This window comes from Micromonospora sp. DT48, assembly GCF_049844495.1.
GTDB lineage: Bacteria > Actinomycetota > Actinomycetes > Mycobacteriales > Micromonosporaceae > Micromonospora.
Genome location: NZ_JBNCLE010000013.1, coordinates 56,990 through 232,957 on the forward strand (window position 1 = coordinate 56,990; position 175,968 = coordinate 232,957).

Sequence of the window (175,968 nt, forward strand, 5' to 3'; positions counted from 1 at the left end):
GGTACGGCGGTCCCAGCCCCGTACCTCCACGTCGGTGACCTGGCCGACCGAGGTGACCGTGGCGCGCATGGAGAGGACGTTCCCGTCCACCTCGGCCACGAAGTCGTCCCGTTCGGCGCTCGCCTGCGGGCCGGGCGCGGCGGCGGCGTGGACGGGGCGGCGGAACTCGAACTTGCCGTCGACCATCGCCAGTTCGACGTCGTTGTCGGCGGCGAGCATCCGGAGGAACTCCCAGTCGCTGACGTTGGGTTGCGACACCATCTCGTAGACCACGGTGGTGGGGTCCAACCGGCCCAGCGGCAGGCCCGCCTCGGTGGCGAGTCGGCGGGCGATGTCGGCGGCGGTCTGGTTGCGGTAGCTGACGACCCGCCGTCCGCGCCGCATCCGGTGCGACAGGTCCATCGCCCGGATGATGGTGTAGGTGCCGGTGCCGTCGAACTCCGACTCGACGGTGACCACCTCTCCGGTGAACAGCCTCGTCTCGCCGTTGCGGTCACCGGCGCGTACCGCCACGGTCAGCGTCCGGCCGATCGTGATCCCGGTCTTCTCCAGCATCAGCGCGCCAGGGTCGCGGTAGCGCAGGGTGGCCACCGCCGGGTGTTCGGTGCCGTCCTCCACGCAGCCGTACACCAGCTCGTCCGGCCACGGGTCGGGGAGTGTCGCCGGTACGCCGACCTTGAGCAGGTTGGTGAGGTTTCCCGTGGACATCCGGCTACCTCCGGTCGCCTGGGGAGCCGACCCGGTCGGACGTCGCGGGGCCCGGGTACGCCTCGGTCGGGAACTCGTCGGGGGCGGGCAGCAGCAGTTCGGTGCCGGGTGGCAGCCGGGTCGGGTCGTCGATGTCGTTGACCTCGGCGATGGCCCGCCACACGGTCGGGTCGCCGTACTCCCGGTGGGCCAGCAGCGGCAGCGAGTCGCCGTCGACCACCCGGTGGACCCGTCGGGTGCGGTGCCCGCCGGAGGTGGGGTTCTGCCGGGGTTTGGTGCCGCCGACCTCGGTCAGGTTCAGCTCGCAGGTCGCCCGCAGCGGGGTGCCGGAGCTGTCGAACAGCGTGTACGTGGCGGTGACCTGGCTGACGTAGGAGTAGAACGAGACGGTCTGGAACTGGCCCCAGGTGAACTTCACCCACGGTGGTGACGGCGCGTCGGCCGCGATGCTGGTCGTCGTGGGAGTGCAGCAGGTCAACAACGTCTCGACCCGCTGCTGCACGGTGCGGCTGTGCGTGTCGGTCACGTCGAGGAACACGGTCAGCGCGAGGGTGCGCGGCTCCGACCCGCTGAACTCCGCGATCCCGACCTGTTCCGCGCCGCGTACCACGTGGGGGATCCAGGAGGCCGACTTGGTCAGCGTGAGCTGGCTCGGGTTGAACATGAACTCGATCGGGCCGCCGAGTGGACCGCCGGGGCGGTTTCCGCCGTTCGGCGGCGGGTGGTAGCGCTGGAGGAACGCGGAGACCTTGCCGGTCGGCCTGGACACTCAACCCACCTCCAGGAAACCGTGGTACGCCAGTTCGATGCTCTCCGTCGCCACCTGCGACTGGGTGGGGTCGAAGGACGGGCCGGTCCAGCGGACGAGTACGACGTCGGCGAGGCCCCACTGCACGAGGACGGCCCGGTCGGGCCGCAGCGCCGCGATCTGGGCGGTGCCCCGCTTGATGCCCTGCGGAAGCGCGGTGAGCAGCCGGGCCACCTTCGCCGTGTCCGGGATCAGCGGCCGGGTCAGCGTGACGTTGGTGTAGCGCACTCGCGACGGCAGCTGCCAGACGAAGCCGTTGCTGCCGCCCTCCTGGTGTTGCTCCACCTCGACCTCGCAGCCGAGTCCGTCACACGAGTTCCAGTCACCGAGGTTGATTCCGTCGACCTGAAGTCGGAAGTGGACGCTGGTGCCGGGGTCGGGGCCGGTCATCGCCGACCGTCCAGCCATCGGCCGCTGCGTTCGCGCCCGGTCCGCAGCTCGGCGCGCAGCAGCCGGGAGATCGGTTCGACCAGGCGGTGCGCGAGTTCGTCCAGGGCGCGGCGGTCGAGGTGGTGGAACTGTTCCGCACTGGCCCGGTCCTCGCGTCCGGACCGGTGCTCCGGGCCGGTGGGGCGGTCCGCACCGCCGGAGGTCGAGGCGGCGCCGGCGCTGCGGGTGGTGGTCGTCGCGCCGACCGACGACCGCTGCACCTGGCGGGCGGGCCCTGGGTTCGTCGGTGGCACCGTCGTGGTGGTGCCGGGTTTGCCGGTCGAGGCGCGCTGGACCGGCAGTCCGGCCCGCTCGGGGGTGGCCGGCCGGACGTGGTGCGTGGCGGCGGTCTGGGTGGCGCTGGCCATTGGCGGGTGCACCCGTACCGCCGGTTGCGGTAGTCCCGCCGCCGGGGGCGCCGACACCATCCCGGCGACGGCGGATACGGGCCCGGTGACGGCGGATACCGGCCTGGCGACGGTGGACGCCGGCCTGGCGGCGGGCAACGGCCCAGCGGCGGACACCGACTTGACGGCGGACACCGGTCCGGTGGTGGCCGGTGCCGGCTGGATCGCTCCGGAGACCTGCCGGGGGTGTGGCTGGGCCCGGCGGTGAGGGGTCGGCCGGTTCGACGGGCCGGGGGCAGCTGCTGGGGGTCTGGTCATACTGGACACCTCGTTGGCGTTGGCCAGGGTCGGGTTCGTCGTGGTGGTCGGCGGCGAGGATTCGCCGCCGGGCGGCCGGATCCAGCGGATCGGCACCGTCGCCGCGCGGCCGTCGGCCGCCGTCGCTCCAGGGACGGCGTGCTGTGGTCCCGTCGCCCGGGGGGTCGGTGCCGTCGTCGCGGTGCTGACCCGTTGCAGGATCGGGGTCACGGGTCGCTCGCCGAGCAGCGGCACCCGGCCCGGTCGTTTGGCTGGTTCGGTCGCGGTGGCGTCCGGCGTTCGGGCGGCCCGGTCCGTTCGTGTCGGGTCCGGCTCGGCCGCCGTCGGCCGTGGTGGCACCGTCGCCGACGGCGGCGGTACGGGAGGTTGTGGTCGAGCGACCGGCATCTCCGGTGGCGCGGTGCCGGTGTGCGGTGCGACGGCGCGTTGCACCGGACGGGTTGCCGGGTCCGTAGCGCTGGACCGGGTGGAGTCGGTGACCGTGCCCCCGGTGTGGGTGGTGGTGCCGCCCGGGTGAGTCGCGGCCGTGCCGCCGGTGCGGTTGGCGGTGCCGTCCCGGCGGGTCGCGGCCGTGCCGCTGGGTGCATCCGCCGGTGGGCCGGGTCGGTCGGCGATGCCGCCGGAGCGGGGCGACGGATCGGTGGCCGGGTGCCGTTGGATCGTCGGGGCAGCGGCCGGGGTCGGGGCAGGGGCCGGGGCCGGGGTCGGGGCGGGGCCAGGGGTGGCAGTCGGCCGGGGCCGGGCCACCGTACGCGGCGGGACGTCCGGATCGAGTGGTGCCCCGAGACCGGGCCGCACGGCGGGGCGGTGCGGCGACGGGCCGTCCGGCTTCGCCGGTGCGCCGGAAGGGGGCCTGTCCACCGGTGCGACGCCCGGCGTCCGTGGGTGGGCCGGCGTACGCGTGGGTGCGGTGTCACCGGGTGCCGATGCGTGCGATGCCGGGGTGCCGGTGGGCGACGAGACCCGGTGCTGGGCCGACGTGGAGCGTTGCACCACCGCCCGGGTCTCGCCGCCGGTGCCGGGCAGCCCGGCGGCGGGCCCCGCCGGTGCGGTCCGGGGCGGCGGAGGTTTGGTGGTCGGCCGATGTCCGGACGGGACCGCCGCCGGGGCTTCCGGTTCGGGGGCGGGCATCACGATGGGCTCGCCGAGACCGAGCCGTGGCGGGGCAGCGGCGCGTCGCCGCGCCGGTGCCGCTGGTCTGACCGGGGGTGCTGGGTCGGCGCCGGGCGTCGGACCGTGCTGGGTCGGCCCGGCCGGGGGTGGGGTGACCAGGGAGGGGACGGCCGTGGCGGGTTCGGCCGTCGGCGCGGCGGCGGGGGAGGCGGGAGCCTTCTCGGCACCGCGGGCACCGGCGACCGGGCTGGTCTGGATGGTAGGGACCGGCATCCGGGTGGCGGTGGGCGCGGGCGGCCGGGCGGGCAGTCGGCGCGGCGGTACGGCGACCCGGGCGAGAGTCAGCGGGGTACCGGCGCGACGGGCGGGGGAGGGGCGTACCGCTCGGGGCGCGCCACCGGCCGCCGTCGGCGTGGCGCGGCTGGCGACGGACGGCCCACCCCGGGGCGCCGACCTGCCGCTACTCGCCGGTCCACCTCCGCTCGCCGGTCCGGTTGCGCTCGCTGATTCGCTCCCGGTTGCCCGTTCGCCTCCGGTCGGCGGTCCGCCTGCGGTTGCGGCTCCGGTCGGTGTCACGGTGTCGGTGCCGGACGGTCCAGGCGGGAAGGCCGCCGAGTCCGGGTCGGTCGACGGGACGGCGCGGCGTTGCACCGGCAGGTCGCGCCGGGTCGGTGCCGCCTGCGGCGGGGAGACCGGCCGGAGCAGGTCGTACGCCGTGCCGCCGGGCGCGTCGGGGCTGACCAGATGCCCCAACGGTCGCCGGAGGGCGGGGTCCTGCCGGGTGGCCAGTCGGCTCGGGAACCCGAGCGGGTCGCTGATCGACACGTCGGCTCCGGCGAGCAGCGGCGTCATCGGCGGCACCCGTCGCCAGCCCGGCTCGGCGCTCGGTCGACGCGGCTCGTCTGCCGGACCAGGAGCCGCACCGGCCGACCTGTCCGCACCACGCCACCGTCGGAGCAGGTCGCGTACGCCCATCGCCGATCACCGGCCCTCGTTGACGCGGGTGTTGATGGCGGCGATCTCCGCTACGTAGCGCCGCCGTTCGTCGTGGCGCAGGTCGAGGATCTCGTCCTGGGACCAGTGGAAGTGGTAGGCGACGTACGCGACCTCCTCGTAGAGTCGGTCGGCCGCGTACGTCACGATTCCCCCAGGCGACCACCGGCGAGATCCACCTCGAAGGCCGTATCGCAGTGCGGGCAGGTGACCGACGCGCGGCTGTGTCCCTCCGCGTTGATCCGTCGGTAGAAGTCCTGGAGGAACGCCAGGTCCGAGGCGAAGAGCCGCTCCACCTGCTCGACCCGTACGTCGGTGATCGTGCCGAGCCGGGTGATGACCATGCTGAGCAGCACCACCGACAGGTAGGCGGGGTTGTCCTTGACCCGCAGGTCGATCAGCGGCGCGAGTTCGTCGCGGGCGGTGGCCAGCCGCATGCTGCCGTCCCGGTGCAGGGTGCCCGTCTCGTCGACGTACCCCCGGGGAAGTTCGAAGGAGAACTCGGTCTGCAGCCTCGGCGGCCCGGACGGGACGCCCCGACCGGCCGGTGCGGCCCCGACGGCCGGCTCCGGGCTCTCCGGCAGCTCGTCCAGGGCGGTGTGCGAAACCGTACGTCGCCTCATCGGTCTCGCGGTGCCGCGCCGACCGGCGCGACACCGCTTCCCCCTTCCACGGGTCAGGTGTGCTGGAGCAACGGCGTCACCAGCCGCTGCGGACGTCAGGAACTCTTGATCTCCTCGAAGACGATCGTGATCTTCTCGGTGGCCGGGGAGGTGTCACCGGCCTTCAGGCTCGGGCCCTCCCACCTGCTCACCCAGGCGTTGCTGAGATCCCACCGACGCTGTTCGGTGTTCTCCGAGTTCACGACGATGACGCTGATGTTCTGCCGGGCCGCGTTGATCGCACCCTTCTCGTAGGTGTCCTTGATCCACTCGGTGAACGCGCTGCTCTTGTCCAGGCCGCGGGTGATGGTCACCTCGCCGCCTTTGCGCGCCCCGGGGATCTTGCGCAGGATGTACTCCCCGGTCGGGGTGACCTGGGTGACCTCGATCGCGTCGAGTTCCACGGTGAGGCCGCTGACCTCCTGCACCGACTCGACGCGGGTCTTGCCCAGTTCCACCTGGAACCGGTGGGTCACGAAGGTGTCGCCGGTGTCCGCCATCGCTGGCTACCGTCCTTTCGTTGTCGTCGCCACCTCGACGTCCACTGCGGATCGTCGGCGGGTCATTCCGAGACGAGGCTGGTGCTGTCGGAGTACTGGGACAGCCGGAAGACGACGAACTCGGCCGGCTTCACCGGGCTGACCCCGACCTCGCAGACCACCCGGCCCTGGTCGATCGACTCCGGCGGATTGGTCTCCCGGTCGCACTTGACGTAGAAGGCCTCGGCGGCGGTGCTGCCGAACAGTGCCCCGCCGCGCCACTGCTCGGTGAGGAACGCGGCGATGTTGCGCCGGATGGTGCCCCACAACCGTTCGTCGTTCGGTTCGAAGACCGCCCACTGGGTGCCGAGCAGGATCGACTCCTCCAGGTAGTTGAACAGCCGACGGACGTTGACGTAGCGCCAGGCGGGGTCCGAGGAGAGCGTCCGGGCGCCCCAGACCCGGATGCCCCGGCCGGGGAAGGCGCGGATGCAGTTCACCCCCGCCGGGTTGAGCAGGTCCTGTTCGCCCTTCGTCACGGTGTTCTGCACCTCGATGACGCCGCGCAGCACGTCGTTCGCCGGTGCCTTGTGGACCCCGCGTTCGGCGTCGGTGCGCGACCACAGCCCCGCGACGTGCCCGCTCGGCGGCATGAACCGGTGCAGCCCGGTCGCCGGGTCGAACACCTTGATCCAGGGGTAGTAGAGGGCGGCGAACCGGGAGTCGTAACCCGCCTCGTCCTGCCGCCAGGAGAGCACCTGCCGGGCGGTCAGCTCCGGCGGCGGGTCGAGCAGCGCCATTCGGTCGCCCATCTGTTCGCAGTGCGAGATGACCGCCAGTTGGACCGCCTTGACGTCGTCGAGACCGATCCGCCCCTGCTGGTACGCGCTCATCAGGTCGGGCACCGCGACCATGGTGATCTCGTCGATCGCCTCCAGGCCGCCGAAACCGGTACGGGCGTCGGCGTCGCCGACGTAGTCGTCGGCGGAGACCCGGGCGGGCAGGCCGGCGTCGTCGGCCGGTGCCAGCGGTACGTTCACCGACTGCTTCGCCGGTCGGGCCAGCGCGTTCGCCGGTGCCGCCTCCTCGATCGCGATCAGCTTGGACCGCTCCCGCACCTGGTTGACGACGTACGCCTTGGTGTTCCGCTTCGCGGAGACCTCGAACGTCTCCCGCTGGACACCGTTGTGCCGGACCACCAGCCGGAACCGGTCCTCCGGCACGCTGTCGCCCTCGACATCGGCCACCTCCACGGTGATCTCACCGACGTCACCGGCGGCGGGCAGCGCGGCGACGGTGAAGGTGCCGAGTGGCACCGGCGGCCCGGCAACCGCCCGACCGGCCGCGTCCCCGCCGGCCGGGCTCTGCGCGGCGCCGACCCGGACGACGTAGCAGGCTCCACCGCCGTTGGCGAAGTAGCCGTACACCGCCTGCGCCAGGTAGGCGTCCTCGACCATCTCGCCGAACGTCTGGACGAACTGGCTCCAGTTGGTCACCAGGGTCGGGGTGTGTGACGGCCCCCGGGCGGCGAAGCCCACGAAGGCGGCCACCGCGGTACCCACCCCCTCGATCGGGCGTGAGCCGCTCGGCACCTCCTCTACGTACACCCCGGGTGACAGGTACGACGGCATGACAGACTCCCTCGAACAGGACGGTGATCCGTAGAGAGAAGTCTGGGTCGGCGGCAGAACGGCGACCATGACCCGACGGGCGGGCACCCGGGAAGCCGCGGCTACCCGAAGAGGCAGTCGTGCGCGGGTGCGTCAAATGGCGGATGTCTGTCCCGCCACCGGGCGGCAGGCTCCGCGTACCCGAGGGACACCTCAACCGTCACCGCCGCGTTCGCGGCCCGGATCCCGGAGTGGTCGGATAACCATGCCCAGGCAGCGAAATGGCGCCGAGATCGTGTTGGAACCGGCCGCCCGACGGTTCGCCGAGGCGACCGTGGACCCTCCGTACCTGCACCAGCTGGGACCGCAGCGGGGGCGGCTCCTCCTCGACACGCTCCAGTCCGGCAACGTCGCCCGGCCGGAGGCCGATGTGCAGGACCGGACCGTGCTCGTCGCCTCGGGCCGCGAGGTACGGCTGCGGATCGTCCGGCCGGGGGGTGCCATCGGCCGCCTGCCGGTGGTCCTCTACCTGCACGGCGCCGGCTGGGTCTTCGGCGGCGGCCACACCCACGACCGACTGGTCCGGGAACTGGCCGTGGGCACCGGCGCCGCCGTGGTCTTCCCGCACTACAGCCGCTCACCCGAGGCGCGTTATCCGGTGGCGATCGAGGAGTGCTACGCGGTGCTGTGCTGGCTCGCCGGGCACGGCGCGGCCGACCTGGACGGTGGGCGGATCGCGATGGCCGGTGACTCGACGGGGGCCAACCTGGTCGCGGCGGTGACGCTGCTGGCGAAACGGCACGCCGCCACGCGCCCGGCCGCGCAGGTGCTCTTCTACCCGGTCACCGACGCCCGGTTCGACACCGCCTCCCACCAGCTGTTCGCCGAGGGCTTCTACCTGCGCGGGGACACGATGCGCTGGTACTGGGACCAGTACGCGCCCCAGCAGGCCGCCCGGTCCGAGATCACCGCCTCGCCGCTGCGGGCGGATCTCGGGCAGCTCTCCGGGCTGCCACCGGCCCTGGTCATCACCGCCGAGGCCGACGTGGTGCGGGACGAGGGCGAGGCGTACGCCCACCGGCTGCGGGCGGCCGGAGTGCCGGTCTCGGCCGCCCGGTACCAGGGGGTCGTCCACGACTTCGTGATGCTCGACGCGTTGCGCGGCACCGAAGCGGCCGAGGCGGCCATCAATCAGGCGATCACCTTCCTGAAACGGGCGCTGCGGGTGGCCTGACCGGCCTGCGGCCCGCCGCGGTCCTCGCCGGTGCCCCCTCCCGTCAACCGATTGTCGAGGTATCCGACGTCTCCGATGCGGCAGTCTCCTGCCGCCGTACCTCGTCCTTCCGCTGCTCGGTCCTCTTCTCGAAGAACTCCAGGTCCTTGCCCCTGCTGCCCATGTCCATCAAATACCCGGCGATGTTCTTCGGCAGTAGCTCCCTGTGGCGAAGCAGGTAGTCGAGATGGTCCTGGCCCATTCCGGCGTAGCGGACACCTCTCTTCGCCGCGTCCGCTACGCCGTGCAGGAAGCGAAGGTTGCGCCACTTTCTGAAGAATTCCCCTTGATCGTCGGCGTCTTGCGTAGGCATACCTGCTAGTTTTTTCTGCTCCTCGTCGGTCAGGGTTTTGTCGGTATGGACGAGCATCGCGGCGACAAATGCCTGGCTGAATTCCTCCAGTGGACGCAGGACGATCGCATTGGCTGGGGCGACGAGCGCGTCGCCCAGGAAGCCGCCGGGTGTGAGGGAGGTGATGAACGTGTCGAGCGTCGTCCGTGTCTGCCTGACGACCTTCGCCAGATTGCTGTTTGCCTCCTCCTTTTTGGAGAATATCCGCTTTGCTCTTTGGAGTTGGCTGCGGTTCGACATCTTCTTCTCGATGTCCTTGCCGTGCGCCCAGGCGATTCTGAGATAACGCTGAGCCGGCTTCCCGTCGTATGCGCGAGGACCGGACGTGAGGCCCGCTATGGTGCCTGATCCGGAACCGGAAAGGCGGCCCAGCAGGTCCGCTATCGCCTCACCCAGCTTCGGGAACAGTGACTCGGCGCCGAACTGCTGCTTGTCGGTGACATCGGAGATCCCGAACCGATCGAATTCAACCTGACTTTCGGTTTCGTACGCTGCATTCGCTTCTTGGCCGGACAGGTCGTCCAGTATGAATGGTTCGTAGGTGAAGCTGTCCGAACCGACAGCCGTCAACACCTCTCTCAGGGTGACATGGGAGTGTGCCTCGCCTATGACATTCGTAGTGCCGGGCGGCTGGAATCGAACCCAGGTGCCTGCACTGGGTGTGCCGTCCGGCAGGTTGCCGATGTAGTCGGTCTGGTTGGCTACGTGTTGTCGGAACTCTTCCTCGCTCAGGTAGATGCGTACCTTGTCGTCGTTTGCCCAGTCCCTCATCGTTTCGTTGTCACCGATGAGGGAATCATCCGGTTGAATCCTGTTTCCGCCGATCCATGCCCAGCGTTGGATGGGCAGAGACTCCTCCGTGTCGGACTGGGCTGTGCTTTGCGTTCCCGGCGCGCGTTGCACGGGCTTTTCGCTGCCATCCGTGGTCTGGGGTGGGGTTTCCGGGCGTGATGCGGCGAGTGCTCGGGTGGCGTTCGCCTCCGCCGCGCGTTCGAACGCGTCGCCCGGGTCGGAGACCCGTAGGCCGTGGCCCCCGTCGGTGCCGGAGACCGGGCCGGAGCGTTGCTGGATGACGTGGGTGAGTTCGTGGGCCAGGGTGTGTCGGTCGCCGCCCCCCTGGCCGATCACCACGTGGCTGCCCGAGGTGTACGCCCGCGCGCCGATCTCGGCCGCCGAGCGTTGGGCGAGGGCGCCGGTGTGCAGGCGTACGTCGGAGAAGTCGGCACCCAGTCGGGTCTCCATGTCCCGGCGTACCGGCTCGGCGAGCGGGGTGCCGGCCGAGCGCAGCACCTCGTGCACGGTCGACCGTTGCACCGGCTGTGCTTCGGGTGGGAGCCCTTCGTCGTGTTCGTGGTGGGAGTGCCGGTGATCGGAGCGCTGCCGCTGCACCGCCCGGGTCACCGCGGCGTTGCCGGCCCGGCGTTGCAGGGTCAGTATCGCGGCCATCGAACTGGTCAGCGGTGCGGTGCCGGTCCCCGGTCGGGTCGGCTGGGTTTGCCGGTTCGGAACGTCACGCTCTGGCGGATCATGTGCACGCACGGGTGGTCCTCCTGAGGCCGAGGGTCAGACGGGGCGGAGCCGCTTGCTGCCGTCGAGGTTGTCCTCGAGGCGTACGGCGGGGACGTCGAGCAACTCGTTGATGCCGGGGAACTGGTCGGGCAGGGCCACCCCGCCCACCACGCTCGGGGTCGGCTGGGTGTTGTCGTGCGTACGGGCATGCGCCTCACCTGCCTGCAGCAGGTACTTGCCGGGGTCCTCGCCCTGGGCGACCGACTGTGCGCGATCCCGCCGGACCACCTGCTCGCCGTAGGTGTTCTGCATGACCGCGCGGCGGTGCATGTTCGTACCGAAGCGGCGCGCCGGTCGGCCACCGGTGCCCTTGACCCGCATGCCCGTCTCGTGGGCCGTCTCCAGGAACTCGGCGAGGTTGACGGCGTGCCCGCGCTGGTAGGTGTTGCAGAAGTTGGCCAGTTCCGGGCTCATCACCCCGGTGCTCAGGTACGAGTCGACCATGTCCTGGTGTACGTCGTCCCGGATCGCCTCCAGGTAGAGGGTCCGAACCCCGTTCTGGCGCAGCCGCGCCATGTGGTCGGTGGCCCAGGCGAAGAACGGTTCCGCGTGGTGAGGCCCGCCGATGACGAGACCGTCATTGGCCAGCAGGAGCATGTCCGTCGCGTCGGCCGCGGGCATCGGGATGCCCCGCAGCATCCCGGCCGTCGCGTCCCGGCGGGCCTGCGCGTTCTCGGCGCCGGACTCCTGCTGGTACCGCGCGGCCCGGGTCACCGCGTCGTTGGCCAGCCGCTGGTCCCGCGCGTCCTGGGCCTCCCAGTACGGGCGGGACACCGGATCCCGGCGACCCAGTTCCTCCATCATCTCGGCGTTGCTGCGGGCACCGGTGGCACCGCCCACCAGCGAGATACCCACCTGTTGGGCCACGTTGGTCAACGCGGTACCGAGTTGGTGGCCGGCCACGGGCGGGCTCATCTCGCTCAGGGAGGTCAGATCGGTGTCGAGGCTGATCCGCTCCTTGACCGGCGTCCGCCCGGTGGCCGCCTGGTAGGCGGCGCTGAGCTGCTCCCAGGTCTGCCGGTCCACCTGAGCGCTGGCGCGCCTGCTGGAGAACGATCGGCGGGGACCACGGACCTGCACCGACGGGCCGGGCGGCTCCCGGTGCAACTCGTCGTCGGTCATCCGCTGGACCGTCGGGAGGCCCGAGGCCGACCCGGGTCGATGCCCACCGCCGTGTTCGTGGCGGGCGTGCCCCTCGCAGATGTCGTGGCCGGAGCGCTGCCGCTGGATCTCCCGGCTCACCGCGGCGTTGCCGGCTCGGCCGTGCAGAGCCAGCAATGCGGACACCGTCGCGTGCGGCGCGGCGGGTTCGGTTCCGGACCGGCTCGACCGGGCCGGATGGGCCGGGACGTCACGATCGGACGGATCGTGCGCTCGCATGGGCGGTCCTCCTGCCGTCAGTGGACCCGGGCGGGCTCCCCGCGCGGTTGGTGCGTGCCGAACTCGCTTTCCAGCAGCAGTCGGCCGAGCTTGCGGTACTCCCGTTGCACCGCGCCGATCAGGTCGGCCATGCCCACCGGCCGGTCGGCCTGCGCGGCCAGGTACGCGGCGGTCACCACGCAGGCCCGGATGCTGCCGCCGGCCAGCTCGAAGTTACGGGCGCAGAAGTCCAGGTCGAGGTCGTCGGCGCGGGGCAACTCGGTGCCGAGGCAGCGGTCCCACAACGCCCGCCGCTGCGCGACGTCCGGCATCGCGAAGTCGACGATCAGGTCGAGTCGCCGGGTGAACGCCTCGTCCAGGTTGGCTCGCAGGTTCGTGGTCAGCACCGCGACGCCGTCGAAGGACTCCATCCGCTGCAGCAGGTAGGCGCTCTCCAGGTTGGCGTACCGGTCGTGGGCGTCCTTCACCTCCGACCGCTTACCGAAGATCGCGTCGGCCTCGTCGAAGAGCAGCAGGCCGTTGACCCCGGCCGCCTCGGTGAAGATCCGCTCCAGGTTCTTCTCGGTCTGGCCGACGTACTTGTCCACCACCGTGGAGAGGTCCACCACGTACAGGTCCAGGCCGAGGTCGGCGGCGACCACCTCCGCCGACATCGTCTTGCCGGTGCCCGAGTCACCGGCGAACAACGCCAACACCCCCCGACCCCGGCCACCGCCGGGGCGCATCCGCCACCGGCCCAGCACCCGGTCCCGGTACCGGACCCGCAGGGCCAGTTCCCGGAGCTGGTCGCGGACCGGATCGGGAAGCACCAGGTCGGACCAGCCCACCCCGGGCTCGATCCGCCGGGCCAGCCGAGCCAGGCCACCGGCGTTCTGTCCGCGTACCCCGGCCCGCAGGTGACCGGCGTCGACGCGCTCCGCGCCGACGAAGACCGCCAGCTGCTCGGCGGCCTGCGCGGCCCGCCGCACCTGGTCCGGGCCGAGCAGGTACGGCGCCAACTCGCGCGCCGGGTCCAGCCCGTCGAGCCAACCGGGCGGCCGGGCCCCGGGCCGCATCCCGCTGGCCGTGCGCCACAGCCGGGCCCGGTCCTGCTCGTCCAGCGGGTCGGCGGTGACCAGCAGTGGTGCCTGTCGGCTCCAGTGCGGATCCCACTCGACGGTGCCGGTGAGCAGGACCGGCACCGGCTGGTCGGCGACCCGGCGCAGCAGCCGGGCGTGCTCCGGCCGGGTGACCGGGTCGAGCGCCTGGACCGGACCGGCGAGCAGACCCGCACCACGCAGCCGGGCCTCGCGTACCGCCACGGCGAGCAGGTCGGTGGGGGCCGGGTCGCCGGCCAACGCCTCCAGGTCGAGCCGGAGCACCGACCGGCCGGCCCGGACCAGCGCCGCGGTGGCCAGGTCGTCGGCGTCGGCGCCGGGATGCTCCCGCAGGTAGCTCAGACGTACCCCGGCACGGAGCGCCGTACCGAGCCGGTCCGTCAGATCGTCCTGCCGGGACGCGAGGTCACCGCCGTCGGCGTCGACCGGCCAGGCCACCCCGGCCAGTCGGGCGTCGGCGACATCGTCGCCGAGCAGGTACGCGGCCACCCGGTCCGGCACCCGCAACGACCGGGACAGGTACGGCAGGTCCGGCTGCTCCACCAGCAGCAGACCACCGCCGACCAGGGGCGCGGTGCCGGTGAACCGGGCCCGTCCGGCGATCGCCGACGCGGGGATCCCGCACAACTCCAGAGCCAGTCCGATGGTCGCCCGACGCCGACTGACATCGTCGTTGAGGTAGCCGTAGAGCCGCTCGTACCGGGCCTCGACGTCGGGCAGCAGCGCGACGAGCAGGAACTCCACGTCCATCGGGGTGAGCCGGAACTCGTGCGCCAGCCGGCGCAGCCGCAGCTCGGCCCCGTCCGAGACGGCCTGGTCCGCCAACGCCTCCAGCGCCTGGGTCTGGGCTGCCACGTCCGGTTCACCCGGCGTGGTAGTGCGAGCCGGTACGGTCGCCAGCCGTTCGGCGTCGGCGGGCGACACGTACAGCCCTCGAAAGGGGTCGTCGGGGTCGGGGTCGTCGCGGCGACGTTCGGCGACCAGCCGGTGTATCCGTGCCGCGACCAGCCCCAGCCGGCCCAGCAGGTGGGCGATCCCCGGCGGGCTGGTCATCGGTCCCCCTCCGGCCGGGCCGACCGTCGCCGACGCTCCGCCCCGGGGCGTGACGTCGACCCGGCCCGGTCGGCGTCGTCGTGGCGGCGGGTCACGGTGGTGCCGGCACGACGGCCCGCTGACGCCACGGAGGCGTCGGTGACCCGGACCGCCCGTTCCAGCACCGGCGGCGCGGCTGGCGTCCGTCGGGTCGACACGGGCGCGACCACCACCAGGTCCAGCGAGGGTTTCAGTTCGCCACCGAGCGCGGTCCACACGTCGGCCAGGGCACGTCCCTCGCCGGGTGGCGCGGCCACGACCATCGGCACCGCCAGGCGCAGCGCGGCGAGCGAACCGGTCAGCCGGTCGGCTGGCAGCTCGTCGTGCCGGACCAGCCCGGCGAGCAGCGCGGCGAGCAGCCGGTGCTCGTCAGTGGGGCGTTTGGTCCACGCGGTGACCAGATAGGACAGCGCGAAGAAGTGCGGCGCGTCGTGCCAGGCGACCGTGCGTCCGGTCGCGTCGCGTTCGGCGACCCGGCCCTGGAAGTGCCGGGACCGATCCTCGCGGATGTCGTAGAGGAACAGGTTCACCGTCGGCGCGTTACGTCGTGCCGCCCAGTCCCGGGTGGGTGCCTCGAAGGACACGTCCACTCCGGTGCCGGCCAGCGCCTCCTCGGTGACCAACCCCCGCAGGCCCTCGTCAACCTCGTGTATCACGTGTGAGCCCCCATCGTCGTCACCACCGGCGGTGCAGCAGTCCGGGTGGTTGCTGGGCCGGCAGCACCACCAGGAACGGGGTGCTCACCGGGCTGAACCCGGTGCCGGTGGCCACCGCCGCCCGGTTGCCCAACCGGTCCTTCGGCAGCACCAGCAGCTGGGCGGTGAAGGTGCCGTCAGCCGCCGGGCGTACCGGCGCGGCGTCGGCGGTGATGCCGACGTCCCAGGTGAGCCGCACCGGCCGGTCGGGTGGGAAGTCCACCCCCCGGATCGCGGTGACGAAGCCGGGCGGCCCGATCTCCGGCGTCGCCACGATCCGGGGGGCGAGTACCCGCAGTGGCGTGCTCGCGGTGTCGTTGTCCGCATCGGCGTTGCCGCCGGTGGTCTCGATGGTGCCCACCACGGTCGTGTTCAGCGCTGCGGTAGGCGTGAGGGAACCGGTGACGGTGGCAGCGGCACCCGGTGCCAGGTCCGGCACCGGACAGCCGTCGGCCGGGCAGGTGGCGAGCACCCCGCCGACCGGTACGCCTCCGGGAAGGCCGGGCCGCAGCCGCAGGCCGGTCGCGGTCGTCGCGCCCGCGTTGCGGACCGTGTAGGTCACCGTGACGGTGCCGCCGACGTACGCCGGGCGGGGGCCGACCGTGACGCTCAGCGCCGGGTCGGCCGGGCTGTCCGGCGGTGCGGCGACGACGCGTACCGTGGTGGTCGCGCGGTTGTCCGACGGATCGGTGTCCAGCGGGCTGGCCTCCACCGACCAGTCCAGCTCGAAGCTGCCGGGCGCGGTGCCCACCAGCTCGACCGCGATCTCGACGGTACGCCCCACCTCAAGCCGCCCCAACGCACAGCGCAGGGTGTCGAGGGAGCAGTCGCCGACCGGTGTGTCGATGCCGGTCACCGACAGTCCTTCCGGGACGCGGAGGATGCCCTGCACGTCGTCGGCGGGGGCCGGCCCCTGGTCGGTGACGGCGAGCCGCAGCGAGGTCCGGCCGCCCACCGTGGTTTCCGGCGCGGGCACGGACACGGCGGCGGCGACGTCGAAGCGGCGTTGCCAGGTCGGCTCCTTCTGCCGTCCCGGCAGGTGGGCGGTGAGCGGCCGAACCGTGTCGTCGGCGAGGTGGTAGATCCACAGCGCCTCGGGGGAGTTGTTGTCCTCCGCCCGGCGGGCCGAGAAGACCAGCCGCCCGCCCTCCGGCGACCAGGCCACGTCCCTCGGCTGGTGTGGGCCGTCGTCACGGTCCGGCACCGGTCCGGCGCAGGACCCTCCACCGGCCGGTAGCAGCAGCCGACAGTTACCGCCGTCCAGGTCGACCAGGAGCAGACCGTCGGCCTCCCGGTTGACCACGAGCCGGGTGCCGTCCGGTGAGAACGCGGCGCTGTCGTCGACGACGGCGCATCCGCCGCCGCAGATCGTCTCGGTCAGGTCGATCTGGTCCAGCCCGTCGCCGGCGTCGGCGGTCCAGATGTGTGTCATCGCGTCGCCCTGGTAGGTGCCCCGGGTGAAGGCGAGCCGGGTGCCGTCGGGCGACCAAGCCGGTTGGGTGTCGTCGAGCGCGGCCAAGGCGTCCGGCACCGGCAGTTCCAGCTGGAGCCGTCCGGTGTCGGCGTCGACCACCTCGATCCGGGACGGCGAGCGCGGTGCATCCGGCCCGTCGCCCGGCGAGCTGCGGACCAGGGCGAGCCGGGTGCCGTCGGGTGACCAGGCCGGATCGGTCTCCCGGTCGCCGCGACCCCGCCCGGCGATCGGCAGCAGGCGCGGCCGACCACCGTCGGCGTCGGCGATCCAAATCCGTTCGGTCCGGACACCGTCGACCGTCTCGAACCGGCTGACCGCGATCCGTTGCCCGTCGGGGGAGTACGCCTGCCGTTCGAACCACGGATCACCGTCGACCGGCTCCCAGAGCAGCCGTGAGTCGATAATCGCCCCCGGGTCCTCCCGCAACACCGGTAGGCGCAGGTCACGGGGGTCCACCCCGTCCGGCCGGATGTCCTGCACCGTGGCGGTGGTCCGGTCGGGTGCGCTGGTCCGGGCGACGAGCAGGGTTTCGGCGTCGGCGTCCGCAGCGGCCAACCAGGTGGGGTGGCTGACGTCGCGGTCCTCGGCGAGCCGTTGCACCATCACGCACTCGCACACGTTGTCGCGGACCACCACGGAGTAGACCCGGTCGACGTCTCCGGTCGTGTCGCCGCCGGGCAGGGTACGACTGACGAACGCCACGGTCGTCCCGTCGGCGGTCCAGGCCGCCTGCCGGGCCTGCCAGCCGGGCGGCAGCATCCGGGCCCGGCCGGTGCCGTCCGGGGCGATCAGCCACACCTCGGGTTCCGGACCGTCCGGGGCGATCGTGTAGGCGATCCGCTGGTGTTCCGGGTTCGGATCCCAGGCGGGCTCACCGGCCCCGCCAGGCTCGTCGGTGATCCGGGTGACCGTACCGCCGGTGACGGGCAGTCGATAGACCTGCGGGACGGTGTCGTCGCCACGCCGACCGGCGAAGGCCAGCATGGTGCCGTCCGGCGACCAGGTCGGCCAGGTGTGGTGACCGGTGCCGTCGGTGACCCGCCGGGTGTTCCCGTCGCCGTCGACGACGAAGATGTCGTGCCCGCCGTCGTCACGACCGGCGGCCGAGCTGTAGGCGATCCGGACGCCGTCGGGGGAGAGCACCGGCCGGGACTCGTCCGTCGAGTTGCGGGTGACCCGCAGCACCGGCCCGGTGCCGCGCCGCAGGTACACCTCGGTGGTGCGCTCGTCGCGTCGGCTCACCCAGGTCACGGCCGACCCACGGGCCGACACCTCATCGTCGAAATGATCGGGTCCGCCGTCGAACCACGGCGCCGCGGTCGCGGCCGACCCCTCGCCCCGGATGACGCCGATGCTGCGGTGCCCGGTGCCGGCGTACGCGATCCGCTGGCTCACGTCCGGGTTGACTGCCGCTGCGGGCGCCGCCGCCCGGTCCGGCGCGGGCGCGGCCCGGATCGGGCCGACCCACCCGGCGGTCGGCGTGGGTACGGCGAGGAGCAGCACGGCCAGTACGGCGGGCAATCCGATCATGCGTCGCAAGTGGACCTCGACAGGCGTGCGATGGGCGAGCTTCGGAAGTCATCCTGCGGCGGATGTCGGCCGGTCTCGACGGACCGGAGGGCACCAGCGGGGGCAGCGCTGCTGGCCCGTCAGGGCAACCCCGCGTGGGGGGTGGTCCGCTCTCAGATCAGCCCGTTGCGGAGGGCGTACGCCACGGCGTGTGCCCGGTTGCGCAGCTGAAGGCGGCTGGTGATGCCGTGCAGGATGTTCTTCACCGTGCGCTCTGAATAGGACAGCTTGCTGGCGATCTCCCGGGTGTCGAAGCCGTCGGCGACCAGGCGAAGCACGTCGGCCTCCCGGGCGGACAACCCGAGCAGGGACAGGCCGCGCGGTTCGAGTACCTGCCGTTGCAGCCGACCCATCTGGGCCATCAGTCGACCCAGCAGGTCGGCGGGGAGCGCGCCCTCGCCCCGGGCGACGGCCAGCACGATGTGGCTGAGCCGTTCCGCGCTCGCCTGGTCACGGCGGACCACACCCACCACGCCGTGTTCCACCGCCAGCGACAGCCCGGCGTCGTCGATCCTGGTCGGCACCAGCACCAGTTTGACCGTTCCGGCGCGGTGCAGCCGACGCAGGAGCTCGGTCGTCGCCTCGTCGAGCGTGTCGACGACCACCAACGCGACGGTGCTCGGCGGCTCCCGGTCCGGGTCGACCACCCACAGGTCCGGTCGGGCGCGAAGTTGGCTCTCCACCCCCACCCGGGAGATCGGGTCGTCCGCGTGAACGCTCACCGTGACACGATGCATTTCAGCCTCCCCACAGGTCGGCGCCCGGTGTCCGGCCTCCGGTACGGAGCTGCCGCACCGGCGGCACTCGGGGCGCTACGGCAGAGGGTGCCCCAGGGCACTTCGCGCGCACCTAACGTGGACCTAACGGGCAAGAACTCTGCCCGTGCCGGTTCCCCGACGGACCGTTTACCGGGGAGCCGCCGCGCCTATCGTCGGCGGACATGAGCATCTCGTTGGGTCTGGTGGACACGGCGCCGGTGGTCGTGCCCGGAGAGAGCGTCGACATTCCCGTGACGGTCCGCAACGCGGGCGACGTCGTCGAGGCGTACGCCTTCGAGATCATCGGCATACCCGCCACGTGGGCGACGTTCGACCCGCCGCAGGTCTCCCTCTATCCGGGTGCCAGCCAGACCGTCACGCTGACCGTCCGGCCACCCCGATCCAGCGAGGTCCGGGCCGGGGAACTGCCGTACGGCGTGCGGGTGGTCCCGTCCGAGACGCCGGAGGCCGCCACGGTCGAGGAGGGCGTGCTGACCATCGCGCCCTTCCACGAGGTCACCGCCGAACTGCGTCCGCTGGTGCGTCGGGCGTGGCTCGGTGCGCGCTACCGCCTCACCGGGGTCAACGGCGGCAACGTCCCAGAGACCCTGACCATCAGCGCCGCCGACGAGAACGAACAGTTGCGCTGCTCGCCCCGGCCGGGCACGGTGACCCTGGCCGCCGGAGAGTCGTACCCGGCCGTACTCGGTGTCCGGGCGCGGCGGCTGCTCTGGCAGGGCACCCCTCGTCACCTGCCGTTCCGGGCTCTGCTGACCGATTCTGCGGGCGGGGCCGTCACCCTGGACGGGACGCTGGTGCAGCAGCCGGTGTTCTCCGCCCGGCTGCTCAGGTTGTTGGCGTTGCTGTTGGCGTTGCTGCTGCTCCTGCTCGCCGCCTGGTTCGGGCTGCTGCGGCCGGCGGTGCAGTCGGCGGCCCGGGAGGCGGCCGACGAGCGGGCCGAGCAGGTGGCGACGGAGGCGAGGGAGGTCGCGAGTGTGGCCGCCGGTGAGGCGGCCCGGGACGCCGTCGAACAGGAACGCGCCGCAGCCCCACCACCCCCGTCGCCGTCACCGACGGCCACCGGCGGCAGCACGGGCAGCGGCCGGGGCGGGCAGTTCGCCACCGCGCTGTCGGTGCGGGCGAACCCCGGGAGTACGGCGTCGAGCAGCTACACCGTGCCCCGTAACCGGGTGCTCCTGATCACCGACTTCCTGGTCGACAACCCGCAGGGCGACACCGGAGTCCTGACCGTCACCGCCGACGACGTGCGGGTGGTCACCTACGCGCTGGAGAACTTCCGCAACCAGGACTACCACTCGGTCACCCCGATCCGGGTGCCGGCGGGCGCCCGGGTGACTCTGACTGTCTCCTGCCGGCAACCGGGTAACCCGGTCGGCGCGTCCGCGCCGCGCACCTGTCAGGAAGGGCTCTACGTCAACGGCACCCTGACCCGTACCACCAGCTGACCACCTCGGCGCGGGGCCGCCCACCGCGTGGCCTGGCGTGGTGGGCCCACGTCCGTCCGAGGTCACCGTCCGTGGTCGGCTTGCCGTCACCGGAGACCGATGGTCATGATGCCGCGGTGGGTTCGGACTGGTCGTGGGAGCTGCGGGTACCGGTGACGGAGTCGGTTGTGCCCGAGCTGTACGCCCTGGCGACCGAGCGTGGTCTGAGTCTGCGCCGCCCCGACGGGCTGATCAACCTGCTCACCAAGCCGGACTGCGACGCACGCACGGTCGAGGATCTGCACACCGCACTCGACGCCATAGCGACAGGTTGCGCGGCCGGCCAGCTCTGGTCGAACGACGACGTCGACATGTTCGTGGACTGGCAGGCGGGGAAGCTCGTCTGGGCGTTGGACGCGGCGTACGGTCACCGCCGCCCGTCACCGGAAGCCGACGAGTTCCGGCGGTTGCACGCCCGCCTGACCGACATGTGGCTCGACGCCGCCGTACGACTGCACGCCGACTTCGGTCGGATCCTGGACGAGTGGTCGACCGAGCAGATCTGGCATCTCGACGTCCACGACGCCAGTCATCCCGTCGGAGGTTGGCCGGCCGAACTCGGCTGGTGGACCTACCTCGGCCCCGATCGCCGGCTACCACCGGCTCCGCTGCCCGACATCGCCGAGCGGACACGCCACCTTCCCAACGGCGCTCTCCTCGTCGAACTCCTGGACGACCCGGCCGCCGTCGACCCGCTTCACTACCAGGACATCCACACCCGCTGGTTGCGGGCGCCCTGAGCACCGCGTGGCCCGGGAGTTGCCGACTACGTCGCGTTGGACCAGGCACGGCTGGACAGCACCAGCCGGTATCCGTCGGGGTCCTCGACGGTCACACCCCATCGATCCCAGTACGTGCCCTGGGCGACCCGACGGCCACCGGCTGCTTCGAGCCGGGCGATCGTGGACTCCTCGACCGGCGCGGACAGGTACAGCACGAGCAGGTCCTCGGATGTCGGCGTCGGGGCAACCTTCAGGTTGGGTCCGCCGAGAAGTTCGAGATGCCAGGTGGCCTGGGGCCAACCGAGCATGACCAGGTCGTGCTCGTCGGGAGACTCGGCAGCCGCGCGGTACAGCACGTGCAGCCCGAGCCCTTCGACGTAGAACCGTTCCGCAGCCGCCAGGTCGCCGCTGGGGCGAGCGATGCGGATTGCCGCCGTGGGGTCGATCATCCGGGTGACTCCGTTCTCTCGATCGACCCCCACTATCGAAGCTCAACGTGACTTCAGGTCAACGACACGAGCGCCTGAGCCGCCGGTACGAGCGCACCCGGGTGACCGGGATCACCTGATCGTCGTGCGGGCCAGGGCACGCTTGTCCGGTTTACCGCTCGGAGCCACCGGCACCCGGTCGATCAACTCGATCGTCTTAGGGGCGGACGGTGCCCCCAGGGTCTGCGCCACCAGGGCGCGCAGCCGGTCGACATCCGGTACGCGACCGGTGGCCGGTACCAGAAAGGCGTGCACCGCCTCGCCGGTGACGTCGTCGGGCAGGCCGATGACGTACGCCTCGGCGACCGTGGGGTCGGTGGCGAGGACCCGCTCGATCGGGCCCGCGTACACCAGGTTGGCGTGCACGATGATGACGTCCCGGGTCCGGCCGAGCAGGTGCAGGTAGCCGTCGCCGTCCAGCCGGGCCAGGTCGCGGGTGCGGACCCAGCCGTCGACGAACACCTCGGCGGTCTCGGCCGGATCCGTCCAGTAGGCGTGGGCCTGCGCGGGTGTCCGGACGAAGAGTTCCCCCTCGGCGGCGGGACGGCCGTCGGCGTCGCGGATGGACAGTTCGGTGACCGGCGGCGGTCGGCCGACCGAGGCGAGCACCGCCGGTGACGCCAGCATCTCGGCCGGTGTCGCCATTGTGATCATGCCGGTCTCGGTCTGCCCGTAGCCGTGGAAGACCACCGGGCCGAGCACGTCGAGCGCCTCGGCGAGCCGACCCGGCGCGAGCGGGGAGCCGGAGACCAGCAGCGCCCGCAGGCTGCTCAGATCGGTCGGAGAGGTGCGCTGGGACTGGACGAGTTGGTGCAGCTTGCCGACGGTGATCACACTCGCGGTCGCCCGGTGCCGGCTGATCATCTCCGGGAATCCCGGGGACCGTTCCGCGACCAGGGTGCCGCCGGCGGTCAGGGCGAGCACCGCGTACTCCAGCATGACCTGGCTGCTCAACGAGCCGAAGACGAGATAGCGCTGCAACCGGGTGGCGAGGTCGGCGACCGCCGGGGGCCAGCGGTCCGGGTAGGGCGCCCAGGCCGCGCTCATCGCCGCGTACGTCTGTGCGCAGCCCTTCGGGTTGCCGGTGCTGCCGCTGGTCCAGGTGATCCGGGCGACATCGCTCGGGCGGCCGGCGGCGACCAGGGTGCTCTCCTCGTCGGACGTCGCCACCAACTCGGCGACGCGGACGTCGTCGACGAGCAGTGCGGTGCCGTCGAGTTGGTGGGCGAGTTGCGCCGGGGGCAGGTCGGGTCGGATTCCGGAGACCCGGGCGCCGACCGCGAAGGCCGCGATGATCGCGGCGAACGCCTCGGCATTGACACCGAGCCGCAGGGCGACCCCGACGCCCGGCCCGGCTCCGGCGGTGCGCAGCCCGGCGGCGATCCGGCGGACCAGCCGGGACATCTGCGCCGCGGTGACCGTCCGGTCGCCGTCGCAGAAGACCGGCCGGTCACCTCCGGTGGCGAGCAGGTCCAACACGGGCTGTGGCCAGATCTCAGCCCGCATCGGAGAGGACACCCTTGATGAAGAGCACGAGTGGCTGGTGGTGTACGCCGGGAAGGTTCCAGTGGTTCTCGAGGTTCTCCGCGAGGTGGTGCTCCGCGATGACCCGGCCTCCACGGTGGACCCGTACGACCGGGTGCAGGTAGCTGGCGTCGTGTGCGTGCTCGGCGTCGTTCTCGGCGATCCGGGGGACCGTGATGTCGAAGGGGTCGACCTGGTCGTGGTCCGGCCCGTACTCCAGGGTGGCCACGAACGCGAACGGCTCGGGGCCCAGGCCGCCGTCGTGCAGGTAAGCGACCGGCACCTCCTCCTGGTAGAGCGCGGTGTCGCCGGAGATGGTGACGACGTCACCGAGGACCGCGAACTGCTGCCACAACGCCGACGTCCGGTTGAGCCGGGCGAGGAACGCGTCGGCGATCGCCTCCGGAGTGTTGTCCAGTGGTGTGGACGGCCACGGCGAGTCGTGGTGGCGGGCGTTGAGAATCCGGTGCAGGGCACGTACGCCGTACCGGAAACCGTGGATGAATCCGCTGGTCGAGCGCTTGAAGTCGCGCTGCTGGGTGAGGGTGCCGGCGAAGTACAGGCCGGGGACGTCGACCGACTCGTACGCCGACGTCTGCTCCGGGAAACGGTCGTTGATCACCAGGCGCGGCGCGGCCGACGGGTCGAAGATGCTCGCGTCGAACCGGAACCCGGTGCAGAGGATGACCCGGTCGTAGTCGATCTGCCGGATCGACTCGACGGTGCGGGCGTACCGGAAGTCGATCCGGTAGCCGCCGTCGTCGCGCCGGACGATCCGTTCGACGGTGCCGTCGAGCACCGCGTTCTGCGACTTGAGCTGGTAGGTGTCCAGGAAGTTGTTGTTCACCGCGCGGAGGTGCCCGACATAGTGGGACTGCCAGGCCATCTTGATCGAGTGTGGACCGGCGACATGGATGACGGCGGCCGTCTCGATCAGTGCGTCGGCGGTCTCGAAGGCCGAGTTGCCCTTGCCGATGATGAGCACCCGCTGGTTGGTGAAGTCGTCCGGGTCGACGCTGACCGTGTCGTACCGCTCGGCGAGTTCGGCGCCCTCGATCGGTGGGACGTACAGCTGGGAGACCCCGGTGGCGACCACGACCCGGCGGGCGGTCAGGGTGTCGTCGCCGGTGGCGACGGTGAACAGGTCCCCGTCACGTGCGACGCGGGTGACCCGGGTGTCGTACCGCACCCGCAGGCCACGGGCGAAGTCGGCGAGGTATCGCACCAGGTCGGCGGCGTCGGGGAAGTAGCGCCGACTGTAGTTCTTGAACAGCAGCGCCGGGTCGTCGGTGAGCAGTGAGTTCCAGTCCGCCCGCAGGTTGAACTCCGGGTCCTCGGAACCGGTCCAGATCTTGTTGATCGAGATGAGTTGCCGGTGCCGGGGATAGGTGGTGAAGAAGGTGCCCGGTGTGGGGCCCGCCTCCAGCACCAGATACTCACGATCGTCGCGCTCCAGCAGGGCGGCGAGCTGGAGTCCGGCCGGCCCAGCTCCGATGATCAGGTAATCGAGCGTCATGTGGCGCAACGTAACGCCCCGATTTCAGAGCGTTCTGAGATTCCGTCTCTAGGGTGCGTTCGCATGACGAGAGAGGTAGATCTCGCGGTACCGCTGCGGATCGCCGACCTGACCGCTGCTCGTGACCCGGTCAAGGTCGTGGTCGGGGCGGAGGTCCGGGAACGGGTCGCGACCACCCGCGCGTTCCTGTCCGACGTGCTCGGCGACGACCGCACGGTGTACGGCGCCACCACCGGCTTCGGCGCCCTGGTGGGGTACCAGGGCCGGGCCGATCTGCGCGACCAGGCCGACAACACGCTCGCTCACCTCGGTGCGGGGCAGGGCCCGGAGCTCGCACCGGAGGTCGTCCGCGCGACCATGCTGATCCGGGCCTGGTCGCTGGCCCGGGGGGTCTCGGGGGTGTCCCCGCACGTCATCGACGCGCTCACGGCGATGCTGGCGACCACGTTCGTCCCCGTGATACCCCGGTTGGGCTCGGTGGGGGCCAGCGGCGACCTGATCCCGCTCGGCGCGGCGGCCCAGGCACTACGTGGTCGCGGGTGCGCCTACCTCGACGGGGTACGGCTGCCTGCGGCCGAGGCGTTGGAGAAGGCGGGTCTCGAACCGCTGCCACTGGACGGTCGGGATGCCCTGGCACTGGTCAACGGCACCTCGCTGACCACCGCGGCGACGGCGCTCGCGGTGGACTCGGTGCGCGCCTCGCACCGGGCGGTCCAGGTGCTCACCTGCCTGCTCGCCGATCTGCTCGGCAGCGATCCGCAGTTCCTCGACGCCCGGCTGCTGCGGGCGTTCGGCCATCCGGGCGCCATCGACGTGGGCGCGTACATGCGCCGGGTCAGCGCCGGGCTCGTGCCGTCCGGCAAGCGTCCACTTCAGGAGCCGTACAGCATCCGCTGTGCGCCGCAACTGCTCGGCGCGGCCGAGGACGCCCTACGCTACGTCGACTCCGTCGTCCGGGCCGACCTGGACGCCGTCAGCGACAATCCGCTGTTCTTTCCCGACGAGGACCTCGTCGTGCACGGCGGCAACTTCTTCGGCCAGCCGGCCGCGTTCGCCGCCGACGTGCTGTCGATGGTCGTGGCGCAGGTCGGCAACCTCGCCGAACGTCAACTCGACCTGTTGGTGGACCCGAACCGCAACGGCGGCCTGCCACCGATGCTGGCCGCCGGGCCGGGGCAGCAGCACGGCCTACAGGGCGTGCAGTTGGCGTCGACCGCGCTGGTCACCGAGATCCGCCGCGACGCGGTTCCGGCGAGCATGCAGAGCCTGCCGACCAACCTGCACAACCAGGATGTCATCCCGCTGGGCACCCAGGCCGCGCTGCGGGCGTTGGACCAGGCCCGGCTGCTGCACCTGGTCGTCGGGTCGCTCGCGCTGGGGTTGCGTCAGGCGGCGTACGTCGGTGCGCGTCCGCCGACCGCACCAGGCTGCGCCGAGGCACTGGCCGCGCTGGCCGAGGCCGTACCACCGGTCGACCCGGACCGGCCGTTGGACGGTGACGTTCGGCGTGCCGCCGATGTCATCGCGAATGTCGACCTTCCTCCGATCTCATCCGTGGAGTGGCAGCTGTGACGCTTGACTATCTGATCATCGGTGCCGGGCCGGCCGGACTCCAACTCGGCGCCCTGTTGGAAGCCGACGGCAAACGCGACTACCTGGTGCTGGAGGGTGCGGACATCCCGGGCGCGTTCTTCGCCCGCTTTCCCCGCCACCGGCAACTGATCTCCATCAACAAGCCGCACACCGGCTCGGACGATCCGGAGCTGAACCTACGACTGGACTGGAACTCGCTGCTCAGCGACGATCCGACACTGCGGTTCACCGGGTACACGGAGCGGTACTTCCCGGACGCCGACGTGATGGTCCGCTACCTGGCGGACTTCGCCGCGAAGACGGGGGTCAAGGTCCGGTACAACTCCCGGGTGACGTCGGTCAGCAAGGTCGACGGGATCTTCGAGGTCCAGGCCGGGCAGACCTTCCGGGCGCGGCGGCTGGTCGTCGCCACCGGCGTGTCCCGGCCGTACGTCCCGCAGATCCCGGGCATGGAGCTGGCGGAGCAGTACGCGGACATGTCCGTCGATCCGCGCGACTATCTCGACCAGAAGGTGCTGATCATCGGCAAGGGGAACTCCGCGTTCGAGACCGCGGAGAACCTGATGGAGACCACCACGCTGATCCACCTCGCCGGTCCGAGTTCGATCCGGATGGCCTGGCGGACCCATTACGTCGGGCATCTGCGCGCGGTCAACAACAACTTCCTGGACACCTACCAGCTGAAGTCGGCCAACGCGATCCTGGACGGCCACATCAGACGGATCGAGCGCGACGGCACCGGTTTCAAGGTCACGTTCGCGTTCTCCCGGGCCGACGAGGTGGTCAAGGAACTCTGGTACGACCGGGTGCTCGCCTGCACCGGATTCGCCTTCGACGCGTCGATCTTCGACGACAGTTGCCGTCCGGCGCTCGCCATCAAGGACCGCTTCCCGGCCCAGACCCCGCAGTGGGAGTCGGTGAACGTGGCCGGTCTGTACTTCGCCGGCACGCTCTCCCAGGAACGCGACTTCAAGCGCTCGACCAGTGGCTTCATCCACGGCTTCCGGTACGGCGTACGGGCCCTGCACAAGATCCTGGAGCGCCGGTACGACGACACGCCGTGGCCGTCGGAGAAGCTGGACGCCACGGCGGAGTCGATCGCCGACGCGATCATCGCCCGGGTCAACCGCACCTCCGCCCTGTGGCAGCAGTTCGGCGTCCTCGGCGACGTGGTCACCGTGGCCGGGTCGGACGCCCGCTACCACGACGAGGTGCCGATCGACTACTTCACCCACATCGGCCTGCGCAGCGACGACCACGACTACCGGCACGCCTTCGCGGTGACCCTGGAGTACGGCCCCGAGCACGACCAGGTGGATCCGTTCGACGTCACGGTCAGCCGGGTGGCGCAGAACGTCGTCGGTCAGGCCCACGACGCGGCCTACCTGCACCCGGTGGTCCGCTACCACCGGGCGGGGCGGGTCGTCGCCACCCACCACCTGGCGGAGAACCTGGAGAACCAGTGGGACCGGCCCGACGTCCACGTCGCGCCGCTGATCGCGTTCGTCGGCGACTGCCTGAGCGGTGTCGAGGGCTGAGATGCTCGCTCTGGACGGCACGGAGCTGAACCTCGCCGAGGTGGCCGACGGTGCGCGGCGTCGCCTGGACCCGGTGTACTGGGACTTCTTCGCGGGCGGGGCCGGGGACGAGCGGACGCTGCGCGCCAACGAGGAGGCGTTCACCAGACGGTGGCTCGTGCCCCGGGTCCTGCGTGGGGCGCGCGAGCGCGACCTGCGGATCTCGCTACTCGGCAGTCGCCTCGCGATGCCGGTGCTGATCGCGCCGACCGCCTTCCACCGGCTGGCGCATCCCGGGGGAGAGGCGGCCACCGCCCGCGCCGCCGCCGAGGCGGGCACGGTGATGGTGGTCAGCATGGCGGCGACCCAGCCGATCGAGGAGATCGCCGCCGCCGGCGGGCCGCTCTGGTTCCAACTGTATCCGCAGTCGGATCTCGCGTTCACCACGGCGCTGGTCCGGCGGGTCGAGGCCGCGGGCTGCCGCGCCCTGGTCGTCACGGTCGACTCGCCCGTGTTCGGCCGACGGGAACGCGACCTGCGACACGGCTTCGTCGATCTGCCGTCCGGACTGGTCTGCGAGAACATGCGTGACCCGAGTGGCCGGGTCCGCGACATCGAGATGGACGCCGGGCTGGACTGGGCACGCATCGACTGGCTGCGTGCGCTGACCACGCTGCCGATCCTGCTCAAGGGCGTACTGCACCCCGCCGATGCCCGACTGGCGGTGGCGCACGGCGTCGACGGGGTGGTGGTCTCCAACCACGGGGGACGCCAGCTCGACGGTGCGGTCGCCACCCTGGACGCGTTGCCCGGGATCGTGGCGGCCGTCGAGGGCCGACTGCCGGTGCTGCTCGACGGTGGCGTCCGGCGGGGCACGGACGTGTTGGTGGCGTTGGCGCTCGGCGCGAGCGCGGTGCTGGTCGGGCGTCCGGTGCTGTGGGGGCTGGCGGTGGGTGGTGTCGCCGGGGTGCGGCACGTGCTCGACCTGCTGCGTGCCGACCTGGACCGGGCGTTGGCGCTGGCCGGTGCCGCCGGGCCGGGTGACCTGAGCCGTGACCTCGTGGGGGGATGCGGATGAGCGCCGTGGGCGTGCTGATCGTCCTGGCGGTGTGCGGCGTGGTCTGGACCGTCCCGTCCTGGCTGCCGTCGGCCGTCGTCCGGCTGCGGGAGCGGGTCTTCGCCCGGGTCAACGGCGAGGAGGGCATCCCGGTGCCGGGCCCCACCGTCGGCATGGAGCACTTCGAGCGGGTGTACGCGGATCCGGCGGCCGACGGGCGTAGCCGGGGGGCCGGGTTGTCGGACCTGTTCTGGTACTGGCTGGCCCCTGGGCCGCACATGCACCAGGAGCATCTGGAGCCGGGTGAGCGCTACCGGACGGTGGCCGCCACGACCAGGCGGGTGCTGGCGGTCCGACGCGAGCGCGCCGACGCGCTCGCGACCGCTGCCACCCGGCGGGTGTTGGACGAGTTGCCCGCCGATCGGATCAGCCATGTCCGGCTGCGTGACCTGATGATGCCGGTGTGGGCTGAGGTCTACCACGAGTTGGTCTTCGGTGAGGTGGCGTCACCCACCGCCCGTACGTTGATCGTGGCCAACGCGGACGACGTGGTCACCGCGCTGAAGTGCGTCGGGTTGCGGCACATGGATCGACGTGACCGGTTGACCGAATACCTGCTCGGGCGGATCGAGGCGGGAACCTGCCCGGTGACGCTGCCGCCACCGTTCACCGCGCAGGAAACGGCCTGGTACCTGCAAGGTGCCTTCTTCAACACGGCGGTCGTGCAGATGTCCGAGGCGATGGCGCACGTGCTGCTGGCCCTCGCCACACATCCCGACGCACAGCGGGAGCTCGACGACGACGCCGCGCTGGACCGGGCCATCGACGAGACGCTCCGGTTGTATCCACTCTTCGGCGTCGCGCACCGGATCACCTCGGCGCCGATCACGCTGCCCACGGGGGTGTCCCTGCCGACCGGGTCGGTGCTGCTGTTCAACTATCCGGCGTTCCACCGAGGGGGAGTCGCTGGTGACCGCCGGTTCGACCCGGACCGGTGGCGCACGCTCTCCCGTGGTGACGTGCACTTCATCCCGTACGGGGTGCCCGCGAACCGGGCCTGTCCGGCCCGTGGCGTCGCGCCGGTGATGATGCGCGCGGCGACCCGTGAGGTGCTGCGCCGATTCGTCCTGGCCTCCTCCGTCTCACACACCCGGTCACTGCCCAGCCGGGGCCCGGCCTATCTGACCCCCGCCGGGTGTGCCGGCCCGGGACGGCTACGACTGGCCGCGATGCGGCTGCGGGACCGGTGGGCCGACGTGGGTCGCAGTGTCCGGCAACTGGTGCTCGGCACCTGGATGGTGCTCGATGCCCGGCGGCAGCGGTTGTGTTCCAGCTACTTCGAGAAGGCGGTCCGATGACTCCCACGGAGTTGGCACCACGGTTCTTCATCGCGGTCACGGTGATCCTGATCTTCTGCAAGGGGGTCGCCTGGCTGCTCGGCAAGGTCGGCCAGCCGGCAGTGGTCAGCGAGATGCTCGCCGGTGTCCTGCTCGGGCCGTCGCTGCTCGGGCTGCTCCTGCCGGACGTGCAGAACGCCCTGTTCCCCGCCCCGCTGCTGCCGGTGCTCTACATCGTGGGTCAGGTCGGACTGGTGCTGTTCATGTTCCATGCCGGGTACGCGTTCAGCTCCCATCGGGTCACCGGGCTCGCCGGCACCGCCGGAGTGATCTCACTGGCCGGGGTGACCGCGCCGCTGCTGCTGGGGGTGCTGCTGGTCCTGGTGACCGCCGGTGCGGTGCCGATCAGGGCCGACGGGACGTCGCTCGGGGTCTCCGCCGCGTTCGTCGGTGTCGCGCTGGCCATCACCGCGTTTCCGATGTTGGCCCGGATCATCACCGAGCACGGGCACGCCGGCACCCGGCACGGCACCCTCTCCCTGGCCAGCGGCGCGATCGACGACATGGCCGCCTGGATCCTGCTGGCCGCCGTCCTGGCCTTCGCCTCCGGCCAGGCCGGTCCGGCGATCGTCACCGTCGGCGGGACGGTTCTCTTCGGACTGGTGCTCTGGTTCGGCGGGCGTGGGATCACCACCGCGTTGATGACCCGTCGTGGCCTCACCGACCGCACCCGGCTGCTCGGCACGGTCGCCCTGCTCTTCCTGGTCGCCTGGTACACCGACGAGATCGGGTTGTACGCGGTCTTCGGCGCGTTCGCGATGGGCGTGGTGATGCCTCGTACCGACAACACCGACAAGGTGGTGGACACCCTGACTCCGGTCGCCGCGACCCTTTTCCTGCCGTTGTTCTTCACCTACTCGGGGTTGCGGACGGAGTTCGGACTGCTCGGTTCCATGCCGGTGCTGCTCTTCGCGCTGGCCTGCGTGACGGCGGCGATCGTCGGCAAGTTCGGTGCCTGCTGGGTGGCGGCCCGGCTGCGTGGGGAGCCGTCGGGTGTCGCGCTGCGGGTGGGCGCGTTGATGAACGCTCGCGGGTTGATGCAGCTGATCGCCCTGAACGTCGGGCTGGAGGCGGGCATCGTGAACTCGTCCCTGTTCACCGTGTTGGTGCTGGTCGCGCTGGTCACCACGCTGATGACGACGCCGACGTTGAGTTGGATCGAGCGCCGGGAGGCTCGACGGCCCGACGCCGCACGCCCGCCCGCGCTGGTGGTTTCAAATAGTTGAAGAGGCAAATATCACTGATTACATCGACCTCTATCTATGAGATTGTTGGCGCATGCGGGGCGGAGGATCGAACCGGCTGCTGCTGGTCGAGGATGACGCAGATCTGTCCGAGTTACTCACCGAGACGCTGGCTCACGAAGGTTACCTCGTCGACCGCGCCTCCGACGGCCAACGTGGACTGCATCTCGGACTGACCCGTACCTACGACGTGATGGTCATCGACCGCATGCTGCCGGCACTCGACGGCCTCGACCTGGTCACCCGGCTACGCGCCCGGTCGATACCGGCCCGGACCCTGATGCTCACCGCCCGTGGCGCGGTCGACGACCGGATCGCCGGACTGGACGCGGGCGCCGACGACTACCTGGTCAAACCCTTCGACATCGACGAACTGAGCGCCCGGGTCCGGGCGTTGTGTCGGCGTACGTCCCAGTCGACCGACGTGCTGCGCATCGGCAACGGGCTACTCGACCTGACGGCGCGCGACGCGGTGCTGGCCGACGGCACCCGGGTGGCGCTGTCCGCCCGCGAGTTCGAGCTGCTGCGGGTGCTGGCGGCCCGACCGAACGCCGTACACCCACGGGGCGTGCTGCGCCGCAAGGTATTCGAGGAGGCCAGCGCCGCGTCGATAGTGGACACCTACGTCTACTACCTCCGGCGCAAACTCGGCCGTGGGGTGGTACGCACCGTGCACGGGCTCGGCTACCGCCTCGGAACGCTCTGATGGAGGCGGCCGAACGGGCGATCGTACGACGGACCCGACTGCGGATCGGCCTGTTCGTCGGCCTGACCATCGGTGCCCTGCTGCTGCTGGCCGGCGGCATCTCGTACGCGGTCCTGGTCCGTAGCCAGGAGGCGCAGATCCAGCGTGAGCTGAGCTGGGGCACCGAGCACGGCACGATCGCCGGACCGCCCGCCTGTAGTTGGATCTTCCAGTACGACGGCACCACCGTGCAGACCGGCACCAACCCGCCGCCACCGGGCTTCCCGTTGACCCGGGCGCTGACCACCGTGGCAGCCACCCGGAGCACCGAGATCACCAAGGTCACGCGCAACGGCACGACCTACCACGTACGTACCGAGGCACGCGGCGACACGGTGATCCAGGCGGTGTTCGACGCCCGTTTCCAGTTGTCCGACCGACGGCACCTCCTGCTCGCGTTCAGCCTCGCGGCGGCGGTCGGGCTGCTCGCCGCCATGCTGACCGGTGTGCTCGTCAGCCGTCGAGCCGTCGCACCACTCGCGGAGGCGCTGACCCGGCAGCGCCGCTTCGTCGCCGACGCCAGCCACGAACTGCGCACCCCGATCGCCCAGGTGCACACCCGGGCCCAGTTGATCGCTCGGCGGGCGCGCGACGACGGCGCCGCCACGAACCTGGACGACCTGGAACGGCTGATCGGCACCACCCGGCGGCTCGGTGAGGTCGTCGACGACCTGTTGCTCTCGGCCCGACTCGCCGCCGCTCCCGCCGACCGCAAGTCGGAGCCGCCGGTCGACCTCACCTCGCTGATCGCGACGGTGGTCGCCGCCGAGACCGAACGCGCCGCCGAGCGCCGAATCACCCTCACCATGGACATTCCCGATGATCCGTTTCCGGTGCCGGGGGTCGAGTCGGCGCTGTGCCGGGTGGCCAGCGAACTGCTGTCCAACGCGCTGGCCCACACCCCGGCGGGAGGCCGCATCGACGTGACACTCCGGCAGGCCGGTGACTGGGCCGAACTCGTGATCGCCGACACCGGGAGAGGTTTCGACCCGGCGGACGCTAAGCGGATCTTCGACCGCTTCCACCGTGGCGCGGGCTCCGGAGACCGTCGCTTCGGGCTGGGACTGGCCCTGCTCCAGGAGGTCGTCACGAGCCATCACGGCACGATCGAGGCCGAGGGCCATCCGGGTCGGGGGGCCCGCTTCACGGTGCGCCTTCCCATCACGCGCTCGCCGATCACCAGGGGTAGGACCGTGTGGATCGGCCGACGCCGGGCACGGTGGCGCAGAGCCGACAGGTGAGCGCCGGAACCGGCGGTCACGGCCGCCGATGGGGTCGAGCCTCGGATCGGGCGCACTGTCGGCCACGCCTGCGGACGGCTTCACCCGCGCGGCGCGGGGGGTTCGGATAGCCCGGGATCGCGCCCCCTTCGGGGCCGGTTGTGCGGGCGGATCGGCCTGCCGCAACGGTGTTGACGTGGGAAGACACAACTACGTGAATGCCACTTCCCATTTTTCCCATAGGTTCAGTAGACTTTGGCCATGCACAGGTCCTTCTGGCGCTGCCGCGCACTCGCCGTATTCGGAGCAATCGTGTTAGCCGCCGGGGCACTCACCGCCTGCGGTGAGGCTGAGGGAAGTGGAGGCGGCGATGGTCCGCTGCGGGTGGGATACCAGCGCTACGGCAGCCTGAGCCTGCTCAAGGCCCGCTCGGAGGCGCCCAACGTGACCTGGGCGTTGTTCGAGAGTGGACCGGCCCTCACCGAGGCGCTCAAGGCCGGGTCGATCGACGTCGGGGAGACCGGCGAGGCCCCGCCCATCTTCGCCGCCGCCGGCAAGATCCCCTTCAAGATCGTGGCGACCTCGGACGAGGTGCCGCAGGGCGAGGCGGTGTTGGTCAAGGAGAGCAGCGGCTTCCAGACCTTCGCCGACCTCAAGGGCCGGACGATCGCGCTCAACAAGGGCTCCAACGTGCACTGGCTGCTCGTCAAGCTGCTCGAAGCCAACAACATGACCCTGGAGGACATCACCGTCAGATACCTCAAGCCCGCAGAAGGGCGGCCCGCCTTCGATGCCGGGCAGGTCGACGCGTGGATCATCTGGGATCCGTACTTCGCCATCGCCGAACAACCCGGCGTCAAGATCCTGGCCGACGCGACCGGGCTGGCCAGCAACCGGCAGTACATCCTGGCCTCGCCCGATGCCGTCGAGAAGAAGGCGGATCAGGTCCGCGACCTGCTGACCAAGCTCGACACCACCACCGACTGGGGCACCGAGAACCCGGAGGAACGGGCACGGGTGCTCGCGCCCGAGCTCAAGATCCCCGAGGACGTGGCGAGACGGTCGCTGGACCGCAGCGCCAAGCCGCTCGCCCCGGTCACGTCGGCTATCGGCGACGAGTTGCAGGCGATCGCCGACGGCTTCGCCGACCTCGGGCTGATACCCGAGCCGATCGACATCAAGGCCCGCGTCGACACCACCTTCAACGAGGTCTTCACATGACGGAGCTGGCCACCCGACCACCGGCGGCCACCGCGCGGAGGACCGCGCGCCCCGCCGTACGGGCCAACCGATGGCGATGGCGGCGGCTGACCACCCCCGTCGTGCTCGTCGCGCTCTGGGAGACGTCCTCGCGGATGGGTGTCCTCCCCGAGGAGAAGCTGCCCGCGATCAGTGACGTGCTCCTCGCCGGTTGGCGGCTGGCCGAGGACGGTCGGCTCGTCGAGCACCTGCTCGACTCGCTGACCCGGGCCGGTGTCGGCCTGGCCATCGGCGTCGGACTCGCGCTGGTGCTCGGCTCGATCGCGGGCCTGCTGCGGGTCGGCGACGACCTGGTCGATCCACCGGTCCAGATGGCCCGGATGCTGCCCCACCTCGCACTGGTGCCCCTGCTGATCATATGGGTCGGCATCGGTGAGTCGCTGAAGATCACCCTGGTGGCCCTGGGCGTGTTCTTCCCGATGTACTTCAACCTCTACGCCGGCATCCGGGACATCGACGAGCGGCTGGTCGAGGCCGCCCGCACCTGTGGGCTCGGGGCGCTGGCCCGCATCCGCCACGTCGTGCTGCCCGGGACGCTGCCGTCACTGTTCCTGGGGCTGCGCCTGGCGACCGGCGCCGCATGGCTGAGCCTGGTGGTCGGCGAGACAGTCGCCACCCACAGCGGCATCGGTTTCCTGATGATGGAGGCCCGCGAGTTCAGCCAGACCAACGTGGTCCTCGTCGGCCTGTTCGTCTACGCCCTGCTCGGCCTGCTGTCAGATCTGATCCTGCGGGTTGTCGAAAGGAAGACGCTGACATGGCGACGCGGTCTACAGGCGACGTAGTCACCGCCACCGGGGTGCGGCGTGGCTTCGGGGACACGGTGGTCCTCGACGGAGTCGACCTGACGATCGGCTCCGGTGAGGTGGTCGCGCTGCTCGGTGGCAGCGGCTCGGGCAAGACCACCCTGCTGCGGATCCTCGCCGGGCTCGACCGGGACGCGACCGGCGACTGGCAGGTGCACGGCAGCCTGGCGGTGGTCTTCCAGGAGCACCGGCTGCTGCCGTGGAAGCGGGTCGCCGACAACGTGGCGCTCGGCGTGACCGGCCCCGACGTGCGGGACCGTACCGCTGCGGCGCTGGCCGAGGTCGGCCTGGCGGGCCGGGAGCGGGCCTGGCCGGCCGAGCTGTCCGGTGGCCAGTCCCAGCGGGTCGCGGTGGCCCGTGCCCTGCTGCGCGAGCCGGACCTGCTGCTGCTCGACGAGCCGTTCGGCGCGCTGGACGCGCTGACCCGGCTGCGGATGCAGGCCCTGTTCGGTCGGCTCCGCGCCGAGCACGGATTCGCCGCGCTGCTGGTCACCCACGACGTGGAGGAGGCGCTGCTGCTCGCGGACCGCGCGCTGGTACTGGCCGACGGTCGGGTGGTCGACGACATCGCGGTGCCGCTGGCCCATCCGCGAGCGCCGGACGACCCCGGCTTCGGCGCGCTGCGCCGGCACCTGCTCGACCGGCTCGGCGTACCGGCCGCAGCCTGACAGCACCCCACCCCACCCACAACCACGACAGGTGAGCTCATGACCCAACTCGCGTTCCATTGGTTCCTGCCGACCAACGGCGGTGACGGCCGACAGATCGTCGGCGGCGGGCACGGCACCCCGGCCGACGTGGGTGCCCGAGCCGCCTCGGTCGCCTACCTCGGGCAGATCGCCCGCTCGGCCGAGCAGCTCGGCTTCGAGGCCGCCCTGACTCCCACCGGCGCCTGGTGCGAGGACGCCTGGATCACCACCGCGATGCTGAGCAGCGTATCGGAGCGACTGAAGTTCCTCGTCGCGTTCCGCCCCGGCCTCACCGCACCGTTCCTCGCGGCGCAGATGGCCGGCACCTTCCAGAACCTCTCCGGCGGTCGGCTGCTGCTCAACGTGGTCACCGGAGGTGAGAGCCACGAGCAGCGGATGTACGGAGACTTCCTCGACAAGGACGCCCGCTACCAGCGCACCGGCGAGTTCCTGGACATCATCCGGGCGCTGTGGTCGGGCAAACCCGTCGACGTGCAGGGCACGCACTTCCAACTCAGTGAGGCGGTGCTGAGCCAGCTTCCCGACCCGATCCCGAGGATCTACTTCGGCGGATCGTCACCGGCGGCGCTGGACGTGGCGGCCCGACACGTCGACGTCTACCTCACCTGGGGTGAACCGCCGGACGCCGTGGCCGAGAAGGTGCGTCGGGTGCGCCAACTCGCCGAGCGGCAGGGCCGCACCCTCACCTTCGGCCTGCGGGTCCACACCATCGCCCGGGACAGCGCCGAGGAGGCCTGGGCGGAGGCCGACCGGCTGCTGTCGGGCATCTCCGAGGAACAGATCCGTCAGGTCCAGGCCGGTCTGCGCCGCAGCGAGTCCGAAGGCCAGCGCCGCATGCTCGCCCTCAACGGCGGCACCAAGGACGGGTTGGAGATCCACCCCAACCTGTGGGCCGGCGTCGGGCTGGTGCGCGGCGGTGCCGGTACCGCTCTCGTCGGCGACCATCAGCAGGTCGCCGACCTCATCGAGCAGTACGTCGAGGCGGGCATCAGCGAGTTCGTGCTCTCCGGCTACCCGCACCTGGAGGAGGCGTACCGGTTCGGTGAGGGCGTGTTGCCGGAGCTGTCCCGCCGTGGTCTCTGGCAACACCCCGCACCCGTGCGGCGAACGGCATCGGCCGTACCCTTCGGCGCGGCACCCGCACCGTCTCCCGCATCCGCGCCGGAGAAGGCGGCGGCGCGATGAGCTGACCGCACGGGGCCGCCGTCGTCTCACCCGTCCGACACGCGGCCGTGGCGCTCCTGCTCGTACCCCGGCGGACCCGGCCCGGGTCAGGTCGGGCCGCCGTCGCGGTTCGGTAGGCCCAGCACCGTCGCCACGGCCTCGGCGGTCTCCGGGTACGCCCGCACGAGGGCGGCCGCGGTGAGCCCCGGCGTACCGTCGTCGCCGCCCTGCCAGTCACCGGTGACGCCGAGGAGCGCGGCGACCGCGTCCACCGGCTCCCGGTGCCCGGCCAGCAGGGCATGCACCTGCCCGATGGGTCGCTCGGGAACGGTCGGCGTGACCGTGGCGGCGGTACCCGCCCAGGGCGGCACCCAGGAGTCCAGTGCGGCCAGCGTGCCCGGGAAGGTACGCGCCGCCTCCCGGACCAGCAGCGGCACCAGTTCCGGCCCGTGCGCGCGCAGCGTGGTGACCAGGTTGGGTAGCCAGGGCAGCAGCACCGGATCGGGCAGTTGGGCGAAGGCGGTGGACATCGTCTCCACCACGAACGGCGCGAGCCCGGGCACCGGCTCCAGCGCGTGCACGAAACCGGAGAGGTACTGCGGGAAGGCGGGCACCACCAGCGGGTTGGTCAGCAGCTCCCGGCAGCGGGTCCGCAACTCGGCCAGGGACAGCAACCCGAGCTGGTGGTGGGCCGCCCAGAGCAGGGCCACCTTGGGCGGTGCCTGCGGATGGGACTGGGCCAACGCGAGTTCGAGTTGGGACCGGTCGCAACCCAACGACAGCGCCAGGCTCTCCATGCTGAACAGGAAGCCGAGCATCGCCCCGACCTGCCGTACGCCGGTGTCCTCGTCGACGACCGCGGTCGGCAGCAGCGTGCAGTAGTGGGCGTACCCGGTGGTCACGAACGCTGCGCACCAGGCCGGCAGCGTCGATGTCGTGGCCTGGTGGTGGGCGAGCAGCCGGCGGATGCGGCGCAGCACCTCGGGGGCGTCGTCGACGGTGCGTTCGGCGGCGAGCAGTTCCACCGCCCGGGTGCCCAGCTCGTCGACCAACCGGGGACTGTTCAGCAACGTGATGGCGTCCTCGACCGCGGTGAGGGCGCTGACGGCGGTCGCGTCGGGACCGTGCGCCGCTCGGCGTAGGCGCTGTTCCAGCACCTGCTCGATGGTCACGCCCTCGTAGCCGAGTTCGATCAGCGCGCGTTGGTGGCGGCCCAACGCCAGGTCCCAGCTCTCCTGGACGGACCGGTGGCCGAGACGACGCTCACCCATGATCGGCCGGACCGCGCCCGGTGGCAGCAGGTGTCGCAACATCCAGAGCAGATCCGAGCAGCCGGTCAGCTCCGGGTCGCGGTGCAGATCGAGCAGCGCCCGCTGCACGGTGCGCTTCTCCAGGTCCAGGCCGAGCGGCTGGAGCCGGTGGAGGACGTCACGGGCAAGCGGTGGCAGGCTGTCGTAGCCGACCTGGCCGACCCGGTCTCCGCCGAGCAGGATCTCGCAGAGCCGCCGTACGTCCCGCCGACCCGGTACGACGTCCTTCTCGATGCAGGTCACCGCCGCGTCGGCGAAATCGTACGGGGTCGGGCGGGCCCGGTTGCGCAGCCCGGCCAACAGGATCGACGTCTCGAACACCGCGATCGCGTCGGCGGTGCTGGCGAGGTACCCGTTACGACGGGCCAACCGGACGATGTCCACGCACCAGCCACGCAGCTCCGCCTCGTCGAGCCCGTCGGGGGTGGGCGCCGTGGCGAGGAAGCCGGAGAGCCGATCGGCGACCGGCCCGGCCGCCCCGGTGACCGCCTTGACACGTCCGCGTCGGATGTTCGCGCCCCGCTGACCGCTCAGCCGGTACGGCTTCAGGCCCGACGCGCTCACCGCCTTGCTCCACGCGGCGGCGGCGATCGACACCGACCCGGGCGCGAGGCCGAACTGGGCCTCGATCGCCGAGTGGCTGGACGGGATGAGTCCGTACTGCCACTTCGTCGCGGTGCGGGGGGTGATGTCGAAGTCGGGGGCGCAGGAGTCGAGGCCGAACTGTTCGACCCGGCTGGCGGCGTGGAAGGCCCCGCAGACGTAGAGACACTCCTCCGGGTCCACGCCGGTGGCCGCCAGGTGCTGCCGGATCCTGGTCCACATGTAGCGCTCGCGGTCCTCGTCGCGGTCGTTGCGCTGCGCGGCGGAGGGACGCAGCCGCCGGAACAGACTCCCGATGAGCACCATCACCTGGCGGTAGGTGTCGTGATCGGCGGTGGCGAGCGGACGTTCGACGTAGCTGGCCCACCACTCCGACCAGTGCCGCACCTTGCCGTGGTGCAGCAGGTACGCCTCCAGCTCGGCGAAGCCCGGCCGGAGCGCACCGATCTCCACACCGACCGCGTCACCGTGCAGCGCGGCCTGGCCCTCCGAGTCGTCGCCGGTCGGCTCGGGCGTGGACTCGTCGGCCGCTGGAGTCTCGTCGCGCGGCGTCCACTGGAAGACATGGTCGGTGGAGCGGTCCACCAGCACCAGCTCCACACCCGGCGTCTCCAGCGCGTACGCGATGGCCTGGTATTCCGCCGACGCCTCGGTGACCGGGGCGATCACGCTCAGCGGAGCCCACGCGGCGGGGAAGCCGTCGAGTTCCGAGGCGAACGCCTGCACCGCCACCGGGAGCCGGCAGTTGCGCAGCTCCGTCAGGACCGGTTGGAGATCCTCGCAGAGTTCCAGGTAGATCACCCGGGGCTGCTTCTCGCGTAGCCGGCGCACCATGGCCAGCGCGGAGGCCGGTGAGTGGTGGCACACCGGGAAGATCTCCAGCCGTTCGCCGAGTGCCCGGTCGACGTCGTCGACCAGACCGGTGAGGATGTCGGCGAGCGCGTCGGGCCCGTCGGCGAACGCGGCGGCGGCCTCGGTGAGCTGCTCACGCAGCGCGCCGAAGGCGCCGATGGTGGCGGGCGCGGTCACGACAGGGCGGCGATCGTCTGGCGGCCACCGTCGAGGAAGTCGTTCCACTCGCCGCCGTCCTCCTTGGCCCGGGGCTCCACCACCGCGTGCAGGTACTTGTTGAGGATCGCCAGGTCCTCCGGGCTGCGCCGGGCCAGCGAGCCCACCAGCGAGCCGGCCAGCGTCGAGGCCCGCAGGGTGCGGTCGCCGAAGAACTGGCTGTGCAGGATGGCGTCCTCCAGCACACCGATCTGCTCGGCGGTGGACAGCGCCGACTCCAACTTCTCGTCGTCGCTGGTGGCGGAGGCGGCGGCGGCCCGCAGGTCGGCGAAGCTCTGCAACAGGATGTCCAGCAGGGTCGGCGGCACGTCCAGCTCGACGTGGTGGCGGCGGAGCAGTTCCTCGGTACGGAACCGGACGATCTCCGCCTCGCTGCGCTTGTTGGTGACCACCGGGATCCGGACGAAGTTGAACCGTCGCTTCAGTGCCGAGGAGAGGTCGTTGACGCCCCGATCCCGGCTGTTCGCGGTGGCGATGATCGAGAATCCGGGCTTGGCGAAGACGATGTTGTCGTCGTTGAGTTCGGGAATGGAGACGTACTTCTCCGACAGGATGGAGATCAACGCGTCCTGCACGTCGCTGGTGGAGCGGGTCAACTCCTCGAAGCGCCCGAGCACACCCTGCTCCATCGCCGTCATGATCGGCGAGGGGATCATCGACTCCCGGGACTGCCCCTTGGCGATGACCATGGAGACGTTCCACGAGTACTTGATGTGGTCCTCGGTGGTGCCGGCGGTGCCCTGCACGACGAGGGTGGAGTTGCGGCAGATCGCCGCGGCCAGCAACTCGGCGAGCCAGCTCTTGCCGGTGCCCGGGTCACCGATGAGCAGCAGACCCCGATCCGAGGCCAGCGTGACGATGCTGCGCTCGACGAAGCTGCGGTCACCGAACCACTTCTGCGGGATGTCCCGGTCGAGGCCGTCGGCGCGTTCGGAGCCCAGGACGAAGAGCCGGACCATACGCGGGCTCAACCGCCACGAGTACGGCTTGGCGCCGGTGTCGACCGACTCGAGGTAGTCGAGTTCGTCGGCGTACTTGACCTCTGCGGGGGCACGCAGCATGTCGGACATGAGGGGTGTCTCTCCTAGGTGAGGAAGCTCTTGAGCTCGAAGACGAGTTTGCGGATGTGGCCGGAGATGACCGGGGTGCCCAGGTCCTTGAGGCGCTGCCGGAACCACGGGTTGACGCTCTGCTGGCCGGAGCTGCTGACCGAGCCGACCGGGATGAATCGCACCCCCGACCGGTGCACCGCCTCGATGCCGTCGAAGAGCGGCTGGGACCTGTCGAACTCGTAGAAGTCCGAGATCCACACCAGCACGGTGTTCCTCGGTTCGACGATCTTCGGGCGGGCCATCGCCATCGCCAGCGGCCCGTCGTTGCCGCCACCGAGGTTGGTACGGAGCAGCACCTCGAACGGGTCGTGCACCCACGGGGTCAGGTCCAGCGCCCGGGTGTCGTAGGCGATCAGGTGCACGTCGACCTTGGGCAGGCCGGCGAAGATCGACGCCAGGATGGTGCAGTTGACCATGGAGTCGACCATCGACCCGGACTGGTCCACCACCACGATCAGCCGAGACGGGGTGGTCTTACGGGCCGTCTGCCGGTAGTAGAGCCGGTCGACGTAGAGCCGTTCGTCCTCCGGGCTCCAGTTGGTCAGGTTCTGCCAGATGGTGCGGTCCAGGTCGAGGTTGCGGAAGACCCGCTTCGGCGGCACGGACCGGTCGACAGCGCCGACCGTGGTCTGCTCCACCTGCGTACGCAGCACCTCCGCGACCTCGTCGACGAAGCGACGGATCAGGGACTTGGCGTTGGCCAGCGCCACCCCGGACAGGTTGGCCTTGTCCCGCAGCAGTTGCTCGATCAGCGACATGCTGGGGGTGAGCTGCCGGGCCAGCGCCGGATCCGCCAGCACCTCCCGCAGGTGCATCCGGTTGACCAGGTCACCCTCGATGCCGGCGAGGGTGGGGCCCAGGCCGGTGCCCGACCGGCGCAGCTCGCCGGGTGCGTGCCCGAGCGCCTGCTCGAACCAGCCCGCGTCGGACTGCCACCGGGCCAGCTGACCGGCGCTGACCGACCCCGACCCGGTGGCGAAGATGTTGAGCAGCAGTTTCGACACCAGCGCGGCCCGGCGGACCTCGGCCTCGCCGGGCTGGTGTGGCCCGCCACCCTCGTCGGCGGTGGCGGCCTCGGTGTCGGCGAGCAGGCCGCGTAGCTCGTCGGCGAGCTGCGGGAAACGCTGGATCACGGTGTCCACCGACACCGTCGGGTCCAGCAGGATGGCGGGCAGGCCCAGGTCGTCGACCACGGCCATGCTCGCCGATTCCAGGGTGGGCTGCTCGTCCGGGTCGAAGATGCGGCCCAGCAGTCGCCAGTAGAGCAGCTGACGGCGGTTGGCGGCGGACAGGTCGCCGGGAGTGGGGGAGTCGGTCATCGGCGCAGCAACCGTCCTGCCCGCTCGCGCAGCACCGCCACCGCGTCGCCCGTCTTGGCCTCGACCTTCGCCACCTTCGGATCGGTGACGCCTTCGGCCCAGTCACCGTTGTGCGCCTCGACGGGCTTGCGTTTGACGGTGGCGCGTACCGCCAGTGGCTGCACCTGCCAGCGACCGCCGTCCCAACGGAGCAGGCCGAGACAGCAGGACGAGGCGGCGACCAGCGCGGGGGTGAGGGGGCCGGCTGCCGGCAGCCGGTCGACGGCGACCGGGAGCTGCTGGTCGTCCCACTCGACGGTGAGCCCGTCGTCGTCCTGCCGCGTCGTGTAGCCCTCCAACAGCACCGGTTCGGCGATCGCCGCCGGGTGTCGGTCCAGCGGCGCGGTGGCCGCCGCGATCGCCGGAGCGAGCAGCAACCGGGCGGTGGCGAACGGGTCGGCCTGCTCACCGGCACGGGCCTGCGCATCGAGCCACCGCAGGTCGCCGCCGTGCAGCGGCAGGTCGGTGACCGTCAACACCCGCCGTTGCGCCAGCGCGGCGAGCAGGTTCGGGTGTGCCTGCAACAGCCGCCACACCGCCGGACCGGTGATCGTCTCGACCTTCGCGGCCGCCACCGCCGTACGCACCAGGCGGGCGGGTTGACCGTCGGATGGTTCGAGAACGCCGTGCACCTGCACCTGGACGGTGGTGCAGTGCTCGTGCAGGTCCACACCGAGCGGCAGCAGGCGACCGGAGACCGTCTCGACCTCGCCGTCCGGGACCGACCAGTCCTGGGCGAGCAGCATGGCCCGGGACCACAGATCGGCCCAGCGACGGGCCGGGACCTGCGACATCAGGGCCACCGGGTGGCTGGCCCGCAGTTCGGCGGCGAGGCCGTCGAGCAGCACCGCCAGTCGGCGCAGCGCCGGCTCGGCCAGGGCCGCCTCGACCGGTGCCCCGGCGGCGGAGAGCAGGTCGTGGTCGACCCCGCGCCAGCCGGCCACGGCCGTCTCGTGCAACCAGGCCCGCGCCGCGCCACGAGGCGCGGACACCTCCGCCGGTACGCCGGGCGGCGCCGTCCACGGTGCCCGCTCCCTCCCGAGCGCGGCGTCGAACTGGCCGAGCAGCGCGTCGTGGGCCGCGCCGAGCAGGGCCGACCGGGCACCGGCCAGGGCGGCGAGGTCCTCCTGGCTGAACGACCCGGCGGTCACCTTGCCCACCGCCTCGGCCACCCGGTCGCGCAGCGGGGTGCTGGCCACGGCGTCGGCCAGCGCCGCCAGCGCGGTGGCGGCCTCGTCACCGACCCGTGCGAAGCCACCGACCAGGGCATCGTCGAAACCGGCGACCACCGCGTCGGCGTCGGCCAGCCCCGCTGGTACGCCCTGCCGCAACTGCGCCACCTGTGTGCTCAGCATCAGCGGACCGCCCCGGTGGCCGGGAACCAATGCAGCTCAGGCAGCGCGGTGGTGCTGTCCGGCAGTTCGAGGTACGCCAGGTGGCGCAGGAACCGGCTGAACACCACCGCCGCCGAAGTCGGCTCGTGTCGGGTGTCCATCCGGGCCAGTAGGTCGCTGCCGCTGCGCACCCCGTCAGCGACGTCGACCCGCAGGTAGCGGGCGACCCGGTCCAGGCCGTACTGCAGGACGGCCTCCTCGGCGAGGGCTTCGAGATGCTTGCAGGGTGCGCCGCGCAGCCCGCCGCAGGGCCGGTTGTTGTTGGTGGAGCAGTGGTAGGCGTGGGTGCTGGCGGTCAGCGACGAGACGTAGACCCGCCCGATGTCCGAGCCGCTGGAGACCACACCCTGCAGCCGTCCGTCGGCCAACTCGACGAAGGGCACCTTCGCCAGCTTGCGCGGCCGAGCGGGCGGTGCCACCGCCAGCACGCTACGCCGCCGCCAGGCGGACCCGTCAGCGTCCGTCACCTGTGTCCTCCCCGCCCCCGTCGCGGACCTGCCCGCGCGTGGTGAAGCCGCGCCGACCGGTGTCGGCGTCGCCATGACGGGAGGATCATGGCGGATGGCTACGACACTTCTGCGTCGCGGTCCGCGTTTCGGGACGCCCCGATCCGGGACTGCCGGCAGATGCGACGGACGGGTCTGGCGTGACGGTCGGGCGTCGCGCCACCGGTAGCGCCCCGGATCAGCAGGTGAGGCCGAGGATGGTGGCGAGTCGCGCGACGTCGGCCGCTGCCGGGCCGCTGCGGATGATGTCGGTGAGCAGGGTACGGGCGACCGGTCGGTGGCGGACTTCGGCGGGTGCGGTGCGGTCGGCGTCGAGCAGCACCTGTCCGGCCCGATCGTGCTGGCCGGTGTCGAGGTAGGCGCGGGCGGCGTCGATGAGGTGGGCGGCGCGGTGCTCGGGCGGGAGGCGTCGCCAGCTGTCGCTGCGGATGGTGTGAACGTGGCGGTGAAGGGCTTCGGTGGTGTCGCCGAGGTGGTGGGCGGCGAGGGCGCGGGCCACCTGGACGGCGGCCGGCCCGAAGCCGGTGTGGTGGGGGTCTGCGTCGCCGGTGTGCCGGTCGGCGAGGGCGGCGGCGTGGTCGAGCAGGTCGTGGGCGGTGTGGCGGTCGCCGTTGCCGGCGGCGGCGAGCCCGGCCTGGAGGTAGAGGGTCCCGCGTACGGTGTCGTCGTCGGCGTGATCCGCTGTCGCCAGGGCGGCGGTGTGAGCGAGGTGGTGGTGGCCGAGGGCGCGCAGGGCTTCGGCGACGGCGATGGTCGCGGTGGCGATGAGGATGGGGCCACCGGCGGCGGTCACGGCTCGGTCGGCGGCGAGCCAGCCGAGGTCGGCGTGGTCGAGTTTGACCAACACGCTGGCGGTGAGCCGGTGGGCGGAGGTGAGTAGGCCCCGGGTGCCGCTGGTCGCGTCGAGCAGGTCGGGCAGGGTGTCGAGCAGTTGCGGGTAACGGGCGTGGTGGTAGGCCATCCAGGCGTATGCGACCTGGGCGCTGACCTGTTGCGCGGTCTCGGTGCGCTCAGGCCGGTGGTGGTAGCGGGCGAGCGCGGCACGCACCCCGTCGATCCCGTCGAGGTGGGGTGTTGTCCCGGGTGGTTGGTGGGGGCCGAGCAGCATCTCCGGGTCGAGGCGGAGTACGTTGGCGATCTCGCGGATGACCGAGTAACGGTCGAGTCGACGTACGCCGCGTTCGATCTTGTCGACCCAGCTTTTCGACTTGCCGAGCCGATCGGCGAAGGTCTGCTGGCTCATTCCCCGATGGGCCCGAAACTCGGCCACCCGCCGCCCGAGCGGTACGGAGTTGTGGTCGCGTCGGTGGGTCATCGGCTGCCCCCTGATGGAGGCATGGTGTGGGTGGACTCGCCGCAGCGCGGACACCAGCGCGACTTCACCCGGAACGCGAACAGCCCGGCCGTGAACCCCAACAGCACTCCACTGAGCGCCGTCATCACCAACTCGACACCCACGACACCTCTCACCTTTCAGCGAGTCCTGCGACACCACCCCGGGATGCGGAGCGGCCACTGCGGAAACGACGCTCCGAACCCAGGCGGTTGCGTGTGGTAATCACAGTTACGCATCACATGATGCAAAGCAAGAACCTAAGCAGGATCGGTTTGCTGGGAACGTGAGTCGGAGCAGGGGAGCGGGCGGAGACTGGGGCAGAATCACGACATGCCTCGATTCGCGCCCGCGACACCACGATCTCGCAGACTCGGCCGGGAGCTGCGCAAGCTCCGCGAAGCCAAGGGGCTGACCGGTGAGGAGACTGCGAAGCTCGTTCGCTGCTCGACGTCGCGGATCAGCCGGATCGAGTCCGGCGAGATCAAGCCTCGCGCCGGTGACGTGATGGAGCTGCTGGTCACCTACGGCGTCAGGATCGACGAAGAACCCGGCACGTCGCTGCTTGAGCTTGCCCGAGACCTGCGTGAAGAGGGGTGGTGGCAGCGCCTCGGCGGCAAGTACGCCACGTACATCGCGTACGAGACCGAGGCCGCCGAGCTGAAGAACTTCGAGCCGATGCTCGTGCCCGGTCTACTCCAGACTGAGCGGTACGCCCGTGAGGTCAACATCATCGGCCGTGAGACCGACCCGGCGACCGTCGACCAGCGGGTCACCGCTCGGATGACCCGCCAGGAGGTGCTGCACCGGCAGCCGACCCCGCTGCGGCTGCACGCCATCCTGTCCGAGGCGTCTCTGCGGACTGAGGTGGGTGGCCCGGACGTGCTGCGCGAGCAGCTTCACCACCTGGTCAAGGTGAGCCAACTGCCCAATGTCACCATCCAGGTGCTCCGCTTCGAAGCCGGCGCGCACCTGGCGGACAGCTCCGGCTTCGCTCTGCTCACCTTCGCGCACGACGACCCGCCGCTGGGCTACATCGAAACCCTGGCTGGTGAGCTGTTCCTCGAATCGAGTCGCGACCTGGCGCGGTTGTCGGCGGCGTACGACAATTTGAGGATGCTGGCCCGATCGCCGGCCGAGTCGATGAGGTTCGTCAAGGAGTTGAGCGAGCATGGAGCGTAACGTCTGGCGCACGTCGAGCCGTTCCGGCAGCAACGGCCAGTGCGTCGAGGTCCGCGACCGAGGCACCGCCATCGACGTACGCGACTCGAAGGCCCCCACCGCCGGGACGCTGAGCTTCGACTCGGTTACCTGGGCCACCTTCATCACCGGCATCAAAGCCGGACGGTAGCTGTTCCCAGGCTGTGACGGGTGGTTGGGCCATCTGGGCCCATCCGTGACAATGGATGTCATGGGTGACGGAATCATGTCCGGCAAGACCGTCGTGATCACCGGTGCCAGCGCGGGCATCGGCGCTGAGGCCGCGCGCCGGTTGGTCCGCCTGGGCGCGACCGTGGCGGTGGTCGGCCGGTCGCCGGAGAAGACCGCCGCCGTCGCCCGCCAGGTCGGCGCCGAGCCGCTGGTGGCCGACTTCGCCCGGCTGTCGGAGGTACGCAGGCTCGCCGACACGCTTCTGGGCCGCTACCCGCGGATCGACGTGCTGGCCAACAACGCCGGGGTCGTGCTGACCAGGCGGAGCCGCACCGAGGACGGCCACGACCTGATGTTCCAGGTCAACTACCTGGCCCCGTTCCTACTCACCAACCTGCTGTTGGATCGGTTGACCACCGTCGGGCCGGCGCGGGTCATCACCACCTCCAGCAACGGCCACCGGTTCGGCCGCGTCGATCTCGACGATCTCGAAGGTGCCGGCAACCGATCCGAGCTGCTGCGGTACGGGACGACGAAGCTGCAGAACATCCTCTTCACCCGCGAGCTGGCCCGTCGTACGCGGGGCAGTGGGCTGACCGCGACGGCGTTCCACCCCGGGGTGATCGCCACCACCGACATCAACCGGGAAGCCCCGCTGGTCGCCGCGCTGGTCCGGTATCGCCTGCTGGGTGGCCTGTCCACCCTCGAGGAGGGTGCCGAGCCGCTGGTTCACCTGGCCACGATGCCTGATCCGGAGACCACCAACGGTGGGTACTACCACCGCCTCACGCCGAACGGTCCGGTTCATCGGCAGGCCAAGGACGATCATCTGGCGACCCGCCTGTGGGAGCGGACGGCCGAGCTGCTCGGTGCGCCGTGACATCCGCGAAGGTGGCCGCTGTCGGAGGTGCGTGGCCGCGCCGACCCAGCACCGCCGGCTCGCCTGGTGTTCGTAGACTCACGGCGTGCGAGTTCCTCTTGCGATAGCCGGGGCGGTTCTCATCCTGGGGGCGGCGGCGGTGGCCGGGGTGCGCTGGACGAAGGCCGGTGAGCCGGTTCCCATCGCGGCGCCGCCGGGGGCGTCGACGGTGCTGCCCGCAGGCGATTACACGATGGTCGTCGACAACCGGAGGGCCGAGGTCTTCACCGACCTGCGCAACGATCGCGGTGTTCCAACGATCGCAACCTACGCCATGCCATCCGCCACCACGTGGGATCAGGTGCGGTCGGGAGTCGCCGGTCAGCTCGACGGATGGAAGCAGATTGGCAACTGCGATGACCTGGGTGAGCGGCAGGTCCAGTGCGCCTGGTCGGAGTCGACCCGCTTGTGGCCCCGCCTCGTGCGGATCGTCCTCCTCCGGCCGGCGGAGTCAGGTGATGCCAACTCCTACGTGTGGCCCGATAACACCTTCCTGGTGATCGGCTCCGCCCACGGCGTCAACCGTTGACGTCGGCCACGTCACGACATCCTCGGCGGACCGAGGCAGCGCCGGTCGCAGTAGGCGTCGCACCGGTGCCGGCCTCGTCGCGGATCAGATCCACCTGCTGAGCACGCTCCGCTTCACCACCGCAGGAGCGCACCGATGCCTGCGGCGTCGCGCAGGATCCCGTCAGCGGCCCCCTCGATCGGGCTGACCCGTGCTCCGGTGACCAACGCGCGTTCCACCAGTCGCTCGGTCAGCCTCGGTTCCGGGGTGTGCGGCTGGCCGGCGGAACCGACCTCGGCGTCCGCGTACAACGCGCCGTCGGCGTCCACGGAACCGGTGTAGCGAACCTGCGGGTCGTACACCAGATGGGCGACCCGGCCCTCCCGCAGCGCGCCGGCGACCTGGGACAGGCCGAGCGCGCCCACCTGGCTGAGACCGGCGTCGCGGACCCGTTCGAGCAGGTGGCGCTCGCGGTGGGCGTGGTCGTCGTGCAGCCGCTCGGACACCGCCGTGAGCAGCCCGGCGTCGTCAAGCCCGGCGAGCACCCGCGTGTCCTGGATCACCGGCTCCTGCAGCGATGCGGGGAGCTTCGCGGTGAGCACGTCGGTCCACCGGTCACCGCCGCTGACCAGGATCCGTTCCCATCCCCGCTCGGCGGCCATGCCCGCGGCAGCCTCGGCCACCCGGTCCAGGAACCGCCGCGCCCGGTCCTGCTCGCGGGCCTGCCGGTGCTCCAGCATCGGGGTGTTGTACTGGCCTCGCGGGCCGCCGCCGATCTGACCGGCTCGCTCGTGCGGCGCCTCGATCTCCTCCTGCTCCAGGTGGTCTACCGGCTGCAGCTGACCGAGCCGCCATTCCAGCAGCCGGGCGTCGCTGGCGGAGACCAGCACGACGCCGGCTGCCCGGCCCTCGTCGAGCAGCTCCAGCAACGGGTGGATGAACGGTCCGTCGTCGAGCACGACGCGATTGGGTACGGGCATCTGGCTGTTCAGGCGCAGCACCCAGTCGTCATCGAGCGCGGCGTACACGATCCGGCCCCGGCCGGGCTCGGTCGGCGCGGTGAGTCGCTCCACCTCCGAAGCGAGCCGGTCCAGCGCGGCGGTCATCTCCCGGCGACGCTCCGCCGGCCCTTCCTCGGCGATGCGGCGTTGCAGTTCCCGGTAGCGGTTCTTCAGGTCGATCATCGTGGCGTTCCGGTCGGCTGCCGGGTCGGCGTTCACGTACACCGACAACACGCCGAGCGTGTCGGTGCGGCGGGCCAGGTCCAGCAGGGCCTTGTCATCCAGCTCATGGATGCTCGCCAAGATTCCTCACCCCTTCTCGTGGCAACGGCTACCCCAACCACCGTAGCCCGACCGAGCCGAGGCGGCAGGGATCAACGATGCTGACCAGCCGGGCCGAGATGGTTGATGTCGTACCCGTCGGGGTAGGTCCTGGTGGTGATGCCGTTGGCGAACAGCGGCGTGGCCCGGGGTGCGCCGAACCAGCGTTGCAGCCGGGCGCGGGTCTTCAGCGTCAGGTGCAGGCCGGCTCGGATCGGCCAGGCCGGCGTGTCGACCCGTGTCGCCCGGCGCAGTGGTGCGTCGTACATGGCGCTGACCAGGGCGTTGCCGAGCGGGGCGAGGGGTTTGGGAATGCGGGTGAGCATCAGCGTGCGGGTGGCCCGCTCGATGGTGGCCGCGTCGTCGTTGGGCTTCAGATGAGCCGCGTCGTGCGCGTCGAACCAGGCCGAGAACGCCTCGTAGGAGTCGGGGATGTTCCTGATGCTCATTCGGTGGCCCAACTCGCGGTAGAAGTGGTAGGTGGCCTGCCGTTCGTGGCAGCAGGGGCGACGCCAGCCGTACCGCTGGAGCCAGCGGGTGGGGATGACTACCAGGCAGCCGAGGACGTAGAGGTAGTCGTCGTTGGGGATGTCGTACGGGCGGTGGATCTGGTTGACCCGCCGTAGGGCGTCACGCCCCCGTGGTTCGTCGAAGCCGTTGAGCACCATCTCGTACATGAGCAGACCGGTGTCGTCGAGGCGCTTCTGGGTGCGTTCGGTCAGTTCGCCGGTGGCGGTGTGCACGGCGGCGATGGCGGGGTCGGAGAAGGACCGGTTGAAGGCGAGGTTGAGCCCGAGCTTCATGTCCCACGGGAACTCGTACCGCAGCATCGTCTGGTAGATGGCCAGGTGGTCGCGCTCGGGGTCGAGGGTGCGGGTGTGCGCGAGGTTGGCGTAGCGGGCTCTCATCGGCTGGGGTCTCCGAGCGCGGACCCGTGGACGGGGAGGTGTCGGGAGGTGGCGAGCGTCTGGGCGACCACGAGCGAGCGGGCGTAGGTGCTGGACACCAGCGTCAGCCAGGCGATCTCTCCGGCGTAGCCGTCGGAGGGGCGGTGCAGGCCGTCGGGGGGCAGGGGGAGTGCGGCGACGAGGCCCCGCTGGTGGGCGCGGAGTGCGCAGGCCAGGTGTGCCGCCTCGATCGTGGCCCGCCGTTCGTCGCCGGTCAGGCCGGCCCGCTCGGCGTGCTGGTCGGCCAGTTCGGTCACTCTGACGTCCATGTACGGGCGCAGGGCGAGACAGCCGTCGCGGATCTCGGCGGCACGGCGGGTCAACGCGTAGTCGATGTCGCGGACGGCGCCGAGCCGTCGGCGCAGGCTCGCGTCGAGTTCGAGCTCGGGCAGGGCGTCGACGAGGTCGCGCCAGAGCGGTTCGAGGCGCTGGTAGGAGCGGAAGTCGTCCCAGCGCCGGGTGATCGTGAGGATCGGGCCCCAGGCGGGCATGGTCAGGCCGATCATCATGAGCAGGGCGCTGATGGTGACCAGGACCGCGGCGATCTCCCGCTCGCCGGTGGGCTGGTAGCCACTCCAGTAGGCGATCAGGTACGCGATCTTGTTGGTGCTGTAGAGCAGGGCGACGGCGGCGCCGACGGCGGTGATGCGGAGGCCCCGACGCAGCCAGGGGCGTCCGCAGATGCGGGCGAAGCGCCAGCACAACCGGGTGATGTCGGTGCAGTAGGCGAAGAAGCCGACGACCATGAAGATCAGCAGGTACGCGGTGACGGCGGAATCTCGGGCGTACTCGACCGTCAGCTGCACCGGGGTGTCGTAGCTGAGCGTGTAGGCGAACAGCCCGGCCATGGTGAGGAGGGCGCCGCCGGTGACCCAGACCCAGCGTCGGCTACGGGCCGCCGCCTTCGCCGGTGGCAGCGCCAGGTGGAGCAGCATGTGTTCGGCGCTGGCGGCGATCGTCATGGCGCAGCCGTGCGAGACGAACTTGGCGAGGTTGGGTAGGCCGGAAGCCTGGTCGATGCTGGTGGCCAGGGGCGGGATGGCGAGGGTGATCCCGGTGGCGAAGGCGCCGAGCGCCACGCAGATCGCGCCCCGGACCTGGCTCGGTTGCCGGCGCTGGAGCCGGAGCATGTAGCTGAAGGCGAACCAGCCGGCGATCGCGCACACGCTGTAGAGAATGGTGTCCATGCCGCTCTACCAGTCGGGGTGTTCCAGCGAGTGCCGTAGCCGTCCGTACAACTCGGCCTGGCCGCTGTCCAGGGGGGACTCCCGCCTGCGGTCGTGGCCGCCGCGGGCCCGGCGCAGGATCAGCGAGCCGATCATCTCGGCTTCGCGTTCCTCGGCCGCCGCGTAGTTGCTGCGGCCGAGGCTGCGCTGGACCAGTGCCGGGTCGAGGTCGGGCAGGAGCAGGCGTGAGGCTGCCGGATCCAGGACCTCGGTGGCCCGGTGCCCGGCGATCAGGTGACCCAACTCGTGACTGATGATCAGCAACTGGTGCAGGGGTGAGGTGTCCTGCTCGAAGAAGATGGCGTCGAACTCGCCGGTGGGGACGCACATCCCGCACACCGTGTGCGCCGGAAGTTTGATCGGCAGGAGGTGGATGGGTCGGCCACGCCGTTCGCCGAGCACGTCGCAGAGCTTCCGGATTTCGAAAGGCTCCGGTATCTCCAGCTCGGCGACGATTCTCTCGCAGTGTTTGCGCAGTCGGTGCAAACTCACGTCAGCGATCCCCTGCTCGTCAGCGTACTGCCACTGAAGGATTTGCACGGCTAGGCGAGATCGTCCGGCGTGGCACTGGTGTCGCCCAGGCTGGCACCTGTGGCCACGGCCCGCAGTCGGGCCACCATCTGTTCGATGAGCTGTGTATCTGTTGCCGAGAGCCCATTGTCGGCGAGGACCTGGCGTAGCGCCACCTGTTTGATGTCCATTCGGCGCAGCTCGCTGAGCAGGGTGAGTTGTTCCTGTATGCGACGTGCGGCCACGTCGTCGACGAAGTAGCCGCTGTTCACCCCGAACACGGTGGCCAGGGCGCGTACGTGTGAGGTGCGGGGATCGCTGGCCACGCCGCGCCGCAACTCTCCGATGTAGGCGGCGCTGATGGTGACTCCGGTTTCGCCCGCCGTGGCGTTGATCTTGTCGGCGATCTCTTTGTTGGTGTACTTACGGCCGGGCTCGTGGGAGTCGCCTAGTTCGTCCGGAGTGGGGCGGATCTTGTCGAAGAGATACTCCAGTCGGGCGGCGAGGGTGTCGAGAGGCGGTAGTTCCTGCTCAACGTGTTGATCGTCGGCCATCACTCTCAACCCTTCAACGACTAAACGTCAGTGTCGCAGATGCGCGCCTTAGTAAACAGGCGTTGACACCCGCACGCAAAGTCAGCGTATGCTCGCACCTGTTTGGAGCAACGCCTGTTGAGCGCTTACGAAGAACGGCTCAACATGCGTTGTGTGGTCGGTGTTTTGCCTGGTCCGGCCACCCGAACGAGCGGAGCCGTCGGTGAGAGGGATCAGCTCTGTGAGGAGCGAAACGGGGGATGCCTCTCGCGGACGCTCGCTGGCGCACTCGGTCGTCGGCAGGGGGCACCGCGATCGGCGGCCCTGCCCGACCACCGCTGCAAACGGGGGCTGGACCGCTCGGTGGGCCGTCGCCTGCCAGCGGTCCAGCGACGGCGGCCCAGGGTGGCCTGAGGAGGTAGCACGGTGATCGTCACCGCTCGTGAGGCGGAGCTGTTCGACATCGACGAGCTGCCGGTGGTCACCTCATGACCACGTCGTCGATCACGGCCGCCGGAGCCTGCGCACCGTACGCCGCTCCTCCGGCCGGCCGGCGGCGCTCGGCGTCGTTCTGGCTGGCGGTGGCGCTGGTCTCCACCGGCGGGCTGATCGCGGTTTCGGTGCTGCGCGTGGTCGACGCCGCCGAGGATTACCTGGCGGTGAGCACCAGGGTCGAGGCCGGTTCCCTCATCGACCGGTCGGATCTGACCACCGTGCGGATCACTGCCGACCCGGCACTCCGGCCGATCCGGGCCAGTGCCGCCGACGACGTCATCGGCAGGTTCGCGTCGGTCACGTTGGTGCCGGGCACCCTGTTGACGCAGGCGCAGCTCGCCGACGTGGGGGTGCCGGGCCCAGGCGTCGCGCTGACCACGGGCGGCTGACCTGACGATCCTGACCCGGCCGGCTCACCGACTCGGTTTGTACGCGGCGACCAGCTCCCAGCTGCCCGGAAGCACTGACACCTGCTGGAAGCCGGTCTCGGTGAGCAGTCTGGTGTAGAAGTCCACCTCGCGTAGCCGGCTGACGCTGCTGTCGACGCCGATCAGGAAGTAGCTCCAGAAGAACTGCATGGCGAGCCGATCCGGGGTGCGGAACTCCTCGCAGATCAGGATCAGTCCGCCCGGTTCCAGTGCCGCGTACGCCTGCCGGACCAGCTCGCGCGCCACCGCGTTGGGCCAGTCGTGCAGCACCCGGACGAAGGAGAGTGCGTCGTAGCCGCGGGGTAGGGGCTCGGTGAAGAAGTCACCGCCGACGAAGCCGAGCCGGTCGGTGTGACCACGGGCGTCGCGGGTGGCCGCCACCAGCGGCGCCACCGCCGGCAGGTTGTACACGTCGGCCCGAAGCTTCGGCGCGGAGTCGAGAATGTGCGCGGCGAGTGTCCCGTCACCGCCGCCGACGTCCAGCAGCCGACGCCGGTCCGACCAGAGCCGGCCCGCGTGGCGGTGTACCGTTTCGATCGCCGGCCCCAGCCCGAGGGCCATGCTGCGCTCGAACTCCGCGGTCTGCGCCGCCGTCTTCGGCGGCCAGGCGAACCCGTCGTCGATGCTGACCTCGCCGCGCAGGCTCTCGGCGAGCCGGCCGTGCAGCTGCCGCCACGGGTAGCGATCCCGGTCCCGTTCGGTGGCGCCCGGCCCGACCACCGCGTGGACCGCGTCGCGGAGCCCCGGCACCGCGCGGTAGCTGGTGGTGCCGATGTCGTCGCCGGGCTCGTCGCGGATGAGGAAGCCGAGGCTCTCGACGCAGTCGAGGAACTTGTACAGCCGCAGCGGAAGCACTCCGAACTGTGCCGCCAGCGCGTCGAGACGCACCGGTCCGGGCTCCAGCGCGTCGAGCAGGCCCAGGTCGAGCGCCGTACGCAGGACGTCCATCGCCTTGGGCCCGTTGGCGAGCAGACTCATCAACGCCCGCGGTGAGAGGGTGACGGTCACCGGTGCAGCTCCTTCTCCAACGCGTCCATGAACAGGTCGATCTCGTCGAGGGTGTTGTAGACGTGCGGGCCGACCCGCAGATAGCCACGCCAGCTGCAGATCACGTCACGCGCGGCCAGCCGCCGCTTCACGGCCTCGCCGTCGGGGACGTCCAGGCACACCACCCCGCCTCGCTGGGCGATCGAGGTGGGGCTGACCGCGACGATGCCGACGGCCTCGGCCCGGTCCAGCAGGCGTTGGGTGAGTGCCAGCGAGTGCCGGCGGATGGCGTCCACACCGATGCCGCGCAGCAGGTCCAGACCGACCTGTGAGACGAGGCTGGTGAGCGGGTACGGCGTGCCGCCGGCGAAGCGACGGATACCGGCCGCCCAGCCGGACGAGGGCCGGAAGGTCAGCGCCCGGTCGCCGGCCTGCCAGCCGGTGGCCGCCGGCGTCAACAGCGGCACCAGGTCCGGCCGGACGTAGAGGAAACCGGTGCCCACCCCGCACAGCCACTTGTGCGAACCACCGATGACCACGTCCACGCCGAGGGCGGTGACGTCCAACGGCACCACCCCGACGGTCTGGAAGGCGTCCACCACCACCAGCGCGCCGACCTGGTGGGCTCGGGCCACCAGCCGGGACAGGTCGACGGTGGCGCCGGAGGTGAAGCTGGCATGTGGCACGCACACCAGCAGCGTCCGCTCGTCGAGCCTGGCCTCGAGGGCGTCCTGGTCGAGGTGGGGGCCGCCGGTGCCGACCACGTCGACCTCGGCCCCGTAGCGGCCGTACGCGCGGAAGATGAACGGCACCGTCGGATAGTCGAGATCCGTGATGACCACCCGGTTGCGTGGCCGACGGTAGTCGAAACAGGACGCCACCCGGGCCAGGAAGGTGCTCAGATTGGCGTCGGTGAGCACACTGCCCGGCGGCGCGCCGAGGAGCGCGGCCACCGAGTCCGCGTACCGGTCGAGGCCGGTGTGCCAGTCCTGCCAGACGTCGTCGCGCCAGGTGCGCAGCGTCCGCCAGTAGTCGTGCAGCACCTGCTCGGCACCCCTCGGCACCGCGCCGGTGGAGTTGCTGTTCAGGTAGACGCAGGTGCGCAACAGTGGGAACTCGGCGCGCAGGGCGGCCTGTGTGCCGCTGTCGAGGCACCGGGGTTCTTGCTCGGGCCGGCTCACGCGCCTCTCCTGCCGTCCGGGTCGGCCGTCGGTGAGTCGCCGACCGTGCCGGTGAAGACCGGTGCGGCGCTGACCGCCGCGAGATACGGCGTGCCCTCGGTGTAGCCGGTGCCGGACCGCGAACCGAGCATCCGTACCGCCACCCGCAGATGGGTACGCCGCCACTGCGTCAGGGCACCGGCGAAGGCGGCCATCCGCCGCGCCACCCGGCCGTTGTCCGTTCCGGTGAGCCGGCCGTCGGAGACCGCTGACCGGTACGTCTCCTCGATCGTGGGCTGACCGCCGCGTACCCGAGCCTGGATCTCCGGCACCGACTGGTAGGCCACCGAGTCCAGCCGATCCGCCTCCGGAGTGCGACACAGCGACTCGATCAGCTTGTACGAGCGGGACTGGATCGCACTGGCCCCCTCGGTGTACTGCCGGAACGTGCGGAACGACTCCGGCTGCATGGTGGCCAGGAGCGAGAAGAGCGGACCCGCGCTGCGCAGCAGGTCGCAGGCGTACCCGAGCCGGTCGGCGGCGGCGCCCGGTGCGTCCCCGGTCAGGGCGGCGACCGCCGCGCGGAGTTCCTCGGCCACCCCGGCGAAGAGGCACTCGTAGGCCTGCAGCATCCGGATGAACAGGTACTCGTCGTGCGTCACGTGGACCGGCAGCATGGTCAGCCGCAGCGACGGATCCCCGGACAACGCCAGGTCACGGGCGATGCCGTGCAGGTCGGCGGCGGCGGTGACCGGGTTGCCCGTCCCGATCGCCTCGGCCACACCGAGACGATCCAGCGCAGCCGCGACAGCTCGGACACCGAGTCGGCAGCGTTTGACGACCACTGCGGGCCCTGGCCGTTGCCGTGGGAGGAACCCGGTGCTGTGCGTGGCAGCGGCCATCTCGAACGCCAGGGTGTCGGCGACCAGACGGACGAGGAGCCGATCCCGGGCCTGCCGCCCGACGGCGACCGCCGCGGCCGGTGTCGGATCGGCTGCTCCACAGGGCAGCCGGAGCAGCCGCAGGGCAAGGTAACTGCAATAGTCGTAACGGCCGTCCCACTTGTCGAGCGCGATGTCCAGGAAGGCGGTCAGCTGCCAGGTCGCGGCGTCGCCGCTGCCCGTCGCCTGGCTGGCCGCTACCCGCCGGGCGTCGTCGAGCAGGACGAGGGTGCTCCTTTCGACGAAGTGTTTGCCGGTCCGGTGAAATTCCCGCAGCACTGTCGAGTAGGGAAATCGGCGCGGTTCAGCCGGGCCGGACAGCCAGTCAATCAGCGGACGCACGTGCCACCCCTCGAAATGGACGAGACGAACCTCATCGAACGCCCCTGGATATGCCCCGACCGCAGATCCCGGGCCGACCGGGTTATTCGTCGGCGGTGCGGCACAGCCGCGCCTGCCACAACTCGGGGAAAAAACGGTGTTCGGCGAGCTTTGCCAGCATGTTCATCGGGCTGCCGGGGCTACCGGCCGGTGGGTGGCCGCCAATTCGCAAGGCCACCTGGTAGTGACGGACCCGCCACACCGACACCCGTTCATCCCACTCCACCATCGCCTCGGCGAGTCGGTGCAGCGGATCCGACAGATCCGGCGGGCACAGATTCACCGGGACACCTCGGACGGCAAGCTGTTCGTCGAACGCACGACCGAGCCGTCGGCTGGCGTCCTGGACCTTCCGCCAGCCCGGCGACTCGGCACCAGAACCGTTGCCGAGAGCCGGCTGCATCGCTTGGAAGTCCACTGGGGACAGATACCGCAACATCTCCAGCTGGTCGGTGATCAACCGGACCGCGAGCGTCGCCCGCACCAGCATCGCCTCGGCAACCGCCAGCCGACCGGCGCTCACCTGGGCCGTCGCCTCCGCCAACTCGGCCGCAGCCAGTTTCAGCCACAACTCAGTCGACTGATGCACCACCTGAAAAAGCAGCTCGTCGCGGTGTATCGCCTCGTCCGGCGATCGTTGCAGACTCAGCAAAGTATCTGTCCGCATGTAGCGCGCATAGTCCGTAGCGCCCTGACCTGGTAAGACCGGCGAATGGTCGTGCTTCACGGAATATGCCCTCCGGTTCGCTGACGCCTGAATCAGCAAGACGCTGTCGGTCATCATCCAACGACAGACAGCAATGCGCTACCCCTTCGTCACAGTCGGTCTCGGAATTCGGACGAGGACGAAATTGGCGGGCGGCGGTGATCGTCGCTGGAGATACTGGTCCGCATGAAGCTTGCGGAGGCTCTCACGCTGCGCGCGGATGCGGCCCGTCGGGTCGAACAACTTCGATCCCGCATCGTCGCCGGCGCGCGTTACCAGGAAGGTGAGGAACCGGCCGAGGACGCTGCGGCGCTCCTGGCGGAGGTCGGTGAGGTCCTCGGCGAACTGGAGTCACTGATGCGACGGATCAACCGCACCAACGCCGCCACGCGGGTCGAGGGCGGCACCCTCACCGACGCGCTGGCCCGCCGCGACGTGCTTCGCATGCGGCACAGCCTGATCACCTCCGCCGCTGACGCCGCTGCCGGTGAGGGCCAGCGCGGATTCCGCCAGTTGCGGTCGGAGCTGAAGATGATCCCGGCGCTGCCGGTGGCGCAGTTGCGTAGCCAGGCCGACGACCTCGCCCGGCAACTTCGCGAGGCGTTGCGCCGGGCTCAGGGTTCGAGCCGGATGCTCAGTTGAGCGCCAAGCTGTCGAAATCCCAACGCCCGCGCTACTCGCCGCGATGACTCCGGTCGAGCCCGCCACTGCGGCAGCAGCCGGGCTTCAAGACTGTCCGCGACCGCTGCGGAGGCAACGGCACGTGCCAGCCCACGGCCACGTTGTTCCAGCTTGGTGAGTACGCACATGTGGGCGACCGATCCCGGCCAGTGTCGATAGCCAGCTGCCGCGACTACGTGATCGCCGCGGCGCGCCACGAACGCGCCGGAGGTGATGTCGACCAACCCGGATTCGTCGGCGTCGTCCACCGTGACAGCGGCCAGGAACTCGGCGAGATCGGGATCTTCTCCGGGGACCACCTCCACGGTAGCGAGCCCGGCCGGCCGGAAGTCGCCTCGATCGAGGTAGGCCAGGCTCGCCGGACCCAGCACCTCGACGACCGGCAGGAGAGCGCCGAGCCGCTCGGAGTCGGTCAGTACCTCGATCGGCAGGCCGAGAAGCGCCGTGCGTACGATCCCGACCCATCTCTCGGTCGGCACGGTGACGATGGCGGCGTCGCCCAGCGCGACGATCCCGACCCAGCCCGGTGGACAGAGCTGCGACCTGCCCGAGGCGGCGACGGCGACACCGCCGTCAGCGGGGAAGGCCATCGGAACGCCAGCCATCTCAAGCCAGACCTCGCGGGCCCGCGCGAGCAACGCATCGTGGGTCACGCACGTATCCTCACACCGGCTCCGGTGTCCAGCCACCGGGTAGGGGCACCATCATCCCGGCAGCGTCCGTCGCCCGCCTAAGGTCGACATCCTGACCCGCGCGGTACGTCTTTTGTCGGCGGGCGTGGGTACGGTTCTCGATGCGTGAGCAGTGGCGGCTTCGGCGGACGGTGGTCGGGCGAGGGTTGCCTGCTGGCGACGGGTGGGCAGAAGGGAGCACGGGTGGGGCAGCAGAGAGCACTGGTGGTCCGGGGTGGATGGGAGGGGCACCGGCCGGTCGAGGCGACGGAGCTGTTCATTCCCTTCCTGAGGCGCAACGGCTATGCCGTACGGGTCGAGGAGTCGACGGAGGTCTACGCCGATGCCGCCGAGATGGCCGCCGTCGACCTCATCGTGCAGTGCGTGACGATGTCGCAGATCACCGCCGAGCAGGTGGCGGGTCTCAACGCGGCGGTCGTCGCGGGTACGGGATTCACCGGCTGGCACGGCGGGATCGTGGACTCGTTCCGTGCGTCAGCCGAGTACCTCCATCTGGTGGGCGGCCAGTTCGCGACCCATCCGAGCGTGGAGCCGTGTGCGCGTCGCGGCGGCGAGCAGGACAGCTTCCTGCCGTACCCGGTGCGCATCACCGACCTCGGCCGCAAGCATCCGATCACCGCGGGGATCGACGACTTCGACCTGGTCACCGAGCAGTACTGGGTGCTGCACGACGACCTGATCGACGTGTTGGCCGTCACCACCCATCCCACGCAGCCGTGGCACCCGTGGCATCGGCCGGTCACCTCGCCGGCGATCTGGACCCGGCATTGGGGGGCCGGTCGCATCGTCGTGACGACCCCGGGCCACAGCCTCGACGTGCTGGAGCACGCAGCCGTGCGTACCGTCATCGAGAGGGGGATGGTGTGGGCGACCCGCACCGCGTCGGCGTCGTAGGTCTCGGGGTCATCTCGGCGGCTTATCTGGAGACACTGGCCGACCACCCGGCGGTGCGGATCACCGCGCTGGCGGACCTCGACGCGTCCCGCTCCGCCACGGTCGCGGCCGTGGTTCCCGGTGCCGAGGCGATGAGCGTCGAGCGCCTGCTCGCCCACCCGGATGTGCAGACGGTGCTCAACCTCACGACTCCTGCGGCGCACGCCGACCTCTCGCTCGCCGCGATCGACGCGGGCAAGAACGTCTATGTCGAGAAGCCGCTCGCCGTGACGTTGGCGGAGGGTCGGACGATCATCGAACGGGCCGCGTCGGCCGGGGTACGCGTGGGGTGCGCGCCGGACACCGTCCTGGGGACAGGTACGCAGACGGCCCGCGCGGCGATCGACGCTTATCTGATCGGACGTCCCGTGGCCGCGTCGGCCGTCATGGTGACGCCGGGGCACGAGCGCTGGCACCCTCACCCCGACTTCTACTACGCCCCGGGTGGCGGCCCGCTGTTCGACATGGGGCCGTACTACATCACGGCGCTCGTCCACCTGCTCGGGCCGGTCCGTGCGGTCAGCGGAGCCGCCAGCCGGCTGCGTACCGAACGGGTCATCGGCTCGGGGCCGCGCCGGGGCCAGCGCATCCCGGTGCGGGTGGACACCCATGTCACCGGCGTGCTCGAACATGCCAACGGCGCTCTGTCGACCATCACCACCAGCTTCGACGGCGTCGCGACGACGGCCGCGCCGATCGAGGTCCACGGCGAGGCCGGCACGCTCGCCGTACCCGATCCGAACAACTTCGACGGCGAGGTCCGCCGCTGCGCGCTCGGCGACAGCGAGTGGCGCGTGGTCGAACCGGGCGCGGGTTACGCCGGGGGTTCCCGGGGCATCGGCCTGCTCGACCTGGTCCAGGCCGACAGTCAGCGTCCACCGCGTGCGGGCGGCGAGGTCGCGCTGCACGTCCTCGACACGATGACCGCCCTCCTTCGGGCGGCTGCCGAAGGCCGACGGATCGAGCTCACGACAACGGTGGACCGGCCCATGCCGGTTCCGTTGACCGCGACGCAGGACTGGACGGCGTCCGGGCACTGAACGACCGCCGGCTGCTCGACGAGCGCGCCCGCGATCGAGCAGGATGCGAGAAGGGCGGTGCCTTGATAGGCAAGCGCCGGATTACCTATGGTTGACGGGTGCAGGTGCTCTACCGAGCGCTGGCCGACCTGACGCGGCGGCGGATCATGGACGAGCTCGCCCGCGCCGACGGGCTGAGCCTTTTCGAGATCCACAGCCGTCTGTTCGTCGAGCACGGGACCACCTCGACCCGCCAGGCGATCTCGCAGCACCTGGCCGTCCTGGAGCAGGCGGGCCTGGTCTGGTCCGAACGGGTCGGTCGCACCAAGGTCCATCACCTCGACACCGCACCATTGCGCTCGATCATCGAGCGGTGGCCATTGAGCGAATAGGAGAACTCACGTGAGTACCCCACCGACCCCGGACGAGAAGGACGAGCAGGGTCGCAAGACCGGCCTCTGGACCGACGCCGACCCGCACGGCGGTGTGATGGTCGGCGAGTATGTCGAGGGTGAGCGGCAGGGCACCTGGCGGCACTTCTTCGCCGACGGCAGGTTGCGCGCGGAGGGCGGTTTCGACAACGGCACCGTGCACGGTGAGTGGGTGTGGTACCGCTCGTCCGGCGGGATCATGCAGCGGGGCGGATTCGACCACGGACGCAAGCACGGCACGTGGACGAGGTGGAACGCCGCCGGTGAGCTGATCGACCGGGGTGACTACGACAGCGACAAGAAGGTCGGCGAGTGGACGACCTTCAACCCTGACGGCACGGTGAAACGCACCGTGACCCACCGCGCCCGCCGCTGACGGTCGGCGCCCCGCGGGGGACGCCGGGCCCGGTCAGTCCCGGGCCCGGTCCAGGTACGCCTCGATCCGATCGGCTGCCGCTGGTGGACCACCGGCGGTCAGGATCTCGTGTCGCATCCGCTCGACCCGCTCGCGCAGTGCCGTGTCGTCGTGGAGCCGCCGCACAGTGGTCCGCAGGGTCTCCGGCTCGATTTGCTCCGGTGTCAGTTCGCAGCCCAGCCCCAACTCGACGACGCGGCGCGCCGACGGTGCGGCCTCGGTCGCGAAGTGCGGCACCAGCACCAGCGGTACGCCGGCTGCCAGGGACTCCAGCACGGCGCCGGTGGTGCCGTGGGTGATGCAGGCGTCCGCGTGCGCGAGGACCTCGTAGAACGGAATCCACGAATGGGCCTCCGCGTTCGGTGGCAGTGGCTCCAGCACGGCGGGGTCGAGGAAGGTGCCGATCGCCAGCACCGTCTGCCATCGGGTGCCGGCGAACGCCTGAGCGCAGGCCCGGAAGAACTCGGGATGCTCGTTGAACTGGTTGCCGAGCGACACCAGGATCACCGGAGTGTCCGGGGTGGGAGGCTGCCAGCCGGTGCGTACCGGCCGATCGGTCAGCGTCGGCCCGACGAAGGCGAAACGGTCGTCGTCGAAGGTTTCCGCGAAGGGCTGGAAGGACTTCGGCAGGAACGTGATGTTGAGGTCCTCGATCTCGTTCCAGAACTGCCGGACCGGTGTGTGCACACCGTAGCGGGCGAGCAGGTCGGCGATAACGTCGTTGACCTCCGGCACGTCCGCGGGGTGACGCTGACCGTGGCTCTTCCACAGTTCCTCGAAGAAGGAGTAGTGCTCGTTGGCGGTGAAGGCGGCGCTGAGGCGAACGGCCGGACGCTGCCACCGGGTCGCCAGCAATCGGCCGGCGATGAACGGAAAGACGTCGTAGAGCACGAGGTCCGGGATGTCGTCGCCGACGCCGTCCTCGGCGGCGCGCAGGATCGCCTCGTTCTCTCGGACGTACACCAGGTGCAACTGGGTCTCGGCGTCCGCCTTGGTGACGGCGTCGGGTACGTGGAAGGTGTCGAACTCGGACTTGTACGGCACCACGGTGGCGCCGGCCGCGGTCACCACGTCGGCGAAGAGCGCGGTGGTGACGTAGCTGATCCGGTGGCCCCGCCGGACCAACTCGCGCACCAGGCCGAGCGACGGGTAGATGTGTCCGTGCCCCTGGACGTTGGCGATGAGGATGTGCCGCTGGTGCATCTGCCCACTCCCGCGATCCGATGACGAGCTTTAAATGTATATAGCTGATCTCATGGGTGGGCCAGTCTCCGGATCTGTCCGGGAGATAGTCGGCAAGCTCAGAGACACATGCCCACGGCGAGCTTCCTAACGTGGTTGTGGACGGCTTCCGGCTTGAAGTGGAGGACCTATGACCACCGCCGCGAGAACGAGATCATCCGGCCTCATCTCATCCTTGAACGGCCGATACCACCGAATCGCGCTTGCGATCTATATGGCGGTGGTGGTGGCGCACTGGGCCGAACACCTGGTGCAGGCGTACCAGATCTGGATTCTCGGTTGGGCGCGGCCGGAGGCCCGTGGCGTGCTGGGGATGCCGTTCCCGTGGCTGGTCAGCTCCGAGTGGCTGCACTACGGGTACGCCATCCTGATGCTGGTCGGGCTCTTCCTGCTGCTGCCGGGCTTCACCGGCCGGGCGAAGGCGTGGTGGACGGTGGCCCTCGCGCTGCAGTTCTGGCACCACATCGAGCACGCGTTGCTGCTGATCCAGGCGCACAGCAGTTTCCGGATCGCCGGCGAGGAGGGGCCGGTCAGCATCCTGCAGCTGGTGGTGCCCCGGGTGGAACTGCACCTGTTCTACAACTCGGTCGTCTTCATTCCGATGCTGATCGCGATGTACCTGCACCTGCGTCCCAACGCGACCGAGCGGGCGCAGATGCGCTGTTCGTGCGCCGGTCGGCTGGTCGGCCCGCGTCAACCGGTCGCAGTGGCCGGACACTGATCGAGGCGCGATGTCCACCACCGGTCGGATCTACGCTGGCGCCGCCATCGGCCTGGCGGCGCTGGTGGCCGTGCTCGTGCTGGTCGGCCGCGTCGACGCCGATGCGGAAGCGGGGCGGCCCGTCGAGGTGCTCGCGATGGAACCGGCCGATGGCGCGGTCCTGCCGGACCTGCCGACCACGGTACGCATCCGGGTCGCCGGCGAGCCCGACCCCGGCCGCTCGCACATCGTGGTCTACGACGCCGACCGGACCAGGTTGAGCACCGGTGCGGTCGTACGCGACGGCGACGACGGTCTGCGGCAGCAGGTCGTCGTGACCCGGCCCGGCCTTCTCGCGGTGGCCTACCACGTGGTGACCGTCGATGGGCGTACCACCTCGGGCGTCGCCCGCCTCACCGTCGGCTCACCGGGTGCTGCGGCGGCCGCCGGCCCGGCCGACGCCACCGACGGCGCGGCCCACGCCCACGGCGTCGACCCGATGGGCGCCGCCCTGCTCGCGCTGGACGGTCTCGTCCTGCTCGCCGTGCTGGTCCTGCTCCTGCGCCGCCCGACACGTGGCGCCGCCTGACATCCACCTTCGGCATCCGCCGCCGTCGTCGGGTGGTGCCCGCGAACCGGGGCGACTCGTGACCGTCGCTCAGGTACAAATGGGACGTTGCGCGGGTCCTGGCTGCTAAGGTCCTCGGGTGCCGCCGGAGGGAGTCCGGTGTGAGGATGCACCCGCAGGAAGGCCACGAGGGCGATGAGCAGGATCTTCGACGGGGTCCAGGACACCGACCGCGAGCTGCGGGACCACCCGGACGGCATGAGCATCCTGGTGCTCCGGCGCAGCTACGACGCCACCCCGGAGGAGGTGTGGGACGCCATCACCGATCCGCAACGCCTGGTGCGCTGGTTCCTGCCCGTCGCCGGTGACCTCCGGGCCGGTGGGCGTTTCCACCTGGAGGGCAACGCCAGCGGTGAGATCCGCCGGTGCGAGCGGCCCACCCTGATCGGCCTGACCTGGGAGTCGGGCGGCGGCAGCAGCGAGGTCCAGCTACGACTGACCCCGGACGGCGACTGCACCGTCCTGGAACTGGAACAGGCTCCGGTGCCGGCGGACATCGTGCCCAACGCCGGCCCCGGCATCTGGGGGCTGGGCGCGGGTTGGGAGATGGGTCTGCTGGCACTGGGTGACTACCTGGCCGGCGACCTGCCCGAGGGACGGGCGGTCGACTGGATCGCCGCCGCCGGACCCGAGCAGATGGCGGCGGCCACGGCGACGGCCGACCGGATCGGCAGCGCCTGGGAGCAGTTGGTGACCGGACGGTCGTCACCAGGTGACCGGTAGGGCGTACAACCCGAAGATGTTGCTGTCCTCCTTCAGGGGCAGATCAGCGACCTCCACCGTCAGCCGCAGGCCGGGCAGCCGCTGGAACAGGCGGCTGAGCGCGACCTCCAGCTCCAGCCGGGCGAGGTGCTGACCCGGGCAGACGTGCCGGCCGTGACCGAACGCGAGGTGGGCGACGGCGTCCCGGTCCGGGTCGAACTCGTCGGGTTGTGCGAACACCGCCGGATCACGGTTCGCCGCCTGCCCCAGCGCCACCACCCCCTCGCCGGCCGCGATCCGCACCCCGCCGATCGTGACATCGGCGGTGGCGGTGCGGGCCGTCGCCGCCTCGACCACGGTGAAGTACCGCAGCAGTTCCTCCACGGCGGCCGGGAAGCGCTCCGGTTCGGCCCGCAGCCGAGCCAGCCGTGCCGGATGGGTGAGTAGGGCCAGCACGCTCAGCGCGATCATGTTGGACGTGGTGACGTGGCCGGCGACCAGCAGCACGAAGGCCATGCTCACCACGGCCTCGTGGTCCACGCCGCCGGCGTCGCGCTGCCGGGACAGCAGCCGGCTGAGCACGTCATCGCCGGGACGGCGTTCCTTGTCGGTGACCACCACGTCGAGAAAGTCGCGGATCTCCCGGGCGCAGCGGGCCCGTTCCTCGGCCGGCGCGCTGCGGCGGAACATCAGCGTCGACCGGCGCTCGAAGAACTCGTGCTCGCCGTAGGGCACGCCGAGCACCTCACAGATCACCTGCGACGGCACCGGGTAGGCGAACGCCGACACCAGGTCGGCGCCGGGCGCGGCGGTGGCCAGCCCGTCGAGGTGCGTGTCGACCACCCGTTCGACCAACGGCCGCAACTGCCGGACCCGGCGTACGGAGAACTCGTCGACGATCTGCCGCCGGGCGACGGCGTGCTCCGGCGGGTCCAGCCAGTTCAACGGTGGGCGGAAGTTCGCGAACGATGCCTGCCGTTGGCTCTCCGTGGTCGGTGCGAACTTCGGGAAGCCGGGTCGACGTCGGTCCGCGCTCATCCGGGGGTCGCTGAGCACCTGTCGCACGTCGGCGTGCCGGGAGACCACCCAGGCCGTGTCGCCGCCGAGCATCGGCAGCCGGACGACCGGGTGTTCGGCGCGTAGTCGCGCGTACTCGGCTGGTGGGTCGAACGGGCAGCGCCGAGGCAGCGGAAACGCGTCGATGCCCAGGTCGGTCGGCCCGGACGGCTCCGGGGCGTCGGGCCGGTCGCCGGCCGGCCGGTCCTGGTGCCCGGTCATGCCAGCGCCCGCAGGCAGAGCAGCAGACTCCGCGCCTCGATGTTGACCTGGTAGCTGAACGCGGTCATGGCGGTGAGCTGGCGCAGGGTCACCCAGGTGTAGTCCGGTGGCGTCGTCACCGGGAACTCCGGGCCCACCTCCACCACCAGGTGCCGCGTCACCGCGTGGTGGAACCGCCCGCCCTCCTCGGACTGGAGGACGTCGTAGTGCACCTGGACCTGGTCGGAACAGACCAGATCCAGGTAGGCGGGACGGTACGCGCCGGTGAAGTTGCCCGGGGTGCACTGCACGGTCGGGCCCAGCTCGACGATGTCCCGGTAACCGGGTCGTAGGTCGGCGTGGGCGAGCACGTGCAGGACGCCGTCGAGACGCCGGACGACGAAGGCGACCAGGCCGGTGCCGCAGGGAGCCAGGAGCGGCTGCCGCCACTGGGCCACCTCCCGGTTGCTGGCCCGCACGGCGCGTCCGACGATCCGGAAGAAGCGGCCGGAGCGGTGCCGGATGTCGGCGTCGCCGCGGTGCCAGTCGCGTACCGTGCGCAGCGGCACCTGGTGGGCCACCAGGGTCCGGCCGGCCTTGTTGGCGGTCAACCAGTTGCGGACCTGCAGCAGCGGCTGCCACGCCGCGTCGTCGCCGGCCAGCGCGGAACGCGCGACGGCGGCGGCGATGCCCGGGTCGGCGGCATCGGCCGCGACCGCGTGGCCCGGCAGGCAGGAGAGCACGGTACGGGCGTCCATGTTGACGAGGTTGGGCCGGTGCAGCAGGTCGTGGATCTGGCCGAGGGTGAGCCACACGAAGTCCTGGTGCTCTTCGATGTCGCCGGTCACCTCGACGACGATGTTGCGGTTGCGTTTGCCACGGAACCACGAGCCCTGCTCCGACTGGAGCACGTCCACCAGCACCCGGCCCCGGCCGGGCTCCAGGAAGTACTCCACGTATCGGGAGCGTGCGCCCCGGTGCGTCCGCAGGTAGTTGCTGGGGGTGGACTGCACGGTGGGGGAGAACTGGACGCCGTTGACGTTGCCCGGTTCCATCTTGGCCTGGAGGAGGAAGTGCAGCACGCCGTCGATCTCGCGGGCCAGGATGCCGAGGATGGCCCGGTCCGGCTGGTGGATGATCGGCTGCCACCACTCGTCGACCGGCCCACCGTCGGTGCGTACGTGCAGTCCCTCGACGCTGAAGAAGCGGCCGCTGTCGTGCACCAGGTCACCGCTGTGCGGCGTGAACGACCACCCGGTCAACTCGGCGAACGGCACCTCGGTGACCTCGAAGGGGTTGGCCCGCGCCCGCGCGTCCAGCCACGCCTCCACCTCGGTGACCGGACGCGGGCGGTGTCGTGCCGACCGGGCCAGCCGGGTGACGAGGTGGTCCCGGTCGGCGTGCCCGGGACGAGGTCGGGCGTCTGTGTGCGGCAGGACCATGGCTACTCCAAAGGTTGACCCTGGTGGGCGGCGACGACCCGACGGGCCGACGGGTCACCCACCGGCCAGGGGCGGAACGATGGCCACCGTGCTGGCGGCGGGGGCGGTCACCCGGGACCGGTCGGTGGCCTCGACGAGGTCGCCGTCGAGGTAGACGTTGTAGTAGGTCAGCGGCTCACCGTCGGCGTCGAGCAGCCGACGTCGGTAGTGCGGGTAGGACTCGACGAATTCCCGGATGACGTCACGGATGGTGCCTTCGTGGCACGCGAACGTCTTCTGCCCGCGGTGGGCCCAGCCCGCCGACAGCAGCACCGTGACCATTGCTACCTCCCGTGGTGTTCGGCGTCGGACTCGGGTGCGTCGTCGGCGCAACGGAAACCGAGGGCGAAGTTGGACCAGCCGGTGGGATCCCCGTAGAGCCGCTCGGCGCACCGGACCTGGTAGCGGAAGTTCATCCAGGACCCGCCCCGGATCGCCCGAAACCGGCCCATCACCAGGTGGATGGTGGGGTCGCAGCGGGTCTCGGGGGAGTACAGGTGGGCGGTGGTGGAGGTCCACTCGTACACGTTGCCGGTCATGTCGGCGCAGCCGTCCGGGCTGTCGCCGCCCGGGGAGAACGCGCCGACCGGCGTGGTCTGCGGCACCGGGCCATGGACGCTGTGGATCTGCGACCACCAGTTCCGCCACTCGTCCAGCCCGCGCAGGCTGCCGCCGGTCCACTCGGCGGTGTTGGCCCGGGTCGGGTCCCAGGTGTCGCCCCAGGGCCAGCGCCGGTACGTCGGCCCGGTCGCCGCCCGCTCCCACTCCGACTCGGTCGGCAGCCGCTTGCCCGCCCACGTCGCGTACGCCTCGGCGTCGAGGTACGAGACGTGCACCACCGGGTGGTCGTCCCGGTCGCGTACGCCGCTGCCGTAGCCGGCGGGGCGGTGCCAGCAGGCGCCCTCGCGGACCTCCCAGTAGTCGCTGTAGACCATGCTGCCGCCGGCCCGCTCGGCCGAGGTGACGTACCCGGTGCGGGCGACGAAGGCGGCGAACTCGGCGACGGTGACCGGGTACCGGTCGATGAGGTAGCCGGGCAGGGTCACCGGACGCTGCGGCGTCTCGTCGGTGAACCAGTCCCGGGGAAACGCCTGCCCCTCGGCCTCCAACCAGTCCAACGTCCGCTCCGGCGAACCCTGGAGGAAGGTGCCACCGGGGATGCGGACCATCGTGGCCTCGGCTCGCCGGTCGGTGGGCCCGGTGGTGTGCAGGTCGCCGACGCTGGTCATGGCTGCGTTCCGTCGGTCAGCGGCACCGGCGTCGCCTCCAGCACGCACATCACGCTCGGCGTCGGGCAGGGCGCGACGGAATCCAGTCGGAAACCGGCGGTGCGCAGCAGCTCGCGGAACTCGGCCACGGTGCGTTCCCGTCCGCCGTGGCAGACCATCATGTTCAGGTCGTTCATGACCACCTGGGCGACGCTTGGAGCGGTGCTGACGCTCGGCGGCATCACGGACTCCACGAGCAGGACCCGGCTGTCCGGCCGGGCCGCTCGGCGGACGGTCCGCAGCACCGCCACCGACTGCTCGTCGTTCCAGTCGTGCAGCACGCTCTTGAGCAGGTAGGCGTCCGCGCCCGACGGCACCGACCGGAAGAAGTCGCCCACCACGACCCCGCACCGGTCGGCCACCTGCCGCTCGGTGAGCGTGCGTGCGGCGTCGGCCACGCCGTCGGGGGTGTCGAAGACCGTGCCACGCAGCCCCGGGTGCGCGGCGAGCACCCCGGCGAGCAGATCTCCGCTGCCACCACCGACGTCCACCACGGTGTCCAGGTCGGAGAAGTCGTACGTGGACAGCAGCGTCGGCACGAACGCCCGGGAGCCCTCCGCCATGGCCGCGTTGAACGCCGCCTGCCGGCGGGGGTGCGCGGCGAGGTGGGCGAAACAGCTCTGCCCGTGCGCGTGTTCCCAGGCAACCTCGCCGGTGCGGACGCTGTGTTCGAGCTGCCCCCAGGCGGCCCAGCTCTCCGGCCCGGAGAGCAGCAGCACCAGTTCCCGCATCGATCCGACGGCGTCCGACCGCAGCAGCTCGCCCTGTTCGGTGAGGACGAAGATGCCGGGCTCCGGCTCCTGAAGCACCTCCAGGAAGACCAACGCCCGCAGCAGCCGCCGCAGTGACGGCGCGTGCGTGCCGGTGGCCTCGGCCAGTGCGGTGACATCGGCCTTGCCGTCGGCGAGCAGATCGGGTATCCGGAGCCGGGCGGCGACATGCAGGGTCTGGGCGGTGAAGAACCCGTAGATCAGGTGTTGCATCCGGTGCCGCAGCCCGGGCTGGGCAGTGCTGGTGGTCGGTGCCATGCGGTCCTCCGGTGGGCGCGTCCGGCGGGTCAGCGGGTGGTCGTCCCGGCCGGCTGCGGCGTGGCGGCGATCAACCCGGTCAGCTCGTCCGCGATCGCCACGACGGTCGGTTGCTGCCAGAACAGCGAGGCGGGCAGCACCTGGCGGTACGTCTTCTCCAGCCGCCGCCGCACGATGACGGTCATCACCGAGTCCATGCCCTGTTGCACGAGGGGCAGCCGTGGGTCCAGCGACTCGACGGGAAGTTTCATCTCCGCGGCGATCGCCGCGCGCACCTCGTCGATCAGGCGTTCGCGCAGTTCGTCCGGGTCCAGGCCGGCCAGCGACCCGCCGGACGCTGCGGCCTGCTCGGCCGAGCTCTCCGGCGCATCCGGCACCACCGGGTACCGCAACCCGGCGAGCTGCGCGACGATCGTGCCGTCGGGCGCGCTGACCAGGACGGTGGCGGTGTCCTCGCCGGAGGGGTCGCGGATCACGTCGATCACCGCGACCATCGGCGGTGCGCCGGCCAGCTGGACCCGTTCGGCGCTGTCGACCAGGCGCAGCCGGGGCGGGCCGGGGAAGACGACCGGTGCGATGGAGACGGCCGCGTCGACGATCGCCGCCCAGCCGCCGGCCGGCTCCGGGAATCGGACCCGTGCCCGCAGGCCACCCTCGGCGGTGATCAGACGGTCCACCGTCCAGCAGAAGGCGGTGGCCGGCACTCCGACGGCGGTCAGGTGCGCCTCGACCAGACCGACGTCGGCGACCACACCGCCGGCCGGAGGTGTGGCCACAACGCCGTCGAGGGGGTCGGTCGCCGGCACGGCCGCAGCGGTGGCGTGGGTCAGCCACGGTGCCGTGTCGTCGCCGGCCGGTCGGGAGGCGAGCCGCAGTCGGCCACCGTCGTCGACCACCTGGATCTCCTGGCGCAGGTGGGTGGCGAGCGGCACCCGCATCGACAGCTCCCGCAACCCCAGGGGAGCACCGTCGCGGGCGGTGGCGAGGAAGGTGGCGACGAAGACCGCCGCCGGCACGAGTTCGGCGCCCTGCACCTGGTGGCTGCCCGGGTACGGGCGGGTGGCGTCGGTGAGCACGGTGTGCCAGAGGCGTAGCTCGCTGCCGGCCACACTGGTCGGGGTGCCCAGCAGCGTGTGCGACCCGATGTCGTGCCCGCCCGAGGCGTCCGGCGGCTCGGGTTCGCGCCAGTGCTGGCGGTGCTGCCAGGGGTAGGTGGGCAGGTCGACCAGCCGGCCGAGGGGGTGCTGGCGCGTCCAGTCGACCTCGACTCCGTGGCAGTACGCCCCGGCGACGGCCGCCACCATGGTGCGGTGGCCGGGAGCGTGCCGCCGCAACGTCGTCCCGACGTACACGTCGGCGATGTCGACGTGGTCGGCGGTCTCCCGCAGCGAGTGGGCCACCACCGGATGCGCGGAGATCTCCACGAAGGCGCGGTGCCCGTCGGCCAGGGCGGCCTCGACGGCCTGCACCAGACGCACCGGGCGGCGCAGGTTGGCCGCCCAGTAGTCGCCGTCGCATCCGGGGGTGGCACGGGGGTCGTCGAGCACCGTCGAGTACATCGGCAGCGCGGCCGGTGACCGGTGCAGCTCGTGCACGGCGGTCCGCAACTCGTCGGCGAGCGGGTCCATCTGCGGGCTGTGGAAGGCCACGTCGGACTGCACCCGGCGAACGGCGATCCGGTCGGCCGGCCACTGCTCGATGATCTCGTCGACGGCGGCGATGTCGCCGGAGACCACCGTGGCGGCGGGGCCGGAGGCGATGGCCGCGACCAGGTCGGCGCGGCCGGCCAGTCGTTCGGCGACGTCGGCGAAGGGCAGGGTCACCATGGCCATCGCGCCCCGCCCGGCGGCGCGGCGCAGCAGCGCGGAGCGGCGGCAGATCAGTCGGGCGCCGTCGACCGGACGCAACACGCCGGCGGTGACCGCGGCGGCCACCTCACCGACCGAGTGGCCGATCACCGCCGCCGGTCGCACCCCGTACGCCCGCCACACGGCGGCGAGGCCGAGGTGCATGGCGAAGGTCAGGATCTGGATCCGGTCCACCCCGCCCAGCTCCGTGGCGGCGAGGGCGGTGCGCAGCGAGAAGCCCGCCTCATCGACGACCACCGGCTCGATCTCGTCGATCGCGGCGGCGAAGGCCGGCTCGTGGCCGAGCAGGTCGCGGCCCATCGCGGCCCAGTGCGACCCGTGCCCGGAGAAGACCCACACCGGGCGCACCGAGCGGCCACCCGGTGCGACTCCGGTGACGGTGCCGGCGTCCGGTTCGTCGTCGGCGAGCCGGCGTAGCGCGGCGGCCAGGCCGTCGCGGTCGGCGCCGGTGACCACGGCGCGGTGGCTCAGCTGGGCGCGTCGGTGTGCCAGGGTGTGCCCGATGTCGGCCAGGGGAGTCCGGTCGTCGGCGGCGAGCCGGTCGGCGAGCCGGCCGGCCTGCGCGCGAAGGGCGGCGGCGGAGCGGGCGGAGAGCGGCACCATGGGTCGACGTCCGTCGTCGTCCGCGCCGTCGGTGGGCGGCAGCGGCGGGGCCTGTTCCAGCAGGACGTGGGCGATGGTGCCGCCGTATCCGAAGCCGGAGACGGCGGCTCGGCGGGGACCGTCCCGGCGGGGCCAGGGCAGCGGGCTGGTGACCAGCCGCAGCCCCGTGCCGTCGCCGTCGACGGCGGGAATCGACCGGCCGCGCAGCGGGGTGCCGGGAATCTGGCCCCGGTGCAGCGCGAGGATCGCCTTCATCAGTCCGGCGACGCCGGCCGCGCCCTCCAGGTGGCCGATGTTCGACTTGATGGAGCCGATCAGGCAGGGACGCTCCGGTGACCGGGAGACGCCGTAGACCGCGGAGAGCGCGCCGGCCTCGACCGGGTCGCCCAGTCGGGTGCCGGTGCCGTGCGCCTCGACGTAGTCGACGCTGTCCGGGGTGACGCCCGCGCGGGCGCAGGCCCGGCGTACCACGTGCTGCTGGGCCTCGCCGGAGGGGGCCATGATGCCGTCGGTGCGTCCGTCCTGGTTGACCGCGCTGCCGATGATCACGGCCAGCACCCGGTCGCCGTCCCGGACCGCGTCGTCGAGGCGCTTGAGCACCAGGACGCCGCAGCCCTCACCCCGGCCGTAGCCGTCGGCGTCGCGGTCGAAGGACTTGCTGACCCCGTCGGGCGCGAGCGTGCCGGCGGCGTTCAGTGACACGTTCTGCCCGGGGGCGAGCACCAGGTTGACCCCGCCGGCCAGGGCGACGGTGCTCTCGCCGAGCAGCAGGCTCTGGCAGGCCAGGTGGACCGCGACCAGCGACGCCGAACAGGCGGTGTCGACCGCGACGCTCGGCCCGCGCAGGTCCAGGGCGTAGGAGACGCGGTTGGCCAGGGCGCAGGTGGCCGCGCCGATGCCGGTCCACGCCTCGACGGTGGGCAGGTCCTCCAACAGCCGGTCGCCGTAGTCGGTGGTGCTGACTCCGACGAAGACACCGGTGTCGCTGCCGGCCAGCCGGGTGGGTGGCAGGCCGGCGTGTTCGAGCGCCTCCCAGCCGACCTCCAGCAGGATCCGCTGCTGCGGATCCATCTCGGCGGCCTCGCGGGGCGTCAGGCCGAAGAACTCGGCGTCGAAGCCGGCGATGTCGTCGAGATAGCTGCCGGCGGTGACCGTCTCCCGCAGCACCGCCGCGTACTCCGGGCCGCGCTCGCGGTACGCCCGCCACCGTTGGGTGGGGATCTCCCCGCTGGTCTGGCCGCCCTTGAGCAGTAGGTCCCAGAGGGCGTCGGGGCTGTCGACGTCGCCGGGCAGCCGGCAGCCGACACCGATGACGGCCACCTGGAAGGGGCGGCCGGCGGGGTCATCCCGGGTCATCGTCGTACCTCCGTGGGGTCGGGTGGCGGCTTCCGGGCCGGTCAGAGACCGTCGGGCGTGTGCAGGATGCGCAGCACCGCGGCGGTGAACTCGACGCCGGGGCCCATCGCGAGCCAGAGCATGTGGTCACCGGCCGTCAGCTCCCCGGTGCGCAGCAGATGGTGCAGGGCGAGCAGGTGGTCGCTGGCGCCGCAGTGACCGATCATGCGGCCGAAGTCGAAGGTGGACTTCTCCATGCCGAGGCCGAGCGGTGCCATGCAGCGCTGCTCCACCACCTCGCGGGAGTAGTTCATGAAGGAGACCCGAGTCAGATCGCTGGTGTCGATGCCGGCTTCGGCGAGCGCCTGCTCGGCCACGGTCGTCATGGTCTCCTGCGCCTCGCCCAGCACGGCGAGCACGGGCGTCTGCTCGGTGATGTGGTAGAAGAGCCTCGCGCCGAAGTCGAGGTCCTTGCCGAGGGTCGCCCCGGGCGGGAACATCGGCTCGCCGCCACGGTGGACCTCCTCGGCCTCCGGCACGGTGATCGAGCAGACGGACAGCACCTCGGCGAAACCGCTCTCGGTGCTCAGCACCACCGCCGAGGCGGCGTCGCCGAGGATGAACCCGAGGTTGGTCCGCCAGCGGTCCAGCAGTGGGGTGCCGTAGTTGTCGGCGGCGACGAGCATCGCGGCGGTGCGCTCCGGCGCGGCCTTGAGATAGCTGGCGGCCAGTTCCAGCATGGTGAACATGCCGTTGCAGCCCTGCCGGATCTCGCTGGCCCGGGGCACCCCGCCGAGCAGGTAGTGCTGGAGGTACGAGTGGGCGATCCAGCCTTCGGGGCCCTGGTGCCAGGCGGCGGCGTAGAGCAGCAGGTCGATGTCGCCGCGGTTGAGCTCGCTGGTCTTCAGGGCGTCCTGTGCGGCTCGCAGGGCCATCTCGGGGGCGGGCAGGTCCCCGGCGACGGCGGCACCGCCGAGCTTGTGGGTCGCTATGTCCTCCTCGGGGTACCAGCCCTGGGCGACGGCGTGTTCGACGGTCACGGTCTCAGGCAGGTAGGCCCCGATCCCACGAATGTACGTTCCGGCGGTACGCATCGAGTTCACTCCTCGGGGCGGATGATCTTAATCGAATAACTGCTTTAACAATATATAGTGCTCTATGGTGGGGTCAATGGTCGTCGATCGCACCGGGGCCCAGGCTCTCGTCCCCACGGACCAGTCCGGAGAGCAGCGACACGAACGAGATCTTGGGAGGCAGGCTGCGGTCGGGATCCACGATGGCCTGCGCCCGCAGGTGCAGCTCCTCCTTGCCGTGGGCGCCGTCGTAGAAGAACCGGACCAACTCCAGCAGCGAACCGAGGAAGGCCCGGTACCGGTCCTCGTAGTCCTGCATGACGTGCCGTTCCTTGTCCGGCGCGGTCAGCGTCTCGTGAACCGCCTTGGCGACGCTGCTCGCGCCGCGCATGGCCAGGGTCACCCCGGAGGAGAGCAACGGGTCGATGAACGCGGCCGCGTCGCCGACCAGGACCCAGCCCGGGCCGGAGAACTGCTGGCAGGTGTACGACCAGTCGCGCGCGGCGCGATAGATGTCCACCCGTTTCGCACCCGAGGTGAGCCAGGAGACCTCCGATGATTCCGCGATCTGTTTTTCCAGCAACTGCTCGGGCGGTAGCCCGGAGGCCACCAGGCGGTCGCTGGTCGTGACGTAGCCGATGCTGGTCAGTGTCGGGCTCAGCGGCGCGTACCAGAGCCAGCCCTGGCGGCAGCTCTCGGTCAACAGGTCGCCCTCGTGTTCACCCGGGTAGCGCAGGGCGCCCTGCCAGTAGCTCCACACCGCCACGTTGCGCAGGTCGTCGTACCAGTCGACCAGCCCGAACCGGCGACCCAACCAGCGTTGCTGACCGGAGGCGTCGACCACCATCGTCGCCCGCGCCGACACCGGGGCCGACTCGCCCCTGAGCTGATAGCGCACGCCCGCGATCCGGTCCCCGTCGGTCAACGCGTCGCGGACGGTCGCCCCCTCGACGACGTGCACCCCCAGTTCCCGCGCCCGGTCCAGCAGCATCGCGTCGAACTCGGCGCGCCGGACCTGCCAGGCGTACTCGTAGCGGCCGCCACGGACCTCGCGGAAGCGGAACGACCACGGCGTGGTCTGGTTCTCGCCCCACAGCAGGCTGCCGCCGTACTTGACCTGAAACCGCAGCTCTGCCATGCGGTCGAGCAGCCCCAACGCGGTCAACGTCGGGACGATGCCGGTGATCAGTGACTCGCCGATGTGGTAGCGCGGAAACTTCTCACGCTCCAGCAACAGGATCCGGTGCCCCTCCAGCGCGAGAAGGCCGGCGGTGCACGCCCCCGCGGGGCCACCACCGACGACGATGACGTCGTACTCGACAACGGGTCGGTTCATGGCACCTGCTCCTCCTGCTCGGGTACGCGGACCGTGCCGGTGACGGTCAGCCGGCGGGCGTGAACACGACCGGCAGCCTCGCGAGCCCACGGAACATCGTTCGAGGCTGGTAGGTCAGTTCGTTCGGGCTGGTGGCCAGGCGCAGATCCGGCAGCGCGGCCATGACGCCGAGGGCGGTCCGCAACTGGAGCCGAGCCAGGTACGACCCGAGGCAGTAGCGCATTCCCGCCCCGAAGGACATCGACGGCACCGGGTCGCGACCGATGTCGAACTCGTCGGGCCGGTCGTACCGCCCGGGGTCGCGGTTGGCCGCGCCGGCGAGAACCACCACGACGTCGTCGCGGCGCAGCCGCCGGCCGTGCAGCTCGACGTCGGCGGTCAGCTGCCGGGTGTTCGACTGCACCGCGGGGTCGAAGCGCAGGCACTCCTCGACGGCCCGCTCCAGCAGGTGCGGCCGGCGGCGCAGCCGCGCCAGCTGCTCCGGGTGCTGCAACAGGCTGAGCAGGCCGTTGCCGAGCTGACTGGCCACTGTCTCGTGGCCGGTGAAGATGAAGGTGACCACCGTGCTGACGATCTCGTTGCGGCTCATCAGCCCATCTCGGTGGGCGGCGAGCATCAGGGCCAGCAGGTCCGCACCGTCGTCGCGCCGGCCGGCCAGCGCCCGTTCGACGTGGTCGGCGAACTCCGCGATGGCCGCGTGTCCCCGTCGCATGTCCTCGGCGGTGGCGCCCCGGTCCAGCGTCCGGCCCACGGCACGCGACCAGTCGCCGACCGCGTCGGCGTCGCCGGCCGGCAGGCCGAGCAGCCCGAGCACCGCACGCAGTGCCAGCGGGTACGCCAGATCGGCCACGACCTCCATCGCGCCGAGGGGCCGCGCCGGGCGCAGCAGGTCCTCGACGGTGGCCTCGATCATCGGTTCCAGCCGGCGCACCGCCGCCGGGGAGAAGGCCGGGCCGACCACTGCCCGCAGCCGGCCGTGGTCCGGCTCGTCCTGGAACAGGATGATGTCGCCGACGATCTGGCTGAGCAGGCCGGGCCCGACCAGCTCGGTCCAGAACCGGCGGATGCCGGTACGGGCGAACCGCTCGTCGCCGAGTACCGCGCGGACGTCGGCGAAACGCGAGACGTACCAGACCTGGTGGGCGCCCCGGTGCACCGGATCGTGGCGCAGCAGCCAGTGGTACGACGGGTACGGGTCGCGCCGGACGTCGTCGGCGGTCGGGTCGAACGCGGTCACCGCATCGGCCGACACGAGGTTCTCCCTCCGGTGGCTGATCCTGCCGTCCGCCGGGTCGTCCGGCGGACGGCGGGATCCGGCTCAGGTGGCGACATGCTCGATCAGGCGCCGTACCGTCTCCGCCGGTGTGGGCAGCGCCCGCATCTCCTCGCGGACCTCCCGCGCCGCCGTGCGCATCGAGTCGTCCCCGATCAGCCGCCGCAGCAGGTCCGCGTCGACCTTGTCGGCGGTGCTCACCAGGCCGATGCCGCGTCGGCTGACCGCCTCCCGGGCGGTGTGCTGGAACTGGTCGCGGGGATCGGGCGCGAGCAGCTGCGGCAGGCCGGCGTCGATCGCCGTCATCACCGTGCCGCCACCGCCGTGGTGCACCACGGCGGTGCAGCTGCGCAGCAGCGTGTGCAGCGGCGTCCAGCCGACCGCACGCATGTTCGGCGGCAGCGCGCCCAGCGGGGTGATGTCGAGGTCGCCGAGCGCCAGCACGAAGTCGGCGTCCACGTCGGCGGCGGCGGCGATGATGGGCGCCACCGCGCCGATGCCGAACGCCTGGAGTTCGATGGTGCCCATCGTGATGGCCACCTCCGGGCGGGTCGGGGGCGCCGGCAGCCGATCTCCGAGGACCGCCCCGCCGCCGTACGGCACCCAGCGCATGAACCAGCCCTCCGGCTCGGCCTCCAGCAGCAGGCTCGGCGGGAACGACTCGATGGTCACGCTCGGCTCGGGGAGGGTGACCTGGTGCTTGTCCATCAGGTCGGTGAGGAAGGAGGCGATCGAGGCGTGCATTCCCCGGGTGCGCCAGGCGCTCTGGTTGCGTTGGATGGCGGGTACTCCGGCGCGTGCGGCGGCGAGCAGCCCGACGGTCGCGCCCTGCTCGTAGACGACCAGGTCGGGCTTGAAATCGTCGGCGAGGGCGATGGTGCGGTCCACCAGCGGCCGGTTGACCGCGGCGATCTGCACGCCCCACTCCTCCAGGTCGACGGCGGGGCGGGTGGCGACGGTCTCGGCGAACCGCGGGTTGTCCTTGGCCACCTGCTCGAAGACCTTGACCGCGCTGTAGTCCGGGGCCACGTCCACCACCTCCAGACCGGCGGCGGCGGCCTTCTGGGTGTGTTCGGCCAGCGCGATGACCACGTCGTGGCCGGCCGTGCGGAAGCCCCAGGCGAGCTGGACCAGGGGGAAGAGGTGACCGATTCCGGGTGAGGAGACGAACAGGACGCGCATGTCGGTGCCCTTCGGGTCGGGGTGGCGGCTGGCGCGGTTCACCAGCCGGATCTGATCGTTTCGACGACGTGGGACCGGTCCTCCGCGGTGAGCCACCAGCCCACCGGGATGTAGACCAGCCGGTCGGCCACCGAGTCCAGGCCGGGCAGGTGGGCCCGCGACGACGCCACGCAGCTGTGCGCGTCGTTGCGGCGGGAGATGACACTGCTGGCGATGCCGGCGTCGTGCAGCCGGCGCATGAACGCGGGGCGGTCACGCACCTTCAGCGGGTACACCCAGAAGGAGGGATCCCGGTCGTCGGCGCGTTCGGTGTGTTCGACGCCGTCGAGACCGGCCAACTCCTTGTCGTAGTAGGCGGCGTTCTCGCGGTGCCGGCGCAGCAACTCGTCGACGTGTTCGAGGTTGGACAGCCCGATCGCGCCACCGATCTCGTTGAGGACGAACCGGTAACCCCATTCGACGACGTCGTAGTCGCCGGTGATCCGGTCCGAGGCCCGCTCGATGCCCAGCCACCGGCGTAGCCGCAGCCGCTCGTGCAGGTCGTCGTCGGGCAGCACCACCAGTCCGCCGCTGCCGGTGGTGAGGGTCTTGATCGCGCCGGTGCTGAACACGCAGACGTTGCCGTGCGTGCCGAGTGGGGCGCCCCGGTAGGTGGCGCCCCACGCCTGCGCGCAGTCCTCGATCACCAGGGGTCGGTGCCCGTAGCGGGCCGCGGCCTGGTCCACCACGGCGCAGAGCCGGTTGAGGTCCACCGGGTATCCGAGCCAGTGCACCACCACGATGGCCCGGGTGGCCGGCGAGATCTTGGCCGCCAGATCGTCGAGGTCGACGTTGAGCGTCGCCGGGTCGACGTCGACCCAGCGCACCCGCAGCCCGTTGGCGAGGGCGGGCCAGTTGGTTCCTTCGAAGGTCAGCGGGGTGCTCAGCACCTCTCCCGGCTCGGCCCGATCGGCTCCTCCGGGACCGGGGCGGGCGGCGAGGCTCAGCGCCAGGTGCAGTCCGGCGGTGCCGCAGTTGACCGAGACGACGCGGGGGTTGCCGATGCGTTCGCCGACCGCGGCCTCGTACTCGGCCACCGTCGGCCCGTGCTCCAGACGACCACTGTGCAGGACGGCGGAGACGCGCCGGCCGACGTCCGGTGACATGGCGACCTTGGACAACGGGATCATCTCGCCCCCCTCGATAGGTGCCACATGATTCTCAAGTGATTTGTTTGGGCTGGTCAAGGGTGGAAGGCTCTTCAGTTGCCCTGGCCGTTCTTCGTGATTGCGGAACTCCTGACCACTCACGCCGGAAGCTTCAAAAATCTATATCGTGCAAGGGGGTCGGATGTCGGATCCGGCCTCAGGGGAGGTACCGGTGGTGTCGCTGTATGTCCGGCTCGGCCGCACCGGCCTGCGGGTGAGCCGGGTCGCGATCGGGACTGTCAACTTCGGCGGTCGGGTCGACGAGGCGGAGGCCCACCGGCTGCTGGACCACGCGTGGAGCCGAGGGGTCAACCTGGTGGACACCGCGGACATCTACGGATGGCGCGTCCACCGTGGCTGGACCGAGGAGATGATCGGTCGCTGGCTGGCCAGGGATCCGTCCCGCCGCGACTCGGTGGTGCTGGCCACCAAGGTGGGCAACCCGATGGGCGACGGCCCCAACGACCGAGGTCTGTCCGCCCGGCATGTCGTCGCCGCCTGCGAGGCGTCGCTGCGTCGGCTGCGGACCGACACCATCGACCTGTACCAGATGCACCAGGTCGACCGGGAAGTCGGCTGGGACGAGATCTGGCAGGCCATGGAGCACCTGGTGCGCCAGGGCAAGGTCCGCTACGTGGGTTCCTCCAACTTCGCCGGCTGGGACCTGGTCAGCGCGCAGGAGGCCGCTCGCCGACATCGGCTGCTCGGTCTCGCCAGCGAGCAGTGCGTCTACAACCTGGTCAGCCGGTACGTCGAGTTGGAGGTGCTGCCGGCCGCCGCGGCCGAGGGCATCGGCGTGCTGGTCTGGTCCCCGCTGCACGGTGGCCTGCTCAGCGGGGTGCTGCGCAAACAGGCGGAGGGCACGGCGGTGAAATCCGCCCAGGGGCGGGCCGCCGAAGGGCTGGCCCGGCACCGCGCCACGCTGGAGACGTACGAACGCTTCTGCGCCGACCTCGGACGGGACCCGGCCGAGGTCGGCATGGCGTGGGTGCTGCACCGGCCGGGGGTGACCGCCGCCGTGGTCGGCCCACGTACGCCGGAGCACCTCGACGGTGCCCTGCGTGCCCTGGACCGGCCACTGGCGGCCGACGAACTGGCCCGGTTGGACGAACTCTTCCCCCCGCCGGGGCGCGGTGGTCCGGCACCGCACGCCTGGATGTCCTGACCTGAATCCTGTGCCCCGGTGCGGGGACGCGACCACGGACGGAGTCGACCGGTGGCCCACCTGCTCTTCGTCAACGTGGCCAGCCATGGTCTGGTCCTGCCCACCCTGGCGGTGGTCACCGAGCTGGTTTCACGCGGACACCGGGTCAGCTACGTCACCGCGGGCGGGTTCGCCGTGCCGGTCGCCGCCGCCGGCGCGACCGTCGTGCCGTACACCTCGGAGATCATCGACGCGGACGCCGCCGAGGTCTTCGGTGCCGACGACCTCGGTGTCCGACCGCACCTGATGTACCTGCGGGAGAACACGTCGGTGCTGCGGGCCACCGCCGCCGCGCTCGACGACGACGTGCCGGACCTGGTCCTCTACGACGACTTCCCGTTCATCGCCGGGCAACTGCTGGCCGCCCGGTGGGATCGGCCGGCCGGTCGGCTCAGCGCCGCCTTCGCCTCCAACGAGCACTACTCCTTCTCCCAGGACATGATCGAGCTGGCCGGCACGATCGACCCGCTGGACCTCCCGGCGTTCCGGGACACTCTGGCGGCGTTGCTCGCCGAGCACGGCCTGAGCCGATCGGTGGTCGCGTGCTGGCGGCACGTCGAGCCGTTCAATCTGGTGTTCGTGCCGCAGGCGTTCCAGATCGCCGGGGAGAGCTTCGACGAGCGGTTCGAGTTCGTGGGGCCCTGTTTCGGGCCGCGACGCTTCCTCGGGCGGTGGACGCCGCCCGCCGACGACCGACCGGTCGTGCTGGTGTCGCTGGGCACCACCTTCAACGACCGACCGGAGTTCTTCCGCGACTGTGCCCGCGCCTTCGCCGACCAGCCCTGGCACCTGGTGATGACCCTCGGCGACCAGGTCGACCCGGCGCAGCTCGGTGAGCTGCCACCGAACGTGGAGGCGCACCCGTGGGTGCCGCACGTGGAGGTGCTGGAACGGGCGATCGTCTGCGTGACGCACGGTGGCATGGGCACCCTGATGGAGGCGCTGCACTGGGGGCGTCCACTGGTCGTCGTGCCGCACTCCTTCGACGTGCAGCCGATGGCCCGCCGGGTCGACCAGCTCGGTCTCGGTCTGCTCCTGCCCGGGGAGAAAGCCGACGGGCGGGCGCTGCTCGCCGCCGTCGAGCAGGTCGCCGCCGACCCCGCGCTGGCGCAGCGGGTGGCGGCCATGCGCCGGCAGGTGCGGCAGGCCGGCGGCGCGGTACGCGCCGCCGACGCGATCGAGGCGTACCTGTCCCGACGCCGGTGAGGCCACCGGCGCTGGCGTGCGGGGTGCCGCGTCCCGTCGTCGTACCCGTCGACCTCGCTCGGGCCGCCGGTGGGCCGTGGTCGGATCAGCCGGACGCCGGGCCCGCAGCGACCGTCTCCGCGACGACGTCGTCGTGCAGCTGACCGGGTAGCGCCTGCTCGACCAGCAGGGTGCGGTACCGCTCGAGCAGTGGCAGCTCGGCCGGTCGGGCGGCCAACCACGAGCCGACCAGGCGGGCGCCCTCGACGTAGGTGGTGGAGTACGCCCGCCACAACGGATCGACCAGGAAGGTGACGATCTGCTCGGCCCGGTCCCGGGGCAGCAGCAGCCATCGGTGCAGGTACGCCACGACGTCGTCGGGCGGCACGCCCCGGTCGTGCAGCAGGATCGCCGCGTCCTGACGGGCCGGCATGAGCTGGTTGACCAGAGCGACCAGCTGTTCGACCAACTCACCGTCGACGGTCACGCCCTGGTCGGCCAAGAGCTCGCTGGTCCACCGGCCCCAGCCGGGGCCGATCAGGGCCGTCGCGCCGTGCTCGGCGGTGCCCTCGGCCACCAGGCACTGCGGCGTGTTGACCAGGGCGATGCGGTGCTCGTCCCAGCCCCGTTGCCGCACCAGGCCAGCCTCCTTGAGGCAGTGCTCGACGTGGTGGCCGGGGTACGCCTCGTGCGTCGCCATCAGCGGCAGCACCGCGATCGTGCGGCCCGCCGTCTCGTTCAGGGTCACCGTGGAGCGGAACCCGCCGTGGTAGCGGTTGAACGCGTTCCACGGCCGGTCGCGGACCACCTCGATCTCCACCTGCTCGGCGGCGGGCAGCCCCAGCAACGGCCGGGCACGCTGGCGCAGCGCGTCGGCGACGGCGCGCACCGCCGGACCCAGCCGGTGCGGCGGCACCACGTTGCGGGCGTAGAACTCCTCCACCCGCCGCATCAACGGGCCGCTGCCGGGCAGCAGCGCGCCGATCGCGTCGTGCACCGCCGCGTACCGCTGCGGGTCGCCGAGCCCGATCTCGACGTCGAAGTAGGTGCGCACCTCGTCGAGAAAACCGATCGGCTCACCGGCGGCCCGTCGGGCGGCGCAGCGCACCGCCCGCACCTGGGCGGTGAGGAACCGTCGACGGTCGGCGTGCAGGTCGGCGTCGGGCAGCCGGGCCAGCAGCTCACCGGCCTGCCGGGCCAGCGTCGCCGGGTCGCCGGCCGGCTCGGCGGCGACCCGGGCGGCCAGCGCCGGGTCGCCGAACCAGCAGTCGACGTAGCCGTCGACCAACCGACCCATCCGCAGCCCGAGGGTGAGGTAGTCGGCGACGACCTGCTCGGCGCTGCTCACCGTTCACTGCCCAGGCGGACCTCGCCGAGGTCGGCCAGACCACCGAGCGAGGGCAGGGCGTCGACGCCGCGGACCCGGGGTCCGCGCGGTGCCGCGCCGGTGGGGCGTCGGAACAGCAGGGGTACGACCGCAGCCTCGGCGAGCAGCAGTCGCTGCACCTGCTGCCAGCACGCCACGGCCTCCCGGGGGTCGGCGGCGTCGACCGCCCGCTCGACCATCCGGTCGATCTGTTCGTCGCGGTGGCCGCTGGGTTGTGCGTCATCCACCAGTGGCTGGAGGAACACCCGCGCGTTGCCGTACCCCCACGGCGCCGTCCACGACGTGCTGCTGACGTCCCAGCGATGGGCCGGTGCGTCTGCGGCGCCGGTGAGCAGCGCCCGGTGTGTCGCCTCGTCCACCGCCACCAGCCGGACCTCGATGCCGGCCGTGGCCAGGTCGGCGGCCCAGGCACGGGCCAGGGCCAGTTCCTCGGCGCGGTCGGGGCAGAGCGCGGTCAGCACGAGGCCGTCCGGGTGACCGGCGGCGGTGAGCCGCTCCCGAGGGCTGCCGTGCGCCGCCGGGTCGGCCGGCGGCTCCGGGGGCAGGTGCCCGTCGTTGCCCGGCGGCACCACGGTGTACGCCTCCCGGACCTCCGACCACGGGTCGCCGGCGCGGGCGATCCGGGCCAGCGCGGACCGGTCGATCGCGTCGGCGATCACCTGCCGGACCGCTGCCGTGGCCACCGCCGGGTTGGCCGGGTCGCGCAGGTTGAACACCAGGAACGGGTCGGCCCGGTACCCGCCCACCTGGCCGACGGGCACCCCCCACGGCAGGTCGGCCACGTCGGCGCGGATCTGGTCGGCCAGCCGGCCCGGATCGTCGCGGGAGGCCCGGAACTCGACTTCGGCGAAGCGCTGTCGCCGCACCGGGTCGCTCTCCGGCAGCCAGGTGGGGTTCGGTTCCAACCGGATGATGTCTCCGGGCTGCCAGGCGGCGATCCGGTACGGGCCGTTGGCGATGAGGTGGGCGTGCAGTTCGGGGCTGCCCGGCAGGTACGCGTCGTACTCGGCGGGGGCCGGGGAGACGCAGCTCAGCGCGAGCATGTCGGGGAAGTCCAACGCGGGGCGGAGGAGTTCGATGACGACCGTCTCGTCGTCGAGGGCGAACACGCCGGGCAGGTCGTGCGCGTCGGCGAAGGCGGCCAGCAGCGCCGCCGTGACCGGCTGGCCGGCGACGGCGGCGGCGTACTCGTCGCAGTACCTGTCCATGCCCCGTACGGTGCTGCGGAAGTAGGGCAGGGCGGGGTGGCGGGTCACCGGGTTGGCCAGTCGTTTGAAGCCGCGGACGACGTCGTGGGCGGTGATCCGCCTCGGCTGCGGGGTGTCCCACCAGACGTCCGGGCGCAGGTGTGCCACGTACGAGCGGTGGCTGGCGCCGAGTCCGGCGTTGTAGGTGGACGGCACGTCGACCGCGAGATCGCCGACCGGGCCGAGGGCCCGCCAGTCGGTCGGGTCGGCCGCCCCTCGGTAGCTGACCAGTTGCCGCGTGGTCAGACGCAGCAGTTGGCGTTCGGCCGGGGACCAGGCGGCGGCCGGGTCGGCCTGGTGGACGGCGGCGGCGCCGAGCAACCGCAGGGTGTGCCGCTGCCGGGTGCCGGATGGGCTGGTCACTGTGCTGCGTGCCTGGGTCACCTCAGGACATCTCCTCGGCAAGGCGGACCATCGTCCGGACGCTGTGGTCGATCTCGTCGCGGGTGTTGAACAGGTGTGTGGTGATGCGCGCCGCGTAGTGCTGGTGCGGGGACCCGGGGACGTCGAACTCGGTCCACCGGGTCCAGATCCGGTGCTCGGTCTCCAGCCGTTTGACGAAGGTGATGAACTTCTTGATGTTCCAGGCGTCCTCGGGGCGACGGAACGGGTTGAACGCGATCAGCGGTGAGCGCAGCCGGGGGTCGACGCCGGGGGAGTACATGGCCTGCTCGCCGAAGGCGTCGATCAGCCGGCCGCGCGCGTACTCGGCGAGATCCATCACGTACCGCTCGATGCGGTCGCGCCCGATGTCGTCCCACAGCTCGAAGGCGCGGGTCAGCGCCGCGCCGCGAGCCAGGTTGGCGCTGCCGGCGCTCTGCAGGTAGTCGCCCATGTTGTAGCTGGCCACCTCGGTGGTGGTACGCGGCGGCGGGCTGCCCATCATCGGGTACCAGGTGGAGATGAGCGGCCAGAAGGTGGGCAGCGGCAGCGGGTTGGACTCGGGGACGACCTTGTTGCGGACGTAGATCAGGCCGGTGCCGAGGGGCCCGCACTGGAACTTCGAGCCGGAGCAGGTGATGAAGTCGGCGCCGTAGTCGCGCAGGTTCACGTCGAGCATGCCGGGGATCAGGGCGCCGTCGATGACGGTGGTCAGGCCGTGCCGGTGCGCCAGCTCGCACAGCTGCCGGACGGGAAACATGGTGCCGGTGAAGAGGGTGATCGCGGCGAACGACAGCACCCGGGTACGCGGCGTGATCGCCGCCTCGACCAGCTCGACGATCTCCTCCGCCCGCACGTCGTGACCCGACGGTGGGATGACGGTGCGCATGACGATGCCGTGCCGGTTGCGCAGCAGGTTGAAGTTGGACAGCACCGAGTAGCACTCGTGGGTGGTGGTCACCACCTCGTCACCCGGATGCAGGTCCAGCCCGTGGATGACCCGGGCGACGCCCTCGGTCGCGTTGTGGCAGATGACGATCTCGTCCTCGTCCACTCCGAACGTCCGGCCGATGAAGGCCCGGTACTCGGTGAACATGGCCGGCCGGTAGACGTCCAGGAGCCCACCGGTCCACTGTCGGGTGACCCGGTCGACGGTGTCGAGGACCTCGTACGGCATGGCGCCGACGGTTCCGGTGTTGAGATGCACGGTCGTCGGGTCCAGGGCGAACAGTTCCCGGATGCGGGTCCACGACGCGGTACGCAACGGGCTCGGTGGCACCGACGCCGCGCCGGTCGCCGAGCCGGGCGACTCCACGGTATGGCTCACGGTGATCCCTTCGTAGCCGACGGTGGGTCCGGAGGCCGCACAAGCGGTCCGGGCTGGCGCTGAGAACAATCACTTTCTCAAGTGAAACGCGACGGGGCTATCGCGCAAATTGCGGTAAAGAGCCGCCTGGCCCTGTCTCGCGCTTCATTCCGGTATAGCATCTGAAGCGGCGTGTGCGGCAGTCGTACTCGGGTCCGGAGGACACATGGACAGGTTGCAGTCGGCGCTGGCCCTCTACCGGGAGGCGATGGGGTACACCTATGCGGCGGCCCTGCGAGCGGCCGCGACGGTGAACGTCGCCGACCACCTGGCCGACGGCCCGCGCAGCGCGGCCGAGCTGGCCGCCGCCACCGGCACTGACGTCGACGGGCTGCGCCGGGTGCTGCGACTGCTCGCCGTGCGGGACGTGGTGCGTGAACACGACGGCAGGTTCGCCCTCACCGACAAGGGCGCCGCGCTGCGGTCGGACTCCCCGGTGCCGGCACGGGCCGGCATCCTCATGTTCACCGACACGATGTTCTGGACGATGAGCCACCGGGTGACCGACGCGCTGGGGGCGCACCGACCGGCGTTCGACGAGATCTTCGGGCGCTCGCTGGACGACTACTTCGACAACGACGCGGAGGTCGAGGCGCTCTACTACGAGGGTATGGAGACGGTCAGCGCCGCCGAGCACCTGATCCTCGCCCGCACCGGCCTCTTTCCCGACACCGGCACGGTCGCCGACGTCGGCGGCGGACGGGGCGGCTTCCTGCTCACCGTGCTGCGCGAACACCCCGGTCTGCAGGGCATCCTGCTGGACCGCGCCGAGGTGGTCGCCCGTCATCGGCTCGACGAGCCGGACGTGGCCGGGCGCTGGAAGGTCGTCGCCGGTGACTTCCTCGACGAGGCGCCCCACGCCGACGTGCACGTGCTCAAACGGATCCTGCACAACTGGGACGACGAGCGGAGCGTCCGGATCCTGACCAACTGCCGCCGCGCGATGCCGGCGCACGGCCGGGTGCTGGTGGTCGACGCGATCGTCCCGGAGGGCAACGACCCGCACCAGAGCAAGGAGATGGACTTCATGATGCTGGCCGCGCGCACCGGTCAGGAGCGTACGGCCGCCGAACTCGAACCGTTGTTCACCGCCGCCGGCCTCCGTCTGGAGCAGGTGGTGGCCACCCGGTCGGTGATGTCCGTAGCCCTCGGCGTGCCGGCCTGAGCAGGGAGGTCGTCGAACCGTGCCGGATCACCGCCCACGACCACGCCACGGCGGCACGTTGCGCTTCTACGGCCCCGGCGGGCTCGACCACCTCGATCCCGCCGCCGCCTACTACGCCTTCTCCCACCAGGTGATCCGGCTCTTCGCCCGGCAGCTGTTCAGCTACCCGACCACGGAGGACTCCCGGGCCCTGGTGCCGGTCCCGGACGTCGCCGCCGAGTTGCCGACCGTCGCCAACGGCGGGCGCAGCGCCGACGGCCGGCGCTACACCCTGCGACTGCGCGACGGGGTGTGCTGGGACACCAGTGGGCACCGGGCGGTCACCGCCGCCGATTTCGTCCGTGGCTTCAAGCGGATGGCCAACCCGGTGGCCGGCGCGGGGGCCCTCGCCTACTACACCAGCACCATCGTCGGGATGGCGCAGTTCGCCGAGGGTTACCGGGCTCGTTTCGCCGGCCGCACACCCACCGCCGCGGAGCTCGCCGACTACCAGAACAGCCACGACATCGCCGGCCTGCGGGCGGTCGACGACCGGACGTTGCTCATCGAGCTACGCAGACCCGCCAACGACCTGCTCCACCTGCTGGCGATGCCGTTCGCCTCGGCGGCCCCCCGCGAGTACGACCACCTCGTCCCGGACAGCCCGGAGTTCATCCGTCAGGTCCGCTCCAACGGCCCCTACCGGGTCACCTCCTACGTCCCGGGCAGTCATCTCACCATGGCGCACAATCCGGCCTGGAAGCCCGACGCCGACCCGATCCGCCGCCGCTACGTCGACCGGATCGACGTCCGGATCGCCCGGGTGAGCGACGAACGGGTCCGCGAGGAGATCACCAGCGGTCGGGCGGACCTGTCCTGGGGCGCCGCCGTGGGGCGGCCGCGCCGACGCACCGAGGCGGACCGCAACCTCGGCTGGGCCCTCAACCCCTACCTCGTGTTCAACCTGAACAGTCCGCGGGAGTCGGGCGCGTTGCGCCGGCGGGAGGTCCGGCTGGCCATCGCGTACGCGATCGACAAGGCGCGGCTGGTCCGGTTCTTCGACGACATGGGCATCGGCACGGTGACCCGTCCCGCGCACGGGGTCATCCCGCCCGGCAACGTCGGCCACCGTGACTACGACCCGTACCCGACACCCGGGGACCGGGGTGACCGCGCGCGGTGCCGCCAACTGCTGGCGGAGGCGGGTCATCCGAACGGACTCACCCTGACGATGATCTACCGGATCGACGCGGTGCACGGCCAGGTGGCGAAGGCGATCGCCGAGGACCTGGCCGGGGGTGGAATCGACTGCCGGCTGGTGGAGATCGACCAGACCGACGAGTACTACCGCATCCTCCAGGATCCGTTGCGGGCGGCGGCGGGGGAGTGGGACATCACCCCGGCGGCCTTCATGCCCGACTGGTTCGGCAACAACGGCCGGTCCTACGTCCAACCGATGTTTCAGAGCAACACCGCCGTCGGCACGGCGAACTACGGCGGCTACCACAATCCGATGGTCGACGACCTGATCGAGCGCGCCCTCTCCGCGCCTACCGAGGACGCGGCGGCGGCACTGTGGCACCAGGTCGACCAGCAGGTCCTCGCCGACGTGGCGATCGTGCCGATCCTGGTCTGCGAGCCGACCATCGAGCATCTGACCAGCGCACGGGTACGCGACGCGATTCCCCTTCCGCACGTCGACCGCTGGTACGACGCGGCCAACCTCTGGCTGGACCCGCCGGATTGACCCGGCGTTATTGTCGCCACGACTAATAGCAGGCTTGAATGATATAAGTAGCTTCTGTAGCTTGGTCCGGGCAAGATCTCGTGATTCAGCTGCCCGAGCTCGCTGTGACGCGACGGGAGAGAGCATGACAGGCAACCCAGCGCTGGCCATCCAGACCCACGAGCTGGTGAAGGTCTACGGCGAGACGCGCGCCCTCGACGGGCTTGACCTCACCGTGCGCACCGGGACGATCCACGGTGTACTGGGGCCCAACGGCGCCGGCAAGACGACCGCCATGAAGATCCTGGCGACCCTGCTGCGGCCCACCTCCGGCAGTGCCCAGGTGCTCGGTCACGACGTGGTGCGCGAGGCGTCGGCGGTGCGCCGGCGCATCGGCCTGACCGGGCAGACCATGGCGCTCGACGAGGACATGACCGGCCTGCAGAATCTGATCCTCGCCGGCCGCCTCCAGGGCCTACGGCACCGCCCGGCGACCGCCCGCGCCGAGCAGCTGCTGGCGGCGTTCGAGCTGGCCGAGGTCGGTAACCGGCTGGTCAAGACCTACTCCGGCGGTCAGAAACGGCGCATCGACGTGGCCGCGAGCATGGTGGTCACGCACGAGCTGCTCTTTCTTGACGAGCCGACCACCGGCCTCGACCCGCGCAGCCGTAGTGAGGTCTGGCAGATGATCCGGATGCTCGTCCAGGACGGCGGCACCGTCCTGCTCACCACCCAGTATCTCGACGAGGCCGACCAGATGGCCGATGACCTGACCCTGATCGACCACGGTCGGGTGGTGGCCCGAGGGACGCCGGCGGAGTTGAAGACCAGCCGCGCCGACGGCGTGCTGGAGGTGCTGCTGGCCGATCCGTCCCGCCGCGCCGAGGCGGGCACGCTGCTTGCCCGCGTGATCGGCGCGGGCGTGGACGCCGAGTCGGATTCGTCCCGGCTGCTGGTGAAGATTCCCGACGCCGACCAGGCCGCGCGCGCCCTGGGCGAGTTGGCCCGCGCGGGGATCAGCGTCGAGGACTTCACCCTGGGGCAGCCGTCGCTGGACACGGTGTTCCTCGCGCTCACCGGTCACTCCACGTTGGACGGCACTCGAGAAGAGGAAGCGGAGGTCGGGGCATGACATCATCCAGCACCCAGGCTCGACCGGCGGCCGAGTTCCCCGATCGGTCGGTGGCTGGCCTGCAACGGCCACCCGCGCCGGGGGCCCTCTTCGCCTGCCGTACGTTCGCCTGGCGGACGCTGATCAAGCTGAAGTACGTCCAGGACCACCTCGGTACGGCCGTGGTGTTCCCGGTGATCCTGACGCTGGTCTTCACGTATCTGCTCGGTGGCGCGATCGCCGGGTCGCCTCGGGATTACCTGCAGTTCTTCCTGCCCGGCGTGATCGTGCTGTCGCTGGTGGCGTCGAGCATGATGAGCGCCCTGACGCTCAACCGCGACATCGCCACCGGCATGTTCGATCGGGTCCGCTCCACGCCCATCTGGCAACCAGCGGTGCTGGTCGGCACGATGGGCGGCGACGTCCTGCGGTACGCGTTGACCTCGGTCATACCGCTGGGGTTGGGTCTGCTGCTGGGCTTCCGCCCGGACGGTGGTTTCACCGGTGTGGTGCTCGCGCTGCTCTACCTGCAGCTGTTCACCTTCAGTGTGAGCTGGTTGTGGATGTTCTTCGCGGTGCTGATTCCGCAGCCGACGGCCGCGGCCGGTGTGGTCAACCTGCTCCAGTTCATCCTGCTGTTCGGCAGCAACATCCTGGCTCCCTCCCAGACCATGCCGGGCTGGCTCGAGGCGGTGGTCAAGCTCAACCCGGTCACCCATGCGGCGACCACCACCCGTGGGCTCATGCACGGTGATCTGTCCGGCGGGGATCTCACGGCGGGACTGCTCGCCTGCGCGGCGCTCATCGTCGTGTTCGCCACGCCGACCGTCCTGCTCTACAACCGCAAGCAGCGCTGACCCACCCGACGAGGCCGGCCCCGGTTCCCTCTCGGGAACCGGGGCCGGCCTCGTCGGGGGTCAGGATCCGGGGTTGACCAGGGCGGCCCAGGTCGCGCCGCGTTCCTGGGCGATCCGCATCATCTCGGGGCTCGGCTCGAACTCCTCGGCGGCGTCCTCGGGAACGGGGGCGCCGGAGAGGTCGCCGCGCAGGAACATGCCCAGGAAGTCGAGGGCCATCTCCCAGCCCACGGCCACCTCGATGAGCATCAGGTCGGAGATCGTGGCGTGCTCCAGTTCGAGCAGCGTGCCGGAGCCGTCCTCGCTGAGCCGCAGTTCCACCTCGCTGTCGGGCTTGTCGCCGTAGATCCAGCTGAGGGTGAGCAGTCGCGGTGGCTCACAACGGAGGATGTCACCGTGGGCGTTGCCCGGCAGGTCGAAGGTGCCGCCCTGGCGTAGGTCCCCCTTCGGCTCGATGAACCAGCGGTTGATCCGGTTCGGGTCGGTGCAGGCGCTCCAGACCTCGTCGACCGGCGCGTCGTAGCGCTGCCGGATGATGACGCTGCGGGCCTCGCCGGCGGGAAGGGAACGCTGGCCGATGAGCCGTTCGGTCGGCTGGCCGGCGGCCACCGGGTTGTTGAGGTCACTCACTTCGCCGTCACCTCCTTGATCCTCTTCTCGTAGCAGGCGAGGATCGTGGGCCAGCCCTTGTCCATGCCGTTGCGTACCCGCTTGGCGTGCTTGGTGCCCATCCGGTCGAAGTGGGTGTGTTCCACCTCGACCCGGGTCTTCTTCTGGCCGTCCGGCACGAACGTCACGGTGAACTCACTGGCGTTGTCCGGGTCGATCCGGCCGAAGCCGTTGAGTCGCCAGCCGACGGCCAGGGTGTCCGGTGCGTCCACCGTGCGGATCAGACCGAAGGTGTGTTCCTCGCCCTGTTCGTCGATTTCGTAGAGGCGGCCGCCCTTCCTGGGGTCGACGCCCAGGGGCGCACCGACCTTGGTGGTGCGGAAGTTCTCCGGCCACCACTGCGGGAACTCCTCCAGGAACACCCTGAAGGCGGTCTTGCGGTCGGCCGCGACCGTGACGCTGTGCCGGACGAACGGATCGTAGTTCGGCGGCTTCGGCTTCCGAGCCGCGGTGCTCTTGGTCGCCGTGCGCGTGGCGGACGCGGTCTTCTCCTGTGGCATCTCTTTCGTCCTCACTGTCGCTGTGCGGGGGGTGGACGGCCCGTGTGACAGCGGTTCCACCACCCCTCCATAAGTCGACGCAAACGTAAGCCCCAGTTTATACGTACGTCGCCCGGCCGGCTCGATCTGCGGGAGGACGCGCGGGATTCAGGAGCCCCAACGCAGGTAGGCGGGGGCCGGGCGGCCGGGGATCAGGCGCAGTGCGGCGTGGTCCAGGCCGAGGGTCTCCCGCATCGCGATGTTCTCTCCTGGCCACTTGGGGTTGTCCAGTTCGTCGAAGGCGATGACGCTGCCCTTGGTGAGGTGTGGACGGATCGCCTCGAGCACCGCCTTGGACGGTTCGTAGAGGTCCAGGTCGAAGTAGGCCAGCGCGATGACGGTCTGCGGGTTCTCCGCCAGGTAGCGCGGCACCGTCTCGCGTACGTCGCCCTCCACGAGCACGCTGCGCTGGGTCACGTGGCCGAAGAACTCGCTGCACTCGTGGGCGTCGAGAACCTCCCGCAGGTACGCCGGGTAGCCCCCGGGGGTCGCGAACCGGCCTTCGTACGCGGTCGGGCCGACTCTGTCGACTTCGTTGACGTCGGGAAACCCGGTGAAGGTGTCGAAGCCGACGATGCGCCGTAGCGGGTTGTAGGGCTCGTAGAGGCCGCGCAGCGCGGTGAAGGTGGCGAGGTGGCGGCCGTACCGGACACCGAACTCCATGATCACGCCGGGCACGTCCAGAACCTCACGGTAGAGATGGTCCATGGAGAGCAGGTCGGTCAACTGGTGCCGGCGCAGGAAGAGGGGAAGGTTGTTGACCAGTTCCTCGGTCGGTATGGGGGAATTGGTCAGGAGCTTCGTCAGGCGCTGAGTCGTGTCCGTCTCCTCGGCCGAGTCGTGCACGAAGGCGCGCAGGTCCAGGCCGTCGCGGCTGCCCATAGATGCCTCCCAGGCGTAGATCACTTGAGATTTTCAAGCGTAGTTCAGGCGGGCTGAGCGGCACAACACAGCGAGATTGCTTGCCGCATCAGTTGCGCAAGCAGGGACACGGTAGGGCGGGGAAGCTCATGCTATATATGAGTAAAGTGGATTGTTGACCCCTGTGAAAGGCGAGTGATCGACGTGCGTGTGCTGTTCGCCAGTCTCGGAACACACGGCCACACCTACCCGCTCCTGCCGCTGGCCGCCGCCGCCCGGGACGCCGGCCACGAGGTCACCTTCGCCACCGGTGAGGGCTTCGCCGAGACGTTACGGGCCCAGAGCTTCGCCCCGGTCGCCACCGGAATGCCGGTCTTCGACGGCTTCCTGGCGGCGCTGCGGATCCGTTTCGACACCGACAGCCCCGAGGGCCTGACGCCTGAGCAGCTCAGCGAGCTTCCCCAGATCGTGTTCGGGCAGGTGATGCCGAAGCGGATCTTCGACCAGCTCCACCCGGTGCTCGACCGGCTGCGTCCGGACCTCGTTGTGCAGGAGGTCAGCAACTACGGCGCGGGACTTGCCGCCACCGTGGCCGGCATCCCGACCATCTGCCACGGGGTCGGCCGCGACACCCCGGACGAGCTGACCCGCTCCATCGAGGACGAGGTGGGTCGGCTCGCCGTGGAACTCGGCATCGACCTGCCACCCGGACGCATCGACGCCTTCGGCAACCCGTTCCTCGACATCTATCCGCCGTCGTTGCAGGAGCCGGCGTTCCGGTCCCGTCCGCAGCGGTACGAGTTGCGCCCGGTGCCCTTCACCGAGCGGCCGGAGGTCCCGGACTGGGTGCGCGAGCGAGCCCGGTCCCGACCTCTGGTGTACCTGACCCTGGGCACCTCCAGCGGCGGCACCGTCGAGGTACTGCGGGCCGCCATCGACGGCCTGGCCACCCTGGACGTCGACGTCCTCGTCGCCGGCGGCCCGTCGCTCGATCTCACCCAACTCGGCGACGTGCCGGCCAACGTGCGGCTGGAGTCGTGGGTCTCGCAGGCGGCGCTGCTCGCCCACGTCGACCTGGTGGTCCACCACGGCGGCAGCGGGACCACGATCGGCGCGTTCGACGCCGGTGTGCCGCAGCTGTCCTTCCCGTGGGCGGGGGACTCGTTCGCGAACGCGCAGGCTGTCGCCCAGGCGAAGGCCGGCGACCACCTGCCGCCCGACGCGGTCAACGCCGAGGCGGTGGCGGAGGCCGCGAAGCGGCTGATCGCCGACGAGAGCTACCGGACGGCGGCGAAGGCGATCGCCGCCGAGATCGCCGCGATGCCGGCTCCCGACGAGGTCGTCCACCGGCTGCCCGAGTTCGCCGCGCGGCGCAGCGCCTGATCGCACCTGACCGGTGGGGCGCTGCACAGCCGGTGCGGTCGCCCGGCGGTACCGACGCAGCCGGGCCGTGGCCGGAGGATCGTGCCTAGCCGTCCGTGTCGCCGGGCTGACGGCTGGTCCGGCGCTCGGACGGCGAATCGCCACTGCCGGACCGGCGGCGGGAGCGGCCTCGCGCGATCTCCGTGCTCAGGGCGTCGAGGCGCTGGTTCCAGAAGCTGCGGTAGCGCTCCAGCCAGTGGTCCAGCTCCTGCAGCGGCGCCGGATCGACGGCATAGAGACGGCGGGTGCCCTGCGGGCGAACGGTCGTGAAGCCGTTTTCCCGCAGCACCCGAAGATGCTGGGAGACACCTGGCTGGGAGATCCCGAACTCGCGTTGCACGATCGCCCCGACCTCGCCGGCCGACATCTCGCCGTCGGCCAGCAACTCGATGATGCGGCGGCGGACGGGGTCGCCCAGGACGTCGAACGCGTGCACGGCACGACAATATCAGACCGTGGTTATAGAGGCTGCAGGTCGACGATCGGTGGCGCGGGAAGGGGAGAGATGTTCGGCCCACAGCACGCCGCGGTGTACGAAGCGGCCTACCGTAGCCGGGGCAAGAGCTGGCAGGCGGAGGCGACCGACGTGGCCGACCGGATACTGGCCGTCCGTCCCGGTGCGACTCGGTTGCTCGACGTCGGCTGCGGCACCGGGGCGCACCTGGAAACCTTTGCCAGCCGGTTCGCCCACGTCGAGGGCGTGGATTTCGCCCCCGCCATGCTGAATGTGGCTCGTCGCCGGCTGCCCGAGGTGACGCTGCACGCCGGTGACATGCGCGCTCTCCGGCTCGGTGCCACCTTCGACGCGGTGACCTGTCTGTTCACCGCGATCAACTTCCTCGGCACGGTGGCTGAGATGCGGGCGGCGGTCACCGCGATGGCCCGGCATCTCGCGCCCGGCGGTGTGCTGGTGGTGGAGCCCTGGTGGTTCCCGGAGCGCTTCATCGACGGCCATCTCGGTGGTGACCTGGTGCGCGAACCGGACCGCGTGGTGGCTCGCGTCTCGCGTTCGACACGGCAGGGACGGCTCACCCGGATGGAGGAACGGTGGCTGGTGGGTGACGCGTACGGCATCCACGAGTTCAGCCAGGTCGGTCGGCTCGCGATGTTCACTCGTGACGAGTACCTGGAGGCCTTCGCCGCCGCCGGCTGCGAGGGAACATATGTGAGTGGCTGGTTGACCGGACGAGGGCTTTTCGTGGCCACCCGTACCGCCGAATCGTCGCCGAACTCCAACTGAATCCGGCGCGGCGTCCGGTGCCTTGATCCTACGATGTGGGAAATGGTGGGGTGCGGCGGTCCGGTGTATGACGAACCGACCAATAGTACGGTGCGTCAGCGCCTGCCCGCGTGTCATCGTCGCATTCACCGCAACCAATCAGCGCCGATGTTGGACATTTATCGGCCAGGCAGATTGATCCCATTTCGTCGGCAGATACGACGAAAGACTCGGCCCTGTGTCGGCGACCGCCCCGTTCGACAACGGACAGATGGGTCGCATCCGGCGCAGAGCGTGGCCTGGTCCATCCGAGGAGCGACGTGACACACACCGACGCACGACCGCACCACCTGCCGGCACTCACCGGATATCGCTTCTTCCTCGCCCTCACCGTGGCGGCGGTGCACCTGCTCGCCACGTCACAGCTCTTCGCCAACGAGGCGCTGCAACTCGGGATGGGCCTGACCACGCCGTTGGCGTCGGCCGCTCTGGCCACCTTCTTCACCCTCAGTGGTTTCGTGTTGACCTGGTCGGCGCCACCGATGGACCGGGCGCGCCGGTTCTGGCGTCGCCGGTTCTGGAAGATCGTGCCGCTGCACGTGCTCGCCTGGGGTGTCGCCGTGGCGTTCGTCCTGGTCGCCAGCGCACCGTCGCCGGTCACTGGATTCTCCACCGAACTGCGTCCCGGCCCGGCGGTGGCGAGCCTGCTGCTGGTGCAGGGCTGGGTGCCGTCCTGGGACTACCTGTCCTACCTGAACACCCCGGCCTGGTCGATCTCGACCGAGGCCTTCTTCTACCTGCTGTTCCCGTTGCTGCTGCCGGTGGTGCTGCGCATCCCGGCCGAGCGGCTGTGGCGTTGGTGCCTGGCGATCGTCGGGGGGATCCTGCTGGTCTCGGCGCTGGGTCCGCTGCTGCCCGGCGTCGCCCAACTGGACTGGCTGCCGTTCAACCTCACCGAGTACTGGTTCGTCTACACCTTCCCGCCGGTCCGGCTGCTGAACTTCCTGCTCGGCATGGTGCTGGCCCGCCTGGTGCGCACCGGCCGCTGGCGGCGGATCGCCCGGTGGAAGTTGGTGCTCACGACGATCCTGGCCTTCCTGCTGACCCCGATGCTGCCGTTCACCTTCATCTTCAGCGCGGCGCTGTTCCTGCCGCTGTTCGCGTTGGTGGCGAACCTGGCCCAGGCGGACCTGGAGGGTCGCGGTAAGGTGCTGCGCTCCCGGCCGTTGGTCGCCCTGGGCGACGCGTCGTACGCGCTGTACATCATCCACTTCCCGATCATGCTGATCGTGCGGCACCTGGTCGGGGCGGACCAGCGGTTCGACGCCGGGATGGGTTTCCTGCTCGCGGGCGCGATGCTGGTGCTGTCGATCGCCGTCGCGATCGGACTGCACCGTTGGGTGGAGGAGCCCCTGCGTCGCCGTTACGCGCGGGCCCGCGTCGCCGGGGACCGCCCCGGCCTCGGTGGGCAGATCCGTCCGGCCATCGTCGTACCCGGCCAGACCTGAGCGCGCCGTCGTCGCCTGCGTGACCGTGCGACGGCGGGCTAGCGGGCAACCAGCCCGTCATCGGCCTGCGTCGTCCACCAGGGGTTGCGCCGGGCCCACTCGACGGTTTGGCGCAGGCCGGTCGCCAGGGGAGTCTCGGCGCGCCAACCGAGCAGGCTGTCGGCCTTGCCGCAGTCCGGTACACGCCGAGGGATGTCCTGGTAACGGGCGCCCAGGCCGGTGCCGGTGTCCGCGGTACGGGCCGACACCGGCACCCCGGCCACCGTGGCGGCCAGCCGGATCGCCTCGGCCACCGACGTCTCGACGGTGTTGCCGATGTTGAAACACTCGCCCACCGCACGCGGGTGCGCCGCCGCCAGCAGGGTCGCCTCGGCCGCCTCGTGCACCCAGGTGAAACAGCGGGTTTGTCGGCCATCGTCGTACACCACGGGTGGATCACCGCGGAGCAGCCGGGCGATCGTGCGGCTGAGCACGTACGCGGGCCGCTGCCGTGGGCCGTAGACGTTGAAGTACCGCAGCACGACCACCGGCAGCCCTTCCTGCCGGTGGTACGCGAAGGCGAGATGTTCCGCGGCGGCCTTGCTCGTCGCGTACGACCACCGGTCGGTCGCGGTGCTGCCGAGCACCCGGTCGTCCTCCTCCCGCCACGGCACCCGGGGATTGCGTCCGTACACCTCGCTGGTGCTGGAGACCAGCACCCGGGCACCGCAGCGCAGGCCGGCCCGCAGGGCGTTGCGGGTGCCGTCCACGTTGACCTCGACGACGTCGAGCGGCCTGCTGAGATACCGGTCGACGCCGACCACCGCGGCCAGGTGGTAGATCTCGTCCACGCCGGCGGCGGCAGCGGCCAGCGCCGCTTCGTCACGCACGTCGCCGCGTACGTGCCGGATCTGACCGGCTGTCGCGGTCAGGTCCGGCGGCGGGTCGGCCGGATCGTAGACCACCACCTCGTCACCCCGGTCGAGCAGGCGTTGCACCACGTGACTGCCGACGAAGCCGAAGCCGCCGGTCACCAGGGACCTCGGCACGATGTCACCTCCCGATGCCGCGATAGGCGAAGCCGAGCCGAAGCACCTCGCGGATGCGCGTCGGCGTCAGGTGCATACGCCCGTCGAAGAACAGGCAGGGGCGGTGCACCTGGGTGGCCAGGGTGCCGACATCAAGGTCGTGAAACTGGCGGTGTCCGGCGAGAAAGGCCAGACAGCCGGCCCCGGTGACCGCCTCGGCCAGGCTGGCGGCCGGTGTGAGGCCGAACCGGGCCTCGATCTGCGCCGGATCGGCGAGCGGGTCGAAGATCCGGAGCCGGAACCCGGCCTCGTGCAGCGCTGCCACCACGCCCAGCACCGGGGTGTTGCGAACGTCGCCGGTGTCGCTCTTGAAGGCCGCGCCGAGCACGGCGATGGTGGTGTCCGACCGGTCGCGGCCGAGCTTGAGCAACTCATCCGCGATCAGCGAGGCAGTGTAGCGGGGCATGTCGTCGTTGACCGCCCGGGCGGTCTCCACCGTGCGCAGCGGGACACCCCGGCTGCGGCCGTCGCGCCAGGCCATCCAGGGGTCCTTGGTGAGACACGAACCGCCGACCCCCACCCCGGGCATCAGCAGGTTGACCATGCTGCTCCCCTTGGGCAGGGTGTTCGCCGCGCCGGTCACGTCCAGCACGTCCACGTCGAGCGCCGCGCAGTAGCGTGCCAGTTCGTTGGCGACAGCCACGTTCGCGTCGATCCACCAGTTGGTGGCCAGCTTGACCACCTCAGCCGCCTCGGCCGACGGCACCCGATGGACCTCGACGCCGAGGCCGGAGCGCCAGAAGCGCTCCGCCGCCGCGGCCGAGCGCGGACCGACCCCGCCGACCACCACCGGCAGGCTGCGCACCTGGGCCAGGGCGGCGCCCTCCGCCAGGCGTTCCGGGCAGAACGCAAGCCAGAAGTCGCACTCGCGGGTCAGTCCACCGCGCTCCAACAACGGCGCGACGAGGGTGCGGGTGGTGCCGGGAGAGACCGTCGACTTGACGATCACGAGCTGTCCGGCGCGCAGGTGTTCCGAGAGTCGCTCGCAGGCCGCCACCAGTTGGTCGGCGACCATCTCGCCGCGCGGATCGGTCGGTGTGCCGACGGTCACCAGCACCACGTCGACGCCGGCCACCACGCCGTACGAACTGCTCGCGGTGAGCCGCCCGGTGGCGTGGAGATCCGCCACGGCGGTGGCGAGGCCGGGCTCGGGCAGCCGGCACCGGCCGGCCCGCAGCTCGGTCACCAGGGACTGGTCGCTGTCTATCGCCACCACCTCGGCGCCGCGTTCGGCGAGCGCCACCGCCAGGCAGGTGCCGACGTAACCGGCACCGACGACGGCGACCTTCAGCGCGGACACGCGTCCGGATACGGGGTCGAATGGCATGGCTGTCGGCAACCGCCTTCCTGTCCACGGCGTCGCGGGCTGCCCGCCGTCCGGCGGGCCCGCCAGGTCACCGCCGTCACGCGATGGCCGGGGCGTGGCGGTCGACCGGCCGGGTCGGTGCTGACCAGCGCCCCGGCGCGACCCGGTCGATGAGCGACTCGATCAGCCGGCAGACCGGCCCGATCGCCAGCGCGGGCGGGTCGGTGGGGCGAGGGGGTTGGATCGCGATGCGGGCACGGACGCCGCCGTCCTGGGGCAGCAGCAGGTCCGCAGCGCCCACCAGATAGCTGGTCGGCTCCTCGTCGACCAGAGCCCGGGCCACCGTGCTGTGCCCGCGTACCAGGACGACCCGGGCGTGGTGTCTGCCGGGACGGGCCGCCACCGGCACGCCCGTGCCGCCGGCCGAGACGGCCCACGCCGGGGACGCCTCACTGGACTCGCCGGATGCGCGCAGGCCCACCAGGACGAGGTCGTCGGGGGTGCTGTCGGGCAGGTACAGCGTCAGCCGGGGGCGGCCGACCTCGGTGCCCGCCCGGCGCAGCGCCTCGGCGAGGACGTGGCAGGGCCGTGCGGCCAGCAGTCGCGCCAGCTGGCGGAAGTGTCCGGGCGAGGTGCCGACGAGACGGGTGAACTGGGTGGTGAACGTGCCGGCGCTGGTGTAGCCGACGTACCCGCTGATCGTGGTCACCGTGAGGCCGGTGTGCAGCAGCAGCCGCCGGGCCTCCGCCATCCGCAGCGCGGCGAGGAACCGGGCCGGGGTCATCGACGTCACGTCCCGGAAGAGGCGGTGGAAGTGGAACGGGCTGAAGGGAACCACCCGGGCCAGGTCGGCAAGTTGCAGCGGTTCGGCGAGGTGACCGCGCATGTAGTCGATGGCCCGCGCCGCAGCGGCGGCACGGGAGTGGTCGACAACGGCCCGGGTAACACCTGGCATCGTATTCACGTGCACTCCCTGGGAGTCGATCGGGCACCGTTGTGGATTGTGCGCGGCGCTGCTTGACGTTTTCTTGATTGCCCGTCGCCGTGATCGCCGGGCAATTCACGGGTCAGCCGAGCAAGTTGAGAGAAGTAACTCCGATGATCGCCGTGAAACATGGTTTGGGTACCGACACGGCGACACAGGCCCTGAGCGTCGCTGACCATTCAGCAGGGTCCAATTTGCCGAATCGTGTCGGCCTTATTGCGGATGACGCGCGTCAGGAGTAATCCATGCCCGTCAACTGGCGAACCATTCGTCAGAACCTTCTGACCCCGAAAACAACCGAGGCCAGCTTCGCCACTCGTGGGTTCGTCGCCCGCGACGAGGCCAGCCGCGAACTGCTGGAGTCCGTCGGCGTCCACTTCCTCACCGGGTTCCGGTACGCGGTGGGTGAGCGGGGCCCCGTCGAGACCGTGGGGCGGCTGGAGACGGTCGAACCCGACCTGCGGGGCTTCGCGTACGAGGGTGCCGCGATGGGCTTCGCCGTGCTGGACGGGCTGACCGGTGGCCGCCGGCTGGCCCGCTTCCTCGCCGGTCCCGCCGATCGGCACGTCTACATGGTCCATGTCGGGCTGGGGTGGGCGATGGCCCGGCTGCCCCGCTGGCGACGCCGAGCCGTCCAACCGACCGACCGCCTGCTGGGCTGGCTGGCCCTCGACGGGTACGGCTTCCACCAGGCGTACTTCCACACCCAGCGTTACGTCCGGGAACGCCGCCGGGACCGGATCGGGCCGTGGCCGACGGACCCCGCCGGGCGGTGGACCGGGCACGTCATCGACCAGGGCATCGGGCGGGCGATCTGGTTCGTGGCGGGCGCCGACCCCGACCGGGCCGCCGACACGATCGACCAGTTCCCCGCCGACCGGCGCGAGGACCTGTACAGCGGCGCCGCGCTCGCCGCCACGTACGCCGGCGGAGCCCGCCGCGAACTGCTGCTCCGGCTGGCCCAGCGGGGCGGGGCGTACGCACCGGCCATGGCCCAGGGCAGCGCGTTCGCCGCGCAGGCCCGGGAGCGGGCCGGCCTGACCACCGAACACACCGGTGTCGCCACCGACGTTTTCTGCGGTACGTCGGCGGCGCAGGCCGCCGAGGTGACCCAGAGCGCGTTGCACGGTCTCGACCACGACGGGCCGGTGCCGGCGTATCTGGTGTGGCGGCAGCGGATCGCCCAGCAGTTCGTGACCTTGGGGAGGTGCTGATCCTTGTCGGCAATCAAGAGGATGCTCCGCCGGCAACTGGCCGGTGCGGTGGCGCTGGTGCTGCTCGTCGGCACCTATGTGGTCGTCCGGTTGCCGGAGGCGAGCGCCGACGAACGGCGTGCGATGGCGCAGTCGTACCGGTTCACGCCGCTGTCACTGACCATGCCGGGTGGCCTGCCGCAGCACTCGATCCGCCAGGTCAACGGCGCGTACCGGCACATCGCGGCGTGGATCTCCTCGGTCGGTGCGGGCATCGCCATGAACGACCTGGACGGCGACGGGCTCGCCAACGACCTCTGCGTGACCGACCCGCGCATCGACCGGGTCGTGGTGTCACCGGCGCCGACGGCGGGCGCGGACCGCTACCAGCCGTTCGTGCTGGACCTGGCGCCGCTGCCGACCAACCCGCACATCGCCCCGATGGGATGTCTGCCCGGCGACCTCAACGGCGACGGGCGCACCGACCTGCTGGTGTACTACTGGGGTCGCACGCCGGTGGCGTTCCTGGCCCGGGCCGGTGCGGCCGCGCTGTCCCGCGACGCCTACCTGGCGGTCGAGCTGCTGCCCGACCGGGTGCCGCCCGGAAGCACCTACCGCGGCCCTCAGTGGAACACCAACGCCGCGACGCTTGCCGACTTCGACGGTGACGGCAACATCGACATCTACCTCGGCAACTACTTCCCCGACAGCCCGGTCCTCGATCCCGGCCAGCACGGCGGGGTGGTGATGAACCGGTCGATGTCCAACGCGGTCAACGGTGGCGAAGACCACGTGCTGAGGTTCGTCGGCGGCAGCGCCGGCCCACAGCCCAGCGTCTCGTACGCCGAGGTCCCGGAGGTCTTCACCACCGACGTGTCACGGGGGTGGACGTTGGCGGTCGCCGCCAACGATGTCGATGGCGACCTGTTGCCGGAGTTGTACATCGCCAACGACTTCGGGCCCGACCGGTTGCTGCACAACCGGTCGGAGCCGGGTCGCATCGCCTTCGCCCTGGTGGAGAGCAGCGGCCTGCCCGGGTTGACGCCCAAGTCGAAGCGGGTCGGCCACGACTCGTTCAAGGGCATGGGGGTCGACTTCGGCGACTTCGACGGCGACGGCATGGTCGACCTGTACGTCGGCAACATCACCACGTCGTTCGGTATCCAGGAGAGCAACTTCGCCTTCGTCAACACCGCCGGCGACACCGACGAGCTGCGCGCCGCGCTGCGCGAGGGCAGAGCGCCGTGGCAGGACCGCAGCGCCGAGTTGGGCCTGGCCTGGAGCGGTTGGAGTTGGGACGTGAAGTTCGCCGACTTCACCAACCGGGGCCGACCGGACATCGTGCAGACGGCGGGCTTCGTCAAGGGGGAGGTCAACCGCTGGGCGCAGTTGCAGGAGTTGGCCACGGCCAACGACGAGCTGCTGGCCGATCCGCGGTGGTGGCCCCGGGTGGAGCAGGGCGACGACATCGCCGGCGGCCAACACCTGGTCTTCCACGTGGCCGGCGACGACGGCCGGTACGAGGACCTGAGTGTCGAACTCGGGCTGGCCGAGCGGGTGCCCAGCCGGGGGGTCGCGGTGGGCGACGCCGACGGCGACGGCCGACCCGATTTCGCCGTGGCCCGGCAGTGGGACGCCCCGGTCTTCTACCGCAACGACAGCCCGGCGACCGGAGCCAATCTGACGCTGCGGCTGCTGCACGACCAGCCGCAGGCTGACGACCCGCTCGCCGGCGCCGGGTCACCGGTGATCGGTGCGCAGGTGCGGGTGACCACCCCGGACGGGCGGGTGCTGATCGACCGCGTCGACGGCGGTAGCGGCCACTCCGGCCGGCGTAGCAACGAAGTTTCGGTCGGCCTCGGTGAGGTGGCCGGTCCGGTCACCGTGCGGCTGAGTTGGCGCGACCGTGCGGGCACTCCCCGGGAGCAGGAGCTGCGGCTCGCCCCCGGGCGGCACACCCTCGCCCTCGGTACCCAGGCACGGGAGGCTTCGCGATGAGTCAGCAGCGTACCCACCAGAAGGACCCGCGGATCGTCACCGCGCTGCGCAGGTTCGCCATCTCGATCACGGTCCTGAACATCTTCGGGTACACCGTCCTCGGGTTCGAGCAGGCGTGGGCGTGGCCACTGCTCGCGCTGGCGGTGGGGTACAGCGTCGAGATCCTGCTGGAGACGATCGGCGCGTGGGCCGAGGAGCGGCGGGCCCGTTACCTCGGCGGCGGCGTACGCGGATTCGTCGAGTTCCTCTACCCGGCGCACATCACCAGCCTCGCGGTGAACATGCTGCTGTACGTCAACGACCAGGTGCCGGTGATGCTCTTCGCGGTGATGATCGCGATCAGCGGCAAGTGGCTGTTCCGGGCGCCGGTCAACGGCCGGCTCCGGCACTACATGAATCCGTCGAACTTCGGTATCGCGATCGCGCTGCTGCTGTTCCCGTGGATCTCCATCGCGCCGCCGTACCAGTTCACCGAGCACCTCACCGGCGTCGGCGACTGGATCGTCCCGGCGGTGATCGTGGTCTTCGGGACGCTGCTGAACGCCAAGCTGACCAACCGGATGTGGCTGATCGCCGGCTGGCTCGGGGTGTTCGTCCTGCAGTCGGTCTTCCGGGGCCTGGTGCTCGACACCTCCATCGTCGGCGCGCTGTCCACCATGACCGGCGTGGCGTTCGTGCTGTTCACCAACTACATGATCACCGACCCGGGGACGACGCCGTCCAGGCCGTGGTCGCAGTTCGCGTTCGGTGGGGGCGTGGCCCTGGTCTACGGCGTGCTCACCGGCGCGTCCATCGTGTACGGGCTCTTCTTCGCCACCGCGATCGTGTGTCTGATCCGTGGTGGCTTCCTGTGGTCGTTGCACGCGGTGCGCCTCGCCGCCCGGCCGGCACCCGCCGACGCCGGCGCTCTGGACGGCAAGGTGCCGGCCAGCGTGACACGCGAGATGGTGCGGGCATGAGCCGGATCGCCGTGGTCGGACTGGCCTGCCGGTTTCCCGACGCCGCCGGACCCGGCCAACTCTGGGAGAACCTCCTCGCCGGGCGTCGGGCGTTCCGCCGGCTGCCCGACGAGCGGATGCGTGCCGAGGACTACTGGTCGGCGGATCCGAGCGCGCCGGACCGCTACTACGCGACCAACGCCGCCGTGATCGAGGGGTACGAGTTCGACCGGGTCGCTTTCAAGGTCAGCGGCAGCACCTACCGCTCCACCGACCTGACCCACTGGCTGGCGCTGGACATGGCCACGCAGGCGCTGGCCGACGCCGGGTTCGCCGACGGCGACGGCCTGCCCCGCGAGCGTACGTCCGTCGTCGTCGGTAACACGCTGACCGGTGAGTTCACCCGGGCGGGAACGATGCGGCTGCGCTGGCCGTACGTGCGGCGGGTGGTGGGGGCGGCGCTGGGCGAGCAGGGTTGGGACGACGAGCGGGTGGCGAACTTCCTCGCCGGCCTGGAGTCCTCGTACAAGTCACCGTTTCCGGAGGTGACCGAGGACAGCCTGGCCGGCGGCCTTGCCAACACCATCGCCGGGCGCATCTGCAACTACTTCGACCTGCACGGCGGCGGCTACACGGTGGACGGCGCCTGCGCCTCCTCGCTGCTGTCCGTGCTGACCGCCTGCCGCAACCTGTCCGACCACGACGTCGACGTGGCGATCGCCGGTGGAGTGGACCTGTCGATCGATCCGTTCGAGATGGTCGGCTTCGCCCGCACCGGTGCCCTGGCCAGCGACCAGATGTACGTCTACGACCGCCGGTCCAACGGGTTCTGGCCGGGTGAGGGCTGCGGCATGGTCGTGCTGATGCGGGAGCGGGACGCGTTGGCGCAGGGCCGCCGCATCTACGCCACGGTCGCCGGCTGGGGCGTCTCCTCCGACGGGCGCGGCGGCATGACCCGACCCGAGGCGGACGGCTACCGGTTGGCGTTGCGCCGTGCGTACCAGCGGGCCGGCTTCGGTGTGGAGACCGTGCCGTTGTTCGAGGGGCACGGGACCGGGACGGCGGTGGGTGACGCCACCGAGCTGAGGGCGCTCGGCGCGGAACGGCGCTCTGCCGGCCCGCAGGCCGCGCCCGCCGCGATCGGCTCGATCAAGGCCATGATCGGTCACACCAAGGCGGCGGCCGGCGTGGCCGGGCTGATCAAGGCCGTGCTCGCGGTGCACCATCAGGTGATTCCACCGACCGTCGGGTGTACCGACCCGCACGCCGAACTCGTCACCGACCGGCCGGCGCTGCGGGTGGTCCGCCAGGCCGAGCCCTGGCCGGAGGGCGCCGCGCAGCGGGCCGGGATCACCGCGATGGGGTTCGGTGGCATCAACACCCACCTGGTGATCGACGGGCCGGTGCGTCCGCGTCGTCGGCAGCTGGACCGGCGTACCCGGCAGCTGGCCCGCTCGACCCAGGACGCGGAGCTGCTCCTGGTGGACGCCGACGGCCCGGACGCGCTCCGGCAACGGCTGGAGCAGCTAGGGCCGACGGTGGCCACGCTGGCCTTCGCCGACCTGGCCGACCTGGCCGCGACGCTGCACCGACAGCAACGTGGGCGCGCCTACCGCGCCGCCGTCGTGGCCCGTTCGCCCCGGGAGGCCGAGCAGACGATGCGGGCGGCGGCTGCCGCGCTGGCTCCCGGTGGCCCGGGCCGGCTGGTCGACCCGGCGCGGGGGGTCTTCGTCGGGCGGGTCGCCCGTCCGGTACGCGTCGGATTCCTCTTTCCCGGCCAGGGCTCCGGCCAGGGCTGGGGCGGTGGCGCGCTGCGTCGCAGATTCACCGAGACGGACGACGTCTGGCGTACGGCCGGCGACGTTCCGGACGGTGACAATGCCGCGACCGAGGCCGCCCAGCCCCGCATCGTCACCGGCTCGATCGGCGCGTTGCGGGTGCTCGACGCGCTCGGCATCGACGCCACCGTCGCCGTCGGGCACAGCCTCGGTGAGCTGACCGCCCTGCACTGGGCGGGCTGCCTGGACGACGGCGAGCTGCGGGATCTGGTTGCGGCGCGGGGGCACCTCATGGCGCGCCTGGCCCGGCCCGGCGCGATGGCCGGCGTCATCGGCGACCCGACGGAGACCGCCGCCCTCCTCGACGGCACGGGCGCGGTGGTGGCCGGCTACAACGGCCCCCGGCAGACGGTGGTGGCCGGCACCGACGACGCCGTCGGCGAGGTCGCCCGGCGGGCGGCGCTGGCCGGGCTCGCCTGCACCCGGCTGAACGTCTCACACGCCTTCCACTCGCCGCTGATGTCGGCTGCGGCCGACGCCTTCGGCGAACGGCTGCGGTCGTGCCGGTTCCTGCCGCCGCTGCGGCGGGTGGCCTCGACCGTGACCGGGATCGTGCTGCCACCGGACACCGACCTGGTCGAGCTGCTGCACCGGCAGATCCAGGCGCCGGTGCGTTTCACCGCGGCACTGGCCCGTGCCGCGGTCGAGGTCGACCTGTTCGTCGAGGTGGGGCCGGGGCAGGTGCTCACCCGGCTGGCCCGCGACCAGATGCCGGACCTACCGGCGCTGGCGCTGGACACCGACGCGGAGTCCCTCGTCGGCCTGCTCACCGCCGTCGGCGCGGTGTACGTGCTGGGCGGTCCGGCCAGCTATCCGGCGTTGTTCGAGGACCGGTTCACCCGGCCGTTGGATCCCCAGCGGCCGGGCGCCTTCTTCGCCAGCCCCTGCGAGTCCGCTCCCCAGGTGGCGCTGCCGGTCAGCACCGAGGCGTCCGCGCCGGCCGCCGAGGTCGCGCTCCCCGCGACCGACGGGGCGTTGGAGCTGGTCCGCCAGCTCGTGGCGCAGCGGGCGGAGCTGCCGGTGGAGGTGCTCCACGACGACAGCCGCCTCCTTGACGACCTGCACATGAGTTCGATCACCGTCGGGCAGATCGTCAACGAGGCGGCACGTGCCATGGGGCTGTCGGCGGTCTCCGTGCCGACCAACTTCGCCACCGCCACGGTGCGGGAGATGGCCGAGGCGTTGCAGGCGCGGGGGCGTGCGGACACCACCGGCCGGGCCGACGTCGTCGCCGGGGTCGCGCCCTGGGTACGGACCTTCGTCGTCGACCTGGTCCACGAGCCGGTGCCGGCGGGAGACCTGGCCGGCATCGGCGGGAGGTGGGAGGTCTTCGCCAGTCCCGGTCACCCGCTCGCCGACCCGCTGCGACGCGCCCTGGAGAGGGCCGGGCTCGGCTCCGGCGTCCTGGTCTGCCTGCCCGACGACCCCGACGAGGCGTACCTGGAGGTCGCGGTCCGCGGTGCCCAGGCCGCGCTGCGGCAACCCGCCGGCGGCCGGCTGGTGCTGGTGCAGCCGGCCGCCCGGGGCGGGGCGTTGGCGAAGACCGCCCGGTTGGAGGGCGACCGGCTACGGACGACCGTGGTGACCACCCCGCTCGGAGCGGACACCGTGGACCGGGTGGTGGCCGAGGTGGCGGGCACCGTCGACTTCACCGAGGTGACCTACGACCCGGCGGGCCTGCGCCAGGTGCCGATGCTGCGGCCGATCCCGGTCGATCCCCGGCCGGGTCCGCTGCCGCTGGGGCCCGACGACCTGCTGCTGGTGACCGGTGGCGGCAAGGGCATCACCGCCGAGGCGGCCGCCATGCTGGCCCGGGAGAGTGGCGCCCGGCTGGCGGTGATCGGTCGTTCCGACCCGGCCACCGACGCGGCGCTGGCCACGAACCTGTCCCGGCTCCGTGACGCCGCCGGCGACCTGCGTTATCTGCGGGTGGACGTCACCGACGCGGCGTCGGTCGCCGCCGCCGTCGCCGAACTCACCGCCGACTGGGGCCCGGTGACCGCCGTGCTGCACGGCGCCGGGCTGAACACCCCCACCGCGCTCGGCGACCTCGACGAGGTCGCGGTCCGCCAGGTGTTCGCGCCGAAGGTGGGCGGCCTGCGCGCGGTGCTGGCCGCGATCGACGTCGAGCGGCTGCGGCTGCTCGTGACGTTCGGCAGCATCATCGGGCGCGCCGGGCTGCACGGCGAGGCGCACTACGCTGCCGCCAACGAGGCGCTCGCCGAGCTGACCCGCAAGGTCGCGGCGACCCGTCCGGGATGCCGCGCGGTCTGCCTGGAGTGGTCGGTGTGGTCCGGTGTCGGCATGGGGGAACGGTTGGCGGTGGTCGAGGCGCTCAGCGGCACCGGCGTCACCCCGATCGGCCCGGAGGACGGCCTGCGGGTCCTGCGCGAGGTGCTCGCCGACGACACGTTGCCGCCGGTGGTGGTGGTCACCGGGCGTACCGGTGGGCTGGAGACCCTGCGGTACCACCGACCGGAGCTGCCCCTGCTGCGGTTCACCGAACGACCCCTGGTCCGCTACGACGGTGTGGAGCTGGTCTGCGAGGTGGATCTCGCGACCACCACCGACCCGTACCTGGCCGACCACCGGCTCGACGGTGACCTGCTCTTCCCTGCGGTGCTCGGCCTGGAGGCCATGGCCCAGGTCGCCACGGCGTTGGCCCGCCACCCGGGGGTGCCGGTCATCGAGGACGTCCGGTTCGACCGGCCGGTGCTGGTCGACCCGGACGGCGGAGCGACGATCCGGGTGGCCGCGCTGGTCCGCTCGGAGCAGGTGATCGACGTGGTGATCCGCAGCGCCGCGACCGGGTTCGCCGCGGACCACTTCCGGGCCCGCATGCGGTTCGCGCCGGACGGGTCGTACCCGGAGGACACCGCCGCACCGGAGCAGACGGAGCTGCCGGCGCTGCCCCTGGCACCGGCCCGGGACCTCTACGGCGACCTGCTGTTCCAGGGCGGTCGGTTCCAGCGGCTGCACGGCTACCGGCAGGTGGCGGCGCGGTTCGTCGAGGCGGAGGTGGCCACCAGCGACACCGGCGAGTGGTTCAGCCGCTTCCTACCGGGCCGTCTCGTGCTGGGCGACCCCGGTGCCCGGGACGCGTTCATGCACGGCATCCAGGTGTGCGTGCCGGACGCGACGCTGCTGCCGGAGGGGATCGACCGAATCTGGTCCGCCGGTCCGAAGCTCTCCGCGGCCGAGACGGTGACCATGACCGCCCGGGAGCGGGAGCAGCACGGCACCGGCTACGTCTACGACGTGGTGGTCCGCGACGGGACCGGCGCGGTGATCGAGAGCTGGACAGGACTTCGACTGCGCGCCGTACGCCCGCACGCGCCGGCCGCCGGGTGGCCGGCGGTGCTGCTCGGGCCGTTGCTGCAGCGCCGTCTGGCTGAGGTGTTCTCCGGGGACATCGCGGTGGCCGCCGCGCCCGGTGGTGGGCCGCGCGACGCCGATGCCCTGCTGTCCTGGGCGGCCGGCCGCCCGGTGGTCGTACGCCACCGACCGGACGGTCGACCCGAGGTGGACGGCGTGCGTGCGGTGTCGGTGGCGTACAGCGCGCCACTGCGCCTCGCGGTGGTCGGTGACGCCCCGCTGGCCTGCGACGTGGAGCCGGTGACCGCCCGCCCGGCGCAGGCCCGGCGCGATCTGATCGGCCGGCACGGATCGCTGGCGGCGCTGCTCGTCGCCGAGGTCGGTGACACGCCGGATCTCGCGGCGACCCGGGTGTGGTGCGCCACCGAGTGCCTGCAGAAGGCCGGGCGCACCGACGGGCCGTTGACGCTGGTGTCCGGCGCCGCCCCGGACGGGTGGGTGGTGCTGGACTCCGGTGGCCTCCGGATAGCCACCCGGGTCTGCACGGTGGCGGGTGCCGGGGAGCGGGTCGTGGTGGCGGTGCTCAACGGGACGGAGGGGTGACAGTGTCGCGCTACTACGAGTACCACCACACCATCGGTTTCGAGGAGACCAACCTCGTCGGCAACGTCTACTACGTCAACTATCTGCGGTGGCAGGGCCGGTGCCGGGAGATGTTCCTGCACGAGCACGCGCCGGAGGTGCTCGATGAACTGCGGGGTGATCTGAAGCTGTTCACCCTGAAGGTCGACTGCGAGTTCTTCGCCGAGCTGGCCCCGTTCGACCGGTTGGCGGTGCGCATGCGGTTGGCCGAGCTGACCCAGACACAGATGGAGCTGGCCTTCGACTACCTGCGGATCGCCGACGACGACCTGCTGGTGGCTCGGGGGCGGCAGCGGATCGCCTGCATGCGGGGGCCGAACGGACGTACCGAGCCGGCCCGCGTACCGGCCGGCCTGGTCCGGGCGCTGTCGCCGTTCCGTGGCGCCGGCGTCGGGGTGGGGTGACCGATGCGGTTCGACACGCGCCTGGTGCACGGGGGGCGTCGGGTCATGCCGGGCACCGCGGACGTGGTGCCGCCGATCCATGTCTCCACCACGTACGAGCGGCGCGCGCAGGACGAACCCCGCTACTTCTACGGGCGGGGGGAGAACCCGACCCGGGAGCAACTGGAGGAGTGTCTGGCCGGGTTGGAGGGGGCGCGGTTCGCGACCGTCCTGTCCTCCGGGCAGGCCGCCGCGGCGACCGTGCTCGCCCAGCTGCGCCCGGGGCAGTGTGTGGTGAGCACCGACGACGTGTACTCCGGCACCGACGCGTTGTTCGAGTTGGCGGCCCGCCAGGGCGTCCGGGTGCGCTACGCCGACCTGAGCACGCCGGAGGGGATCGACGACGCGCTGGACGCCCCGGATGTCGCGCTGGTCTGGGTCGAGACGCCCACCAATCCGCTGCTGGGCGTGGTGGACATCGCCGAGGTGGCCGGTCGGGCGCACGAGCGCGGTGCCCGGTTGGTGGTGGACAACACCTTCGCCAGCCCGGTGCTCCAGCGCCCGCTGGAGCTCGGTGCGGACGTCTGCCTCTACAGCACGACGAAGTCGATGGCCGGGCACGCCGACGTGCTGGGTGGCGCGCTGGTCTACCGGGACGAGGAGCTGCACGCGGGGTACCGGTCGTACCGGACGGCCGCCGGCAACGTGCCGGGCGCGCTGGACTGCTTCCTGATCCGGCGTGGCCTGCACACCCTGTCGCTGCGGGTGGCTCGGCAGGTGTCGAACGCGTGGGCGCTGGTCGAGCGGCTCCGGGCCAGTCCGGTCGTCGGGCGGGTCCACTACCCGGGGCTTGCCGAGCATCCGCAGCACGCGGTGGCCAAGGCCCAGATGACCGGCCCCGGTTCGATGGTGTCCTTCGAGTATCTGGGCGGACCGGCGACGCGGCTGATGGATCGGTTCGCGCTGTTCTCCTGCGGCGTCAGTCTCGGCGGCGTGCACTCCCTCGTGGAGTGTCCGGCGCTGATGACGCACCGGCCGGTGCCGGCCGAGGTTCGCGCCCGCCGGGGCATCACGGACTCGTTGATCCGTCTCTCGGCCGGTATCGAGGATGGTCGTGACCTGGTCGAGGACCTGTCCCGGGCGCTCGCCGACGGGGTCTGACGTCGACCGCCCACCGTTGCGACCGAGACGAGAAGGGGTACCCGATGACCATTCCCGGTGTCGACACGACGTTGCCCATTGCCCGGGAGCTGCCCGCGCCCGGCACGTATCTCTGCGGGCTGACCCATGATGGTGAGTTCCTCTGGCACTCCGATCAGGCGGCTGGCGAGATCTACGCGCTCGACCCGGCCACGGGCGCGGTGGTCCGTACGCTGTCCTGCCGCCGGGTCCGGGCAGACCTGACGGTGGGCGGTGGGGCGCTGTGCCAGGTGGGTGGACGCCCGAAGCGCATCCTGCTGATCGATCCGGTCAGTGGGGAGGTCCTCGCGGAGCGGGCGGTCCCGCCGCCGAGTGGCCGGCTCTGTGGGGTGGAGACCAGCGGCGTGATGATGTGGATGGGCCTGCGTGGCCCGTCGGTGGTGCAGTTGCGCGACGTCGAGACGATGACCGTGCGCCGGGAGTTCGCGGTGCCGGGTACGCCGTCCGGCCTGACCGTGGCGGGGGACGTGGTGATCTACGCCGACTTCGAGGCCGCGATGCTGCGGGCGGTGGACGGCCGGGACGGCAGGCTGCTCGGGGAGGCGGTCGTCGACGGCCGGCCGGTCGGCCTGACCTGGGACGGCACCCTGGTCTGGTACGCCGACTTCAGCGGCCGCCGGCTGGCGGCGGTGCGGTTGCCGGACCTGCTGGCCACCGAGGCGTTCCTGGGCGCGGGGACCGGTCAGCGCGAGGCGGACCGGCCGGGATCGGCGACGTAGTCGTTGCCGGCGTACCAGTCGCCACGTCCGGCGGGCAACAGGTCCAGCACGTTCCAGACCGGGCTGAGCAGGTCGATGCCGCGCTCGCCGCCGTCCGGGAAGCTCGCCGGGGCCGAGTAGAGGTGGCGTACCCGATCGCCCTCGGTCCGCAGCACGCTGACCATCGGCCGTTGCGTGCCGTCCGGGTACTCGGCGCGCAGGTCGGCGTTGAAGGAGGTGCCGTGGCTGGAGACGATTCGCAGACCGGCCCAGCCGCGACTGCGCGCCCACGCCCGCAGCTTGGGCAGCGGCGCCTTCGCCACCACCGCGACGGCGGTGTGCCGCAGCAGGTGCGGCAGTACGCCGTGGAAACCGTCGACCCACATCGAGCACATCGGGCACGCCTCGGTGGCGTCCGGGGCGAACATCAGGTGGTAGAGCAGGAGCGTCGGGTGTGTGTCGAACAGTTCCCGCAGGCGCACGTCGCGGATCGGTTCGGCGCGGTCGAGGTCGGCGGGTCCCTCGGTGAACCGGTAGTCGGCCAGCAGTGGGCCCGGTGGCAGGGCGCGGCGGGCGGCGGCCACCCGTTCGATCTGGTCGCGCAGCTCCTGCTCGGCGTCGGCGAGATCGCGTCGCGCCGCCGCGTACGCCTCGTCGGCCCCGACGGGCCAGCTCGGTGGCGGGTCGACGTGGCTCATGTCGGCTCCTCTTCGGACGGTCCGGCGCTTTCGGCGAAGGCTACCGGCCGGCGGGTGATGGCGATGGCCGCATAGGAGAGCCCGACGCTTGAAGAAAGGGTTGCTGTCGGCGGGCGTCCAGCACCGCAACTGCCGGCATTGCTCCGGATACTTGCCAATCATATAGTTGGCGGAGGCTGAATTCGCCGGCGAGGAGACAGCATGACGGTCGTACAGTTCGACCCGGCAGGTTTCAAGGCCGAGCAACGCGACACCTGGAACGCGGTCAGCGGCGGGTGGGAGTTCTGGCGGGACCGGTACGAACGGGCCGCCGCGCCGGTGACCGCCTGGCTGCTGCGCGCGGCCGGGCTGCGGCCCGGCCACCGGGTGCTCGACGTCGGCTGCGGCACGGGCGAGCCGGCGATCAGCGCCGGACGTCTGGTCGCCCCGACCGGCCGGGTGCTCGGCATCGACCTCGCTCCGGAGATGGTGCGCCGCGCCCGGATGGCGGCCGCCGGTCTCGATCACCCGATCGACTTCGTCGAGTCCGACGTGGAGTCACTGGATCTGCCGTCGCGCTCGATGGACGCGGTGCTCAGCCGCTGGGGGCTGATGTTCGCCGTCGACCGGCACCGGATGTTGTCCGGCCTGTGCCGCCTGCTGGTCCCCGGCGGTGTGCTCGCCGCCGCGGTCTGGGACACCCCGGCGGCCAACCCGATGACCTCGCTGGCCTTCCGCGCCCTCGGTGCCGAGCTGCCCGGCCCGCCGCCGCAGCGGCCCGGTCCGTTCAGCATGTGCGACGTCGCGGGCACCCGCGCGGAACTGGCGGCCGCCGGTTTCGTCGAGGTCACCGTCGAGCCGGTGCCGGTGTCGATGCGGTTCGCCTCGGTCGCCGAATACCTCCAGTACGCCCGGGACGTGACCCCGCCGGGGCTGCTGCGAGCGGTGCGCCACCACCTCGGCGGGGACGGTGAACGCGCCGGATGGGACCGGCTGGCCGAGGCGGCGGCCGGGTACGCAGACGGCGACGGCATCGTGTGCCTGCCCGGTTCGGCGCTGTGCCTGCGGGCGCGCGGCGCGCCCGACCGGGCGACACCGGGGAGGACGGGATGACGACCAGGGTCGGGAGCGTGTCCGACCGGCTCCGGCCGTCGGCGCGGCACGACCGCCTGCTGACGGTCGCCCAGGCGTACGTGGACGCCGCCGCCGGGCGGGGCGAGCTACCGCACCGGGACCTGTCCCGGCTGTCCCGCACCCGGGTCCGGGTCGATCCGCAGTTCTGCCGTGAGGTGGCCCGGCACTTCGACCGGGCACCCCGCCGCGCCCTCGACGCCGATCTCGCCGCCCGGTACACCCGCTTCACCGAGGAGACCCTGCGCCACTTCGCCCTGCTGGAGCCGGCCGGGCTGCGGGTCGTGCCGTGGCGGGGACCGGGGCAGCCGTACCGGGGTGCGGCCGAACTGATCGACTCCGTGGACCGCACGGGCGTGCTGCACGTCTACCTCACCAGCGACGGTCACGGTCCCCACGGACCGGCACCGGACCATCCGCTCTGCGCGCCGTCGGGCGTCACCGTCGACGGCGTGCAGCTGCTGCACAACGACATCTTCCGGGTCGTCCACGACGTGTTCGGGCACGTCCTGCACGGCGCGACGATGGGAGTCGCCGGGGAGTTCCGGGCCGCCTACGGTCACCTGGCGATGTACTCGCCACGGGTGCACCCGGTCGTCTTCACCGAGCAGGTCAGCCAGATCTGCTGGTTCTTCCACGGCCCGCACCTGGCGGACCGGGCCGGACGGTGGCCCCGCCGCGGCGCGCCCGGGTGGATCCCGCCGGCGCAGCGGCCCTACCCGGAGCAGAAGCTCTTTGCCTGCCCACCGGGTTTTCTCGATCGCTTCATCGCGAGCTTCACGGAGGAGTCAGGATGACCGACACGGCTGCCCACCCCCTGGAATCGGTGCGGGCCGAGTTCCCGTTCCTCGACCATCCGCAGCGCGGTCCGCGACTGGCCTACCTGGATAATGCGGCCACCACGCAGAAGCCCCGATGCGTACTCGACGCGCTGGTCGACCAGTACGTCACCGCGAACAGCAACATCGGCCGCGGCTTCTACGAGTTGAGTCGCCGGGCCACCGGCCGCTACGAGCAGGCGCGGGCGACGGTGCGCCGACTGCTCAACGCCGCCCACGACGAGGAGATCGTCTTCACCCGGGGCACCACCGACGCGACGAACCTGCTCGCCGAGACCTTCGCCGCGCGGATCGTCGGCCCGGGAGACGACATCGTGGTCAGCGGCATGGAACACAACTCGAACCTGCTGCCCTGGCGGCGATTGTGTGAGCGGCGAGGGGCCACCCTGCGGGTGGTACCGACCGTCGCCGGCCGGCCGGTCGCGCCGGACGCCCTGGCGGCCGAGCTGAGCCCACGTACCCGCCTCGTGGCGGTCACCCATGTGTCCAACGTGCTCGGCACCGTCAACCCGGTCCGGGACCTCGTCCGCGTCGCGCACCAGCGTGGTGTGCCGGTCGTCGTCGACGGCGCGCAGGCGGTGCCGCACCTGCCCGTCGACGTACGGGAGATCGGCGCCGACTTCTACTGCTTCTCCGGTCACAAGGTGTACGGCCCGATGGGTTCGGGTGTGCTCTACGGTCGCCGGGAGCTGCTCGCCGACCTGCCGCCCTACCAGGTCGGCGGCGGGACGGTGAAGGGCGTCTCCCACCACGCCCCGGTGTCGTACGTGCCGGTACCGGCCCGGCTGGAGGCGGGCACCCCGGACATCCCCGCCGCGGTGGCGTTGGCCGCGGCGTTGACCTGGCTGGACGGCCTCGACCGTGAGGCGGTCCGGGCGCACGAGGCGAGCCTGGTCCGGTACGCCGTGCGGGCGTTGGGCGCCGTCGACCGGGTGCGGGTCCTCGGCGACCCGGCGGCTGAACCGGCCGGCATCGTCTCGATCGCCGTGGACGGCCTGCACCCCTACGACGTCGGCGGTCACCTGGACCGGCACGGCATCGCGGTGCGCTCCGGTGTGCACTGCGCCAGCACCTTCCTCGACGACCTGGGTCTGGTCGGCACCGTGCGGATCTCCTTCGCGGTCTACAGCAGCGTCGCCGAGATCGACCGGGTGGTGTCCGCCCTGCGTACCGTGCGGGCAGGGGAGTGGACGACGCACCACCCGGGGGTGCGGTTCCGGTGACCACGTGCCCGGCCCCGGCCGTCGAGCCGGGATTCGACACGCTGCCGGTCGACGACCTGGCCGACGCGGCGCTGCGGCAGGCCCGCCGCAGCGGCGCGACCTACGCCGACATCCGGCTGCGGCGGGTCCGTGCCCTGCGGGAGCGGGTCCGCGACGGCCGCCCGGAGAGCAGCCAGGAGAGCGTCGAGACCGGTGCCGGGGTGCGGGTGTTGGTCGACGGCACCTGGGGTTTCGCCGCCGGGGTCGAGCTGTCCCCGGGCGGAGTCGGCGCGCTGGCGGCCCGCGCCTGTGCCCTGGCCCGGGCGGTGCGACCGTTGCGGGGCGAGCCGGTGCGCCTCACCGACGAACCGGTGCCGGCGCCGGTGGACTGGCAGTCGCCGTACGAGGTGGACCCGTTCGAGGTCCCGGCGGCCGAGCGTACCGCCTTGCTGGCCGGGTGGTGTGGGCTGCTCCGCGACGGCGGCGCGCACCTGGCCGAGGCGTACCTGCAGGTGTTTCGTGAGTCGACGGTGTACCACGACAGCGAGGGCCGGCGTATCCGGCAGCGGCGCACCTGGCTGCACCCGATGGCCTTCGGCTTCCGGATCGACGCCGGTGACGGCACGTTCGAGGCGATGCGGACGCTCGGGCCGCCGGCTGCTCGTGGGTGGGAGTACCTGACCGGCACCGGTTGGGACTGGGCCGGCGAACTGGCCCGGCTGCCGGGTCTGCTGGCGGAGAAGGCCGCCGCCCCCAGGCTCGCACCGGGCCGGTACGACCTGGTCATCGATCCGACCAACCTGTGGCTGACGATCCACGAGACGGTCGGTCACGCCACCGAGCTGGATCGGATGCGCGGCCGGGAGGCGGCGTTCGCGGGCAGTTCCTTCGTCCGGCCGCGGGACGTCGGGGTCCTGCGCTACGGCTCACCGCAGATGACGGTGGTGGCCGACCGGACGACCCCGCACGCGCTGGCGTCCGTCGGCTACGACGACGACGGGGTGGCCGCCCGCTCCTGGCCGCTGATCACCGAGGGCCTGCTGGTGGGGGTGCAGCACGATCGGCAGACCGCCGGCGCCGCCGGACTGGACGCCTCGACCGGCTGCGCGTACGCCGAGTCCTACCGGCACCTGCCGGTGCCGCGGATGCCGAACGTCTCGCTGTGCCCGGCGCCCGGCGGCCCGGACACCGACGAGCTGATCGGTCGGGTCCGCGACGGTCTCTACGTCGTCGGTGACAACAGCTTCTCCATCGACATGGCCCGGGTGAACTTCCAGTTCACCGCCCAGCGGTTCCACCGGATCCGCAACGGGCGGCTGGTCGGTCAGGTGCGCGACGTCGCGTACACGGGCACCACGCTCGACTTCTGGCGGTCGTTGGAGGCAGTCGGTGGCGCGCAGACGTGGCTGCTGTCCGGTGCCGGCCAGTGCGGTAAGGCCCAGCCGCTCCAGATCGCCGCGGCGGGGCACGGCTGCCCGTCGGCACTGTTCCGGGCGGTGCCCGTCACCGATCCCCGGGCGGGGGCGACGGGATGAGCAGGCCGGGGCCACAGGAGCTGATCGAGATCGGTCTCGCCGCCGCCCGGGGCGACGCCACGGTGGTGATCGTGGAGTGCGGCGTGGACCGTCACCTGCGGTGGGCCGACAGCGCGCTGGTGGCGGCCGGCGACGCGGACGAGTGCCGGGTGTCGGTGGTCTCGGTGGTCGGCGCACGGGTGGGCGCGGTGTCGGTCTCCGGCCAGGTGGGCCGGACCGAGATCGTCGACGCGGTGGGTGGCGCGGAGGCCGTGGCCCGGCAGGCACCGTTGGCGCCGGACGCCCGGGCGTTGCCGGAGCCCGGTGCGGCGTCGCCGCACTGGCACGACCCGGTCCGACCGGCTGGGGCCGGTGTGCTCACCGGCCTGGTCGAGCAGCTCTCGACCGGGTTCGCGCGGGCCGGCAGGCAGGGCCAGGTGCTGCACGGGTACGCCGAACATCGGTCGCGGACAACGTTTCTCGGCACCTCCGCCGGGGCCAGGCTGCGGCATGACGGGTCCGCCGGGCACTTGGAGCTGACCGCCCGTGACGGGCGAGGCGCTCCGGTGTGGACCAGCGCGGTGACCGACGATTTCACCGACGTGTCGGTGGCCGGGCTGCAGGACGAACTCGACCGGCGGCTGCGTTGGGAACGACGGCGCATCGACCTGCCACCCGGCCGGTACGAGTGCCTCGTGCCGCCGAGCGCAGTCGCCGATCTGATGAACTACGCGTACACCACGGCGGGTGCCGGGGCGGCGGCGCAGGGCCGCACGGCCTACAGCCGGGCCGGCGGCCGTACCCGGATCGGGGAGCAGATCACCGGGGTCGCGTTGACCCTGCGCAGCGATCCGACGGCCGAGGGGTTGCGCTGTGCGCCGTTCCTGGTGGCGGCCGCGTCCAGCGGGGTCCGCTCGGTCTTCGACAACGGCCTGCCGCTGGGCCCGACCCAGTGGTGGGAGCAGGGGCGGTTGCGTTCGCTGGTGCAGACCCGACACAGCGCCGAGGAACTGGGTATGCCGCTGACCCCGCTGGTGGAGAACCTGATCCTCGAAGGGCCGCCGGGCGGTGGCGCGGAGGCGGACCTGGTTGCCCGGACCCGGCGTGGGCTCTTGCTGACCAGCCTCTGGTACATCCGGGAGGTGGACCTGGCGACGATGGCGCTGACCGGGGTGACCCGCGACGGCGTCTACCTCATCGAGGACGGCGAGGTCGTCGGCGCGGTGCACAACTTCCGCTTCAACGACAGCCCGCTGGCGATGGTCATGCGGGCCACGGAGGCCGGGCGCACCGTGCCGACCCGGGCACGCGACTGGGGTGACGCGGTGGCGCAGCTGGCCATGCCGATGCTGCGGGTGCCGGACTTCCCGCTGACCGCCACGACGGCGGCGGTCTGACGGTCGTCGCTTCAGCTGTCCGATAGGTAAACCAATAGCGCCCGCTTGTGGGCCATTGCCGGTCAGGCCACGTACGCAGGCTTCAGCCATGCGTGAATTGGGACAACATTTCGCTAATGATCAATCCCGGCCGATTGACTGGCACTTTAAAAATCGATAGCGTCCCGAGTAGTGGTCCTCCGGTCGAGAGGCGTCACAGAGGCGTCACCGCATCCGGGGCATACAGGGAGGTGGAGCCGTGACAGACACGGCGAGAGAGACCTACGAGTCACTCAACATCGAGCCGAAGCCGCTGCGGCCGCACATCCTGGCGGCGGCGACGGTCGTCTTCGGCGACGACTACTACGGTGGTCGCCGGGAGACGATCAACCTGTCGGGTTTCGTGCAGATGAACAAGTGGCCCATGCAGGGGTTCAAGCACACCGTCGACGAGGACGGCACGGCGAGCTTCAACCTGGAGCTCATCAGCGCCCCCGAGGTCGGCATCAAGGGGTTCAGCTACACGCTCAACGACCGGATCCAGATCCTGTCGAACCCCTACCTGCCGAACACCGGTCACATCAAGCAGATCGTGCCCGGTAAGAACTTCCCCGCGGAGTTCTACATCCGTCGGTTCGGCATCCTGGAGACCAGCACCATGCGGCTGGCCCACCGGGGTGTCATCGACGTCAAGGGGATCGTCGACGGCCTGCCGCCGTACAAGACCCCGCTCACCTCGCCGTTCCTCGGTCGCCCCTACGGTGACCAGGGCGAGGTGATGCCGGCGCACAACGTGGTCCGGGGCACCAACCTGCCGGCCGCGTGGTACCCGTCGAACGACGAGAACGAGGCCGTCGGCAACACGCCGAGCGCCTTCTTCGCGTCGAGCATCGGCCCGTGCGTATCGATGCTGGTCGACCCGTCGATCATCATCCAGGCGTCGACCGAGGCGAAGATCAAGGTCGAGGTCAACGGCCGTACCGAGGAGATCGAACTCGCTGGCGACTACCCCTTGGCCGCCGGCGCCGAGATCCTCCTCTTCGGCCCGGAGAAGCACGACCAGGGCTCCGGCGTGCTGGCTCAGCTCGCGCGGGTGGCGCTGGTGGGCAACAGCCCGGCTCTGGGTGGCAAGGTCATGCTGCGGGCCAGCTTCTTCACCGTCTCGGGCGGCCAGCTCGGTGAGGGTACGGAGGACAGCCTGAGCACCCTGCGCTACCCGGGTGAGCTGCACTTCGACGCTCACTTCGAGTTGGTCACCCCGTCGGCGACGCTGTACGCGGCGGCGCCGGTGCACCTGGCCGGACGGCTCAAGGACATCGAGCCGGCCGGCACGGTGCTGACGGCCGACCACGCGGACGCCGCCCTGCGCACCTCCGGCGGCGATGTCCGGGCGCGCCTGACCGGCGTGCAGATGAAGCTGGCCGACGCACTGGTGGGCTCCGAGGCCTACGTCAGCGCGTGACGGTTGGTTCAGTCCGGTAGCAGACGTCGCCCCGGGTGCCTTTCCGCCACCCGGGGCGGCGTCACTCTTCAAGGGTGGCGGTTATGTTCGAGCGGTTCACCGACCGAGCGCGACGGGTTGTCGTCCTGGCCCAGGAAGAGGCCCGGATGCTCAACCATAATTACATCGGTACGGAGCACATCCTGTTGGGTTTGATCCATGAGGGTGAGGGTGTGGCGGCGAAGGCTCTGGAGAGTCTTGGCATCTCTCTGGAGGGTGTGCGTCAGCAGGTTGAGGAGATCATCGGTCAGGGTCAGCAGGCGCCGAGTGGGCATATCCCGTTCACGCCGCGGGCGAAGAAGGTCCTGGAGTTGTCTCTGCGGGAGGCGCTGCAGTTGGGCCACAACTACATCGGTACGGAGCACATCCTGCTGGGGTTGATCCGTGAGGGTGAGGGTGTGGCCGCCCAGGTGCTGGTCAAGCTGGGTGCTGACTTGAACCGGGTGCGTCAGCAGGTGATCCAGTTGTTGTCGGGTTATCAGGGTAAGGAGCCGGCTGCGGCGGGTGCTGCGGCGGGTGAGGCTGCTCCGTCGACGAGTTTGGTGTTGGACCAGTTCGGTCGGAATCTGACTCAGGCGGCCCGGGAGGGCAAGCTGGATCCGGTGATCGGGCGGGAGAAGGAAATCGAGCGGGTGATGCAGGTGCTGTCCCGCCGGACGAAGAACAACCCGGTCCTGATCGGTGAGCCCGGTGTGGGTAAGACCGCCGTGGTGGAGGGCCTGTCCCAGAAGATCATCAAGGGTGAGGTGCCGGAGACGCTGAAGGACAAGCAGCTGTACACGCTTGACCTGGGCGCCCTGGTGGCGGGTTCCCGGTATCGGGGTGATTTCGAGGAGCGCCTGAAGAAGGTGCTCAAGGAGATCCGCACCCGGGGCGACATCATCTTGTTCATCGACGAGATCCACACTCTGGTGGGTGCCGGGGCGGCGGAGGGTGCGATCGACGCGGCGAGCATCTTGAAGCCGATGCTGGCCCGTGGCGAGTTGCAGACGATCGGCGCGACCACGCTGGATGAGTACCGCAAGCATTTGGAGAAGGACGCCGCGTTGGAACGCCGCTTCCAGCCGATCCAGGTGGGTGAGCCGTCGCTGGCGCACACCATCGAGATCTTGAAGGGTCTGCGGGACCGGTACGAGGCGCACCACCGGGTGTCGATCACCGACGCCGCGCTGGTCGCCGCCGCCACCCTGGCTGATCGGTACATTTCGGATCGGTTCCTGCCGGACAAGGCGATCGACCTGATCGATGAGGCGGGTGCGCGGATGCGGATCCGCCGGATGACCGCGCCGCCGGACCTGCGCGACTTCGACGAGCGGATCGCGCAGGTGCGTCGGGACAAGGAGTCCGCGATCGACGCGCAGGACTTCGAGCGGGCGGCGCAGTTGCGCGACACCGAGAAGCAGCTGCTGGGTCAGAAGGCGCAGCGGGAGAAGGAGTGGAAGGCCGGCGACCTGGACGTGGTGTCCGAGGTCGACGACGAGCAGATCGCCGAGGTGCTGGGCAACTGGACCGGCATCCCGGTCTACAAGCTGACCGAGGAGGAGACCTCGCGTCTGCTGCGCATGGAGGACGAGCTGCACAAGCGCGTCATCGGCCAGGAGGACGCGGTCAAGGCGGTGTCGAAGGCGATCCGGCGGACCCGGGCGGGCTTGAAGGACCCGAAGCGTCCGTCGGGGTCGTTCATCTTCGCCGGCCCGTCGGGTGTGGGTAAGACCGAGTTGTCCAAGGCCCTGGCGGAGTTCCTGTTCGGGTCCGAGGACGCGTTGATCCAGTTGGACATGTCGGAGTTCCATGACCGGTACACCGTGTCGCGGCTGGTAGGTGCCCCACCCGGGTACGTCGGCTACGACGAGGGTGGGCAGTTGACGGAGAAGGTGCGTCGGCGGCCGTTCAGTGTGGTGCTGTTCGACGAGATCGAGAAGGCCCACCCGGATGTGTTCAACACCCTGCTGCAGATCCTGGAAGACGGTCGACTCACCGACGGTCAGGGCCGCATCGTGGACTTCAAGAACACCGTGATCATCCTGACCACCAACCTCGGTACCCGTGACGTGGCCAAGGCCGTGTCCCTGGGCTTCCAACAGTCGGAAGACTCCGAGTCGAACTACGACCGGATGAAGCAGAAGGTCAACGACGAACTCAAGCAACACTTCCGGCCGGAGTTCCTCAACCGCATCGACGACACCATCGTGTTCCACCAACTCCGCCAGAACGAGATCCTGTCGATCGTCGACATCATGATCGCCCGGATCGAAACCCAACTCCGCAACAAGGACATGGGCCTCGAACTCACCGACAACGCCAAGAAGTACCTGGCCGTCAAGGGCTTCGACCCCGTCCTCGGCGCACGCCCACTACGCCGCACCATCCAACGCGACATCGAAGACAACCTCTCCGAACGCATCCTGTTCAACGAACTCACCCCAGGCCAGATCGTCCTCGTCGACTGCGAAGGCGACCCCAACAACACCGACAAATCCAAACTCACCTTCACCGGCTCCGGTCAGCCGACGACCGGCACCCTCCCGGACGTCGGGACGGTGCCCGCATGACCGGCGTACGCGAACGGGAGTCCACCGCTGCCCCGACCGGTCGCGGCCAGCTTCGTTTCCTGCGGCCCGTCGCCGGAGCGCCGGACGAGGGAGAGCCGGGCAGGATCGGGACCGGTCAGGTGCTCCGGCTCATCACCCGACAGTTGTTCGCCTGTGCCGCGACCGACGCCGCCCGACCGGTGCCCGACGTCGCGCGCGAACTGCCCACCGTCGACAACGGTGGGATCAGCGAGGACGGCCGGACCTGGCGTATCCGGCTGCGCCCGGGAGTGCGCTGGGACGCGCAGCGTGCCCGGGAGGTGGGCGTCAGCGACGCCGTGCGGGGTCTCAAGCGCACCGCCCATCCGTTGGCCCGGCCGATGCGGCATTACTTCGGCGCGCTGATCGAAGGGCTGGCCGACTACTACCGGCACTACGACGCGGAGTTCGGGCACTGGGAGGCGCACGCCCCCGCGCTCGCCCAGTTCTCCCACCTCACCCGGGTCCCGGGGCTGCAGGCCGAGGGCGACTCCGTCGTGCTGCGACTCACCGAGCCGGCCAACGACCTGATCGACCTGTTGGCCACCGGGTACGCCGCCGTGGCCCCACGCGAGTACGACTACTACGTGCCGGACAGTCCCGAATTGTACCGGTGCAACCCGGCCTGCGGGCCGTACCGGATCGCCCGGCAGCTGACCCCCGGTGGTGACTTCGTCCTGGAGCCCAACCCCCGGTGGGATCCGGCCACCGACCCGATCCGCCGGCGGACCGCGTCCCGCATCGACATCGTGGCTTCCCCCGGCGACCAGCCGGTGGACGACGCGACCGGCTTCGGGGTGCTCTCCTGGGATCTGCCGGCGACGCCCGCCCGCTTCGGTGGCACCGGATGCAGCTACTACCTCTCCGCGACGCCGGGCGGGGCGGCGGCGTCGTCCGCTGCCCGCCACGCGCTGTCCTGGGCGATCGACCGGGCTGCCCTCGCCGACGCGGCCCGCGCTGCCGGCGCTGAGGGTGCCGCCGCGCAGCACGGCGTGCTGCAACCCGGAGACCCGGGCGCCGCGCCCGCCACCGACGCCGTACCCGACACCGGTGATCCGGCGCGGGCTCGGCACCTGCTCGCCGACGCCGGGCTGACGCCGGGAAGCAGGGTGCTCCTGGCGGTGCCGGCCGGATCACGTCCGACGGTCGTGGCGGCGGCCCTGGCCGAGGTGCTCATCCGGTACGGAGTCACCACCGTCCCGGTGCCGGTTGGTGAGCCGGGCGCCGACCTCGTCCTGCGCGAGTGGGCGCCGAGGTGGGCCGGTAACGCCAACCGGGACCTGCTGCACCGGATCTGGCCCTCCGACGGAGGTGCCGGCGACCCGGCCGTCGTCGCCGCCGACGCGTTGCGGACGATGGAGCCGGGCGCGGCCACCACCCTGTGGCGTCGCTTCGACCGGCTGGCCACCGCCGACCTGCGCCTGGTGCCGCTGGTCGTGGCTGACTGGCCACGCGCTCGGGCCGACGCCGTGGCCACCGGGGTCGCCCAGTGGTGACCACACCCGGGCGTTGACGATCCGTAGCAGGGGGACCGGTCGACCGGTCCCCCTGCCGCACGAGGAACTCCGGACGGCTCAGCGGATGCCGAACAGGGCGCGGTTCAGGATCGGCTTGGCCGTCTCCTGAAAGTCGATGTCCGGATCGAGCGACCGTACGGTGCCCTCCACCACGAGCAGCGACAGCAACGGAAACACCAGTTCCGGCGAGGCCACGACACCGTAGCGGCGTTGCAGGTCGAACAGTTCCCCGGCGAACGCGATCAGGCTGAACTCCTTGGCGGAGAGCTTGTAGCTGCGGGCCACCAGGTCCGTGACGCCCTCGGTGAACGCGTCCACGTCCGCGTCGTCGGAGACCCCGATGGCGCTCTCCAGCACGATCGCCGCGCAGCGATCGCCGCGGCCGATCGACATGTTCAGGAAGAAGTTGGCGAACAGGTCCCGCATCCGCTCCGACAGTTGGACGCTGAATCCGGCGTCGAGCACCACCACCTGACCGCCTCGGGTGAAGTAGAGGTTGCCGGGGTGCAGGTCACAGTGGACGAAACCGTTGATGAACAGCATCTGATAGACCACGGCCAGCGTGGAGGCGGCGAACCTTCGGCGCAATGCCGGGGAACACCGGTCGGCGGTGTCGACGGCCAGGTCCGGGACGAAGTCCATGACGATGGCGGCCGGACGGCTCGCCTCCGGATGTACCCGTGGCACCAGGACCCGTGGCACCGCGCCCAGATCCTCTCGCAGGCGGCCGAGGTCGCGCCCCTCGCGGCCGAGGTCGACCTGCCCGAGCACCGAGTCGCAGAGGTTGTCGACGACCTCACGCACCGGCACCCCGCGGAACATCGGCAACCGGGCCACCAGCGCCGCTCCCCGGCGCAGCAACGCGAGGTCGGCAGCCATCCGGGGACCGATGCCGGGACGGCGCAGTTTGAGCGCGACCGTGCCGCCGTCGAGCAGGGTCGCCCGGTAGACGCAGGCGATGCTGCCACTGGCCGCCGGCACCTGCTCGACGGTGACGAAGACCTCGTCCACGTGCTCCCCGTACGCCTCGCGCAAGGCGGTGCGTCCCTGCGCCGCTGACATCGGCGGCACGTCGTCCTGGAGCATCGACAACTCGTCGCAGAGCCAGGCCGGCACGACGTCTCGGCGGGTGCCGAGGACCTGGGCCGCCTTGATGAAGGTGGGGCCCAGGCGGGCGACGGTCCGGGCGATCTCCCGGGCGAGCCGTCGCCGACCGGCCGGCCTGCCGTGCCGTACCGCGGTGGCCGAGGCGCTGACGACACCCGCCGCCATCGAGGCGGTGGCCACCGAACCGATGACGAGCGCGCGACCGGTCAGCTGAAGACGTTCGGGGGCGGGGGAGCGGGGGAACTCACCTGCCGGTGCGACCCGCAGCAGGGGTGAGCCGATGGGGGAGAGGCTGAGCAGATACTTCAGCGGTAGCATCAGGGACCTTTCTGCCGGGGGTCAACCGGGTCCTGATCAGCCCCGCGCGGTGGACAGCCCGGGCACGTCCAGCGCCCGCAGGCGCAGGTTGCCGGCGTCGGCGTACCACAGGCGGAGCCCGTCCCAGGTGAGGCTGGTGGCGGGTCGACCGTCGACCTGGATCTGCAACACGTTGCGCCCGGCCTGCAGGTCGAAGACCGTGATGGCCTCGCCGAGCAGATCGGTGTGCGCGACGTACCGGTCGGTGACGGTGATGCCGGCGACACCGAGTGGCGCGGGTATCGTGGCGAGCAGCCGCAGGTCGGAGGCGTCCCGCAACTCCAGGGCGTCCGGCCAGCCGAGCCAGATGCCGTCCTTGCCCGCTTCCATGCCGCAGACCGGCGCGTCCGGTCGAGGGCTGGCCACCTCACGCAGCACGTCTCCGCTCTGTGGTTCGGTGAGCCGCAGGGTGGTCGAGGTGGCGTAGAGCAGGCACCCGCCAAGGTTGGTCAGCCCAGCGACCAGGCCGGGACAGGCCAGCTCGGCGCCGGACACCCCGGTGCGTGGGTCGAGGCACACCACCCGCCCGCGTCCCGCGTCGGCGTACCAGAGGGTGTGACCTGACCAGGTGAGGCCGGAGATCCGGTCGGCGTCGACGGAATGGTCACGGACCGAGGCGGCAGTGTAGATGATCATTGGTTGCTCACCCTGTCGAGACGACAGTCGAGGCGCCACCGGGTCACGTCCCGCGCGGCGGGACCGTCGGGACGTCGGAGACGCACGTGTACGGTGTCGCCGGCCGCGACGGCGGTGTGCCGCAGCGGCCAGACGAAGACCGCCCAGTTGCAGCCCGGGTACGACGGCATGTTGGACAGTTCGATCCCGGGAGCGAGTGTGGCGGTGAAGTAGCCGAGCACGGCGTGCAGCGTCCCGGCCGTGTGCAGCGGTAGGGCCAGGGGCCGGGCGTTGCGCAGTCCGGTGTCGCCGCGACCGGTGTCGACCAGCGCGACCGGCGTGCCCAGCAGGGTCGGCTCCTGGGTGAGGAAGTGCAGGTGGGCGGTGGGATCGACCAGTTCCTGCACCACGTCCAGGCGCATGCCGAAGAAGTCCGCCGACCAGATGCCCCACCCTTCGACGCCGAACTGCACCGGCGTCAGCCAGGTGACGACCCGCTCGGGCACCACGGCGCCGCCGGGCCGCAGGTTGCGGCGGTTGAACACCCGCAGGATGCGGGCCATGTCCTCCTCCGGCCCGAGGTTGCCCATCAGCTCGCAGACCGTCACGTCGACCGGTTGCGGCAGGCGGACGAGTCGGGCGTCGCCGGCGATCAGGGTGACCCGGTCCTGCCAGCCGTTGCTCTTGATGATCCGGTCCGCGACGGCGGCTACCTGAGGGTCGGCCTCCACGGCGTACACGTGCGCGGCGCCGTGTCGTAGCGCCAGCGCGGTCAACGCCAGCGTGCCGGCGCCGACATCGGCGACCACGGTGTTCTCGTCGACGACCGTGGCAAGCGCCCGGTCGTAGGACTCGACGCGTCTGCGGTCGCCGAGCATCGCCTGGTGCATGAGCAGGTGGCGTTGGTCCATACGAGATCTCCTGCTCGTTGACCGCCAACATCTACTAGAAAATCATATAGCAGTTTCCGGCGGATGTCCCGTCTCAATTGCCGGTGTGGCAGCCGCAGCCGCAGCGGTGGTCGGGAGCCGAACCGGCCACGCCATGTTCGCGCAGCATCTGCCGCGCCAGCGCGTGGACCGTCCCGAGCATCCGGTAGCGGCGCCCCGACGCTCCGTGCGTGACCTCCAGCACCGACTTGTCCACCAATCGGTCGAGCAGCATCTGCAGAGTCTCGGGTTCACCACCGATCGCCCGGCCGGCGACCGCCGCGGCCTCCAGGCCGAACTCCGCCGGAACAGCGCCCAACGCGGCGAAGCAGCGCTGCTCCGCCGGCCCCAGCAGCTCCATGCTGCGGTTCACCGCGGCGCGCAGGGATCGGTGGTGACTCGGCAACCCCCGGCGGCGCGGACGGATCCGGCGTAGCGGGTCGTCCACGACGGTGACCAGTGCCTCCAGCCGCTGGGTACGCAGGCAGGCCGCGGCGAGCTCGATGGCCAGGGGCAGCCCGTCCAGCGCCCGGCACACCGACCGCACCGCCTCCAGGTTGCCCTCGGTGAGTCGGAACGCCGGTTGGATCTGTGCCGCCCGCTGGGCGAACAGCGCCAGCGCGGGTGCCGTCGCCGACCCGTGATCCTTCTCCACGGCCAGTGGCCGCACCGGATACACCGCCTCGTACGGCAGACCGAGCAGTTCCCGCGAGGTGAGCAGCACGGTGACCTGCGGACAACCCCGGAGCACGTCGTCGACGAGGTCGGCGGCCTCGTCGGTGACCAGCTCGGCGTTGTCGAGGACGAGCAGGAGCTTGCGGTCGTGCAGCCGGTGCGTCACCGGCAGACAGCCTTTGGCGTGCCAGGATCCCTGCTCGTCGACGACCGCCGCCGTCGCCTGCGCCAGTTCCCGACCGGTGCGCGCGTTCGCCAGATCCACCACCGCGACCCCGTCGGCGAATCGTCCCCGCAGCGTCAACGCCGCGGCCATGCCGAGTGCCGACTTTCCGACTCCGGCCGGACCGGTGAGGCTGACCATGCGGTACTCGCCGAGCAGGTCACAGACCGCCGCGAGGTCGGCGCAGCGCCCGACCAACTCGTCCTGCACGGCCGCGGGTCCCCGCCAGGGCGGCTGATGGTCACCGGCGAGGCCCGCACCGTCAGCGTGCGGCGGGGCGGCGTTCAGCACCTCCCGGTACGCCTCGGTCAGTTCGGCCCCCGGATCGACACCCAGGTCGAGCTTGAGCCGGGTGCGGACGTCGGCGTACCGCTCGATGGCCCAGGCGCGTTGCCCGATGCGTGCCAGCGCCTGCAGCACCCGCGCCTGAACTCGCTCGTTCAGAGGCTCGGCCTGGGCGAGTCGTTCGGCCAGTGGCAGGACCACCTCCGGTCGCCCCGACTCCAGACCGAGCCCGATGTAGTCGAGTGCGGCAGCCAGGAACTCCTGGCGTAGCGGGCCGAGGTCGTCGTGTTCGACCAGCAAGGTGGTCAGGTCGGTCAGCTGCGGGTCCCGCCACCGTTCAAGAGTCTCCCGGTACCGGGTGAAGGCGATCTCGTTCTCGCCGGCCGCGTGCCAGGCCGCGGCTTCCCGCAGCCCGACCCGGAACTGGAGCAGATCGAGCTGGTCGTCAGCCACGGCGAGTCGATAGCCGCCGGGCGCCGACGCGATGACGTTGGTGCGCTGACGGCGCGGCGTGTCGGGTTCCAACGTGTGCCGCAACCGCGCGACATAGGTGTGCACCAGGCTCGCGGCCCGCGCTGGCGGCCGTCCCGACCAGAGGACGGCGATCAGGTCGTCCAGCGGCACGTGCCGGTCCACCCGCAGCGCCAGCAAGGCCAGAACCGCCCGCTGTTTCGGAGGACCGAGGTCGACCTCCTGGCCGCGGATCGTCGCTCGCACGGAACCGAGAATCTGAATCTGGAGCTCGATCTCGGTCCGTTTCACGGGTCCCCCAAGCTGTCCAGGTGCTGGCTCGGTTCTCCTCCACCTTAAGTGAAGAACTTCCATACTTAAAGTGGTCGCGCTGAGCCGCGCGGCGTCGACCCGCATGCCGGGAGAGTTCAAGTCGCCGTCAAGGTGGCTGGGTGACACTGTCCGACGACCGTCCGACCCGAGCCTTCAGGTTCCGTTCGGCCGGAGGGATCTGACCACCGACCCCGGAGTCAGAAGATGCGTGATCGCGTACGACCGCCCGCCTGTTGTCGCCGCAGCCGCGGCGTGCGGTGCGCCCGATGATCGGCGTCCTCGGACGCGGACGGATGGGCTCTGCGCTGGCCCGGACCCTTGCCGAGCAGGGAATACCGGTCCTCATCGCCGGTCGTACGCGCACTGGCGCACGACCCGTCGGCTTGGCTACGTACCCGGAGATCCACTGCGTGCCGGCACCCGTCGTGATCGGCCGGGCTGATCTGCTCGTGCTCGCGCTGCCATTCGACGCGGCCGTGGAACTGGCCCGGAACGGATTGCTCGACGAGGGACGCGGACGCACAATAGTCGATACGACCAACCCGCCATCGGCTGCCGGAGGCCGACGGCGCAGCGGCCGACTGCTTGCGGAACTGCTACCACATTGGCGGGTGGTCAAGGCCCTCAACACGGTGCCCGCCGGCATGCTCGCAGAGCCCGTGCTGGACGGCCGGCCGGTCACGGTGCCACTGGCCGGAGATCATCCATCAGCCAAAATCGAATGTGCGGCGATGCTGCGCGGAATCGGATTCGTGCCGGTCGACGTCGGTGGGATCGATCGGGCGCCGGCGTTGGAGTCGCTGGCGGAGTTGCTGATGGCGATCGACAGCCAGCACGCGTTACGCGGTCGGCTCGGTTTCAGCCTCGCCACGCCCGAGCCGTCGCCGTTGGCGCCCATCGGCACGGCGTGGCCCGACCGACCACCCGTCCCGGTCGGTGAGCGTCAGCGCTTCGCGCCGCCGGCGGTGGAGAGCATCCGTTCGACGCCCGGACGACCGCCCAGGCCCAGCAGGTAGAGGCAGCGAGGCACGGCCGCCGCCGGCCCGGTCACCGACACCACCCCGCTGACCACCGCCTCGACCGGCTCGATCGTGCCGCTGCCGAGGTCGAAGAAGGTGCGGGCGTCGGTGGCCACCCGGAGGGTGGCGTCCGGCCCGGCGCTCCCGCTGACGGTCCGCACGTCGCCGTCGCTGATCCGGACGTGGAAGACCTCGCCCTCGATGTCGAACTCGTAGACCTCGTCGACGAGGGCCCGCGCCGGGTCGACCATGGACTCGATGGCCAACACGGCCCAGGACGCCCGGGCGACCGGCGCGCGGACCTGGCCCGGCTGCTGGGCGAGCATCGTCAGCCCGAACCGGGCCAGGACCAGGACCGGTTCGCGGAGCTTCTCGCCCAGCTCGGTGAGGGCGTAACCGGCGGTCCGCCGCTCCGCGTCGAGAGGCTGGGTGATGCCGGCTTCGGTCAGAAAGGCCAGTCGGTCGGCCAGGAGGTTGGTGCCGATGCCCGGCAGGGCGTCCAGAAGGTCCCGGTAGCGACGCGGCCGGACCAGCAGCTCACGGATGATGAGCAGGGTCCACCGTTCGCCCACCACGTCCAGCGCGAAAGCCAGGCCGCACTGTTGGCCGTAGGTCCGGCGATCTCGTTGCTCCTTCACGGCGCTCCTCCATGCCGCAGTGTGGGCCGGCGACGCCCCTTTACTTAGACATAGTACACGGCGGCCTCTTCCAGATTGCCCTCCCACCCACGGGACTCGATCGACCGTGCTGCGAACCGGTCCGCCGGTCGTCGACGTCCCTACAATCGGCACGGTGACCACGGCCGAACCGCGCGGGGCGGACCGCGACGAGCTGATCCGGCGGCTGCCCAAGGTCGAGACCCATGTGCACCTGGAGGGTTCGATCCGGCCCGCGACACTGCTTCGGCTCGCCCGCCGTCACGGGCTCGACCTCGGCCGGCTGGACAAGGCACGGATCACCGACCTGTTCCGCTTCCGCAGCTTTCGGCACTTCACCGAACTGTACGAACGGTGCTGCGACGCGTTGCGTGAGCCGGCCGATCTCCAGCTGTTGACCGAGGAACTGGCGGACGCGGCGCACGGGCAGAACGTCCGGCACCTGGAGGTGACGTTCAGCCCTGGCACGCACCGGCACGGGCCCGGCATCCCCTTCGACGAGCAGCTCGACGCGGTGCGCAGGGGCGCAGAGGAGGCGTGGCGGCGTACCGGGGTGAGTATGCGGTTCATCGTGGACCACGTCCGTGGCGAGTCGGTGCAGCAGTGCCAGCAGGTCGCGGAATGGGCCGTGGCGGGCCGGCCCGACGGTGTGGTGGGACTCGGTCTCGGTGGCTTCGAGCCCGGGCGTCCGGCGTCGCTGTTCGCCGAGCCGATCCGCTGGGCGGCGGCACGCGGTGTGCCGTTCGTGCCGCACGCCGGTGAGGCGGTGGGGCCGGAGGGCGTCTGGGACTGCCTGGCATTCCATCCACCCCGGATCGCGCACGGCATCCGGGCCGTCGAGGACCCCGCGTTGGTGACAGCGCTGCGGAATCGGGGAGTCGTCCTCGACGTGTGCCTCACCAGCAACCTGCGGACCGGCGTGGTGCCGACGCCACAGGCGCATCCGCTACGACGGCTCTGGGAGGCCGGTGTGCGGGTGACCCTCAACACCGACGATCCGTCGATGTTCCACACCGACCTGGTCGCCGAGCACCGGCTCGCGGCGCGCTGGCACGGTTTCACGGTGGCGCAGCTGGCCGGGATGACCATGATCGCTGTCGAGGCCGCGTTGCTTCCCGACTCCGCGCGGACACAGCTTCGCGAGCGGGTACGGACGGAGCTGGACGAGTTGGGCATCGCCCCCGCCTACCCGCCTGGGACGCCGTCGGTGGCCGGCTGACCCGGGCCGGCGTCCTGCGGCCAGCGGGCCCGCAGCGCGGCGATGTGCTCGGGGCCGGCGCCGCAACAGCCCCCGACGATGTCGAGGCCACGCCACGGGTCCCTGTCCGGGAGGCGGGCGAACGCCGCCGGCGACAGGACCGGCGGCAGGTACCGGTCGACCGGCGTCGCGGGCGGCAGACCGGCCCGGTCCTCCAGGTTCGGATACGCTCCGAGCCGCCCGGTGTCGGCCTGCCCCAACCGCGCCAACGCCCGCTTCGTACCGGCCGGACCGGTGCAGTTGACCAGCACCGCGCTCGCCCCGGCGGCACGTACCGCGGTGGCGGCGGAAGCCACGTCCTCGCCGCTGAGCAGGTGACCGGCCGGCGTGCACGCGAAGCTGGCCCAGGTGGTGAGCGCCTGCGCGCGGGCAGCGCGTACGGCGGCGACCGCCTCGCGGATCGTGTTCATCGTCTCCACCAAGGCCAGGTCGACGCCGGCCCGGGCGAGCTGGCCGGCCAGCCAGGCATGCTCGGTGCGCAACACCGTGTCGTCGGGCACCAGCTCGGGCCGGTAGCAGTCCTCGACCGGCGCGATCGATCCGGCGACGACGACCGGGCGGACCACGGTGGCGGCGGCCTCGCGGGCCAGGCAGACCGCGGCGCGCACCAGGCGGGCGGCGGTGTCCGGGCCCGCGCCGGCCCGATGGGCGGTACGCGGGGTCGTGCGGAAGGTGTTCGCGGTCAGCACGTCCACACCAGCGGCGACGTACTCGCGGTGCACCCGGGTGACCAGGCGCCGGCCGGCGGGGTCGAGCAGGCAGTGCGCGGTCCACCACGGGGCGCTGACCGAGCGACCGTGCCGCTGCAGTTCGGTGCCGAGCGCGCCGTCGAGGAGCAGCGGCCGGACGCCGGCGGCCCTGGATCGTCCCACCGGCCCCTCCTGTCGGGTTGGGCCTGTGTGCCCTGCGGGTCGAACCCATCGTGGCACGCCGACGCCGGGCGTCCGAGCCCTCGTGGTCGCTCGGGCGCGACGGCGCAAGCTGGGAGTGAACGGTCAGCCGCGAGCGGCGGTGATCCCTGCCAGCATCGCGATGAGGGCACGCACGTCGGCGCGGGTGGTGTAACGGGCCATGCCGGCGCGTAGCGCCTCCGGGGTCTCGGGCGCCACGGCCCGCAGCGCCGGTTCCGCTCCGAAGGCGCCGTGCCCGACGACGACGCCACCGTCGGCCAGTTGGGCCGCCACCTCGGCGGCTGGCCGGCCGGCGACCTGGAACGCGACGATCGGCAGGCGCGCCGCGTCGTCGGAGCGACCGAGCACGCGTACGCCGTCGATCATGCGTAGGCTCCGCGTCAGCAGATTCGCCAGCCGCTCGCCGTGTCGGAAGACCGATGCGCGGTCCCAGTGCAGCAGCACCTCGGCGGCGATGCCGGTGCCCAGGACCGCCTCGATGCCCGGTCCGCCGGCCGGGGCGACGCCGCGCAGCAGCGTGGCGGAGATCGCGCCGCTGCGTCGCCACAGGATGCCGCATCCGGGGCCGTACCAGGTGGCGGCCGAGGTGACGAAGACGTCGCAGCCCCAGGCGGCGACGTCGACCGGCAGGTGCGCCGGCACCTGTGCCCCGTCGACGAAGACCTGGGCGCCGGCCACTCGGGCGGCGGCGCAGATCCGGACGAGGTCGGGCGCGGTGCCCAGCGCGTTGGATCCGGCGGTCACCGCGATCCAGCGGGTCCGCGGGCCGAGTTGGGTGGCGACCGCGTCGACGGTCAACCGGCCGTCCGAGGAGACCTCCGCCATCCGTACCGCGGCGCCCCGGCGCTGGGCGGCCTGCCGCCACGGGTCCACGTTGGAGTGGTGGTCCAGCGTCGTGCAGACGACCTCGTCGCCCGGCCCCAGGGCCGGCTCGATCGAGCGTACGAAGGCCTGGGTCAGGCTTGTCATGTCGGGCCCGAACGAGACGGCGCCGCCGGGCGCGCCGATCAGCGTCCGGAACCGGTTGGCGGCCCAGTTGAGTGCCACCCGGGAGCGGTGCCGGGCGGCCCCGACGCTATTTTTCCGATAGTTCGCGAGCACGTCGAGGACGGCGGCGTGGGCCAGCGTTCCGGCGGGTGCGTCGAGATGGACGACACCTGAGTTCAGCTCCGGGAACTGCTCCGTGACCGGCCGCGTCGCCAGGGCTTTCAGGGGCAGGCCGTGCAGTTCGCCGAAGGTCATCTCAACCGGGGGGATCGGGCCGCGACTGGCGTGCGACCGCAGGTGGCGCCTTCGGTCAGCGGGGGCCACGTAGGTGGAGCACGGTAGCGAGGTGCCACCTGCGTGGGGTCTTCTCGATGGGCGCATGTCCACATCACGTTCGTCACGGCAGCGTGCTATTCGAAAGAGGAGCGTAAAGATACCATACTGAATGCCGAAAAGGTCCCTAAGGGTGACATTACGCGAGCGGGTGGTTGCGTTGTGATGTCACGGCATCGGTCCGGGGCCGCCCGACGCCTCCTCGCCGGTGGCCGGGACCGGACCAGCCTCGGCGGGCTCGTAGCCCCAACGCCACCAGAAGTGGTTCTCCGGCGAACGCCGCCCGGCGGCCGGAGATCGCGCCGATCTCTCGCAAGCGGCTCGCCCGCGATGTCGGTTCGTGAGGTCGTCCGTCGCCGTCGTGGCGACATCGTCGTCCGGTGGATCTGCCCCCTGGTAGGCAGCCGACACGAGCAGACTCCTTCCAGTGCCGCCGGCACGGTGATCGGCCGTTGCGGTCCCGGGCGCTGCCACCTGCGGTCCGGCAGGCGGTGGCCCGGGACTTCGACACGGGTCCTAGTTGTAGGGCATCGTGGGGAACCAGCCGTAGTCGAACATCGCGGGCAGGCGCACGTTCCAGTAGACGACCATGAAGACGCCCAGGGCGATGAGCATCCCGCCGGTCAGCGCCGCGGTACGGGCCGGGCTGGCCGCCAGGAAACGGATGAAACCGCCCCGCGTGACCAGTACGAGCACGACGAACAGCGCCGCGACGATGGCAATGTTGCCGAGCGACTGGAGGACGAAGGCCCCCGCGCCGTACAACGGGTTCCCGCTCTCCACCGCCCAGTGGAACAGCTTGTTGAACAGTGGGTACGGCCGGCCGATCAGGAAGCCGCCGACAAGTGCGCCGAGCACCACCACCCGAGCCGTCGGTCGGTGTGCGAAGGGATCCCGTACCACGTTGAGGGAGGCCAGGCCGAGGTAGACGAAGGCCAGCCCGATCAGGCCGAAGACGACCATCGACTGGACCAGGCGGACCGGGAGCGCCCCGACGGTGCCCGTGGACAGTTGCGGCAGCCGCTCACCGAGCAACACACCGATGAACCCGTAGCTGGCGGAGACCACCACCATCCCGAGGGTCAGCCAGCCGACCGGTCGTACCAGGCTCCGCAGCCCGGCACGGGCCGCGGCACCTCCGTTCGCCTGGCTCATCGGGCCGATCGACGCCGCCATGGCGATGTTGCAGGCGGTGAAGGTACCGGCCAGACCCGAGACGAACGCGAAGACCAGTGCGGCGACGGTGCCGCTGAGCGCGGTCGCCTTCGCGTCCCGGCCGAGGATGGCGTTGGCCATCGAATCGCCGATGGTGTGATCGACGAACTCGTACGACCACAGCACTGACAGCAGTACACCGACTCCGACGGCGATCAGGATCACCCGACCCCGTCGGGTCGACGATGTCGACGGGACAATATCCAGGTCTGCACGCTCCGTGGCAGTCATGGCTGAATTCTCGGCGACCCGAGATTGACCGTGTTCTCGCAGTTTGCCGACTGCCGGGACGCTTTTTCCCAAGCTGGTTCCCTGGTCGCCGCCGCGCGGTCAGTTCGACGTGGCGGCCGGGATCCGGCGTCGGCCGCCGATCCGCCGTTCGAGGCGTCGTCGGCGTGCGGCGGCCAGGTCCCGGATCAGGCGTCCCGGATCGCGAGTGCGGCCTGGATGAGCGCGGCGTGGGTCAGCGTCTGGGGGAAGTTGCCGAGGTGGGCGCCGGTCGCTGGGTCCAGTTCCTCGGCGTAGAGACCGAGGGCGGTGGCGTGCTGACGCAGCGTCTGGAACAGATCGATCGCCTCGGCGCGGCGTCCGGTGCGGGCGAGGGCCTGGACCAGCCAGAAGGAGCAGGGCAGGAAGGCACCCTCGACGCCGGGGAAGCCGTCCCGCCCGGGTGGGTAGCGGTAGAGCAGCCCGTCACCTGCGCGCAGTCGGTCCCGGATCGCGTCGACGGTGCCGCGTACCCGGGCAGACCCGGCGCTGTCCAGATCGAGCAGTGGCAGCACCAGCAGGGCCGCGTCCAGGTCGGGAGAGCCGTAGCTGCGCACGTAGCTGCCCACCGTCGGGTCGTAGCCGCGCGTGCGGACCTCGGCGGCGATGGCCTCCCGGGCCCGCTGCCATCGTCGGCGTTGGCGCGCGGACAGCGGATGGGTCTCGGCGATGCGCAGCGCCCGGTCCAGGGCCAGCCAGCCCATCAGCTTGGAATGGACGTGCTGGGCGGGCCGGCGGACCTCCCAGATGCCGGCGTCGGGTTCCGGCCAGCAGCGGGCGACCACGTCGGCGAAGCCACGCGCCGCCCGCCACGTCTCGCTGTAGAGGCGGTGTCCCGCCTGGACGAACCCCCACGCGGCGTCGATCACCCAGCCGTAGACGTCGAGTTGGTGCTGACCGGCGGCGGCGTTGCCGACCCGTACCGGGACGCTGTCGAGGTAGCCGGGCCAGCCCGGCAGGTCCCGTTCCGTCGGTACCTGGCGGCCGTGCAGGGTGAGCAGCGCCGGCAGGCGTGGCCGCTGCAACCGGCTGGCGTGCAACAGCCACGTGAGGAACCCCTGGGCCTCGTCGGGTTTGCCGACACCGAGGAAGGCGCTGACGCCGATGCTGGCGTCACGGGGCCAGACGTAGCGGTAGTCCCAGTTCCGTATCCCGCCGGGATCCTCTGGCAGTGACGTGGTCGGCGCGGCCACCGGCGCCCTGGAGGGCGAGTAGGTCAGCAGCCGCAGGGTCAGCAGACTCCGGACGACCTCCTCCCGGAAGGGCAGCGATTCGTCGACGTCGGCGCTCCAGGACTGCCACCGCTGCTCGTCCTCGACGAGCAGTTCCCAGGCGGCCGACGGCTCGACGTGGATCAGCGGCTCGCGGTGGGCCACGGCCAGCACGAGGTCGACTGGCCGGCCGGGGCTGACCGTGACCGGGACCGGCTGGCCAGGTGCGATGGCGAGTCCGGCCGTGGTGCCCAGGGCCACCGCGACGGATCCCCACTCACACACCAGGCCCTGGTGACGCTGCCGCACCCGGGGCCGGCGATGCGACTCGCCGAGGCGGGGGTCGAACTCGACGACGGCGTCGACCGCTGCCGCCTCGGCCGACAGACGCCGTACGATCAGCGTCGCGGGCAGCAGGCGGTGCCGGACCTCGGCGATCATCCCCTCGGTGAGGGTGAGCCGACCCCCGCCCACCGCCCAGGTCGTCTCCAGCGTCGCGGTGTGCGGCCGGTAACGCCGTCGTACGACCGTGGCCGGGCCGTCCGGACCGACCCGGAAGGTGCCCGCAGCCCGGCCCCCGACCAGCCGACCGAACAGCGGCTCCCCGTCGAAGCGAGGCACGCAGAGCCAGTCGAGCCCGCCGTCACCGGCGACGAGAGCGGCGGTACGCGTGTCGCCCAGCAACCCGTAGTCGCTGATCGGCGTCGAGCGTTCGGGGCCTGTCGGGCCGGTCATGGCGACCCCGTGCGCGCGAGCCGTGCCGCGTCGGTCAGCCGGCCCGCAGGAGCAGTCCGAGGACGATCCCGTAGACCACGTGCACGAGCACCGCGACCACCGGAGTCTGATAACCGTAGTTGAGGGCGAAGACGCCGGGCGGCTCCAGCACGGCGGTGCTGGCCGGGCCCGCCCGCTGCGACGCCATGCGCGGGTGGACACCGGGCAGGAGCGGGAGGATGACCGTCAGCGCGATCCCGACGTGCAGCAGCCCGAACACCGCACCGAGCCACCAGGTCGCCCGGTGCAGCAGGGCGAACGCCGCCGCGTAACCGAGGGCGAAGCCCTGACCGGCACAGAGGTGGATCAGGAAGCCGATGACCCGGGCCCGGTCGGGATCCTCCGTGACGATGGTCCCGAGCACCAGGGGAAGGTCGAGGCGGGTGAGCCCGGCAAGCTGGGCAGAGATCAGCGTCGCGGTGAGCGCCACCGTGGCAACCAACCCGAACAACGCCCATCCGGCCCAGTCCATCTCAACAGCGGTCGACGTCGCGGGCGTCCGCGTTCGACACGGCCGTACGGGTGATGTGAGCGCCGACGACTCCAACGCTCATCGTCCACCTCCGCCTGAACAACGCGGGCACTCCTGGCTGTCGGTTCGTGCCGATCATCGGCGTGGGTCCGGCGGCGACCCCACCGCCGACGTCGTCGCCCGGGTGCCAATAGTAGGTTGGTCCCGGGCGACGACCATCGTGTTCGGGCAGGTCCGACCCGATCGGGAGCACCGGACCGGTCAGTCCGTGCGCCGAGCGGCGCTCACTCCTTGACGCCGATGCCGGTGACCGGCGGTGTACGCAGGAGCGCGCCGATGGGAAGCACGGTGGTGACCAGCGCCAGCAGCGCGGTACCGCCGATGATCGCAACCCAGCCGAGGGCGGGGACGTAGGGCACCGCCTGCCCGCTGAGCGCCCTGACCACCGAGACCAACGTGATGGCGGCGATGGCGCCGCCGATGAGCAGTGACGTACCGAGCAGACCGATCTGTTCGGCGTGCACCATCCGCTTGACCTGCCGCCTGGTCACGCCGACCAGGCGTAGCAGGGCCAGCTCGCGGCCCCTGGCCAACGCCGCCATGACCATCGTGTTCGCGGCCGCCAGGGCGGCGTAACCGACCATGACGCCGATGAGCAGCTTGTTCAACCAGGCGCTGAGCGCCAGGTCCTTCGCCAACTCGCGGTCGATCGCCCCGGTGTCGGTCAGGCCGCTGCCGGGATAGCGGTCGACGAGGTCGGTGAGGGCGGCGGCGCTGCCCGCCTCGGTGCGGATCAGCACCTGATCGTCGAGGTTGGTGGCGGTGTGGCCGCTGATGGTCTCCCGGTTGAGGGTCACGTCGCCGAAGCCGAGCCCGCGTTCGTAGACGGCGACGAGCCGCAACGACACCGGCGTGCCGTCACCCAGCCACATCTCGACCTGGTCGCCGATCTTCGCCCGCTGCGCCGACGCCTGCAGGGTGGACAACGCGACGGTCGCGCCGCGCAGCTCGGTGAGGTCACCCTCGGTGACCTTCAGGTCGAGGGTCTGGTCGGCTCCGTCGGGGTCGATCCCCTGCGCGGCGACCGGCTCGGCGGCACCCATCATCCGCACGATCACCGAGGTGCGACGGACACCTGTCGCGGCGACGACCCCGGGCATCTCGCGGGCGTCCGCCACCGCCGTCTCCGGCAGCCCGACCGCCGACACCAGGGCGTACTGGGCCAGCATCCCGCTGCGGGTCTGGGCGAGGGTTTCCCGCTGCAGATTGTCCTGAAAGAACCAGACCGAGCCGCCGAGGCCCACCGACAACACCAGGGCGGTCAGCACGGTCGCCATGCCCTGCGCGTTCGCCCGCAGGTTGGCGGCGGCAAGGTACCCGCTGTCGCCCCAGACGGCCCGCAGCGCCGGGCCGAGGATCCGCGCGGCGTACCGGTTGATCCACGGTGCGAGCAGCGCGGCGGCGAGGACGAAGACGTAAAGCATCCCGATCGCCGCGCCGAGGGCGGCCGGTCCGCGCGCGGCCGTGGTGAACATGGTCAGCGCCAGGCCGCTGCCGAGCGCGACCAGACCGGCGATGAACCGGACCCGGCTGCTGCGGGCCGGCTCCACCGAGACCTCGCCGAGCGCCTCGGTGGGACGGATCTTCACGGTACGCCGGGCGGCGAGCAGTGCCGCCGCCACCGCCACCAGGACCGTCGCCGTGCTGACCGCCACCGCGGAGAGCACCCCGTCGCTGATCGGGAAGCCCTCGGGGATGAAGCCCCGCGACACCAGTTGTCCGCGCAGCCAGCCGGTGGCGACCAGCCCGGCCGGTATGCCGAGCACCAGCGAGACGAGGCTCAACTGGGCGGCCTCGGCGACGATCAGCAGCCGTACCTGGCCCGGTGTCGCCGCGATCGCGCGCAGCAGGGCCAGGTCGCGGCGGCGATGGCGGACCGCCAGGCCGATGGTGCCGGCGACGACGAACATCACCAGGCCCGCCACGTAACCACCGAAGACGGCGCCGAGCTGGATCAGCAGACTGCTCGCGGCCCGCGCCTCGGGCTGCTCCAGCTTTCCGAGGTCGGCACCGGTGTGGACCTTCGCGCCGGACTCGGCGGCCAGCTGCGCCACGGCGGCCGCCACGGCGGACCGGTCGGCGTCGGGGGCCAGGACGATCCCGATCAGCGCGGCCCGGCCCGGGTGCGGGTTCAGCGTCGCGGCGTGACCGTCGCTGAAGAAGAGCGTGGCCGGTCCGTCGTCTCCGCCGTCGCGTTGCACGACCCCGCTGATCCGGTACTCCCGCAGGGTGCCGCCGACGAGGACCGGAAGCCGGCTGCCGGGACGCATCTCGGTCCCGTCAGCGGTGGCGGGTCCGACGTCGACGACAACGTCGGACTCGCTGCCCGGCGGGTCGCCGGCAGCGAGCTCGTACGGCGTCAGGGCGGCGCTGCGCCAGCCGTGGGCAACCGCCTCCTGCCCCGCCTGCTGACCCGGCACGACCGCCCGGATCGGGTGGTCGGCAACGGCGGTCGCCACGCCGGGCAGCTGCCCGATGCGTTCGGCGAGCGTGACCGGAACCGTCCCACCCTCGGGCAGGTCGACCGTGGCCGTGGTGGTCTCCCCGAATTCCTGGAAGGTGACGGTGAGGTCGCGCTGCGCGACCAGCATGTCCGCGGCGGTGTACCGCTGTGGCGTGGGCGCCCAGCGCAGGCCCGACTCGACCAGCAGGCCCATCGACATGAGGATCGTGACGCCGCAGGTGAGGGCGACGAGGGTGGCGACCGCGCTTCCGATCCGGTGGCGCAGCATCCGGAGGGCCAGCTTGACCATGACTCAGCTCCCCTGGGCGACAAGCGGGCGACGCCCGAGCAGCGCCAGCTGCTCGGCGATCTGCTCGGCGCCCGGCTGCGGCATGTCGCGCACGAGGCGACCGTCGGCGAGGACCATCACCCGGTCGGCGTACGAGGCCGCCACCGGATCGTGGGTCACCATGATCACCGTCTGTCGTGACTCGTCGACCACCGACCGCAGCAGGGTCAGCACCTCCGCGGCGGTCTGCGTGTCCAACGCGCCCGTCGGTTCGTCACAGAAGATCACCTCGGGGCGCGTCGCCAGTGCCCGCGCGATCGCCACCCGCTGCTGCTGCCCACCGGACAACTCCGCCGGACGGTGGTGCAGCCGCTCGCCGAGTCCGACCCGTTCGACCACCTCACGCAACCAGGCGGCGTCGGGGCGTATCCCGGCCAGCCGCAGCGGCAGCTGGATGTTCTCCTCGACGGTCAACGCCGCGATCAGGTTGAACGCCTGGAAGACGAAGCCGATCCGGCTGCGCCGGAGCTTGGTCAGCCGGGTCTCCGACAGCCGAGACAGCTCCTGGTCACCGATCCACACCTGCCCGGACGAGGGACGGTCCAGTCCGGCCGCGGTCTGCAGCAGGGTGCTCTTGCCGGAGCCGGACGGCCCCATCACCGCGGTGAAGGTGCCCCGCTGGAACTCCGCGTCCACACCGGCGAGCGCGGTGACCGCCTGCGGCCCGGAACCATACGTACGAGCGAGTTGCACCACACGTACCGCCGTGCCGGCAGTAGGCCCTATCTGGACGGACATCCCGACCAACCTTCCGTGTCGTCAGGGGACGAATACACGGGAGACGCTATGGTCGCGACGGCCGCCGGACGATCCAGCGGGCCGGTCGATCGAGGTACAGCAGGCTGTACTAACCGCGCCGCTGGGCGTCCTCGAGATACCGCAGGACCGCCGTGACCCGCCGGTCAGCGCGGTCGTCGGGCGCGAGTCCGAGCTTGGCGAAGATGCTGCGGATGTGCTTGTGCACCGCCCCGTCGGTGACGAACAGCCGCTGCGCGATCGCGGTGTTGCCGAGGCCCTCCGCCATCAACGAGAGCACCTCGCGCTCCCGTGCGCTGAGTCGGCTGAGGGTGCTGTCGGGGCGGCTGCGCGCGAACAGTTGGGCGACCACCTCGGGGTCGATGGCCGTGCCGCCGTCGGCGACGCGGTGCAGCGCGGCGAGGAACTCCTCGACCCGGCCGACCCGTTCCTTCAACAGGTAGCCGAGCCGGGTCGTACCGCTGGCGAGGAGGTCGGTGGCGAAGGTCTGTTCGACGTACGCCGACAGCACCAGCACCGCGAGGTCGGGGTGACGACGCCGGGCCTCGACCGCCGCCACGATGCCCTCGTCGGTGTGCGTCGGTGGCATCCGGACGTCGACGATCGCCACGTCCGGGACGTGCGCGTCCACTGCGGACAGGAAGGTCGTCGGCGTGTCGGTGGTGGCGACCACGTCGAGCGACTCGGCCCGCAGCAGCAGTGCCATGCCCTCCCGCAGCAGGGCGTCGTCCTCGGCGATCACGATCCGCACGGCAGCTCCACGAGTAGTGTCGTCGGCCCACCAGGTGGGCTGGTCAGCGTGAATCGGCCGTCGTGGGCCTCGACCCGGCGGCGGATGCCACCGATTCCCGAGCCGGCGCCCTCGTCGGCCCCGCCCCGGCCGTCGTCGTCGACGCGCAGGCGCAGCCGGTCGTCCCGGCGGTGGACGGTGACCGCCGCCGTGGTGGCGCCGCTGTGCCGGGCCACGTTGGTCAGCGCCTCCGCCACCACGAAGTACGCCGTCGCCTCGACCGACGCCGCGCATCGGCCCGGGACGTCGACCTCCACCGTGCACGGCACCGGGCAGCCGACGGCCAGGCCGTCGAGCGCGCCGGTGAGCCCACGATCGTCGAGCACCGGCGGCAGGATCCCGCGCACCACGGCACGCAGTTCGGCCAGCGCCAGCTCGGCTGACTGCTGTGCCCGGTCCAGGATCTCCGCCGCCTGCGCCGGGTCGCGAACCACCGCCCGCCGCGCCGCGCCGAGCAGGACGGTCACCGCGACCAGCCGGTTCTGCGCCCCGTCGTGCAGGGAACGCTCGATGCGGCGTAGCTCCACCGCGTGCGCGTCCAGGGCGGCGGCCCGGGTCGCGGTCAGCTCGGCGATCCGCAGCGACGTGTCGACGTCGCGCGGCGGTGCCAGCAGGCGTCGCCCCGGCAGTGCCTGTAGCCGGGCCATCGGCGGGCCGAGCGTCACGGTCGCGGCGAGCCAGCCGACCCCCAGCAACGCGACCACCAGGGCGTCGGGCAGCCCGTCGATCCGCCAGATCACCACGCCCGGTCCGCCCTCGTCCGGCGGCAGCATCCAGAAGTACAGCGGGAACAGCAGGTACTGCACGGCGGAGATGGGCAGTGACAACCCGAGCACGCCCAGGCCGAAGCCGATCGTGGCATGGACGGCGACGAACGCGCCCTCGCGCCGGGTCCACGGGTCGCGCAGGACACCGCGTAGCTCCCCCGGTACGCGTGGCGGTGCGGGCAGATCCCGCGCCAGGGACAGCCGGGCCCGTTCCCGGTCGGCTGCCGACCGCACCGCCTTGGCCGCCGACGGGACCAACCACAGGCCGACGCCGACCAGGCACGCCAGCCCCACCAGGAGCAGCAGCAGGAACACCGCCAGGGAGAGCAGTGACGTGCCGAGACCGCCGACGAGCTGTTCGACCGCGTCGACGGAGGTCCGTGCCCGGTCACGCAGCCGCCGCCGCACCGCGCGGGCACGATCCGAGCCCACCGTGACCGGCCCGGCGACGGAGTCTCTGCGTGGCATCCGTACCTCCCCGGCAGAGACGATAGGCGACGCGAGGCGCCGTCGGCGCCTCGCGGCCCGGAAGGTACAGCCTGCTACCCGACCTCGGTGTACCGGTCTACCTGTCGGCGTCGACGCCACCCGTGCGGCGTCGGCTGGGCGCGGTCACGGCGCCGCCACCGGCGCGTCGTTGCCCGGCAGCTGGCTCACGCGGGGCAGCCGCACCACCTCGGCCGAGCGGCTGCTCAGCTCGCTGGTCGGGCACAGCCCGGTGACCAGCATCGTGTTCCAGGCGATGTCGATCGGATGGGGGTCGGGCAGGCCGACATGGTAGTGACTGATGTTGATCCCGGTCGACACCTGCCGGGCACCGTCGCGGCTGTGCAACGAGATCGTCAGGTGCCCGATCACCGCGCCGTCGTGGCCCCAGAACTCGCCGCACGGGGTGGGCAGCGAGTAGATGCCGAGCCCGTAGCGGCCGGCCTCGGGCACCTCCGGCAGCATCGGCACCCCGGTGAGCATCTCGTCGAGGGTGGCCGGGCTGAGCAGGTCGCCACCGAGCAACGCCCGGAAGAAGGTGTTCAGGTCCGCCGTGGTGGCGATCATCTCGCCCGCCGTCCACCCCCAGCTCATGTTGGACTCGCTGAGGTCGCGTACGCCGAACGGGGCGAAGTAGGCGCCGCTGTGCGGGCCGCGGATCGTCGGGTCGGTGCCGGGGAAGGACGTCCCGTTGAGCTTCAGCGGTCGCAGGATACGTCGCTGCACCTCGGCTGCCGCGTTCTTGCCGGTGACCTTCTCGATCAGCAGACCGGCCAGGACGTAGTTGGTGTTGGAGTAGCTGAACCCGGCCCCGGGAGCGTTGGTCGGTGGCATGGCCAGGCCGGTGGCCACCAGCTCCGCCGGGGCGTACGTGGTGACCCGCATCCGGTCGATCGACGCGTACGAGTCGAGCATCGCGTTGGTGTAGTTGCCGATGCCGCTGGTGTGGTTCAGCAGCATCCGGACGGTGACCTGGGTGCCGAGTTCACCCGGCACGATGTCGGGTAGCCACGCGCCGATCGGGTCGTCGAGTCCCAACCGGCCCTCGTCGACGAGTTGGAGCACGGTGGTGGCGACGAACGTCTTGGTGATGCTGCCGATGCGGTGCCGCATCTGCGGCTGCATCGGTCGGGGCTTGATGAGGTACGCCTGGCCGGCGGCATCGCGCCAGTCGTGCCGACCGTCACGCACGGCGACCAGCACACCCGGGGCACCGGCCTCGGGCACTGCGGCGAGGGCGGCGCGTAGCGCGGCCCGGTCCGGGACGCTCGGCCCGGGAGGCGGACCCGGACGGGCGGTGGCGGAGGCGGGTACGACGGCGATCGTGGTCACCAGGGCGACGCTGGTGACCACGATCTTCAGTGTCCGGCGGAGTCTCGACATATCTGCATACTTGCCGGAGTCCGGGCTGCCCGCATCCTGCTCAGGCGGGAGACGTGCCTCCCGCTGCGGAGGGAACGCGGGGTGACCCCGGACGGAGGGGTCGGTGCTCAGCTCAACGTGAACGTCACATCGTCGAGGTCGAAGGTGGTGACCCCGTTACCGGCCGCCTCGCTGGAGAGGAAGCTGGCCGTCGCGGTGCGCTCGATCGGGGCGGTCCCGGTCGACATGACGTACTCCCGCCACTGTGCGCCACCGTCGAAGGCCAGCGAGAACCTCGTCTTCGGCGGAACCCCGGTGACCGCCAACCCGACGTTGAGGTAGTCGCCGCGGCTGATCTCCGTGGTGGTGGTCCGGACCCAGAAGCGGACCGTCAGGTCACAGTTGGCCGGCACCGTGAGGGTGACGCGCAGCAGGTCGGAACGGGTCACGTCCAGCCCGGCGAAGGTGGCGTACGCGCGGCCGGTGCGGGCGGGTCGGTCGGCGTCGCCGAGCACGACCATGCGGGGACCGGCCTCCCAGCCGGTGGTGCCTCGCTCGAAGCCGGGGTTCGGGTGGATCTGCCTGGCGCAGGTCGCGTCGGGGACGGGGCGGTCGTGGGGAGCGCTGCCCGGGGTCAGGAGCAGTAGTGCGGCGGCGATGGCGGTGGTGACGAGGGCTTTCATCAATCCTCCCCGAATCAGGGCACGCACGGTGCGATTCAAGATTGACACTCCTCGATAGGGGTTGCCCCGTCAAGCGTTTCCCGAGTTCCGCTACACGCGCTCAGCCGCCACCGGGTCGACGCGCCGATCGGGGAGCCGCCCCGGTGGGCCGACCCACCCGGGCGACATGCATCAGGCGGTCCGGTGTCACGTCCAGCAGCGCGCCGAGCGCCGTCCGGGTGGCGGCGACGTCGATGAGCTGGCTCAGCGGATGCGCCACCAACCCGGCGGTGTGCAGGGCCAGCCAGACCCGCAGCAGCACCCGGCCGAACTCGACCTGCCCGGCCGGGTCGAGGTCCGCCGGGGCGACCAGGACCAGCACCGTGCCGCCGCGCGCGAGCGGGTCGTCGGCCGCGGCGAGCAACCTCGGCAACCCCAACGGCCGCAGCAGGGGATAGGCGGCCAGCGCCGCGCGCAGACCGGCCGCCGCGGGCCGCGACAACGCCAGGCATCGGTCGCTGAGCCCGTCGGCGTCATAGCTCGGATGCGTCGGGTCCAGCCGCAGCCAGCGACGCAGCTCGGCGACGACCGCCGGGTCGGCGTACAACCGCCGGTCGGCGGCGCGCAGCAGGGCACCGAGGCGATCGGGCTCCGGCACGGCGCGGACGGCTCCACCGGCGTGCCGGGCGACCGCGTCGAGCGCCGCGAGGGTGTCCTGCTCCGGGCCGTCGGTCAAGCGGCCCCGGTCGGTACGGCGCTCCCACACGTCCGTGGTGCGAAACGGTGTCGGGTAGCGGTGCTCGGCCGTCCGCAGCCAACCCACCCGGCGGTGCCGCTCGTCGTGGTCGGCGACGTACTCGAGTCGTAGTCCGGCGTCGGCCGCGACGATCAGACAGGTCTCGACGAACGCGCCGAGGGACAGGCGCAGGTCCCGGCCGGTGGCGTCGGCCACCGGCAGCGTGCGCGACTCGTCCCACCCGACGCGGATCGCCTGCGGCTCGTAGCGCAGCCGCCACGGCTGCGTGTTGTGCGCGCTGGGGGCCCGCCAGCACAGCGGTTCAAGCGCGCGGAACGCGGCGACGTCCACCTACAACTCCTTGGCGTAGAAGGTGTACCCGTGCAGCGGACGACCGCCGAGCCGCCGGTACTGGGCTGCCGACGCCGGGTTGTCCCGCCCGACGAAGGTGCTGCGCAACGTCGTGTAGCCGCCGACGTGCAGGTTCCGGTGCAGGTGCGCGGAGAGCAGCCGCTGGTAGCCGCGTCCCTGGTAACGCGGGAGCACGCCCTTGACGATGAGCACCGCCTCTCGCCGGTAGCGGCGGCGCGCGGCCAGCAGCCGCAGCTGGTTGACCGGATGCAGGTCGCCACGCACCCGGACCAGGAACTCGCTGATGTCCGGTACGCAGAGCACGAACGCCACCGGTCGGTCGTCGCGGGTCAGGTAGAGCAGCAGTGACTCGTCGAGCAGGTACGCCAGCCCGTCGGTCTGTCGCCGCAGTTGCGCCGCCGAGATCGGGGTGTAGTAGCCGAGCTGGGCGAACGAGTCGTTCAACATCCCACGCAGCAGGTCGAGCTGCTCGTCGAGGCGTCTGACGTCACCGTGGTGCAGTTCGAGCCGGGCACCGTCCGGTTCGACGTGCGCCGAGGCCGGCACCGGCCGGGTCGGCGCGGTCACCGGGCAGATCCAGGTGTCCGACTCGAACCGTCGGTGGAACCCGTACGCCTCGTAGGCCGCGACGTAACGCGGCGGGTTCCAGGCGCTGTCGACGAAGCCCCGCTCGGGGTGGCCGGAGGTGATCACCCCGCCGGCCTGGTTGGGCAGCAGCGACACCGGTCCGAAAAGCAGGTCCCGGTCGGCGTCGGCGTGCGTGCTGATCGCGTCGAACAGCGGCTGGGCGGCCGGTGGGGTGAACTCGGTCAGCCCGAAGAGCTGGCACCGTCGGCCGAGCTTGGCGTCGAAGGCCGCCTCGGTGTGCATTGTGGTGCGGGCGACCACCGCGCCGGTGGCGTCCCGCAGCAGGTACAGCGGTACGCCGTCGCGCCACCACCTGCTGATCTGCTGCCGTGGGATGGGCACGTGCCGCGGCTCGTCGGCGTAGAGCCGATCGGCGAACGTGAGGAACTGACGCAGCTCGCGGCGGGTGGTGACCCGCTCGAACCGGTGGGAGCCGGTAGTCACCGACGCACCGCCGGCCCGGTCGTCTCCGCGCCCAACGGGGTGAAGGTGTCGATGTGGCCGATCTCCGGGCCTTCGGCCCGCCAGGCGCCGTTGGAGTAGCCGTCCGGGTCGGCGCTGTAGAGCCGGATGAACCCGGCCTTGGCGTTGCGGGTGCCGTCGGTCAACCAGACCATGAGCCGCCGGTGATGGCGGGTACGGGCGAAGCGCAGCATCGCGTCGCGGTCGGTGAAGAACGCGATCGTGCCCAGGGTCAGCGGGAACTGCCAGTAGACGGTGTGCCAGCAGTAGCCGGACATCCGCCGCATGTCGCGGACCATCCGGAACCAGTCCGGCGCCAGCCGCAGCAGCACCAGGGGATTGGCGTAGCGGGTGCCGCCGATGAACATGGCGCCGGCGCGGGCCTGGGCGGGGGCACGGGAGAAGTCACGGGTACGCATGGATCACCTCACCAGGTAGACGTTCTTGATCTTCTGCGGTCCGGCGAACGGACCCTGGCCGGGTTCGTGCAGCTCCACCCGGAGGTCACCGGCGGTCGGGTCCTCCACGAGGGACTGGGCGAAGTCCCGTGAGACCGAGGTGAGGTGCCGACGTACCCCGCTGCGGCACGCCTCGGCGAGGGCCTCGCGTGCCGCGGCGGCCAACGGGCGGCGCAGTTCGAGGTGGATCACCGGCCGGGTCTCCAGCGCGGCATCCTCGACCAGGGTCAGACAGAAGGCGTTGATCTCGGCGGCGTGCGGGTTGCCGGCGTAGAGGCCGTACTCGACGTCCTGGGGGTAGAGGTTCGCCCCCAGGTAGGAGACCGTGGAGTCGCGTCGGCCGAACAACAGCAGCACCGGCAGGGTCATCCGTTCGGCCGCGACGGCGGTGCGCAGTTCGGCCCGGCGTACCGGATCGGCCTGCGCCAGCTCGACCACCCGCCGGTACGGCACCAGCAGCGCCTCGTCCCCGACGTTGTACCGCAGCCGGGGTTGCAGCACGTCACCGGTGACCGTGCAGATCAGCTCCCGTCGCTCGTTCGTCTCCAGGTAGGTGGTGAACGGGTTGTACTGGAACACCATCGGCAGCCGCTGCTCGTCGGCACCGAGCAGCGCCTCCCGCAGGCCACGGTCGGTCTGCAACCGTCGCCGCAGCCACACCGTGAACCGGGTCTCCGCACCGATACCGATGGTCAGGTCCGAGGCACCGTACGCCGAACGCACCAGTGCGAACCGCTGCTCCAGGTAGTCCCGCAGCGCCTCGGTCATGCCCTCGCCGCCGCAGCTGGCGAAGATGCGGTACCGCTTCCAGGGGAAGCCGTCGGCGTCGAGCCGGTCGCGCAGGTGCTTCAGGAACGGCGGGTAGGCGGTCACCAGGTAGTCGAAGTCGGGGCCGAACTCGCGGAGCGTGTCGGCGATCTTCCCGAGGTCCGGTCCGGTGTTCTTCACGACCGCGATGCGGGCCATCGCGGCACCGGTCGTCGTCCCGGTCGCCCAGGCGCCCATCGAGTAGGCGTTGATGACGAACGGTCGGCGCATCGGGAACACCAGCCCGGTGTAACCGGCGATGTCGCGGTGCACCGCACGCAGCTCCCGGTCGCCGCGAGGCCAGTTGAACGGCTGCCCCGAGGAGCCGGCCGACTCGTCGACCACCACGCCACGGCTGGGCAACCGTCCGTTCCAGCAGCGTGCGGCGGCGTCGTGCGGCGTGACGTAGCTGAGCTTGTCGGTCTCCGGATAGTCGCTCAACCGTCGACGGGTGCCGGGGCGGGCACGCAGAAAGGCCCGGTAGGCGGGCACCTGGCGAGCGGCGCGTACGCAGGTGGCGTGGGCGTGCGCGGCGGCCAGTCGGTCCAGGACCGGGTGGTGCCACCGGGCCAGCCACCGCCAGCCGGCGGGGTGGCGGCACACGAGCCGGCTCAGCACGGCGACCAGGCGGCCGAGCGGCCCCAGCAGGGCCTGCCGGGCGTGGGCGGCCACCGCTGGCAGCGGTGATTCGGCGGTACGCAGAGCGACGTGTCGGTGCGGCAGTTCGGCCATGCCGAAATCCTGTCGGCGCCGGGACGGCCACACCTGAGCACCGCGTACGGCTTGTGCTGAGTACCCCTACCCAGTCCCGGGCCCGGCGGTCACTCGTTGAGCAGTTGCTCCCGGAGGACGCCCTGCACCAGGTCGCTGACGCGGCGGCCAGCGGAGATCCGCTTTCGACGGCTGCCGGACCGACTTCCCCTTGACCCTCGACCTGGTCGACGGCCCACTCTGCACGACGACCGTCCGAGAACGCGTACGACGAGGGGGAGGCCACGATGCTCGACCTGGCGGTGCTGCGCCCGATACTCCGGGCCGCCTGGGGCGCGGACACCTGCGACCCGCACGACGTGCGGCACTGGCGGCCGGACAACCCGGCTCGCGGCCAGTGCGGGGTGACCGCGCTGGTCGTCCAGGACCTGCTCGGTGGAGAGCTGATCCTCGGCGAGGTATTCGTCCGGGACGACAAGGTCGGTCACCACTACTGGAATCGGCTGCCCGACGGGCAGCAGGTGGACCTGACCGCTGACCAGTTCCGTCCGGAGGAGGTCGTCGTCGGCGGTCGGGTGCAGCAACGGCCGCCGGACGCACCTCGGCGATGCCGGGAACAGTACGAGATCCTGCGGCAGCGGGTCCGGTGTCTGCTGGCGGCGGGTCCGTGGCCGGACGCCGCGCCACCTGATGTCACGCCTTTGTGATCGAGACGCGGTTGGGGTGCGCCGGCTCCGGTTGGAACATGGTCAGCAGACTTTCGCCCTCGGCGACCACGGCGTCACGTTCGTCGGCAGTGAACGGGCGCAGCGGCGTGATCCGCAAGGTGGCCGCGCCGCCGTCGACGGTGACCGCCCAGGTGCCCGAGACCCGGCCGTCGAGCAGCAGGAAACGTGCGCCGGTGACGCTCAGCCCGCGATGCTCGGCGTCGATCACGCGGCTGCGGTCGTCGTAGCCGAGCACCGCGTTGTCGAACGCTGGCAGGAAACGGGGCGGTGCCGGGGTCTGCGGGTCGGGCAGCGCACCGTCGGGCACGTCGAGCAACTCGCGGCCACGCTCGTCGCGGAACGTACGCAAGGTGGGTCGCAGCCGTTGGACGGACTCCCGTAGCCCGCTCAACCCCGACCAGGCGCGGATGTCGGCGGTGGCCGCCGGACCGTACGCGGCGAGGTACCGCAGGACCAACGCGTCGACCGCGTCCGGCGACTCCGGCCCCGGCGGGCGGCCCAGCCACGCCTCGACGGTGGTGTAATACGCGCGGGCGCGCTCGCCCCAGACGCCACGAGGGGGCACCTGCACGAGCGGCACGAGGGTGCTGAGCGCGTCGCCCAGCGTGCGTGCCTGCACCCCCGGCCAACGGTCGACGATCTCGCGGGCCGCCTCGGTCAGCATGCGCGGCCGCTCCTCGAACAACGGTCGGCCCACCGCCGCCAACTCGTCGAGGTCGACACCGGGTAACGCCCGGCGCAACGTCGACCACATGCGGGAGACCAGCATCGTCTGGTGCACCGGCCGCAGCGCGACGCAGTCGTCGGCGGTCACCAGGTGCAGGGTGCGCCGCATCAGCAGGGTGCGCACCGCCCGGCGGCTCAGCAGCAACTCGGCCAGCGCCGACGGCCGGAAGTCGACCAGTCGGCTCCACAACCCGGCGTACGGCTCCAGCGGTTCCTGCGCCTGCAACCCCACCAGGTGTTCCACAGCGGAGGTGACCGGCATGTCGTGCCGCCGCAACAGCAGCTGACGGGCCAGTAATGCCCGGTTGAGGGCACGTTGGTCGAGCACGCTCATGGCGGGGAGGCTAGCGCCCACCCCGGACATCTCTCCCGGCGTGGCTCACGCGACGAGCAGGCGCAGACCGAGTTCGGCGGTGTCGAGGGCGGGCGAGGCGAGCCGGGCCGAGACGAGCCGGGGTTACGCTGGCCGGGTGCGGTTGGTCATCATGGCAGACACCCACCTGCCGAAACGGGCCCGTGACCTGCCGTCCGGGCTGTGGGCTGCCGTCGACGCCGCCGACCTCGTCATCCATGCCGGTGACTGGGTCAGTGTCGCGCTCCTTGACGAGTTGGAGCGGCGCAGCGCCCGGCTGATCGGCGTCTACGGCAACAACGACGGTCCGGAACTGCGTGCCCGACTGCCGGAGGTCGCCCGGGTGGAGGTCGCCGGTCTGCGGCTCGCGGTGGTGCACGAGACCGGTCCGGCCAGCGGCCGGGAGCGGCGGTGCGCGGCCCGCTTCCCCGACCGCGACGTGCTGGTCTTCGGGCACTCCCACATCCCCTGGGACAGCGAGGCGCCCGGCGGGCTGCGGTTGCTCAATCCCGGTTCGCCGACCGACCGGCGTCGCCAGCCGTACGCGACGTACCTCACCGCCGAGCTGGCCGACGGTCGGCTCGACGCCGTCACCCTGCACGAGGTGCCGCGCTGACTCGGCACGAGGTGCCGCGCCGAGGGCGGGCATAGGCTGGGCGGCATGCCGAAAGCCATCTGGAACGACCTGGTCATCGCGGAGAGTCCGGACACCGTGGTGGTGGAGGGCAACCACTACTTCCCCCGAGCCGCGCTCCGCGACGACCTGCTGAGGGACTCCGACACCCACACGTTCTGCCCGTGGAAGGGCACCGCGTCGTACTACACCCTGGCCCACGGCGGCCAGACCAGTGTGGATGCGGTCTGGTACTACCCGCAGCCGTTGCCCGAGGCCGAGATGGTCCGCGACCGGGTCGCCTTCTGGAAGGACGTCACGGTCGTCGACTGACGCGCGCCGACCCGGTTCGTGACGTCGACCGGGCGCAGCGGGTGCACCGCCGGCCAGAGCAGCCATCCGGTGACCGGACTCGGCTCTCAGCCGCGCCGGTGCCTGGTGATGCGCCGTACGCCGGCGTAGACGAGTCCTCCGGCCAGCAGCCAGGGCGCCGCGACGACGATCGGGTCGAGCGGGTGGTGCACCCGGTCGGCACGCCGACCACGCGTTCGGGAGGCGAGGCCGTGATGGGAGAACTCGCTGCGCACTCCGGTCTCGGTGACCGGATTGTCGGGGCGGCGGGTGACCAGGGACCGCAGCGTGCTCTCGGCGGTGTCCACCCGGTCGGCGGCCAGCAGCAGCAGCCAGTGCGCGGCGCGCCCTTCGCTGTAGGTGCGGTAGGCGTACCTGCGCATCACCCCGGAGAGCCCGCGGGGCGGGCAGGAGGTGCCGAAGACGGGAGTGAGGAACTTGTGTTCGATCGACCTTTCCCGGGGCTGCCGCTCGGGCTGGCGCTCGGGGAACTGCCAGTGTGCGCCGGTGTGCTCCGGGTCGAATCTCTCCCTGGGCACCGAGGGGCGGTCCTTCGGGTCCAGGTCGACGCCCCAGCCGGGAATGCGGGCACGCAGCTGGTCGCTGGAGCGGGCCAGGGGCGGTTTGTCGGGCGTGTAGGGCATCTCCGGCTCCCGGTCTGGTCAGGCGGTGTTCGGCACGATCAGCGGCTTGATGCAGCCGTCGAGCTTGGCCGAGAAGATGTGGTACGCCTCGGCGATGTGTTCCAGCGGAATCCGGTGGGTGATGATGTCGCTGGGCTTGAGGTAGCCGTTGCGGATGTGCTCGAACAGGCGTGGCCACTGGCGCTTCACCGGGCACTGGTTCGTCCTCAGGGTGAGCCCCTTGTTCATCGCGTCGCCGAACTTCACCGCGCTGAACATCGGCCCGTAGGCGCCCATCACCGAGATGGTGCCGCCCTTGCGTACCGAGTCGATCGCCCAGTTGAGGGCGACCGGTGACCCGCCCTGCAACTTGAGCTTCGCGGCGGTGACGTGCTGGAGGAGGTTGCCGTCCGCCTCGGCTCCGACCGCGTCGATGGCCACGTCGGCACCGAGGTGGTCGGTGATCTTCTTGAGGTGTACGACGATGTCGTCGTACTCGGCGAAGTTGTAGGTCTCGGCGTGGGCGAACGAGGCGGCCTTCTCCAGCCGGTAGTCGAGATGGTCGATGACGATGACCCGACCGGCTCCCATGAGCCAGGCCGACTTCGCCGCGTACAGTCCCACCGGCCCCGCGCCGAAGACCACCACGACGTCGCCTTCGACGATGTCGCCGAGCTGCGCCCCGAAGTATCCGGTGGCGAGGGCGTCGGTGAGCATGACGGCGTCGTCGTCCGCCATCCACTCGGGAATGATGCTCGGACCGACGTCGGCGAAGGGCACCCGGACGTACTCGGCCTGACCGCCGTCGTAGCCGCCGCAGGTGTGCGAGTAGCCGTAGATCCCGCCCACCGCCGTGGCGTTCGGGTTGACGTTGTGGCAGTTGCTGTACAACCCCCGGGCGCAGTAGAAGCACGACCCGCAGAAGATGTTGAAGGGGACCATCACGCGGTCGTCGGGCCGCAGGTTCCGCACTGACGGGCCCACCTCGTCGACGACGCCGATGAACTCGTGACCGAAGGTCGTCCCGACTCGGGTGTCGGGCATCATGCCGTGGTAGAGGTGCAGGTCGGATCCGCAGATCGCCGCACGCGTCACCCGTACGATCGCGTCGTTGGGGTGTTCGATCGACGGGCGGTCCTTCTCCTGCACCCGGATTCGGTACGGCCCGCGATAGACCATCGCCCGCATCGACTCGCCTCCTGGACCAGATCCGGCGGATCTCATCGGCCTCGATCCGTCCGCTTCCTCACCTGGTACCCGGACGTCTGGCCGACAAACTGACGACCGGTGAAGCCCGGGGGAGTGACCCCACCTTCGTCCTAGGACGGCTTGGCGGTTGTGCGGCGGCACGCACCGCGGCCCCCGGTCCACCACTCACCCGAGGTGATCTACGGTGGCAGTCGAGGAGCGCAGACCATGTCACGACCTGGGGCACAGCGAGCCCTGATCGCCGCCGTCCAGGTGCTCAGCCTGGCGGTGTGGTTCTCGGCCTCGGCCGTGGTGCCGGCGCTGCGCGAGGCGTGGCAGATCAGCGCGACCGCGTCGGTGTGGCTGACCGCGTCCGTCCAACTCGGGTTCGTCGCCGGTGCCGTCACGTCGACCCTGCTGAACCTGGCCGACCGGACGAGGCCGCACCTGTTGATGGCCGGTTGCGCGACGCTCGCCGCCGCCTGCACCGGCGTCTTCGCCCTCACCGTCGACGGGCTGGCCGGGGCCATTCCGCTGCGGTTCCTCACCGGGGTCTTCCTGGCCGGGGTGTATCCGGTCGGCATGAAGCTGACCGGCTCCTGGGTGCCCCCGGCCCGCCGGGGGCTCGCGTTCGGCGTCATGATCGGCGCGCTGACTCTCGGCTCGGCGCTACCGCACCTGATCGGCGGGTTGGGCGACCTGCCGTGGCGCGGCGTGATGGGCACGGCGGCCGGGAGCGCGCTGCTCGGCGCGGTGGTGTCGGTGACCCTCGTACGCGAAGGTCCGCAGTTCGCCCCGGGCCCGCCGCCGCGCCCGTACCCCCGGTACGCCCTGGCGATGTTCCGCCAGCGTGGTCCCCGGCTGGTGAACCTGGGCTACTTCGGGCACATGTGGGAGCTGTACGCGCTGTGGACCTGGCTGCCGAGCTTCCTGATCGCGGGTACGGCGGCCCGGACAGGTCGGGACGACGCGAACGTCAGCCTGCTCGCGTTCCTGGCCATCGGCCTGGCCGGGGTCGCCGGATGTCTGGCCGGCGGATGGGCCGCCGACCGGTTCGGACGCCCCCGGGCCGCGTTCACCGCCCTGCTGGTCAGTGGCGTCTGCTGTCTGGTCTCACCCCTGTTCTTCACCGCGCCGCCCGCCGCCGTCGTGCTGCTGGGCGTGGTGTGGGGCGCCGCGGTGATCGCGGATTCCGGTGTCTTCTCGACCGCCCTGAGCGAGGTCGCCGACCGGCGGTACGTCGGCACCGCGCTCACCGCGCAGACGGCCATCGGTTTCGCCCTCACCGTCGTCACCATCCAGCTGGTACCCGTCCTGGCCGACGAGGTCGGCTGGCGTTGGGCGTTCCTGCTGCTCGCCCCCGGCCCGCTCGTCGGTGCGCTCGCCATGCGGGCGTTCGGTCACCAACCCCCGCGAGTAGCGGGGGCGGCTCGCGTCAGGGGACGCTGAAGGCCCGGCGGTCGAGTCGGGCTTCGATGGCCTGGGCGGCCGTGCGGAGCGCGGTCTGTAGTCGGCTCTGTTCGAGAGCCCGGTGCTCCGAGTCGGAGGGGACCGAGATCGCGGCGATCACCCGACCGGCCCGATCGTGCAGGCCGGTGGCGATGCACGAGACGCCGATCTGCCGCTCCTCGCGGTCGTACGCGAAGCCGGTCCGTCGTACGTCGGCGAGTTCGGCGCGGAGCAGGGCGGGCGACGTACGGGTGTACCTGGTCAGTGGCCGTAGTCCCTGTGCGATGACCTGCTCGACCACCGATTCCGGCGCACCGGCCAGGAGGATCTTGCCGAGTCCGGTCGCGTAGAGCGGGTTGCGGGTGCCCGGTCGGCTGCGTACCCGCCCGTCGGCATGGCTGATTTTGAGCAGGTAGATCAGCTCGGTGCCGTCACGTACTGCGAGATGCGCCTGGAGGCCGGTCTCGGCGACGAGGCGTTCCATGGGGACCTGGGCCTGCTCGGTCAATGCGCGCAGTAGTGGCACCTGAGTGCCGATCTCGAACATCCAGATCGACAACCGGTACTGTCCGCCGTCGGTTCGTTCGACGGCACCAGCGGCGTTGAGGCTCACCAAGAGCCGGTGTGCGCTTGCTTTCGTCATGCCCAGCAGCTCTGCGCACTGGCTGACGCCGATCTGCCGATGGGTCCGGAACAAATCGAGGATCCGGAATGCCTTCAATACGGTGAGTGACGGGTCTGTGCTCATGTCGCGCTCTCTCCTGCCTTCGAGGGTTGACTACGGAGAGTGATTTTTTGTGGGGGATGTTGTCGACTTGGCAACCAGAAATTTACGAAGACCATCTCGCAATCCGATACGTATTCATATACGACCCCGGGCTTGAAGCGCCATAGTCCCAGCCAGCGGCCGTGGACGGAGCGCACTCGAAGGGGAGCCAATGTTCAAGAGCATCAATCGAGTATCTGAACGGGTGTCACTCAGCGTGCGTGAGCGGCTCGGTCAGATCGACACAGCCACGCTGTCGGACGCGATGGGCCGTCACGGAGCGATGTCACACCGCATGCGGCCGTTGGACATCGATCGCAAGCTCGTCGGTACTGCCGTCACGGTGCACTGCCCGGAGGGCGACAACCTGATGGTGCACAAGGCGCTGCAACTCGGCGAGCCGGGCGACGTGTTGGTGGTCGACACGGGCGGCACCTACGACGCCACCGTCCTCGGGCGCAACATGTCGCTGTTCGCCCAGCGTGTCGGCTTCGCCGGAGCGGTGATCGACGGCAGCGTCCGCGACCGGTCCGGCATCATGGCCATCGGATTTCCCGTCTTCTGCGTCGGGATCGTGCCCCGCTCCGCGGTGAAGCACGCGGTGGGCGCGGTGAACGTGGCCATCACCTGTGCGGGCGTGGTCGTCCAGCCGGGCGACGTGATCGTCGGTGACGAGGACGGCGTGGTCGTGGTCCCACGCACGATCGCCGAACAGGTCGCCGACGCCGCCGAGGAGCGCCTCCGGATGGAGGAGCAGCAGAAGCGCGACGTGCAGGACGAGGACCTTCCGTTGGAAATCCTCTACGGACGGACCTGGGTCGACGAACGCATGCGACCGGCACTGGACGAGCCGTTCCAGATCCCGGGAAGCCTGCCCTCATGAGTCTTCCTGTGGCGATCGTGGGATCCGGCAACATCGGCACCGATCTCATGGTCAAGATCCACCGTTCCGCGGACCTTGAACTGGTGGCCATGGTCGGCGTCGATCCCGCCTCCGAGGGCCTCGCCCAGGCCCGACGGACCGGCGTGCCGGCCTCCTCAGGCGGGGTCGACTGGCTGTTGACCCTGGACCCGCTGCCCGCGCTCGTCTTCGAGGCGACCTCCGCGTCTGCGCACCTGGCCCATCACTCCCGCTACGCCGATGCGGGAATCCAGGCGATCGACCTCACCCCGGCGGCCGTCGGCCCGTTCGTCGTGCCGTCAGTCAACCTCGACCAGCATCTGACCGCGCCGAACGTCAACATGATCACCTGTGGGGGCCAGGCCACCATCCCGATCGTCGCGGCGATCTCGGCAGTCACGCCGGTCAGCTACGCGGAGATCGTCGCCTCCATCGCGTCCCGGTCGGCCGGTCCGGGAACCCGGGCCAACATCGACGAGTTCACCACCACCACCGCTCGAGGCGTGGAGTTGATCGGCGGCGCCCAATCCGGCAAGGCGATCATCATCCTCAACCCGGTCGATCCGCCCATGATCATGCGCGACACCGTCTACTGTGCCGTCGACCCCGATGCCGACCGGGCCCGGATCAGCGAGTCGGTCCACCAAATGGTCCAGCGGGTGGCCGACTACGTGCCGGGCTATCGGCTGGCGGCCCCGCCGCAGTTCGACGACCCCCGCCCCGGCTGGCAGGGCCGGGCCCGGGTGACGGTCCTGTTGGAGGTCGAGGGCAACGGCGACCATCTGCCGCCGTACGCCGGCAACCTCGACATCATGACCGCGGCCGCGACCGCGGTGGGGGAGCGGATCGCGGCGGCGCGGGCGGGGGTGGCGTCGTGACCGGCCCGCAGGTTCGCCTCACCGACACCACGTTGCGCGACGGCAGCCACGCCATGCGCCACCAGTTCCGACCCGACCACGTGCGGTCGACCGTCCGGGCGTTGCGCGCGGCGCGGGTACCGGTGATCGAGGTGACACACGGCGACGGCCTCGCCGGATCCTCCTTCAACTACGGCTTCTCCGCGACCCCGGAGCTGCACCTGATCGACGTCGCCGTCGCCGAGGCCGGTCCGGCCCTGATCGCGGCGCTGCTGCTGCCCGGAGTGGGCACCGTCGAGCAGCTCCGCGCGGCGGTCGACCACGGTGTCGGCCTGATCCGGGTCGCCACCCACTGCACGGAGGCCGACATCGCCAGCCAGCATCTCGGGCTCGCCCGCTCGCTCGGCGTCGAGACGGTCGGCTTCCTGATGATGTCCCACATGATCGAGCCGGCGCGGCTGGCTCGCCAGGCCCGGATCATGGCCGACGCCGGAGCACAGTGCGTCTACGTCGTCGACTCCGCGGGCGCACTGCTGCCCGACGACACCACCGCGCGGGTGGCGGCGTTGCACGCGGAACTCGGCACGGACGCGCAGGTCGGATTCCACGGCCACAACAACCTCGCCATGGGGGTAGCCAACTCGGTCGCCGCGGTCCGCGCGGGTGCGCGGCAGATCGACGGTGCGACCCGGGCGCTGGGCGCCGGTGCCGGCAACTCGCCGACCGAGGTGCTCACGGCCGTCTTCGACCGGCTCGGCATCGACACCGGAGTCGACCTCGGGCTGGTCCTGGACGCCGCCGAGGAGACGGTCGCGCCCTACATCGAACGAGAGCCGGTGATGGACCGGGCGTCGATCGTCATGGGATATGCCGGCGTCTACTCCAGCTTTCTGCTGCATGCCGAACGGGCTGCCCACCGCTACGGCGTGCCCAGCCACGAGATTCTCCGCGAAGCCGGCCGGCGCCGATACGTGGGTGGTCAGGAGGACCTCCTGATCGACGTGGCGGTGGCGCTGGCGGAAGACCGTTCCCGAGCACACCCGACTGACCCCACCGACAGAGAGGTCGCCCACGATGACCCAACCTCGTAGATACCTGGCTGCCGCCGCGCTGGTCACCCTGCTGACGCTCAGCGCCTGCGGCGACGGAGGCGGCGCACCCCGAGAGGTCGCCGCGCCGGACAACCTGGAGAGTGCCGCCAAGGAGGAAGGCACCGTCACGCTCTACAGCTCGGTCGAGGAGGAGGCGACGGCCGCCTTCGCCAAGTCCTTCACCGACAGGTACGGCATCAAGGTCGAGGTCGTCCGACTGACCAGTGCACAGCTGGCCCAGCGATTCTCGGCCGAGGCGCAGGCCGGCGCGCCGGCTGCCGACGCCCTGTTGATCTCCCGTACCGGCTTCACCACCGAGGCGATCACGAACGGCTGGCTGGTGCCGTTGGCCGACGCCGGTCTGCCGGACTTTCCCGGTGGGCTGGACCCCCGGTTCGTACTTCCCGACGAGGGCACCGCCATTTCGATCATCCAGCCGGCCGGCATCGCCTACAACACCGACCTGGTACCCGCGAACGAGGCTCCGAAGACCTGGGAGGACCTGCTCGACCCCAAGTGGCGCGGCAAGATCGCCATCCCGGATCCGGCCTCGTCCGCCTCGTACATCGGGGAGTGGCTGGTGGTGGCCGAGGCCAGCGGACCCGACTTCCTGGAACGGTTCGGCGCCCAGGACCTGAAGAAGTACGCCAGCGGGGTGCCGGCAGCTGCGGCCGTGGCCGCCGGTGAGGCGGCGTTCTGTGTGATGGGCCTGGGCTCGCACATCGCCGACCCGAAGGAGAAGGGCGCGCCCATCGAGTTCGTGGCCCCGGAGCTGACCAGCGGGGCGGAGGTCGTCCCGGGTGTCGCGGCCAACGGCCGGAATCCGAACGCCGCCCGTCTGCTGGTGCAGTACGCGCTCTCCAAGGAGGGCAGTGTGACCCTGGCCGACGCCGCCGGAGCCGTCTCCCCGTACGACACCGGGAAGCTCCCGGGTCAGTACGTCTCACCGGACCTGGCCGGGGCCGGGACACAGCAGGCATCGGTACTCGCCCGTCTCGGGCTGAGCTGATGGGTGTGCCGCGATGGTGACGATCGCTCCTCCCGAGCCGGAGGCCGCAACGCCCGCGCCGGCTCGGGAGGTCCGGCGCCGGATCACCCCCTTCGCCGCGATAGCGACGGTGGTGGCGACGGCCTTCGCCCTGCTGGCGACCTACCCGATCCTGCGAGTGGCCCTCGGCCTGTTCGTCGTCGACGGCAGCCCCACCCTGGGACCGATCAGGGACGTGTTCGCTGTCCCGGACCTCGGCACCCTGGTGCTCAACACGTTGATCGCGGTCGTCGTCAGTGGCGTGCTCGCCCTCATCGTCGGGTCGGGCCTCGCCTGGCTCAACGAACGCACCGACGCCCGCCTGGCCGGGATCACCGACTCGATGCCGTTGATTCCGTTCCTGTTGCCTCCGATCGCCGGCGCGGTCGGTTGGGTGCTGCTGCTGTCGTCGAACGCGGGACTGCTCAACGCCTTCATCAGGTGGGTGGTCGGCGGTGTCGGCATCGAGTTGGCCGACGGTCCGTTCAACATCTTCTCCTGGCCCGGGCTGATCTTCGTTTACACGCTGTACCAGGTGCCGTACGTCTTCATGCTGGTCACCGGGGGTCTGCGCAGCGCCGACGCGAGCCTGGACGAGCAGTCGAGGATCAGCGGCGCGAGCCGGTGGACGACGTTGCGACGGATCACGTTCCCCGCCATCCGGCCGAGCATCGGCGGGGCGATCCTGCTGATGGGCTGGCAGGGTTTCTCGCTCTACTCGGTCCCGGTCATCATCGGCTCGGGCGCCGGCATCGACGTGCTCTCCGTCCGGATCGTCGACCTGCTCTCCTTCACCTACCCGCCGGAGACGGCGACCGCCGTCGGCCTGAGCTTCATCGTGCTGGTCTTCGTCGGTGTCATGTGGTACTTCCAGTCGCGGCTGTTGCGCAGCGGCCGGCACGCCACCATGGGGGGTAAGGGGCAGCGCTTCACCCGGCAGGAGTTGGGTCGCTGGAAGTGGCCGGCCCGGCTGGTCATCCTCGGCTACGGCTTCCTCGCGGTGGTGCTGCCGGCGGTGGGGCTGCTGCTGGTGTCGTTCAACGGCTACTGGACGCCGAAGATCAAGTGGGCCGGACTGAGTCTGGACTCGCTGCGGGAATCGGTCTTCGAGAGCACCCAGACGCTGACCGCGGTGCAGAACAGCCTGTGGATCGGCGTCACCGGGGCCACCATCGGCATGATCGCCGCAGCGCTGATCGCCCTGCTGGTCGTGCGCTCCCGCAACCGGGCGGTGCGGGTCCTCGACGGGGCGATCAAGCTGCCCTCGGTCTTCTCCCACCTGGTGATCGCGGTCGGCTTCATCCTCGCCTTCGGTGGTCCGCCGTTCTACCTCGGCGGCACCACGGTGATCCTGCTGCTGGCGTACATCAGCATCTATCTGCCGCAGGGTTCGGTGGCTGCGGACTCCGCAGCCAGCCAGGTGGGCAGCGACCTGGCGGAAGCCTCACAGATCAACGGTGCCGGCGGTGGCAAGACGTTCCGCCGGGTGTACCTACCCCTCATGGTGCCCGGACTGGTCGCCGGTTGGGCCTTCCTCTTCGCCCGGATGGTCGGTGACCTCACCGCGACCGCGGTGCTCGCCGGCACCTCCAACATGGTGGTCGGTTTCCGCATCCTGCAGATCTACGAGAACGGGTCCTACGCGGAACTCGCCTCACTGTCCGTCGTCCTGACCGCCATAACCGCGCTCGTCGTCGGACTCTCGCTCGTCTACTCCCGCTGGCAGGGCCGTTGGCAGGGAAACAGCCGCCGGCCCCGGAGAGCCCGATGACCACGCAACAACCCGGAGGTGATACGAGCATGGTTGCACCGGCATACGTCGGGACGCCGACGGCCGCCACGGCCGATCCGCCCACCGCAGGCCCGATCGTGCGGGTACGGGACGTGCGCAAGCGGTTCCGTCGCGCGGACGGCACCGACACCAACGCGGTCGACGACGTCTCCTTCGACGTCGCCCGAGGCGAGTTCCTGGTGCTGCTCGGCCCTAGTGGCTGCGGCAAGACCACGCTACTGAGGATGATCGCCGGCCTGGAGACACCGGACGCCGGCAGCGTCGAGATCGACGGCGTTCCGGTGTTCGACCACGCCCGCCGGCTGCTGGTCCCGCCGGAGAAGCGCCGCATCAGCATGATCTTCCAGTCGTACGCGCTGTGGCCGCACATGACGGTGAACCAGAACGTCGCCTACCCGTTGGAGAACCGGGCGGAGAAGCTGTCGCGGGCGGAGATCGCCAGCCGGGTGCAGGCGAGTCTCGATCTCGTGCACATCGGTGACCTCGGGCGTCAGTACCCCGGACAGATGAGTGGCGGCCAGCAACAACGGGTCGCCCTCGCCCGGGCGCTGGTGGCCGGCACCGACCTGGTGCTGTTCGACGAGCCACTGTCGAATGTGGACGCAAAGGTTCGCGAGCAACTGCGGGCCGAGCTGGTGTCCATGCAGCGGGAGTTGGGCTTCGCCGCCGTGTACGTGACGCACGACCAGCACGAGGCCATGGGACTGGCACACCGCATCGCGGTGATGGGCGAGGGGCGGTTCGTCCAGCTCGGCTCGCCCCGCGACATCTACCACGAGGCCAACTCCCGCTACGTCGCGAACTTCGTCGGCACGAGCAACGAGCTACCCGGCACCGTCGTGGCGATCGACGCGTCCGGGCAGGCGACCGTCGAGACGGACATCGGGCCGATCCACGGAAGCGTCGGATCGCCGCAGATCGCCGTGGGGGATCGGGTGATCGCTCTGTTCCGACCCGAGCGTGTCCGGGCCGTGCCGCGCACCGGCCCGCCCGCCAACGGCACGGCCTCCTCCGCCGGCTTCGGCGGGACCGTCAACGCGGCCCTGTTCTTCGGTCCACACACCGAATACCACGTCCAGTGCGGCGCGCACCTGCTGCGGGTGTGGAGCAACACCCGCACCGAGTTGCCGGAAGGCGCCTCCGTCGACATCACCGTCGACGAGGCCGACGTGCGCATCCTCCGCCCCTGAACACATCGCCCACGGGCGGCAGATCGCCGCGGGCATGGCGAGACAAAAGGAGAGACATGAACGACTTCGAGTACGACGTCCTCGTCGTCGGGGCGGGCAACGCCGCCTTCTCGGCGGCGCACGCCGCACGGGAGGAGGTGGCCCGGGTCGGCGTGTTGGAGAAGGCCCCGGCCGCCGAACTCGGTGGCAACTCGTACTTCACGCTCGGCTCGTTCCGCGCCACCTACGGAGGACTCGACGACCTGCGTCCCCTGCTCGACGAACTCGACGAACGGGAGGCCGCCTCCTACGACCTGGACCCGTACCCGGCGGAGAGCTTCGCCGCGGACATGTTGCGCCTGACCCGGGGCCGCACCGATCCCACGCTGATGCGCATCCTGGTGGAGAACTCCTTCAGCACCCTGCAATGGCTGCGTCGGCACGGAATCCGGTTCAAGCTCCAGTCCGACAACCAGGTCTTCGAGGTCGACGGGCGGAAGAAGTTCTGGGGCGGTGGCACCATCGCGACCGTCGGCGGGGGAATCGGACTGATCGAGCAGCACCTCAACGCCGCCAAGAGCACCGGCATCGACGTGCGAACCGAGCACCAGATGACCGGATTCCTGATCGGCCCCGGTGGTGCGGTCGAGGGTGTGGTGTGCCGGACCCCGCAGGGCGAGCGGCAGATCCGTGCCCGTGCCGTGGTGCTCGCCGCCGGTGGCTTCGAGGCCGACGCCCGGCTGCGCGCCACCTACCTCGGCCCCGGTTGGGACACCGCCAAGGTGCGGGGCAGCCGGTACAACACCGGGGAGGCGCTGATGAGCGCGCTCGACATCGGCGCCCAGGCGTACGGCAACTGGTCCGGTGCACACGCGGTGGCCTGGGACATCAACGCCGGTCAGTACGGCAACCGGGTGCTGACCAACAAGCTGCAACGCCACTCGTATCCGTTCGGCATCACGGTCAACGTGGAGGGCAGCCGGTTCGTCGACGAGGGTGCGGACTTCCGCAACTACACCTACGCGAAGATGGGAGCGGCGATCCTGCGGCAGACCGGCGGCCTGGCGTACCAGATCTTCGACCAGCGTGGCGCGGGCCTGCTTCGGACCGACTACGGGCACGACGGGGCCAGCCGGGTCGAGGCCGCCACCATCCGGGAGCTCGCCGAACTGCTCGACCTCAACGCGGACCGGCTCGAACGGACGGTGGCGGCGTACAACGCCGCGGTGGGCGACCGGCCGTTCAACCCGACGATCCTCGACGGGCTCGCCGCCACCGGCATCGAGCCGCCGAAGAGCAACTGGGCGCAACCGATCGACCAGCCGCCCTTCATCGCGTACCCGGTCGGCTGCGCGATCACCTTCACCTACGGGGGAGTCCGCGTCGACGCGGACGCCCGCGTACTCGATCAGGGTGATCAAATCATCCCTGGTCTGCATGCGGCCGGCGAGGTCGTGGGCGGGCTGTTCTACGACAACTACCCCGGCGGCAGCGGCCTGATGTCGGGTGCGGTGTTCGGCTATCGGGCGGGCAAGTCCGCGGCACGTCACAGCCGGGACCGGGGATGACCTCGCCCGGCAGTGTCCTGCTCGGCGACACCGGAGTACGGGTGCCTCGGGTCGTGCTGGGTACCGCGACCTTCGGGTTGCAGTGTTCCGAGGAGACCTCCCGCGAGATCCTGGACCGGGCCTTCGAGCGGGGACTGACCTGGCTGGACACCGCGACGAGCTACCCGCTGGGCAGCGGTGCCGAGTCGGTGGGTGTGACCGAGACGCTGCTCGGCCGGTGGCTGGCGGGCCGACGGGACCGGGTGTTCCTGGCGACGAAGGTCTACAACCGGACCGGCCCGAGCCCGTGGCAGCTGGGCCTGTCCCGCAAGCACCTGCTGTCGGCCGTCGACGGATCGCTGGCCCGGCTCGGCACTGACCACATCGACCTGCTGCAACTACACAGGTTCGACAGGTCGACACCGCTGGAGGAGACACTCTCCGCGCTCGACACACTCGTACGCTCCGGCAAGGTCCGCTATGTCGGCTGCTGCAACTTCCTGGCCTATCAGCTCGCGCAGGCACTCGTGCTCGGCGAGTTGCGGGGCCTGCCGAAGCTGCACACCGTCCAGCTGCGGTACAGCCTGGTACGACGGGGCGCCGAGATCGAGGCGCTGCGGCTGTGCCGCGAGCAGAACGTGGCGGTGCTCGCCTTCAACCTGCTCGCCGGTGGTGTCCTGACCGGCAAGTACGACCGTCGCCAGGGGCCGCCTCCGGAGAGCCGGTTCGCGGTGGGGGCGGCGGGCCAGCGCTACACCAGGCGCTACTGGACCGACGAGACGTTCGACACCGTCGACGCGCTCGGCTCCATCGCGCGGCGGGCCGGCACCACCCTGGCGGTGCTCGCCACCGCCTGGGGGATACGTCAACCCGACGTCACCGCCCCGATCGTCGGGGTGAGTCGCGTCAGCCAGCTCGACACCGTGACCGACGCGCTGGACCTCACGTTGCCCGACGACGTCTGGGACGAGGTGGACCGGGTGACCGTGAACCACCGCCACCAGTCCGAAGAGATCGACTTCGAATCAAGCTGACGAGGAGTGACCATGACCAGCTCTGCCGAACGTGCCTTTCCGTTTCTGCGACTCAACGACCGGCCCGGCAAGCCCCGGGCGGTCGGACTGACCGAGGTCCGCGGTCCGTACTACACCTCCTACGGCCCTGACCACCTGCGGGACCTGCTGGAGTCGGTGGGCCCGCACATCGACTCCTTCAAGTTCCCGGGCGCTTCGATGCCGTTGATGTCCGAGGCCACCATCAAGAAGTTCATCGACGTGTGCCACGACCACAATGTCGAGGTGTCCACCGGCGGCCTCATCGAGTTCGTCCTGACCCGTGGTCCGGACGCGGTCGAGCAGTACTTCCAGACCATCGCGCACTACGAGTTCGACATCGTCGAGATCTCCGTCGGCATGCTCGCCATCGCAGCCTCCGACTACCTGCGGTTGATCGAACGCGGGCGTAAGGCCGGGTTGAAGGTGAAGGCCGAGGTCGGTATCCAGTTCGGCGCCGGAGGCACGTCCTCCGTGGACGAGCTCGCGGCCGAGGGCATCGGCGACCCGAAGTACGCGGTCCAGCGTGCCCGCCGGGCCTTCGACGCCGGAGCGAACCTGGTGATGCTGGAGTCCGAGGGCGTCACCGAGCAGGTGCGTAGCTGGCGTACCGATGTGCCGGCGTTGTTCATCAGCGAGTTCGGTCTGGAATCGGTGATGTTCGAGGCAGCCGATCCGCCGGTGTTCGAGTGGTACGTGAAGAACTACGGACCTGAGGTCAACCTCTTCATCGACCACAGCCAGATCTACCAACTTGAGTGTCTTCGCTCTGGGATCTGGGGTACGAAGGGTCTCTGGGGCCGGGTCGTCAGCTACAAGGGGTGACCCGCCAGCGCGGCGAATGGGCGCTGCTCGTGCAGGCCGGTCTGGTGCTGGCCGGCTACACGGCGGTCCGTCCGATGGCGAGCTACCGCGCGATCGAGTTGGGCGGCGACAACACCGTCATCGGACTGCTCGCGGCGAGCTTCTCCGTCCTTCCGTTGCTGCTCGCCTATCCCGTCGGTCGCCGGGCCGATCAGTTCGGCCCGGCGCGGGTGATCGTCAGTGGGACTGTCGTCTTCACCGTCGCCGGTACGCTCGCCGCCACCGCACGTAGTCTCCCGGTGCTGCTGGGGGCCAGCGTGCTGCTGGGGCTCGGGCATCTGATCTGCATCGTCGGCCAACAGTCCGCGGTCGCGGTAGCCCGAGCCGGAAACCTCGACCGGGGCTTCGGCCTACTCACCTCCGCCGGCGCCGTCGGTCAGATCGTCGGGCCGGTGGCGGCCGGCTTCGGCGCGGACGCCGCCGGTGGCGGTGACTGGTCGGCGGCCTCGGTGGGGATCGCGATCGGTACGGCGCTCTGCGCGTCGTCGGTCGTCTGCCTACGGCCGCTGCTCCGGACCGTGCCCCGACCTCGGCAGCGAGCGGACCTGCCGCACTCCACCAGCCAGGTGGCGAAGGGCATGCTCGGCGTTCGGGGCATGACGCCGACGCTGGTGTCGGGCGGGTTGGTGCTGGCGGCCTTGGACCTGCTCTACACGTTCCTACCCGCCTGGGCCGAGGAGCGGGGGGTGTCGGTGAGCACGGTGGGCTGGCTGCTCGCGGTCCGTGCCGTCCTCACCTTGCTGGTCCGACTGGCCGTAGACCGGGTGGTGCGTCGCGTGGGCCGTCGCACCGCCATCATCCTCTCCGTCGGCCTGGCCGTCGTCGGACTCGTCCTGTTGCCGGTGGTCGGGCTTCTCGGCGCGGTGGTGAGCATGATGCTGCTCGGGGTCGGCCTGGGGGCCGCGCAACCGTTGACCATGGCGTGGGTGGCAGAGGCGGCCCGGCCAGGCACCCAGGGGGCGGCGATGGGACTTCGGCTCACCGCCAACCGCCTGGCACAGACCGCCCTACCCGTCGGGGTCGGGATCGTCTCCACCGGCGTCGTCGGGGTGTTCTGGATGGTTGCGGGGGCGTTGGCGATCTCGGCCGGTGCGTTGGTCCGGCTACCACCAGATCAGCCGTCGGCAGGCAGGAGGAACCGTCACCCGCCTCGGTGAGCAGCGCGGCGCCGGAACCTTTCGCGGTTCTGTCAGGAAGCGGCGTCGCGCCGTAACGTCCGGCAGAGTGGCGGGCGACGGGTCTGCGGTCCGGTCCGTCGTCCGAGCGTTTCCGCTCCCGGCTGCTGGCGTGAGAAGGGTGGGCATCGACCTTGACGCGTCACCGAGACGGTTCGAGCACGGATGCGCTCGCGGACGGGCCGGTGGTCCAGGTGCGCGGCGTGGCGAAGGCGTACCCCGTTCCGGGTGGTGAGTTTCCCGCGCTCAGCGGGGTGGACGTCGCGGTGGACGCCGGCGAGTTCACGGCCGTGGTGGGCCGGTCGGGCAGCGGTAAGACGACCCTGCTGAACCTGCTCGCCGGGATCGACCGACCGACCGCCGGGGAGATCTGGGTGGCCGGGACCGCCGTGCACGAGGTACCCGAGACCCGGCTGGCGGCCTGGCGGGGCCGCGCGGTCGGGCTGGTGTTCCAGTTCTTCCAGTTGTTGCCGACGCTGACCGTCGCCGAGAACGTGATGCTGCCGATGGACTTCTGCGGCACGGTGCCCGCACGTCGCCGTCGGCCGCTCGCGTTGGAGCTGTTGGACCGCGTCGGCATCGCCGAACACGCGGACAAGGTGCCCGCCGGGCTGTCCGGCGGGCAGCAGCAGCGGGCCGCGATCGCCCGGGCACTGGCCAACGACCCGCCGGTCATCCTGGCGGACGAACCCACCGGCAACCTCGACAGCGCCACCGCCGGGGCGATCCTGACGCTGTTCCGGGAGTTGGCCCACGCCGGCAAGGCGGTGGTGATGGTCACCCACGAGCGGGACCTGTCCGGGTACGTCGACCGCCAGGTCACGTTGGTCGACGGACGGGTGGCGGAGGACGTGGCGGTCTCACGGTGATGCGGCCCCGGACCGTGAAGATGTGGCGGGACCTGGTCGCCGCCCGGGGCCGGGTCGCGCTCATGATCCTGGCGATCGCGGTGGCCATGTCCGGTGTCGGCGCGCTGCTCATCGCCCGTACCGTGATCGTCCGCGAGGCTGCGGCGGTCTATGCCGGCACCAACCCGGCGAGCGCGACCCTGGAGGTGCAGGGCGGCGTCGACGCCGCCCTGCTCGCCCAGGTCCGCACCCGACCCGGCGTGACGGACGCCGCGGCCCGGCAGACCGTGCTGACCCGGGTCCGGGTCGGTGACCAGTGGCGTCGCATGCTGCTGTTCGTCATCGCGCCGGATGACCCGATGCGGGTGGCGAAGCTGCGGCTGGAATCCGGCGCCTGGCCGCCCGCCGACGGTGAGCTGCTCATCGAACGCACTGCGGGGCCGGTCCTGGACGCGGTGGCCGGTGACCGCCTGGCGGTCGCCGGGCCGTCCGGGGCGACCACCGAGGTACGGGTGTCCGGCACCGTCTACGACGCCGCGTTGGCCCCGGCCGGGCAGGAGAGCACCGGCTACGGCTATCTCACCCCGGCCGGGCTGGCTCGTCTCGGCTTCACCGCGTCAGCCGACGAGCTGCGCATCGTCACGTCCGAGCGGGACGAGGCGAGTGTGGAGGCGACCGCGACCGCCGTCGCGGCCTGGTTGACCGCCCAGGGCCGCCAGGTGCACCTGATCCAGGCGCCGCCGTACCAGCATCCGCATCACAGCCAGTCCGAAACGATCACGGGTATGTTCCTGGCGTTCGCCGTGGCGGCCCTGGTCCTGGCCGGGGTTCTGGTGGCGGCGACGCTCGGCGGGATGCTGGCGGCACAGACCCGCCAGATCGGCATCATGAAGACCGTCGGCGCCACCACCGGCCAATTGCTGCGGGTTCACCTGGGGGCGGTCGCCGTGATCGCCGCGTCCGCCACCGTGCTGGCCGTCGGTCCGGCGCTGCTGGCCGGGTACGGGCTGTCCGGGCTGGTCGCCGAGATGCTCAACGTCGAGATCGGCAGCCGGGCGCTGCCGTGGTGGGTGCCGGCGAGCTATCTCGCCGCCGGGCTCGCGATTCCGCTGCTGGTCGCGCTCGTGCCGCTGGTGCGGGCGGCCCGGATCACGGTACGGGCCGCGCTCGACGACCACGGCGCCGGAACCGAGGTGGGCGGTCGGCGCACCGACCGGTGGCTGACCCGGCTGCGGGGTGGCCGACTCAGCACCCTCGCCCTGCGCAACCTGATGCGCCGCCGGGGTCGGCTGGCGCTGACCCTGGCTCTGCTCGCGGCCGGCGGTGCCATGTTCACCAGTGGGCTCAACAGCTCCGCCGCGTGGCGCAGCTGGGTCGACGACGGCATGGCCCGCCGCGCCTACGACGCACAGCTGCGACTGGCCTCGTCGGCACCGGTCGACACCATCACCGGGGCGGCCACCGCCGTCGACGGGGTGGTCGCGGCGGAACCGTTCGTCTCGTTGGTGGCCACGCCCGCGACCGCCGACGGGCGCATCGAGGTGCAGCGCACCTACCCCGACGACGGGCACGGCCGGTTCCTGCTCGCCGCGCTGCCCGTGCCCACCCGCATGGTCGACTTCGAGGTCACCGCCGGTCGTTGGCTACAGGCCGGGGACACCGACGGTGTCGTGCTGAACCAGAGCGCCGTGTCACGGCTCGGTGATCCGCGCGTCGGTGACGACGTCCATCTGGCCGTCGACGGGGTGGTGGGGCGTTGGCGGCTCGTCGGCACCATCGCCGAGGCGGGCGGACCGGCCACCGCGTACGCGAGCCCGCAGAGTGTCTCCCGGTTCGTGGAGCCGGGGACCGCGAACATGCTCCACATCATCACCGACGGCGACCCCGGGGTCGTGGCCGGTGAGTTGGAGGCGGCACTGAACTCGATGGGTGTGCTGGTCGGCGAGTCGATGCTCACCGAGGATCTCCGTACGGCGATCGACGAACACGTGGCCATCTTCATCGGCACCCTGCTCGCGCTGGCCACGCTGATGGCGGCTGTCGGCGTCCTCGGGCTGGCCGCCACGATGAGCATCACGGTCACCCAACGCACCCGCGAGTACGGCGTCATGCAGGCCATCGGTGCCCGTCCCGCGATTATCCGCCGGATGGTCGTACTGGAGGGGACGCTGACCGGTCTGCTCGGCTCGCTGGTGGCCATCGTCCTCGGCGTGCCGCTGTCCGTGCTGGTCGGCGAACTGCTCGGCACGATCTCCTTCGGGCTGCCGCTGCCGCTGCGCCTGGCACCCGGCGGTCTCGTCGCCTGGCTGCTGCTCTCGGTCGCGGCGGCGGCTGCGGCGACGCTGGTGGCGGCACGCCGCGCCGCCCGGCTGACCGTCCGGGAGACCCTCAGCTACCAGTGACCCGCTGCCGGGTCCGGTGGAGGCACTATCGTTGCGGCGTGCACATCCGTTTCGACGTCCCAGCCGATCCCGCCTATCCGGGCCGGGTGGCCGCCGCGCTCAGCAGCGCGCAGTTGCGCCGGTACGGCTACATCGGCGCGTCGCTGGTGGCGGCCGGTGCGATCGGGCTGGCCGTGGCGCAGGGGGCCGGGTGGGGTGACCAGACCCGGCCGCTGTGGCTGGCGATGGTCGTGGGCGGGCTGCTGGCGATGCTGTACTGGCCGTGGTTGCGGCTGCGTGCGCGGCGTCGTTCCAGTGGCTATGCCGTCGAGGGCGGCTACGACATCACCGAGGACACCATCATGATGCGCAGCGGCTCGGAGTCCGGTGGCATCGCCTGGGACGGGGTGACCGAGGTGCGCGCCACCCCCGAGTTCTGGGTCGTCTACGTGGGTCGGATGCCGGCGACGGTGATCCCACGGCGGTTGATGTCCGCCGAGGACGCGCAGACGCTGCGGGCGTACATGGCCGCTCGGGGGCTGCTCAGGTCGTGAGGTCGACCGCCGTGGTCGCCGGGGTGCGCGGTGTCCACGTCCGCACACCCCGGCGCCGCGCCGTCAGGAGGTGAGTACGACCGTGGAGATGCTGCGTGCCGCGATGTTGACGGAGACCTGCCCACCGTTCACGCTGACCGGCTGACCGGCCGCGCTCGCGTTCAGCGAGGTGAGGTAGTGCTCGGCGCGGGTGATGTTCTGCGGCACCTGGATCACCGCGTTGTTCACCGCGCTGGTCGAGCGGTTCAGGATGACCAGCGTGGTCTTGCCGCCACCGATGTAGGCGGTCACCTCCAGCGGTGACGCCTTGCTGCTCTTGGTGAGGGCGACCCGCTGGTAGCCGGGGCGGACGTATTTGGCGTACTGCGAGAAGGCGTAACCGCGCTTGAGCGGAGCGCCGGCGGTGGTGCCGAAGGCCGCCTCGCCGTCGCCGATGAAGGAGTAGTAGCGCTTGCCGTACCACCAGATGTAGGCGGTCCAGTTGGCCTCCATCGAGCGGTGCACCGTACGCATGATGTCGTCCAGCGTCTCGTTCCACACCGCCTGGTTAGCGGGGTTGCCCCAGATGTTGGAGCCGTTGCCGTCGGCGGCGTGCAGGTTCCACTCGGTCATCCACACCGGCTTGTTGTGCTGGTCGGCCAGGGGATAGGAGCGCAGCCGGCCCGACTGCTCGGTGCCGTACAGGTGGCCGCCGATGTAGCCGATGTTGTTGCGGGCGGCCGAGTCGTTCAGGGTCGGGTCGGTGTAGTTGTAGTTGAGGTTCACCGCCTCGGCGACCATCAGCTTGGTGTTCTGCACCCGGCTGCCGTGGTCGCGGACGAAGTTGCGCAGCTCGGTGCCGCTCCAGTCCATCGAGTCGTAGTCCGGGTGCCAGTCCGGTTCGTTCTGCACCGAGGTGACGTCGATGGTCACGCCCTGGTTGCGCATGTACTGGACGTAGCTGTTGAGATGGTTCGCGTAGTCGCCGTAGCGGTCGGTGCGCAGCTTGCCGCCGTTGATCCGGCTGTTGTTGGTCTTCCACTCCGCCGGGGCGGTCCACGGCGAGGCGAGGATCTTCACGTCGGATCCGGCGGACTTCGCCGTACGCAGGGCGTTGACCTGGGTCGACCACTCACTGGAGACCGGTGAGATGCCGGTACGCACGATGGACAGACCGAGCTGGTTGGCGCCGAGCCCGACCAGGGTCTGCGTCTCGGCCGTCGACCAGGTGCCGTTGCCCCAGATCGGGGTGGCCGCGCCGAACCCGTCGACCGTCTGGTACCTGGTGGCGGTGTTGACCGTGATGTCCGCCGGGCCGGTCGGCGGCGGGGTGGTCGGCGGCGGGGTGCTGGGTGGGGGTGTGCTGGGTGGTGGGGTGGTGGGTGTGGTGCTGCCGGTGCAGGCCACCGCGTTGAGGGCGAAGCTGGTGGGGATCGGGTTGCTGCCGGACCACGAGCCGTTGAAGCCGAACGAGGTCGTGCCGTTGGTGGGGATGCTGCCGTTGTAGCTGACGTTTCGTGCGGAGACGGTCGCGCCGGCCTGGCTCACCGTGGTGTTCCACGCCTGGGTGATGGTCTGCCCGGCGCCGAACGCCCAGGTCAACGTCCACTCGTTCACCGGGTCACCGAGGTTGGTGATGGTGACGTTG

General features: G+C 71.1%; 150 protein-coding genes and 1 pseudogene (1 of these 151 running past the window's edge). 70 read left to right on the forward strand and 81 right to left on the reverse strand.

The features are described from left to right. From ACLQ2S_RS17345 to ACLQ2S_RS17380, 8 genes are all read right to left on the reverse strand, one after another. Nucleotides 1-708, reverse strand: partial view of a VgrG-related protein gene (locus ACLQ2S_RS17345; RefSeq protein ID WP_155218854.1) — the start only. The gene continues 1,107 nt to the left of window position 1, outside the view; only the first 708 of its 1,815 coding nucleotides appear in the window; it begins with the start codon at nucleotides 706-708; its stop codon lies beyond the left edge, outside the window. 4 nt (nucleotides 709-712) lie between these two features. Continuing rightward, the gene (locus ACLQ2S_RS17350; protein ID WP_309223378.1) at nucleotides 713-1,477 is read right to left on the reverse strand and encodes a LysM peptidoglycan-binding domain-containing protein; all 765 of its coding nucleotides are present in this window, start codon (nucleotides 1,475-1,477) and stop codon (nucleotides 713-715) included. Then, nucleotides 1,478-1,924: a phage tail protein gene (locus tag ACLQ2S_RS17355; protein ID WP_230462653.1), complete on the reverse strand. Its 447-nt coding sequence runs from the start codon at nucleotides 1,922-1,924 to the stop codon at nucleotides 1,478-1,480. After that, on the reverse strand, nucleotides 1,903-4,698 hold the full coding sequence (locus tag ACLQ2S_RS17360) for a hypothetical protein (RefSeq protein WP_425702042.1): 2,796 nt from the start codon (nucleotides 4,696-4,698) through the stop codon (nucleotides 1,903-1,905). The genes ACLQ2S_RS17355 and ACLQ2S_RS17360 overlap by 22 nt, the downstream gene beginning before the upstream one ends. 6 nt (nucleotides 4,699-4,704) lie before the next feature. After that, nucleotides 4,705-4,863 (reverse strand): DUF6760 family protein, encoded by a 159-nt coding sequence (locus tag ACLQ2S_RS17365; RefSeq protein WP_230462654.1) that lies wholly within the window; start codon nucleotides 4,861-4,863, stop codon nucleotides 4,705-4,707. Continuing rightward, nucleotides 4,860-5,339 (reverse strand): hypothetical protein, encoded by a 480-nt coding sequence (locus tag ACLQ2S_RS17370; RefSeq protein WP_155218858.1) that lies wholly within the window; start codon nucleotides 5,337-5,339, stop codon nucleotides 4,860-4,862. The genes ACLQ2S_RS17365 and ACLQ2S_RS17370 overlap by 4 nt, the downstream gene beginning before the upstream one ends. Nucleotides 5,340-5,434: 95 nt before the next feature. After that, a complete protein-coding gene (locus tag ACLQ2S_RS17375) occupies nucleotides 5,435-5,878 on the reverse strand; it encodes a phage tail protein (protein ID WP_155218860.1) in 444 nt (147 codons plus the stop codon). Between the two features lie 62 nt (nucleotides 5,879-5,940). Then, nucleotides 5,941-7,488 (reverse strand): phage tail sheath family protein, encoded by a 1,548-nt coding sequence (locus tag ACLQ2S_RS17380; protein ID WP_425702043.1) that lies wholly within the window; start codon nucleotides 7,486-7,488, stop codon nucleotides 5,941-5,943. A gap of 244 nt (nucleotides 7,489-7,732) precedes the next feature. On the opposite strand from ACLQ2S_RS17380, the gene ACLQ2S_RS17385 reads away from it, so the two are divergent. Beyond that, complete coding sequence (locus ACLQ2S_RS17385; protein WP_425702044.1) at nucleotides 7,733-8,701, forward strand: alpha/beta hydrolase; 969 nt, start codon at nucleotides 7,733-7,735, stop codon at nucleotides 8,699-8,701. A gap of 43 nt (nucleotides 8,702-8,744) precedes the next feature. Here the strand turns inward: ACLQ2S_RS17385 and ACLQ2S_RS17390 are convergent, their stop codons facing one another. From ACLQ2S_RS17390 to ACLQ2S_RS17415, 6 genes are all read right to left on the reverse strand, one after another. Further along, nucleotides 8,745-10,631: a DUF4157 domain-containing protein gene (locus ACLQ2S_RS17390; protein WP_425702045.1), complete on the reverse strand. Its 1,887-nt coding sequence runs from the start codon at nucleotides 10,629-10,631 to the stop codon at nucleotides 8,745-8,747. Between the two features lie 24 nt (nucleotides 10,632-10,655). After that, nucleotides 10,656-12,041: a hypothetical protein gene (locus tag ACLQ2S_RS17395; RefSeq protein WP_425702046.1), complete on the reverse strand. Its 1,386-nt coding sequence runs from the start codon at nucleotides 12,039-12,041 to the stop codon at nucleotides 10,656-10,658. 17 nt (nucleotides 12,042-12,058) lie between these two features. Beyond that, on the reverse strand, nucleotides 12,059-14,191 hold the full coding sequence (locus ACLQ2S_RS17400) for an AAA family ATPase (RefSeq protein WP_425702047.1): 2,133 nt from the start codon (nucleotides 14,189-14,191) through the stop codon (nucleotides 12,059-12,061). Further along, on the reverse strand, nucleotides 14,188-14,886 hold the full coding sequence (locus ACLQ2S_RS17405; protein WP_425702048.1) for a DUF4255 domain-containing protein: 699 nt from the start codon (nucleotides 14,884-14,886) through the stop codon (nucleotides 14,188-14,190). The genes ACLQ2S_RS17400 and ACLQ2S_RS17405 overlap by 4 nt, the downstream gene beginning before the upstream one ends. Before the next feature lie 19 nt (nucleotides 14,887-14,905). Beyond that, nucleotides 14,906-17,929: a hypothetical protein gene (locus ACLQ2S_RS17410; RefSeq protein WP_425702049.1), complete on the reverse strand. Its 3,024-nt coding sequence runs from the start codon at nucleotides 17,927-17,929 to the stop codon at nucleotides 14,906-14,908. A 152-nt stretch (nucleotides 17,930-18,081) separates the two neighbouring features. After that, nucleotides 18,082-18,690, reverse strand: coding sequence for a helix-turn-helix transcriptional regulator (locus tag ACLQ2S_RS17415; RefSeq protein WP_375335349.1), 609 nt, complete (start codon nucleotides 18,688-18,690; stop codon nucleotides 18,082-18,084). Between the two features lie 218 nt (nucleotides 18,691-18,908). Between ACLQ2S_RS17415 and ACLQ2S_RS17420 the strand changes: the two genes are divergently transcribed. Then, nucleotides 18,909-20,192, forward strand: coding sequence for a hypothetical protein (locus tag ACLQ2S_RS17420; RefSeq protein WP_425702050.1), 1,284 nt, complete (start codon nucleotides 18,909-18,911; stop codon nucleotides 20,190-20,192). A gap of 116 nt (nucleotides 20,193-20,308) precedes the next feature. Continuing rightward, nucleotides 20,309-20,971, forward strand: a complete 663-nt coding sequence (locus tag ACLQ2S_RS17425; RefSeq protein WP_425702051.1) for a hypothetical protein — start codon at nucleotides 20,309-20,311, stop codon at nucleotides 20,969-20,971. Nucleotides 20,972-20,997: 26 nt separating this feature from the next. On the opposite strand, the gene ACLQ2S_RS17430 is transcribed toward ACLQ2S_RS17425, so the two are convergent. From ACLQ2S_RS17430 to ACLQ2S_RS17440, 3 genes are all read right to left on the reverse strand, one after another. Next, on the reverse strand, nucleotides 20,998-21,402 hold the full coding sequence (locus tag ACLQ2S_RS17430) for a VOC family protein (protein ID WP_425702052.1): 405 nt from the start codon (nucleotides 21,400-21,402) through the stop codon (nucleotides 20,998-21,000). A 111-nt stretch (nucleotides 21,403-21,513) separates the two neighbouring features. Beyond that, nucleotides 21,514-22,947, reverse strand: a complete 1,434-nt coding sequence (locus ACLQ2S_RS17435) for a class I adenylate-forming enzyme family protein (protein WP_425702053.1) — start codon at nucleotides 22,945-22,947, stop codon at nucleotides 21,514-21,516. Then, nucleotides 22,937-24,481: an NAD(P)-binding domain-containing protein gene (locus ACLQ2S_RS17440; RefSeq protein WP_425702054.1), complete on the reverse strand. Its 1,545-nt coding sequence runs from the start codon at nucleotides 24,479-24,481 to the stop codon at nucleotides 22,937-22,939. Before ACLQ2S_RS17440 ends, ACLQ2S_RS17435 begins: the two co-directional genes overlap by 11 nt. Before the next feature lie 63 nt (nucleotides 24,482-24,544). Here ACLQ2S_RS17440 and ACLQ2S_RS17445 point away from each other — a divergent pair, with 63 nt between their 5' ends. The 11 genes from ACLQ2S_RS17445 (at nucleotide 24,545) to ACLQ2S_RS17495 (ending at nucleotide 37,215) form a co-directional block, all read left to right on the forward strand. After that, complete coding sequence (locus tag ACLQ2S_RS17445) at nucleotides 24,545-26,053, forward strand: aromatic amino acid ammonia-lyase (protein ID WP_425702055.1); 1,509 nt, start codon at nucleotides 24,545-24,547, stop codon at nucleotides 26,051-26,053. Continuing rightward, nucleotides 26,050-27,612 carry an NAD(P)-binding domain-containing protein gene (locus ACLQ2S_RS17450; RefSeq protein ID WP_425702056.1) on the forward strand — a complete coding sequence of 521 codons (1,563 nt, stop codon included), beginning with the start codon at nucleotides 26,050-26,052 and terminating at the stop codon, nucleotides 27,610-27,612. The genes ACLQ2S_RS17445 and ACLQ2S_RS17450 overlap by 4 nt, the downstream gene beginning before the upstream one ends. 1 nt (nucleotide 27,613) lies before the next feature. Continuing rightward, nucleotides 27,614-28,669, forward strand: a complete 1,056-nt coding sequence (locus tag ACLQ2S_RS17455) for an alpha-hydroxy acid oxidase (protein ID WP_425702057.1) — start codon at nucleotides 27,614-27,616, stop codon at nucleotides 28,667-28,669. Beyond that, nucleotides 28,666-30,006, forward strand: a complete 1,341-nt coding sequence (locus ACLQ2S_RS17460; protein WP_425702058.1) for a cytochrome P450 — start codon at nucleotides 28,666-28,668, stop codon at nucleotides 30,004-30,006. The genes ACLQ2S_RS17455 and ACLQ2S_RS17460 overlap by 4 nt, the downstream gene beginning before the upstream one ends. After that, complete coding sequence (locus ACLQ2S_RS17465) at nucleotides 30,003-31,271, forward strand: cation:proton antiporter (RefSeq protein WP_425702059.1); 1,269 nt, start codon at nucleotides 30,003-30,005, stop codon at nucleotides 31,269-31,271. The genes ACLQ2S_RS17460 and ACLQ2S_RS17465 overlap by 4 nt, the downstream gene beginning before the upstream one ends. Nucleotides 31,272-31,323: 52 nt before the next feature. Beyond that, a complete protein-coding gene (locus tag ACLQ2S_RS17470; protein ID WP_425702060.1) occupies nucleotides 31,324-31,995 on the forward strand; it encodes a response regulator transcription factor in 672 nt (223 codons plus the stop codon). Continuing rightward, a complete protein-coding gene (locus tag ACLQ2S_RS17475; RefSeq protein WP_425702061.1) occupies nucleotides 31,995-33,275 on the forward strand; it encodes a sensor histidine kinase in 1,281 nt (426 codons plus the stop codon). Before ACLQ2S_RS17470 ends, ACLQ2S_RS17475 begins: the two co-directional genes overlap by 1 nt. 363 nt (nucleotides 33,276-33,638) lie before the next feature. Further along, a complete protein-coding gene (locus tag ACLQ2S_RS17480) occupies nucleotides 33,639-34,475 on the forward strand; it encodes an aliphatic sulfonate ABC transporter substrate-binding protein (protein ID WP_309223382.1) in 837 nt (278 codons plus the stop codon). Then, nucleotides 34,472-35,299, forward strand: a complete 828-nt coding sequence (locus ACLQ2S_RS17485; RefSeq protein ID WP_155218898.1) for an ABC transporter permease — start codon at nucleotides 34,472-34,474, stop codon at nucleotides 35,297-35,299. Before ACLQ2S_RS17480 ends, ACLQ2S_RS17485 begins: the two co-directional genes overlap by 4 nt. After that, nucleotides 35,272-35,988: an ABC transporter ATP-binding protein gene (locus ACLQ2S_RS17490; protein ID WP_155218900.1), complete on the forward strand. Its 717-nt coding sequence runs from the start codon at nucleotides 35,272-35,274 to the stop codon at nucleotides 35,986-35,988. Before ACLQ2S_RS17485 ends, ACLQ2S_RS17490 begins: the two co-directional genes overlap by 28 nt. Before the next feature lie 39 nt (nucleotides 35,989-36,027). After that, entirely contained in the window at nucleotides 36,028-37,215 is a 1,188-nt protein-coding gene (locus tag ACLQ2S_RS17495) for an LLM class flavin-dependent oxidoreductase (protein WP_155218902.1), read from the forward strand. Between the two features lie 86 nt (nucleotides 37,216-37,301). On the opposite strand, the gene ACLQ2S_RS17500 is transcribed toward ACLQ2S_RS17495, so the two are convergent. The 6 genes from ACLQ2S_RS17500 to ACLQ2S_RS17525 form a co-directional block, all read right to left on the reverse strand. Continuing rightward, on the reverse strand, nucleotides 37,302-40,136 hold the full coding sequence (locus ACLQ2S_RS17500; RefSeq protein ID WP_425702062.1) for a hypothetical protein: 2,835 nt from the start codon (nucleotides 40,134-40,136) through the stop codon (nucleotides 37,302-37,304). Beyond that, a complete protein-coding gene (locus ACLQ2S_RS17505) occupies nucleotides 40,133-41,245 on the reverse strand; it encodes an ATP-binding protein (protein ID WP_425702063.1) in 1,113 nt (370 codons plus the stop codon). The genes ACLQ2S_RS17500 and ACLQ2S_RS17505 overlap by 4 nt, the downstream gene beginning before the upstream one ends. A gap of 14 nt (nucleotides 41,246-41,259) precedes the next feature. After that, nucleotides 41,260-42,606, reverse strand: coding sequence for a VWA domain-containing protein (locus ACLQ2S_RS17510; RefSeq protein ID WP_425702064.1), 1,347 nt, complete (start codon nucleotides 42,604-42,606; stop codon nucleotides 41,260-41,262). Next, nucleotides 42,603-44,000 (reverse strand): hypothetical protein, encoded by a 1,398-nt coding sequence (locus tag ACLQ2S_RS17515; protein ID WP_425702065.1) that lies wholly within the window; start codon nucleotides 43,998-44,000, stop codon nucleotides 42,603-42,605. Before ACLQ2S_RS17515 ends, ACLQ2S_RS17510 begins: the two co-directional genes overlap by 4 nt. Further along, the gene (locus ACLQ2S_RS17520; protein ID WP_425702066.1) at nucleotides 44,000-44,506 is read right to left on the reverse strand and encodes a hypothetical protein; all 507 of its coding nucleotides are present in this window, start codon (nucleotides 44,504-44,506) and stop codon (nucleotides 44,000-44,002) included. The genes ACLQ2S_RS17515 and ACLQ2S_RS17520 overlap by 1 nt, the downstream gene beginning before the upstream one ends. A 217-nt stretch (nucleotides 44,507-44,723) precedes the next feature. Then, nucleotides 44,724-45,860 carry a helix-turn-helix domain-containing protein gene (locus ACLQ2S_RS17525; protein ID WP_425702067.1) on the reverse strand — a complete coding sequence of 379 codons (1,137 nt, stop codon included), beginning with the start codon at nucleotides 45,858-45,860 and terminating at the stop codon, nucleotides 44,724-44,726. A gap of 351 nt (nucleotides 45,861-46,211) precedes the next feature. Here ACLQ2S_RS17525 and ACLQ2S_RS17530 point away from each other — a divergent pair, with 351 nt between their 5' ends. The 4 genes from ACLQ2S_RS17530 to ACLQ2S_RS17545 all read left to right on the forward strand — a co-directional run bounded on the left by ACLQ2S_RS17530 (nucleotide 46,212) and on the right by ACLQ2S_RS17545 (nucleotide 48,697). Continuing rightward, complete coding sequence (locus ACLQ2S_RS17530) at nucleotides 46,212-47,060, forward strand: helix-turn-helix domain-containing protein (RefSeq protein ID WP_425702068.1); 849 nt, start codon at nucleotides 46,212-46,214, stop codon at nucleotides 47,058-47,060. Continuing rightward, complete coding sequence (locus tag ACLQ2S_RS17535) at nucleotides 47,050-47,229, forward strand: DUF397 domain-containing protein (RefSeq protein WP_204004526.1); 180 nt, start codon at nucleotides 47,050-47,052, stop codon at nucleotides 47,227-47,229. The genes ACLQ2S_RS17530 and ACLQ2S_RS17535 overlap by 11 nt, the downstream gene beginning before the upstream one ends. A 60-nt stretch (nucleotides 47,230-47,289) precedes the next feature. Next, nucleotides 47,290-48,129 carry an SDR family NAD(P)-dependent oxidoreductase gene (locus ACLQ2S_RS17540; RefSeq protein ID WP_425702069.1) on the forward strand — a complete coding sequence of 280 codons (840 nt, stop codon included), beginning with the start codon at nucleotides 47,290-47,292 and terminating at the stop codon, nucleotides 48,127-48,129. A gap of 148 nt (nucleotides 48,130-48,277) precedes the next feature. Further along, on the forward strand, nucleotides 48,278-48,697 hold the full coding sequence (locus tag ACLQ2S_RS17545) for a hypothetical protein (protein ID WP_425702070.1): 420 nt from the start codon (nucleotides 48,278-48,280) through the stop codon (nucleotides 48,695-48,697). A 113-nt stretch (nucleotides 48,698-48,810) separates the two neighbouring features. Here ACLQ2S_RS17545 and ACLQ2S_RS17550 read toward each other — a convergent pair whose 3' ends face one another. From ACLQ2S_RS17550 to ACLQ2S_RS17570, 5 genes are all read right to left on the reverse strand, one after another. Beyond that, a complete protein-coding gene (locus tag ACLQ2S_RS17550) occupies nucleotides 48,811-49,980 on the reverse strand; it encodes a VLRF1 family aeRF1-type release factor (RefSeq protein WP_155218917.1) in 1,170 nt (389 codons plus the stop codon). Between the two features lie 71 nt (nucleotides 49,981-50,051). Then, nucleotides 50,052-50,906: an oxygenase MpaB family protein gene (locus ACLQ2S_RS17555; RefSeq protein ID WP_425702071.1), complete on the reverse strand. Its 855-nt coding sequence runs from the start codon at nucleotides 50,904-50,906 to the stop codon at nucleotides 50,052-50,054. Further along, nucleotides 50,903-52,132, reverse strand: coding sequence for an MAB_1171c family putative transporter (locus tag ACLQ2S_RS17560; RefSeq protein WP_425702072.1), 1,230 nt, complete (start codon nucleotides 52,130-52,132; stop codon nucleotides 50,903-50,905). The genes ACLQ2S_RS17555 and ACLQ2S_RS17560 overlap by 4 nt, the downstream gene beginning before the upstream one ends. Nucleotides 52,133-52,138: 6 nt before the next feature. Beyond that, complete coding sequence (locus ACLQ2S_RS17565) at nucleotides 52,139-52,663, reverse strand: ImmA/IrrE family metallo-endopeptidase (RefSeq protein WP_309223384.1); 525 nt, start codon at nucleotides 52,661-52,663, stop codon at nucleotides 52,139-52,141. 50 nt (nucleotides 52,664-52,713) lie between these two features. Continuing rightward, nucleotides 52,714-53,235, reverse strand: a complete 522-nt coding sequence (locus ACLQ2S_RS17570) for a hypothetical protein (protein ID WP_155218924.1) — start codon at nucleotides 53,233-53,235, stop codon at nucleotides 52,714-52,716. Between the two features lie 467 nt (nucleotides 53,236-53,702). Here ACLQ2S_RS17570 and ACLQ2S_RS17575 point away from each other — a divergent pair, with 467 nt between their 5' ends. Further along, entirely contained in the window at nucleotides 53,703-54,098 is a 396-nt protein-coding gene (locus tag ACLQ2S_RS17575; RefSeq protein ID WP_425702073.1) for an SAF domain-containing protein, read from the forward strand. Nucleotides 54,099-54,122: 24 nt separating this feature from the next. Here the strand turns inward: ACLQ2S_RS17575 and ACLQ2S_RS17580 are convergent, their stop codons facing one another. The 4 genes from ACLQ2S_RS17580 to ACLQ2S_RS17595 all read right to left on the reverse strand — a co-directional run bounded on the left by ACLQ2S_RS17580 (nucleotide 54,123) and on the right by ACLQ2S_RS17595 (nucleotide 58,333). Beyond that, nucleotides 54,123-55,145 (reverse strand): methyltransferase, encoded by a 1,023-nt coding sequence (locus ACLQ2S_RS17580; RefSeq protein WP_425702074.1) that lies wholly within the window; start codon nucleotides 55,143-55,145, stop codon nucleotides 54,123-54,125. Beyond that, nucleotides 55,142-56,305 (reverse strand): aminotransferase class V-fold PLP-dependent enzyme, encoded by a 1,164-nt coding sequence (locus ACLQ2S_RS17585; RefSeq protein WP_425702075.1) that lies wholly within the window; start codon nucleotides 56,303-56,305, stop codon nucleotides 55,142-55,144. Before ACLQ2S_RS17585 ends, ACLQ2S_RS17580 begins: the two co-directional genes overlap by 4 nt. Further along, nucleotides 56,302-57,567, reverse strand: coding sequence for a tryptophan 2,3-dioxygenase family protein (locus tag ACLQ2S_RS17590; RefSeq protein ID WP_425702076.1), 1,266 nt, complete (start codon nucleotides 57,565-57,567; stop codon nucleotides 56,302-56,304). The genes ACLQ2S_RS17585 and ACLQ2S_RS17590 overlap by 4 nt, the downstream gene beginning before the upstream one ends. An 82-nt stretch (nucleotides 57,568-57,649) precedes the next feature. Beyond that, nucleotides 57,650-58,333: a tryptophan 2,3-dioxygenase family protein gene (locus ACLQ2S_RS17595; protein WP_425702151.1), complete on the reverse strand. Its 684-nt coding sequence runs from the start codon at nucleotides 58,331-58,333 to the stop codon at nucleotides 57,650-57,652. Between the two features lie 165 nt (nucleotides 58,334-58,498). Here ACLQ2S_RS17595 and ACLQ2S_RS17600 point away from each other — a divergent pair, with 165 nt between their 5' ends. Next, nucleotides 58,499-58,954 (forward strand): DIP1984 family protein, encoded by a 456-nt coding sequence (locus ACLQ2S_RS17600; RefSeq protein WP_425702077.1) that lies wholly within the window; start codon nucleotides 58,499-58,501, stop codon nucleotides 58,952-58,954. Here the strand turns inward: ACLQ2S_RS17600 and ACLQ2S_RS17605 are convergent. Next, nucleotides 58,927-59,646 carry a GNAT family N-acetyltransferase gene (locus tag ACLQ2S_RS17605; protein ID WP_425702078.1) on the reverse strand — a complete coding sequence of 240 codons (720 nt, stop codon included), beginning with the start codon at nucleotides 59,644-59,646 and terminating at the stop codon, nucleotides 58,927-58,929. The genes ACLQ2S_RS17600 and ACLQ2S_RS17605 overlap by 28 nt on opposite strands. Before the next feature lie 222 nt (nucleotides 59,647-59,868). On the opposite strand from ACLQ2S_RS17605, the gene ACLQ2S_RS17610 reads away from it, so the two are divergent. The 4 genes from ACLQ2S_RS17610 (at nucleotide 59,869) to ACLQ2S_RS17625 (ending at nucleotide 62,444) form a co-directional block, all read left to right on the forward strand. After that, nucleotides 59,869-60,579, forward strand: a complete 711-nt coding sequence (locus ACLQ2S_RS17610) for a ThuA domain-containing protein (RefSeq protein ID WP_425702079.1) — start codon at nucleotides 59,869-59,871, stop codon at nucleotides 60,577-60,579. Continuing rightward, the gene (locus tag ACLQ2S_RS17615) at nucleotides 60,549-61,658 is read left to right on the forward strand and encodes a Gfo/Idh/MocA family protein (protein WP_425702080.1); all 1,110 of its coding nucleotides are present in this window, start codon (nucleotides 60,549-60,551) and stop codon (nucleotides 61,656-61,658) included. Before ACLQ2S_RS17610 ends, ACLQ2S_RS17615 begins: the two co-directional genes overlap by 31 nt. Nucleotides 61,659-61,756: 98 nt before the next feature. Next, nucleotides 61,757-62,029 (forward strand): ArsR/SmtB family transcription factor, encoded by a 273-nt coding sequence (locus tag ACLQ2S_RS17620; protein WP_425702081.1) that lies wholly within the window; start codon nucleotides 61,757-61,759, stop codon nucleotides 62,027-62,029. Nucleotides 62,030-62,039: 10 nt separating this feature from the next. Continuing rightward, the gene (locus ACLQ2S_RS17625; RefSeq protein ID WP_425702082.1) at nucleotides 62,040-62,444 is read left to right on the forward strand and encodes a toxin-antitoxin system YwqK family antitoxin; all 405 of its coding nucleotides are present in this window, start codon (nucleotides 62,040-62,042) and stop codon (nucleotides 62,442-62,444) included. Between the two features lie 33 nt (nucleotides 62,445-62,477). On the opposite strand, the gene ACLQ2S_RS17630 is transcribed toward ACLQ2S_RS17625, so the two are convergent. Beyond that, nucleotides 62,478-63,686, reverse strand: a complete 1,209-nt coding sequence (locus tag ACLQ2S_RS17630; RefSeq protein WP_425702083.1) for a macrolide family glycosyltransferase — start codon at nucleotides 63,684-63,686, stop codon at nucleotides 62,478-62,480. 265 nt (nucleotides 63,687-63,951) lie between these two features. Between ACLQ2S_RS17630 and ACLQ2S_RS17635 the strand changes: the two genes are divergently transcribed. The 3 genes from ACLQ2S_RS17635 to ACLQ2S_RS17645 all read left to right on the forward strand — a co-directional run bounded on the left by ACLQ2S_RS17635 (nucleotide 63,952) and on the right by ACLQ2S_RS17645 (nucleotide 65,776). Beyond that, nucleotides 63,952-64,446, forward strand: a complete 495-nt coding sequence (locus ACLQ2S_RS17635) for a hypothetical protein (protein WP_425702084.1) — start codon at nucleotides 63,952-63,954, stop codon at nucleotides 64,444-64,446. A gap of 10 nt (nucleotides 64,447-64,456) precedes the next feature. Continuing rightward, complete coding sequence (locus ACLQ2S_RS17640) at nucleotides 64,457-65,014, forward strand: copper resistance CopC family protein (RefSeq protein WP_425702085.1); 558 nt, start codon at nucleotides 64,457-64,459, stop codon at nucleotides 65,012-65,014. 174 nt (nucleotides 65,015-65,188) lie between these two features. After that, entirely contained in the window at nucleotides 65,189-65,776 is a 588-nt protein-coding gene (locus ACLQ2S_RS17645; protein WP_425702086.1) for an SRPBCC family protein, read from the forward strand. Here the strand turns inward: ACLQ2S_RS17645 and ACLQ2S_RS17650 are convergent. The 11 genes and pseudogenes from ACLQ2S_RS17650 to ACLQ2S_RS17700 form a co-directional block, all read right to left on the reverse strand. Then, nucleotides 65,759-67,033 (reverse strand): cytochrome P450, encoded by a 1,275-nt coding sequence (locus ACLQ2S_RS17650; protein ID WP_425702087.1) that lies wholly within the window; start codon nucleotides 67,031-67,033, stop codon nucleotides 65,759-65,761. The genes ACLQ2S_RS17645 and ACLQ2S_RS17650 overlap by 18 nt on opposite strands. Next, nucleotides 67,030-68,454 (reverse strand): NDP-hexose 2,3-dehydratase family protein, encoded by a 1,425-nt coding sequence (locus ACLQ2S_RS17655; protein WP_425702088.1) that lies wholly within the window; start codon nucleotides 68,452-68,454, stop codon nucleotides 67,030-67,032. The genes ACLQ2S_RS17650 and ACLQ2S_RS17655 overlap by 4 nt, the downstream gene beginning before the upstream one ends. 54 nt (nucleotides 68,455-68,508) lie before the next feature. Continuing rightward, nucleotides 68,509-68,775: a MoaD/ThiS family protein gene (locus tag ACLQ2S_RS17660; RefSeq protein WP_425702089.1), complete on the reverse strand. Its 267-nt coding sequence runs from the start codon at nucleotides 68,773-68,775 to the stop codon at nucleotides 68,509-68,511. 2 nt (nucleotides 68,776-68,777) lie between these two features. Next, complete coding sequence (locus ACLQ2S_RS17665) at nucleotides 68,778-69,722, reverse strand: formylglycine-generating enzyme family protein (RefSeq protein ID WP_425702090.1); 945 nt, start codon at nucleotides 69,720-69,722, stop codon at nucleotides 68,778-68,780. Continuing rightward, complete coding sequence (locus ACLQ2S_RS17670) at nucleotides 69,719-70,789, reverse strand: methyltransferase (protein WP_425702091.1); 1,071 nt, start codon at nucleotides 70,787-70,789, stop codon at nucleotides 69,719-69,721. The genes ACLQ2S_RS17665 and ACLQ2S_RS17670 overlap by 4 nt, the downstream gene beginning before the upstream one ends. Before the next feature lie 29 nt (nucleotides 70,790-70,818). Further along, on the reverse strand, nucleotides 70,819-74,616 hold the full coding sequence (locus ACLQ2S_RS17675; protein ID WP_425702092.1) for a type I polyketide synthase: 3,798 nt from the start codon (nucleotides 74,614-74,616) through the stop codon (nucleotides 70,819-70,821). Nucleotides 74,617-74,657: 41 nt separating this feature from the next. Beyond that, on the reverse strand, nucleotides 74,658-75,689 hold the full coding sequence (locus ACLQ2S_RS17680) for a ketoacyl-ACP synthase III family protein (protein WP_425702093.1): 1,032 nt from the start codon (nucleotides 75,687-75,689) through the stop codon (nucleotides 74,658-74,660). 73 nt (nucleotides 75,690-75,762) lie between these two features. Further along, on the reverse strand, nucleotides 75,763-77,004 hold the full coding sequence (locus ACLQ2S_RS17685; protein ID WP_425702094.1) for an NAD(P)/FAD-dependent oxidoreductase: 1,242 nt from the start codon (nucleotides 77,002-77,004) through the stop codon (nucleotides 75,763-75,765). Nucleotides 77,005-77,050: 46 nt separating this feature from the next. Next, a pseudogene (locus tag ACLQ2S_RS17690) lies at nucleotides 77,051-78,336 on the reverse strand (cytochrome P450). Then, nucleotides 78,323-79,459 (reverse strand): nucleotide disphospho-sugar-binding domain-containing protein, encoded by a 1,137-nt coding sequence (locus ACLQ2S_RS17695; RefSeq protein WP_425702152.1) that lies wholly within the window; start codon nucleotides 79,457-79,459, stop codon nucleotides 78,323-78,325. Before ACLQ2S_RS17695 ends, ACLQ2S_RS17690 begins: the two are co-directional and overlap by 14 nt. Nucleotides 79,460-79,497: 38 nt before the next feature. Next, entirely contained in the window at nucleotides 79,498-80,628 is a 1,131-nt protein-coding gene (locus tag ACLQ2S_RS17700) for a DegT/DnrJ/EryC1/StrS family aminotransferase (protein WP_425702095.1), read from the reverse strand. A gap of 160 nt (nucleotides 80,629-80,788) precedes the next feature. Between ACLQ2S_RS17700 and ACLQ2S_RS17705 the strand changes: the two genes are divergently transcribed. Together ACLQ2S_RS17705 and ACLQ2S_RS17710 are read left to right on the forward strand one after the other, a co-directional pair. After that, the gene (locus ACLQ2S_RS17705) at nucleotides 80,789-81,811 is read left to right on the forward strand and encodes an aldo/keto reductase (RefSeq protein WP_425702096.1); all 1,023 of its coding nucleotides are present in this window, start codon (nucleotides 80,789-80,791) and stop codon (nucleotides 81,809-81,811) included. A gap of 51 nt (nucleotides 81,812-81,862) precedes the next feature. Beyond that, a complete protein-coding gene (locus ACLQ2S_RS17710; RefSeq protein WP_425702097.1) occupies nucleotides 81,863-83,056 on the forward strand; it encodes a macrolide family glycosyltransferase in 1,194 nt (397 codons plus the stop codon). A gap of 85 nt (nucleotides 83,057-83,141) precedes the next feature. Here ACLQ2S_RS17710 and ACLQ2S_RS17715 read toward each other — a convergent pair whose 3' ends face one another. The 3 genes from ACLQ2S_RS17715 to ACLQ2S_RS17725 are packed head-to-tail and all read right to left on the reverse strand — an operon-like array spanning nucleotide 83,142 to nucleotide 87,446. Further along, complete coding sequence (locus ACLQ2S_RS17715) at nucleotides 83,142-84,383, reverse strand: DUF885 domain-containing protein (protein WP_425702098.1); 1,242 nt, start codon at nucleotides 84,381-84,383, stop codon at nucleotides 83,142-83,144. Further along, nucleotides 84,380-86,053, reverse strand: coding sequence for an ABC transporter substrate-binding protein (locus tag ACLQ2S_RS17720; protein ID WP_425702099.1), 1,674 nt, complete (start codon nucleotides 86,051-86,053; stop codon nucleotides 84,380-84,382). The genes ACLQ2S_RS17715 and ACLQ2S_RS17720 overlap by 4 nt, the downstream gene beginning before the upstream one ends. A 1-nt stretch (nucleotide 86,054) precedes the next feature. Beyond that, nucleotides 86,055-87,446: an aminotransferase class V-fold PLP-dependent enzyme gene (locus ACLQ2S_RS17725; RefSeq protein ID WP_425702100.1), complete on the reverse strand. Its 1,392-nt coding sequence runs from the start codon at nucleotides 87,444-87,446 to the stop codon at nucleotides 86,055-86,057. A 136-nt stretch (nucleotides 87,447-87,582) separates the two neighbouring features. Here ACLQ2S_RS17725 and ACLQ2S_RS17730 point away from each other — a divergent pair, with 136 nt between their 5' ends. The 4 genes from ACLQ2S_RS17730 to ACLQ2S_RS17745 all read left to right on the forward strand — a co-directional run bounded on the left by ACLQ2S_RS17730 (nucleotide 87,583) and on the right by ACLQ2S_RS17745 (nucleotide 92,254). Then, nucleotides 87,583-88,581: a methyltransferase gene (locus ACLQ2S_RS17730; protein WP_425702101.1), complete on the forward strand. Its 999-nt coding sequence runs from the start codon at nucleotides 87,583-87,585 to the stop codon at nucleotides 88,579-88,581. Between the two features lie 19 nt (nucleotides 88,582-88,600). After that, the gene (locus ACLQ2S_RS17735; protein WP_425702102.1) at nucleotides 88,601-90,307 is read left to right on the forward strand and encodes an ABC transporter substrate-binding protein; all 1,707 of its coding nucleotides are present in this window, start codon (nucleotides 88,601-88,603) and stop codon (nucleotides 90,305-90,307) included. 124 nt (nucleotides 90,308-90,431) lie between these two features. After that, nucleotides 90,432-91,418 carry an ATP-binding cassette domain-containing protein gene (locus ACLQ2S_RS17740; protein ID WP_425702103.1) on the forward strand — a complete coding sequence of 329 codons (987 nt, stop codon included), beginning with the start codon at nucleotides 90,432-90,434 and terminating at the stop codon, nucleotides 91,416-91,418. After that, nucleotides 91,415-92,254 (forward strand): ABC transporter permease, encoded by an 840-nt coding sequence (locus tag ACLQ2S_RS17745; protein ID WP_425702104.1) that lies wholly within the window; start codon nucleotides 91,415-91,417, stop codon nucleotides 92,252-92,254. Before ACLQ2S_RS17740 ends, ACLQ2S_RS17745 begins: the two co-directional genes overlap by 4 nt. 60 nt (nucleotides 92,255-92,314) lie before the next feature. On the opposite strand, the gene ACLQ2S_RS17750 is transcribed toward ACLQ2S_RS17745, so the two are convergent. The 3 genes from ACLQ2S_RS17750 to ACLQ2S_RS17760 all read right to left on the reverse strand — a co-directional run bounded on the left by ACLQ2S_RS17750 (nucleotide 92,315) and on the right by ACLQ2S_RS17760 (nucleotide 94,344). Next, nucleotides 92,315-92,884: an SRPBCC family protein gene (locus ACLQ2S_RS17750; RefSeq protein ID WP_425702105.1), complete on the reverse strand. Its 570-nt coding sequence runs from the start codon at nucleotides 92,882-92,884 to the stop codon at nucleotides 92,315-92,317. Beyond that, nucleotides 92,881-93,423 carry an SRPBCC family protein gene (locus ACLQ2S_RS17755; protein ID WP_425702106.1) on the reverse strand — a complete coding sequence of 181 codons (543 nt, stop codon included), beginning with the start codon at nucleotides 93,421-93,423 and terminating at the stop codon, nucleotides 92,881-92,883. The genes ACLQ2S_RS17750 and ACLQ2S_RS17755 overlap by 4 nt, the downstream gene beginning before the upstream one ends. Nucleotides 93,424-93,570: 147 nt before the next feature. Next, a complete protein-coding gene (locus ACLQ2S_RS17760) occupies nucleotides 93,571-94,344 on the reverse strand; it encodes a class I SAM-dependent methyltransferase (protein ID WP_425702107.1) in 774 nt (257 codons plus the stop codon). 174 nt (nucleotides 94,345-94,518) lie between these two features. On the opposite strand from ACLQ2S_RS17760, the gene ACLQ2S_RS17765 reads away from it, so the two are divergent. Next, nucleotides 94,519-95,706, forward strand: coding sequence for a glycosyltransferase (locus ACLQ2S_RS17765; protein ID WP_425702108.1), 1,188 nt, complete (start codon nucleotides 94,519-94,521; stop codon nucleotides 95,704-95,706). Between the two features lie 85 nt (nucleotides 95,707-95,791). On the opposite strand, the gene ACLQ2S_RS17770 is transcribed toward ACLQ2S_RS17765, so the two are convergent. Beyond that, nucleotides 95,792-96,181, reverse strand: coding sequence for an ArsR/SmtB family transcription factor (locus tag ACLQ2S_RS17770; RefSeq protein WP_425702109.1), 390 nt, complete (start codon nucleotides 96,179-96,181; stop codon nucleotides 95,792-95,794). Between the two features lie 69 nt (nucleotides 96,182-96,250). Between ACLQ2S_RS17770 and ACLQ2S_RS17775 the strand changes: the two genes are divergently transcribed. Continuing rightward, nucleotides 96,251-96,985, forward strand: a complete 735-nt coding sequence (locus tag ACLQ2S_RS17775) for a class I SAM-dependent methyltransferase (RefSeq protein WP_425702110.1) — start codon at nucleotides 96,251-96,253, stop codon at nucleotides 96,983-96,985. Nucleotides 96,986-97,284: 299 nt separating this feature from the next. Next, complete coding sequence (locus ACLQ2S_RS17780; protein ID WP_425702111.1) at nucleotides 97,285-98,472, forward strand: acyltransferase family protein; 1,188 nt, start codon at nucleotides 97,285-97,287, stop codon at nucleotides 98,470-98,472. Nucleotides 98,473-98,510: 38 nt separating this feature from the next. On the opposite strand, the gene ACLQ2S_RS17785 is transcribed toward ACLQ2S_RS17780, so the two are convergent. The 3 genes from ACLQ2S_RS17785 to ACLQ2S_RS17795 form a co-directional block, all read right to left on the reverse strand. After that, nucleotides 98,511-99,500 carry an NAD-dependent epimerase/dehydratase family protein gene (locus ACLQ2S_RS17785; protein ID WP_425702112.1) on the reverse strand — a complete coding sequence of 330 codons (990 nt, stop codon included), beginning with the start codon at nucleotides 99,498-99,500 and terminating at the stop codon, nucleotides 98,511-98,513. A gap of 4 nt (nucleotides 99,501-99,504) precedes the next feature. Beyond that, nucleotides 99,505-100,866 carry a nucleotide sugar dehydrogenase gene (locus ACLQ2S_RS17790; RefSeq protein WP_425702113.1) on the reverse strand — a complete coding sequence of 454 codons (1,362 nt, stop codon included), beginning with the start codon at nucleotides 100,864-100,866 and terminating at the stop codon, nucleotides 99,505-99,507. Between the two features lie 76 nt (nucleotides 100,867-100,942). After that, complete coding sequence (locus ACLQ2S_RS17795) at nucleotides 100,943-101,809, reverse strand: helix-turn-helix domain-containing protein (protein ID WP_425702114.1); 867 nt, start codon at nucleotides 101,807-101,809, stop codon at nucleotides 100,943-100,945. Nucleotides 101,810-102,075: 266 nt separating this feature from the next. On the opposite strand from ACLQ2S_RS17795, the gene ACLQ2S_RS17800 reads away from it, so the two are divergent. From ACLQ2S_RS17800 to ACLQ2S_RS17830, 7 genes are read left to right on the forward strand one after another with little or no spacing between them, the layout of a single operon-like run. After that, nucleotides 102,076-103,044 (forward strand): DUF1702 family protein, encoded by a 969-nt coding sequence (locus ACLQ2S_RS17800; protein ID WP_425702115.1) that lies wholly within the window; start codon nucleotides 102,076-102,078, stop codon nucleotides 103,042-103,044. Between the two features lie 3 nt (nucleotides 103,045-103,047). Beyond that, nucleotides 103,048-105,021: a CRTAC1 family protein gene (locus tag ACLQ2S_RS17805; RefSeq protein WP_425702116.1), complete on the forward strand. Its 1,974-nt coding sequence runs from the start codon at nucleotides 103,048-103,050 to the stop codon at nucleotides 105,019-105,021. Beyond that, nucleotides 105,018-105,980 (forward strand): enediyne biosynthesis protein, encoded by a 963-nt coding sequence (locus ACLQ2S_RS17810; RefSeq protein WP_425702117.1) that lies wholly within the window; start codon nucleotides 105,018-105,020, stop codon nucleotides 105,978-105,980. The genes ACLQ2S_RS17805 and ACLQ2S_RS17810 overlap by 4 nt, the downstream gene beginning before the upstream one ends. Further along, nucleotides 105,872-111,715: a type I polyketide synthase gene (locus tag ACLQ2S_RS17815; protein ID WP_425702118.1), complete on the forward strand. Its 5,844-nt coding sequence runs from the start codon at nucleotides 105,872-105,874 to the stop codon at nucleotides 111,713-111,715. The genes ACLQ2S_RS17810 and ACLQ2S_RS17815 overlap by 109 nt, the downstream gene beginning before the upstream one ends. Continuing rightward, nucleotides 111,712-112,158 (forward strand): acyl-CoA thioesterase, encoded by a 447-nt coding sequence (locus ACLQ2S_RS17820; RefSeq protein ID WP_210937056.1) that lies wholly within the window; start codon nucleotides 111,712-111,714, stop codon nucleotides 112,156-112,158. Before ACLQ2S_RS17815 ends, ACLQ2S_RS17820 begins: the two co-directional genes overlap by 4 nt. Nucleotides 112,159-112,161: 3 nt before the next feature. Beyond that, the gene (locus ACLQ2S_RS17825) at nucleotides 112,162-113,298 is read left to right on the forward strand and encodes a trans-sulfuration enzyme family protein (RefSeq protein WP_425702119.1); all 1,137 of its coding nucleotides are present in this window, start codon (nucleotides 112,162-112,164) and stop codon (nucleotides 113,296-113,298) included. Between the two features lie 44 nt (nucleotides 113,299-113,342). After that, nucleotides 113,343-114,056: a hypothetical protein gene (locus tag ACLQ2S_RS17830; RefSeq protein WP_425702120.1), complete on the forward strand. Its 714-nt coding sequence runs from the start codon at nucleotides 113,343-113,345 to the stop codon at nucleotides 114,054-114,056. Here ACLQ2S_RS17830 and ACLQ2S_RS17835 read toward each other — a convergent pair. Beyond that, entirely contained in the window at nucleotides 114,020-114,733 is a 714-nt protein-coding gene (locus ACLQ2S_RS17835; protein WP_425702121.1) for a DUF899 family protein, read from the reverse strand. The two genes, ACLQ2S_RS17830 and ACLQ2S_RS17835, sit on opposite strands and share 37 nt — an antisense overlap. Before the next feature lie 201 nt (nucleotides 114,734-114,934). Between ACLQ2S_RS17835 and ACLQ2S_RS17840 the strand changes: the two genes are divergently transcribed. The 8 genes from ACLQ2S_RS17840 (at nucleotide 114,935) to ACLQ2S_RS17875 (ending at nucleotide 126,341) form a co-directional block, all read left to right on the forward strand. After that, entirely contained in the window at nucleotides 114,935-115,825 is an 891-nt protein-coding gene (locus tag ACLQ2S_RS17840) for a class I SAM-dependent methyltransferase (protein WP_425702122.1), read from the forward strand. Further along, nucleotides 115,822-116,640: a crotonobetainyl-CoA--carnitine CoA-transferase gene (locus ACLQ2S_RS17845; protein WP_425702123.1), complete on the forward strand. Its 819-nt coding sequence runs from the start codon at nucleotides 115,822-115,824 to the stop codon at nucleotides 116,638-116,640. The genes ACLQ2S_RS17840 and ACLQ2S_RS17845 overlap by 4 nt, the downstream gene beginning before the upstream one ends. Then, nucleotides 116,637-117,905 (forward strand): aminotransferase class V-fold PLP-dependent enzyme, encoded by a 1,269-nt coding sequence (locus ACLQ2S_RS17850; RefSeq protein ID WP_425702124.1) that lies wholly within the window; start codon nucleotides 116,637-116,639, stop codon nucleotides 117,903-117,905. The genes ACLQ2S_RS17845 and ACLQ2S_RS17850 overlap by 4 nt, the downstream gene beginning before the upstream one ends. Beyond that, a complete protein-coding gene (locus ACLQ2S_RS17855) occupies nucleotides 117,869-119,419 on the forward strand; it encodes a TldD/PmbA family protein (RefSeq protein ID WP_425702125.1) in 1,551 nt (516 codons plus the stop codon). The genes ACLQ2S_RS17850 and ACLQ2S_RS17855 overlap by 37 nt, the downstream gene beginning before the upstream one ends. Nucleotides 119,420-119,442: 23 nt before the next feature. After that, entirely contained in the window at nucleotides 119,443-120,795 is a 1,353-nt protein-coding gene (locus ACLQ2S_RS17860; RefSeq protein WP_425702153.1) for a metallopeptidase TldD-related protein, read from the forward strand. 238 nt (nucleotides 120,796-121,033) lie between these two features. Further along, complete coding sequence (locus ACLQ2S_RS17865) at nucleotides 121,034-122,236, forward strand: DUF6004 family protein (protein WP_425702126.1); 1,203 nt, start codon at nucleotides 121,034-121,036, stop codon at nucleotides 122,234-122,236. Nucleotides 122,237-122,319: 83 nt separating this feature from the next. Beyond that, nucleotides 122,320-124,827 (forward strand): ATP-dependent Clp protease ATP-binding subunit, encoded by a 2,508-nt coding sequence (locus tag ACLQ2S_RS17870; RefSeq protein ID WP_425702154.1) that lies wholly within the window; start codon nucleotides 122,320-122,322, stop codon nucleotides 124,825-124,827. Then, nucleotides 124,824-126,341 (forward strand): ABC transporter substrate-binding protein, encoded by a 1,518-nt coding sequence (locus ACLQ2S_RS17875; RefSeq protein ID WP_425702127.1) that lies wholly within the window; start codon nucleotides 124,824-124,826, stop codon nucleotides 126,339-126,341. The genes ACLQ2S_RS17870 and ACLQ2S_RS17875 overlap by 4 nt, the downstream gene beginning before the upstream one ends. Before the next feature lie 78 nt (nucleotides 126,342-126,419). Here the strand turns inward: ACLQ2S_RS17875 and ACLQ2S_RS17880 are convergent, their stop codons facing one another. From ACLQ2S_RS17880 to ACLQ2S_RS17895, 4 genes are all read right to left on the reverse strand, one after another. Then, nucleotides 126,420-127,787 (reverse strand): ABC1 kinase family protein, encoded by a 1,368-nt coding sequence (locus ACLQ2S_RS17880; RefSeq protein ID WP_425702128.1) that lies wholly within the window; start codon nucleotides 127,785-127,787, stop codon nucleotides 126,420-126,422. A gap of 36 nt (nucleotides 127,788-127,823) precedes the next feature. Continuing rightward, a complete protein-coding gene (locus tag ACLQ2S_RS17885; RefSeq protein ID WP_425702129.1) occupies nucleotides 127,824-128,462 on the reverse strand; it encodes a hypothetical protein in 639 nt (212 codons plus the stop codon). Then, nucleotides 128,459-129,352, reverse strand: a complete 894-nt coding sequence (locus ACLQ2S_RS17890) for a methyltransferase domain-containing protein (protein ID WP_425702130.1) — start codon at nucleotides 129,350-129,352, stop codon at nucleotides 128,459-128,461. Before ACLQ2S_RS17890 ends, ACLQ2S_RS17885 begins: the two co-directional genes overlap by 4 nt. 73 nt (nucleotides 129,353-129,425) lie before the next feature. Beyond that, nucleotides 129,426-131,315 (reverse strand): AfsR/SARP family transcriptional regulator, encoded by a 1,890-nt coding sequence (locus ACLQ2S_RS17895; RefSeq protein WP_425702131.1) that lies wholly within the window; start codon nucleotides 131,313-131,315, stop codon nucleotides 129,426-129,428. Nucleotides 131,316-131,602: 287 nt separating this feature from the next. On the opposite strand from ACLQ2S_RS17895, the gene ACLQ2S_RS17900 reads away from it, so the two are divergent. Continuing rightward, nucleotides 131,603-132,352 (forward strand): NADPH-dependent F420 reductase, encoded by a 750-nt coding sequence (locus ACLQ2S_RS17900; protein ID WP_425702132.1) that lies wholly within the window; start codon nucleotides 131,603-131,605, stop codon nucleotides 132,350-132,352. On the opposite strand, the gene ACLQ2S_RS17905 is transcribed toward ACLQ2S_RS17900, so the two are convergent. After that, nucleotides 132,280-132,993, reverse strand: a complete 714-nt coding sequence (locus ACLQ2S_RS17905; protein ID WP_425702133.1) for a winged helix-turn-helix transcriptional regulator — start codon at nucleotides 132,991-132,993, stop codon at nucleotides 132,280-132,282. The two genes, ACLQ2S_RS17900 and ACLQ2S_RS17905, sit on opposite strands and share 73 nt — an antisense overlap. 154 nt (nucleotides 132,994-133,147) lie before the next feature. Between ACLQ2S_RS17905 and add the strand changes: the two genes are divergently transcribed. Beyond that, entirely contained in the window at nucleotides 133,148-134,230 is a 1,083-nt protein-coding gene (gene add / locus ACLQ2S_RS17910; RefSeq protein WP_425702134.1) for an adenosine deaminase, read from the forward strand. Here the strand turns inward: add and ACLQ2S_RS17915 are convergent. The 15 genes from ACLQ2S_RS17915 to ACLQ2S_RS17985 form a co-directional block, all read right to left on the reverse strand. Then, nucleotides 134,197-135,141: a homocysteine S-methyltransferase family protein gene (locus tag ACLQ2S_RS17915; RefSeq protein ID WP_425702135.1), complete on the reverse strand. Its 945-nt coding sequence runs from the start codon at nucleotides 135,139-135,141 to the stop codon at nucleotides 134,197-134,199. The two genes, add and ACLQ2S_RS17915, sit on opposite strands and share 34 nt — an antisense overlap. 123 nt (nucleotides 135,142-135,264) lie before the next feature. Next, nucleotides 135,265-136,422 carry an aminotransferase class V-fold PLP-dependent enzyme gene (locus ACLQ2S_RS17920; protein ID WP_425702136.1) on the reverse strand — a complete coding sequence of 386 codons (1,158 nt, stop codon included), beginning with the start codon at nucleotides 136,420-136,422 and terminating at the stop codon, nucleotides 135,265-135,267. 594 nt (nucleotides 136,423-137,016) lie between these two features. Continuing rightward, nucleotides 137,017-137,946: a hypothetical protein gene (locus tag ACLQ2S_RS17925; protein WP_425702137.1), complete on the reverse strand. Its 930-nt coding sequence runs from the start codon at nucleotides 137,944-137,946 to the stop codon at nucleotides 137,017-137,019. Nucleotides 137,947-138,131: 185 nt separating this feature from the next. Next, entirely contained in the window at nucleotides 138,132-139,928 is a 1,797-nt protein-coding gene (locus ACLQ2S_RS17930; RefSeq protein WP_425702138.1) for a glycoside hydrolase family 15 protein, read from the reverse strand. A gap of 34 nt (nucleotides 139,929-139,962) precedes the next feature. Next, nucleotides 139,963-140,439 carry a hypothetical protein gene (locus ACLQ2S_RS17935; RefSeq protein WP_425702139.1) on the reverse strand — a complete coding sequence of 159 codons (477 nt, stop codon included), beginning with the start codon at nucleotides 140,437-140,439 and terminating at the stop codon, nucleotides 139,963-139,965. Between the two features lie 284 nt (nucleotides 140,440-140,723). Beyond that, nucleotides 140,724-143,252 carry an FtsX-like permease family protein gene (locus ACLQ2S_RS17940; RefSeq protein ID WP_425702140.1) on the reverse strand — a complete coding sequence of 843 codons (2,529 nt, stop codon included), beginning with the start codon at nucleotides 143,250-143,252 and terminating at the stop codon, nucleotides 140,724-140,726. Between the two features lie 3 nt (nucleotides 143,253-143,255). Beyond that, nucleotides 143,256-144,029 (reverse strand): ABC transporter ATP-binding protein, encoded by a 774-nt coding sequence (locus tag ACLQ2S_RS17945; protein ID WP_425702141.1) that lies wholly within the window; start codon nucleotides 144,027-144,029, stop codon nucleotides 143,256-143,258. Between the two features lie 109 nt (nucleotides 144,030-144,138). Continuing rightward, a complete protein-coding gene (locus ACLQ2S_RS17950; RefSeq protein ID WP_309223391.1) occupies nucleotides 144,139-144,798 on the reverse strand; it encodes a response regulator transcription factor in 660 nt (219 codons plus the stop codon). Next, nucleotides 144,786-146,072: a sensor histidine kinase gene (locus ACLQ2S_RS17955; protein WP_155218934.1), complete on the reverse strand. Its 1,287-nt coding sequence runs from the start codon at nucleotides 146,070-146,072 to the stop codon at nucleotides 144,786-144,788. The genes ACLQ2S_RS17950 and ACLQ2S_RS17955 overlap by 13 nt, the downstream gene beginning before the upstream one ends. A 144-nt stretch (nucleotides 146,073-146,216) precedes the next feature. Beyond that, the gene (locus ACLQ2S_RS17960) at nucleotides 146,217-147,443 is read right to left on the reverse strand and encodes a serine hydrolase domain-containing protein (protein ID WP_425702155.1); all 1,227 of its coding nucleotides are present in this window, start codon (nucleotides 147,441-147,443) and stop codon (nucleotides 146,217-146,219) included. A gap of 137 nt (nucleotides 147,444-147,580) precedes the next feature. Further along, nucleotides 147,581-148,135 (reverse strand): hypothetical protein, encoded by a 555-nt coding sequence (locus tag ACLQ2S_RS17965; RefSeq protein WP_425702142.1) that lies wholly within the window; start codon nucleotides 148,133-148,135, stop codon nucleotides 147,581-147,583. Nucleotides 148,136-148,235: 100 nt separating this feature from the next. After that, on the reverse strand, nucleotides 148,236-149,201 hold the full coding sequence (locus ACLQ2S_RS17970) for a nitroreductase (protein WP_425702143.1): 966 nt from the start codon (nucleotides 149,199-149,201) through the stop codon (nucleotides 148,236-148,238). After that, nucleotides 149,202-150,293 carry a GNAT family N-acetyltransferase gene (locus ACLQ2S_RS17975; protein WP_309223393.1) on the reverse strand — a complete coding sequence of 364 codons (1,092 nt, stop codon included), beginning with the start codon at nucleotides 150,291-150,293 and terminating at the stop codon, nucleotides 149,202-149,204. Then, nucleotides 150,290-150,730, reverse strand: a complete 441-nt coding sequence (locus tag ACLQ2S_RS17980) for a DUF4188 domain-containing protein (protein ID WP_155218940.1) — start codon at nucleotides 150,728-150,730, stop codon at nucleotides 150,290-150,292. The genes ACLQ2S_RS17975 and ACLQ2S_RS17980 overlap by 4 nt, the downstream gene beginning before the upstream one ends. A gap of 3 nt (nucleotides 150,731-150,733) precedes the next feature. Further along, entirely contained in the window at nucleotides 150,734-152,308 is a 1,575-nt protein-coding gene (locus ACLQ2S_RS17985; RefSeq protein ID WP_425702144.1) for a phenylacetate--CoA ligase family protein, read from the reverse strand. 266 nt (nucleotides 152,309-152,574) lie between these two features. Here ACLQ2S_RS17985 and ACLQ2S_RS17990 point away from each other — a divergent pair, with 266 nt between their 5' ends. After that, entirely contained in the window at nucleotides 152,575-152,994 is a 420-nt protein-coding gene (locus ACLQ2S_RS17990; protein ID WP_230462656.1) for a YunG family protein, read from the forward strand. Here ACLQ2S_RS17990 and ACLQ2S_RS17995 read toward each other — a convergent pair. Further along, nucleotides 152,981-154,075: a winged helix DNA-binding domain-containing protein gene (locus ACLQ2S_RS17995; protein WP_155218944.1), complete on the reverse strand. Its 1,095-nt coding sequence runs from the start codon at nucleotides 154,073-154,075 to the stop codon at nucleotides 152,981-152,983. The two genes, ACLQ2S_RS17990 and ACLQ2S_RS17995, sit on opposite strands and share 14 nt — an antisense overlap. Nucleotides 154,076-154,211: 136 nt before the next feature. On the opposite strand from ACLQ2S_RS17995, the gene ACLQ2S_RS18000 reads away from it, so the two are divergent. Together ACLQ2S_RS18000 and ACLQ2S_RS18005 are read left to right on the forward strand one after the other, a co-directional pair. After that, nucleotides 154,212-154,709 carry a metallophosphoesterase family protein gene (locus tag ACLQ2S_RS18000; RefSeq protein WP_309223394.1) on the forward strand — a complete coding sequence of 166 codons (498 nt, stop codon included), beginning with the start codon at nucleotides 154,212-154,214 and terminating at the stop codon, nucleotides 154,707-154,709. Nucleotides 154,710-154,754: 45 nt separating this feature from the next. Further along, nucleotides 154,755-155,039, forward strand: coding sequence for a DUF427 domain-containing protein (locus tag ACLQ2S_RS18005; RefSeq protein WP_155218946.1), 285 nt, complete (start codon nucleotides 154,755-154,757; stop codon nucleotides 155,037-155,039). A gap of 86 nt (nucleotides 155,040-155,125) precedes the next feature. On the opposite strand, the gene ACLQ2S_RS18010 is transcribed toward ACLQ2S_RS18005, so the two are convergent. Next, entirely contained in the window at nucleotides 155,126-155,701 is a 576-nt protein-coding gene (locus ACLQ2S_RS18010) for a hypothetical protein (RefSeq protein ID WP_155218948.1), read from the reverse strand. An 18-nt stretch (nucleotides 155,702-155,719) separates the two neighbouring features. Next, a complete protein-coding gene (locus ACLQ2S_RS18015; RefSeq protein WP_155218950.1) occupies nucleotides 155,720-156,868 on the reverse strand; it encodes a zinc-dependent alcohol dehydrogenase in 1,149 nt (382 codons plus the stop codon). Between the two features lie 228 nt (nucleotides 156,869-157,096). Between ACLQ2S_RS18015 and ACLQ2S_RS18020 the strand changes: the two genes are divergently transcribed. Then, nucleotides 157,097-158,317, forward strand: coding sequence for an MFS transporter (locus ACLQ2S_RS18020; RefSeq protein WP_155218952.1), 1,221 nt, complete (start codon nucleotides 157,097-157,099; stop codon nucleotides 158,315-158,317). Here ACLQ2S_RS18020 and ACLQ2S_RS18025 read toward each other — a convergent pair. Continuing rightward, entirely contained in the window at nucleotides 158,304-159,065 is a 762-nt protein-coding gene (locus tag ACLQ2S_RS18025; protein ID WP_155218954.1) for an IclR family transcriptional regulator, read from the reverse strand. The genes ACLQ2S_RS18020 and ACLQ2S_RS18025 overlap by 14 nt on opposite strands. Nucleotides 159,066-159,288: 223 nt before the next feature. Here ACLQ2S_RS18025 and ACLQ2S_RS18030 point away from each other — a divergent pair, with 223 nt between their 5' ends. The 13 genes from ACLQ2S_RS18030 (at nucleotide 159,289) to ACLQ2S_RS18090 (ending at nucleotide 174,341) form a co-directional block, all read left to right on the forward strand. Next, nucleotides 159,289-159,966 carry an RraA family protein gene (locus tag ACLQ2S_RS18030; RefSeq protein ID WP_196222550.1) on the forward strand — a complete coding sequence of 226 codons (678 nt, stop codon included), beginning with the start codon at nucleotides 159,289-159,291 and terminating at the stop codon, nucleotides 159,964-159,966. After that, the gene (locus ACLQ2S_RS18035; RefSeq protein WP_155218958.1) at nucleotides 159,963-160,862 is read left to right on the forward strand and encodes an acetaldehyde dehydrogenase (acetylating); all 900 of its coding nucleotides are present in this window, start codon (nucleotides 159,963-159,965) and stop codon (nucleotides 160,860-160,862) included. The genes ACLQ2S_RS18030 and ACLQ2S_RS18035 overlap by 4 nt, the downstream gene beginning before the upstream one ends. Beyond that, entirely contained in the window at nucleotides 160,859-161,932 is a 1,074-nt protein-coding gene (gene dmpG, locus ACLQ2S_RS18040; protein WP_425702145.1) for a 4-hydroxy-2-oxovalerate aldolase, read from the forward strand. Before ACLQ2S_RS18035 ends, dmpG begins: the two co-directional genes overlap by 4 nt. Continuing rightward, nucleotides 161,916-162,941, forward strand: coding sequence for an ABC transporter substrate-binding protein (locus ACLQ2S_RS18045; RefSeq protein WP_425702146.1), 1,026 nt, complete (start codon nucleotides 161,916-161,918; stop codon nucleotides 162,939-162,941). Before dmpG ends, ACLQ2S_RS18045 begins: the two co-directional genes overlap by 17 nt. A 13-nt stretch (nucleotides 162,942-162,954) precedes the next feature. Continuing rightward, nucleotides 162,955-164,730, forward strand: coding sequence for an ABC transporter permease (locus tag ACLQ2S_RS18050; RefSeq protein ID WP_155218962.1), 1,776 nt, complete (start codon nucleotides 162,955-162,957; stop codon nucleotides 164,728-164,730). A 29-nt stretch (nucleotides 164,731-164,759) separates the two neighbouring features. Further along, entirely contained in the window at nucleotides 164,760-165,941 is a 1,182-nt protein-coding gene (locus ACLQ2S_RS18055) for an ABC transporter ATP-binding protein (RefSeq protein WP_155218964.1), read from the forward strand. A 56-nt stretch (nucleotides 165,942-165,997) separates the two neighbouring features. Continuing rightward, the gene (gene tcuA, locus ACLQ2S_RS18060; protein WP_425702147.1) at nucleotides 165,998-167,488 is read left to right on the forward strand and encodes an FAD-dependent tricarballylate dehydrogenase TcuA; all 1,491 of its coding nucleotides are present in this window, start codon (nucleotides 165,998-166,000) and stop codon (nucleotides 167,486-167,488) included. After that, nucleotides 167,485-168,501, forward strand: coding sequence for an aldo/keto reductase (locus ACLQ2S_RS18065; RefSeq protein WP_155218968.1), 1,017 nt, complete (start codon nucleotides 167,485-167,487; stop codon nucleotides 168,499-168,501). Before tcuA ends, ACLQ2S_RS18065 begins: the two co-directional genes overlap by 4 nt. Before the next feature lie 12 nt (nucleotides 168,502-168,513). Further along, nucleotides 168,514-169,344: a phosphosulfolactate synthase gene (locus tag ACLQ2S_RS18070; protein ID WP_155218970.1), complete on the forward strand. Its 831-nt coding sequence runs from the start codon at nucleotides 168,514-168,516 to the stop codon at nucleotides 169,342-169,344. Continuing rightward, the gene (locus tag ACLQ2S_RS18075) at nucleotides 169,341-170,540 is read left to right on the forward strand and encodes an MFS transporter (protein WP_155218972.1); all 1,200 of its coding nucleotides are present in this window, start codon (nucleotides 169,341-169,343) and stop codon (nucleotides 170,538-170,540) included. Before ACLQ2S_RS18070 ends, ACLQ2S_RS18075 begins: the two co-directional genes overlap by 4 nt. Before the next feature lie 152 nt (nucleotides 170,541-170,692). Then, the gene (locus ACLQ2S_RS18080) at nucleotides 170,693-171,427 is read left to right on the forward strand and encodes an ABC transporter ATP-binding protein (RefSeq protein WP_155218974.1); all 735 of its coding nucleotides are present in this window, start codon (nucleotides 170,693-170,695) and stop codon (nucleotides 171,425-171,427) included. Beyond that, nucleotides 171,427-173,808, forward strand: a complete 2,382-nt coding sequence (locus tag ACLQ2S_RS18085) for an ABC transporter permease (protein ID WP_425702148.1) — start codon at nucleotides 171,427-171,429, stop codon at nucleotides 173,806-173,808. The genes ACLQ2S_RS18080 and ACLQ2S_RS18085 overlap by 1 nt, the downstream gene beginning before the upstream one ends. A 38-nt stretch (nucleotides 173,809-173,846) precedes the next feature. Then, on the forward strand, nucleotides 173,847-174,341 hold the full coding sequence (locus tag ACLQ2S_RS18090; RefSeq protein WP_309223396.1) for a YcxB family protein: 495 nt from the start codon (nucleotides 173,847-173,849) through the stop codon (nucleotides 174,339-174,341). 63 nt (nucleotides 174,342-174,404) lie between these two features. Here ACLQ2S_RS18090 and ACLQ2S_RS18095 read toward each other — a convergent pair. Continuing rightward, nucleotides 174,405-175,968 (reverse strand): cellulose binding domain-containing protein (locus ACLQ2S_RS18095; RefSeq protein ID WP_155218980.1); only part of this gene is annotated, 1,564 nt, incomplete at its 5' end.

Excerpts from the sequence above, each read along its gene's own strand:
- ACLQ2S_RS17355 (WP_230462653.1), bottom strand. The coding sequence starts at position 1,924 with ATGGCTGGACGGTCGGCGATGACCGGCCCCGACCCCGGCACCAGCGTC.
- ACLQ2S_RS17360 (WP_425702042.1), bottom strand. The coding sequence starts at position 4,698 with ATGGGCGTACGCGACCTGCTCCGACGGTGGCGTGGTGCGGACAGGTCG.
- ACLQ2S_RS17370 (WP_155218858.1), bottom strand. The coding sequence starts at position 5,339 with ATGAGGCGACGTACGGTTTCGCACACCGCCCTGGACGAGCTGCCGGAG.
- ACLQ2S_RS17375 (WP_155218860.1), bottom strand. The coding sequence starts at position 5,878 with ATGGCGGACACCGGCGACACCTTCGTGACCCACCGGTTCCAGGTGGAA.
- ACLQ2S_RS17380 (WP_425702043.1), bottom strand. The coding sequence starts at position 7,488 with ATGCCGTCGTACCTGTCACCCGGGGTGTACGTAGAGGAGGTGCCGAGC.
- ACLQ2S_RS17385 (WP_425702044.1), top strand. The coding sequence starts at position 7,733 with ATGCCCAGGCAGCGAAATGGCGCCGAGATCGTGTTGGAACCGGCCGCC.
- ACLQ2S_RS17395 (WP_425702046.1), bottom strand. The coding sequence starts at position 12,041 with ATGCGAGCGCACGATCCGTCCGATCGTGACGTCCCGGCCCATCCGGCC.
- ACLQ2S_RS17400 (WP_425702047.1), bottom strand. The coding sequence starts at position 14,191 with ATGACCAGCCCGCCGGGGATCGCCCACCTGCTGGGCCGGCTGGGGCTG.
- ACLQ2S_RS17410 (WP_425702049.1), bottom strand. The coding sequence starts at position 17,929 with ATGATCGGATTGCCCGCCGTACTGGCCGTGCTGCTCCTCGCCGTACCC.
- ACLQ2S_RS17420 (WP_425702050.1), top strand. The coding sequence starts at position 18,909 with ATGAGCATCTCGTTGGGTCTGGTGGACACGGCGCCGGTGGTCGTGCCC.
- ACLQ2S_RS17430 (WP_425702052.1), bottom strand. The coding sequence starts at position 21,402 with ATGATCGACCCCACGGCGGCAATCCGCATCGCTCGCCCCAGCGGCGAC.
- ACLQ2S_RS17435 (WP_425702053.1), bottom strand. The coding sequence starts at position 22,947 with ATGCGGGCTGAGATCTGGCCACAGCCCGTGTTGGACCTGCTCGCCACC.
- ACLQ2S_RS17440 (WP_425702054.1), bottom strand. The coding sequence starts at position 24,481 with ATGACGCTCGATTACCTGATCATCGGAGCTGGGCCGGCCGGACTCCAG.
- ACLQ2S_RS17445 (WP_425702055.1), top strand. The coding sequence starts at position 24,545 with ATGACGAGAGAGGTAGATCTCGCGGTACCGCTGCGGATCGCCGACCTG.
- ACLQ2S_RS17455 (WP_425702057.1), top strand. The coding sequence starts at position 27,614 with ATGCTCGCTCTGGACGGCACGGAGCTGAACCTCGCCGAGGTGGCCGAC.
- ACLQ2S_RS17460 (WP_425702058.1), top strand. The coding sequence starts at position 28,666 with ATGAGCGCCGTGGGCGTGCTGATCGTCCTGGCGGTGTGCGGCGTGGTC.
- ACLQ2S_RS17465 (WP_425702059.1), top strand. The coding sequence starts at position 30,003 with ATGACTCCCACGGAGTTGGCACCACGGTTCTTCATCGCGGTCACGGTG.
- ACLQ2S_RS17470 (WP_425702060.1), top strand. The coding sequence starts at position 31,324 with ATGCGGGGCGGAGGATCGAACCGGCTGCTGCTGGTCGAGGATGACGCA.
- ACLQ2S_RS17475 (WP_425702061.1), top strand. The coding sequence starts at position 31,995 with ATGGAGGCGGCCGAACGGGCGATCGTACGACGGACCCGACTGCGGATC.
- ACLQ2S_RS17485 (WP_155218898.1), top strand. The coding sequence starts at position 34,472 with ATGACGGAGCTGGCCACCCGACCACCGGCGGCCACCGCGCGGAGGACC.
- ACLQ2S_RS17490 (WP_155218900.1), top strand. The coding sequence starts at position 35,272 with ATGGCGACGCGGTCTACAGGCGACGTAGTCACCGCCACCGGGGTGCGG.
- ACLQ2S_RS17495 (WP_155218902.1), top strand. The coding sequence starts at position 36,028 with ATGACCCAACTCGCGTTCCATTGGTTCCTGCCGACCAACGGCGGTGAC.
- ACLQ2S_RS17505 (WP_425702063.1), bottom strand. The coding sequence starts at position 41,245 with ATGTCCGACATGCTGCGTGCCCCCGCAGAGGTCAAGTACGCCGACGAA.
- ACLQ2S_RS17510 (WP_425702064.1), bottom strand. The coding sequence starts at position 42,606 with ATGACCGACTCCCCCACTCCCGGCGACCTGTCCGCCGCCAACCGCCGT.
- ACLQ2S_RS17515 (WP_425702065.1), bottom strand. The coding sequence starts at position 44,000 with ATGCTGAGCACACAGGTGGCGCAGTTGCGGCAGGGCGTACCAGCGGGG.
- ACLQ2S_RS17525 (WP_425702067.1), bottom strand. The coding sequence starts at position 45,860 with ATGACCCACCGACGCGACCACAACTCCGTACCGCTCGGGCGGCGGGTG.
- ACLQ2S_RS17530 (WP_425702068.1), top strand. The coding sequence starts at position 46,212 with ATGCCTCGATTCGCGCCCGCGACACCACGATCTCGCAGACTCGGCCGG.
- ACLQ2S_RS17535 (WP_204004526.1), top strand. The coding sequence starts at position 47,050 with ATGGAGCGTAACGTCTGGCGCACGTCGAGCCGTTCCGGCAGCAACGGC.
- ACLQ2S_RS17540 (WP_425702069.1), top strand. The coding sequence starts at position 47,290 with ATGGGTGACGGAATCATGTCCGGCAAGACCGTCGTGATCACCGGTGCC.
- ACLQ2S_RS17555 (WP_425702071.1), bottom strand. The coding sequence starts at position 50,906 with ATGAGAGCCCGCTACGCCAACCTCGCGCACACCCGCACCCTCGACCCC.
- ACLQ2S_RS17560 (WP_425702072.1), bottom strand. The coding sequence starts at position 52,132 with ATGGACACCATTCTCTACAGCGTGTGCGCGATCGCCGGCTGGTTCGCC.
- ACLQ2S_RS17570 (WP_155218924.1), bottom strand. The coding sequence starts at position 53,235 with ATGGCCGACGATCAACACGTTGAGCAGGAACTACCGCCTCTCGACACC.
- ACLQ2S_RS17575 (WP_425702073.1), top strand. The coding sequence starts at position 53,703 with ATGACCACGTCGTCGATCACGGCCGCCGGAGCCTGCGCACCGTACGCC.
- ACLQ2S_RS17600 (WP_425702077.1), top strand. The coding sequence starts at position 58,499 with ATGAAGCTTGCGGAGGCTCTCACGCTGCGCGCGGATGCGGCCCGTCGG.
- ACLQ2S_RS17630 (WP_425702083.1), bottom strand. The coding sequence starts at position 63,686 with ATGCACCAGCGGCACATCCTCATCGCCAACGTCCAGGGGCACGGACAC.
- ACLQ2S_RS17640 (WP_425702085.1), top strand. The coding sequence starts at position 64,457 with ATGTCCACCACCGGTCGGATCTACGCTGGCGCCGCCATCGGCCTGGCG.
- ACLQ2S_RS17645 (WP_425702086.1), top strand. The coding sequence starts at position 65,189 with ATGAGCAGGATCTTCGACGGGGTCCAGGACACCGACCGCGAGCTGCGG.
- ACLQ2S_RS17650 (WP_425702087.1), bottom strand. The coding sequence starts at position 67,033 with ATGACCGGGCACCAGGACCGGCCGGCCGGCGACCGGCCCGACGCCCCG.
- ACLQ2S_RS17655 (WP_425702088.1), bottom strand. The coding sequence starts at position 68,454 with ATGGTCCTGCCGCACACAGACGCCCGACCTCGTCCCGGGCACGCCGAC.
- ACLQ2S_RS17660 (WP_425702089.1), bottom strand. The coding sequence starts at position 68,775 with ATGGTCACGGTGCTGCTGTCGGCGGGCTGGGCCCACCGCGGGCAGAAG.
- ACLQ2S_RS17665 (WP_425702090.1), bottom strand. The coding sequence starts at position 69,722 with ATGACCAGCGTCGGCGACCTGCACACCACCGGGCCCACCGACCGGCGA.
- ACLQ2S_RS17670 (WP_425702091.1), bottom strand. The coding sequence starts at position 70,789 with ATGGCACCGACCACCAGCACTGCCCAGCCCGGGCTGCGGCACCGGATG.
- ACLQ2S_RS17675 (WP_425702092.1), bottom strand. The coding sequence starts at position 74,616 with ATGACCCGGGATGACCCCGCCGGCCGCCCCTTCCAGGTGGCCGTCATC.
- ACLQ2S_RS17680 (WP_425702093.1), bottom strand. The coding sequence starts at position 75,689 with ATGCGTACCGCCGGAACGTACATTCGTGGGATCGGGGCCTACCTGCCT.
- ACLQ2S_RS17685 (WP_425702094.1), bottom strand. The coding sequence starts at position 77,004 with ATGAACCGACCCGTTGTCGAGTACGACGTCATCGTCGTCGGTGGTGGC.
- ACLQ2S_RS17695 (WP_425702152.1), bottom strand. The coding sequence starts at position 79,459 with ATGCGCGTCCTGTTCGTCTCCTCACCCGGAATCGGTCACCTCTTCCCC.
- ACLQ2S_RS17700 (WP_425702095.1), bottom strand. The coding sequence starts at position 80,628 with ATGATCCCGTTGTCCAAGGTCGCCATGTCACCGGACGTCGGCCGGCGC.
- ACLQ2S_RS17705 (WP_425702096.1), top strand. The coding sequence starts at position 80,789 with ATGTCGGATCCGGCCTCAGGGGAGGTACCGGTGGTGTCGCTGTATGTC.
- ACLQ2S_RS17730 (WP_425702101.1), top strand. The coding sequence starts at position 87,583 with ATGGACAGGTTGCAGTCGGCGCTGGCCCTCTACCGGGAGGCGATGGGG.
- ACLQ2S_RS17740 (WP_425702103.1), top strand. The coding sequence starts at position 90,432 with ATGACAGGCAACCCAGCGCTGGCCATCCAGACCCACGAGCTGGTGAAG.
- ACLQ2S_RS17745 (WP_425702104.1), top strand. The coding sequence starts at position 91,415 with ATGACATCATCCAGCACCCAGGCTCGACCGGCGGCCGAGTTCCCCGAT.
- ACLQ2S_RS17755 (WP_425702106.1), bottom strand. The coding sequence starts at position 93,423 with ATGCCACAGGAGAAGACCGCGTCCGCCACGCGCACGGCGACCAAGAGC.
- ACLQ2S_RS17760 (WP_425702107.1), bottom strand. The coding sequence starts at position 94,344 with ATGGGCAGCCGCGACGGCCTGGACCTGCGCGCCTTCGTGCACGACTCG.
- ACLQ2S_RS17775 (WP_425702110.1), top strand. The coding sequence starts at position 96,251 with ATGTTCGGCCCACAGCACGCCGCGGTGTACGAAGCGGCCTACCGTAGC.
- ACLQ2S_RS17790 (WP_425702113.1), bottom strand. The coding sequence starts at position 100,866 with ATGCCATTCGACCCCGTATCCGGACGCGTGTCCGCGCTGAAGGTCGCC.
- ACLQ2S_RS17800 (WP_425702115.1), top strand. The coding sequence starts at position 102,076 with ATGCCCGTCAACTGGCGAACCATTCGTCAGAACCTTCTGACCCCGAAA.
- ACLQ2S_RS17810 (WP_425702117.1), top strand. The coding sequence starts at position 105,018 with ATGAGTCAGCAGCGTACCCACCAGAAGGACCCGCGGATCGTCACCGCG.
- ACLQ2S_RS17825 (WP_425702119.1), top strand. The coding sequence starts at position 112,162 with ATGCGGTTCGACACGCGCCTGGTGCACGGGGGGCGTCGGGTCATGCCG.
- ACLQ2S_RS17830 (WP_425702120.1), top strand. The coding sequence starts at position 113,343 with ATGACCATTCCCGGTGTCGACACGACGTTGCCCATTGCCCGGGAGCTG.
- ACLQ2S_RS17835 (WP_425702121.1), bottom strand. The coding sequence starts at position 114,733 with ATGAGCCACGTCGACCCGCCACCGAGCTGGCCCGTCGGGGCCGACGAG.
- ACLQ2S_RS17840 (WP_425702122.1), top strand. The coding sequence starts at position 114,935 with ATGACGGTCGTACAGTTCGACCCGGCAGGTTTCAAGGCCGAGCAACGC.
- ACLQ2S_RS17845 (WP_425702123.1), top strand. The coding sequence starts at position 115,822 with ATGACGACCAGGGTCGGGAGCGTGTCCGACCGGCTCCGGCCGTCGGCG.
- ACLQ2S_RS17850 (WP_425702124.1), top strand. The coding sequence starts at position 116,637 with ATGACCGACACGGCTGCCCACCCCCTGGAATCGGTGCGGGCCGAGTTC.
- ACLQ2S_RS17870 (WP_425702154.1), top strand. The coding sequence starts at position 122,320 with ATGTTCGAGCGGTTCACCGACCGAGCGCGACGGGTTGTCGTCCTGGCC.
- ACLQ2S_RS17875 (WP_425702127.1), top strand. The coding sequence starts at position 124,824 with ATGACCGGCGTACGCGAACGGGAGTCCACCGCTGCCCCGACCGGTCGC.
- ACLQ2S_RS17880 (WP_425702128.1), bottom strand. The coding sequence starts at position 127,787 with ATGCTACCGCTGAAGTATCTGCTCAGCCTCTCCCCCATCGGCTCACCC.
- ACLQ2S_RS17885 (WP_425702129.1), bottom strand. The coding sequence starts at position 128,462 with ATGATCATCTACACTGCCGCCTCGGTCCGTGACCATTCCGTCGACGCC.
- ACLQ2S_RS17890 (WP_425702130.1), bottom strand. The coding sequence starts at position 129,352 with ATGGACCAACGCCACCTGCTCATGCACCAGGCGATGCTCGGCGACCGC.
- ACLQ2S_RS17900 (WP_425702132.1), top strand. The coding sequence starts at position 131,603 with ATGATCGGCGTCCTCGGACGCGGACGGATGGGCTCTGCGCTGGCCCGG.
- ACLQ2S_RS17920 (WP_425702136.1), bottom strand. The coding sequence starts at position 136,422 with ATGACCTTCGGCGAACTGCACGGCCTGCCCCTGAAAGCCCTGGCGACG.
- ACLQ2S_RS17925 (WP_425702137.1), bottom strand. The coding sequence starts at position 137,946 with ATGACTGCCACGGAGCGTGCAGACCTGGATATTGTCCCGTCGACATCG.
- ACLQ2S_RS17930 (WP_425702138.1), bottom strand. The coding sequence starts at position 139,928 with ATGACCGGCCCGACAGGCCCCGAACGCTCGACGCCGATCAGCGACTAC.
- ACLQ2S_RS17935 (WP_425702139.1), bottom strand. The coding sequence starts at position 140,439 with ATGGACTGGGCCGGATGGGCGTTGTTCGGGTTGGTTGCCACGGTGGCG.
- ACLQ2S_RS17940 (WP_425702140.1), bottom strand. The coding sequence starts at position 143,252 with ATGGTCAAGCTGGCCCTCCGGATGCTGCGCCACCGGATCGGAAGCGCG.
- ACLQ2S_RS17945 (WP_425702141.1), bottom strand. The coding sequence starts at position 144,029 with ATGTCCGTCCAGATAGGGCCTACTGCCGGCACGGCGGTACGTGTGGTG.
- ACLQ2S_RS17955 (WP_155218934.1), bottom strand. The coding sequence starts at position 146,072 with ATGCCACGCAGAGACTCCGTCGCCGGGCCGGTCACGGTGGGCTCGGAT.
- ACLQ2S_RS17965 (WP_425702142.1), bottom strand. The coding sequence starts at position 148,135 with ATGAAAGCCCTCGTCACCACCGCCATCGCCGCCGCACTACTGCTCCTG.
- ACLQ2S_RS17980 (WP_155218940.1), bottom strand. The coding sequence starts at position 150,730 with ATGCGTACCCGTGACTTCTCCCGTGCCCCCGCCCAGGCCCGCGCCGGC.
- ACLQ2S_RS17985 (WP_425702144.1), bottom strand. The coding sequence starts at position 152,308 with ATGGCCGAACTGCCGCACCGACACGTCGCTCTGCGTACCGCCGAATCA.
- ACLQ2S_RS17990 (WP_230462656.1), top strand. The coding sequence starts at position 152,575 with ATGCTCGACCTGGCGGTGCTGCGCCCGATACTCCGGGCCGCCTGGGGC.
- ACLQ2S_RS17995 (WP_155218944.1), bottom strand. The coding sequence starts at position 154,075 with ATGAGCGTGCTCGACCAACGTGCCCTCAACCGGGCATTACTGGCCCGT.
- ACLQ2S_RS18005 (WP_155218946.1), top strand. The coding sequence starts at position 154,755 with ATGCCGAAAGCCATCTGGAACGACCTGGTCATCGCGGAGAGTCCGGAC.
- ACLQ2S_RS18010 (WP_155218948.1), bottom strand. The coding sequence starts at position 155,701 with ATGCCCTACACGCCCGACAAACCGCCCCTGGCCCGCTCCAGCGACCAG.
- ACLQ2S_RS18015 (WP_155218950.1), bottom strand. The coding sequence starts at position 156,868 with ATGCGGGCGATGGTCTATCGCGGGCCGTACCGAATCCGGGTGCAGGAG.
- ACLQ2S_RS18020 (WP_155218952.1), top strand. The coding sequence starts at position 157,097 with ATGTCACGACCTGGGGCACAGCGAGCCCTGATCGCCGCCGTCCAGGTG.
- ACLQ2S_RS18025 (WP_155218954.1), bottom strand. The coding sequence starts at position 159,065 with ATGAGCACAGACCCGTCACTCACCGTATTGAAGGCATTCCGGATCCTC.
- ACLQ2S_RS18035 (WP_155218958.1), top strand. The coding sequence starts at position 159,963 with ATGAGTCTTCCTGTGGCGATCGTGGGATCCGGCAACATCGGCACCGAT.
- ACLQ2S_RS18045 (WP_425702146.1), top strand. The coding sequence starts at position 161,916 with ATGACCCAACCTCGTAGATACCTGGCTGCCGCCGCGCTGGTCACCCTG.
- ACLQ2S_RS18050 (WP_155218962.1), top strand. The coding sequence starts at position 162,955 with ATGGTGACGATCGCTCCTCCCGAGCCGGAGGCCGCAACGCCCGCGCCG.
- ACLQ2S_RS18055 (WP_155218964.1), top strand. The coding sequence starts at position 164,760 with ATGGTTGCACCGGCATACGTCGGGACGCCGACGGCCGCCACGGCCGAT.
- tcuA (WP_425702147.1), top strand. The coding sequence starts at position 165,998 with ATGAACGACTTCGAGTACGACGTCCTCGTCGTCGGGGCGGGCAACGCC.
- ACLQ2S_RS18065 (WP_155218968.1), top strand. The coding sequence starts at position 167,485 with ATGACCTCGCCCGGCAGTGTCCTGCTCGGCGACACCGGAGTACGGGTG.
- ACLQ2S_RS18070 (WP_155218970.1), top strand. The coding sequence starts at position 168,514 with ATGACCAGCTCTGCCGAACGTGCCTTTCCGTTTCTGCGACTCAACGAC.
- ACLQ2S_RS18085 (WP_425702148.1), top strand. The coding sequence starts at position 171,427 with ATGCGGCCCCGGACCGTGAAGATGTGGCGGGACCTGGTCGCCGCCCGG.